At 58.7% G+C, this 225,951-nt stretch carries 226 protein-coding genes, 1 tRNA gene, 1 other RNA gene and 5 pseudogenes (2 of these 233 running past the window's edge); 71 read left to right on the top strand and 162 right to left on the bottom strand.

Going from position 1 to position 225,951, the window contains the following annotated elements; translation table 11 throughout:
- From QPJ95_RS10450 to rplO, 16 genes are all read right to left on the bottom strand, one after another.
- Positions 1-1,262: the 5' portion of an amino acid ABC transporter permease gene (locus QPJ95_RS10450; protein WP_270920043.1), read on the bottom strand. 7 nt of this gene lie to the left of the window's left edge; only the first 1,262 of its 1,269 coding nucleotides appear in the window; the start codon lies at positions 1,260-1,262; its stop codon lies off the left edge, out of view.
- A gap of 133 nt (positions 1,263-1,395) precedes the next feature.
- Entirely contained in the window at positions 1,396-2,412 is a 1,017-nt protein-coding gene (locus QPJ95_RS10445) for an amino acid ABC transporter substrate-binding protein (RefSeq protein ID WP_270920042.1), read from the bottom strand.
- Between the two features lie 232 nt (positions 2,413-2,644).
- Positions 2,645-3,349, bottom strand: coding sequence for an ATP12 family chaperone protein (locus QPJ95_RS10440; RefSeq protein WP_270920041.1), 705 nt, complete (start codon positions 3,347-3,349; stop codon positions 2,645-2,647).
- 3 nt (positions 3,350-3,352) lie between these two features.
- A complete protein-coding gene (locus QPJ95_RS10435) occupies positions 3,353-4,021 on the bottom strand; it encodes an HAD-IA family hydrolase (protein WP_270920040.1) in 669 nt (222 codons plus the stop codon).
- A complete protein-coding gene (locus QPJ95_RS10430; protein ID WP_270920039.1) occupies positions 4,018-5,061 on the bottom strand; it encodes an RluA family pseudouridine synthase in 1,044 nt (347 codons plus the stop codon). The genes QPJ95_RS10435 and QPJ95_RS10430 overlap by 4 nt, the downstream gene beginning before the upstream one ends.
- Positions 5,058-5,438 (bottom strand): fluoride efflux transporter CrcB, encoded by a 381-nt coding sequence (crcB, locus tag QPJ95_RS10425; protein ID WP_270920038.1) that lies wholly within the window; start codon positions 5,436-5,438, stop codon positions 5,058-5,060. The genes QPJ95_RS10430 and crcB overlap by 4 nt, the downstream gene beginning before the upstream one ends.
- Before the next feature lie 143 nt (positions 5,439-5,581).
- Entirely contained in the window at positions 5,582-6,895 is a 1,314-nt protein-coding gene (locus tag QPJ95_RS10420) for a replication-associated recombination protein A (RefSeq protein WP_270920037.1), read from the bottom strand.
- 2 nt (positions 6,896-6,897) lie between these two features.
- The gene (locus QPJ95_RS10415) at positions 6,898-8,277 is read right to left on the bottom strand and encodes a trypsin-like peptidase domain-containing protein (RefSeq protein WP_270920036.1); all 1,380 of its coding nucleotides are present in this window, start codon (positions 8,275-8,277) and stop codon (positions 6,898-6,900) included.
- 351 nt (positions 8,278-8,628) lie between these two features.
- Positions 8,629-9,051, bottom strand: a complete 423-nt coding sequence (rplQ, locus tag QPJ95_RS10410; RefSeq protein ID WP_270920035.1) for a 50S ribosomal protein L17 — start codon at positions 9,049-9,051, stop codon at positions 8,629-8,631.
- A gap of 119 nt (positions 9,052-9,170) precedes the next feature.
- The gene (locus QPJ95_RS10405) at positions 9,171-10,091 is read right to left on the bottom strand and encodes a hypothetical protein (protein WP_270920034.1); all 921 of its coding nucleotides are present in this window, start codon (positions 10,089-10,091) and stop codon (positions 9,171-9,173) included.
- A gap of 68 nt (positions 10,092-10,159) precedes the next feature.
- On the bottom strand, positions 10,160-11,176 hold the full coding sequence (locus QPJ95_RS10400) for a DNA-directed RNA polymerase subunit alpha (RefSeq protein ID WP_270920033.1): 1,017 nt from the start codon (positions 11,174-11,176) through the stop codon (positions 10,160-10,162).
- Between the two features lie 116 nt (positions 11,177-11,292).
- Entirely contained in the window at positions 11,293-11,682 is a 390-nt protein-coding gene (rpsK, locus tag QPJ95_RS10395) for a 30S ribosomal protein S11 (RefSeq protein WP_270920032.1), read from the bottom strand.
- Positions 11,683-11,697: 15 nt separating this feature from the next.
- A complete protein-coding gene (gene rpsM, locus QPJ95_RS10390) occupies positions 11,698-12,066 on the bottom strand; it encodes a 30S ribosomal protein S13 (protein WP_270920031.1) in 369 nt (122 codons plus the stop codon).
- Between the two features lie 288 nt (positions 12,067-12,354).
- On the bottom strand, positions 12,355-12,996 hold the full coding sequence (locus QPJ95_RS10385; RefSeq protein WP_270920030.1) for an adenylate kinase: 642 nt from the start codon (positions 12,994-12,996) through the stop codon (positions 12,355-12,357).
- Positions 12,993-14,357 carry a preprotein translocase subunit SecY gene (gene secY / locus QPJ95_RS10380; protein WP_270920029.1) on the bottom strand — a complete coding sequence of 455 codons (1,365 nt, stop codon included), beginning with the start codon at positions 14,355-14,357 and terminating at the stop codon, positions 12,993-12,995. Before secY ends, QPJ95_RS10385 begins: the two co-directional genes overlap by 4 nt.
- A 112-nt stretch (positions 14,358-14,469) precedes the next feature.
- The gene (rplO, locus tag QPJ95_RS10375) at positions 14,470-14,943 is read right to left on the bottom strand and encodes a 50S ribosomal protein L15 (RefSeq protein WP_270920028.1); all 474 of its coding nucleotides are present in this window, start codon (positions 14,941-14,943) and stop codon (positions 14,470-14,472) included.
- A 303-nt stretch (positions 14,944-15,246) separates the two neighbouring features.
- On the opposite strand from rplO, the gene QPJ95_RS10370 reads away from it, so the two are divergent.
- Positions 15,247-15,723 carry a potassium channel family protein gene (locus QPJ95_RS10370; RefSeq protein WP_270920027.1) on the top strand — a complete coding sequence of 159 codons (477 nt, stop codon included), beginning with the start codon at positions 15,247-15,249 and terminating at the stop codon, positions 15,721-15,723.
- A gap of 454 nt (positions 15,724-16,177) precedes the next feature.
- On the opposite strand, the gene QPJ95_RS10365 is transcribed toward QPJ95_RS10370, so the two are convergent.
- From QPJ95_RS10365 to QPJ95_RS10295, 15 genes are all read right to left on the bottom strand, one after another.
- Positions 16,178-17,182 carry a Gfo/Idh/MocA family protein gene (locus QPJ95_RS10365; protein ID WP_270920026.1) on the bottom strand — a complete coding sequence of 335 codons (1,005 nt, stop codon included), beginning with the start codon at positions 17,180-17,182 and terminating at the stop codon, positions 16,178-16,180.
- A 257-nt stretch (positions 17,183-17,439) separates the two neighbouring features.
- Positions 17,440-17,655 carry a DUF1127 domain-containing protein gene (locus QPJ95_RS10360; protein ID WP_270920025.1) on the bottom strand — a complete coding sequence of 72 codons (216 nt, stop codon included), beginning with the start codon at positions 17,653-17,655 and terminating at the stop codon, positions 17,440-17,442.
- Between the two features lie 257 nt (positions 17,656-17,912).
- Positions 17,913-18,332 (bottom strand): MAPEG family protein, encoded by a 420-nt coding sequence (locus QPJ95_RS10355; RefSeq protein WP_270920024.1) that lies wholly within the window; start codon positions 18,330-18,332, stop codon positions 17,913-17,915.
- 174 nt (positions 18,333-18,506) lie between these two features.
- Entirely contained in the window at positions 18,507-18,695 is a 189-nt protein-coding gene (gene rpmD / locus QPJ95_RS10350; RefSeq protein ID WP_270920023.1) for a 50S ribosomal protein L30, read from the bottom strand.
- Between the two features lie 12 nt (positions 18,696-18,707).
- On the bottom strand, positions 18,708-19,283 hold the full coding sequence (rpsE, locus tag QPJ95_RS10345) for a 30S ribosomal protein S5 (RefSeq protein WP_270920022.1): 576 nt from the start codon (positions 19,281-19,283) through the stop codon (positions 18,708-18,710).
- A gap of 116 nt (positions 19,284-19,399) precedes the next feature.
- The gene (gene rplR, locus QPJ95_RS10340) at positions 19,400-19,759 is read right to left on the bottom strand and encodes a 50S ribosomal protein L18 (protein ID WP_270920021.1); all 360 of its coding nucleotides are present in this window, start codon (positions 19,757-19,759) and stop codon (positions 19,400-19,402) included.
- 11 nt (positions 19,760-19,770) lie between these two features.
- On the bottom strand, positions 19,771-20,304 hold the full coding sequence (gene rplF / locus QPJ95_RS10335; protein WP_270920020.1) for a 50S ribosomal protein L6: 534 nt from the start codon (positions 20,302-20,304) through the stop codon (positions 19,771-19,773).
- A 12-nt stretch (positions 20,305-20,316) separates the two neighbouring features.
- Positions 20,317-20,709, bottom strand: a complete 393-nt coding sequence (rpsH, locus tag QPJ95_RS10330) for a 30S ribosomal protein S8 (RefSeq protein WP_270920019.1) — start codon at positions 20,707-20,709, stop codon at positions 20,317-20,319.
- Between the two features lie 13 nt (positions 20,710-20,722).
- Positions 20,723-21,028 (bottom strand): 30S ribosomal protein S14, encoded by a 306-nt coding sequence (gene rpsN / locus QPJ95_RS10325; RefSeq protein WP_270920018.1) that lies wholly within the window; start codon positions 21,026-21,028, stop codon positions 20,723-20,725.
- Positions 21,029-21,046: 18 nt separating this feature from the next.
- On the bottom strand, positions 21,047-21,610 hold the full coding sequence (rplE, locus tag QPJ95_RS10320) for a 50S ribosomal protein L5 (protein WP_270920017.1): 564 nt from the start codon (positions 21,608-21,610) through the stop codon (positions 21,047-21,049).
- Entirely contained in the window at positions 21,603-21,914 is a 312-nt protein-coding gene (rplX, locus tag QPJ95_RS10315; protein ID WP_270920016.1) for a 50S ribosomal protein L24, read from the bottom strand. The genes rplE and rplX overlap by 8 nt, the downstream gene beginning before the upstream one ends.
- A gap of 2 nt (positions 21,915-21,916) precedes the next feature.
- Complete coding sequence (gene rplN / locus QPJ95_RS10310; protein WP_270920015.1) at positions 21,917-22,285, bottom strand: 50S ribosomal protein L14; 369 nt, start codon at positions 22,283-22,285, stop codon at positions 21,917-21,919.
- Positions 22,286-22,384: 99 nt separating this feature from the next.
- Positions 22,385-22,615 (bottom strand): 30S ribosomal protein S17, encoded by a 231-nt coding sequence (gene rpsQ / locus QPJ95_RS10305; protein WP_270920014.1) that lies wholly within the window; start codon positions 22,613-22,615, stop codon positions 22,385-22,387.
- 11 nt (positions 22,616-22,626) lie between these two features.
- On the bottom strand, positions 22,627-22,827 hold the full coding sequence (rpmC, locus tag QPJ95_RS10300; RefSeq protein ID WP_270920013.1) for a 50S ribosomal protein L29: 201 nt from the start codon (positions 22,825-22,827) through the stop codon (positions 22,627-22,629).
- A gap of 201 nt (positions 22,828-23,028) precedes the next feature.
- Positions 23,029-23,931: a hypothetical protein gene (locus tag QPJ95_RS10295; protein WP_270920012.1), complete on the bottom strand. Its 903-nt coding sequence runs from the start codon at positions 23,929-23,931 to the stop codon at positions 23,029-23,031.
- A gap of 1,681 nt (positions 23,932-25,612) precedes the next feature.
- Here QPJ95_RS10295 and QPJ95_RS10285 point away from each other — a divergent pair.
- Positions 25,613-25,804 (top strand): hypothetical protein, encoded by a 192-nt coding sequence (locus QPJ95_RS10285; RefSeq protein ID WP_270920011.1) that lies wholly within the window; start codon positions 25,613-25,615, stop codon positions 25,802-25,804.
- Positions 25,805-26,403: 599 nt separating this feature from the next.
- Here QPJ95_RS10285 and QPJ95_RS10280 read toward each other — a convergent pair.
- The 14 genes from QPJ95_RS10280 to QPJ95_RS10215 all read right to left on the bottom strand — a co-directional run bounded on the left by QPJ95_RS10280 (position 26,404) and on the right by QPJ95_RS10215 (position 37,468).
- Complete coding sequence (locus tag QPJ95_RS10280) at positions 26,404-27,024, bottom strand: 2OG-Fe(II) oxygenase family protein (protein ID WP_270920010.1); 621 nt, start codon at positions 27,022-27,024, stop codon at positions 26,404-26,406.
- A 114-nt stretch (positions 27,025-27,138) separates the two neighbouring features.
- Positions 27,139-29,535 carry a methyl-accepting chemotaxis protein gene (locus tag QPJ95_RS10275; RefSeq protein ID WP_270920009.1) on the bottom strand — a complete coding sequence of 799 codons (2,397 nt, stop codon included), beginning with the start codon at positions 29,533-29,535 and terminating at the stop codon, positions 27,139-27,141.
- A 246-nt stretch (positions 29,536-29,781) separates the two neighbouring features.
- Positions 29,782-30,195, bottom strand: coding sequence for a 50S ribosomal protein L16 (gene rplP / locus QPJ95_RS10270; RefSeq protein ID WP_270920008.1), 414 nt, complete (start codon positions 30,193-30,195; stop codon positions 29,782-29,784).
- A 14-nt stretch (positions 30,196-30,209) separates the two neighbouring features.
- A complete protein-coding gene (gene rpsC, locus QPJ95_RS10265) occupies positions 30,210-30,917 on the bottom strand; it encodes a 30S ribosomal protein S3 (protein WP_270920007.1) in 708 nt (235 codons plus the stop codon).
- A complete protein-coding gene (gene rplV / locus QPJ95_RS10260) occupies positions 30,917-31,297 on the bottom strand; it encodes a 50S ribosomal protein L22 (protein ID WP_127747105.1) in 381 nt (126 codons plus the stop codon). Before rplV ends, rpsC begins: the two co-directional genes overlap by 1 nt.
- 3 nt (positions 31,298-31,300) lie before the next feature.
- Positions 31,301-31,579 carry a 30S ribosomal protein S19 gene (gene rpsS, locus QPJ95_RS10255; protein ID WP_270920006.1) on the bottom strand — a complete coding sequence of 93 codons (279 nt, stop codon included), beginning with the start codon at positions 31,577-31,579 and terminating at the stop codon, positions 31,301-31,303.
- Between the two features lie 3 nt (positions 31,580-31,582).
- Entirely contained in the window at positions 31,583-32,425 is an 843-nt protein-coding gene (gene rplB / locus QPJ95_RS10250; protein WP_270920005.1) for a 50S ribosomal protein L2, read from the bottom strand.
- Positions 32,426-32,671: 246 nt separating this feature from the next.
- A complete protein-coding gene (locus QPJ95_RS10245) occupies positions 32,672-33,724 on the bottom strand; it encodes a hypothetical protein (RefSeq protein WP_270920004.1) in 1,053 nt (350 codons plus the stop codon).
- Between the two features lie 12 nt (positions 33,725-33,736).
- Positions 33,737-34,273, bottom strand: coding sequence for an ImmA/IrrE family metallo-endopeptidase (locus QPJ95_RS10240; protein ID WP_270920003.1), 537 nt, complete (start codon positions 34,271-34,273; stop codon positions 33,737-33,739).
- A 203-nt stretch (positions 34,274-34,476) separates the two neighbouring features.
- Complete coding sequence (locus tag QPJ95_RS10235; RefSeq protein ID WP_270920002.1) at positions 34,477-34,773, bottom strand: 50S ribosomal protein L23; 297 nt, start codon at positions 34,771-34,773, stop codon at positions 34,477-34,479.
- The gene (gene rplD, locus QPJ95_RS10230; protein WP_270920001.1) at positions 34,770-35,387 is read right to left on the bottom strand and encodes a 50S ribosomal protein L4; all 618 of its coding nucleotides are present in this window, start codon (positions 35,385-35,387) and stop codon (positions 34,770-34,772) included. Before rplD ends, QPJ95_RS10235 begins: the two co-directional genes overlap by 4 nt.
- Entirely contained in the window at positions 35,384-36,109 is a 726-nt protein-coding gene (gene rplC, locus QPJ95_RS10225) for a 50S ribosomal protein L3 (RefSeq protein ID WP_270920000.1), read from the bottom strand. Before rplC ends, rplD begins: the two co-directional genes overlap by 4 nt.
- Before the next feature lie 18 nt (positions 36,110-36,127).
- Entirely contained in the window at positions 36,128-36,442 is a 315-nt protein-coding gene (gene rpsJ, locus QPJ95_RS10220) for a 30S ribosomal protein S10 (RefSeq protein ID WP_270919999.1), read from the bottom strand.
- A gap of 195 nt (positions 36,443-36,637) precedes the next feature.
- Positions 36,638-37,468: a capsular polysaccharide synthesis protein gene (locus tag QPJ95_RS10215; protein WP_270919998.1), complete on the bottom strand. Its 831-nt coding sequence runs from the start codon at positions 37,466-37,468 to the stop codon at positions 36,638-36,640.
- 153 nt (positions 37,469-37,621) lie between these two features.
- Here QPJ95_RS10215 and QPJ95_RS10210 point away from each other — a divergent pair, with 153 nt between their 5' ends.
- Positions 37,622-38,410 carry a sulfotransferase family 2 domain-containing protein gene (locus QPJ95_RS10210; protein WP_270919997.1) on the top strand — a complete coding sequence of 263 codons (789 nt, stop codon included), beginning with the start codon at positions 37,622-37,624 and terminating at the stop codon, positions 38,408-38,410.
- A gap of 275 nt (positions 38,411-38,685) precedes the next feature.
- On the opposite strand, the gene tuf is transcribed toward QPJ95_RS10210, so the two are convergent.
- The 4 genes from tuf to rpsL all read right to left on the bottom strand — a co-directional run bounded on the left by tuf (position 38,686) and on the right by rpsL (position 42,922).
- Positions 38,686-39,861 (bottom strand): elongation factor Tu, encoded by a 1,176-nt coding sequence (gene tuf, locus QPJ95_RS10205; RefSeq protein ID WP_286018247.1) that lies wholly within the window; start codon positions 39,859-39,861, stop codon positions 38,686-38,688.
- A gap of 63 nt (positions 39,862-39,924) precedes the next feature.
- A complete protein-coding gene (gene fusA, locus QPJ95_RS10200; protein WP_270920931.1) occupies positions 39,925-42,042 on the bottom strand; it encodes an elongation factor G in 2,118 nt (705 codons plus the stop codon).
- Positions 42,043-42,067: 25 nt separating this feature from the next.
- Entirely contained in the window at positions 42,068-42,538 is a 471-nt protein-coding gene (gene rpsG, locus QPJ95_RS10195) for a 30S ribosomal protein S7 (protein ID WP_270920932.1), read from the bottom strand.
- Positions 42,539-42,550: 12 nt separating this feature from the next.
- Positions 42,551-42,922, bottom strand: coding sequence for a 30S ribosomal protein S12 (gene rpsL, locus QPJ95_RS10190; RefSeq protein WP_127750150.1), 372 nt, complete (start codon positions 42,920-42,922; stop codon positions 42,551-42,553).
- Between the two features lie 381 nt (positions 42,923-43,303).
- Here rpsL and QPJ95_RS10185 point away from each other — a divergent pair, with 381 nt between their 5' ends.
- Entirely contained in the window at positions 43,304-44,110 is an 807-nt protein-coding gene (locus tag QPJ95_RS10185) for a putative rhamnosyl transferase (RefSeq protein ID WP_270920933.1), read from the top strand.
- Here the strand turns inward: QPJ95_RS10185 and QPJ95_RS10180 are convergent.
- The 10 genes from QPJ95_RS10180 to secE form a co-directional block, all read right to left on the bottom strand.
- The gene (locus QPJ95_RS10180; protein ID WP_270920934.1) at positions 44,099-44,965 is read right to left on the bottom strand and encodes a DMT family transporter; all 867 of its coding nucleotides are present in this window, start codon (positions 44,963-44,965) and stop codon (positions 44,099-44,101) included. The two genes, QPJ95_RS10185 and QPJ95_RS10180, sit on opposite strands and share 12 nt — an antisense overlap.
- A complete protein-coding gene (locus QPJ95_RS10175) occupies positions 44,962-45,774 on the bottom strand; it encodes a glycosyltransferase (RefSeq protein ID WP_270920935.1) in 813 nt (270 codons plus the stop codon). The genes QPJ95_RS10180 and QPJ95_RS10175 overlap by 4 nt, the downstream gene beginning before the upstream one ends.
- Positions 45,775-45,926: 152 nt before the next feature.
- Entirely contained in the window at positions 45,927-50,171 is a 4,245-nt protein-coding gene (rpoC, locus tag QPJ95_RS10170) for a DNA-directed RNA polymerase subunit beta' (protein WP_270920936.1), read from the bottom strand.
- A gap of 55 nt (positions 50,172-50,226) precedes the next feature.
- Positions 50,227-54,363 carry a DNA-directed RNA polymerase subunit beta gene (gene rpoB, locus QPJ95_RS10165; protein ID WP_270920937.1) on the bottom strand — a complete coding sequence of 1,379 codons (4,137 nt, stop codon included), beginning with the start codon at positions 54,361-54,363 and terminating at the stop codon, positions 50,227-50,229.
- A gap of 277 nt (positions 54,364-54,640) precedes the next feature.
- Positions 54,641-55,012: a 50S ribosomal protein L7/L12 gene (rplL, locus tag QPJ95_RS10160; RefSeq protein WP_270920938.1), complete on the bottom strand. Its 372-nt coding sequence runs from the start codon at positions 55,010-55,012 to the stop codon at positions 54,641-54,643.
- A gap of 81 nt (positions 55,013-55,093) precedes the next feature.
- On the bottom strand, positions 55,094-55,612 hold the full coding sequence (gene rplJ / locus QPJ95_RS10155; RefSeq protein WP_270920939.1) for a 50S ribosomal protein L10: 519 nt from the start codon (positions 55,610-55,612) through the stop codon (positions 55,094-55,096).
- A gap of 393 nt (positions 55,613-56,005) precedes the next feature.
- Positions 56,006-56,704 (bottom strand): 50S ribosomal protein L1, encoded by a 699-nt coding sequence (rplA, locus tag QPJ95_RS10150; protein ID WP_270920940.1) that lies wholly within the window; start codon positions 56,702-56,704, stop codon positions 56,006-56,008.
- A gap of 1 nt (position 56,705) precedes the next feature.
- The gene (rplK, locus tag QPJ95_RS10145; RefSeq protein ID WP_270920941.1) at positions 56,706-57,131 is read right to left on the bottom strand and encodes a 50S ribosomal protein L11; all 426 of its coding nucleotides are present in this window, start codon (positions 57,129-57,131) and stop codon (positions 56,706-56,708) included.
- A gap of 166 nt (positions 57,132-57,297) precedes the next feature.
- The gene (gene nusG / locus QPJ95_RS10140; protein ID WP_270920942.1) at positions 57,298-57,831 is read right to left on the bottom strand and encodes a transcription termination/antitermination protein NusG; all 534 of its coding nucleotides are present in this window, start codon (positions 57,829-57,831) and stop codon (positions 57,298-57,300) included.
- Positions 57,832-58,047: 216 nt separating this feature from the next.
- The gene (gene secE, locus QPJ95_RS10135) at positions 58,048-58,245 is read right to left on the bottom strand and encodes a preprotein translocase subunit SecE (protein WP_127750160.1); all 198 of its coding nucleotides are present in this window, start codon (positions 58,243-58,245) and stop codon (positions 58,048-58,050) included.
- 599 nt (positions 58,246-58,844) lie between these two features.
- Here secE and QPJ95_RS10130 point away from each other — a divergent pair.
- Entirely contained in the window at positions 58,845-59,099 is a 255-nt protein-coding gene (locus tag QPJ95_RS10130) for a hypothetical protein (RefSeq protein ID WP_270920943.1), read from the top strand.
- Between the two features lie 436 nt (positions 59,100-59,535).
- Here QPJ95_RS10130 and QPJ95_RS10125 read toward each other — a convergent pair.
- The 12 genes and pseudogenes from QPJ95_RS10125 to QPJ95_RS10075 form a co-directional block, all read right to left on the bottom strand.
- Positions 59,536-60,665 (bottom strand): IS3 family transposase gene (locus QPJ95_RS10125; RefSeq protein WP_390922366.1). Its coding sequence is split into 2 segments (ribosomal slippage): positions 59,536-60,422 and positions 60,422-60,665, totalling 1,131 coding nucleotides; the frame shifts between segments, so codons are not numbered across the junction.
- A gap of 141 nt (positions 60,666-60,806) precedes the next feature.
- Positions 60,807-61,067, bottom strand: a pseudogene (locus tag QPJ95_RS24445) (IS30 family transposase); the annotation flags it as partial.
- Positions 61,068-61,213: 146 nt separating this feature from the next.
- Complete coding sequence (locus QPJ95_RS10120; protein WP_270919149.1) at positions 61,214-61,660, bottom strand: molybdenum cofactor biosynthesis protein MoaE; 447 nt, start codon at positions 61,658-61,660, stop codon at positions 61,214-61,216.
- A 4-nt stretch (positions 61,661-61,664) separates the two neighbouring features.
- A complete protein-coding gene (gene moaD / locus QPJ95_RS10115) occupies positions 61,665-61,910 on the bottom strand; it encodes a molybdopterin converting factor subunit 1 (RefSeq protein ID WP_270919150.1) in 246 nt (81 codons plus the stop codon).
- Complete coding sequence (gene pgsA, locus QPJ95_RS10110) at positions 61,910-62,575, bottom strand: CDP-diacylglycerol--glycerol-3-phosphate 3-phosphatidyltransferase (RefSeq protein ID WP_270919151.1); 666 nt, start codon at positions 62,573-62,575, stop codon at positions 61,910-61,912. The genes moaD and pgsA overlap by 1 nt, the downstream gene beginning before the upstream one ends.
- 141 nt (positions 62,576-62,716) lie before the next feature.
- Positions 62,717-64,606, bottom strand: coding sequence for an excinuclease ABC subunit UvrC (uvrC, locus tag QPJ95_RS10105; protein WP_270919152.1), 1,890 nt, complete (start codon positions 64,604-64,606; stop codon positions 62,717-62,719).
- Positions 64,607-64,919: 313 nt separating this feature from the next.
- On the bottom strand, positions 64,920-65,696 hold the full coding sequence (locus QPJ95_RS10100) for an SDR family oxidoreductase (protein WP_286018258.1): 777 nt from the start codon (positions 65,694-65,696) through the stop codon (positions 64,920-64,922).
- 34 nt (positions 65,697-65,730) lie between these two features.
- Complete coding sequence (locus QPJ95_RS10095; RefSeq protein WP_270919278.1) at positions 65,731-66,681, bottom strand: calcium/sodium antiporter; 951 nt, start codon at positions 66,679-66,681, stop codon at positions 65,731-65,733.
- A 171-nt stretch (positions 66,682-66,852) separates the two neighbouring features.
- The gene (locus tag QPJ95_RS10090; RefSeq protein ID WP_270919153.1) at positions 66,853-67,650 is read right to left on the bottom strand and encodes a S49 family peptidase; all 798 of its coding nucleotides are present in this window, start codon (positions 67,648-67,650) and stop codon (positions 66,853-66,855) included.
- Positions 67,651-68,041: 391 nt separating this feature from the next.
- On the bottom strand, positions 68,042-68,803 hold the full coding sequence (locus QPJ95_RS10085; protein ID WP_270919154.1) for an ABC transporter permease: 762 nt from the start codon (positions 68,801-68,803) through the stop codon (positions 68,042-68,044).
- On the bottom strand, positions 68,800-69,729 hold the full coding sequence (locus QPJ95_RS10080) for an ABC transporter ATP-binding protein (RefSeq protein WP_270919155.1): 930 nt from the start codon (positions 69,727-69,729) through the stop codon (positions 68,800-68,802). The genes QPJ95_RS10085 and QPJ95_RS10080 overlap by 4 nt, the downstream gene beginning before the upstream one ends.
- 114 nt (positions 69,730-69,843) lie before the next feature.
- Positions 69,844-70,401 carry a CoxG family protein gene (locus tag QPJ95_RS10075; protein WP_270919156.1) on the bottom strand — a complete coding sequence of 186 codons (558 nt, stop codon included), beginning with the start codon at positions 70,399-70,401 and terminating at the stop codon, positions 69,844-69,846.
- Between the two features lie 162 nt (positions 70,402-70,563).
- Here QPJ95_RS10075 and QPJ95_RS10070 point away from each other — a divergent pair, with 162 nt between their 5' ends.
- The 3 genes from QPJ95_RS10070 (at position 70,564) to QPJ95_RS10060 (ending at position 74,126) form a co-directional block, all read left to right on the top strand.
- Entirely contained in the window at positions 70,564-71,580 is a 1,017-nt protein-coding gene (locus QPJ95_RS10070; RefSeq protein ID WP_270919157.1) for a DMT family transporter, read from the top strand.
- Between the two features lie 172 nt (positions 71,581-71,752).
- Positions 71,753-72,937, top strand: coding sequence for a lipid-transfer protein (locus QPJ95_RS10065; protein WP_270919158.1), 1,185 nt, complete (start codon positions 71,753-71,755; stop codon positions 72,935-72,937).
- Between the two features lie 91 nt (positions 72,938-73,028).
- On the top strand, positions 73,029-74,126 hold the full coding sequence (locus QPJ95_RS10060; protein WP_270919159.1) for a CaiB/BaiF CoA transferase family protein: 1,098 nt from the start codon (positions 73,029-73,031) through the stop codon (positions 74,124-74,126).
- A 3-nt stretch (positions 74,127-74,129) separates the two neighbouring features.
- Here the strand turns inward: QPJ95_RS10060 and QPJ95_RS10055 are convergent, their stop codons facing one another.
- Together QPJ95_RS10055 and hemE are read right to left on the bottom strand one after the other, a co-directional pair.
- Entirely contained in the window at positions 74,130-74,294 is a 165-nt protein-coding gene (locus QPJ95_RS10055; RefSeq protein WP_270919160.1) for a hypothetical protein, read from the bottom strand.
- A gap of 183 nt (positions 74,295-74,477) precedes the next feature.
- Positions 74,478-75,512 carry a uroporphyrinogen decarboxylase gene (gene hemE / locus QPJ95_RS10050; RefSeq protein WP_270919161.1) on the bottom strand — a complete coding sequence of 345 codons (1,035 nt, stop codon included), beginning with the start codon at positions 75,510-75,512 and terminating at the stop codon, positions 74,478-74,480.
- A 214-nt stretch (positions 75,513-75,726) separates the two neighbouring features.
- Between hemE and hemC the strand changes: the two genes are divergently transcribed.
- The gene (gene hemC, locus QPJ95_RS10045; protein WP_270919162.1) at positions 75,727-76,686 is read left to right on the top strand and encodes a hydroxymethylbilane synthase; all 960 of its coding nucleotides are present in this window, start codon (positions 75,727-75,729) and stop codon (positions 76,684-76,686) included.
- Positions 76,687-76,748: 62 nt separating this feature from the next.
- Here hemC and hemF read toward each other — a convergent pair whose 3' ends face one another.
- The 4 genes from hemF to clpS form a co-directional block, all read right to left on the bottom strand.
- Entirely contained in the window at positions 76,749-77,642 is an 894-nt protein-coding gene (gene hemF, locus QPJ95_RS10040; protein ID WP_270919163.1) for an oxygen-dependent coproporphyrinogen oxidase, read from the bottom strand.
- 39 nt (positions 77,643-77,681) lie between these two features.
- Positions 77,682-78,485: an SDR family NAD(P)-dependent oxidoreductase gene (locus tag QPJ95_RS10035; RefSeq protein WP_270919164.1), complete on the bottom strand. Its 804-nt coding sequence runs from the start codon at positions 78,483-78,485 to the stop codon at positions 77,682-77,684.
- Between the two features lie 80 nt (positions 78,486-78,565).
- Positions 78,566-79,561, bottom strand: coding sequence for a class I SAM-dependent methyltransferase (locus QPJ95_RS10030; protein WP_270919165.1), 996 nt, complete (start codon positions 79,559-79,561; stop codon positions 78,566-78,568).
- A 12-nt stretch (positions 79,562-79,573) separates the two neighbouring features.
- Positions 79,574-79,915, bottom strand: a complete 342-nt coding sequence (gene clpS, locus QPJ95_RS10025; protein ID WP_270919166.1) for an ATP-dependent Clp protease adapter ClpS — start codon at positions 79,913-79,915, stop codon at positions 79,574-79,576.
- A 626-nt stretch (positions 79,916-80,541) separates the two neighbouring features.
- Between clpS and QPJ95_RS10015 the strand changes: the two genes are divergently transcribed.
- Both QPJ95_RS10015 and QPJ95_RS10010 read left to right on the top strand, forming a co-directional pair.
- Positions 80,542-82,095, top strand: coding sequence for a D-alanyl-D-alanine carboxypeptidase family protein (locus QPJ95_RS10015; protein WP_390923635.1), 1,554 nt, complete (start codon positions 80,542-80,544; stop codon positions 82,093-82,095).
- A 110-nt stretch (positions 82,096-82,205) separates the two neighbouring features.
- Complete coding sequence (locus QPJ95_RS10010; protein WP_270919167.1) at positions 82,206-82,724, top strand: REP-associated tyrosine transposase; 519 nt, start codon at positions 82,206-82,208, stop codon at positions 82,722-82,724.
- On the opposite strand, the gene ccoS is transcribed toward QPJ95_RS10010, so the two are convergent.
- From ccoS to QPJ95_RS09985, 5 genes are all read right to left on the bottom strand, one after another.
- Positions 82,709-82,867 (bottom strand): cbb3-type cytochrome oxidase assembly protein CcoS, encoded by a 159-nt coding sequence (ccoS, locus tag QPJ95_RS10005; RefSeq protein ID WP_270919168.1) that lies wholly within the window; start codon positions 82,865-82,867, stop codon positions 82,709-82,711. The two genes, QPJ95_RS10010 and ccoS, sit on opposite strands and share 16 nt — an antisense overlap.
- A gap of 3 nt (positions 82,868-82,870) precedes the next feature.
- The gene (locus QPJ95_RS10000; RefSeq protein WP_270919169.1) at positions 82,871-85,048 is read right to left on the bottom strand and encodes a heavy metal translocating P-type ATPase; all 2,178 of its coding nucleotides are present in this window, start codon (positions 85,046-85,048) and stop codon (positions 82,871-82,873) included.
- Positions 85,049-85,054: 6 nt separating this feature from the next.
- Positions 85,055-85,525: a FixH family protein gene (locus tag QPJ95_RS09995; protein ID WP_270919170.1), complete on the bottom strand. Its 471-nt coding sequence runs from the start codon at positions 85,523-85,525 to the stop codon at positions 85,055-85,057.
- A 3-nt stretch (positions 85,526-85,528) separates the two neighbouring features.
- On the bottom strand, positions 85,529-86,965 hold the full coding sequence (gene ccoG, locus QPJ95_RS09990) for a cytochrome c oxidase accessory protein CcoG (protein WP_270919171.1): 1,437 nt from the start codon (positions 86,963-86,965) through the stop codon (positions 85,529-85,531).
- A 107-nt stretch (positions 86,966-87,072) separates the two neighbouring features.
- Positions 87,073-87,936, bottom strand: coding sequence for a LysR family transcriptional regulator (locus QPJ95_RS09985; RefSeq protein ID WP_270919172.1), 864 nt, complete (start codon positions 87,934-87,936; stop codon positions 87,073-87,075).
- 561 nt (positions 87,937-88,497) lie between these two features.
- Here QPJ95_RS09985 and QPJ95_RS09980 point away from each other — a divergent pair.
- Positions 88,498-89,172: a DUF2270 domain-containing protein gene (locus QPJ95_RS09980; protein ID WP_270919173.1), complete on the top strand. Its 675-nt coding sequence runs from the start codon at positions 88,498-88,500 to the stop codon at positions 89,170-89,172.
- A gap of 103 nt (positions 89,173-89,275) precedes the next feature.
- On the opposite strand, the gene ccoP is transcribed toward QPJ95_RS09980, so the two are convergent.
- Genes ccoP through ccoN form a run of 4 tightly spaced genes read right to left on the bottom strand, consistent with a single transcriptional unit; the run spans position 89,276 to position 92,719 of the window.
- On the bottom strand, positions 89,276-90,145 hold the full coding sequence (ccoP, locus tag QPJ95_RS09975; RefSeq protein ID WP_270919174.1) for a cytochrome-c oxidase, cbb3-type subunit III: 870 nt from the start codon (positions 90,143-90,145) through the stop codon (positions 89,276-89,278).
- Positions 90,142-90,354 carry a cbb3-type cytochrome c oxidase subunit 3 gene (locus QPJ95_RS09970; protein ID WP_270919175.1) on the bottom strand — a complete coding sequence of 71 codons (213 nt, stop codon included), beginning with the start codon at positions 90,352-90,354 and terminating at the stop codon, positions 90,142-90,144. The genes ccoP and QPJ95_RS09970 overlap by 4 nt, the downstream gene beginning before the upstream one ends.
- 11 nt (positions 90,355-90,365) lie before the next feature.
- On the bottom strand, positions 90,366-91,094 hold the full coding sequence (gene ccoO, locus QPJ95_RS09965) for a cytochrome-c oxidase, cbb3-type subunit II (RefSeq protein ID WP_270919176.1): 729 nt from the start codon (positions 91,092-91,094) through the stop codon (positions 90,366-90,368).
- Between the two features lie 14 nt (positions 91,095-91,108).
- Entirely contained in the window at positions 91,109-92,719 is a 1,611-nt protein-coding gene (ccoN, locus tag QPJ95_RS09960; protein WP_270919177.1) for a cytochrome-c oxidase, cbb3-type subunit I, read from the bottom strand.
- Positions 92,720-92,916: 197 nt separating this feature from the next.
- On the opposite strand from ccoN, the gene QPJ95_RS09955 reads away from it, so the two are divergent.
- The gene (locus QPJ95_RS09955) at positions 92,917-93,756 is read left to right on the top strand and encodes a universal stress protein (protein ID WP_270919178.1); all 840 of its coding nucleotides are present in this window, start codon (positions 92,917-92,919) and stop codon (positions 93,754-93,756) included.
- A gap of 69 nt (positions 93,757-93,825) precedes the next feature.
- Here the strand turns inward: QPJ95_RS09955 and fnrL are convergent, their stop codons facing one another.
- Complete coding sequence (gene fnrL / locus QPJ95_RS09950; RefSeq protein WP_270919179.1) at positions 93,826-94,566, bottom strand: transcriptional regulator FnrL; 741 nt, start codon at positions 94,564-94,566, stop codon at positions 93,826-93,828.
- Positions 94,567-94,627: 61 nt separating this feature from the next.
- Between fnrL and hemN the strand changes: the two genes are divergently transcribed.
- The gene (gene hemN, locus QPJ95_RS09945) at positions 94,628-95,986 is read left to right on the top strand and encodes an oxygen-independent coproporphyrinogen III oxidase (protein WP_270919180.1); all 1,359 of its coding nucleotides are present in this window, start codon (positions 94,628-94,630) and stop codon (positions 95,984-95,986) included.
- 84 nt (positions 95,987-96,070) lie between these two features.
- Here hemN and QPJ95_RS09940 read toward each other — a convergent pair whose 3' ends face one another.
- From QPJ95_RS09940 to QPJ95_RS09920, 5 genes are all read right to left on the bottom strand, one after another.
- On the bottom strand, positions 96,071-97,651 hold the full coding sequence (locus tag QPJ95_RS09940) for an ABC transporter ATP-binding protein (RefSeq protein WP_270919181.1): 1,581 nt from the start codon (positions 97,649-97,651) through the stop codon (positions 96,071-96,073).
- On the bottom strand, positions 97,648-98,754 hold the full coding sequence (locus QPJ95_RS09935) for an ABC transporter permease (protein WP_270919182.1): 1,107 nt from the start codon (positions 98,752-98,754) through the stop codon (positions 97,648-97,650). The genes QPJ95_RS09940 and QPJ95_RS09935 overlap by 4 nt, the downstream gene beginning before the upstream one ends.
- Positions 98,755-99,840 (bottom strand): microcin C ABC transporter permease YejB, encoded by a 1,086-nt coding sequence (locus QPJ95_RS09930; protein WP_270919183.1) that lies wholly within the window; start codon positions 99,838-99,840, stop codon positions 98,755-98,757.
- A gap of 9 nt (positions 99,841-99,849) precedes the next feature.
- The gene (locus QPJ95_RS09925) at positions 99,850-101,763 is read right to left on the bottom strand and encodes an extracellular solute-binding protein (RefSeq protein WP_390923624.1); all 1,914 of its coding nucleotides are present in this window, start codon (positions 101,761-101,763) and stop codon (positions 99,850-99,852) included.
- Positions 101,764-102,094: 331 nt separating this feature from the next.
- Complete coding sequence (locus QPJ95_RS09920) at positions 102,095-102,601, bottom strand: c-type cytochrome (RefSeq protein WP_270919184.1); 507 nt, start codon at positions 102,599-102,601, stop codon at positions 102,095-102,097.
- Between the two features lie 119 nt (positions 102,602-102,720).
- Here QPJ95_RS09920 and QPJ95_RS09915 point away from each other — a divergent pair, with 119 nt between their 5' ends.
- Positions 102,721-103,554 carry a prephenate dehydratase gene (locus tag QPJ95_RS09915; RefSeq protein ID WP_270919185.1) on the top strand — a complete coding sequence of 278 codons (834 nt, stop codon included), beginning with the start codon at positions 102,721-102,723 and terminating at the stop codon, positions 103,552-103,554.
- A 102-nt stretch (positions 103,555-103,656) separates the two neighbouring features.
- Here QPJ95_RS09915 and QPJ95_RS09910 read toward each other — a convergent pair whose 3' ends face one another.
- Entirely contained in the window at positions 103,657-104,124 is a 468-nt protein-coding gene (locus QPJ95_RS09910) for an SRPBCC family protein (RefSeq protein WP_270919186.1), read from the bottom strand.
- 60 nt (positions 104,125-104,184) lie between these two features.
- Positions 104,185-105,168, bottom strand: coding sequence for an NAD(+) diphosphatase (gene nudC / locus QPJ95_RS09905; RefSeq protein WP_270919187.1), 984 nt, complete (start codon positions 105,166-105,168; stop codon positions 104,185-104,187).
- Positions 105,169-105,485: 317 nt separating this feature from the next.
- Between nudC and QPJ95_RS09900 the strand changes: the two genes are divergently transcribed.
- From QPJ95_RS09900 to rsgA, 3 genes are all read left to right on the top strand, one after another.
- Positions 105,486-107,339, top strand: coding sequence for a 5'-nucleotidase C-terminal domain-containing protein (locus QPJ95_RS09900; protein WP_270919188.1), 1,854 nt, complete (start codon positions 105,486-105,488; stop codon positions 107,337-107,339).
- 53 nt (positions 107,340-107,392) lie between these two features.
- An RNA gene (gene ffs / locus QPJ95_RS09895) (signal recognition particle sRNA small type) lies at positions 107,393-107,491 on the top strand.
- A gap of 207 nt (positions 107,492-107,698) precedes the next feature.
- Positions 107,699-108,724, top strand: a complete 1,026-nt coding sequence (gene rsgA, locus QPJ95_RS09890; protein WP_270919189.1) for a ribosome small subunit-dependent GTPase A — start codon at positions 107,699-107,701, stop codon at positions 108,722-108,724.
- A gap of 19 nt (positions 108,725-108,743) precedes the next feature.
- Here rsgA and QPJ95_RS09885 read toward each other — a convergent pair whose 3' ends face one another.
- On the bottom strand, positions 108,744-109,271 hold the full coding sequence (locus tag QPJ95_RS09885) for a protein-tyrosine phosphatase family protein (RefSeq protein ID WP_270919190.1): 528 nt from the start codon (positions 109,269-109,271) through the stop codon (positions 108,744-108,746).
- A 274-nt stretch (positions 109,272-109,545) separates the two neighbouring features.
- Here QPJ95_RS09885 and QPJ95_RS09880 point away from each other — a divergent pair, with 274 nt between their 5' ends.
- The 4 genes from QPJ95_RS09880 to recR all read left to right on the top strand — a co-directional run bounded on the left by QPJ95_RS09880 (position 109,546) and on the right by recR (position 113,580).
- A complete protein-coding gene (locus QPJ95_RS09880) occupies positions 109,546-111,381 on the top strand; it encodes a DNA polymerase III subunit gamma/tau (RefSeq protein WP_270919191.1) in 1,836 nt (611 codons plus the stop codon).
- A 182-nt stretch (positions 111,382-111,563) separates the two neighbouring features.
- Positions 111,564-111,908, top strand: coding sequence for a YbaB/EbfC family nucleoid-associated protein (locus tag QPJ95_RS09875; RefSeq protein WP_270919192.1), 345 nt, complete (start codon positions 111,564-111,566; stop codon positions 111,906-111,908).
- Between the two features lie 11 nt (positions 111,909-111,919).
- Positions 111,920-112,987: a TraB/GumN family protein gene (locus QPJ95_RS09870; protein ID WP_270919193.1), complete on the top strand. Its 1,068-nt coding sequence runs from the start codon at positions 111,920-111,922 to the stop codon at positions 112,985-112,987.
- Complete coding sequence (recR, locus tag QPJ95_RS09865) at positions 112,984-113,580, top strand: recombination mediator RecR (RefSeq protein WP_270919194.1); 597 nt, start codon at positions 112,984-112,986, stop codon at positions 113,578-113,580. The genes QPJ95_RS09870 and recR overlap by 4 nt, the downstream gene beginning before the upstream one ends.
- A gap of 296 nt (positions 113,581-113,876) precedes the next feature.
- On the opposite strand, the gene QPJ95_RS09860 is transcribed toward recR, so the two are convergent.
- The gene (locus QPJ95_RS09860; RefSeq protein WP_270919195.1) at positions 113,877-114,743 is read right to left on the bottom strand and encodes a hypothetical protein; all 867 of its coding nucleotides are present in this window, start codon (positions 114,741-114,743) and stop codon (positions 113,877-113,879) included.
- A gap of 373 nt (positions 114,744-115,116) precedes the next feature.
- Positions 115,117-115,890 (bottom strand): DUF1013 domain-containing protein, encoded by a 774-nt coding sequence (locus QPJ95_RS09855; RefSeq protein ID WP_270919196.1) that lies wholly within the window; start codon positions 115,888-115,890, stop codon positions 115,117-115,119.
- 131 nt (positions 115,891-116,021) lie between these two features.
- Between QPJ95_RS09855 and QPJ95_RS09850 the strand changes: the two genes are divergently transcribed.
- A complete protein-coding gene (locus tag QPJ95_RS09850) occupies positions 116,022-116,669 on the top strand; it encodes a ribonuclease T2 (protein WP_270919197.1) in 648 nt (215 codons plus the stop codon).
- Positions 116,670-116,832: 163 nt separating this feature from the next.
- Positions 116,833-117,693: a DUF2189 domain-containing protein gene (locus tag QPJ95_RS09845; protein ID WP_270919198.1), complete on the top strand. Its 861-nt coding sequence runs from the start codon at positions 116,833-116,835 to the stop codon at positions 117,691-117,693.
- A gap of 73 nt (positions 117,694-117,766) precedes the next feature.
- On the opposite strand, the gene QPJ95_RS09840 is transcribed toward QPJ95_RS09845, so the two are convergent.
- Together QPJ95_RS09840 and QPJ95_RS09835 are read right to left on the bottom strand one after the other, a co-directional pair.
- The gene (locus QPJ95_RS09840) at positions 117,767-118,753 is read right to left on the bottom strand and encodes an NAD(P)H-quinone oxidoreductase (RefSeq protein WP_270919199.1); all 987 of its coding nucleotides are present in this window, start codon (positions 118,751-118,753) and stop codon (positions 117,767-117,769) included.
- Between the two features lie 216 nt (positions 118,754-118,969).
- Positions 118,970-119,674 carry a COQ9 family protein gene (locus QPJ95_RS09835; RefSeq protein ID WP_270919200.1) on the bottom strand — a complete coding sequence of 235 codons (705 nt, stop codon included), beginning with the start codon at positions 119,672-119,674 and terminating at the stop codon, positions 118,970-118,972.
- Between the two features lie 130 nt (positions 119,675-119,804).
- Between QPJ95_RS09835 and rpsU the strand changes: the two genes are divergently transcribed.
- On the top strand, positions 119,805-120,011 hold the full coding sequence (rpsU, locus tag QPJ95_RS09830; RefSeq protein WP_007118112.1) for a 30S ribosomal protein S21: 207 nt from the start codon (positions 119,805-119,807) through the stop codon (positions 120,009-120,011).
- Between the two features lie 827 nt (positions 120,012-120,838).
- Here the strand turns inward: rpsU and ppk2 are convergent.
- From ppk2 to QPJ95_RS09815, 3 genes are all read right to left on the bottom strand, one after another.
- Complete coding sequence (gene ppk2, locus QPJ95_RS09825; RefSeq protein WP_390923802.1) at positions 120,839-121,729, bottom strand: polyphosphate kinase 2; 891 nt, start codon at positions 121,727-121,729, stop codon at positions 120,839-120,841.
- Between the two features lie 204 nt (positions 121,730-121,933).
- A complete protein-coding gene (locus tag QPJ95_RS09820; RefSeq protein ID WP_270919202.1) occupies positions 121,934-123,520 on the bottom strand; it encodes a GMC family oxidoreductase in 1,587 nt (528 codons plus the stop codon).
- Between the two features lie 103 nt (positions 123,521-123,623).
- Positions 123,624-124,082 carry an Lrp/AsnC family transcriptional regulator gene (locus QPJ95_RS09815; protein WP_270919203.1) on the bottom strand — a complete coding sequence of 153 codons (459 nt, stop codon included), beginning with the start codon at positions 124,080-124,082 and terminating at the stop codon, positions 123,624-123,626.
- A 136-nt stretch (positions 124,083-124,218) separates the two neighbouring features.
- On the opposite strand from QPJ95_RS09815, the gene ald reads away from it, so the two are divergent.
- The gene (gene ald, locus QPJ95_RS09810; protein WP_270919204.1) at positions 124,219-125,337 is read left to right on the top strand and encodes an alanine dehydrogenase; all 1,119 of its coding nucleotides are present in this window, start codon (positions 124,219-124,221) and stop codon (positions 125,335-125,337) included.
- Positions 125,338-125,541: 204 nt separating this feature from the next.
- The gene (locus tag QPJ95_RS09805; protein ID WP_270919205.1) at positions 125,542-126,348 is read left to right on the top strand and encodes a mechanosensitive ion channel family protein; all 807 of its coding nucleotides are present in this window, start codon (positions 125,542-125,544) and stop codon (positions 126,346-126,348) included.
- Between the two features lie 45 nt (positions 126,349-126,393).
- Here the strand turns inward: QPJ95_RS09805 and QPJ95_RS09800 are convergent, their stop codons facing one another.
- The 4 genes from QPJ95_RS09800 to QPJ95_RS09785 all read right to left on the bottom strand — a co-directional run bounded on the left by QPJ95_RS09800 (position 126,394) and on the right by QPJ95_RS09785 (position 128,690).
- The gene (locus QPJ95_RS09800; RefSeq protein ID WP_270919206.1) at positions 126,394-126,846 is read right to left on the bottom strand and encodes a hypothetical protein; all 453 of its coding nucleotides are present in this window, start codon (positions 126,844-126,846) and stop codon (positions 126,394-126,396) included.
- Positions 126,847-126,980: 134 nt separating this feature from the next.
- Positions 126,981-127,511, bottom strand: coding sequence for a GNAT family N-acetyltransferase (locus QPJ95_RS09795; protein ID WP_270919207.1), 531 nt, complete (start codon positions 127,509-127,511; stop codon positions 126,981-126,983).
- Complete coding sequence (locus QPJ95_RS09790; protein ID WP_270919208.1) at positions 127,508-127,957, bottom strand: YtoQ family protein; 450 nt, start codon at positions 127,955-127,957, stop codon at positions 127,508-127,510. The genes QPJ95_RS09795 and QPJ95_RS09790 overlap by 4 nt, the downstream gene beginning before the upstream one ends.
- Positions 127,958-128,057: 100 nt before the next feature.
- Entirely contained in the window at positions 128,058-128,690 is a 633-nt protein-coding gene (locus tag QPJ95_RS09785) for a class I SAM-dependent methyltransferase (protein ID WP_270919209.1), read from the bottom strand.
- 84 nt (positions 128,691-128,774) lie between these two features.
- On the opposite strand from QPJ95_RS09785, the gene QPJ95_RS09780 reads away from it, so the two are divergent.
- Positions 128,775-129,665: a LysR family transcriptional regulator gene (locus tag QPJ95_RS09780; RefSeq protein WP_270919210.1), complete on the top strand. Its 891-nt coding sequence runs from the start codon at positions 128,775-128,777 to the stop codon at positions 129,663-129,665.
- A gap of 173 nt (positions 129,666-129,838) precedes the next feature.
- On the opposite strand, the gene pheT is transcribed toward QPJ95_RS09780, so the two are convergent.
- Genes pheT through pheS form a run of 3 tightly spaced genes read right to left on the bottom strand, consistent with a single transcriptional unit; the run spans position 129,839 to position 133,633 of the window.
- Positions 129,839-132,247: a phenylalanine--tRNA ligase subunit beta gene (pheT, locus tag QPJ95_RS09775; RefSeq protein ID WP_270919211.1), complete on the bottom strand. Its 2,409-nt coding sequence runs from the start codon at positions 132,245-132,247 to the stop codon at positions 129,839-129,841.
- A gap of 1 nt (position 132,248) precedes the next feature.
- Entirely contained in the window at positions 132,249-132,563 is a 315-nt protein-coding gene (locus tag QPJ95_RS09770; RefSeq protein ID WP_270919212.1) for a hypothetical protein, read from the bottom strand.
- Positions 132,560-133,633, bottom strand: coding sequence for a phenylalanine--tRNA ligase subunit alpha (gene pheS, locus QPJ95_RS09765; RefSeq protein ID WP_270919213.1), 1,074 nt, complete (start codon positions 133,631-133,633; stop codon positions 132,560-132,562). Before pheS ends, QPJ95_RS09770 begins: the two co-directional genes overlap by 4 nt.
- A gap of 198 nt (positions 133,634-133,831) precedes the next feature.
- On the opposite strand from pheS, the gene QPJ95_RS09760 reads away from it, so the two are divergent.
- On the top strand, positions 133,832-134,434 hold the full coding sequence (locus QPJ95_RS09760; protein WP_270919214.1) for a pyridoxamine 5'-phosphate oxidase family protein: 603 nt from the start codon (positions 133,832-133,834) through the stop codon (positions 134,432-134,434).
- A 143-nt stretch (positions 134,435-134,577) separates the two neighbouring features.
- Here the strand turns inward: QPJ95_RS09760 and rplT are convergent, their stop codons facing one another.
- The 4 genes from rplT to pyk all read right to left on the bottom strand — a co-directional run bounded on the left by rplT (position 134,578) and on the right by pyk (position 136,970).
- A complete protein-coding gene (gene rplT / locus QPJ95_RS09755) occupies positions 134,578-134,943 on the bottom strand; it encodes a 50S ribosomal protein L20 (protein WP_270919215.1) in 366 nt (121 codons plus the stop codon).
- 14 nt (positions 134,944-134,957) lie between these two features.
- Complete coding sequence (gene rpmI / locus QPJ95_RS09750) at positions 134,958-135,158, bottom strand: 50S ribosomal protein L35 (protein WP_270919216.1); 201 nt, start codon at positions 135,156-135,158, stop codon at positions 134,958-134,960.
- Positions 135,159-135,273: 115 nt separating this feature from the next.
- The gene (locus QPJ95_RS09745; protein ID WP_270919217.1) at positions 135,274-135,495 is read right to left on the bottom strand and encodes a hypothetical protein; all 222 of its coding nucleotides are present in this window, start codon (positions 135,493-135,495) and stop codon (positions 135,274-135,276) included.
- 29 nt (positions 135,496-135,524) lie between these two features.
- Positions 135,525-136,970: a pyruvate kinase gene (gene pyk, locus QPJ95_RS09740; RefSeq protein ID WP_270919218.1), complete on the bottom strand. Its 1,446-nt coding sequence runs from the start codon at positions 136,968-136,970 to the stop codon at positions 135,525-135,527.
- Between the two features lie 117 nt (positions 136,971-137,087).
- Here pyk and QPJ95_RS09735 point away from each other — a divergent pair, with 117 nt between their 5' ends.
- From QPJ95_RS09735 to QPJ95_RS09725, 3 genes are all read left to right on the top strand, one after another.
- Positions 137,088-137,825, top strand: a complete 738-nt coding sequence (locus QPJ95_RS09735; protein ID WP_270919219.1) for an N-formylglutamate amidohydrolase — start codon at positions 137,088-137,090, stop codon at positions 137,823-137,825.
- Positions 137,826-137,944: 119 nt separating this feature from the next.
- The gene (locus tag QPJ95_RS09730; RefSeq protein WP_270919220.1) at positions 137,945-138,184 is read left to right on the top strand and encodes a DUF6868 family protein; all 240 of its coding nucleotides are present in this window, start codon (positions 137,945-137,947) and stop codon (positions 138,182-138,184) included.
- A gap of 90 nt (positions 138,185-138,274) precedes the next feature.
- Positions 138,275-138,589: a DUF1244 domain-containing protein gene (locus QPJ95_RS09725; RefSeq protein WP_270919221.1), complete on the top strand. Its 315-nt coding sequence runs from the start codon at positions 138,275-138,277 to the stop codon at positions 138,587-138,589.
- A gap of 54 nt (positions 138,590-138,643) precedes the next feature.
- Here QPJ95_RS09725 and QPJ95_RS09720 read toward each other — a convergent pair whose 3' ends face one another.
- The 4 genes from QPJ95_RS09720 to QPJ95_RS09705 all read right to left on the bottom strand — a co-directional run bounded on the left by QPJ95_RS09720 (position 138,644) and on the right by QPJ95_RS09705 (position 141,855).
- Positions 138,644-139,507, bottom strand: coding sequence for a D-amino-acid transaminase (locus QPJ95_RS09720; protein WP_270919222.1), 864 nt, complete (start codon positions 139,505-139,507; stop codon positions 138,644-138,646).
- 10 nt (positions 139,508-139,517) lie between these two features.
- Positions 139,518-140,483, bottom strand: coding sequence for an N-acetyl-D-Glu racemase DgcA (gene dgcA / locus QPJ95_RS09715; protein ID WP_270919223.1), 966 nt, complete (start codon positions 140,481-140,483; stop codon positions 139,518-139,520).
- Between the two features lie 79 nt (positions 140,484-140,562).
- On the bottom strand, positions 140,563-141,564 hold the full coding sequence (gene dgcN / locus QPJ95_RS09710; RefSeq protein WP_270919224.1) for an N-acetyltransferase DgcN: 1,002 nt from the start codon (positions 141,562-141,564) through the stop codon (positions 140,563-140,565).
- 21 nt (positions 141,565-141,585) lie between these two features.
- Complete coding sequence (locus QPJ95_RS09705) at positions 141,586-141,855, bottom strand: hypothetical protein (RefSeq protein ID WP_270919225.1); 270 nt, start codon at positions 141,853-141,855, stop codon at positions 141,586-141,588.
- A 15-nt stretch (positions 141,856-141,870) separates the two neighbouring features.
- Here QPJ95_RS09705 and QPJ95_RS09700 point away from each other — a divergent pair, with 15 nt between their 5' ends.
- A complete protein-coding gene (locus QPJ95_RS09700; protein WP_270919226.1) occupies positions 141,871-142,830 on the top strand; it encodes an L-malyl-CoA/beta-methylmalyl-CoA lyase in 960 nt (319 codons plus the stop codon).
- A gap of 72 nt (positions 142,831-142,902) precedes the next feature.
- Complete coding sequence (locus tag QPJ95_RS09695; protein ID WP_270919227.1) at positions 142,903-143,499, top strand: hypothetical protein; 597 nt, start codon at positions 142,903-142,905, stop codon at positions 143,497-143,499.
- Between the two features lie 195 nt (positions 143,500-143,694).
- Here QPJ95_RS09695 and QPJ95_RS09690 read toward each other — a convergent pair whose 3' ends face one another.
- Complete coding sequence (locus QPJ95_RS09690; RefSeq protein WP_270919228.1) at positions 143,695-144,147, bottom strand: Lrp/AsnC family transcriptional regulator; 453 nt, start codon at positions 144,145-144,147, stop codon at positions 143,695-143,697.
- Positions 144,148-144,220: 73 nt separating this feature from the next.
- On the opposite strand from QPJ95_RS09690, the gene QPJ95_RS09685 reads away from it, so the two are divergent.
- Complete coding sequence (locus QPJ95_RS09685) at positions 144,221-144,817, top strand: LysE family translocator (protein WP_270919229.1); 597 nt, start codon at positions 144,221-144,223, stop codon at positions 144,815-144,817.
- Between the two features lie 134 nt (positions 144,818-144,951).
- Positions 144,952-145,914 (top strand): acetyl-CoA carboxylase carboxyltransferase subunit alpha, encoded by a 963-nt coding sequence (locus QPJ95_RS09680; protein ID WP_270919230.1) that lies wholly within the window; start codon positions 144,952-144,954, stop codon positions 145,912-145,914.
- 194 nt (positions 145,915-146,108) lie between these two features.
- Here QPJ95_RS09680 and QPJ95_RS09675 read toward each other — a convergent pair whose 3' ends face one another.
- Positions 146,109-146,759: a GntR family transcriptional regulator gene (locus tag QPJ95_RS09675; RefSeq protein ID WP_390923594.1), complete on the bottom strand. Its 651-nt coding sequence runs from the start codon at positions 146,757-146,759 to the stop codon at positions 146,109-146,111.
- A gap of 70 nt (positions 146,760-146,829) precedes the next feature.
- Positions 146,830-147,516, bottom strand: a complete 687-nt coding sequence (locus tag QPJ95_RS09670; RefSeq protein ID WP_270919232.1) for a M48 family metallopeptidase — start codon at positions 147,514-147,516, stop codon at positions 146,830-146,832.
- Between the two features lie 100 nt (positions 147,517-147,616).
- Here QPJ95_RS09670 and QPJ95_RS09665 point away from each other — a divergent pair, with 100 nt between their 5' ends.
- Positions 147,617-147,946: a TIGR02300 family protein gene (locus QPJ95_RS09665; protein WP_270919233.1), complete on the top strand. Its 330-nt coding sequence runs from the start codon at positions 147,617-147,619 to the stop codon at positions 147,944-147,946.
- A 164-nt stretch (positions 147,947-148,110) separates the two neighbouring features.
- Positions 148,111-148,186 (top strand) — tRNA-Ala (locus QPJ95_RS09660).
- A 218-nt stretch (positions 148,187-148,404) separates the two neighbouring features.
- Here QPJ95_RS09660 and QPJ95_RS09655 read toward each other — a convergent pair.
- Positions 148,405-149,733, bottom strand: coding sequence for an aspartate aminotransferase family protein (locus tag QPJ95_RS09655; protein WP_270919234.1), 1,329 nt, complete (start codon positions 149,731-149,733; stop codon positions 148,405-148,407).
- A 182-nt stretch (positions 149,734-149,915) separates the two neighbouring features.
- On the opposite strand from QPJ95_RS09655, the gene QPJ95_RS09650 reads away from it, so the two are divergent.
- Both QPJ95_RS09650 and QPJ95_RS09645 read left to right on the top strand, forming a co-directional pair.
- Positions 149,916-151,313 carry an aminotransferase family protein gene (locus tag QPJ95_RS09650; protein WP_270919235.1) on the top strand — a complete coding sequence of 466 codons (1,398 nt, stop codon included), beginning with the start codon at positions 149,916-149,918 and terminating at the stop codon, positions 151,311-151,313.
- Positions 151,314-151,790: 477 nt separating this feature from the next.
- Positions 151,791-153,377 carry a class I SAM-dependent methyltransferase gene (locus tag QPJ95_RS09645; RefSeq protein WP_270919236.1) on the top strand — a complete coding sequence of 529 codons (1,587 nt, stop codon included), beginning with the start codon at positions 151,791-151,793 and terminating at the stop codon, positions 153,375-153,377.
- 58 nt (positions 153,378-153,435) lie between these two features.
- Here QPJ95_RS09645 and QPJ95_RS09640 read toward each other — a convergent pair whose 3' ends face one another.
- Entirely contained in the window at positions 153,436-154,464 is a 1,029-nt protein-coding gene (locus QPJ95_RS09640; protein ID WP_270919237.1) for a permease, read from the bottom strand.
- Positions 154,457-154,771 (bottom strand): ArsR/SmtB family transcription factor, encoded by a 315-nt coding sequence (locus tag QPJ95_RS09635; RefSeq protein WP_270919238.1) that lies wholly within the window; start codon positions 154,769-154,771, stop codon positions 154,457-154,459. The genes QPJ95_RS09640 and QPJ95_RS09635 overlap by 8 nt, the downstream gene beginning before the upstream one ends.
- 129 nt (positions 154,772-154,900) lie before the next feature.
- On the opposite strand from QPJ95_RS09635, the gene pdxR reads away from it, so the two are divergent.
- The 3 genes from pdxR (at position 154,901) to QPJ95_RS09620 (ending at position 159,444) form a co-directional block, all read left to right on the top strand.
- Positions 154,901-156,361, top strand: a complete 1,461-nt coding sequence (gene pdxR, locus QPJ95_RS09630; protein ID WP_270919239.1) for a MocR-like pyridoxine biosynthesis transcription factor PdxR — start codon at positions 154,901-154,903, stop codon at positions 156,359-156,361.
- A 129-nt stretch (positions 156,362-156,490) separates the two neighbouring features.
- A complete protein-coding gene (gene xsc / locus QPJ95_RS09625; protein WP_270919240.1) occupies positions 156,491-158,266 on the top strand; it encodes a sulfoacetaldehyde acetyltransferase in 1,776 nt (591 codons plus the stop codon).
- A 2-nt stretch (positions 158,267-158,268) separates the two neighbouring features.
- Positions 158,269-159,444, top strand: a complete 1,176-nt coding sequence (locus QPJ95_RS09620) for an acetate/propionate family kinase (protein ID WP_270919241.1) — start codon at positions 158,269-158,271, stop codon at positions 159,442-159,444.
- 16 nt (positions 159,445-159,460) lie between these two features.
- Here QPJ95_RS09620 and QPJ95_RS09615 read toward each other — a convergent pair whose 3' ends face one another.
- Positions 159,461-160,312, bottom strand: coding sequence for a phosphate acyltransferase (locus QPJ95_RS09615; RefSeq protein ID WP_270919242.1), 852 nt, complete (start codon positions 160,310-160,312; stop codon positions 159,461-159,463).
- Positions 160,313-160,345: 33 nt separating this feature from the next.
- On the opposite strand from QPJ95_RS09615, the gene QPJ95_RS09610 reads away from it, so the two are divergent.
- From QPJ95_RS09610 to QPJ95_RS09590, 5 genes are all read left to right on the top strand, one after another.
- Complete coding sequence (locus tag QPJ95_RS09610) at positions 160,346-161,479, top strand: citrate/2-methylcitrate synthase (protein WP_270919243.1); 1,134 nt, start codon at positions 160,346-160,348, stop codon at positions 161,477-161,479.
- 148 nt (positions 161,480-161,627) lie between these two features.
- Positions 161,628-162,605, top strand: coding sequence for a YeiH family protein (locus tag QPJ95_RS09605; RefSeq protein ID WP_270919281.1), 978 nt, complete (start codon positions 161,628-161,630; stop codon positions 162,603-162,605).
- 25 nt (positions 162,606-162,630) lie between these two features.
- Complete coding sequence (locus QPJ95_RS09600; RefSeq protein ID WP_270919244.1) at positions 162,631-165,453, top strand: molybdopterin oxidoreductase family protein; 2,823 nt, start codon at positions 162,631-162,633, stop codon at positions 165,451-165,453.
- An 88-nt stretch (positions 165,454-165,541) separates the two neighbouring features.
- Positions 165,542-166,336, top strand: a complete 795-nt coding sequence (locus tag QPJ95_RS09595) for a 4Fe-4S dicluster domain-containing protein (protein ID WP_270919245.1) — start codon at positions 165,542-165,544, stop codon at positions 166,334-166,336.
- Positions 166,336-167,223: a dimethyl sulfoxide reductase anchor subunit family protein gene (locus tag QPJ95_RS09590; RefSeq protein ID WP_270919246.1), complete on the top strand. Its 888-nt coding sequence runs from the start codon at positions 166,336-166,338 to the stop codon at positions 167,221-167,223. The genes QPJ95_RS09595 and QPJ95_RS09590 overlap by 1 nt, the downstream gene beginning before the upstream one ends.
- A 162-nt stretch (positions 167,224-167,385) precedes the next feature.
- Here QPJ95_RS09590 and dapA read toward each other — a convergent pair whose 3' ends face one another.
- Entirely contained in the window at positions 167,386-168,258 is an 873-nt protein-coding gene (dapA, locus tag QPJ95_RS09585; RefSeq protein ID WP_270919247.1) for a 4-hydroxy-tetrahydrodipicolinate synthase, read from the bottom strand.
- A 139-nt stretch (positions 168,259-168,397) separates the two neighbouring features.
- On the opposite strand from dapA, the gene QPJ95_RS09580 reads away from it, so the two are divergent.
- On the top strand, positions 168,398-170,362 hold the full coding sequence (locus QPJ95_RS09580) for a lytic transglycosylase domain-containing protein (RefSeq protein WP_270919248.1): 1,965 nt from the start codon (positions 168,398-168,400) through the stop codon (positions 170,360-170,362).
- Here QPJ95_RS09580 and QPJ95_RS09575 read toward each other — a convergent pair.
- Together QPJ95_RS09575 and mnmD are read right to left on the bottom strand one after the other, a co-directional pair.
- Positions 170,336-171,226, bottom strand: coding sequence for a DMT family transporter (locus QPJ95_RS09575; protein WP_270919249.1), 891 nt, complete (start codon positions 171,224-171,226; stop codon positions 170,336-170,338). The genes QPJ95_RS09580 and QPJ95_RS09575 overlap by 27 nt on opposite strands.
- Positions 171,223-171,891 (bottom strand): tRNA (5-methylaminomethyl-2-thiouridine)(34)-methyltransferase MnmD, encoded by a 669-nt coding sequence (gene mnmD / locus QPJ95_RS09570; RefSeq protein WP_270919250.1) that lies wholly within the window; start codon positions 171,889-171,891, stop codon positions 171,223-171,225. The genes QPJ95_RS09575 and mnmD overlap by 4 nt, the downstream gene beginning before the upstream one ends.
- 58 nt (positions 171,892-171,949) lie before the next feature.
- Here mnmD and QPJ95_RS09565 point away from each other — a divergent pair, with 58 nt between their 5' ends.
- Positions 171,950-172,990, top strand: coding sequence for an NAD(P)/FAD-dependent oxidoreductase (locus tag QPJ95_RS09565; protein WP_270919251.1), 1,041 nt, complete (start codon positions 171,950-171,952; stop codon positions 172,988-172,990).
- 106 nt (positions 172,991-173,096) lie between these two features.
- On the opposite strand, the gene QPJ95_RS09560 is transcribed toward QPJ95_RS09565, so the two are convergent.
- The 3 genes from QPJ95_RS09560 to QPJ95_RS09550 all read right to left on the bottom strand — a co-directional run bounded on the left by QPJ95_RS09560 (position 173,097) and on the right by QPJ95_RS09550 (position 175,463).
- Positions 173,097-173,639, bottom strand: coding sequence for an NADPH-dependent FMN reductase (locus tag QPJ95_RS09560; protein ID WP_270919252.1), 543 nt, complete (start codon positions 173,637-173,639; stop codon positions 173,097-173,099).
- Between the two features lie 141 nt (positions 173,640-173,780).
- Positions 173,781-174,452: an OmpA family protein gene (locus QPJ95_RS09555; RefSeq protein WP_270919253.1), complete on the bottom strand. Its 672-nt coding sequence runs from the start codon at positions 174,450-174,452 to the stop codon at positions 173,781-173,783.
- 159 nt (positions 174,453-174,611) lie between these two features.
- Positions 174,612-175,463 carry a bifunctional helix-turn-helix domain-containing protein/methylated-DNA--[protein]-cysteine S-methyltransferase gene (locus QPJ95_RS09550; RefSeq protein WP_270919254.1) on the bottom strand — a complete coding sequence of 284 codons (852 nt, stop codon included), beginning with the start codon at positions 175,461-175,463 and terminating at the stop codon, positions 174,612-174,614.
- 171 nt (positions 175,464-175,634) lie between these two features.
- Between QPJ95_RS09550 and nth the strand changes: the two genes are divergently transcribed.
- Both nth and QPJ95_RS09540 read left to right on the top strand, forming a co-directional pair.
- Positions 175,635-176,279, top strand: coding sequence for an endonuclease III (gene nth / locus QPJ95_RS09545; RefSeq protein WP_270919255.1), 645 nt, complete (start codon positions 175,635-175,637; stop codon positions 176,277-176,279).
- Positions 176,276-177,265: an adenosine kinase gene (locus QPJ95_RS09540; RefSeq protein WP_270919256.1), complete on the top strand. Its 990-nt coding sequence runs from the start codon at positions 176,276-176,278 to the stop codon at positions 177,263-177,265. Before nth ends, QPJ95_RS09540 begins: the two co-directional genes overlap by 4 nt.
- 97 nt (positions 177,266-177,362) lie before the next feature.
- Here QPJ95_RS09540 and QPJ95_RS09535 read toward each other — a convergent pair whose 3' ends face one another.
- Positions 177,363-177,845 carry an RNA pyrophosphohydrolase gene (locus QPJ95_RS09535; protein ID WP_270919257.1) on the bottom strand — a complete coding sequence of 161 codons (483 nt, stop codon included), beginning with the start codon at positions 177,843-177,845 and terminating at the stop codon, positions 177,363-177,365.
- A gap of 129 nt (positions 177,846-177,974) precedes the next feature.
- On the opposite strand from QPJ95_RS09535, the gene QPJ95_RS09530 reads away from it, so the two are divergent.
- Positions 177,975-180,002: an NADPH-dependent 2,4-dienoyl-CoA reductase gene (locus QPJ95_RS09530; RefSeq protein ID WP_270919258.1), complete on the top strand. Its 2,028-nt coding sequence runs from the start codon at positions 177,975-177,977 to the stop codon at positions 180,000-180,002.
- Positions 180,003-180,077: 75 nt separating this feature from the next.
- Here QPJ95_RS09530 and QPJ95_RS09525 read toward each other — a convergent pair whose 3' ends face one another.
- The gene (locus QPJ95_RS09525; RefSeq protein ID WP_270919259.1) at positions 180,078-180,422 is read right to left on the bottom strand and encodes an antibiotic biosynthesis monooxygenase family protein; all 345 of its coding nucleotides are present in this window, start codon (positions 180,420-180,422) and stop codon (positions 180,078-180,080) included.
- Positions 180,419-180,742: an NIPSNAP family protein gene (locus QPJ95_RS09520; protein WP_270919260.1), complete on the bottom strand. Its 324-nt coding sequence runs from the start codon at positions 180,740-180,742 to the stop codon at positions 180,419-180,421. The genes QPJ95_RS09525 and QPJ95_RS09520 overlap by 4 nt, the downstream gene beginning before the upstream one ends.
- Positions 180,743-180,992: 250 nt before the next feature.
- Between QPJ95_RS09520 and QPJ95_RS09515 the strand changes: the two genes are divergently transcribed.
- Complete coding sequence (locus QPJ95_RS09515) at positions 180,993-181,898, top strand: LysR family transcriptional regulator (protein WP_270919261.1); 906 nt, start codon at positions 180,993-180,995, stop codon at positions 181,896-181,898.
- A gap of 111 nt (positions 181,899-182,009) precedes the next feature.
- Here QPJ95_RS09515 and QPJ95_RS09510 read toward each other — a convergent pair whose 3' ends face one another.
- The 4 genes from QPJ95_RS09510 to QPJ95_RS09495 are packed head-to-tail and all read right to left on the bottom strand — an operon-like array spanning position 182,010 to position 184,965.
- Positions 182,010-182,945 (bottom strand): OmpA family protein, encoded by a 936-nt coding sequence (locus QPJ95_RS09510; protein WP_270919262.1) that lies wholly within the window; start codon positions 182,943-182,945, stop codon positions 182,010-182,012.
- A complete protein-coding gene (locus tag QPJ95_RS09505) occupies positions 182,942-183,514 on the bottom strand; it encodes a peroxidase-related enzyme (protein WP_270919263.1) in 573 nt (190 codons plus the stop codon). The genes QPJ95_RS09510 and QPJ95_RS09505 overlap by 4 nt, the downstream gene beginning before the upstream one ends.
- Before the next feature lie 6 nt (positions 183,515-183,520).
- Positions 183,521-184,246, bottom strand: coding sequence for a GNAT family N-acetyltransferase (locus QPJ95_RS09500; protein ID WP_270919264.1), 726 nt, complete (start codon positions 184,244-184,246; stop codon positions 183,521-183,523).
- A complete protein-coding gene (locus tag QPJ95_RS09495; protein ID WP_270919265.1) occupies positions 184,243-184,965 on the bottom strand; it encodes a competence/damage-inducible protein A in 723 nt (240 codons plus the stop codon). The genes QPJ95_RS09500 and QPJ95_RS09495 overlap by 4 nt, the downstream gene beginning before the upstream one ends.
- A gap of 161 nt (positions 184,966-185,126) precedes the next feature.
- On the opposite strand from QPJ95_RS09495, the gene sfsA reads away from it, so the two are divergent.
- From sfsA to QPJ95_RS09480, 3 genes are all read left to right on the top strand, one after another.
- Positions 185,127-185,828, top strand: coding sequence for a DNA/RNA nuclease SfsA (sfsA, locus tag QPJ95_RS09490; RefSeq protein ID WP_270919266.1), 702 nt, complete (start codon positions 185,127-185,129; stop codon positions 185,826-185,828).
- Positions 185,829-185,912: 84 nt separating this feature from the next.
- Positions 185,913-186,716 (top strand): type I methionyl aminopeptidase, encoded by an 804-nt coding sequence (map, locus tag QPJ95_RS09485; RefSeq protein ID WP_270919267.1) that lies wholly within the window; start codon positions 185,913-185,915, stop codon positions 186,714-186,716.
- A 151-nt stretch (positions 186,717-186,867) separates the two neighbouring features.
- Positions 186,868-187,542 (top strand): hypothetical protein, encoded by a 675-nt coding sequence (locus QPJ95_RS09480; protein ID WP_270919268.1) that lies wholly within the window; start codon positions 186,868-186,870, stop codon positions 187,540-187,542.
- Positions 187,543-187,685: 143 nt separating this feature from the next.
- Here QPJ95_RS09480 and QPJ95_RS09475 read toward each other — a convergent pair whose 3' ends face one another.
- The 3 genes from QPJ95_RS09475 to QPJ95_RS09465 are packed head-to-tail and all read right to left on the bottom strand — an operon-like array spanning position 187,686 to position 190,186.
- Positions 187,686-188,363, bottom strand: a complete 678-nt coding sequence (locus QPJ95_RS09475; RefSeq protein WP_270919269.1) for an HAD family hydrolase — start codon at positions 188,361-188,363, stop codon at positions 187,686-187,688.
- A 54-nt stretch (positions 188,364-188,417) separates the two neighbouring features.
- Complete coding sequence (rsmD, locus tag QPJ95_RS09470; RefSeq protein WP_270919270.1) at positions 188,418-188,978, bottom strand: 16S rRNA (guanine(966)-N(2))-methyltransferase RsmD; 561 nt, start codon at positions 188,976-188,978, stop codon at positions 188,418-188,420.
- Positions 188,975-190,186, bottom strand: coding sequence for an NAD(P)/FAD-dependent oxidoreductase (locus tag QPJ95_RS09465; RefSeq protein WP_270919271.1), 1,212 nt, complete (start codon positions 190,184-190,186; stop codon positions 188,975-188,977). The genes rsmD and QPJ95_RS09465 overlap by 4 nt, the downstream gene beginning before the upstream one ends.
- A 94-nt stretch (positions 190,187-190,280) precedes the next feature.
- Here QPJ95_RS09465 and QPJ95_RS09460 point away from each other — a divergent pair, with 94 nt between their 5' ends.
- Positions 190,281-190,769: a peroxiredoxin gene (locus tag QPJ95_RS09460; protein WP_270919272.1), complete on the top strand. Its 489-nt coding sequence runs from the start codon at positions 190,281-190,283 to the stop codon at positions 190,767-190,769.
- A 48-nt stretch (positions 190,770-190,817) separates the two neighbouring features.
- Here QPJ95_RS09460 and QPJ95_RS09455 read toward each other — a convergent pair whose 3' ends face one another.
- The 6 genes from QPJ95_RS09455 to QPJ95_RS09430 form a co-directional block, all read right to left on the bottom strand.
- A complete protein-coding gene (locus tag QPJ95_RS09455) occupies positions 190,818-191,111 on the bottom strand; it encodes a 4a-hydroxytetrahydrobiopterin dehydratase (protein ID WP_270919273.1) in 294 nt (97 codons plus the stop codon).
- Positions 191,108-192,295, bottom strand: coding sequence for a GNAT family N-acetyltransferase (locus tag QPJ95_RS09450; protein ID WP_270919274.1), 1,188 nt, complete (start codon positions 192,293-192,295; stop codon positions 191,108-191,110). Before QPJ95_RS09450 ends, QPJ95_RS09455 begins: the two co-directional genes overlap by 4 nt.
- Positions 192,296-192,340: 45 nt before the next feature.
- A complete protein-coding gene (locus tag QPJ95_RS09445; RefSeq protein ID WP_270919275.1) occupies positions 192,341-193,114 on the bottom strand; it encodes a glycerophosphodiester phosphodiesterase family protein in 774 nt (257 codons plus the stop codon).
- Positions 193,111-193,569: a RidA family protein gene (locus tag QPJ95_RS09440; protein ID WP_270919276.1), complete on the bottom strand. Its 459-nt coding sequence runs from the start codon at positions 193,567-193,569 to the stop codon at positions 193,111-193,113. Before QPJ95_RS09440 ends, QPJ95_RS09445 begins: the two co-directional genes overlap by 4 nt.
- Before the next feature lie 95 nt (positions 193,570-193,664).
- Positions 193,665-194,969, bottom strand: coding sequence for an HlyD family type I secretion periplasmic adaptor subunit (locus tag QPJ95_RS09435; protein ID WP_286018257.1), 1,305 nt, complete (start codon positions 194,967-194,969; stop codon positions 193,665-193,667).
- Positions 194,966-196,699, bottom strand: a complete 1,734-nt coding sequence (locus QPJ95_RS09430) for a type I secretion system permease/ATPase (RefSeq protein WP_286018256.1) — start codon at positions 196,697-196,699, stop codon at positions 194,966-194,968. The genes QPJ95_RS09435 and QPJ95_RS09430 overlap by 4 nt, the downstream gene beginning before the upstream one ends.
- A gap of 191 nt (positions 196,700-196,890) precedes the next feature.
- On the opposite strand from QPJ95_RS09430, the gene QPJ95_RS09425 reads away from it, so the two are divergent.
- Both QPJ95_RS09425 and QPJ95_RS09420 read left to right on the top strand, forming a co-directional pair.
- Positions 196,891-197,670 carry an MlaA family lipoprotein gene (locus QPJ95_RS09425; RefSeq protein WP_270920656.1) on the top strand — a complete coding sequence of 260 codons (780 nt, stop codon included), beginning with the start codon at positions 196,891-196,893 and terminating at the stop codon, positions 197,668-197,670.
- Complete coding sequence (locus QPJ95_RS09420) at positions 197,660-198,268, top strand: MlaC/ttg2D family ABC transporter substrate-binding protein (protein ID WP_270920655.1); 609 nt, start codon at positions 197,660-197,662, stop codon at positions 198,266-198,268. Before QPJ95_RS09425 ends, QPJ95_RS09420 begins: the two co-directional genes overlap by 11 nt.
- 254 nt (positions 198,269-198,522) lie before the next feature.
- Here the strand turns inward: QPJ95_RS09420 and QPJ95_RS09415 are convergent, their stop codons facing one another.
- On the bottom strand, positions 198,523-200,811 hold the full coding sequence (locus tag QPJ95_RS09415) for a transglycosylase domain-containing protein (protein WP_270920654.1): 2,289 nt from the start codon (positions 200,809-200,811) through the stop codon (positions 198,523-198,525).
- 266 nt (positions 200,812-201,077) lie between these two features.
- On the opposite strand from QPJ95_RS09415, the gene QPJ95_RS09410 reads away from it, so the two are divergent.
- Positions 201,078-201,416 (top strand): P-II family nitrogen regulator, encoded by a 339-nt coding sequence (locus QPJ95_RS09410; RefSeq protein WP_270920653.1) that lies wholly within the window; start codon positions 201,078-201,080, stop codon positions 201,414-201,416.
- Positions 201,417-201,447: 31 nt separating this feature from the next.
- Complete coding sequence (locus QPJ95_RS09405) at positions 201,448-202,797, top strand: ammonium transporter (RefSeq protein ID WP_270920652.1); 1,350 nt, start codon at positions 201,448-201,450, stop codon at positions 202,795-202,797.
- Between the two features lie 188 nt (positions 202,798-202,985).
- Here QPJ95_RS09405 and QPJ95_RS09400 read toward each other — a convergent pair whose 3' ends face one another.
- The 5 genes and pseudogenes from QPJ95_RS09400 to QPJ95_RS09380 all read right to left on the bottom strand — a co-directional run.
- The gene (locus QPJ95_RS09400; protein WP_270920651.1) at positions 202,986-204,170 is read right to left on the bottom strand and encodes an amino acid aminotransferase; all 1,185 of its coding nucleotides are present in this window, start codon (positions 204,168-204,170) and stop codon (positions 202,986-202,988) included.
- Positions 204,170-205,024 (bottom strand): 3-mercaptopyruvate sulfurtransferase, encoded by an 855-nt coding sequence (sseA, locus tag QPJ95_RS09395; RefSeq protein WP_270920650.1) that lies wholly within the window; start codon positions 205,022-205,024, stop codon positions 204,170-204,172. Before sseA ends, QPJ95_RS09400 begins: the two co-directional genes overlap by 1 nt.
- 444 nt (positions 205,025-205,468) lie before the next feature.
- Entirely contained in the window at positions 205,469-205,945 is a 477-nt protein-coding gene (gene smpB, locus QPJ95_RS09390; protein ID WP_270920649.1) for an SsrA-binding protein SmpB, read from the bottom strand.
- 97 nt (positions 205,946-206,042) lie between these two features.
- Positions 206,043-206,909 carry a DMT family transporter gene (locus QPJ95_RS09385; protein WP_270920648.1) on the bottom strand — a complete coding sequence of 289 codons (867 nt, stop codon included), beginning with the start codon at positions 206,907-206,909 and terminating at the stop codon, positions 206,043-206,045.
- Positions 206,910-206,993: 84 nt separating this feature from the next.
- Positions 206,994-207,191 (bottom strand): annotated as a pseudogene (locus QPJ95_RS09380) (cupin domain-containing protein); the annotation flags it as partial.
- Here QPJ95_RS09380 and QPJ95_RS09375 point away from each other — a divergent pair.
- A pseudogene (locus QPJ95_RS09375) lies at positions 207,189-207,602 on the top strand (benzoate/H(+) symporter BenE family transporter); the annotation flags it as partial. The pseudogenes QPJ95_RS09380 and QPJ95_RS09375 sit on opposite strands and share 3 nt — an antisense overlap.
- 97 nt (positions 207,603-207,699) lie before the next feature.
- Positions 207,700-209,535, top strand: coding sequence for a dihydroxy-acid dehydratase (gene ilvD / locus QPJ95_RS09370; RefSeq protein WP_270920647.1), 1,836 nt, complete (start codon positions 207,700-207,702; stop codon positions 209,533-209,535).
- An 81-nt stretch (positions 209,536-209,616) separates the two neighbouring features.
- Here ilvD and QPJ95_RS09365 read toward each other — a convergent pair whose 3' ends face one another.
- The 8 genes from QPJ95_RS09365 to QPJ95_RS09330 all read right to left on the bottom strand — a co-directional run bounded on the left by QPJ95_RS09365 (position 209,617) and on the right by QPJ95_RS09330 (position 219,309).
- Positions 209,617-211,251, bottom strand: coding sequence for an ABC transporter ATP-binding protein (locus tag QPJ95_RS09365; RefSeq protein ID WP_270920646.1), 1,635 nt, complete (start codon positions 211,249-211,251; stop codon positions 209,617-209,619).
- 3 nt (positions 211,252-211,254) lie between these two features.
- Positions 211,255-212,178: an ABC transporter permease gene (locus tag QPJ95_RS09360; RefSeq protein WP_270920645.1), complete on the bottom strand. Its 924-nt coding sequence runs from the start codon at positions 212,176-212,178 to the stop codon at positions 211,255-211,257.
- A 10-nt stretch (positions 212,179-212,188) separates the two neighbouring features.
- Complete coding sequence (locus QPJ95_RS09355) at positions 212,189-213,142, bottom strand: ABC transporter permease (RefSeq protein ID WP_270920644.1); 954 nt, start codon at positions 213,140-213,142, stop codon at positions 212,189-212,191.
- A gap of 112 nt (positions 213,143-213,254) precedes the next feature.
- Positions 213,255-214,826 carry an ABC transporter substrate-binding protein gene (locus QPJ95_RS09350; protein ID WP_270920643.1) on the bottom strand — a complete coding sequence of 524 codons (1,572 nt, stop codon included), beginning with the start codon at positions 214,824-214,826 and terminating at the stop codon, positions 213,255-213,257.
- A 601-nt stretch (positions 214,827-215,427) separates the two neighbouring features.
- Entirely contained in the window at positions 215,428-216,366 is a 939-nt protein-coding gene (locus tag QPJ95_RS09345; protein WP_270920642.1) for a formylglycine-generating enzyme family protein, read from the bottom strand.
- A complete protein-coding gene (locus tag QPJ95_RS09340; RefSeq protein WP_270920641.1) occupies positions 216,363-217,292 on the bottom strand; it encodes a LysR family transcriptional regulator in 930 nt (309 codons plus the stop codon). The genes QPJ95_RS09345 and QPJ95_RS09340 overlap by 4 nt, the downstream gene beginning before the upstream one ends.
- 467 nt (positions 217,293-217,759) lie before the next feature.
- The gene (locus QPJ95_RS09335) at positions 217,760-218,674 is read right to left on the bottom strand and encodes a glycosyltransferase family 2 protein (protein WP_270920640.1); all 915 of its coding nucleotides are present in this window, start codon (positions 218,672-218,674) and stop codon (positions 217,760-217,762) included.
- Positions 218,675-218,691: 17 nt separating this feature from the next.
- On the bottom strand, positions 218,692-219,309 hold the full coding sequence (locus QPJ95_RS09330) for a sulfotransferase family 2 domain-containing protein (protein WP_270920639.1): 618 nt from the start codon (positions 219,307-219,309) through the stop codon (positions 218,692-218,694).
- A 272-nt stretch (positions 219,310-219,581) separates the two neighbouring features.
- Here QPJ95_RS09330 and QPJ95_RS09325 point away from each other — a divergent pair, with 272 nt between their 5' ends.
- From QPJ95_RS09325 to QPJ95_RS09310, 4 genes are all read left to right on the top strand, one after another.
- Positions 219,582-219,713, top strand: coding sequence for a hypothetical protein (locus QPJ95_RS09325; protein WP_270920638.1), 132 nt, complete (start codon positions 219,582-219,584; stop codon positions 219,711-219,713).
- Between the two features lie 268 nt (positions 219,714-219,981).
- Positions 219,982-221,019, top strand: coding sequence for a TRAP transporter substrate-binding protein (locus tag QPJ95_RS09320; protein WP_270920657.1), 1,038 nt, complete (start codon positions 219,982-219,984; stop codon positions 221,017-221,019).
- A 75-nt stretch (positions 221,020-221,094) separates the two neighbouring features.
- Positions 221,095-221,877, top strand: a complete 783-nt coding sequence (locus QPJ95_RS09315; protein ID WP_270920637.1) for a TRAP transporter small permease subunit — start codon at positions 221,095-221,097, stop codon at positions 221,875-221,877.
- Between the two features lie 4 nt (positions 221,878-221,881).
- The gene (locus QPJ95_RS09310) at positions 221,882-223,330 is read left to right on the top strand and encodes a TRAP transporter large permease (RefSeq protein ID WP_270920636.1); all 1,449 of its coding nucleotides are present in this window, start codon (positions 221,882-221,884) and stop codon (positions 223,328-223,330) included.
- A gap of 218 nt (positions 223,331-223,548) precedes the next feature.
- Here QPJ95_RS09310 and QPJ95_RS09305 read toward each other — a convergent pair.
- Positions 223,549-223,859 (bottom strand): annotated as a pseudogene (locus QPJ95_RS09305) (helix-turn-helix domain-containing protein); the annotation flags it as partial.
- 148 nt (positions 223,860-224,007) lie between these two features.
- Here QPJ95_RS09305 and QPJ95_RS09300 point away from each other — a divergent pair.
- Together QPJ95_RS09300 and QPJ95_RS09295 are read left to right on the top strand one after the other, a co-directional pair.
- Positions 224,008-224,685, top strand: coding sequence for a hypothetical protein (locus tag QPJ95_RS09300; protein WP_270920634.1), 678 nt, complete (start codon positions 224,008-224,010; stop codon positions 224,683-224,685).
- Positions 224,686-224,817: 132 nt separating this feature from the next.
- Positions 224,818-224,994 (top strand): site-specific integrase, encoded by a 177-nt coding sequence (locus QPJ95_RS09295; protein WP_313851689.1) that lies wholly within the window; start codon positions 224,818-224,820, stop codon positions 224,992-224,994.
- Here the strand turns inward: QPJ95_RS09295 and QPJ95_RS09290 are convergent.
- Positions 224,948-225,262: pseudogene (locus QPJ95_RS09290) on the bottom strand (IS6 family transposase); the annotation flags it as partial. The gene QPJ95_RS09295 and the pseudogene QPJ95_RS09290 sit on opposite strands and share 47 nt — an antisense overlap.
- A gap of 238 nt (positions 225,263-225,500) precedes the next feature.
- On the opposite strand from QPJ95_RS09290, the gene QPJ95_RS09285 reads away from it, so the two are divergent.
- Positions 225,501-225,951: the start of a metallophosphoesterase gene (locus tag QPJ95_RS09285; RefSeq protein WP_286018255.1), read on the top strand. Its footprint extends 3,071 nt past the window's final position; only the first 451 of its 3,522 coding nucleotides appear in the window; its start codon is at positions 225,501-225,503; its stop codon lies beyond the right edge, outside the window.

Below are 225,951 nucleotides of genomic sequence, written 5' to 3'. Positions count from 1 at the left end.
TCCACCAGTTTGACGCTATTGTTGTACCAGTTCATCAACCCGGAAATACTTAGCGAGATGGCCAGATACACCAGCATCAGCAGCATCACACCTTCCAGTTCGCGACCGGTCTGGTTCATGGTGATCCCCCCCAAAGTGCCGGTGATATCCATGTAACCAACCGCAATCGCCAGCGACGAGTTCTTGGTCAGGTTCAGATAGTTGGAGATCATCGGCGGGATGATAACCCGCAGAGCCTGCGGCAGGATCACCAGACGCATTGTCCGGTTCGGCCGCAATCCCAGCGCCGAAGCAGCCTCGGATTGACCGGTTGAAATCGCCAGAATACCGGCGCGCACGATCTCGGCGATGAAGGCCGCCGTATAGAGCGACAGCGCCAGCCACAGGGCAATCAGCGAGTTCCGCATGTGAATGCCGCCGCGGAAGTTAAAGCCCTTCAGTTCGGGATAACCCAGGTGGAAGCCCAAAACGATCATCAGAACAATCGATGGTCCAAACAGCAGGCCCAGCAGGACATGCCAAGTTTTTGGACGATCCCCGGTTTCTTCCTGAATGGTATTAGCCCGTGCGATAACCTTGCGCATGCCAAAGATGCTCAGTCCCAACACGACCAGAAAGGCAATCAGATCCATAGAGACGTCAAACCGCAGCGCCATGTCGCCCAGGAAGTGGATATCGCCCAGGCTGCGTGAGAACAGCGGCTCGGGAATATAGACCCCCCGATTGGTGACTGCGACAGTGTTGAACAGATCCATCGTCGCGGTGGGGGTGTCGCCCTTGAACGCCCGTGGCATGGGCAGGGTTTCGATCAGGATGGCCATGGCCAGAATGATCCACAGCAGCACCGGCACATTGCGGAAGGTTTCCACATAGACTGTCATGATCCGCGCGATCAGCCAGTTATTGGACAATCGCATAACGCCGACAAACACGCCGACGATGGTGGCCGTGATGCAGCCCAGCACCGCAACAACCAGAGTGTTGAGCAGCCCGATCAGCGCAGCGCGGAGATGGCTGTCCTGGCTGTCATAGTCGAGCAGGCGCTGATTGATATCATACCCTGCCGTGTCCCCCAGGAAGCCAAACGACATCGGCTTGCCCAGCGTGTTCAGATTGGTGATTGCATTGTTAATAAGCCAAGCTGCGAGAAGCATAAACGCAATCATCGCGATGGCTTGGATTGTAGCTGACCGATACCGTGTATCGTAAAGGAGCATCGATAGTCGAAACGACTCCTTTGGTGGGTCAGTTAGTATTGTCATGACCTAGAAATCCCCATGGCTGTCGGATTGATTTTTTTCGGCGGGGTTTAGGTCCCCACTCGTCGACAATCCGAAACATTCAATAGATATGAAAAGGGCGCAGGGGTTACCTGCGCCCTTTCCCACTAAGTGTTTAGCGGAACGGAGGCGAGTAGATCAGGCCGCCATTGGTCCACTGAGCGTTCAGCCCACGGGCCAGACCGATCGGAGTTTCTTCGCCGATGTTCATGGCAAAGATCTCACCGTAGTTACCACCGGACATGATGGCGTTCTTGGCCCAGTCAGCGTCCAGACCCAGCATCGCGCCCAGCGTACCTTCGGTACCCAGCAGACGGTTGATTTCCGGGTTGTTGGTGCCCGCAGACATTTCGCCGATATTGGCCGAAGTGACACCCAGTTCTTCAGCTGTGACCAAAGCGTTTAGAGTCCAGCGAACAACATCGCCCCACTCGTTGTCGCCGTGACGGACCAGCGGGCCGAGAGGCTCTTTCGAGATGATTTCTGGCAGCAGAACGTGGTCGCCAGGAGCTTCGAAGGTGGCGCGCGTCGCGGCCAGACCGGAAGCGTCTGTGGTGTAGACGTCACAGGCGCCAGCCAGATACTGCTGCTGACCTTCGGCGTTGGTTTCGATTGGAACCGGCTCGTAGCTGATGTTGTTGGAGCGGAAGAAGTCCGCCAGGTTCAGCTCGGTGGTGGTGCCGGTCTGGATACAAACGGTTGCGCCGTCCAGTTCAGTGGCCGAGGAAACGCCGAGTTCCTTAGGAACCATAAAGCCCTGGCCATCATAGTAGTTGATGCCAACAAAGGTGAACTTCAGGTCAACATCGCGTGAGAAGGTCCAGGTGGTGTTGCGGGCCAGCATGTCGATCTCGCCGGAAGCCAGCGCGGTGAAGCGTGTCTTACCAGTGGTCGGAACAAATTCAACAGCGGAGGAATCACCCAGAACCGCAGCCGCAACAGCGCGACACATGGAGACGTCAAAGCCGCCCCATACGCCATCTGCGTCCGGGGCTGCAAAACCAACCAGACCGGTGGTGACGCCACAGTTCAGTGTGCCGCGGGCTTTGACATCATCAAGTGTACCAGCAGCAGCTGCACCAGCAGCCAGACCAGCGACAGTGAGCGCACCCAAAAGAACGGTTTTTTTCATTTTTTTACCTCTTCCTGATATTTCCGTCCTTATGGACGGTTTTTTACCGACACCAGCAATGCCGGAACTTTGCACGAATTAGGATATCTTTCCAATTCGTTGCTAAGTTTGGGCTTATTCATCAACAGTCGTCAAGTGTTGGATCACGAATTTCGATGGTCGAATAGTGAACTTTTTGGAATCGTGCCAATTTCAGGGGCTGCAAATCAACGTTCTGGCCGCCAACGACACGTCAAGAGAAATCGTAAAACCGCTTGGCATGCAGAAAGGCCTGCCGCTTGATTTCGGCCTCAGCCTGGGCTTCCTCGTCCGGGCCCCACTGTTCCTCTTGCCAAGTTTCATCCAATCGAGACAGCGACCAGATCTCGGCAGCACTGCGCCAGCCAGCCGCGGCAGCAAAGCCCAGAACCAAAGATCCCGACATGCTGACCAAATCGTGAAAGGCCGCCAGCTGGAAGGCGGACAGCGCCTGAACCCTAGCCCGTAGGCTCTGCAGTGATTTTACATCCTGAGGTTGATGCACAATGCCGCAGCGGGTTTGCAGCCTGACCTTCAGCTCGGACGCGGCCCAATCCAGCGCCGGATCCCAGTGTTCACTTTGCCGCTGCACTAGTTCAACCGGGCTATCGGCGCGGTAACACAATAAATCTGCGTCACCATATTCGGCTAACATGTCAGCGACCTCACTGTGCTGCACCTGGACCTTGTCCAACGCCGCATTGGCCGAACGGGTACAGGGCATGGTCTGAGGCTTCACCGCGCCATCCTGCGCCCGCCATTCTGCGGCAATTGCCTCAGCCATGGCGCGTGTGGGCAGGGTCAGATCTGCTTTGGCAGGTGTTTTGACCGAGCGACCGTCCAGTTCAACCGCGAATCGGCCCGCTGATTCGGTCACTGAGACCGCTGTCCAGAATCGCTTTTGCTTCCATGTGGTCATGAGTCAGGCTTTCCAAATTCGCTGTAACAGGGGGGCCAATTGGGCAAAGTTTTCGAGGGTGTGATCCGCATTCAACTGCTCCACCTGATGATAGCCCCAAGGCACCGCAATGGTTGTAACTCCGGCTGCGCGGCCCATGTCGATGTCAAAGCTGGTGTCGCCAATCATCACCGTATGCTGCGGCGCAACCCCGGTTTCAGACATCGCCGTATGGATCATAGAGGGATGTGGCTTTGACGGGTGGTGATCCGCCGATTGCCGGGTCACAAAACAGGTCAGATCATGCGCCGCAATCACCGCATCCAGCCCGCGCTGCGATTTGCCGGTGGCGATGCCCAGCAGATACTCCGGCACCGCATTCAGCGCCGCCAGCATATCGGCGGTGCCGGGGTACAATGGCGAATGCGCCTTACCTGCGGCCTGACGCGACACCGTATAGGAGGACTTATAGCCCTCGACCAAAGCCTGCCGGGTGGCGGCATCCATATCTGGCGTCAACCTCTCGATGGCCAGATCCAGCGACAGCCCGACAATCGACAGGATCGCCTCACGCGAGGGGGCAACCTGGCCAACTGCGGCAAAGGCCTCACCCATGGCGCCAGTGATGGCGCCCTGGCTGTCCACCAGGGTGCCATCCATGTCAAACAGGACCAGTCGCAGGTCTGCGCTCATTCCAGCTCCTCAAACGGATCCTCGGGCACATCCCTTGGGTCCCACTGGAAATAGTCCCAGGTGTCCTGCATGTGCTGCGGCAGCGGTGCGGTGACATGCAGCACCGATCTGTTCGTCGGGTGTTCGATCTTGATGCTGCGGGCGTGCAGATGCAGCTTTTTCGAGATCTCGTCGCCCAGTTGCGAGCCCCAGCCATCGCCAAGGTTTTCCTGACTTGAGCCACCATATTTGCCGTCGCCAACAATCGGGTGCCCCAACTCACCCATATGGGCCCGCAGCTGGTGGGTGCGCCCGGTGACCGGGCTCAACGCCATCCAGGCCGCGCGTTGGCCCGCCGCCTCCAGCACAACATAATCGGTGATCGCCTTTTTGGCGCCCGGGGTGCTGTCAATGTCGCGCGGGTGGATGTTATACATCTTCTCGCCTTCGCCGCCGGGACCATGCCCCTGCGCCTTGACCAGCCCGGTTTTGATCATGCCAAGCTTGGGATGTGGCACCCCGGCCACCACCGACCAATACACCTTGCGGGTCTCGCGGTGACGAAACGAAGCAGTCAGCGCCTTGGCCGACAGCCGATCACGCGCCAGCAGCAGCACCCCCGAGGTATCCTTGTCCAGCCGGTGCACCAGCCGCGGCTTGTCTTCATAGCCAAATTTCAGCGCTTCGGCCAATCCGTCCACATGGCGGCTTTGACCGCTACCACCCTGCACCGCCAGCCCATGCGGCTTGTTCAGCGCGATCACGTGATCGTCGCGGTAGATCACGCAGGACTGGATCATCTTGATATCCGCATCCGAGATCCGGCGCAGCATGTCACTGGGCCGCAGATCGCTGTCCGGCAGCGGCGGCACCCGCACGGTCTGCCCGGCCATAACCCGGGACGAGGATTTAACCCGGCCGCCGTCAACCCGCAGATCGCCCTTGCGGCACATCTTTTCGATGCGGCCCTGACTGATATGCGGGAACAACCGCCGCAACCAGCGGTCCAGCCGCTGGTCGGTGTCGTCGTCCGCAACAATGATTTTCTGTACGCCGCTCATGACAGCACTCCTCTCGCGGCCATCAGGCCAATAAACAAACCGCCCACCGACAGCACAACGGACAGGCCCACATAGAGCGCCGCCTGTCCCAATGTGCCGCGCTGGATCAGATTAACCACCTCCAGCGAAAACGCCGAAAAGGTGGTAAAGCCTCCCAGTAGCCCGGTCATCACAAAGGGGCTCAGATGGGTCAAACCGCGATAGGCAGCAGCCCCCACAAAGGCCCCCATCAGGATCGAGCCGATGACATTCACCAGCACCACAGCAACCGGAAACGGATGATGCCCCAGCAGGCGGATCACCCCAAGACCTGCCAGGTATCGGCACGCCGCACCGATTGCGCCACCACAGGCGACATATAAGACGGTATAAAACATTGGCGGTCTCTCGCGTGTGCCGCCCCGGATGTCAAGTTTTCCCAGCAATGCGCCACACGCAAGGCTCGTCACCCCTCGCGGGCAATGGCCGTAGGGTGCGTGCTTGCACGCACCACCAGCACCGAGATCACAGGAGCACAAGCCTAGCGATTGCGCTGCGCCCGCAATTTGGCAAAATAATCCACCCGCCGCTTCAACTCGCGCTCAAAACCACGTTCCACCGGCTGATACAGCACCGGGTGCTTCACCCCGTCCGGGAAATAATTCTGCCCCGAAAACCCATCCTCGGAGTCATGATCATAGGCATAGCCATCCCCGTAACCCTGTTCGGCCATCAATTTGGTCGGCGCATTCAGGATATGTTTGGGCGGTGGGGCGCTGCCGGTCTGCTTGGCCAGCCTGCGCGCCGCCTTAATGCCCACATAGACCGCGTTCGATTTTGGCGCCAGTGCCAGATAGACCGCCGCATTGGCCAGCGCCAGTTCGCCTTCCGGGCTGCCCAACCGCTCGTAGGTTTGCCAGGCGTTCAGACAGACAGTGTTTGCCTGCGGATCTGCCAGGCCAATATCTTCGGTCGACATCATGGTCAGTCGACGCGCAAGGAAGCGCGGGTCTTCGCCGCCTTCCAGCATCCGCCCCAACCAATACAGCGCCGCGTCCGGGTCTGATCCGCGAATGGATTTATGCAGGGCCGAGATCAAGTTGTAGTGCTCATCCCCCGATTTGTCGAATTTTGCCGCCCGCCGCATCAGCCGGGTCGCCAGCTTGTCCCGGTTCAGCGGCGTCTCCACTTTCCAGGCCGAGACCTGTTCGATCAGGTTCAACAGGGCGCGGCCATCGCCATCGGCCATTTCATGCAACGCATCCCGCGCATCGGCATCCAACGGCAGCGCCCGATCCAGCTCCTTTTCGGCCCGCTGGGTCAGCAGTTCCAGATCCACCAGCGACAATCGCTCCAGAACCAGCACCTGCGATCGGCTCAGCAAAGCGGCGTTCAGCTCAAAACTGGGGTTCTCGGTAGTGGCGCCAACCAGCAGAATGGTGCCGTCTTCCATATGCGGCAGAAACCCGTCCTGCTGCGCTTTGTTAAAGCGGTGTACCTCGTCGACAAACAGCAGGGTTCCGCGACCATTCTGTCGGCGGATTTTGGCGGCTTCGAACAGCTTCTTCAAATCGGCCACGCCAGAGAAAATCGCACTGATCTGCACAAAATGCAGATCGCTTTCAGCCGCCAGCAGACGGGCGATGGTGGTCTTGCCCACGCCCGGCGGACCCCAGAAGATCAACGACGACAGCGAGCCCGACGCCAACATCACCCCCAAAGGCGCCTCGGGGCCGAGAACCTGCGCCTGACCAATCACTTGCGCCAGAGTTCGCGGCCGCAATCGGTCAGCCAGGGGGCGATTGGGTTGCGGCTGATCAGGCTGCGCGGCACCGGAATCGAAAAGGTCAGCCATGATTACAACCGAAACTGAAGCGTCAGCCTCTGGCCGCCGCGCAGCAGGATCACCTTCACCTTGCGCCCCGACTCCGCCAGCACTGTTGGCACATCGACGGTGTTGGTGACCGGATTTCCGTTAATCTCTTGCAGCACATCGCCCGGCCGCAATCCGGCGCGCGCACCGTTGCGCCCGGGATTGGTAATCACCACCCCCTCGGCGCTGAGCGGCAGCCCCAGACGCAGGATCACCGCCGGATTGATGCGGGCGACGATCAGGCCCGGCAGCATTGAATTCTCAGTCATCTGCAGCAGGTCCGCCGATGGCGTATTTGGCGCCGCCATCATTTTCACTAGCACATCAGCCGCTTCGACCCCGCGCAGACGGGTGATCTGCGCCCGCCCGCCCATGCCGACAACCGACATGCGAAATACCATCTCCGAGGGTGAATTGACCACCTGCCCCTCAACAGCGGTGATCACATCCCCCACCTTGAACCCCTGCTCGGCAAAAGGGCTGGCTGGGTGCAGGTCCGAGATCACCATGCCCAGCGGCAGCTCCATCCCCAGCGAGGCAGCCATATCCGCATCAACCGGCTGCCCGGACATGCCGGCCCAGGGCCGCTGGAATTCCTCGGCGCCCTGCTGCGCCTGATTGACAAATTCGCGCACCAAATTGGCCGGGATCGAGAAACCAATGCCGTTCGAGCCACCAGAGCGGCTGATGATACGGGTGTTGATGCCGATCAAATCGCCATTGACGTCGATCAGCGCCCCGCCCGAGTTGCCGGGATTGATCGCCGCGTCGGTCTGCAGGTAATAACCAAATCCCTCGCCAGTTGCGGTGCCGGTCCGGGCCAGCCCGGAAATGATGCCGCTGCTCACAGTTTGGCCGACTCCAAATGGGTTGCCAATGGCCAGTGCCAGCTCGCCGACCTCGACCTGATCGCTGTTGCGCAGATCGAGAAAAGGCAGGTCGGTGGCGCCCTCCAATTGCAGGATCGCCAGATCGCTGGCCTTATCCGCCAGCACCACACGGGCATTGTACTCGCGCCGATCCGTGGTCACCACCCGGATTTCAGTGGCCATGCCAACCACGTGGTAGTTCGAAACAACGATACCGTCCGCCGACAGGATCACCCCCGAGCCCAGCGAGTTCTGCACCCGTGGTTGCGGCTTGGTGAAGCCGCGAAAGAAATCATCAAAGAAGGGATCGTTTGAAAACGGCGTCCGCTGGCGTTGCTGGGTGACGATCTTGGCATAGATATTCACCACGGCCGGCGCCGCCTGCTTGACTAGTGGCGCAAAGCCTAGGCTGATCTCGGCCTGCGAGGACGGCACTTGGGTCTGAGCGGCCAGCGGGGCTGCAAAAACAAGGGCAATAAGGGCTGCGCGGATCATTTTGGCTCCAACATAAACTGTCCTTAGGATATGCGGGGGGCATCGGCCAATTGCAAGCACAGCCGGATCAAAACGGTTGTCAGGGGCGCTGCCCCTCTTGGCCACAGGCCAATTCACCCCGGAGTATTGTTTGCAAAAAGAAACCGGCAGCGGCTGATCTCTCCCGGATCTTCATCTGGCCCAGGGCTCCGCCCGTTCGGGATTGAAACGTTTCGCTGAAACGTTTCCCAGCCATCCCTCACTCCCCGCCGGAGGCAGCGCCCAGCGGGCGCATTTGCAAAGCTGACAACAAAAAAACCCCCGATCCTGTGGAGCGGGGGCTTTCAGTAATTGAACGCTAGGTCCAAAATCTTATTCGTCGGCTGCAACTTCTTCTGCTGCAACGCGGGCTTTGTCGCCAGCGCCTTTGGCATCACGGTCGCGGTCAACAAATTCGATGATCGCCATCGGAGCCATGTCACCATAACGGAAACCAGCTTTCAGGACGCGCACATAGCCGCCCTGGCGGTCTTTGTAGCGGGGGCCCAGGATGTCGAACAATTTGGCGACATATTGGTCTTGCTTCAGCTTGGACGCAGCTTGGCGACGGGCGTGCAGATCGCCGCGTTTTGCCAGTGTGATCATCTTTTCGATGATCGGCTGCAATTCTTTTGCCTTGGGCAGGGTTGTTTTGATCTGCTCGTGCTCGATCAGCGAGCCGGCCATGTTGCAAAACAGAGCTTTACGGTGCTCATGAGTACGGTTTAGGCGGCGGTATCCACGTTTATGGCGCATTGTTGATATCCAATCTTATTTATACTTTGTCTGGTGACCCTCGTGGGCCACACCCTTGGAGCGGCAAGTGCGCTCGAACCCGGTTCGCCTACACGATCAAATCCCCCTTGTAAAGACCGCTATGGCGACATCGACTGCAATAGAATCCGACGATCCGCTTCACTCATGAAACGGTGCGAAAACTCGGAGTTCGACAGCTGGTAACGCGCCATAATTTCGCTCTTCAGCGCCTGCGGCATCACCCCCCTGTCAGATTTGACCTCAAGCCGGGTCTGAACCTCGCGCAGGTCCTGCAAAAAACCTTGCCGTTGCTTGGACTGCGGATGTGCCCGGTCAAAAGCGCGCAGGATCTCGATCATCACAGTATTCAGTGATTCGCGGTGTACCCGCGCGCCGCCACAACGGTCCAGCGGATCAAGCCCCAGCACCTGTTCAACGTCAGAAACGATATCCTCCGCACAGGTCTCGCGATGATACAGGCGCGCCCGGATGTGATCGTCACTGACATGGGCTGTCCAGGGCGCAATGCGCTGCAGAAAATCGAACCCTCGCACCTGGTGGCGGACAAAATCGGTGATGCCATTATAAGTGTCCGGCCCCTCAGCAAGCCTCCATTTATACGCGCTTTCCATCAGCGCGTCCTGGCGGCGCACATAATAGAGAAGCCGTACGTCAAAGCCTTTCAGAGCCTTGATGACCTGGGCAGCCTGCCAGGGACGGAAATAGCACAGGTGCTCGGACGACAGCACCGTCAGATGTTCGGCGGGGCGGGCTTTGATTTCCGCCCGCAGCACGGCCAGGAGGCTGGGTGCCGCTTTCAGCAGGCCCGCTTGATGCTCCAGTGGAAAAACGTCGTGATGAGCCCCGGATGCGCGTCGCCCAGTCACCGGAAAATGGAACTGCGGGTCACAGGTCGTGCGATACACAAAATAGTCCTGCAGCGCGGTAGTGCCGGTCTTGCCATGGCCGATATGCAGCCAGACCTGATGCGGCCTAGCCTTTCGCGGGTCAGCTTGCGCCTTGCCTTGCAGCCGCAACACGGGCGCCTCCAAACGGGTTGTTTGAAATAAAAAGGAGCGGGCCAATTTGGCCCGCTCCCAAAAGACACTTAAAAGCTGTCTTCGAACTTTTTCGCCAGATCTTCGATATTGTCCGGTGGCCAGTCCTCGACGTCCATGCCGAGATGCAGACCCATGCCCGAGAGCACTTCCTTGATCTCGTTCAGCGACTTGCGGCCGAAGTTCGGCGTGCGCAGCATTTCGGCTTCGGTTTTCTGGATCAGATCGCCGATGTAGACGATATTGTCGTTCTTGAGGCAGTTTGCCGAACGCACCGACAGTTCCAACTCGTCCACTTTCTTGAGCAGCAGCGGGTTGAACTCGAGACCATCGTCCTCGTCCGCGCGGGAGGCGGATTCGGGCTCGTCGAAGTTGACGAAGATCGACAGTTGATCCTGCAGGATACGGGCCGCAAAAGCCACCGCGTCTTCCGGCGTGATCGACCCATCGGTGTCAATCTTCATGGTCAGCTTGTCATAGTCCAGCACCTGACCTTCGCGGGTCGGCTGCACATCATAGGAGACCTTTTTGACCGGCGAGTAGATCGCGTCGATCGGGATCAGCCCAATGGGTGCATCTTCCGGCTTGTTCTTTTCAGCCGAAACATAGCCATTGCCAGTGTTCACGGTCAGTTCCATGAACAGATCGGCGCCGTCGTCCAGGTGACAGATCACGTGGTCGCGGTTCAGGATCTCGATGCCTGCCGACTCAGAGATGTCACCGGCGGTGACAATGGCTGGGCCCTTGGCATTGATCGACAGCCGCTTGGGGCCTTCGACTTCCATCCGCAGGCAGACGCCTTTGAGGTTCAGGATGATGTCGGTGACGTCTTCACGCACGCCGGCAACACTGGAAAACTCGTGCAGAACGTTGTCGATCTGAACGGATGTGATGGCAGCGCCTTGCAGCGAGCTCATCAGAATACGACGTAGGGCGTTGCCCAAGGTCAGACCAAAGCCACGTTCCAGCGGCTCAGCCACAACAGTGGCCTGGCGTGCGGGGTCGTTGCCCGGCTTAACTTCAAGCTGCGTCGGCTTGATCAGTTCAGCCCAATTCTTATGGATCATGCGTTCCCTCCATTCCTGCCTGTACCCCATGTCCGATAGGTTCAGGCGCCCGAGGTTTCAAATGACAAACTGGGGCCCATGAAAAACACAGGACCCCAGCGATAATTAAGTGTCGCTTAGACGCGGCGGCGCTTCGGCGGACGACAGCCATTGTGTGCCATCGGTGTCACATCACGGATTGAGGTGATATTGAAGCCAACTGCAGCCAGAGCGCGCAGTGCGGATTCACGACCGCCACCGGGGCCCTGAACTTCGACTTCCAGAGTTTTAACACCATGTTCCTGTGCTTTTTTGCCTGCATCTTCTGCAGCCAGCTGAGCAGCATACGGCGTGGATTTCCGCGAGCCCTTAAAGCCCATGGTTCCAGCCGAGGACCATGCAATTGCATTGCCCTGAACATCCGAGATGAGAATCTTGGTGTTGTTGAACGAGCTATTAACGTGAGCAACGCCGGAGGCGATGTTCTTGCGCTCTTTTTTCTTCGTACGAGTCTTATCGCGTGCCATTGATCAAACCCTCCCTTACTTCTTCTTACCAGCAATAGCCCGGGCAGGACCTTTGCGAGTACGAGCGTTGGTGTGGGTCCGCTGACCACGAACAGGCAAGTTACGACGGTGACGCAGGCCACGGTAGCAACCCAGATCCATCAAACGTTTGATGTTCATCTGTGTTTCGCGACGCAGGTCGCCTTCGACGTCGACGTTGGCGTCGATGTGCTCGCGGATGCGCAGAACTTCAGAGTCGGTCAGTTCGTTCACACGACGAGTTTCGTCAATGCCCACAGCTTCGCAAATAGACTTGGCTGTGGTTGTACCGATTCCGGTGATATAGGTGAGGGCGATTGGAACCCGCTTTGCAGTCGGGATGTTTACGCCGGCAATACGTGCCACGTTATACGTTCCTTTTGTTGCGATTCCGTAGCTCCGGAACCTTTTTTCACAACACCAGACCCTGACAGTAACGCCGTTGGGCCCAGTATTTTCGAGGTAGCCTTGCAGATGAGTCAAACCCATCCGCAGGAATTGATTCCCCGTAGGGATGGGACTGGGTATGAGGTATTTTACGGATCGTCAACCCACCTTGTGGTTGGCCTCGGCTTTCTTGACATAGCCGGGGCAGTTGACATGAAAAAGGGCAGGAAAACCTGCCCTTAAATAATTCCAGATCCGAGACCGCCGTCAGCCCAGAATAGCCTCGATCGATTTCTGCACTTCGGTGATGTCAGCCAGACCGTTGACCGGACGCAGGTCGCCCTTGGCATAGTAATAGCCAATCAGCGGCGAGGTCTTTTTGTAGTATTCCATCAGCCGGGTGCGCAGACTGTCTTCGTTGTCATCGCCGCGCCGCGTCATTTCAGTGCCGCCGCATTTGTCACAGATGCCCGCCTTGGCGGTGGGGTTGATGTCATCGTGGTACACCTCACCACAGCCACCACAGGTGAACCGCCCGGTGATTCGCTTAACCAGCGCATCGTCGTTTACCCGCATCTCGACCACGGTGTGCAGCGACTGGCCGAGCTTGGCGAGCAGAGCCGCCAGCGCATCGGCCTGCGCCAAGGTGCGCGGAAAGCCATCAAAGATGAAACCAGCACCCGATTCGGATGTCAGCTTCTCTTCGATCAGACCAATGACGATTTCGTCCGTCACCAGCTTGCCGGTATCCATGATGGCGGCGACCTTCAGCCCCATCTCGGTACCGCTGGATTTGGCTTCGCGCAGCATATCGCCGGTGCTCAGCTGTACCATGCCACGGGTTTCAACCAGATGGCGGGCCTGGGTGCCTTTACCCGCACCAGGGGGGCCTAGCAGAATAATATTCATTTGCGCGATGGCCCCCGCCGGTTGCGCTTCTTGTTCTTGCCGCGCAGCTGGCTTTTCTCGATCAGACCTTCGTACTGATGCGCCAGCAGATGGCTTTGTGCCTGCTGAATGGTGTCCATGGTCACCGAGACAACAATCAGAACCGAGGTGCCGCCAAAGTAGAACGGGATGGCAAACTGACCGCGCAGGATTTCCGGCAGCAGCATCACCAGCACAAGATAGCCCGAGCCCAGCACCAACACGCGGTTGACCACATACTCAAGATATTCGGCGGTCTTCTTACCCGGACGGATGCCCGGAACAAAACCGTTCTGGTTCTTCAGGTTTTCGGCGACTTCATCCGGCTTGAACGACACGTTGAAAGTGTAGAAATAGGCGAAGAACACGATCATCGACACAAAGAACAGCAGGTACAGCGGCTGACCGGGGCCAAAGTTGGCCAGCAGCCAGGACATCACCGGACCATTGGTCGCCCCCGACGAGAAGGTGGAGATGGTGGTCGGCAGCAGCAGCAGCGAGCTGGCGAAGATCGCCGGGATCACGCCTGCGGGGTTCACTTTGACCGGCAGATGCGACGAGCCACCGTCATAGACCTTCATGCCCACCTGACGGCGCGGGTACTGAATATGGATCTTGCGCAGGGCGCGCTCCATAAACACCACAAACATGATGATTGCGATCACCATCACCAGCACCATCACGATAACCGCAGGGCTGATGGCACCCGAGCGACCCGAGGCAAAGAACTGCGCCAGAGCGGCGGGAACCTCGGCGATGATGCCGACGAAGATGATCAGCGAGATGCCGTTGCCCAGACCACGCTGGGTGATCTGCTCGCCCAGCCACATCAGGAACATGGTGCCGCCAACCAAGGTAATCATACAGGCCAGACGGAAATACATGCCGGGTTCAGTGGCCAACTCACCTGCTTCCAGCGACACGGCCAGCCCATAAGACTGGGCGGTTGCCAGAGCCACGGTGCCAAAGCGGGTGTATTGGTTGATCTTCTTGCGGCCCTGCTCGCCCTCTTTCTTCAACTGCTCCAGCGACGGAACCATAGAGGTCAGCAGCTGGATAATGATCGAAGCGGAGATATAGGGCATAATGCCGAGGGCAAAGATGCCCATTCGGCCAAGGGCACCACCGGTGAACATCGACACCATGCCGCCAATACCCTGGCCGGCCTGTGTCATAAATTCGCGCAGGGCGATTGTGTCGATACCTGGAACCGGAATGAATGTACCCAAACGGTAGACAATCAAAAGGCCCAGGGTGAACAGGATGCGATTACGCAGGTCTGTCGCTTTGCCAAGCGCTGACCAGCTCGTGTTCGCCGCCATTTGTTCTGCTGCTGATACCATGAAAAAGGTCTCTTTGTTGCGAAAACGCCGCCCAAAGCCATTTTCCGGCTTGGGCGGCGTTAATTGGAAAACTGAAGACTATGTAAGCGGCATTGTTGCCGCTCACAAGCGCTTACTCAGCTGCAGCTACTTTTGCGACCAAGGTCAGAGCGCCGCCAGCTTTTTCTACTGCTTCAACGGCTGCTTTTGAGGCGCCGGTAACAGAGATTGTGACTTTGGCGGTGATTTCGCCTTTGGCCAGGACGCGGATACCGTCCAGCTTGCGACGCACAACACCCGATTCGACCAGGCTGGCTTCGGTGATCGACGCAGCGTCAAGTTTGCCAAGGTCGATGAATTTCTGGATCAGGCCCAGGTTGATGACAGCAAATGCCTTGCGGTTCGGCTTGTTAAAGCCACGCTTTGGCAGACGTTGGTACAAAGGCATCTGACCGCCTTCGAACCCTTTGATGGCAACACCCGAACGTGCTTTTTGACCTTTGATACCACGGCCACCCATTTTACCGGTGCCGGAACCAGGACCACGACCAATGCGCTTGCGTTTTTTGGTGGCGCCAGGATTGTCGCTCAGTTCGTTAAGTCTCATATCGCTTCTCCTTAGCCGGATGTGACCCACGAAGCGTATTCGGGTCAACCACGGCATATAGTGTTTTTGATTCTATGACCCGGATGGCCATTGGCTGCCTATAGACGGGTTGGGGGGATGGATCAAGAGTGGAAGGTAGTTCTTGCCTTTCCGACTGCTGCACGCAAAAGTTGCGAAACCCAACTTCTCATTTTCAGGTCAGCCCCAAGCGTTATGAGATTCCTTTTCCCCAAGAAAACCAGCACAACAGGCAGCAACACACGGCGGCTCTGGACGCTCGCATCCATTCTATTCTGCGTGGTCATGTTACTGGAAGTTATCAATCCCGTTTTTGTTGGGGAAAACCCGGCAATTGAGAAGGTTGGGGCCGCCATTTTGCTTTTGTGGTCGACTGCCTATTTCATTCTTGTGGTGGCCACGATCCCATTTTTGACATCTCATCACTTTTGGCCAAACCCTATTAGGTTGGCCACTGACGCAACCGTTTCGATCACTCAGACCATTTTCGCCTTTGCCATAACCTACAGAATATACGGAATCAGCGGCCCATCCGAGGAACTGGCCCCGTCGACTTGGGATCATCTCTATTTTTCTGCGGTTACATTTTCCACGTTGGGGTATGGAGACTTCCGCCCTGACGCTGCCGCACGCGGCTTTGCAGCGTTCCAATCAATCGTCGGAAACCTGCATTTAGGTATGATAGTTGGCGTCGCCTTCTTTGCCGCTCAACCCGAGCGGTCAGATAATCATCGCAACGACGATACCACTGGCAACAAGTAGAGCAGCGCCCATGATCGCGGTTCCGACAGTCTGAAGGATGCGATAGTTTTTAGTGGTCATACTCTCAAGCCTCCCTTCAGCTGATAGTTAAAGTTAGTATCCCCTTATAAGATGAATATAGTCGCAAAACTAATTTCTTGCAATGTTATCTCCATCATCCTCAGTTCCCAGAAAAACCACGACCGCATGCTCTTTCGCCCGCCAAGGCCCCTGCCCTGTCGGTTGCTGCGGAAATAGCTACTGTCTAACGGTAGGGGCCGGGCAAATGATGGCGGCGCCGCCGGGGTGGATGCAGACGGGGACAAGCCCCGTGCAATGAACGGTTCAAATGCGCCCCCTTCTTTACGAGGGCCAGGCTCCGGTTTGGTGCCGGGGGTGTCAGCCCCGGCGAGATCGCGATCAGGGGTAACCTAGGTCAGATCGGTTTCACTTTGCTCAGCAGGGCGTACGCCGCTTATGCAACAGGCGCGGCACCTTGCAGGCACAGGGCCTCCCACTCGGTCAGGAACTCCATGATCTCAAGCGAATCCTGCAGGCGGGGCGACGGGCGCTGTGCCTCAGTTCTGCCCTGTGTCAGGTTCTGCTCGACCATTTTGATCTGGTGGTAAAACGCATCAAAGCCGGTTTCGACAAAGATGTCCTCGACCGCGCCATCATAGGGGCACCATTGCAGGTGGTTCGCCCCGTCCGACGGCAACCATGGATTGGTGACAAAGCGCAACTCGCCCTTGGTGCCGCTGATGGTAAAGCCATGGGCCATGCCGTAGCTGTCCGTCGATTGCAGGCTTGCCAACACGCCATTATCGAATCGGGCGGTCATGGCGGCGTCGCAGATGGTGCCGTCGTGGGCTGAGACCGCGCCAAAGCCAGCCAGACGGCGGCTGGCAAACATATCTTCGCCACACATGGTCTGCACTACAAGATGCATCAGCGACACCGGGTAGCAGCCAAGGTTATACAGCGTGCCGCGCCCCTGTGGGTTTGTCACCTGCCAGATGTCAGCCGCGTAATGCCCATGGATGGCCCGCAATTCGCCCAGACGCCCATCCAGCAGCAGCTCTTGCAGGCGCTGATACAGCGGATGGGCAAGATACATATAGCCCTCGACGAAGAAGGTACTGGCCTGCTGCACCGCGCTGACCAGTTCATGTGCCTGCGCCATGGTGGTGGTCAGGGACTTCTCGCTGAGCACCGCCTTGCCCTGTGCAGCGGCCTGCGCGGTCAGTGTGTGATGCAGATGGTTGGGCAGGCCGATATAGGCGACATCCACATTTGGATCGTTAAGAGCGCCGTCATATCCAATGGAATGGTTCGGAATGCTGAATTGCTCCTGAAAGGCCTGCACCGCCGATGGGTTGCGGCCCGAGACAGTCCACAGCTCGGACCCCTCACTTTGCTGGATGGCCCTCGCCACCGTATTGGAAATAAACCCCGTCCCCAAAACTGCCCATCGTAGCATCCCGCGCTCCTTAATCACTGTAAGGGACAAGGGCTAAAGGCCACTTCGCCAGAAGGCAAACATACAGGGCGGTCTGACCAAAAGAAAACGCCCCCGCAGTGCGGAGGCGTTTCTGGTCATTCAAACCCCAGGGAGGAGGAAAGGGTCGAATGAATTCCAAGCGTTTACCAGTTCACATTGGATCGGTTTTCATCGCCTCTGGCCCTTGGCCGGAACGCGACGACCGATGATCTGATCCAGCAAGAACTGGAAACGCTTTAGCGGCCGTATACGTGGATACGGGCTATATCGGCGATGTCGCAGCGGCGCACACCGATGTCGGCCAACTCGCGATTCTCCAGCCGGTCCAGCTCGGCAAATGTGCGCTTGTACTCGGCGTTCAGCGCCCAGGACTGTTTGCTGTCTTCAAAGAAACCGGACAGGCGGGCGAACAGATTGAAACCGGTGGAGGCTGTGGTGGTGACATGTGCCATGATAAAATCCTATGTTTTTTTTCCAGCTGAGACCCATTCCCCAGCTCTTTGTTTTGTTCTTGTTTGGTGAGGTGTAGATATAGGATCTGATCGCGCTAACAACTGACAGTTCGGTCAATCCGCTATGCGCTGACCGCATGGGGAACGTCATAATTCGTTGATAATTACGGGGGCAACCAAGGCGCGCCCCATGGGCAGGCCCCCTCGTGCCTCCAAGTCTGCCAGTTAGTCAGTGCAGTCGCACAGACTGGAACAGGCTACAGCAGAGCCCAGATCGCCAGAACGCAGAGTATCATCAGCATCGCCCAGCCAGCCACGTAGGTAAAGGTGCGCAAACCCTGAGAGGCCTGACCCAGGTTTCGGGCATAGACAAGGACATAGGCCAACCGGGTGGCCAGAAAGACCGCCATCAGCAGATTGACCCAGGTCGCCGACACCCCGGCAAGGATACAAGCAAACAGGACGATCGCTGCGGCGGGCATGATTTCGATGCCGTTTTGATGCGACCTGTTGAGCCGGTACAGTTTGTTGTCATAGTCTGCTTGCGGGGTGCTGCCCGGGGCTGCTCCGGCCTTGGCCTTGGCTGCACCAACCATCGCCGACTGCAACAGCACGGTCAGTACAAAGATTAGCAGTGAAATGATGGCGACAGAATAGTCTGCAACGAGTTCTGGCATGTGATTTCCCCCAAAAATGAATAGGTAATGCGTTAATCAAATATGCGGAAAGTCTCGGTCGTCAAATATTGCGCTGCATCAGTCCCGAGAAATGCTGAGACACTTCGGGGCTCTCGATACAAAAAACGCCCCCGGCGGAACCGGAGGCGCTTTAACGTTTTCAGAAGAAAGGGCTTAGCCTTTTTCTTCGATGATCACGACCATGTGTGAAATCTTGTTCACCATGCCGCGGATGGAAGGGGTGTCTTCCAGTTCGCGTGTCTTGTGCATCTTGTTCAGACCCAGACCGACCAGCGTAGCACGCTGTTTGGCGGGGCGGCGGATCGGCGAACCGATCTGCTTTACGACGATAGTTTTAGCCATCTTCCGGTCTCCTTAAGCTTCAGCTTCGGCCGGAGCCGCTGCTGGTGCTTCGTCCCGCTTGGGCAGGATGTCGGCAACTTTCTTACCACGACGCTGTGCAACCGAACGTGGGCTGGACTCTTTGCGGAGGCCGTCCATGGTTGCGCGGATCATGTTGTAAGGGTTCTGCGATCCCAGCGACTTGGACACGACGTCCTTGATGCCGAGCATTTCGAAAACCGCACGCATTGGGCCACCGGCGATGATACCAGTACCTTCAGGTGCCGTCCGCATGACCACTTTACCAGCGCCATGACGGCCTTCGATGTCGTGGTGCAGAGTACGACCTTCACGCAGTTGAACGCGGATCATCTGACGCTTGGCCTGCTCGGTGGCTTTACGAATGGCCTCGGGGACCTCTTTCGCTTTACCTTTACCAAAGCCAACGCGGCCTTTCTGATCGCCAACAACAACAAGTGCTGCAAAACCAAAGCGCTTACCACCTTTTACGGTTTTGGACACGCGGTTGATCGCAACCAAGCGATCTGCGAATTCCGGAGTTTCGTCGCGATCGCGACGGCCGCCGCGGCGGTTGTCTTCTCTTGCCATGAGGCATTCCTTTCATCCGGCGCTGTCGCGCCTAAAATTCCAATCCTGGTGAGTAGCCCCTAACATAGGGGACCCCCGGATTATCGGGGCGGCGCTAAGGGCGCCGCCCACAAGTTTTAGATCTTCAGGCCACCTTCACGGGCAGCGTTGGCCAAGGCCTTCACTTTACCGTGGAACAGGAAGCCACCGCGATCAAAATAAGCTTCTTCAACACCGGCTTTCTTGGCGCGCTCGGCAATTGCCGTGCCCACTTTGGTAGCCGCTTCGATGTTGTTCTTGCCAACGAAACCCAGATCTTTTTCCAGGGTCGAGGCAGAAGCCAGTGTAACGCCACGAACGTCGTCGATCAGCTGAACGCTGATGTTCTTGTTCGAACGGTGAACCGACAGACGAAGACGTCCGGAGTTCACGCGGCGAAGTTTGTTCCGGACGCGCAAGCGGCGCTTCAGAAACAGGGTTCTTTTGCTGTTTGCCATGATGCAGGTCCTTACTTCTTCTTGCCTTCTTTGCGGAAGACAAATTCACCTTTGTAACGAATGCCTTTGCCCTTGTAGGGCTCGGGCTTACGCCATGCGCGAATGTTGGCCGCAACCTGACCCACAGCCTGATCATCAATGCCTTCGACAAAGATGATGGTCGGCTTAGGGGAGGTAACAGTCACACCCTCGGGCGCTTCGTATGTCACGTCGTGCGACAGGCCCAGGTTCAGCTTCAGGACATTGCCCTGCATCTGTGCCCGGTAACCCACACCGCGGATCTCCAGCTCTTTCTTAAAGCCGGTGGTGACCCCGATTACCAGATTGGCAACCATGGTGCGGGACATGCCCCACTGCTGACGTGCCCGTTTGGACATGCCACGTGGTGTGATGGAAACAACGTTATCTTCGACCACCAGGGTCACGTCGTCAGTGGCGGAGAAGCTGCGGGTCCCTTTGGGGCCCTTAACTTCGATGGTCTGGCCGGACACTGTTGCAGTAACACCTGCAGGCAATGTGACCGGTTTTTTACCAATACGAGACATCGATTGACCTCCTTAGAAGACGGTGCAGAGCACTTCGCCGCCAACATTGGCTGCCCGTGCTTTTGCGTCCGACATCACACCCTGTGGGGTGGAGACAATCGACACACCCAGGCCCTGACGGACCGACGGGATGTCATTAACGCCCATGTAAACGCGACGACCGGGCTTAGAGACCCGCTTCAGCTCGCGAATGACAGGTTCGCCATCGTAATACTTCAGGCTGATTTCGATAGCCGGGTGGCCATCGTTACCAGTGGTTGGCTCATATCCACGGATGTAACCTTCGTCTTCCAGCACTTCCAGAACCCGAACCCGCAGCTTGGACGCTGGAGTTGAGACTGTGGATTTGCCGCGCAACGAGGAGTTACGGATCCGGGTGAGCATATCTGCGATAGGATCGTTCATATCTGTCTCTCCCTTACCAGCTCGATTTCACCATGCCGGGGATCTGGCCAGCTGAGCCAAGGTCCCGCAGCGCGATCCGACTAATCTTGAACTTACGATAGTAAGCGTGCGGACGGCCGGTCAGCTGGCAACGGTTGTGCAAACGTGTAGCCGAGCTATTGCGCGGCAGTTTCGCCAATTTCAGAACCGCAGCAAAGCGCTCTTCCATTGGACGGGTTTGGTCACTCGCGATCTCTTTCAGCGCAGCGCGTTTTGTGGCAAATTTAGCCACCAGACGCTCCCGCTTTTTCTCGCGTTCGATCATGCTTTTCTTAGCCATGTCTATTCCTTCCCGCGCTTACGAATTGAAGGGCATGTTGAGAGCTTTCAACAGCGCCTTGGCTTCCGCGTCGTTATCCGCGGTCGTAGCGATCACAATATCCATGCCCCAGTTTTCGTCGATTTTATCAAAATCGATTTCTGGGAACACGAGGTGCTCTTTCAGGCCCATGGCGTAGTTGCCACGACCGTCAAAAGATTTGCCCGATACGCCGCGAAAGTCACGGATACGAGGCATTGCGATGGTGATCAGACGGTCCAGGAATTCATACATCCGGTCGCCGCGCAGGGTCACTTTGGCGCCCATTGGCATGCCTTCGCGAACGCGGAAGCCAGCAATGGAAGTCTTGGCGATAGTGGTCAGAGCTTTCTGGCCAGCAATCAGCGACAGATCAGCCTGAGCCGATTTTGCCTTCTTGCTGTCACGGACAGCGGCACGACCGCAGCCAATGTTCAGAACGATCTTATCCAGCTTGGGGATCATCATTTCGTTCTTAAAGCCGAATTCCTCTTTCAGAGTGGCGCGAACGCTCTCTTTGTAAAAGGTCTTCAGGCGCGGGGTGTAAGCAGCAGTATCAAGCATCGATCACGTCCCCTGTGGTTTTTGCAAAGCGGACTTTCTTGTCGCCTTCCATGCGGAAGCCAACGCGAGTTGCTTTGCCGTTTGCGTCCAGCAGTGCCAGGTTCGACAGCTGGATTGGCAGAGCTTTGGGCAGACGCCCGCCCTGCTCGGTCTGTGTCTGACGTGTTGCGCGGATGGCAACATTGACGCCGTCAACGATAGCTTTGCCAGCAGTGGGGTCAACGGAAGCGATAACGCCTTCTTTGCCCTTATCTTTGCCAGCCAGAACGATGACCTTATCGCCTTTGCGGAGTTTAGCAGCCATTGTTACAGCACCTCCGGAGCAAGCGAGATGATTTTCATGAAGTTCTTGGCACGCAGCTCACGAACAACTGGGCCAAAAATACGAGTACCTACTGGCTCATTGGCGTTGTTCAGGATCACAGCAGCGTTGCTATCAAAGCGGATAGCAGTACCGTCTGCGCGGCGAACTTCTTTGGCGGTGCGAACGACAACGGCCTTGCGGACATCACCTTTCTTAACGCGACCACGTGGGATGGCTTCTTTAACCGAGACGACAATGATGTCGCCCACGGATGCGTATCTACGCTTAGAGCCACCCAGAACCTTGATGCACTGTACTCGGCGAGCGCCTGAGTTATCAGCAACATCCAGGTTAGTTTGCATCTGGATCATTTGGTTTCTCCCGACCTATGGAAACTGGCGATGCGTGCCATGGTGCTTCCAGGGTTTCGACAAACTGGGATGTCTGTCGGTTAAGGGTTCTTGAGGCTCTTAAGCTCCCAGAACTTCCCAGCGTTTCGTCTTCGATTTTGGCGCGCATTCGATGATGCGTACGGAATCGCCAACCTTGAAAACGTTCTTCTCATCGTGGGCCCGATACTTCTTGGACTTACGGATGGTCTTCTTCAGAACAGGGTGCGTGAAGCGGCGTTCAACCGAGACTGTTATGGTCTGGGCATTGGCGTCGCTGGTCACAACGCCAGTCAAAATACGTTTGGGCATCGTGTCGCTCCTTATTCAGCTGCAGCTGCAGCTTTTTGGTTCAGAATGGTCTTTACACGGGCAGCACCGCGGCGAGCCGCTTTGATGCCTGATGTGTTTTCCAGCTGACCGGTGGCCTGTTGAAAGCGCAGGTTAAAGCTCTCTTTCTTCAGGTTTGCGAGTTCATCGCGGAGTTCATCCGCGGATTTTTCGCGAAGATCCTTGGCATTCATAGCCGAAGTCCTTTCCAATGCACCAGAAGGCCCCTAGCGGGTAACCTTGCATCTGGTGGGTTATGTCACCTGCACCGAAATGCAGAAAAGAATCACCTGCCCTGATTCCTTGCGAAATAGGGGTCGGCGATGGGTTCCTATAGGGGAGTGCGGGTATGGGGGCAAGGGAAAGGTTGGGGGCTTTGCGCTCAACAAGGCTGATTAGATTAAATCGAGGAGCGGCGGGAGAGACGTGACTATTTTGGCCGGGTACATCTTTTCCAACCCTGCCTGTCGCGCCCTATTTGCGAACGGCTTCTCAGTTACAACAATGTCCGCATAGGGCAGAGCTGCAGACATAAAATTTACATCGTGGAAATCATGCGTCGAGAGCAGAGCGCTTTCGGCTTCCAGTTTCAATCCAAGCTCAACAGAAATGTGCGAACATGGGACCTTGAGCACGAAATCCTTCATGAAGGCGCCCCCATGGTTCAATAGGTCTTTTTTCGTGAGGCCGATTGCAGCCGCCTCCCCAAGCAAATCATCCTGCGTATCGAGCAGCGTCAAAGCACTCAACGTCCTACGGCGCATAGATTTTGTCACACTCAAAAGACGCTCTCTCCGAGCTTGGATCTGGCAAAGAAGCTCACGGCTCTTTTCGTTGTATCGATCAACTGCGGCATTCCTAAAATCCTCGTCGCCAATGTTCAAAAAGGAGAACAGAGCCTCTGATGGTTGCTGAGAAATGACATCTAGCATCTCTGTCGACACCGGAAAATCACCCGCTTCACCTGCGGCTTCCCAAAAACGGTCGGTCAAAAACCACATCGGTCTGTCCGGCGATAAAGAAAAGCCTAGCTTGGAATACAGGACTTTGCGCATTTCGACTTTGCGGCGGGTTTGGGGGGAGACCATCACCCGTCCAAGTGAAATTGTTGCGAGCACGCGAGAAAGTGCTTCTCGCCGGTCCGCATTTTTCATTTTGTATGTCTCAAAAATTGAGGAATAGAAGACTGGCACTACTACTTGGCCTTCGCTGACTAGTGCCACTAGCCTCTCAAACACGGCAAAGTTTGCCTGATAGCGTTGCGGCTCTAGGATCGCGTTTAGGATATCAATCCACATATTCTGATCTAAAGCTATAACTTTCAAAATTCACCCGATACAATACCACAATTGAGAAGAACTTGTACCTGGAGCAGAAAAATTGCAACCCAAGGAAATGTACGTAATAAAAAAACACGCAACACCTGGCGAGCAAAATTATGTTTTGTTCTGGCACAACCGAGCGCCCGGGCGGCGCCTGAAACGGCTCCTCCAGAGTGTTTCCGGGATCCGCTAGGTCTCCAACCGTTCGACGTTAATATCCCATGGGTCAAATACCGGCGTTCGGTGGTATAGAATGTCATCCGTTTCATCATCTGGTTGCCCACTGCCCGGCCGTTGATCGCACAGCGATCAATGAGAGACGGCTATGAGCCAATACCATAAAAAGCAGCCAAACTCTGCAAAGGACACCAGGCTCATCCATGGCCTGGCAGCCGAGAGGGCGTGAACAGGGTTTGAAACCCGGCAAAATCCATCTGCGCCTAGCGGCCCGGCGGGGTTTCCAAACGGCGCTCGAAACCGGGGGATTTTAAAGGAGCACGTTTGGGGAGTATTCAACCGGAACTGACAGTTGGAGACGTGACCCGTACAATGACGTTTCCAGGAACTGTTTGCCCCCTCCTGGCAGCAGGCGTTGCATGCCCCTGCCGGGCAATGGATGATTTCCATGAACCGCAGGTTCTCAGCACTCTCGCCATTTGGGCCGAAATATAGGATTGACCGTGCCAGCAACAACAGCCTGCATTGCCGCCGCAGACTGACCTTCGGGTGGCTTCTTTCAATGCACATCTGCCGTTCGCCATTGGGCGCGAACCAATGGCGCCTTCAATGGATCACGCCTTGCTTGGCACCCCCAAGCCTTCATCCCAGGCCAGCCGTCCCGGGCCAGCCGCCCCCCGGATGCTTTGCTGTTCCAGTTTCGTTCGAAAAAATCGCACGCCACCCGTCGGCTGACAGAGGTACTTACACTCCGAGACGCACCAATTGGCCGATCCTCCCCTCTTGTCTTATGCTTACCCCGGCTCTCATGTGAAGCTGTGGCCACTGCCCGGCACGTCATTTCTGACGGGCAGTTGCGGGGGTCGGACCGCTCCCCTCTTGGTCCTTGTGGACCGTCGCTGAGCATGGTCGCCCCCGTCTTTTCTTTCGACCGCTGCCCGGCAGAGGTTGGCCTGGCAAACCGCGAGAGGGATGAACGGATACATGGGCTTTGGGCCCGCATGACAAAACGAGGCAAGGAAAGACGCATGAATGATACCATCCATTGATCGGCAGACGATGCGCAGCATCGCCGAGAGGCGGAATCGATTGCTGACCGGAAGGTGTATGCAGAGCATGCACCGAGAGGGGTTTTTAAAAATACGCTGGACGAATTTTGACTCTCGAAGAGCCAGCACAAACAATTCGTCAACACCAAGGCGGGCTTGAAGTCACTCCCCCAAAAGGCCGACACTCTCATCAGCATCCACAGCATTGCCCGCTCTCGGGAGTTTTCATTGCCCTGCCAGGCAACGGATAACCGCGTATGCAATGCTGCCTGAAATGCCGGAGCTTGGCACATTCAGCGGAACGCAGGCTGCGAGTTTAGCGGGCCTGACACCGATTTCCCGCCAATCCGCTTTTCACTGATGCAAGCATCACCTGCCAGCCAAGGGGCAAATAGAGGGGCAAAGAGCGTATCCAGGCCGGGCGCGCCAGTTTGCGAAGGGCGATCTATTTAGCTGCCGTTGTCGCCACCCGTTTCAATCCGGATATGAAGGCCAAATACCATCAGCTGATTGCTAACGGAAAATGTAAGAGACTGGCTATCACAGCGATCATGCGCAAGCTCGTGGTCATGGCGAATGTTTTATTGCGTGACGGTCGGAAATGGACTGAAACACGGACTTGACCAATACGGATACTCACCGTCTGCAAGCGAACGACTGCCGGGCAGCGGGATGAGTAGATCTTTTTCTTGGTCATTTGGGATCATCTCTTTCACAAGGTGATCCATCTTAGTTACTGGTCCGAAATCCCGCGACCACCCCTGTCCGAGCCGCAGGAGCGATTTGTGGCGTTTTGATTGAGAAGCACTTCTCTCATGCCTGTGGCGCGCCCAACAATAGTATCTGAAAAAAAGACCGGGAGTTACTGATCTGAACCAGCGACTTAGAGACAACGGCATAATTTCCATCCCACAATGGCGCTTCAATCAACACCTCGCAGTTATTCGAGACCCTTGCGATCACGCAAAGACAAAAGAACCGACAAAGGATGAGCTAGAGGACCTTGTCAATGGCGCCGAAAATGTCCTTGAGACGGTTTTCTAGTCAATTTTGAAACTCGAGCTTCGGGATCGGAATGGTTTCATGGAAATCTGCGCCCGAATCGGTCCTCGGCTCGGGCTGAAAGCCCGGGCAGCGCCCGATCCTCCCAACGGGAGGGTCGGGCGCTGCCCTCGTGTTTCGCTAGGTGGCATTGGGAACCGCCCGTTCGTAGGGAGATTGCTCACTCCCACCGATAATTAAAACTCACCGAGATCCGGTCGTCTTCGGACATGTTCATCGGCACCTCGTGGCGCAGCCAGCTTTCCCAGAGCAGCACATCGCCAACGTCCGGCTTCATGTAGATGAACGGTTTCAACTCGCGGCGGGCATCTTTGGTGCGGATCGGCGAGGCCATCATCATCGCGGATCGAGGATCTTCCAGTTTCAGGGCGCTGGTATCTTTGGGCATCGCCACATAAGTGGTGCCGCTGATGACGGAGTGCGGGTGGATGTGGCTGGCGTGCATACCGCCTTCGGGCAGGATATTGATCCACAGATCCTCGAGCGTCAGCGCCTTGCCATCCAGATCAAATTCCAGATCTTTGGCAAATTCAGCCACATGCAGATCCAGCACCTTGACCAGATCAGCAAAGATCGGAAAGCGCCAGGGCAGATCGCTCAGCGAGGCGTAGGAGGTATAGCCGGGATAGGCGTTGTCCTCGCACCAGTCCTGGCCGGCCTCGTCATCATTGGCGATGACAATACAGGAGGTTTCAAGTTCATCCGCGTCGATTTTGGGTCCGTGTTCGGACAGGGCGGCGCGGTACAGGCGGGTGGCGAAAAGCGATTCAATTTGTGACATGCGGCGGTCATACCCCAGTCCGACCCGCAGGGCGAGAGGTCGCGTTGCCTGACCGGCCCGCAAAAAATAGCTCCGGTGGCCCTCTGCTTGAGAGGGCCACCGGAGAGGGACGGGTTAGAAGTCCTGCCAAAGCGCCTTGCCGTCGGTGCCGGTCGCCGCCACTGGCGTCATCGCCTCGGCGTCCAGCGACCAGTCATCGGTGCCATGCGCGGTAGGTGCTGCTGGGGCACTGAAACCGGGCGCCGCTGCTCTGCCTTGGCCAATCTTGAAGTGAGACATCAACTCAGTCAGTTTTGCGGCATCAGACTTCAGCAAGTGGCTCGCGGCGGAGGCCTCTTCGACCATGGCGGCGTTCTGCTGCGTCACCTGATCCAATTGCGTCATGCCTGTATTGATCTCGAAGAGGCCGGTTGACTGCTCGGCAGCGCCCTCGGCTATTTCCGAAACCAGTATCGAGATATGGCTCACCTGGCCAACGATGCTTTCCAGGGCAACACCGGCATTGCCAACCAATTTGACCCCACCGGAAACCTGTTTGGAGCTATCACTGATCAGAGTTTTGATCTCCATCGCCGCATCTGAAGAGCGCTGCGCCAGAGCCCGCACTTCACTTGCCACCACCGCAAAACCCCGTCCGGCTTCACCTGCGCGGGCCGCTTCGACCCCGGCATTCAACGCCAGCAGGTTGGTCTGGAAGGAGATGTCGTCAATCACCGAAATGATCTGCGAGATATGGCGGGAAGACTGTTCGATCTCGCTCATGGCGGCCACTGCATCTTGCACCACCTGACCACTGCGCTTTGCCTCGTCGCCGGCTTCGCCCATGGTGTTCTCCACACTGCGGGCACCCTCGGCCGCAGATTTAACCGAGGCGGTCAATTCGTCCAGCGCCGCAGCCGTTTCTTCCAGCGTCGCGGCCTGGCTTTCGGTACGATTCGACAGATCCTCGGAGGCCTGGCTGATTTCATCGGCACCATTGCGAATACTGCCCGAAGTTTCGACAACCTGCTCCACGATGCCGCTCAAGTTAGAGACCGTCGCATTGAAATCCTGCCGCAACTGCTCATAGCCTTCGGGGAAATTTTCGTGGATCTGCACCGACAAATCACCCTGCGACAGCAATGCCAGACGGTGGCTAAGCTCTTTCACCATGGCGCTCAACTCGGCATCGCGCCCTTCGGCTTTTAGCTTTTCCTGATCCTGCATATCCACCAGCGCATCGCGGAACACCTCAAGGGCACGGGCCATTTCGCCGATTTCATCGCCCCGCTCCTGACCTTTGATGTCCACAGCATTATTGCCATCTGCCAGACCACGCATGGAGGCGGTGATTGTCCGCACCGCATTGGCAATGCTTGAGCCAATGAACCAGGCCAAACCGGCACCGATCACGATGGAAACTGCAATTGCGCTGGGGATCATGGTCTTGGTCATCGCCGAGACCTGTTCGCTCGAGGCCCGGCGGGTGTCCATCAGGGCCTGCTCTTCAGCCTGAAAATCTGCCATGATGGCACGGAAGCCGTCAAAATATGTCTTGCCGCGGCCCTGGCCGACCAGGTCAGCCATGTCATCCATGGTTTCAGCGCTGCCAATCTGGCGTCTCATGTCCAGTGTCGGCTCAACGATCGTTGCGCGCCATTCGGTAATGATGTCGCCCGCACTGACGACCCGCGCTACCTGCTCGGGGTTGTCACTGACTGTTTCAGAAAGCTCAGCCACAAGAATTTGCATCATAGTGAAACCTTCGTGGTATGGCTTCAAAAACACAACATCACCGGACAGCAGGAACCCACGCATACCGGTTTCCATATCCACGGCTGCTGCCAGAAGATCCTTGGCCGTATCGATCACGACATAGGTGTGCTCCACCCGCTCCATACCGTCGGCAATTGCCACTGGATTGACGAAAGGGCTTTCGATGATGCTGTTGATTTTTTCTTTCCGGATCTCCAGCAGCGCCTGTTCAGCCGCAACGAAGTCGGCAATTTCGGCTCTGAACTGGTCAAAGAACACCTTACCCTTGGCTTTTCTCACCTCGGCGGCCATGTCGTTCATGGTCAAGGCGTCGCCAATTTCACGGCGCAGCGCAATTGCCTGTTCGGCAACGTCGGTTTGCCAACCTCGGAGGGCCTGCTCCGCCTCTTGCAGCCGCGCTACCTGTCGTGGGTTGTCACTGACAGTTTCGCGCAGATCTACAAGGGTTTGATAGGCCTTGGCCTGGCCGCCCTCATAGGGGGCAAGAAACGCGTCCTTGCCGGCAAGAAGATATCCGCGCAGGCCGGTTTCCATATCAACAGCCGAGGCAACAATAGACCGCGCCTCTCCCAGAACATTCTGGGTGTGATCAACCCAACCGGCGGACTCCTCCATCCGGTTCAGGTTGAACATGGTAACGCCCCCGACCGCGACGATCAGCAACAAGGGGAACAATGCAACCGATATGACCTTGGATTTAGTCTTGAGGTTTGAAAGTGAAAAGCGCCTGAGCGCAGGGTTGTTTTTATCGGTCACGTCATAGGTCCTCTTCCAGGTTTACTCTGCGGAAGTATGCCCACGACTTACTTAATATCCCGTTCAGTGCTGCCCAATCCGATCAATTTCCAGCTGCGGCATGTTGGCTCAACGCGCTCGTTTAGGTAATATTACTGATGGTTAAAGCTCTCTTAGATTGCGCTAAACGGACCGCACAGCAATAGAAAAAGCCCCCGCCGGTGATACCAGCGGGGGCCTTGCATCCCTCAGAAAAAGGAACTTAATTTACCAGTCTTCGCGAAGCACGATGCGTGTCTTGATCGGCAGCTTCATCGCAGCCAGGCGCAGGGCCTCGCGGGCGACGTCATCATCGACGCCGTCGATCTCGAACAATACACGGCCAGGCTTGACCTTGGCTGCCCAGAAATCCACCGAACCTTTACCTTTACCCATACGGACTTCGGTAGGCTTGGACGTAACCGGAGTATCCGGGAAGATCCGGATCCAGACACGGCCCTGGCGCTTCATGTGGCGAGTCATCGCGCGGCGAGCCGCTTCGATTTGACGCGCAGTCACACGCTCAGGCTGGAGTGCTTTCAGTCCGTAAGTGCCAAAATTCAGATCAGAGCCGCCTTTGGCGTCTCCCTTGATCCGGCCTTTGTGCATCTTGCGGAATTTAGTACGCTTTGGTTGAAGCATTTGTCATGTCCCCCTTAGCGACGACCGCCTGCACCGCGAGGTGCTGGGCCGTCCTGGAGTTCCTGTGCTTTACGGTCACGTGCCTGCGGGTCGTGCTCCATGATTTCACCTTTGAAGATCCAAGTCTTGATCCCGATGATACCATAAGCAGTCATTGCTTCGACATGTGCGTAATCGATGTCCGCACGCAGTGTGTGCAGCGGCACGCGGCCCTCACGGTACCATTCGGTACGCGCGATTTCAGCACCACCCAAACGGCCAGCGAGGTTGATCCGGATACCCAAGGCGCCCATGCGCATTGCGTTCTGGACCGACCGCTTCATGGCGCGACGGAAAGACACCCGGCGCTCCAGCTGCTGTGCGATCGACTCACCGACCAGCGCAGCGTCGAGCTCCGGCTTGCGAACCTCAACGATGTTCAGGTGCAGTTCGCTATCGGTCATCGTGGCAATTTTCTTGCGCAGAGTTTCGATGTCTGCGCCTTTTTTGCCAATGATCACACCAGGACGGGCGGTGTGGATCGTCACCCGGCACTTTTTGTGCGGACGCTCGATGATGATACGCGAGATACCAGCCTGCTTGCACTCGGTCTTGACGAACTCGCGGATTTTGATGTCTTCCAGCAGAAGATTACCAAAATCTTTGGTGTCAGCGTACCAGCGGCTGTCCCAGGTACGGTTGACCTGGAGGCGCATGCCAATTGGATTGACTTTATTACCCATTAGGACTGCTCCTCAACTTGACGCACCAAAATGGTGATCTCAGCAAACGGCTTCAAGATCTTGCCAAAACGACCACGAGCCCGCGGACGTCCGCGCTTCAGGGTCATGTTTTTGCCCACATAGGCCTCGGCGACGATCAGCTCGTCCACGTCCAGGTTGTGGTTGTTCTCAGCATTGGCAATCGCCGACTGAAGACATTTTTTCACGTCCTGAGCAACACGCTTGTTCGAGAAAGTCAGATCGGTCAGTGCGCGATCAACTTTCTTGCCACGGATCAGACCAGCGACCAGGTTCAATTTCTGGGGGCTGGTACGAAGCATGCGCAGTTTTGCCATTGCTTCGTTGTCTGCCACGCGGCGGGGGTTTTTTTCCTTACCCATGACTTATTTCCGCTTCGCTTTTTTGTCAGCAGCGTGACCGTGATAGGTGCGAGTTGGCGAATATTCACCAAACTTTTGACCAATCATGTCTTCCGAGACGTTGACTGTGATATGCTTGCGACCGTTGTAAACACCAAAGGTCAGACCCACGAACTGGGGCAGAATGGTGGAACGGCGCGACCAGATCTTGATCACTTCTTTGCGGCCCGATTCACGAGCAGCTTCGGCCTTTTTGAGAACATAAGCGTCTACAAAAGGGCCTTTCCATACAGAGCGAGACATGAATTAACGTCCCTTCTTCTTGGCGTGACGCGAGCGGATGATCAGCTTGCTTGACGCTTTGTTCTTGTTACGGGTCCGAGCACCTTTGGTAGGCTTACCCCAAGGGGTAACTGGGTGACGACCACCCGATGTCCGGCCTTCACCACCACCGTGTGGGTGGTCGACCGGGTTCATAACCACACCACGCACAGAGGGACGAACGCCCTTGTGACGCATACGGCCAGCTTTACCAAAGTTCTGGTTCGAGTTGTCGGGGTTCGACACCGCACCAACTGTTGCCAGACATTCCTGACGCACCAGACGCAGTTCGCCCGAGGACAAACGGATCTGAGCGTAGCCACCGTCACGACCAACGAACTGAGCATATGTACCAGCTGCACGGGCGATCTGGCCGCCTTTGCCTGGCTTCATTTCGATGTTGTGAATGATGGTACCGATTGGCATGCCCGAGAATGGCATTGTGTTGCCCGGCTTGATGTCGGCCTTAGCAGAGGCGATAACCTTATCACCAACAGCAAGACGCTGTGGAGCAAGGATATAGTTCTGTTCGCCATCTTCATATTTGATCAGCGCGATGAATGCGGTCCGGTTCGGGTCATATTCGATCCGCTCGACGGTCGCCGCAACATCAAATTTGTTACGCTTAAAGTCAACGATCCGGTAGAGGCGCTTTGCCCCGCCACCACGGCGGCGCGAGGTAATCCGTCCGGTGTTGTTCCGGCCGCCTGTTTTGGATAAACCCTCAGTGAGAGATTTAACCGGGCGACCTTTCCAAAGCTCCGAACGGTCGATCAGAACCAGCCCACGCTGGCCCGGCGTCGTCGGTTTATACGACTTGAGTGCCATGCTTTCTGTCTTCCGTTTAGCAGCGCCCAGGCACCGAGTTTACCCGGCATCCTGGACTATGTTCAGCCCCCTGCTCGTGAAGTTCCATCAGAAACCCAACTACTGAGGTGGCCATCGATATAAGGCCCCGAAGGTCCCCATCCAAAAATCACCAGCCCCGGAACGAATCCGAGGCTGTATGATTGGTGCGGCGTAACAGGGAATGAGGAGGGTGTCGAGAGCCTCTTTTTCAGTTGGATCGTTAACTCAGTGGTCATTAACAATGCCACCGACCGCCTCCTCCACTGAAGGGATTATAGAGTCCAAGTCAGGGTTTCCATCTTCATTGAAGGAAGCGTCATCACCTTTGCTCTTCTTTCTTTCAGCTTCCCATTCTTTAACATAGCTCTGGTAGTGCTCAGGAGGAACCTGGTCCTCGACACCATGCGTCAGCTTGAGGACTGGTTTCTCAATTTTGTTTAATTTTATATACTTGTCCAAGTAGTCTTTGAGCTCGACACAATCAGCTACAACACTTGGCCTTTGCAGAAGCTTCGCCTCTAGGCGGTGAAGTTCACGCTCCTCTTCATCTCGAATGGTATCAATCGAAATGATTGGATAAGGCCTTCCATTCACCACCCCCTTGAAGGACTGGGTCTCGTGAAATCTAAAATCCGCGTCAAACTTGGTAGCATCAGGATTGGTTTTTGCCTTCGTCAGCAGAAACGCAAGTGCTGGTGAGATAGTGAAAGTGTTCACCGTCGAGTTTCTCGAAATCCGAAATCCGCCATCGATTCCCTTGCCTAGAAAATCAAATTTCTTGGGCTCTTCATCAACGATGCTTTCAAATTCTTCAGTTGATAGCTCATTCCCCCCCGACATCGGGTCAGCATCCCCGCCGTCACCGATCCCAATACTACAATTTGGACTAGGAAATGCCGCGATCCAGCCATTACCCTTTGTGTTCAACCCATCATAAGCTTGAACCAGTTCACCAAACTTATGAAGACTCTTGGAAAATGCCGTGACGTACGCACCTAGATGGGTAATACTGAGCACCCGATTGACGAACAAAATTTCATCACCAATCGTTTTCCAGATTTTGGGGGGTGCACTACGCTCATTTCCCCCAATACCTTCGATCGAAGAGCACACTTCATCAAATTCAGACGAGTAGAGCCGCGGAAACTCCCCGTAAAAATGCTGGAAGGCCTTCAACCACTCAAAACTGGTATTCTTTGACTTGAATGCAGTGGATCCTGTAAGATCGACGGACAAAAAAAGCCTTACCCGGTAATTGGGTGCATGAAGTTCTGTCATTTACGAGCCTGATTAAGAAATGTTTAGATTTTCTGCACGAATTTTCGCAGCCTGCAGACTTACACCACACCTTTGGGCGGCAGTGTGGACACCACCCTCCGTAAATGCCTCAGCAAATTCATCCGAAGGCATCAAGAATGCAGCCGCGAACCAGTTCGCTTCCCACTCGGCCCTCTGCTGATCCTGATCGCTCTGATCCACATACCTTGTTGCACGCATTACTGCGCCTTCGTCTTGCTTCTTAATCGCTCCGAAATGAAGCAAGAGATGCCCCAGTTCGTGCGCAATTGTAAAACGGTCTCTTTTTAGAGAAGTATGCCTCGAAACAAATATTTCGAACTCATTTACATTTCGAGCTACAATCGATCCGCTCTCTTCGTCACCGTGCCCACTTGATCCAACAACCAGCTTACCACCAATCCTTTGAACCAACTCCTCAATGCTATCGCCGGCCGAAAAGCCAATCTTCAATGCAAGCTCTTCCGCAAATTTTTCAACACCGGCTTTTGAAGCGCCTAATGCCTTGGGAGCGTGGAATTCAATAGTCATACTACCCTCCAAATCCAGATGAAAAACATCTGTGCAAAATGTTTACACGCAAGGTTGGACACAAGCAAGTGGGCTCAACTCCACCTATGCGAGAAATCCACCATACAGTAAACTCAGCGATCAGTATGTAACCTTGATCACACCTGCAACGAAAAAGGCCCCCGCTTTGCAGCGAGGGCCTTTCTCAATTCATCAGGCTAATCTTAGAGTCCGGTGGACACGTCGATTGTGTTGCCCTCTTCGAGGGTCACATAGGCCTTTTTGACGTCTTTACGCTTGCCCAGCCCACCGCGGAACCGTTTCACCTTACCTTTGGTGATCATGGTATTCACGGCTTTAACCTTCACACCAAACAGCGCCTCAACGGCGGCTTTGATGGTTGGTTTATTGCTGTCGATCGCAACTTCAAAAACAACCGCGCCATTTTCGGACGCCATGGTGGCTTTTTCAGTGATGATCGGCTTACGGATTACGTCGTAGTATTCGGCTTTAGTGCTCATTTCAGGCGAGCCTCCAATGCTTCGAGACCCGCTTTGGTGATCACCAGGGTGTCACGCTTGAGGATATCATAGACGTTTGCGCCCATCGACGGCAGGATATCCAGACCTTCGATGTTTTTGGCGGCCTTCAGGAAGCCTGCGTTGACGGTCACGCCATCGATGATCAGAGCGCGTTTCCAGCCCAGGTTTGCAACCTGTTTGGCCAGAGCGGCAGTCTTGCCTTCGGTGTCGGCGTTCTCGATCACAACCAGCTCACCGGCTGCCATTTTGGCGGACAGTGCGTGGCGCAGACCCAGCTTGCGGAACTTCTTGGTCAGATCGTGGCCGTGTGAACGGACAACTGGACCTTTGTAAACACCACCACCGCGGAAGATCGGAGCAGAACGTGCACCGTGACGTGCGCCGCCGGTACCTTTCTGACGATAGATCTTCTTGGTCGAGTAGTTCACTTCCGAGCGGGTCTTTACCTTGTGGGTACCGGCCTGCGCGTTGTTACGCTGCCAGCGAACCACACGGTGCAGAATGTCCGCGCGTGCTTCGAGACCGAACAGGGCTGCATCCAGCTCGATGTCGCCGGCAGTGCTGCCGTCCAGATTGATTACATCAAGTTTCATGCTTCACCACCTTCCGCAGAAACGGATTCTGCTGGAGCTTCGGCAACTGCCGATTTCAGACCTGCTGGGAAAGGCAGACCCTCAGGGGCCTTCTTCTTGACAGAATCTTTGACAGTGACCCAACCACCTTTGGAGCCAGGAACGGCGCCTTTGATGAAGACCAGACCACGGTCGGCGTCAGTTTTGACAACTTCCAGGTTCTGAGTGGTAACACGGGCAGCACCCATGTGACCGGCCATTTTCTTGCCTTTGAAAACCTTACCGGGATCCTGACACTGACCTGTTGAGCCGTGCGAACGGTGCGAGATCGACACACCGTGTGTGGCGCGCAGACCTTTAAAGTTCCAGCGCTTCATAGCACCCTGGAAACCTTTACCAATCGATGTGCCGGACACGTCCACTTTCTGACCTTCCAGATAGTGCTCGGCCGAGATTTCGGCACCGACTTCGATCAGGGCATCAGCGGAAACGCGGAACTCAGCGACTTTGCGCTTGGGTTCAACATTAGCAGCAGCAAAGTGACCACGCATGGCTTGCGACGTGCGTTTCACCTTGGCTTTGCCAGCGCCGAGCTGAACAGCGGTATAGCCGTCCTTCGCGTCAGTACGCTGCGCAACAACCTGCAGGTTTTCCAGTTGAAGAACGGTCACAGGGATCTGCTTGCCGTCTTCCATGAACAGCCGGGTCATGCCGACTTTTTTAGCGATAATACCAGAGCGCATATGTTTTACCCTCCGATCTTAGGACTGAAGCTTGATTTCGACGTCCACACCAGCGGCGAGGTCGAGCTTCATCAGCGCGTCCACGGTCTGGGGGGTCGGATCAATGATGTCGAGCAGACGCTTGTGAGTACGGATCTCAAACTGGTCGCGGGACTTTTTGTCAACGTGAGGTCCACGCAGAACGGTGAACTTCTCGATTTTGTTCGGCAGCGGGATCGGGCCACGGACTGAGGCGCCGGTCCGCTTGGCAGTATTGACGATCTCTTGTGTGCTGGCATCCAGTACACGATAGTCAAATGCCTTGAGCCGAATACGGATATTTTGGCTTTGCATTATCTATAGCCTTTCGAGGCTAAGGAGTTGATAGGACGACCAGTGGCTCATTCCGCCGGCCCTCTTCAAACCCAAACGGCAGGAGAGAATCCTGCCGACGGGTTATTCACATGAAGCGAACTTGCGCGCTATACGCCTGTTGGCGGCATGTGGCAAGGGGGAAGATCTAAAGCATCCGGCTTTCAGTTTTGCTCATCACCTTTTCAACAAGTCGAGATCATAGTGCACTCGCCAGTTTAACTTTTGCACGGTTGATACATGCATCCGCTTTTGAATACTTTTTCTATGCCGAGAAAAGAGCAACTGCTGAACCGGTTGCGTATCAAATGGCAATTTGGAAAAGTTCTTTTGCCAGCGCCGTTCGAAACGCTGAACTGCATGTGCGGCTGTTGCATCCATATGAGGAGCCTCAAACCACAGTGCAGCAAGATCTTCGTCGGATTTGACCAGATATCCGAACAGATAGTGAAACCAGAAATACGGGTATTGCGAGCAGCCTTCATCGCGTCCCAAGCACATGAACCCGAAGGGGTCCCCGTTTCTGGTTTCGGCCTCAACCTCGGCACTGACCGGCGAAAGGTTCTGGTGCCAAAACTTCACCGTCTCTCTGTTCCAGGCCTGGACGATTGCACTGTTCTTTTTGGCAGCGAGAAACCACGAAGCCAAGGGACGGCGTTTATCGTCCCTGTAGGAAAATGCAAAAAAATCCGTCTTTTCCATGATCGGTTCCAGCCAGTCAGCCAGCCGCCGAACCGGAAAAACCGTCGCATCCGTCCAGATTCCTCCGTGCTGGGACAATAGCGTGATCCGAAAAATATCGGACACAGCCTGGGGCGTGATGTTGTCTGGCAATACAATCTGAGTAGCGCCAAGAACCTGCTTAACACTGTCGCGGTCATGCACGATCACCTTATAGTCCGGGTTCAGGCCGCGCAGTCGAGAAAAGTTGAGCTGGACCAACGCCGGCGCGCTGTCTTCGCCCTGTAACCACAGCGTGTGTATGGTCCTGTCGCAATAGTCGAACATTTCAATATTACCTGTATGGATCGCCGCATTGACAAGCCGGGCGATAGCCGGTTGACCACTTATGTCAAGCGGAAACTCCTAGACAATCACGATGCAAAATTATAGTCCACTGACAATTTCCGGCGCATCTGGGCATATTGAGAAAGGGTAACAATGCCAATAAAAATATACAGTGACAAACCTGGTGTTGGCTACATCCATATCCCAAAATGCGGGGGCACGTCTCTCGCATATTCGCTTGGCATTGCCGATCGATATCCAGAAATCGGTATCGCACCAACGGCGACGGTCATCGACAAGCAACAGCTTTTCGGAGGCGGGCTGCAACATCTGACATTTCGCGAGATTGAACAAAAATATGGCCCGACTTGGGACAAGGCCGGCCTGACATTTGCAATCCTGCGGCATCCGCTTGATCGCCTAATCTCTCATCTTTTCTGGAAAGTAAGCCGGTTCAAGGATTTCGAAGGCACCGAAGAAGATCTGCATGCCATGCTGGAGCAAATCATCGTTGAGACAGAAAAACTGAGCCGGAGCTGTGCGGCATTTTCTAACCCGTTCAAGGGTTTTGCCTACAGCTGGTTCCGCGACCGAAGTCTCAAGCCGAGCGTCAGCGGCGCAAAAAGGCATCTGTTCCCCCAAACGGCATTTATTTTCTCCAACGCTCGCCTAGGTGTTCAGCGGTGCTATGCCTTCGAACATCTGGCGGATCTTGAAAGCGACCTCAGGGACCTCGGGTTTATGGATGGTCCACTGTCGCACCGCATGAAGCGAACCTCGCATCAAGATTACTCGAGCAGGGTGCCCGAAGCTCTGAAATTGCGGGTGAAAAAGCTATATGCAGCGGATTATCAGGTTTATGGCGCCATCCAAAAAGCGACCTCACAGGCTGATCGCGGATATGCAAAAGCCTCGGAGATCGCGGATTTGATCGCGCCCTAACCGCCCCCCACAAAAAGCCAGCGCCAGTGTGCGCCGAAGTCTCAAATAAGGGCCGCCCTTTGTTAATCTTGGCCAGTTGTGCGTGCGAGCACGCACCCTACAGCAAATGACCCGGCGATCTTCGACACTGGGTAGATGCGCATCTAAAAATCATCAACGGCAAACAAAAAGGCCGCTCAACTGAGCGGCCTTTCTATTATCTCACATCAGGGGCTCTCGGGCCATCCGCGCCGGAACGCCGATGGCCTGTCGCCACCCTCACAGCACCGCTGTGATTACTCGATGATTTTGGACACAACACCAGCGCCGACGGTACGGCCGCCTTCGCGGATGGCGAAGCGCAGGCCGGTTTCCATGGCGATGGGGGCGATCAGCTCAACGTTGAACTTCAGGTTGTCGCCTGGCATTACCATTTCTGTGCCCTCGGGCAGAACAACGGTACCAGTAACGTCTGTAGTCCGGAAGTAGAACTGAGGACGGTAGTTGGCGAAGAACGGGGTGTGACGACCGCCTTCTTCCTTGTTCAGGATATAGGCCTCAGCTTCGAACTTGGTGTGTGGCAGAACCGACTTAGGCTTACACAGAACCTGACCGCGCTCAACGCCGTCCCGGTCAACACCGCGCAGCAATACGCCAACATTGTCGCCAGCCTCACCACGGTCCAGCAGCTTGCGGAACATTTCAACACCGGTACAGGTGGTTTTCTTGTTGTCGCGGATGCCAACGATTTCAATTTCGTCGCCAACGTTGATGACGCCACGCTCGATACGGCCAGTCACAACAGTGCCACGACCGGAGATCGAGAACACGTCTTCCACCGGCATCAGGAACGGCTGGTCGATGGCGCGCTCAGGAGTCGGGATGTATTCGTCAACCGCAGCCATCAGCTTGCGGATCGAATCTTCGCCGATTTCATTGTCGCGACCTTCCATGGCGGCCAGAGCCGAACCAGGGATTACCGGGATGTCGTCGCCAGGGTACTCATAGGAAGACAGCAGCTCGCGGATTTCCATTTCCACCAGTTCCAGCAGTTCTTCGTCGTCGACCTGATCGACCTTGTTCATGTAGACAACCATGTAGGGAATGCCAACCTGGCGACCCAGCAGGATGTGCTCACGAGTCTGTGGCATCGGGCCGTCAGCCGCGTTCACCACCAGGATGGCGCCATCCATCTGAGCCGCACCGGTGATCATGTTCTTGACGTAGTCGGCGTGGCCGGGGCAGTCAACGTGAGCATAGTGACGGGCGTCGGTTTCATACTCGACGTGGGCGGTCGAGATGGTGATGCCACGGGCTTTTTCTTCCGGTGCGCCGTCGATCTCGTCATAGGCTCTGAAGTCACCAAAATATTTGGTGATCGCTGCGGTCAGCGTGGTTTTGCCGTGGTCAACGTGGCCGATGGTGCCGATGTTGACGTGTGGTTTGTTACGTTCGAACTTTTCCTTAGCCATGATGGCCTCCTATTTGTTTGAGGCGGGCGCGCGCCGATCGCGCACCCGCTAAATATCTGATGCTTAAGCGAATTTCGCCTGGATCTCTTCCGAGATCGCATTCGGAACCGGATCATAGTGATCAAACTGCATCGAGAAGTTGGCGCGGCCTGAGCTCATCGAACGCAGCGTGTTGATGTAGCCGAACATGTTGGCCAGCGGCACAAAACAATCAATCGCGATTGCATTGCCACGTGCCTCTTGACCGGTCACCTGACCACGACGCGACGTCAGATCGCCGATGATACCGCCGGTATAGTCTTCCGGGGTGATCACTTCGACTTTCATGATCGGTTCCAACATCTTGGCGCCAGCCAGACGCATGCCTTCACGCATGCACATACGGCCTGCGATTTCAAAGGCCAGAATGCTGGAGTCAACATCGTGGAACTTACCGTCGAGCAACATCACTTTGAAGTCGATCACAGGGAAGCCAGCCAGAGGGCCGCTATCCATGACGGACTTGATGCCTTTTTCAACACCAGGGATGTATTCCTTGGGCACCGAACCACCAACAATCTTGGATTCGAACGAAAATCCTTCGCCCGGCTCCGTCGGTGTGATCAGCATCTTAACTTCGGCGTACTGACCCGAACCACCCGACTGTTTCTTGTGGGTGTAGGTGTGCTCGACTTCGTGACCAATGGTCTCGCGGTAAGCAACCTGAGGCGCACCAATGTTGGCATCAACACCAAATTCACGACGCAGACGGTCCACCAGGATATCCAGGTGAAGTTCGCCCATGCCCTTCATGATGGTCTGACCCGATTCAAAATCGGTTTCAACACGGAAGGAAGGATCTTCTGCTGACAGACGCTGAAGGCCCATCGACATCTTTTCCTGGTCGCCCTTGGTCTTGGGTTCAACGGCAATCTCGATCACAGGATCGGGGAAGTTCATTGTTTCCAGGATAACCGGAGCGTTGATCGCGCAAAGAGTGTCACCAGTTGTGGTGTCTTTCAGTCCGCCCAGAGCGATAATGTCACCGGCGAATGCTTCGCTGATTTCATCACGGTCGTTGGAGTGCATGATCATCATGCGGCCAACGCGCTCTTTTTTGCCTTTGGTCGAGTTCAGGAACGAGTCGCCCTTTTCCAATTTACCGGAGTAAATACGGGTAAAGGTCAGCGAGCCCACAAAGGGGTCATTCCAGATCTTGAACGCCAGACCAGAAAACGGCATGTCGTCGTCTGCACGACGTGCAATGTTACGCACTTCGTCTTCATCACCGGGCAGGAAGCCCATGTAATCAACAACGTCCATCGGGCTTGGCAGATAGTCGATCACAGCGTTCAACAGAGGCTGAACACCTTTGTTTTTGAACGCAGAACCACACAGAACCGGCACGAATGACATGGCCAGCGTACCCTTGCGGATCAGCGAGCGCAGTACCTCAACCGATGGCTCTTCACCGTCGAGATAGGCCTCCATGGCGTCGTCGTCCATTTCGACGGCCAATTCGATCATATCTGCACGCATCAGTTCGCACTGATCCTTGAGAGATTCGCGAATATCGCGCAGCTCCCAGGACGCGCCCAGATCTTCGCCTTCCCAGACCCATTCTTGCATGGTGACCAGGTCAACCAAGCCTTCAAGTTCTGTCTCAGCGCCGATCGGGCACTGAATTGGCATCGGCCGGGCACCGGTGCGGTCGGCGATCATTTCAACGCAATTGTTGAAATCGGCGCCGATCTTGTCCATCTTGTTGACGAACACGATACGCGGAACCTTGTAGCGGTCAGCCTGACGCCACACGGTTTCGGTCTGAGGTTCGACACCAGCGTTGGCGTCGAGCAGTGCAACAGCACCATCGAGAACCGCCAGCGAACGTTCAACTTCAATCGTGAAGTCAACGTGGCCGGGGGTGTCGATGATGTTCATCCGGTGCTTTTCAGAATCCGGGGTATCACCGTCTTCAGTGCGCTCCCAGAAAGTGGTGGTCGCAGCCGAAGTGATGGTGATGCCACGTTCCTGCTCCTGCTCCATGTGATCCATGGTCGCAGCGCCGTCGTGAACTTCGCCGATGTTGTGCGACTTACCGGTGTAAAACAGGATGCGCTCGGAACAGGTAGTTTTACCTGCATCGATATGCGCCATGATCCCGAAGTTACGGTAGCGGTCGAGGGGATATTCGCGAGCCATTGTTCTCGTCCTAATCCTTTAGAGGTTACCAGCGATAATGGCTGAACGCTTTGTTTGCGTCGGCCATCTTATGGGTGTCTTCGCGCTTTTTAACGGCGGAACCACGGGACTGGACAGCGTCCATAAGCTCGCCTGCAAGGCGCTCTTCCATGGTGTTCTCGTTGCGAGCGCGCGAGGCGTTGATCAACCAACGAATGGCCAGGGCTTCGCGACGCTCGGGGCGCACTTCGACCGGAACCTGATAGGTTGCACCACCCACACGGCGCGAACGAACTTCGACCGAAGGTTTGATGTTGTCGAGGGCTTCGTGGAAGACTTCGACGGGCGAACGTTTGATCTTGCTCTCAACGCGATCCATTGCGTTGTAGACGATCCGCTCTGCGATCGACTTCTTACCGTCGATCATCAGATTGTTCATGAATTTGCTCAATACGCGATCGCCAAATTTGGCGTCGGGCAGAATTTCGCGCTTCTCAGCGGCGTGACGACGTGACATCGAATATTCCTCTTACTTAGGACGCTTCGCGCCGTACTTCGAACGACGTTGCTTACGGTCTTTGACGCCCTGGGTATCCAGAACACCGCGAAGGATGTGGTAACGAACGCCGGGAAGATCCTTTACCCGGCCGCCACGGATCAGAACCACGGAGTGTTCCTGAAGGTTGTGGCTTTCGCCCGGGATATAGGAGATCACTTCAAAACCGTTGGTCAGGCGAACCTTGGCAACTTTCCGCATCGCGGAGTTTGGTTTCTTAGGAGTGGTCGTGTACACACGTGTGCAGACGCCGCGCTTTTGCGGACAGCCTTGCATATGCATGGACTTCGATCGTTTTACTTTCGGCTGCCGCGGCTTGCGGATCAGCTGTTGAATCGTTGGCATTCCGGTTCATTCCCCGTTTTGCAACTCATGGTCATGCACGCTGTTGCGTGCGGCTCAATCTTTCACGCTATGATAACACAAGCGCAAAAACCGCAATCGCTCCCATTCCGAGGTGAGCGACGCGGTGGGTTTACAGAGGATCCAAGCGATAGGTGCCTGAATCTTGGTCCACTACAGTTTTGATATCGGCTTATGAGGAGACCTCAAATGCCGGATATCGCGCGTATATGGGGAGTCGCAGATGATGTCAACAGGAGCTAAGGCGCCCACATCCACCGGCAGCATTCTGCGCTGAGCCAGGCCACCGTGAAACTTGCCCGTGGCCATTTGGCGGGCCATAGTGCCGTCTACATAGTTACTTTATAATCAGGGTCAATTTTCATGCAAATCATTGGGCTGTGCCGGTTCTCGTATCCCGCCTTGGGTGGGTTTCAGGTCGAACATGAAACTGTCGCGGAACGGATTGCCTATCTTTATAGTGAGCTGCGGCTGGAAGAGAGGTTTCGGCTGATGGAAACCGTCGCCCTGCCCTGCCTGAAGGCGCAGACCGATCCGGACTTTGAGCTGATCATTGTAATCGGCGACAGCCTGCCCAAACGCCATTTGGACCGCCTGCATGATCTCTGCGCAGATATCCCCCAGATCCGCATCCACGCGGAACCGCCGCGCAAACAGCGGCCGGTGATGAAGGAAATCCTGAACGCGGCGCGGCGGCATCCGGCGCGGCCCTGCCTGCAATTCCGTCATGATGACGACGATGCGGTTTCGGTGGATTTCATCGAACGGCTGCGGGCCTCGGTGTCGGACTGTTCAGGACTGATTGCCAACAACCGAACCGTCGCCTTTGACTTCAACCGTGGCTATATGGCCGAAGTCGGCGCCAGTGGCATCGCCGCGAGTGAGGTCCACCGGCCCTATTATGTCGCCGCCATGGGGCTCTATGTGCAAGGTGACTGTCCGCTGACCATCATGAACTTCGCGCATGAGAAAATTCATCGCTTCATGCCAACCGTGACGATCACCGACGCGCCGATGTTTGTGCGCACTATCAATAGTTTTAACGACTCCCGCCAAAAAGCGGCAAAACCCGTCGCGGTCGAGGCTCTTACCCCAGCACAGGAAGGCGAGTTCATCGCCCGCTTCGCACTGGACGCCGATCACATTCGGCAGGTGTTTTCAGCCGCCTGAAACCTTGCGTTCACGGTAAAGCGTGAACATGCCAGTTGCGACGACAATAGCCGCCCCAAGCAGTGTCAAAGCATCTGGCCACTCATCGAACACCAGCCACCCCAACAGTAAGGCCCAGAGCAAGCCGGTGTAGCGAAACGGTGAAATAAAGGCGACGTCACCAACCCGCATCGTCATCACCGAGCACAGATAGCCGACAAAAATGAACAGGGCGGCGCCGGTAATTGCGGCCAGGCTACTGCCGGAAACCGGCTCCCATGTCACTTGGGTAGAGGCAAGCACCGCGAACAGCAAAACCGACAGCGAGGCCATCAGTGTGACCACCATCGATGGCACTTCGCTCGACATCCGCCGGGTCAGCAAATCACGCGCGGTAATTGCCAAAACCGCAGCCAGAGCATAAAGCGTTCCCTCGCCAAAGCCATCCACATCGGGGCGGACAATCAGTACAATTCCGCAGAACCCGACCAGAATGGCTGCCATCCGGCGCCAGCCAACAGGTTCACCCAAAAACACCGCCGCACCCAGGGTGATGGTCAGCGGCAGGCTCTGCAGGATCGCCGTCAGATTGGCCAGTGGAGTCACCATCAACGCGGTCAGAAAAAGATAGGTGGCACAGAGCTCGGCCAGACAGCGGGCGGCGATCATGGCCCAATCGCGCCGTGGCAGGTTCCACCGCAATGTGCCCAACCGCCGCGCCAGCGCATAGATCAAAACCGTCGCGACCAGGCCGCGCAGAGTCAGGATCTGCGACAGCGGCATCGCGCCTCCGACGGTTTTCACCAAAGCATCATTGAAGGTGAACCCCGCCATACTGCCCATCATCAGCAGCGCACCGATCTGATTTCCGGTCATTGTAGCAATTCCTGCAAGGCACCCACGGACAGGTCAAAATGCTGCTTCAACCCAGCCTCGATCCGCTCCTTGCCCCATTTTCGGGTCAGCCCCATCTGGGTTGGGTCGGATTTATTGTCGCCATGAATGGTGCGCACAAAGGCGGGCAGCGAAATGTCGGAAAACATATTGAAGTGCTGGCCAAATTTCCGGTGATTGTAGCGGTAGGGATTGGCGCCATGGCCAACCGGGGCCACCAATGCGGTGCCGGTGGACAAAGGGGCCTTTTCGCAGGCGTCATACACCTCAACCCCGTTCTCCGTTTTTTGCACATAAAAGCCGCGATTATTGGCCAGCACAAAAGGCGTATCCCCGCCCTGAAGAGGGATCATACCGCGGGCCATATGTTTGGTGCGGCGCACAAAATTGATATCCACCGCATCGTCGTCATCCAGCCGGAACAGGATCTGATGGCTGGCATCGTCCAGCGGCACCGAGGCGTAAGCCCGTTTCAGCAGCCGATAATGAATACCGGTGTCCACCGGGCGACAGATCACATTCGGCAGCGGATCGAGCAGGTCAAGGAGACGGGCCAGATAGCGCTCTGGCAGAGATTTGGCAGTCAGCACCACCAGTGTAAAATCCATATCGCTTTGCCGCATCAGCGACGGCAGGCACAGGGATTCGAAAATCCGAAACCGCAACTCCAGCCGCTCGGGCGAGAACAGATGCGCCGCAGTTTCGTCCAATGTCCCGAAACGCTCTGAATAATAGGTCGGGCTGAGCACCGAAAAGCGCAGCAGTCCAACCATTTTTACCCTCAGATCCATAGATCGCCCCGGTGCCAAATTTCACGTCTCCTGACCCAACCACCTGAGGCCGCGAAAGGGAAGAGGCGACTTGGACAAGACGGCGGGCGGCAAACAAAAAGGCCCCCGCAGATTTCTCTGCGGGGGCCTTTTTAAATTATCGGATCAAGCGATCAATCGCGGCTCTCTGGAGTATCCACCAGATTGTCGAACACATCACCACCGATGATATCCTCGTCCATCACCGGAGCCGCCAGGGCTGCCGCGGCTTCGGCCTCTAGGCGGCGCGCGTCGAGCACCACATTGTCGCGGTCCTGAGCAATGTTGCGCACACGATCGGTGGCACCACCGGTGCCGGCTGGGATCAGACGGCCAACGATGACGTTCTCTTTCAGACCGACCAGTTTGTCGCGCTTGCCCTGCACCGATGCCTCGGTCAGAACCCGCGTGGTTTCCTGGAACGATGCCGCCGAGATGAACGACCGGGTCTGCAGCGAAGCCTTGGTGATCCCAAGCAGGATCGGCTCGCCACGGGCCGGACGGCCTTTTTTGGCCACAGCCTTTTCACAGGCCGCATCGAACTCGTGCTTGTCGACGTGTTCGCCCTTGAGCAGGGTGGTGTCACCGCTGTCCAGAACTTCCAACTTCTGCAGCATCTGACGCACGATAACTTCGATGTGCTTATCGTTGATCTTCACGCCCTGCAGACGGTAAACGTCCTGCACTTCGTCAACCATGTAGTTGGCCAGTGCTTCGACACCCATAACCGCAAGAATGTCATGCGGTGCCGGGTTGCCGTCCATCAGGTATTCACCCTTGGCGATGAAGTCACCTTCCTGAACCGGGATGTGCTTGCCCTTGGGCACCATGTATTCCACGGTTTCCATTGACTCATCCGCTGGCTCAATCGAGATCCGGCGCTTGTTCTTGTAGTCGCGACCAAAGCGCACGTAGCCATCGATTTCGGCGATGATTGCGTGATCCTTGGGACGACGGGCTTCGAACAGTTCCGCAACCCGTGGCAGACCACCGGTGATGTCCTTGGTCTTGGCGCCTTCACGCGGGATACGCGCAATAACGTCACCGGCCTGAACTTCGTCCCCGTCTTCGATCGACAGAACCGCGTCAACCGACATGCCATAGTGAACCGGGTGCCCCAACTCATTGCGCACTGGTTCGCCATCTTTGTCGACCAGAATAAGTTCCGGCTTCAGCTCGCCGCCTTTGGGAGCTGTCCGCCAATCGACAACGATCTTCTGTGTCATCCCGGTGGCTTCATCGGTTTCTTCGCGCAGAGCGATACCGTTGATCAGGTCCACATACTTAACCGTACCTGCTTTTTCAGCGAGGATTGGCAGTGTGTAGGGATCCCATTCGTACAGTTTGAGACCGCGGGCCACTTGCTGACCCTGGGACACGAACAGTTTGGAACCATAGGCCAGTTTGTGGGTCGCCCGATCTTCACCGTGCTCATCCTGGATGATCAGCTTCATGCTGCGGCCCAGAACCATGACTTCGCCACTGGCATTGGTCAGGGTCTGCGCGTTCTCAAAGACGATGGTACCATCGACAGTTGCTTCCTGGAACGACTGCTGACCAGCCTGCGCAACGCCACCAATGTGGAAGGTCCGCATGGTCAGCTGTGTGCCAGGTTCCCCAATCGACTGCGCCGCGATGATACCGACGGCTTCGCCGGTGTTCACCATGGTGCCGCGGGCCAGATCACGACCGTAGCACATGACACAGACGCCTTCTTCGGCCTCACATGTCAGCGGGCTACGAAGCCGGGCAGACCGAACACCCGCCTCTTCGATGGCATCGGCCATACGTTCGTCGATCAATGTACCCAGAGCCACAAGCACGTCTTCGGTGCCTGGCTTCTTGATGTCTTCAGCCGCAACACGACCAAGGACACGTTCGCCGAGAGTTGCAACAACCTCACCATCGTTGACAGCCGCCACCGCGGTGATTGCCGTGTCGGTGCCACAGTCATGATCGCGAACGATACAATCCTGCGCCACGTCAACCAGACGACGGGTCAGATAGCCCGAGTTCGCTGTTTTCAAAGCCGTATCTGACAGACCCTTACGGGCACCGTGGGTGGAGTTGAAGTACTCCAACACGGACAGACCTTCTTTAAAGTTCGAGATGATCGGGGTTTCGATGATGTCGCCGTTTGGCTTTGCCATCAACCCGCGCATACCGCCCAGCTGTTTCATCTGAGTGACCGAGCCACGCGCACCGGAGTGCGCCATCATATAGACCGAGTTCGGTTCCATCTCAGAACCGGACTCGTCATAGTTGGCAGCCGAGATGGCTCCCATCATCGCGTCGGTGACCTTGTCGTTACACTTGGACCAGGCATCAACAACTTTGTTGTATTTTTCGCCCTGAGTGATCAGGCCGTCCATATACTGCTGTTCAAAATCCTTCACCTGACCGCGGGTAGCATTCACCAGCGGCCATTTTGAGTCCGGGATCAGCATGTCGTCCTTACCGAAGGAAATACCGGCTTTGAACGATTCACGGAAACCCATGGTCATGATCTGATCGCAGAAGATGACCGATTCTTTCTGACCGCAATACCGGTAGACGGTATCAATGACAGTCTGGACTTCTTTCTTACGCAGCAGACGGTTGACCAGCGAGAACGGAGCCTTGGCGTTCTTGGGCAGCAAATCGCCCAGCAACATCCGACCCGGAGTGGTTTCAAAGCGCTCGAACACTTCGTTGCCTTCTTCGTCGATCTGCGTCACCCGAGCGGTGATTCTGGTGTGCAAGTGCACCAGTTTAGCGTCCAATGCGTGCTGAACCTCTTCCAGCGAGGCAAACACCATGCCTTCGCCCGGCATGCCTTTGCGGTCCAGCGTCACATAGTACAGACCCAGGATCATATCCTGCGACGGAACAATGATCGGCGCGCCGTTGGCAGGCGACAGAACGTTGTTGGTCGACATCATCAACACGCGGGCTTCCAGCTGGGCCTCAAGGCTCAGCGGAACGTGAACCGCCATCTGGTCACCGTCAAAGTCAGCGTTGAACGCCGAGCAGACCAGTGGGTGCAGCTGGATGGCCTTACCTTCGATCAGGATCGGTTCAAACGCCTGGATACCAAGACGGTGCAGTGTTGGTGCACGGTTCAGCATGACCGGGTGTTCGCGGATCACTTCGTCCAGGATATCCCAGACTTCGGGACGCTCTTTTTCCACCAGCTTCTTGGCTTGCTTCACAGTGGAAGACAGACCTTTGGCTTCAAGGCGCGAATAGATGAACGGCTTGAACAGTTCCAGCGCCATCTTTTTCGGCAGACCACATTGGTGCAGCTTCAGCTCTGGGCCGGTCACAATAACCGAACGACCCGAGAAGTCGACGCGTTTGCCCAAAAGGTTCTGACGGAAGCGACCCTGCTTACCCTTCAGCATGTCGGACAGCGATTTCAACGGACGCTTGTTGGCGCCAGTGATAACGCGGCCGCGACGGCCGTTGTCAAACAGAGCATCAACCGATTCCTGCAGCATCCGCTTTTCGTTGCGGACGATGATATCAGGGGCGCGCAGCTCAATCAGACGCTTCAGGCGGTTGTTCCGGTTGATCACCCGGCGATACAGATCGTTCAGATCCGAGGTCGCAAAGCGGCCACCATCCAGCGGCACCAGCGGGCGCAGCTCTGGTGGAATTACCGGAATAACAGTCAGAACCATCCACTCAGGGCGGTTGCCCGACTCGAGGAAGGACTCAACGACCTTCAGACGTTTGATGATCTTCTTGGGCTTCAGCTCACCGGTGGCTTCGGCCAGATCGGCGCGCAGCTGCTCAGCTTCGGCTTCCAGATCAATCGCTGCCAGCATTTCACGGATCGCTTCGGCGCCGATATTGGCGGTGAAAGCATCCATGCCATAGGCATCCTGGGCGTCCATGAACTCTTCTTCGGTCATCATCTGGCCATAGGTCAGATCGGTCAGACCGGGTTCGATCACCACGTAGTTCTCAAAGTAGAGAACCCGCTCCAGATCACGCAGAGTCATGTCCAGCATCAGGCCGATGCGCGACGGCAGCGACTTGAGGAACCAGATATGCGCAACCGGCGAGGCCAGCTCGATGTGGCCCATACGCTCGCGGCGGACCTTTTGCAGCGTGACTTCAACACCACATTTTTCGCAGACAACGCCGCGATACTTCATGCGCTTATATTTGCCGCACAGGCACTCATAGTCTTTGATCGGGCCAAAGATACGTGCGCAGAACAGGCCGTCACGCTCGGGCTTGAACGTGCGGTAGTTGATGGTTTCTGGCTTTTTGATTTCGCCATACGACCACGACAGGATCCGCTCTGGCGAGGCCAGCGAGACTTTGATCTCGTCGAACACCTTGGGGGGTGTCAGCGGATTGAACGGGTTATTCGTCAGTTCCTGGTTCATTTTTGAATCCTCAAATTCGTGCGGAAGGGATGATGGTGGTAAGGGCGCAGGGCCCTTACTCGCCGTCCTCCGCATCCAGGAGTTCCATATTCAGGCCAAGGCCACGAACTTCTTTCACCAGAACGTTGAACGATTCTGGGACGCCTGCTTCGTAGTTGTCCTCGCCCTTGACGATGCTTTCATAGACCTTGGTCCGGCCTGCCACGTCATCCGACTTGACTGTCAGCATTTCCTGCAGGGTATAGGCGGCGCCATAAGCTTCGAGAGCCCAGACTTCCATTTCCCCAAAGCGCTGACCACCGAACTGCGCCTTACCACCCAGCGGCTGCTGAGTAACAAGCGAGTATGGACCGGTTGAGCGGGCGTGGATTTTGTCATCCACCAGGTGGTGCAGTTTCAGCAGATACTTCATGCCGACGGTCACAGGGCGGGCAAACTGCTCACCTGTGCGGCCATCAAACAGGATCGACTGACCAGAAGTGTCGAATCCGGCACGCACCAGCGCATCGTCCACGTCAGCCTCTTTGGCACCATCAAAGACGGGTGTTGCGATAGGAACACCGCTGGTTACGTTCCCAGCAGCTTCGAGCAACTCGTCCTCGGTCATGTCCACAATACCATCGGTATAAACGGTCTCACCGTAGGCCAGCTTCATCGCATCGCGCACTGGGGTCAGGTCGCCGGACCGGCGGTACTCACCCAGGGCTTCGTCGATGTTGATACCCAGACCGCGTGCGGCCCAACCCATGTGGGTTTCAAGGATCTGACCAACGTTCATACGCGATGGCACACCCAGTGGGTTCAGACAGAAGTCAACCGGGGTCCCGTCAGCCAGGAACGGCATGTCTTCCATCGGTACAACCTTGGAAATCACACCTTTGTTGCCGTGACGACCGGCCATTTTGTCACCCGGCTGCAGCTTACGCTTCACCGCGATGAACACTTTGACCATCTTCATCACACCTGGCGGCAGATCGTCGCCCCGACGGACTTTCTCGACCTTGTCCTCAAAGCGCGCGTCCAAAGCGCGTTTCTGGATGCCGTATTGCTCGTTCAGAGCCTCGACAGCCTGAGCGCCCTTCTCGTCTTCCAGCGCCAGCATCCACCACTGACTGCGGATCATCGAGGTCAACATTTCCTCGGTGATCACAGTGCCACCGCGAATACCGCGGGGACCTTTGACAGCGGTTTGATCCAGCACCATGCCCTTTAGGCGGGCGTAGATGTTGCGGTCCAGGATTGTCAGCTCATCGTCACGGTCACGGGCCAGGCGTTCAACTTCTTCACGCTCGATCTGGATCGCACGTTCGTCTTTTTCCACACCGTGGCGGTTAAAGACGCGCACTTCGACAACCGTGCCAAAGTCACCCGGCTTCACACGCAGCGAGGTGTCGCGAACGTCCGAGGCTTTTTCACCAAAGATGGCGCGCAGCAGTTTTTCTTCTGGCGTCATCGGGCTTTCGCCCTTGGGGGTGATTTTACCAACCAGAATGTCGCCCGGCTCTACATCGGCGCCGATGTAGACAATACCCGCTTCGTCGAGGTTGCGCAGGGCTTCCTCGCCGACGTTGGGGATATCACGGGTGATTTCTTCTGGGCCAAGCTTTGTATCACGAGCGGCGACTTCGAATTCTTCGATATGCACCGAAGTAAACACGTCATCGCGCGCAATGCGCTCAGAGATCAGGATGGAGTCTTCGTAGTTGTAACCGTTCCAAGGCATAAACGCGACGACCACGTTTTTACCCAAGGCCAGTTCGCCCAGATCCGTCGACGGACCATCGGCAATAACTTCGCCTTTGATCACTTTGTCGCCTACTTTAACCAGCGGACGCTGGTTGATGCAGGTGTTCTGGTTTGAGCGCTGGAACTTGCGCATGCGATAGATGTCAACGCCAGCATCACCCAGTTCAAGATCCGCAGTGGCGCGGATCACGATACGCTGGGCATCAACCTGGTCAACAACACCAGCGCGTTTCGCCATATAGGCAGCGCCGGAATCGCGGGCAACAACTTCTTCGATACCGGTGCCAACCAGTGGTGCCTCGGCCCGCAGCAGTGGAACAGCCTGACGCATCATGTTCGAGCCCATCAGGGCCCGGTTCGCATCGTCGTTTTCGAGGAACGGGATCAGCGAGGCCGCAACCGAGACCAACTGCTTGGGCGACACGTCGATAAGGTCAACGTTTTCGCGCGGCGCCAGCGTATAGTCGCCGGACTGACGGGTGGAGACCAGATCATTAACGAAATTGCCGTTCTCATCCAGCGAGGCGTTGGCCTGCGCCACAGTGTGACGCATTTCCTCGGTGGCTGACATGTAGTGAACTTCGTCGGTCACGTGACCGTCGGTTACCACACGATAAGGTGTTTCGATAAAGCCATATTTGTTCACGCGGGCATAAGTAGCCAGCGAGTTGATCAGACCAATGTTCGGACCTTCGGGCGTTTCAATCGGGCACATCCGACCATAGTGGGTCGGGTGAACGTCACGCACCTCAAAGCCAGCCCGCTCGCGGGTCAAACCGCCAGGTCCAAGCGCCGAGAGACGGCGTTTGTGGGTCACTTCGGACAGTGGGTTGGTTTGGTCCATGAACTGCGACAGCTGCGACGAGCCAAAGAATTCACGCACAGCGGCAGCAGCCGGTTTGGCGTTGATCAGATCCTGCGGCATCACAGTGTCGATTTCGACCGATGACATCCGTTCCTTGATGGCGCGCTCCATACGCAGCAGGCCAACACGGTACTGGTTTTCCATCAGCTCGCCAACGGAACGCACACGACGGTTGCCCAGGTGGTCAATGTCGTCAACGCCGCCGCGACCATCGCGCAGGTCAACCAGCGCTTTGATACAGGAGATGATGTCTTCTTTGCGCAGGGTGCGCTGAGTGTCGTCCGCATCCAGAGCCAGACGCATGTTCATCTTGACCCGGCCAACAGCCGACAGATCATAGCGTTCGCTATCAAAGAACAATGTGTTGAACAGCGACGAAGCCGCTTCGACGGTGGGTGGCTCGCCCGGACGCATGACGCGGTAGATGTCCATGAGCGCGGTGTCGCGGCCCATGTTCTTGTCCGCTGCCATAGTGTTGCGCATGTAGGGACCGACATTGATGTTGTCGATGTCCAGCACCGGAATCTCGGTGATACCCGCATCCATCAGGTCTTTGAGGGACCCACCAATGAGTTCGCCGGACTTGTCATGCTCTAGGGTCAGCTCATCGCCGGCCTCGACATAGATAGCGCCGGTTTCTTCGTTGATCATGTCCTTGGCGACATATTTTCCAAGAATGTGATCGAATGGAACCAGCAGATCGGCAATAGCCGCGTCGTCGATCAGCTTCTTGGCTGCGCGCGGAGTGATTTTCTTGCCGGATTCGGCAATGATTTCGCCGGTCTTGGCGTCAACCAGATCATAGGTCGGACGGGTGCCACGTACACGCTCGGGGAAGAACGGGGTAACCCAACCGCGGCCCGGCTCAAGAGTGTAGCTGACGGTGTCGTAATAGGCATCCATGATGCCTTCCTGGTCCAGACCCAGAGCATAGAGCAGGGTGGTGACAGGCAGTTTGCGACGACGGTCGATACGGGCAAAGACGATGTCCTTGGCGTCGAACTCAAAGTCCAGCCATGAGCCGCGATACGGGATGATGCGGCAGGCAAACAACAGCTTACCCGAGGAGTGGGTTTTGCCTTTGTCGTGGTCAAAGAACACACCAGGAGAGCGGTGCATCTGCGAGACGATCACCCGCTCGGTGCCATTGACGACAAAGGTACCATTGGGTGTCATCAGGGGCATATCGCCCATGAACACATCCTGTTCCTTGATGTCTTTGACCGATTTTGCACCGGTGTCTTCGTCGAAATCAAACACGATCAGACGCAGGGTGACCTTTAGCGGAGCCGCATAGGTCATGTCGCGCTGCATGCATTCTTCGACGTCGTACTTGGGCTTCTCCAGATCGTATTTCACGAACTCCAGAATGGAGGTTTCGTTGAAATCCTTGATCGGAAAGACCGACTGGAACACGCCGTTGATGCCTTCACCTTCCATCGGCTGGGGTTCATCACCCGAGCGCAGGAAAAGATCATAAGAAGATTTCTGCACCTCAATGAGGTTCGGCATCTCCAGCACTTCGCGGATTTTGCCGTAGTATGTACGAAGACGTTTCTGGCCAAGGAACGATTGAGCCATGTCAGATGTCACCTTTTCAAGTTCTCACCGGTCAAGGATGCCGCCGGGTTCCGGCACCTTGCCCATACGAGACAGCGTGGTCGGATCAATTCATGGCCACCGTCCCGAATGGCGGCCTCCCGATCCATATAACCTCGCCTTAGAAAAAACCCGCAATCCAGGTCCTTACTAAGACAGGTTCGGCTGGACCCGGAATTTCCGGGCCCAGCCAAATTTCCGAGAGTGTGAGCCGGATCCCCCGAGGAGAATACCGACCCAAGCCCCCTGAAGCGGTTGCTTAGACCACTTCAGCTTCGGCGCCAGCTGCTTCCAGCTTGGCTTTAACGTCTTCAGCTTCGTCCTTGGACACAGCTTCTTTGACTTTGCCGTTTGCTTCGACCAGAGTCTTAGCTTCTTTCAGGCCCAGACCGGTGATCGCGCGAACTTCTTTGATCACAGCGATCTTCGATGCGCCGGCGCTCTTCAGCACGACGTCGAATTCGGTCTTTTCTTCTTCGGATGCACCAGCGTCGCCAGCTGCAGCCATAACAACGGCGCCACCAGCGGCGGGCTCGATGCCGTACTCATCCTTGAGGATGGTTTTCAGTTCTTGTGCTTCCAGCAGGGTCAGGCCCACGATGCTTTCTGCGAGTGCTTTCAGATCAGCCATGTTATCAGCTCTTTCCGTTATCAGTGTGTTTTTTCCAACGCCAGGGCAGATGCCCCACATCGGTCATTCAGTGCCAACCGCTTACGCAGCTTCCGCCGTCTCTTCGATGGTCGAAAGGATGCTTGCGATATTGCTTGCAGGTGCGCCAATTGCGCCAGCGATGTTGGAAGCAGGTGCGCCGATACAGCTTGCGATCTGAGCAATAAGCTCGTCGCGCGAAGGCATTTTCGACACGGCTTCAACGCCGGCAACGTCCAGAGCATTCTCACCCATTGCACCGCCAAGGATAACAAAGTTTTTGTTATCTTTTGCGTACCCTTGGGCCACCTTGGCAGCTGCCACGGGGTCCTCGGAATAGGTCAGAACGGTCATCCCTGTCAGCAGGTCAGAAATGCTTGCACATGACTTTCCCTCGAGGGCGATTTTGGCGAGCCTGTTTTTGGCAACACGCACAGCTCCACCCGCTTCGGTTGCCCGGGCGCGCAGATCTTGCATATCAGCAACTGTCAGACCGACGTAGTGTGATACCACAACAACGCCAGAGCTTTCGAAGATCTGGCCGAGTTCGTCGACCAATTTCTCTTTCTGGGCTCTATCCACAGTTCTCTCCAAGTTTGGGATGTCAGACATCCCGGCTCAAGTTTGCCAGGCTTTGAAAAGCCCAGCGTTCGGGTCCGTAATTACGGGGTGAGCCAAAAATCGCCCGAGGGTTTGAAAGTCCTCGATCTTTTTTGTCTTTCCCGTCTCAGGAGGGAAATTAAGACCCCGATTAAGGGTCACCCACCATCTTGGACGAAACGAAGTGAAGCGCGCGACGAATCGCACGCTCCACTTCAACACCGTTCCTAAGAGGATTTTAGGTATAATCCAAGTGCAAAATTCGATCCCGGCGAGATGCAAACTCATAATCCCCACCGGGCCTCGCCAAGGCAGCAAAAAGGGCCCGGAATCGCGTCAGCAATTCCGGGCCCAAATCTTGTCGCCTCTGCCAAATTATTCGGCAGCAGCGTTATCCACTTCAACAGTGACGCTCGGACCCATGGTCGAGGACAGTGCGATTTTGGTCATGTAAGCACCCTTGGCACCCGATGGACGGGCCTTGGCCACAGCCGACACAAATGCGCGGATGTTTTCAACCAGCTTGGCTTCGTCAAATGACGCTTTGCCAACACCAGCATGCACAACGCCGCCTTTTTCAGCTTTGAACTGAACTTCGCCACCTTTGGCTGCTTCCACGGCTGCTTTCACATCCATGGTCACAGTGCCGACTTTGGGGTTCGGCATCAGGTTGCGTGGGCCCAGGACCTTACCCAGACGACCAACGATGGGCATCATGTCAGGAGTGGCAATGCAACGATCGAAATCGATGGTGCCGCCCTGGATGGATTCCATCAGGTCTTCGGCGCCGATGATGTCCGCGCCAGCAGCCTTGGCTTCATCAGCCTTGGCGCCACGTGCAAAAACAGCAACGCGCATGGATTTACCGGTGCCATTTGGCAGCCCGATAACACCGCGAACCATCTGGTCAGCGTGACGTGTATCAACGCCGAGATTCATGGCAATTTCGATGGTCTCGTCGAATTTAGCCTTGGCATTGCCCTTAACCAGAGCAACAGCCTCTTCCACCGACAGGTTCACCTTGCCAGCGAAAGCTTCGCGCGATGCGCGAGTACGTTTTCCAAGCTTAGCCATCTTACTTCACCTCGATGCCCATAGAACGGGCAGAGCCCAGGATGATCTGCATGGCGCCTTCGATGTCGTTGGCGTTCAGATCTTTCATCTTGGCTTCGGCGATTTCTTTCACCTGAGCCGCAGTCACGGTACCAACCACTTCACGCGATGGTGTTTTAGCGCCGGATTTCACGCCAGCCGCCTTTTTCAGGAAGTAAGACGCAGGCGACGTCTTGATGTCCATCGTGAAGGACTTGTCCTGATAGTAGGTGATCACGGTCGGGCACGGCGCACCGGGCTCCAAATCTGCAGTCTTGGCGTTGAACGCCTTGCAGAATTCCATGATGTTGATGCCGCGTTGACCCAGTGCCGGACCAACTGGTGGCGACGGGTTTGCCTTACCGGCGGGAACTTGCAGCTTCATTTTGCCTGCGAGCTTCTTGGCCATAAGCCTTCTCCTTTATCATCGGTGCGTGCTAGCACACACCCTACGCATCCAGAACGCGTTCCGGTGCATTGGTAAGCGTGGTACAGATCCGACGCGCGCGCCATCACCTCCCACAAATGAACCCGGTCGCCCGGGCGTAGGGTGCGTGCTAGCACGCACCGCCCACTCAGACCTGTTTGGTAACCTGAGTGAATTCCAACTCAACCGGGGTTTCCCGGCCAAAGATCGACACCGTCACCTTAAGGCGCTGGTTGTCTTCATCAACTTCCTCGACCATGCCATCGAAGTCCTCAAACGGACCTTCGTTGACCTTGACCCGCTCACCGATCTCATAATGGATCAGAGTACGTGGCGATTCTTCGCCTTCCTGAACGCGGTTCAGGATCTGGTTCACCTCGGCATCACGCATTGGCATCGGGCGACCCTGCGGCCCCAGAAAACCGGTGACCCGGTTGATCGAGCTAATCAGGTGATAGCCGTGATCGCTCATCTCCATGTGCACCAGAACATAACCCGGCATAAACCGGCGCTCGGTGGTCACTTTCTTACCGCGACGAACCTCGATCACCTCTTCGGTGGGCACCAGAACTTCGTCGATGTCGCCATCCAGACCAGTTTCAGCAGCCGTCGTGCGGATCTGTTCTGCGATTTTCTTCTCATAGTTCGAGAGCACGCTGACCGTATACCACCGTTTCGCCATGAACCTGATCGTCCTTGTTCTGCCGGGTTGGCACCATTGCCTTGCCGTCGCTTGAATTTCTTTGCAGCACGGGGCTGCATCTTAACAAAAATCGGCGCGCAACACGAATCGCCGCACGCCCTTGTCAAAGACATGGCCCACCTACCCGCCAATCGAGACGAGATCAAGAGGTGCGCCACCTTTTCGGCGGGGCGTCACCGCCCCCATCAGCCTGGCTTACTTGAACATATCCAGCACGCCAGCCAGCCCAAAGCGGATGAGCACATCGACCAGAGCAAAAAACACCGCCGTCAATGAGGCCATGATAAACACCATAACGGTGGTCAGCAGAACTTCGCGGCGGGTCGGCCAGACAATTTTGGAGACCTCGGCACGAACCTGCTGGATGAACTGAACGGGGTTGATAGTGGCCATTTGACTGGTTCTCTCTGCTAACAATCAGCGTTGGACTTAGCTTGTGACCCCGCCGAATTCAAGCCCTGTTCGCGAACCGGCCCGGCTATCAGCTTCAGCCTCGGTCACATTTAGGCGCCGATCGCAATTCAGTCAATTCAATCTTAAACATGAAAACCGATAGTTGTGGCAGTTTCCAGCACGGCGGCGCGGGCCGGCAAACCGGGAAACCCATGATATATGTGAAAGAATTCCTTGATCGTCGCCAAATATTTGAGCGCACCCAAACGGCTGGAACCCACCGATGCCCTCGAGGCCTCCGCCGAAATTTACCGCGACGTTCTGGCCCATTTTCGCAAGAATACCAAAGTCCTCAAATTGCTCTAGGCGCTGACCCTGCGCATTCAACAGGCCGCCGAACCACCAATGGATGTTCAGCAGAGGCTGACCAGCGACTTAACAACCGGCCACCTTTGTCCTTTTGATGCTCGGGAGAGCTTGGGGATATGCCATCGTCAAAGACGAAGTGCGCGGCCAGAAGCGCGGTTCTCGCGAGATGTTTGTGCCTCTGAGCCATCCGCCCCCTCTCGGCAGATTGCTGCGCAATCGCCTGCCGGGCATTGGATGAGGTGGGCCGGGCCGATGTGGCCTTTGCCGACGCGGATGCCAATGGCCTGCCGATCACCACAATTGGCGGCACGGCCAACGGCCCTGCCCTGACCGCTGAAGCCAATCCCGTCGAGTTGCCGCAGGGCAACCCGATTGTCGCCTCGATGCTCGACAGTAAACTGCGGCGCCCCGTTGAAACCAAAGCAATGGCAAAACCGCAGACAAAGCCCCGAAAGGAGCGAGATAATGTCCTATTATGGTGTTGAGGTCATTGAGCCCGGCAGCGGGTCATCGACGGGGCGCGACCTAAAGGCAGCTATCAGCGTTTTGGCCGGTTCTGCAAATCCCTGCTCACACCTGGGTTCAACAGGCTGACCGTCTGAATCCATCGCCCAATGCGGTCATTCGTGACGAGCGCAGTGAATGGCTGGTCAGAGCCCAATGCGTCAAATGCTGCACTAAGCGCCAATGTCTGTTATCGGTTTCGGTACATGGAAACTCGAACGATGAGGTGATTGAGACATGATGAAGGCGCAGGCCGGTTTGCTTTCACTCTTAGTATTTTCACTTCTACCAGCTGGGGTGGCCAATGCATGGAGCTGTGTTCAACCCGGCGGACTCATTATCGAGAACAACGAAGGCTCACCAACTAAAGAGGAGGTATTGGACCTGTCCCGCTTTCGTTCCGCCCCTTGTGCTCATTTAGGCGGCGATCTTTTCAAAAGCCAAGGGACTTTTCCAGCCTAATGCCGAGTGTCTCCGGCGGGGATTATAGAACCCATTAATGTACTCGAAGATGGCGATCTCAGCAGCCCTGCGGGTTTGCCAAGAGTGCCGCCAGATCAATTCCGCTTTGATGGTTTTGAAGAAGGTTTCCATTGCGGCGTTATCATAGCAATTACCCTTGCCGCTCATGGATACCTTGAAGCCATACCGGCGCAGGATTTTCTGGTAATCCTGCGAGCAATATTGGCTGCCCCTATCAGAATGATGGATGCATCCTTTGGGCGGCCTGCGCAGGGTTATGGCCATGTTCAGCGCCCGTATGGCCAGATCGCGCTTCATCCGGTTGCTGACAGCCCAACCGACCACGCGCCTGGAGTACAGGTCCAGAACCACGGCCAGATAGAGCCAGCCCTCGCGGGTCCAGATGTAGCTGATATCAACAACCCATTTTTGATTGGGTCGATCTGCTGAGAAGTTCCGGTTCAGCAGGTTTGGCGTGATGTTGAACTTGTGATTGCTGTCCGTTGTGGCCTTGTACTTACGGGTTCTGACAACAGATATGCCGTTCTGGCGCATCAATCGGCCGACACGGCGGTGACCAATATCCAGACCAAGCTCTTTCAGTTCTTCGACCATTCTCGGTCGGCCGTAGCTCTGCAAACTCAGGCGGTGCTGCTCCCGGATGTGGGCCAACAGAACCATATCCCCACGTTGACGCTGGCAGGCAGGGCGTTTGCGCCAGGCTCGGTAGCCACGTGGGGTGACATCCACAATCCGGCAAAGTCGCTCTGTGGGAATGCTATTGCGGTGCTTTTCAACAAATGAAAACCTCATTTGCTTTGGTCCGCAAAGAAGATTGTTGCTTTTTTTAGCAGCTCCCTCTCCTCACGTAGAAGGCGGTTTTCCCGGCGAAGGCGCTCGTTCTCATTGGCCAGTTCCTGATCCTCTTTCGAAACAACGTCCGCGTCACGATAGGTTCTGATCCACTTGCACAGGGTGGACATACCAACCCCAAGATCGGAGGACGCCTGTCGGCGGGTCAGCCCGCTGGTCAGTGCGATCCGCACTGCGTCGCGTTTGAATTCTTCGGATGGTCGTGGTGCCATGGTGTATCTCCTTTGGGGCAGAATATGCTCTCAAAGGGGCGGAACAATACCGTGACAGGTCCATCACCAATATGGCACACTTCGATGCCGACTGGTGGGTGAGGACTCCACACCATCAGTGTCCTGGAATTCCAATGGCCTGCCCCCCCAATGGCCTGGAACCGCGCAATCCTCGACTGAGGCAGGCCTTTTGCGGATTGAAACGGCATCTTTGATTTGTCCGAGCCCCTTGCGCTTGAGCCAGCCCGCTGCCTGCTCAGCTGAGCACTTGCGCCGTCGTTTTGCAGGTACTGGCTGCGCCGGAGCTGGGTAACAAGCCAGCTTACAAGTCTTGCGGCGCAAGGCGCGATCCCATGCGGCCTGATCCGAAATCGTTGCACGATATGCGCCGCAGCCGCCTGAGAAAATCGGGGCAACTGCGACAAGGTCGGTGACATCCGGTCCGGCTATGAGGTTTATTTTCAACGGATCGACACCGCGCGGCCGCAGGCCGCGCGCCCGGCCCAACGGGAGAAGATCATGAAATGATCGTATGACGGGCGGGAGCCCTACCAGCGGTTCAGCGCATCCTCGTCCTCAGCCCTAGAGGCCACCCAATTTTCCGCCCCGTCAGCCAGCACTTCTTTTTTCCAGAACGGAGCCCGGGACTTGAGGTAATCCATCAGATATTCGGCCGCCTCAAAGGCATCTTTGCGATGGCGCGCGGCGGTGGCGACCATCATGATCAGCTCCCCCGGCGCCAGACGGCCATAGCGGTGAATGACCAGCGCATCGCGCAGTGACCAGCGCTCCAGCGCAGTTTGCGCGATTTCAGTCAGAGCCTTGTGGGTCATGCCCGGATAGTGTTCGATCTCCATCGCCACCAAACCGCCCTGATCCGCCTGCCGCACGATGCCGGTAAAGGTGACAATGGCGCCGGCGCTTGTGTTGGCTTGGGCAAAGGCTTCGGCCTCATGTCCCAGCTCGAAACGCTCACCCTGCACCGATACCCGCATTGGATCAGCCCCCGGTCATCGGTGGAAAGAACGCCACTTCACGCACGCCATTCAACGAGGCGTCAAAATCACTCAGCTCTTGGTCCAATGCCACCCGCAGGGCCGACAGGTCTGCAAAGGCAGCCGCATAGCGATCCTCGCGGCCGCGCAGTTCCTCGACCAGTGCGGCGACAGTGGTGGCGCTGGTTTCAACCCATTCGCGCGGCACGCCGATACGTTCGCGAACCCAGGCAAAATAAAGGATGTCCATCAGGTATTTTCCTTCAGAAACGGGAAGGCCTTGCGCAGGTAGTCAGCACCGGTAATCAGGGTCAGCGCTGCAGCGACCCACAGCAACCACAGGCCAGCTCGACCGGACCAGACCATGGCTTCGAACTTCCAGCGGACCCCCTGCAGGTCGTCAACTTCGCCCGCCATGATCCGCTCGACAAAGGGCTGATCCATTCCCCAGGTTGCCATGCCCAGGTAATGCTCAAAAATACCCTGAGCAAACAGCACCGCAATCGCCACCATCTGCGCCGTGGTCTTCCACTTGGCCAGCGGCGTCACTTTCAGCGTACCAGCGGTATCGCCAAGAAATTCACGCAAGCCCGAGACGAAGACCTCGCGGAACAGGATAAAGGTGGCAGGCAGCACCAGCCAGGGGGACATCGAAGAGTAGCCGACAATCACCATCAGGGCGATCACCACCATCGCCTTGTCGGCAATCGGGTCCAGCATGGCGCCCAGTTTGGTTTCCTGCTTCCAGGTGCGTGCGAGATATCCATCAACCCAATCGGTCAGCGCTGCAATGACAAACAGCGTCAATGCAAACCAATCCGCATAGGGGCGGCTGAAATAGAGAAACATCACTGCAAGACCAGGAGCGGCCACCAGACGCAACAACGTTAGAATATTGGGTACATTCCATATCATAAAGCGGACCTTAACTTGCTCGTGCGCGAGTGGAAAGCCGATGCTGGCAAAATTCCCCCCTAAAGGGGAAGATGCCTCCGGCGGGGATATTTAGAGCCAGATGAACAAGGGATTTGGTTCTGTTTTCAGCGATTTGCGGCGTCATTTATCCTGAAAGAAATCATATATGCGCTGCGCCAGCGCCACCGAGACCCCTTCGACCACTTTGAGGTCGGACAGGTTGGCGCGGCTGACCGCCTTGGCGCTGCCAAAATGTGCCAGCAGTGCCCGTTTGCGGCTGGCGCCAACGCCCGGCACGTCGTCCAGCGGCGTGGCACTCATCGCCTTGGCGCGTTTGGCGCGGTGGGTGCCAATGGCAAAGCGGTGCGCCTCATCCCGCATGCGCTGAACAAAATACAGCACCGGGTCGTTGCGTTGCAGTGCAAAGGGGCGCTGACCGGTGCGGTGGAACTCTTCCTTGCCGTGGTCGCGGTCAACGCCTTTGGCCACACCAACCATCGGAATGTCACCCACACCATGTTCTTGCATGATCTGCTCGACAGCCGAGACCTGACCGGCGCCGCCGTCGATCAGCAGCAGATCCGGCCAGTGCCCCTTGCTGCGATCCGGGTCTTCCTTTTGCAGCCGGGAAAACCGCCGGTGCAGCACTTCTTTCATCATGCCAAAATCATCACCCGGGGTCAGGTCATCGCCCTTGATGTTGAACTTGCGGTAGGCCTTTTTCATGAAGCCCTCGGGGCCAGCCACGATCATGCCGCCAACCGCGTTGGTGCCCTGAATATGCGAGTTGTCGTAGACTTCAATCCGCTGTGGCGGAGCATCGAGGTCAAAGGCCTCGGCCAGGCCCCGCAGCAGCTTGGCCTGGGTGGCGCTTTCGGACATGCGGCGGGCCAGGGATTCGCGGGCGTTGCGAACCGCAAAGGCGATCAGTTCTGCCTTTTCGCCGCGCTGTGGCGTTATGATTTCGACCCGGTGTGCAGCCTTGCCGCTGAGCGCCTCGGTCATCAGGTCTTCGTTCTCAATACCGTCCGACAGGATCAATTGGCGGGGCGGCTCTTTGTTGTCGTAGAACTGGCCGATAAAGGCCTCCATTACCTCGGCCGGAGAAATATCCGCGCCGATACGCGGGTAGAAATCCTGATTGCCCCAGTTCTGGTTGGCGCGAATAAAGAACACCTGCACGCAGGCCTGACCACCGTCCATATGCAATCCGATGATATCCGCCTCGGCGACGCCGCGCGGGTTGATACCCTGCGCCGTCTGCACCTGCGTCAAGGCTTTGATCCGGTCGCGCAGGGCGGCGGCGCGTTCAAATTCCATCGCTTCGGAGGCCGTCATCATTTGTGCCGCCAGTTCTTCCTGCACTTTGGTAGATCGGCCCGACAAGAAGCGTTCGGCGTCGTGCACACTGCTGGCGTAGTCCTCGCGGGTGATCGCCCCGGTGCAGGGCGCCGAACAGCGTTTGATCTGGTGTTGCAAACAGGGGCGGCTGCGGCTTTCGAACATGGAGTCAGAACAATTGCGCAGCAGGAATGCCTTTTGCAACTGGTTCAGGGTTCGGTTGACAGCCCCGGCGCTGGCAAAGGGGCCAAAATAGCTGCCCTTTTCCTTGCGCGCACCGCGGTGCTTTTTGATCTGCGGATAGTCATGCGATTTGCCCAGCAGGATGTTCGGAAAGCTTTTGTCGTCGCGCAACAGCACATTGTACTTCGGCTTGAGCTGCTTGATCAGGTTCTGCTCCAGCAGCAGCGCCTCGGTCTCGGTGCGGGTGGTCAGGAACATCATCGAGCGGGTCAGCGCTATCATTCGCTCGATGCGCGGACTGTGACCCGGGCGGCTGTAATTCGAAACCCGCGCCCGCAAGTTGCGCGCCTTGCCAACATAGAGAACCCGGTTCTCGGCATCGAGCATCCGATACACACCGGGGGACCCATCCAGCGTATTCAGGTAGCCCAGCACCACAGCATAGCCGGTTACCGGTTCAAGTGATTCAGCTGGCTCGGGCGGCTCTGTGGGGGGCAAATCAATCATGTTACCAGAGATATGATTCCCTGCCCCGGGCTGCAATGTTCAAGCGCATATTTCAAGCATTAACAAATCCACCGATCCTGTGGGTAACTGTGGAGATATCTTTTGGGTATCCGGCAGTTTTCGTTGAAAACGAGAGAAAAACCGGGTTTGCTTATTTTTTAGGCGAAATTGCAACCACCTGATATTGTTGAGTTCTTTTTTGAACACTTGTTAACTTGTTGAAAACATAAACATTTTTGTTGATTTTTTACGGCTGAATTGCCCCCGGTGCACAACTTTCGGCGAGTTGTGCGCATAGGGCACGAATTGTCAGCTATTCGCGCCCCATGGCATCGGCGGTTTGCCAGCTCAAATGTTGGCCGCCATCGACACAAATCATCTGCCCGGTAACGGCTGGCGCATCCAGCAGATAGGCCAATGCAGCGGTGACATCACCGGGGTTGGCACCGCGTTGCAACAGGGTGCTGGCGCGTTGCTGGGTAAAGTCATCAAGCGACTGGCGCGGACCAGCCAGGGTCGGGCCAGGGCCAATGGCATTCACCCGCAACAGAGGCGACAGCGCCTGCGCGGCGGTTTGCGTCAGGGTCCAGAGGGCTGATTTGGCCAGAGTGTAGCTAAAGAACTCAGGCGTTAGCTTGCGCACCCGCTGGTCGATCATATTGACCACCAGGCCAGCGGCCAGCGGTTCACCATTGGCGTCCAGCGAAAGGTCCAGATCCTGCGCTGCCATATTCTGGATCAGCACAAAGGGCGCCCGCAGGTTGCTCCCCATATGCCGGTCCCAACTGTCTCGGCTGGCTGTGGTGGCCCTGTCATGTTCGAAAATCGAGGCATTGTTGACCAGGCAGGTGATCGGTCCGCCAAGGGCAAGTGCGGCGGCGGGCAGCAGGTCCTGCGCCGCCTCCTCGGACAGCAGATCCGCCCGGAGCGCGACAGCCTGACGGTCCAGCGCACGGATCTCGGCTACGGTATCCTGTGCTTCCCGTTGCGAGTTGCCGTAGTGGACGGCCACGTCATAGCCACGCGCCGCCAGCTTCAGGGCCATGGCCCGGCCCAGCCGCTTGCCAGCCCCGGTTACCAATGCGCGCATGATCCATCCTTTTCTAGCGGCTGCAGCATTGGGTTTACAGGACCGCCGCCATGTAGGCCAGATAAAGCCCCGTCAGTACAAAACCCCAGTTTCGGGTGATGTCCTGCTTGAAGAACACAAAGGGCACCAGCAGCAAAGAAGCCGCCAGCATCACCCAGAGGTCAAACTCCAGAAAAGTGGGGCTAACCGGGATCGGGCCAATAAAGGTGGCGATGCCAACGATGGCCAGAAGGTTGAACATATTGGAGCCAATGACATTGCCCAATGCCACGTCCGCCTGACGGCGCAGCGCCGCCATCACCGTGGTGGCCAATTCGGGCAGCGAGGTGCCGATGGCGATCAGGGTCAAGCCGATCACCCGTTCGCTGACGTGATAGGTCCGCGCGATCTCGGTGCCGTTGTCGACCAGAATGTCAGCGCCCAATGGCAGACCGATCAGCCCCAGCACCAAATATACACCGATGCGCCAGTAGGGCATATTGGGGTCGGCTTCGTCGATCTCTTCTAGGTCATCGCCACTGTCACATCCACACCGACGATGCGCCCGGGCCTCAAGGAACGCCACCCCCAGCACCAATGCCAGCGCCGCAAGCAGGATCAAGCCCGACCAGACCGTAAACACGCCGCAAAAGGCCAGCGCAATGAACAGCACCGAAGCGATCAGCATAAAGACATAGTTCTTGCGGCTATCACATTCGCTGGTGTGCAGCCCGGTCAGGATTGCCGGAATGCCCAGAACCAGCAGAATATTGGCCGTGTTCGACCCGACCACATTGCCCAGCGCGATACTGGGGGCATGATCTGACACCGCCTGAATGGCGATCAACAGCTCGGGTGCCGAGGTGCCAAAGGCCACGATGGTCAGGCTGACAATCAAGGCAGGCACACCCAACCGCAGGCTAAGGTTTACCGCACCGCGCACCAGCGCATCCCCTGCCAGCAGCAGGATCACCAGACCCAAGCCCGACAACAGCCATGGCATCATCATCCGTGCCGTCCTTTTCCACAGGCACAGGGGCCTTTACCAATATTGAAACGGCCGCACTTGGGGCAGCGGGCTGACTGCAGCCGCTTTTGCCCCGGAAACCGCAGCTTGCCGAACATCGCCAGCACCGCCATTCCCACCAGAAACAGAGAAACGATCTTGAAAATCATATCAGAGACCAAAGCGCGCAAAAGCCGCACGCTCCTCGACGCTCCCCAGTGCCTCCTGCGCCAGTGACACTCCGAACCGGCTTAGCAATGGCTTTTTAATGCCGTAGCGGCGAAACCGGACTTTCTCACCGAATATCTCCTGCATTTTGGGTTTGAGATGGGCAATACCCTCGATCAATCCCAATTCAGCGGCCCGACCCGCCAACCAGATTTCACCGGTGAACAGGCTCTCCGCCTCGCTCAACTTACCCGCACGCCGCGCGGTCACATGGCGGATGAAATTCTGATGAATATCGCCCAGCAGTGTCTTCAGCCGTGCTACGTCTTCGGCGTTCTCAGGGCGGAATGGGTCCAGCATCGATTTGCTTTCGCCAGCGGTGTAGACCCGCCGCTCCACCCCTTGGCGGGCCAGCAGCTCATGCGCGCCAAAGCCAGACGAGATCACCCCGATCGACCCCACAACCGAACTGTCATCGGCCCATATTTCATCCGCCGAAACCGCCAGCCAGTACCCACCCGAGGCCGCGACGTCCTCGACAAAGGCGTAAACCGGCAGCTTCAGTTCACCCGCGAGGCGACGGATACGCGCGCCGATCAGCGAACTTTGCACCGGCGATCCCCCCGGAGAATTGATTTCCAGCGCCACCGCAGCGGGTTTGCCCTTGCGAAAGGCGCGATGCAGAACAGGCGCCAGTGCGGCATCACTCAGCGCACCGCGGCCGGGCATTCCAATGGCACCAGCAAGGCGCACAACAGCGACCAGTGGCGGTTTCTTTAAAAAGGGAAAGCGTAGGGTCATTACGCCGATGTAGATCGCCACCCTGTCCGAAACAAGGTGCCGGTAGCGCGCGAAACGTCACGGAATGAAAAAACAACACACGAGCGGGCAAAATTGCAACGCATTTGCGCCCTGCCCAACACCCGTTAACACCCGCGAACACAGCACACAGCTGAACAACGGCTCCCGCCCGTCTCGGACATCCTGTGGATGCCTCTCCCCCGTTGGGCATGGCACGCTGACGCGTGCGGACCTGCGTTCCCGGCCGGTTCCGGGTCAAGGGGCGCGACTGCATCCGCCCAGAATGCTCACCTGTCAACCGTCGGCGGCCTTCGCCGCGCGTCAGCGCGGCGCCACGCCCAACGGGAGCGATGCATCAAGGATGCATTCTGCGACGGGCGGGAGAGCCTGGTCAGGAGCGGATGCGCCAGCCAGTTTTGAAAATCCACCAGATCACCGCAAGGCACAGCGTTGTGAAGCCACCAATCGCCAGCAAGCTGAGCCCCACCGGCACATCTGCGGTGTCAAAGAATGCCCAGCGGAAGCCTGAAATCAGGTAGACTACTGGATTGAACAGGGTGATCTTCTGCCAGATCGGCGGCAACATCGAGATCGAGTAGAACGAGCCTCCCAAAAACACCAGCGGCGTCACAATCATCAGCGGCACCAGTTGCAACTGTTCGAAATTGCCAGCCCAGATGCCGATGATGAATCCCAGCAACGCAAAGCTGAGACAGGTGAGCAGCAGGAACAGCACCATAGCCCACGGATGAGCAATGGTCAGATCCACAAACAGCGACGCCGTGGCCAGGATCACCACACCGATGAACAGCGCCTTGGTGGCCGCCGCACCCACATAGCCCAGCACGATCTCCAGAAAATTCACCGGCGCCGACAACAGCTCGTAGATGGTGCCGATGAACTTGGGAAAGTAAATGCCAAACGAGGCGTTGGAAATCGCCTGGGTCATCACGCTCAGCATGATCAGGCCGGGCACGATGAAGGCGCCGTAATCAATGCCCTCAACCTGATCAATGCGGCTGCCGATGGCGGCGCCAAAGACCACAAAATACAATGACGTTGACATCACCGGCGACAGAAAGCTCTGCATCAGAGTGCGAAAGAACCGGGCCATTTCAAACCGGTAGATGGATGCGACTGCGGTCCAGTTCATGGCGCGTCTCCTGAAACGAGGTCAACAAAGATGTCTTCGAGGCTGGATTGACGGGTCTGCACATCCGCCAGCACCAGACCAGCCTGCGCCACGTCATTCAACAAACCGGTAATGCCGGTGCGCTCACCGCGGGTATCATAGGTATAGACCAGCGCATCGCCGCCGTTCACCAGTTGCAGATCGTAATGCGCCAGCTGCTCTGGCAGCACCGCAATGGGGGTGGTCAACTGCACCTCCAGTTGCTTTTGCCCCATGCGGGCCATCAGGTTTTCCTTTTCCTCGACCAGCAGCAGCGCCCCGTCGGCGATCACTCCAATCCGGTCGGCAATCGCCTCGGCCTCTTCGATGTAATGGGTGGTCAGAATGATGGTGACCCCCGAGGCCTTCAGCTCGGCGACGATATTCCACATGTCCTTGCGCAGCTCGACATCGACACCGGCGGTGGGTTCATCCAGGAACAGGACACGCGGCTCGTGGCTCAGCGCCTTGGCGATCAGCACCCGGCGTTTCATGCCGCCAGACAGCTCCATGATCCGGCTCTTGCGCTTATCCCACAGGGACAGCTTACGCAGGATATCCTCGAGCAGCGCATCGTTGCGCGACTTGCCAAACAGCCCGCGCGAGAACCGCACCGTGTTCCACACCGTCTCAAAGGGCTCCAGATTGATTTCCTGCGGCACCAGCCCGATCAGCGACCGCGCGGCGCGAAAATCCAAGATGGTGTCATGGCCGCCAACCGTCACGGTGCCTGAACTGGGGGTGATGATACCGCAGATCGTCGAAATCAGCGTGGTCTTGCCTGCCCCGTTCGGGCCAAGAAGAGCCAGGATTTCACCTTTTTCGATGTCCAGGGTCACGCCTTTCAGCGCCTCAAACCCATTTGCGTATGATTTCCGCAAGTCGCGGATGGCGAGGATAGCAGGCATGACGCTCCCATTCTGAACTGATCAGTTTGGAACTAGTTACTCATTGGCGCCCGCGCCGACCAGAGGGGCACCGCACAAAACCGATGCGCAAGTGGGTGTGCATCTGTGCAGGGGCTAACCGCGGCCAGTGACTTTCTTCAGCCAGCCCGTCTTTTTTTCGCCCTCTGGCCTTGTCTCATCTTCTGGCTTTGCCTCACCTTCTGGGATGGCATCTTCCTCTGCGGTAACCGCCTCCGGAGCCAAAGCCTGTTGCAGATTGGTAAAGAACTGATCCGCCAGCTTTTTGGCAAAACCGTCAATCAAGCGGCTGCCCAGCTGCGCCAGTTTGCCGCCGACCCTGGCCTCCACATCGTAAGACAGCAGGGTGCCGGTCTCGCTGGCGCTCAGCATGACCACTGCGCCGCCCTTGGCAAAACCAGCCGCGCCGCCCTTACCTTCGCCAGCGATGGTCAGCTTTTCGTTCTCGACCAGATCCGACAGTGTCACCTGACCTTTGAAGGTCGCTTTGACTGGTCCGACCTTTTGGATAACCGTCGCCTCGAACCCCTGTTCGGGCGAACCTTTCACCTCTTGGGCACCGGGCACGCAGGCCATCAGCACCTCAGGGTTAAGCAGCGCCGCATAGACGGAGGCCGGATCGGCAGCGATCTCTTTCTGGTCACTCATCTGCATGGCTGGTCCTCCCTGACATTGCTCTGCTGTCCACTCTTACGCCCGACCCACCCCAGCTGCCAAGACTCCTACGACCAATTGGCAATAGCGGCACCGCATGTCGCTACAACGCGCGCAAGGGTCGCCCGGCGTGATAGCCATCCGCCAGAGAGGAGCGCAATCATGAGCCAGACCATCACCGTTGAGGCCCGCAAGGGCATCCTGTTCATCCTCGCCGGGATGGCGGCGATCTCGCTGAATGATGTGCTGATCAAACACCTGTCAGGCGGCTATGCGCTGCATCAGATCGTTTTTGCCCGCTCCTCTATCGCTTTGATCTTCACTCTGGTTCTGGTGCAACTCGAAGGCGGGTTTTCCATCCTCAGAACCCGGAACCCTGTCCTGCACGGCCTGCGAGGGCTGATGCTGGTGATTTCCAACATGTCGTTTTTTGTCGCCCTGTCGGTGATGCCGCTGGCCAATGTCACCGCACTGTTCTTTGCCGCGCCACTGTTCATCACCCTGCTGTCGATCCCGGTGCTGGGTGAAAAGGTCGGCGTGATGCGGATGGGTGCAGTGGTGGTTGGATTTATCGGCGTCATCATCATGCAGCGCCCCTGGGAGGGCAGCGACAGCGCGGATGTCGACCGTATCGTGTTGCTGATGCCGGTGCTGGCGGCGCTGACCTATGCGCTGAACCAGGTGTTCACCCGCAAACTGGGCGCCACCACCAAGGCCTCGGCACTGGCGGCCTATGTGCAGGGCGCCTTCATTCTGGTGTCTTTGGGATTTTACGCAGTGGCCGGCGATGGCCGCTACGCCCAGGGCGTCGCTGACCCGTCGATGCAATTCCTGCTGCGGGCCTGGATCTTGCCCGGTGCCAGTGACTGGTACTTGTTCCTAGGGCTGGGCTTTAACGCAGCCATCATCGGCTATTGCTTAAGCCAGGCTTACCGGCTGGCAGATGCGGCCACAGTGGCGCCGTTTGAATATATTGGCTTGCCGCTGGCGGTGATGTGGGGCTGGCTGATCTGGGCGGACCTGCCCGAATGGGAGGTCTGGCTGGGCATGTTGCTGATCATGGGCGCCGGATTGTTCGTGTTTCTGCGCGAACAGCAAAAGGCGCGCCAGATTGCCCGCACTGGGGTCGGCACTGGGGTCGGCACTGGGGTCGGCACTGGGGGCCGCGGCCGCTATTGAGCACCGGAGGCCGCCGCAGGTGTTTCATCAGCAGCCAAAGCAGAGGCAGCGGTCAACGCAAGGCCGGTGACGTGTGGTATTTATCGCCCAACCAGAGTCTCATCTTGACAGTTGCCGCAAGGGGCAGCCCGGTAGGCCACAACACTGTGGACCGGAAGTTGAGGACATAACAATGGCTGAGAACGTGATTATCGCCGGGGTTGGCATGACCAAATTTGTCAAACCTGGCCAGAATGACCCCTATCCGAAAATGGGAGCCGCAGCCATTCGCGATGCGCTGGCGGATGCCGGGCTCAGCTATGACGCGGTGCAACAGGCCTATGCTGGTTATACCTATGGCGACAGTACCTGCGGCCAGACGGTCCTGTACCAGGTCGGCATGACCGGCATTCCCATATTCAACGTCAACAACAACTGCTCAACCGGATCCACCGCGCTGTTCCTGGCCCGCCAGGCCGTGGCTTCGGGCACTGTGGATGTGGCGCTGGCACTGGGATTTGAACAGATGAAGCCGGGGGCCCTGGGGTCGCACTGGGACGACCGGCCCAGCCCGTTCGACGCCTTCGACGCCGAGACCGACGCGCTGGTCGGCCACCCGGAAATCCCGCTGGCGCTGCGCTACTTTGGCGGCGCGGGCAAGGCCCACATGGAAAAATATGGCTCGACCATGACCGATCTGGCCCGCATCCGCGCCAAGGCCAGCCGCCATGCGGTGAACAATCCCCTGGCGCTGTTTCGCACCGAGCTAACCCCCGAGGACGTGCTGGCCGCTCCGATGATCTGGGAGGGGGTGATGACCCGGCTGATGGCCTGCCCGCCCACCTGCGGTGCCGCCGCCGCCATCGTAGTCAGCCAAGATTATGCCAAAAAGCACGGGCTGGACAGCACGGTGCAGATCATCGGTCAGGCAATGACAACCGACACCGCCAGCACCTTTGACAGCCACGACATGATGCGGCTGGTGGGCTATGACATGACCGCCGCCGCTGCCGCTCAGGTCTATCAACAGACCGGCATCACCCCCGAAGATCTGGACGTGGTCGAGTTGCACGATTGTTTCGCCCACAACGAGATGATCACCTACGAGGGTCTGGGCCTCTGCCCCGAGGGCGGCGCCAGCCAGTTCATCGCCGATGGCGACAACAGCTACGGCGGCAAATATGTCACCAATCCGTCGGGCGGGCTGCTCTCCAAGGGTCACCCCCTGGGCGCCACCGGGCTGGCGCAATGTTACGAGCTAACACGTCAGCTACGCGGCACTGCGGCAACCACTCAGGTTGAAGGTGCGCGCACGGCGCTGCAACATAATCTAGGGCTGGGCGGCGCCTGCGTTGTCACCATGTATCAGGCGCAATAAGCGATGCTTGACTGATCAAAAGCCCCCCCTGCACAGACGGCCCGAATGCCCCGGTACCGGGGCCGGACACCGCCAAGCCAAGGAGATCACCATGCTGAACGGCATCCGCATTATCGAAGTCGAGGGTCTGGGCCCCGGACCCTTTGCCGCCATGTTGCTGGCTGATCTTGGCGCTGACGTCATCTGCGTACACCGCAAAGGCGGCACCGTCACCCCCGGCATGCCCGAGCGCTCAATCCTGGATCGCGGCAAGCGCTCGATCGCGCTGGACCTGAAAGACCCGAATGACGTTCAAATCTTCAAATCACTGGTGGCCACCGCAGATGGATTGATCGAAGGGTTTCGCCCCGGCGTGATGGAGAAACTGGGGCTGGGGCCTGTCACCTGCCGGGCGCTGAACCCGGCGCTGGTGTTTGGCCGCATGACCGGCTGGGGTCAGGACAGCGCGCTGTCCCATACGGCCGGCCATGATCTCAACTATATCTCGCTATCCGGCGCACTGTGGTACAGCTCGGCCCCTGGTGATGTGCCGCTGACGCCGCCAACTCTGGTGGGCGATATCGGCGGCGGCGCCTTGTATCTGGCGGTGGGACTGCTGGCGGCAATCCTGAAGGCCAGAACCAGCGGCCAGGGCTGCGAGGTCGATGCTTCCATCTACGACGGTTCAGCCCATATGATGAACCTGTTGCTGACCATGCGCCAGACCGGCAACTTTGGCGTCACCCGGGGCCAGAACCTGCTCGACGGCCCCCACTGGAGCCGCAGCTATCGTTGCGGCGATGGCGGGTTTATCTCGGTGCAATGCCTGGAACCCAAATTCTATGGCGAATTCCTGCACCTGCTGGGCCTGAGCAATGATCCAGGCTTTCAACAGCAATATGATCGCCAAAGCTGGCCCACCCTGACCGACCGCCTGACCGGAGTGTTTGCCAGCCAGCCGCGCGATCACTGGGCGGCGCTGTTCAACGGCAGCGATGCCTGCGTCGCGCCGGTGCTGAACCCCGAAGAGGCAATGGCCCATCCGATGAACAGCCGCGCCACCTGGGTCGAGGCGCAGGGGGCCTTGCAGGCCGCCCCTGCACCGCGCTTTTCCGGCCAGCCAGTCTGGAGCGCACCGCCCAGCCCGACACGCGGCCAGCACAGGGACGAAATCCTGTCTGAACTGGGCATAGCGAGCCAACCCGATTAAGAGTCAGGCCTTTTTCTTAGCCGCCGCCGCCTTCATCCGCTCCAGCAGCTCAGCCTTGGTGGCATTCTTACCAAAAGGATTCTTATCTGTCCCCTTGGCGTTATGCTCTTTGTGCCGAGGCGTGTTCTTGCCCCCTTTTTGGGGCCCACCTGTTTTTCCATAATCCATCGCAATACCCTTTCAACTGGCACTCGTTGCGGCGCTCATGCCTGAAACCGGGCGCCACAACAAGGCAAAGACCGGATCCACATTCATCTGGCCGCAAATATCCCGGGGAGCGCGAGGGGCTGGCCCCTCGCTCAATCCTTAAGTTAACAACCCCCGCAAGGTTGCGCGCTGACCCGCACCGGATCAACCAGCGCGCACCGTATCGATCATCAGCTGCACATTATCCGGGTCTGCATCCGGGGTAATACCGTGGCCCAGATTAAAGATATGCGGGCCATTTTTGAACGCCTCCACAATGGCACGGGTGTCATCCACCAGATCCTGACCGCCGGTCACCATATGACGCGAGGCCAGGTTGCCCTGCACACAGCCATCCACCTGCACGTTCTGCGCCGCCCAGATCGGCGACACCGAATTGTCCAGCGCCACGCAGTCCACGCCGGTGGCCTTGGCAAAGCCAATGTATTTTTCCCCCGCCTCACGCGGGAAGCCGATGATCGGAATACCGGGATGGCGCGCCTTCAGCGCCGCAGTGATCTCACGCGCAGGCGCCAGAGAATATTTCTCAAACGCATCGCCCTTAAGTGACCCGGCCCAGCTGTCAAAGATCTTCACCACTTCGGCGCCGGCCTCAATCTGGCAGGACAGATATTCGATGGTCGCGGCGGTGATCCGCGCCAACAGCGCCTCAAACAGCGCGTTATTCTCTTCGCGCAGCAGATGCGCAGGCCCCTGATCCGGGGTGCCACGACCAGCGATCATATAGGTGGCCACGGTCCAGGGCGCGCCTGCAAAACCAATCAGGGTGGTCTCGGAGGGCAATGCGCGTGACAGGATCTTGACCGTCTCGTAAATCGGGTTCAGCACCTCGTGAATATCGCTGACCGGTCCCAGCTTGTCGAAATCAGCCTGGGTGGTCACGGTGGACAGGCGCGGGCCCTCGCCGGTGACAAACCACAGATCCGCACCCAGCGCCTGCGGCACCAGCAAGATATCGGCAAACAGGATCGCGCCGTCAAAGCCATAGCGGCGGATCGGCTGCAGGGTGACCTCGGCGGCCAGTTCGGGATTATAACACAGCTTGAGGAAATCACCGGCCTGGGCCCGGGTGGCGCGGTACTCGGGCAGGTAACGCCCGGCCTGCCGCATCATCCAGATCGGTGGCACATCCTGGGTCTCACCCGCTAGGGCACGCAGCAGTTTTTTGGTCTCGGCCATGTCATTCCTCATCTGTCGCTTGCTGCCTGAGGTCAGGCTTAAGCAGTCGTTTGTCAAGGCCAAGCCGCCATTTGCAATGCCCCCAGCCCTCAACAGCGAAATAAGCTTTCCCGCTGCACCTTATCTTTGTCCTATATCAAAGCGGCGCAATATCCGACGCGGCAGATGCAATAGCAGTTTCCACTGGACCCAAAAGTACATTAAGGCTGACGCCATGACATTGATGCTGCCCTCCCCCGCCTCGCCCCTGAAAATCGGCACCCGTGGTTCGCCGCTGGCGCTGGCTCAGGCCTATGAAACCCGCCGCCGCCTGGCAGCCGCGTTTGATTTGCCCGAGGCGGCCTTTGAGATCGTCATCATCAAGACATCCGGCGACAATCAGGCGCTGATCGCGGCCGACAAGCCACTGAAGGAACTGGGCGGCAAAGGCCTGTTCACCAAAGAGATCGAGGAAGACCTAGCGTCCGGTGCCATCGACATCGCGGTGCACTCAATGAAGGACATGCCGGTGGCCCAACCCGACGGGTTGCTGCTGGACACCTATCTGCCGCGCGAAGACGTGCGGGACGCCTTTGTCTCCCCCAAACTGACCACGCTGCGCGATCTGGCGACCGGCGCCGTTGTTGGCACCTCTTCACTGCGGCGCACCGCACAAGTGCTGAACCGCCGCCCGGATCTGAACGTGGTGCAGTTTCGCGGCAACGTGCAGACCCGGTTGAAGAAACTGGCCAACGGCGTTGCAGAATGCACATTTCTGGCGATGGCTGGCCTGAACCGGCTGGCAATTGACGATGTGCCGGCAACGGCGATCGACACTGACGACATGCTGCCCGCGGTGGCCCAGGGGGCGATCGGCATTGAACGCCGCGCCGATGACCACAGCGTCGCCGAGATGCTGGCCGCCCTGCACGACAAGACAACAGGCCAGCGGCTGGCCGCTGAACGTGCGTTTTTGGCGGCGCTGGATGGCTCTTGCGAGACGCCAATTGCCGGGCTGGCGGAACTGGATGGCAATATCCTGCGGCTGCGCGGCGAGGTGCTGCGCCCGGATGGGTCAGAGGCCATTTCTGCAGATGAAACCTGCGCTGTTGAGGACGGTGTGGAACTGGGACGCGAGATGGCTGAAAACCTGCTGAAGCGCGCCGGAGACGGATTTTTCGAGTGGCGTAGCTAACGCCACCTCGCTAAATCACCGTCTCCGAAAAGCACCGTCTCCCTAAATCGCTGGGTGACGGCCTATATCCATTTGGCCATTGGCGGCAGGCTCATCAGAACCGCATTGGCATCATGGCCGGTTTCCAGACCAAATTTGGTGCCCCGGTCATAGACCAGATTGTATTCAGCATAGAGCCCGCGATGGATCAACTGAGCCTCTTTGTCGGCCTCGGACCAGTCCTGCACCCGGCGTTTTTCCACCAGCGGCACAAAGGCGGGCAGGAAGGCACGGCCGATATCCTGAGTCAGAGCAAAATCCCGCTCCCAGTCACCGCTGTTGCGATCATCCATAAAGATGCCACCGACACCGCGGGCGCGATTGCGGTGCGGGATGTAGAAATACTCGTCCGCCCAGGCCTTTAGCTTTGGGTGCAGCAGCCCGCCGTGGGGCTTCAGGTGCTTCTTTTGCTGGGCATGGAAATGCGCGGTGTCTTCGTCATATTCGATGCAGGGGTTCAGGTCAGAGCCACCGCCAAACCACCATGTATGCGGTGTCCAGAACATCCGGGTGTTCATATGCACCGCAGGCACATGCGGGTTTTGCATATGCGCCACCAGCGAAATCCCCGAGGCCCAAAACCGCGGGTCGTCCTTCATCCCCGGAATGCCCTTGCGATCCGCCATGGCATTCTGCGCCCGCTCACCCAAAGTGCCGTAAACCTCAGAGACATTGACGCCGACCTTCTCAAAGACCCGGCCACCGCGCATCACGCTCATCAACCCGCCGCCGGCATCGGCGTCATCCTCTGCCGCCCGCTTGGTCTCCGAGACTTCAAACCGGCCCGGCGCCTGATCGGACAGGGGGCCGGTGTCATGGCTGTCTTCCAGCGCCTCAAACTTTGCAACAATCTGATCACGCAGGGTGCGAAACCATGCAGCAGCCTCGGCTTTTTCAGCTTTCATTTCGGCACTCATATTGGTGACTTCCATTGTTAAAGGAGAGGAACGGGTTTTCTAGTGAACCGGAGCAGTCACCGGATCCAGCAGCGTGCGGCCGCCATCCAGTGTCACCACCTGCCCGGTCATAAAGCTTGAGGCCTCAGAGGCCAGAAACTGCGCCGTCTCGGTCAGTTCCGTGGGCGAGGCAATGCGGCCCAGAGGCGTATGTTCTTCAATGTCTTCGCGAAGGGCACGGTTATCTTTCAACACCGCCTTCAGCGAGGCGCTCATCACCGAGCCAAAGGCAATGCTGTTGACCCGAATGCGATGCGGCGCCAGGGCCACCGACAGCGATCGTGTCATCTGATCCATCGCTGCCGATGAGACCGAATAGGCCAATAATTCGGGATGCGTGCGGCGCGCGGCAATCGACGACAGGTTGATGATCGACCCCTGCGGCCCATTGCCCTCACGGGTCTCGCCCTGCTTCATCATCCGCTTCGCCACCTGCTGCGACAGGCGCAGCGTTGGCAGCAAATTCTGGGTCAGCAATTTATAGGTCGACTCGTCTTCGGGGTCGAGCGGGTCACTGGTCAGCACCTGGCGCGCGCCATTGACCAGAATATCGACCTGGTCGAACGCATCGATGGTGGCGGACAGCAGGTTTGCAATGGTCAGGCGCTCGCGCAGGTCGCCCGCAAAATAACGCTTACTGCTATCCTCGGGCTGATCGCCCAACTCGCGGATCAGCCCAGCCTCGTCTACATCCGCAAACATCACATTTGCACCGGCCGCGACAAACTGCTTGCCGATCGCCAGACCAATACCATTGGCTGCACCGGTCACAATGGCAGTCTTGCCGGAAATGGAAAAGGACATCTTATGGGGCTCCGTCGGGATAATGCAGAGGTCAGGGTAAACCGCATTTGCCTGCTTGGGAACCGCAACCGTTAACCCGGCTAGCGGCGCAAGCGTTTTGGGCGGTGGGCATGCAACACTTTGAACCGCTTATCACCGGCGATTTCCGTCACCTGCACAAACAATTCAGCCAGGGTCGTCTCGTAGGGCAAATGCCGGTTCGCCACCATCCACAGGCTCCCCGAGGGCGTCAGCACCCGCGCAGCTGTGGCGATAAAGGCCTGCCCCAGCGAGGGCTCGGCCTTGCGGCCCGCGTGAAACGGCGGGTTCATAATGACCCCATCCTGCAGCTTTGGCGGCTTCCACCCCCGCGCGTCTGCCCAATGAAACTGCGCCCGCGGGTCAGTCACATTCCGCTTGGCACAGGCCATTGCGCTGTGATCGGCCTCAACCAGGTGCAGGTTTTCGATGACGGTGTCACGCGGCAGCAATTGCGCCGAAAGATAGCCCCAACCGGCGCCCAGATCCACCAGGTTGCGGCCCAGCTTGCTCGGCAACGACTCTGCCAGCAGACGCGAGGCCGGGTCGATGCCATCTGCCGAGAACACCCCCGGTGCGGTGGAAAAACCATCGACCAGAGTGAAATCTTCAGCCAGCCAATCGGCAAAAACCTGCCCGTCAGCGTCAACCCAGAAGGTTTTACCATGCGCCTTGGAGATCGCGGGTGACGGCTCTGTCAGCTTTCGGACCGCCTTGTAGAGCGAATCGATGCCATCCGTTTTGGCCCCGTCAATCAGCACCGGGCCGCTGCTGGCGGCGACGGCCTGGGCCACCAGATGCCGCGCCAAGGCTTTGGCACGGGGCAGGAAAACCACGGCAGCGGCGATCTCGGTGCCCGGCTCCAGCGCCGCCACACAGTCATAACCACGATCGGCAAAGACATCATGATCGGCGCGCATCGGCTGCACCACCAACACCTGGTCGCGTGGCAGCGCTGACAGGTCGTGCTCCTCCCGAGGCAGGAAAACGGCGATCTTGCCCGTTGCGGGCACAACAAAGCCACCTGACGCGAGCGCCAGAGATAGACGGATGGACATGCGCAGAGCCCCTTATTCTTCTTTTTCCATGGTACATTGCAGCGGGTGCTGCTGTCGGCGGGCAAAATCCATCACCTGGCCAACTTTGGTTTCGGCGATTTCATGGCTGAAAACACCAACCACCGCCAGACCTTTTTTATGGACCACCAGCATGATCTCAAACGATTCGGCATGGGTCATGCCAAAAAACCGCTCCAGCACCATCACCACAAATTCCATCGGCGTATAGTCGTCGTTCAGCAGCAACACCTTATATCGTGGAGGGCGCTGGGTCTTCGGCTTCGTCTTGGTGATGACTCCGGTATCCGTAGAGTCATCTGACTGGTCCGACATGATATGGGGCAGCAAGGTCATTTGAGGTTTTATCCGGGTCAGGCCTAAGAGTTCGTCCCCGCTTATATAGCCTCTATGTCGGCGAGGAAAAGAGAAAGCGAGCAATACAATGGCACCCGTTTTCACCACCACCGGTTTTGATGCGGATGATTGGCTCTGGCACCACCCGCGTTTCTTTCGGATTGCGCAACAAAAATTCACCGAATTGCGGAGGGACCACGCGCCTGTTGATCCGGCTGAGGGGATCACACACCCGTTGATTCAAGCTGGCGGGGGCGCGCGCAGGATGATGGTTGGAAATTCGCTCCGCTCGGTGGTAGCGCCGATGAGTGTGGCGGGGGATGGGCCCCCCATATGCCCCACAATTCCCCGCAGCCGGACCTCGGGCCACGAATACCAACACGACGTCGGCCCGGCTGTTGTGGCACGAAGGCACCAGTTGAATAAAAAAATGCCTATATTCATGGTAACACTCTCTTAACGAACACCTCATCTAGTGTGCGGCCGCGCGTAGACCCACCGCATGTCGACCGCTGCGCTGGATGCTTTTAACACCACGCCAAAGCTGTTGTTTTTTCCAAAGCCCGCATGTGTTAACTTCCGGTTAGGTAAAAAGTCAGCCGGAAAACCGGCGGCATGAGGCAGACATGGCAAATATCGCGCAGGTTCGGTGCATCCGTCCGACCCGTTTGGGTTTGGGTATTCTAACAGCATTCTGGCTGGGCATTGTGATGCCTTTGGCCGCCAATGCCGCGCCTTACGCGGCGATGGTGATGGATGCCCGCACCGGTAAGGTTCTTCACTCCCGCAACGCCGACACCCGGCTGCATCCGGCCTCACTGACCAAAATGATGACGCTGTACATCGTCTTTGAGGCGGTGCGGAACGGCGAGATTTCACTGGACACCAAGATCAAGATTAGCCGCAATGCCACCGCTGAGCCGCCCTCAAAGCTGGGCCTCAGAACCGGGCAGAAAATCGCGCTGCGATATCTGATCCGCGCTGCAGCGGTGAAATCCGCCAATGACGCAGCCACCGCACTGGGAGAGGCCATCTCGGGGTCCGAGGCCGCGTTTGCGCGCCGCATGACCCGCACCGCAAAATCCCTGGGCATGACCCGCACCACCTTCCGAAATGCCCATGGGCTGACCCAGTCCGGGCATCTGTCAACGGCACGGGATATGACCCTGCTGGGGCGCCATATGCTATATGATTACCCCGAGTATTATAACTTGTTCTCGCGGACCTCGACGGATGCCGGGGTCAAGCGGGTCAACAACACCAACCGGCGCCTATTGGCCGCCTATCGCGGTGCAGATGGCATCAAGACAGGATATACCAACGCAGCCGGTTTCAATCTTGTAGCCTCTGCCAAGCGCGGCAACGAGCGCATCATCGCCACGGTATTTGGCGGCAAATCCAGCGCCTCTCGGAATGCCAAGGTAGCCGAGCTGCTGGACCTCGGGTTTCGCCAGGCGCCGTCACAGGCCAGGCTGCGCCGCCCGGCACTGCCGCAATATGTCGGCAATATCGAAGCACCGATTGTGGCAAATGCCGATGGCGCGGGTAGAACAGTAAGGCTCAACGGCCTGGTCACCAGCAGCCTGCGCCCCAAGGCCCGTCCCGCCGCCGACAGCACTGTAGACATTTTGCGGCTGGCCGAAGCCGAGGCCGCTCCTGTGGCAGGCCCGACCGGGATACCTTTGAGCGATCAGAACCTTCTCCGGACCGGTATTCAGGCCGCACTGGCCGAGATCGAACAACCGCCTGTAACCGCCGTGGCCATGGCAACATCCCCTCGGGCCAGCGACACTGCGATACAGATTGCCAGCGCAGTGGAGAGCATAGCCCCAAGACCTGCCGTTTATTCCGGACTGCGCCCTGTCGCCCGTCCTGCCAACCTCAGAATGGCCGGGGTCGTTGTCGCCGAACCGGTTGTTGTGACCCGCCTGTCCACCTCAGGAGGCCGCCATTGGGGCATCAACGTCGGGCGCTTCAACACCCGGTACAAGGCCGAAAGAATGCTCCTGCGGACGGCACTGGCAGAGATGTCGACTTTGGATGGCTCGCTGCGCAAAGTGGGGCAATCCAGCCGTGGATTTGAGGCCAATTTCCTTGGCATGACACAGGAAGGGGCTGATCTGGCCTGCCGCCGCCTGAATGCACGCAATGCCACCTGCACCAAAATCGGGCCATCCTGACCGCGCCGCCCGACCACCTCGACCCCGACCCCGGTCCCGGACGGTGCGTGCCAGCACGCACCCTACATGGCTTCAGAGCTTGTTAACCATAAACGCAGATACTGAGTGGTATGCCTCAGTATCTGCGCCCTCGCGCTCCCGGCGCCACAATCTATTTCACCGTCTGCCTGGCCAGGCGCGGCTCGTCCCTGCTGATCACCGAGATTGACGCCCTGCGGTCCGCAGTTGGCCTGACCCGCCGCGCCCGCCCATTCCACGTGGATGCCTGGGTCGTGCTCCCGGACCACATGCGCTGCATCTGGACCCTGCCCGACGGCGACTGTGATTTCTCCACCCGCTGGCGACAGATCAAGACCCGGTTTTCGCGCAGCCTGCCCCCCAGGATCACCCGGGCCAGTCAGCTGGCACGACAAGAACGTGGCATCTGGCAGCGCCGATTCTGGGAGCACCATTTCCGTGACGATCAGGATTATCGGCAGCACCTACAGTATTGCCGGGACGCCCCCATGCACTTGGGGCTCGTTGAGACCAGCACCGACTGGCCATTCTCATCATTCTGTCTCGACCGATGTAGGGTGCGTGCTGGCACGCACCACCCCGGATTCAATGACGCTCAGGGTTTGGGGTAATCATCCCACTCGTCGTTAAGGATCCGACGGGAATCCCCTTCGGGATCATCGTACTGATTGCTGCGCACCGTATACAGGAACCCAGCCAACCCCAGCCCGCCGAGGAGCAGAGAGATCGGAATAAGAAACGTCAGGACTTGCATTCTTTACCTCAGCCGCAGTGCATTGAGAGACACTGTAATCGACGAGGTGGACATCGCCAAGGCGGCAATCAGCGGGGTCGCCAGGCCGGCCACCGCCAGCGGCACTGCAATCACATTATACAGCGTGGCGAGCTGAAAATTCTCGCGGATGCGTTTGGTGGCGCGCCTAGCAACCTCACAGGCCTCGGCAATGGGTGTCAGATCCTGCCCCAGCAGCACAATGTCCGAGGCCACTCGCGCCGCGTCCAGCGCCGAGGCCGGCGAGATCGAGACATGCGCAGCCGTCAATGCCGCGGTATCATTCAGCCCGTCGCCAACCATCAGCACCCTGTGACCCTGATCGGTCAGGCTGTTGATCTTTTCAACCTTATCGTCGGGCAGAGCCTCGGCCACCCAGTCAGTGATGCCCAACCGGCTGGCCACCGCCTCAACCGCGCCGCCGGTATCTCCCGAAAGCAGCAGCACCTGCTTGCCTGCATCCAGCAGCGCCTGCACCGCCTCAGCGGCACCGGGGCGCAGCGAATCTGTGAAATGGAACCCGCGCGGCGCGCCATCGCCACGGTCCAGCCAGGCCGTGGTGATAGCACTTGGCGTCGCCCCGACCCAGGCCGGACGGCCCAGCCGCACCCGCGCCCCCCGATACCGCGCTTGCGTGCCAAACCCCGGCACCTCGCGAATATCCGTGATCTCGACCGGAGATATCCCGGCCTCTCGGGCCGCCTGCGCCAGACTGCGCGATAACGGATGCGCCGAGGCCTCGGCCAGGGCCAGCGCAAGCTCTAAATCTGCCCGTGGGACATCGCCCAGATTGGTCAGTTGCGGGGTGCCGGCGGTCAGGGTTCCGGTCTTGTCAAAAACCACGGTATCGACTTGCGCCAACCGCTCCAGGGCGGTGGCATCCTTGATCAGCATACCCCTGCGGAACAACCGCCCCGAGGCCGCTGTGGTCACCGCCGGCACCGCCAGCCCCAAGGCGCAGGGGCAGGTGATGATCAGCACCGCAGCGGCGATATTCAGCGCCGTGCGCAGATCCCAGGTGTATAAATACCACCCCACAAAGCTGAGCGCCGACAGGATATGTACTCCGGGCGCATATAGTTTGGCGGCATTGTCAGCCAGCGAGGTATAGCGTGAGCGGCCCGACTCGGCGATGGCCACCAGATCACCCATCCGGTGCAGCGAGGTGTCTTTGCCCACCGCAGTGGCCCGGATGGTCAGCGGCCCGGTCAGATTGACCTCTCCGGCGGATATCACGGTGCCCGGCCCGGCAAACACCGGCAGCGTCTCGCCGGTCAGCAGTGAGCGGTCAAGCTCGGACTGACCCGACACCACCTCGCCGTCCACCGGCATCCGGCCACCGGGGCGCACCAGAATCAGATCGCCAATGGACAAAGTGCCAACCGCCACTTCGCTCTCGACCCCGTCGCGCAGCAAGATGGCACGGGGCACCTCCAGTGCTGCCAGTTCCTCGGCCGCAGATCGCGCCACTGCACGGGTGCGATAGTCCAGATACCGCCCGGCCAGCAGAAAAAAGGTCAGCGTCAACGCCGCGTCAAAATAGGCGTGCTCGCCAGACAGCGAGGTCTCCCACAGCGACGTGACCAGTGCCAGCACCAGCGCCAGCACAATCGGCACATCCATATTCAGCCGCCGCACCCGCAGTGCAGTCCAGGCATGTTTGAAAAACGGCTGCGCGGAAAAGCCAATCGCCGGCAGGGCGATCGCCGCCGAGATCCAGTGGAACATGTCCCGCGTCGCATCCGAGGCCCCGGCCCAGACCGAAACCGACAGCAGCATCACGTTCATCGAGGCAAAGCCAGCCACCGCAAGACGCATCAGCAGATCGCGCCCCGCCTTGTCGCTCTGGGTTGCGGCCAGCACCCCCGGATCCAGTTCATGTGCCTCAAAGCCCAAACCGGTCAGCACCGGGATCAGATCGCGGGCATGGATATCCGGGTCGGCCTCGATCAGCGCCCGTTTCAGGGTCAGGTTCACCCGCGCCGAGATCACCCCGGGGACAGCATTCAGCCCAGCTTCCACCGTCGAGATACAGGCCTGACAGTGGATGCCCGGCAGCGATAGCGCCAGACGCGCCGCCTCAGGGGTCTCGTCAACCGCATCCCGCGGCACAACCAGACAGCCGGGACAGGCGGCCAGGGATGGGGTGAGCTGAGCGGTCATTCGGGGTCAGCCTTTCACATGTAAAATGACCCGCTGGCTAAACTCGGCGCCGTTTCTGGCCCGCGCCACCATGCGAATATTCCAGTTGCCGGATCCCAGTTGCGCCGGAGCGACATAGGCCTTGCCGTTGAATTTAAAATCGGGGGTTTGATCTTCCCTGACGTGGGTGGCCCGGCCCAGTGTGGCCGTCAACTTGACCACCTCAACCGGATTGCCGTCGGCATCAGAAATCTCAAGCTTGACCTGATCTTTGCTGGCCGAAGCGTAGACCGACCAGCCAAGGGCCACCTGCGCGCTGCGGCGCTGGTCAAACTCTTGACTGGCCACATATGAGTTTTTCACCTCAAGCCCGGGGAAGGTTTTGACCGCATTCACCGCCAGGGTGATATTGACCCCGATGATCACAGCAAAGGCACCGCCAAACACCATCAAGGCGTGACGTCCGGTGAATTCCCGCTGCGGCTTTTCCGATGTCATCGTTTAGTTTTCCTTGCCGTTAAAGGTGGTGTCTTTATAGGCGCGTTCACCATTGGCGTTATCTTCGACCCAGATCCTAAACGGTGTTGCATCGCGGGTCGAGGGCGCGGTGCCTTTGGGACTGATCACATAGAGCCGCTGCTGGAGGGCGGCGTTGGCGGCGACCGGAACCGAGGCATAGGGCGTGCCTTCGATCTGCAGCCGCAGGGTTGGATCACCAGTGACCGAAAGCTGGAACTGGCGCTGCTCACCATGTTTGTTGCGCAACTGCACGTCATAGGTATTGCGAATCGAGCCGTCCGACAGGGTCACAAAGGTAGGATTGCGAACCGGCGCCACCGTCAGTTCTATGTCGGCGCGAATGAACAGAGCAAAGACCAGCCCAACACCCACCAGCGTCCACAGAGTGGTATACATGATGGTTCTGGGCCGCAGGATGTGCTTCCAGATATTGCGGGTCGCTTGCCCCGCCCGTCCATCCGTTTCATCGCTGACGGCCATATAGTCGATCAAGCCACGCGGCTTGCCGATTTTGTCCATAATCTCATCACAGGCATCAATACAGAGCGCACAGGTGATGCACTCCATTTGCTGACCCTGACGGATGTCGATACCCACCGGGCAGACGTTGACGCAGGCCATGCAATCAATGCAATCGCCCTGCGGCACCTCGGCCTCTGGCGTCGTCTTGCGCAGCTTGCCACGCGGCTCGCCTCGCCATTCTCGATAGCCAACAACCAGCGTGTCTTCGTCCATCATCGCCGCCTGAATGCGCGGCCATGGGCAGGCATAGATACAGATTTGTTCGCGGGCAAAACCGCCAAAGAAAAATGTCGTCGCGGTCAGCACTGCCATCGTCGTGTACGCGACCGGATGCGCGTTGCCGGTGATCAGGTCGATCATCAATGTCGGCGCATCGGCAAAATAAAACACCCAGGCCCCGCCGGTCGCCAGACCAATCAACAACCAAACTGTCCACTTGGTCAGGCGCAGCCGCACTTTGCGCAGGTCCAGTTTCTTTTGCCGATGCAGCCGCAACCGGGCATTCCGGTCGCCGTCAATCCAGCGTTCAACCAGAATATAAAGATCAGTCCAGACCGTCTGCGGGCAGGCATAGCCGCACCAGACCCGGCCCAAAGCCGAGGTAAACAGGAACAACCCCAACCCCGCCATGATCAGCAAACCGGCCACAAAATAGAACTCGTGTGGCCAGATCTCGATCCAGAAAAAATAGAAGCGCCGGTTGGCCAGATCCAGCAATACCGCCTGATCGGGCAGGCTTGGCCCACGATCCCAGCGGATCCAGGGGGTCAGATAATAAATCCCCAATGTAACGGCCAGTATGATCCACTTGAGGCTCCGGAACTTACCGGACACTCCTTTTGGAAAAATGGGTTCCCTGGCGACATAGAGGCTGGGGGATGGATTGGAATCGCTCAAGGACTCTCTCCGATTGATAGTATAGCTTAAATCTTCTCTCAGAAGACCACCAAGTCAACTTTGATATGGATCAAAAGCGTATTCCCGAAACATCTTTGTGATCACTATTATTGCCGCCGCAGCCACTGAACAAACTTCCGCGCTGAAGGTCGCAGTACTCCGGGCCGGGTAACGATATGATAACCGCGATTGTCAGCTTCGCAGAACAATTCAACCAAACGCCCGGATTTCAGATCATCCTCGACAAAGTGGCGCACCGTCACCACCACGCCCTGCCCTGAGCGCACACCGTCAAGCAACAGGTTTCCCGGCACCTGCACCCGGCTGGCAAGTTTTGACGGCTGCACCCCATAGGACTCGGCCCAATTGGTGGATTCCGTGGTGCCCAGCTCATCCAGCCAGGGGTAATTCGCCAATTCAGCTGGGGTGATTTCACCCTTTGTCTTTAACAATCCTGGCGCCGCAACAATGACCATCGGAGAGGCAAGCAACATTTCCACCGCATGCCCAGGCCAGTCACCTTGGCCATAGCGAATGGCCAAATCAATTCCGCCGGGTTTCAGGGTCACCAGTTCAGGCGATGGATCCAGCATTAGGTTAATCTCGGGATGCAATGCCCGGAACCCTGGCAAACGTGGCATCAACCAGGACGCGGCAAAGGACGAGGTGCAGGAGATATGCAGCGGTCGGTTGGCATCTGCGCCCTTCAAATCCTGAACGGCAGCCCCAATGGCGCCAAATCCCAGGTCCAATGCACGGGCCAGCTGGTCGCCCTCAACGGTCAATGACAGCGCCCGGCCGGACCGATCCAACAGCGAGACACCCAGATGTGCCTCTAACGCACGCAAGTGTTGGCTGATCGCAGCATGACTTACATTTAGTGCGGCACCGGCAAGCGTGACATTTCCGGACTGCGCAAAGGCCGAGAAGGCCCTGAGCGCAGCCAATGGCGGAAGATCAAGCCAGTTCATTTGTAAGCACACCTTACATTACAACATCCATATTGAGTCGCATAACATGTCCTTTTTAGCAACAGTGAAGTCACGACAACCTACATTTGAGGATAGTGAAATGTTGACCATCTATGCCCACAGTATGCTCGCAGCCACCAGATTAGAGCACTACAGAATCAAAGATATGCAGGGCAAAGGGACGCCCTCGAAGAGCCGCCGAAGGTGGTGGCGTCAGCCTCCGAAGTCTAACGACCTGTCAGATCTTTGAGTGTCAGAAGCAGATGTCCCAATTGCGCGGCACGACAGAGACTGAAAGGGATAAAGAAGCGTCGGCTTTCCAGGAAACGCGCGAACAGATCGGAGAGCCGACGCTTTATCCCAGTCCGCCTGCACGCAAGCGAAAGGGATTTTCTGACAATCATCGCCCCGCCACGAGGTTTGCGAGCCGTCAATTGCCGTCGACCACCTTAAATCACCAATGCCTCCCGGCTGGTTTGATCCCGATCAACAAGCCGACAAAATTTGACCCTCCGCACGCAGAAACTACCCTCATCAGGAACAACCGACGGGGACAGCGGCATGGAGCAGCAAAATAGGGAACGTAAAACCCTGACTGACGGTGAAATCGGTGCAATAGCGCATTTATATCGTAGCGAGGCCTACCGGAGCACCATCTGGCGCACCCGTCTGGATACCACCACAAACTGGGCCGTTGTCACGCTGGGCGTGGCGCTGTCGATCACCTTCTCCTCGCCCGAGGCCTCGCCGCTGCCATTGATTCTGGTCGGCATTCTGATCATCTTTTTTCTGCTGCTCGAAGCCCGACGTTATCGCTACTTTAGCGTCTTTCGGGCCCGGGCCCGCTGGCTGGAGCAACATTTCTACGCCCCCATGCTGGAGGATGGCGACCTGCACATGGAGGAAAACTGGCAAAAAGTGCTGGCCGATGACTATACAAAGCCCAGATACCATGTGGGGTATTGGACATCAGTGGGACGGCGGATCCGGCGCAACTACCTGTGGATTCTGTTGATCCAAACCCTTGCCTACGCCGGCAAACTGATCGTACACCCGACGCCGGTCACCTCCTTTCAACAGGCCATGACACGGGCCGATGTTGGCCCGCTCCCCGGCGAAGCGGTGATCGCGATCGGTGTGATATACATTCTTAGCTGGAGCGGAATTGCACTGTGGAGCGAGTGGAGCAGCGCCAAGCGTGCCAAGGCACGCGGCTCCAGAACAGCGATGGGATAAGGCGCGAGCCCACCGGGTCAAACGCAAAACGCAGCACCCTGCGGCGCTGCGTTTGTTGGCTATCCGGCTATCGCCAAATACTCATGTCCGTGGCGACAGCGGCTTATTCGCCGCCACCCAACTGATGCACATAGGCGGAAACCGCACGGATCTGCCATTCGGTCAGACGTGTGTTCCAGGCCGGCATGACGCCATAACGGGCATTGTTCACCGTTTCTGTCAGCGCCTCGTAATCGCCACCATACAGCCAGATCGCATCCGCCAGATTGGGCGCACCCTGCTCACGATCTCCGGTGCCGTCTTCGGCATGGCACGACGAGCAATTGTCTTCAAAAACAACCGCACCATCAGCCACTTTTTCGCCGTCCTGAGCGTCACCTGACAGCGACATCACATAGTTCACCACCTGGTCGATCTCAGCCGGCTCCAACAGTTCGTCCCGACCAAAGGCAGGCATCTCGGAATAGCGCGCATCGTCGCTGTCCTCGTTGCGGATACCGTGGGTGACGGTGGTGTGGATGGCTTCCATGTCGCCGCCCCACAGCCAGTCGTCGTCCAGCAGGTTGGGATAGCCCTTGGCACCAGCCGCGCCCGAGCCGTGACACTGAGCGCACCAAGTTCTGAACACCGCAGAGCCAGCCGACGAGGCATAGCCATTCAACTCAGCATCGCTGGAAATCGCGGTCAGCTCAGCCGAGGCCAACTTGGCGTTGATGGCGGCGTTGCCCTCTTCCACTGCGGCAATTTCATTCGCCACATCGCCGCGTGTTGACCAGCCCAGCACCCCGGTTGTGGCCTGATTGATCATCGGCCAGGCCGGATAGGCAATGGTATATCCGATGGCCCAGATGATGGTCAGATAGAGCGTCCACAACCACCAGCGTGGCATCGGATTGTCGAATTCTTCGATCCCGTCCCACTCGTGACCGGTGGTGTTTGGATCGCCCTCGAACTTCTTCGATTTTTTGGTCATGTCCTCACCTCCTTGGATGCGGCAGGTTTGTCGGCGCCCATTTCGGGCGCAGGGGCGTCAACGTGGCGAAACGGGATGTTGGCGACGTCCTGATAGATCTTGGTGCTGCCGGGGCGAAAGGCCCAGATGACGACAGTAACAAAGACGATAAACAGGAACAGCAACATCCAGCTATCAGCGAATTCCCTAAGGAAAGTATAGATATCCATCTGTCCCTCCCCTAGCGGCTTGCGTCAGGCGTAAAGGTCGAGAAATCAACCAGCGTGCCCAACATCTGCAAATACGCCACCAGCGCATCCATTTCGGTCAGTTCAGCCTGACCGTCGAAATTACGCACAGTGACCTTGTCGCCATAGCGCTCCAGCAACCCGTCGTAATCGCTGTCCGGATCAGCCTGAGCCTTGAAATCAGCCTGCGCACTGGCAACCATTTCGTCCGAGTATGGCACCCCGACAAAGGCGTTTGTGGCAATGAGGTCAGCCACATATTTGCCGTCGATCACGGTGCGTTCCAGGAAGCTGTATTTCGGCATCACCGATTCCGGCACCACCGACTGCGGATCGCTCAGGTGGTCAACGTGCCACTCGTCCGAATAGCGACCACCGACGCGCGCCAGATCGGGGCCCGTCCGTTTGGATCCCCACTGGTGCGGATGGTCATATTTGGACTCCGCCGCCAGCGAGTAGTGACCATAACGTTCCACCTCATCGCGCAGCGGGCGGATCATCTGGCTGTGGCAGGTATAGCACCCTTCACGCACATAGATGTCCCGGCCGGTCAGCTCCAGCGGAGTGTAGGGGCGCATGCCCTCTACATCTTCGATGGTGTTTTCCAGCCAGAACAGCGGCGCGATTTGCACCAGACCGCCAATGGACACGACCAGCAAGCTACATACCAGCAACAGGGTCGCGTTGGTCTCGAGGACCTTGTGTTTGTCGAGAAATGACATTGCTACTGCCCTCCTTATTCAGCTGGAACCGCGACGGTAAGGCTGGCCTCTTTGGCCGGCGCCCGACGAACGGTCATCCACAGATTGTAACACATGACCACGGCACCCGAGAGGAACATCAGTCCACCCAGTCCACGCACGATGTTCATTGGCTTCTTGGCGGCAACGGTATCGGCAAATGAATTCACCAAGAAACCATTGGCATCAACTTCACGCCACATCAGGCCTTCCATGATACCGGTCACCCACATCGACGCGGCATAAAGAACGATACCGATAGTGGCGAGCCAGAAGTGCCAGGACACCAGTGTCAGTGAGTACAGACGCTCGCGCTTCCACAGCACCGGCACCAGGAAATACAGCGCCCCAAAGGTGATCATGCCGTTCCAACCCAAGGCCCCAGAATGCACGTGGCCAATGGTCCAGTCGGTGTAATGCGACAGCGCGTTGACGGCGCGAATCGACATCATCGGGCCCTCAAAAGTGGACATGCCGTAAAAGCCAAGCGAGATCACCATCATCCGGATCACCGGATCGGTGCGCAGCTTGTCCCAGGCACCGGACAGGGTCATCAGACCGTTGATCATGCCACCCCAGGACGGCATCCACAGAACGATTGAGAACACCATGCCAAGGGTCGTCGCCCAATCCGGCAGCGCGGTGTAATGCAAGTGGTGCGGGCCAGCCCAGATATACAGGAAGATCAGCGCCCAGAAGTGGATGATCGACAGTTTGTAGCTGAACACCGGACGCTCGGCCTGCTTGGGAATGAAATAGTACATCATGCCCAGGAAACCGGCGGTCAGGAAAAAGCCAACCGCGTTGTGGCCGTACCACCACTGCACCATGGCATCCTGCACGCCTGAAAACACCTGAACCGATTTGGAGCCCCAGATCGACACCGGGATCGACAGGTTGTTGACCACATGCAGCAAGGCAACGGTGATGATAAAGGACAGGTAGAACCAGTTGGCCACATAGATGTGCGGTTCTTTGCGTTTGATCAACGTTCCCATGAACACAGCAAGGTAGGCAAGCCAGACAACGGTCAACCAAATATCAACATACCACTCCGGCTCAGCGTATTCCTTCGACTGAGTGCCACCCAGCAAATAACCAGTCGCCGCCAGCACGATGAACAATTGGTAACCCCAGAACACGAACCAGGCCAGATTGCCGCCCCAAAGACGCGCAGCGCAGGTCCGCTGCACCACATAAAACGAGGTTGCGATCAAGGCATTGCCACCAAAGGCAAAGATCACCGCCGAAGTATGCAGAGGCCGCAGACGGCCAAAATTGGCATATCCTTCGGCCCATTCGAAGTTCAGCACCGGAAAGGCCAGCTGAAAAGCAATGAAGACACCGGCCAGAAAACCAACAACACCCCAAAGGGCTGTGGCGATCACACCTGCACGTACAACACTATCGAAATATTCATTGGCCAGTGACCCGGCCGCGACCTGCGGCTCGTCAGTGGATCGAAGAACGTGGATAAACAGCCCGGCTGCAACAACCATAATAATGATCGCGTGCACCAAATAAGCTATATCCCGCGCATAATTGGTCGCAAGCATCGCAAAAAGCACAACCAGACCAAGCGCTATTAGCTTGATATAATTAGACATATTATGTCCCTTTATCTTGCCCCGCGCGATTCTTTCGCCGCGCCAGACGGATTTAGACTAAGCGCTTGATGCAAAATGAAAGCACCCCCTGCTTTGATCTACATCAAGACATACTATGATGATCTATGTGTAGCCTCTGCTCAGAAAGCAATTGGTGCGACCACATTTTGGCCACTTGCACTGCACATGAGGTAGAAATGTCCTATAAATCGTTGCTTACCGTCCTGACCGCAACCAAAACCGCAAAAGCACCGCTGGCGCAACTGATGGCTCTGGCCGATCACTTTGGGAGCCACGCCGAGGCCCTTTGCCTGGGCGTCGACCGAACCCAAACCGGCTATTACTATGCGGGTGCCAATGCCATGGTGCTGCAGGAATCGCTGTCGCGCGCCAAGGAAGAAGCCACCAACGTACAAACACACGCTGAATCGATATTGGCAAAATCCGGGGTGATGTGGTCGGCGGAATCGGGCGTCGCTCAAATCGCCGATCTGGGTCGCCACGTGGCACAGCGGGCGCGGTTCTCGGATCTGGTGGTTCTGGGAAAACCCTATGGCCGCGACCGCGACGTCGAAGCAGAACCCATTGTCGAGGCGGCCTTGTTTGAGGGCCACGCCCCGGTGCTTGTGGTGCCCGACAAGGCCAGCATAATGGCGCAGCCAAAGACCGTCATGGTGGCCTGGAACGAAAGCGTCGAGGCCCTGACTGCGATCCGCAAGGCCTTGCCGTTCCTGATCAAATCAGAGCTGGTTCGGGTGGTGGTGATAGACCCGCCTCAGCACGGACCAGAGCGATCAGATCCAGGTGGCATGCTCAGTCAGATGTTGGCGCGGCATGGGGTCACCTGCGAAATTGATGTGCTCAGCAAAACCATGAGCCGGGTGTCTGACATCCTGAACCGCCATGCCGTCGACACCAGCTCCGACATGATTGTGATGGGGGCCTACGGCCATTCACGGTTCCGCGAGGCCATTCTAGGCGGCGCCACCCGCAATATGCTGGAACAGGCCATGGTTCCTGTTTTCATGGCCCACTGATTTCATGGCCCACTGACGTCTGGCTAGGGGTGCGTGCTTGCACGCACCCCTAGCCGAAAACGGGCAGGTCTAGCCTATAAAACCACCATCACTGTCGTCACCGGCTTCTTCCAGCAGGCGGCCCATACTGGGCACGGTAATATGACGTTTGCCCTCGAGCTTGATCACCCCGTCACGTTTAAGCGCCGACATCTGGCGGCTGACGGTTTCCAGGGTCAGCCCCAGATAGTCGGCCATTGCCTCCCGCGTGAGCGGCAGATCAAACACCACATTCTCTCCCAGGCCAGTGGACTGGAGTGAAGCATCACGGCGCACAATGATCGACAGCAGGCTGGCGATTTTTTCACGCGCCGTTTTACGACCCAATACCAGCATCCACTCCCGCGCGGCATCCAGCTCATCCAGGGTCATCACCAGCAACCGCTGCGCAATATGCGGGGTGCGTTCCATCAATTCCTCGAAAGGTTTCTTGCGAAAGCAGCACATCACCACATTGGTGGTCGCAACCACATTATACGCCGCGCCATCGCGCCCTGGGCGACCGACAAAATCGCTGGGAAGGAGCAGGCCAACCATCTGGGTGCGCCCGTCCTCCATCGTCTGTGTCAGAGTTGCGACTCCCGACACCACCGAGCCGACAAAGCCCATTATGTCGCCGGCCCAAATCACGGTCTGGCCCGCCTCATAGGTTCGGTAGTATTTGATGGCGTCCAGCTCCACCAGTTCATCGGCATTGCAACGGGCGCAGACGGCTCGATGACGGATCGGGCAGCTGTCGCAGTTGACTGAGTTTATATTCGGGGTGTTCATCAGTAGTCCCAATTGATCTGGGTCAAGGTTAGTCCTGTTAGACTTCGCCTACATTACCCAAATGACTCAGCAATCACAATTGGCCAAGCTCGGTTTATTCGATGCCAAAGTGCCGCGCTACACCAGCTATCCAACAGCTCCTCAATTCCGGAATGACGTTACCCCGGAGCGATATTCTGATTGGATTTCAAAGATCAAGCCGCACAGCTCGATCTCATTATACATCCATGTGCCGTTCTGCCGCAGGCTCTGTTGGTTCTGCGCCTGCCGAACCCAGGGCACCCAAAGTGATTCTCCGGTGCGCGCCTACCTCGAGGTCCTGAAGGCCGAAATCAAAATGCTGGGGCACATCCTGCCCGAAGGTGTGACCCTGTCGCGCCTGCATTGGGGCGGTGGCACTCCAACCCTGCTGACGCCGGACATGATGACCGATCTGGCCGGGGCCGTTGCCGAGATTGCCCCTTTTGCTCCCCAGGCTGAATTCTCGGTTGAGATCGATCCGAACGAGATTGATGAACCGCGTCTGGATGCATTGGCCGCCGCAGGCATGAACCGCGCCTCGGTTGGGGTGCAGGATTTTGACCCCGAAATCCAGCAGACCATTGGCCGCATTCAAAGCTACGAGCTCACCCGCGACGCCATCGAAATGATCCGCGCCCGTGGCATCCACAGCCTGAACGCCGATATTCTCTATGGGCTGCCGCATCAGACCCAGACCCGGATGGCCGAGAGCGTGCAAAAGCTATTGTCTCTCAATCCCGACCGGGTGGCTCTTTATGGCTATGCGCATGTCCCCTGGATCGCCAAACGGCAGCAGATGATTCCAACCGATGCCCTGCCAACCCCGCAAGAGCGGCTGCAACTGTATGAAACCGCCCGCAAACTGTTCTTGGCGGATCAATATGCCGAAATCGGAATTGACCACTTTGCCACCCCGTCAGACGGGTTGACCACGGCGCAGACCTTGGGTCAGCTCAAGCGCAATTTCCAAGGCTACACCGATGATCAGTCCGAAGTTCTGATCGGTGTCGGGGCCTCGTCGATCTCGCGGTTCCCGCAGGGCTATGCGCAGAACGCGCCGGCAACCTCGGTGCATACCAAGGCGATCCGCGCGGGGTCGTTCTCTATCGCCCGGGGCCATGCGTTCCAGGGCGAGGACAAGTTGCGCGCCCGGCTGATTGAGGCGCTGATGTGCGATTTTCGCATTGAAACGGATGAGATTGTCGCTGATTTCGACATCACCCCCGCAGCACTGCATCAGATGTTCACCGCAGTGGCCGAAAAGTTCCCAGACGCGCTGCAAGTGCTGCCTGATGGGCTGTATATCCCCGAGCTCTCCCGGCCTCTGACCCGGATGATTGCCCGGGATTTCGACGCCTATGATGACACCAGCAAGGCCAAGCACTCCTCAGCGATTTAAGAGAATTGCCTATAGCACAAACACCATAGGCCCGGCAGCAACGTCGGGCCTATGGTGCATTTACCATCCAGAAAACCTAGGCTTTTACCGCGCCGCGGCCAGTAGTGTGCGGGTATATTGGTGTTGCGGATTGACAAAGATGTCCTCGGCAGAGCCCGCCTCGACGACATCGCCCTGCTTCATCACAATCACTTTGTGCGACATCGCCCGCACCACGTTCAGATCATGCGAGATGAACAGATAGGCCAGCCCGTAGCGACGTTGCAAATCGCGCAGCAGATCGACGATCTGCACCTGCACCGTCATATCCAGCGCCGAGGTCGGCTCGTCCAGAACCACCAGTTTGGGGCGCAGCACCATAGCGCGGGCAATGGCGATACGCTGGCGCTGACCGCCCGAGAACTCATGCGGATAGCGATCCATCGCGGCCGGGTCCAACCCCACCTCACGCATTACCTCAGCCACCAGATCACGCGGCTCGCGGTCCGGCTCGATCCTGTGAATCGCTACCCCTTCGGCGATGATCTGCGCACAGGTCATCCGGGGCGACAGCGACCCAAACGGATCCTGAAACACGATCTGCATATCCTTGCGCAGCTGTCGCAGATCCCGTGTGGAATATTTACGCAGGTCGTCACCGTGAAAGCTCACCCCGCCCTCAGAAGCGATCAGCCGCATCACCGCCAGCGCCATTGTGGTCTTGCCAGAGCCGCTTTCGCCAACAATGCCCAGCGTCTCGCCGGCCCGTACCGCGATCGACGAAGGATTGACCGCCTTGATGTGACCGACGGTGCGTTTCAGCAATCCGCGCTGGATCGGGAACCAGACCTTCAGATCGTCGGTGCGGATCAACTCGGCGGCGTTCTCGGGCACCGGATCAGGATAGCCGGTCGGCTCAGCCGCCAGCAGCATCTGGGTATAGGGGTGCTGTGGCGCGTCAAATATCTCGGCCGTGGGGCCGGCCTCGACGATCTCGCCGTCTTTCATCACGCAGACCTTGTCGGCAATACGGCGCACGATGTTCAGATCATGGGTGATGAACAACAACCCCATGCCCTCGCTGGTCTTCAACTCTCCCAGCAGGTCGAGGATCTGCGCCTGAATGGTCACATCCAGTGCCGTTGTCGGTTCATCCGCGATCAGGATATCGGGCCTGTTGGCCAGTGCCATCGCGATCATGATGCGCTGCCGCTGACCGCCGGACAATTGATGCGGATAGGCGCCCAGACGCTCCTCGGCGTCGCGAATGCCCACCTTGTTCAGCAGCTCCAGGATCAGCACCCGCGCTGCCGCACCCGCCAGCCCCTGATGCAGCGCCAGCGATTCCGCCAGCTGCTTTTCAATGGTGTGCAACGGGTTGAGAGAGGTCATCGGCTCTTGGAAGATAAAGCTGATATCATTGCCCCGCACCTGCATCAGTTGCTGCGCATCGGCACCGATCATTTCCTGACCGTCGTATAGAACCGAGCCCTCAACCATCGCGCTGTCGCCCAGCAGTGACACCGTAGACAGCGCGGTGACGGATTTGCCCGAGCCGCTCTCGCCCACCAGCGCCACGGTTTCACCGCGGTCCACGGTAAAGGACACGCCTTTTACCGCCATCGTGGTCTTACCGTCCTGACGAAAAGAAACACGCAGGTTGTTCACTTGCAAAAGCGCGCTCATGAGAAGGTCTTTCGGGGGTCAAATGCATCCCGCAGGCCTTCAAAGATGAAGACCAGCAGCGACAGCATGATGGCAAAGGTAAAGAACGCGGTGAAGGCCAGCCAGGGGGCCTCGAGGTTCTGCTTGGCCTGCAGCGTCAGCTCTCCCAGCGACGGCGCCGAGGACGGCAACCCAAAGCCCAGAAAGTCGAGCCCGGCCAGCGTTCCGATGGTGCCAGTGACGATAAACGGCATGAAGGTCAGGGTTGCCACCATCGCATTGGGCAGCATGTGACGGAACATGATGGTCACATTGCCCACCCCCAGCGCCTTGGCGGCGCGGACATATTCCAGGTTGCGGGCGCGCAGGAATTCCGCGCGCACCACGCCCACCAGCCCGGTCCAGCCAAACAGGATCATCAACCCGACCAGCAGCCAGAAACTGCGGCCCAGAATGGCGAACAGGATGATGATCACATAGAGCTGCGGCGTGGCGCTCCAGATCTCGATCACCCGCTGGAACACCAGATCGGTCCAGCCGCCGAAATACCCCTGCACCGCGCCAGCAAGAATACCCAGAACCGAGGCGGCACCGGTGACCATCAGGGTGAACAGGATCGACAGGCGAAAGCCGTGGATCACCCGCGCCAGCACATCACGTTTGGTGTCGTCGGTGCCCAACCAGTTCTGCCCATTGGGCGGCAGCGGCGCTGCCCCGGGGCGGTCAACGGTGGTGTTATAGGAATAGGGGATCAGCGGCCACAGGGTCCAGCCCTGCGCAAAACCATCGGCCTGGTAGCTGCCTGCATCAATCTCCGCGATGATCGCCTCAGGCTCATCAAAACAGTCCTCGATCCCGCCCGAAACAATCAGGCATTCGACCTCGGGGTCGCGATAAATCGCCTCGGTCTGGAAATCACCACCAAAGGCGGTTTCGGGATAGAAGTTGAACACCGGCGCGAAAAGCTCACCGCGATAGCTGACCAGGATTGGTTTGTCATTGGCGATAAACTCGGCACAGAGCGTAATGCCAAACAGCACCGAGAAAAGGATCAGCGACCAGTAGGCGCGGTTGTTGCGGCGAAAATTGCGCCAGCGACGCTGGTTCAGTGGAGACAGTGCCATTTAGCCCTCCCGCTTCTCGAAATCGATGCGCGGGTCAACCAGCACATACATCAGGTCGGAAATGATCCCGACCACCAGGCTCATCAAGCCAAACACAAACAGGGTGCCAAAGATCACCGGATAGTCGCGCGCCACTGCAGCCTCGAACCCCATGCGGCCCAAGCCATCAAGCGAGAATATGGTCTCGATGATCAGCGACCCCGAGAAGAACACACCAATGAACACCGCCGGAAAACCGGCAATCACGATCAGCATCGCATTGCGGAATACATGACCATACAGCACCCCGGATTCAGACAGCCCCTTGGCGCGGGCGGTGATCACATATTGCTTCTTGATCTCATCCAGGAACGAATTCTTGGTCAGCAGCGTCATGGTGGCAAAGGCGGCGATGGTCGAGGCCAGCACCGGCAGTGCGATGTGCCAGGCATAATCGGTGACTTTGCCAACCAGGCTGAGCTGCTCCCAGTTGTCCGAGGTCAACCCGCGCAATGGAAACACCTGCCAGTAGGAACCGCCGGCAAACAGCACCAGCAGCAGGATGGCAAACAGGAATCCGGGGATTGAATAGGCGGCAATGATCATGCCGCTGGTCCAGGTGTCAAACCGGCTGCCATCGCGGATCGCCTTGCGGATGCCCAGCGGGATCGACACCAGATAGGCAATGATCGTCGACCACAGGCCCAGCGAGATCGACACCGGCATTTTCTCCATCACCAGCTCCAGCACGCCAATCTTGCGAAAATAGCTCTCGCCGAAGTCCAACCGGGCGTAGTTGCCCAGCATGATAAAGAACCGCTGCAACGGCGGCTTGTCCAACCCGAACTGCTCCTCCAGTTCTTTGATGAACTCGTCCGGCAACCCGCGCGATCCGACATAGCGGTCATTGCCGCTGTCGCGCATTGTTTCCACGTCCGAGCCACCACCGGCAAAGCCCTCAAACACATCACCACCGCCCTGCATTTCGGCGATGATCTGTTCCACCGGCCCGCCAGGGACAAATTGCACCAGGGCAAAGTTGATCACCATAATGCCCAGCAAGGTGGGGATGATCAGCAAAAACCGGCGGAGAATATAAGCAGCCATGATGCGCGCCTACCGCAAGGCGCCGGAGGAGATCAACGCTGCGGCGCGATCCCCGTCGATCCACCACAGGTCGTCAAAGCCCAGCGCAAAAGGTGGCAGGTTGGCGGGGAACTTATACATGTCCCAATAGGCCACCCAGTATTTGCCCAGATACCAGGTCGGCACCATGATCCGTTTCGACAGCAACACCCGGTCCAGTGCCCGCGCATTGGCCTGCAATTCTTCGGTGGTTGTGGCCGCGATGATATTGTCAATCAGCGGTTCGATATCGGATCCATGCACGCCTGTCGGGTTGAACAGTGAATAAGCCGCTTCGTCCTCGCCATACATCTGGTACAGCCCGGTCGAGGGTTGCAGAGAGCTGCGATAGCCCGCCACCATCATGTCAAAATCCCGGTCGCGCCGCCGCGCGGTGAACTGTGCATTGTCGATCCGGTTATAGTGGGCGTCGATGCCCATGATCACCAGGTTATCAACATAGGGCTGAATGATCCGGTCCAGCGTTGGCTGGTCTGACAAAAACTCAACCCTCAGGGTTTCCCCTGCGGCGTTGCGACGGATGCCATCATCGCCAACCGCCCAGCCGGCCGCGTCCAGCAGCGTCATCGCCTTGCGCAGATTGCGGCGGTCATTTTGCCGTTTGGCGCTAGAGTCATGCGCGGTGATGGCTTCACTGGTCAGGATCTCCGGGTCCAGCGCATCACCCAGACTTTGCAGGATTTCCAGCTCGCGCCCCTCGGGCAGGCCTGTCGCTTGCATATCAGTGCCCTGCCAGAACGAATGGCGCTGCTGGAACAGCCCATATTGCAGGCTTTCATTGGTCCATTCAAAATTGAATCCCAACTGAAGCGCTGCGCGCACCCGAATGTCGCTGAACTGTGGCCGGTCCAGGTTAAACACAAAGCCACTGGCCCCCGGAGGGTTGCCGTCAAAGAAATCCCCCTTGATGACATTGCCCGCGTGCAGCGCAGGAAAGTCATAGGCGGTGGCCCAGTTTTTAGAGTTGTTTTCCTGACGCAGGGTGAAAGCACCGGACTTAAACCCCTCCATCGCGGCGACGGAGTCGGTGAAATACTCAATGCGGATGCTGTCATAGTTGTAACGGCCAATGTTCACATTGACCTTGTCGCCCCAGTAGTTCGGGTTGCGCTTGTAGACCACGCGCCGGTTGATGTCGTAGCTCTCCAGCATATAGGGGCCAGAGCCAATGCCCGGATCCAGACGCGGCTCGTCCAGGCGACGGTTTTCAGGATCGGCCTCGAACCAGGCCTTGGAGAAAATCGGCGTGCCACCAACCTGGCTGATCATCCCACGCCGCGGAAAATCGGGGGAAAAATAGAACTTAACCCGGTGCGGGCTCAGCGCTTCGGCCTTTGGGATCATCTTGCGGACAAATTCGGCATAAGATTTCAGCCCCTGATCCAGCAGGATATTATGGGAAAACACCACATCATCAGCGGTGACAGGTGAGCCATCCGAGAACACCGCCTCGGGGCGCATGTTGAAGATCACCCAGTCCTGACTTTCCGGATACTCAAGGCTCTCCGCTACCAGCCCATAGGCTGATCCCGGTTCATCATAGGAGGAGATCAGCAAGGATTCAAAATGCTCGGTCGAGCGCGCCGCGCCGCGCCCCTTGCGGGTATAGGGGTTGAAACTGTCGAAGGTCCCCTGCGCGCCATAAGACAGCTCACCGCCACGGGGGGCATCCGGGTTCACATAGTCAAAATGAGCGAATCCCGCCGGATATTTCAAATCGCCAAACTCAGAAAAACCGTGACTGGTGATGATTCTCTCCTCGGCGCGCAGCAGGGTGGTGAAACCCAGCATCACAATCAGCCCCATTGCCAACACGCCAAGAGCATTTTGCCCCATCTTGCGATCCATCACGCGGGTATCTGCGACGCTGCGGGGTTTGCTCATCTGCCAATCCTTCCATGCCTGACCCACATTCGATCAGGCTTGCCTCTCCAAGCTAATGGCCCAGAGTAGTAACATTCAAGTTGAGATTCCGTGATTTACGCGTGCGTTGGTCGCATTTAATCATTCAATCCCCCCTTCGGTGCTGAAAATTGAATAGCATCAAAACCAAGCCGGGCCCCGCGCAGCACATTATGGCGTGGCAACTGAGCTATTCAAACAATGCCGCCAATTCAGCAGCTGTTTTGCCCTGCTATTCCGGCGCGCCAGCGTCTCCAACGAAAAAAGGCCGCTGCACCTGGCAGCGGCCTTTTCATTTAGCACGATATCCGGATCAACCGTCCAGGCTCTCCAGATAGGCGATCAGGTTCACCCGGTCGCCCTGCTTCTTCAGGCCAGAGAATCCCATGGAGGTACCAGGAACGGCGCTCTTTGGCTTGGTCAGGAATTCGTCCAGACGCTCACGGGTCCAATCGCCACCAAAGGCAGACATCGCCGCCGAGTATCCACCAAAGCCATCGGCGGAACCAACCGCACGGCCAACCACACCATAAAGATACGGGCCGGTGGAATTTTTTCCGTCTTCCAGCTTATGACAGGCGGAACATTTCTTAAAGACCTTGGCCCCTTTGCCAACATCAGCCGCGCCCATCAGCTCATCAAAGCTAACCTCCGCCACTTCTACCGGCTCATCGGCCTCTTCCACTTCAATCACATAAGACGCCTCGCCATGAGACTCCATGTGATAAATTCCTTCTGCTGCCCATTTGCCCAAAAGGAGTACCAGCAACGTGCCGCACAATGCTGCGGACGCTTTGGTAATGGTCATTGTGTCAAACATGGTTGCGCTTCCATTTCATATAACTGAAGCGGTGTCTAAGGCTTCCCCTGCCAACTGGCAAGGTATAGACACTGCGATGAAATGCCCATTATCAGATCTTTTGCACGGAATTCGCACAAATGACCGGGAAAATTGCCATCCAGGGAGAGCTTGGCTCTTACAGTCACGAGGCCTGTCGCAATGCGCGACCCGGGTTGGAGGTACTGCCCTGCCGCACCTTTGAAGACGCCATCGAGGCGGTGCGCGACGGCACCGCGCAACAGGCGATGCTACCGGTGGAGAATTCAACCTATGGCCGGGTTGCCGACATCCATCGCTTACTGCCACACAGCGGGCTGCATATCGTCGACGAGGCCTTTGTGCGGGTTCACATCAACCTGCTCGCCGTGCCCGGCGCGACACTGGACGACATCCAGCAGGCCCATTCCCATCTGGTGCTGCTGCCGCAATGCGCCAGCTTTTTGAGTGAACATAAAATTCGCGGCCGGGTCAGCCCCGACAACGCCCGCGCCGCCCGCGAGGTCGCCGAACGCGGCGACATTCAGCACGCGGCCCTGGCCAGTGAATTGGCCGGCGAAATCTATGGCTTGAATGTCCTGGCCCGCCATATCGAAGACGAGGGCAACAATACCACCCGTTTTGTGATCATGTCCCCCGAGCCCAACACCACCCGGCGTGGCGCCCACGGCATGATCACCAGCTTTGTGTTCCAGGTCCGCAACATCCCGGCAGCGCTGTACAAGGCGATGGGCGGCTTTGCGACCAATGGCGTCAACATGACCAAACTGGAAAGCTATATGGTCGACGGCTCGTTCACCGCGACCCAGTTTTACGCCGATATCGACGGCCACCCGGACGACGCAAACGTCAAACTGGCGCTGGACGAACTGGCCTATTTCACCACCAATATCGAAATCCTTGGTGTCTTTCCGGCCGATAACGGCAGGTTTTGACCCTCTGTTGACGGCGTAGGGTGCGTGCTTGCACGCACCTTCAACCGGCCTCTGCGCCCACGGTGCGTGCCCGCACGCACCCTACAGGTGGTCAGAAGGCGGTCAGACCAGCCGGCCCAGCCGCTCCTCGGTCAGTTTGGCAAACTCGGCAACCCGCGTCTTAAACCGTTTGGTCAGCTTGCTCTTGGCCAGCTTCAACGACTGCACCAATAGCCTGCCGGACAAGGTTTTGGGGGTCAAATCCAGTGTCACCACCATCCGGGTGCGGCGCGGCGACAGCGGCATCAGCTCGATATCCAAACCACCCTCAATGCCGCCACCGTCCGCCGACAGGCGCAGTCTGGTCACCGGCTCGTAGTCGCTCAAAATCAGATGCATATCACGAGACCTGCCGCGAAAGGAAAACTGCACATCCCAGGCCAGGCCGCTGGCAGGGGCAGCAACATCCCCCATTCTGTGGACCTCGACACCGCGACGGATGGCCGAGCGCTCAAAACTCTCGAATTCGCTAACAACCAAGAAAACCTCGGCAATTGGGGCTTCAATATCTTCTTTACTGACAAACTTCATTTTATCCCCATCAAGCACTTCGTCACACCGGCACCATCAGATGCGACACTATTACTCGCTTCAATCCAGCGTATCCGCAAGCCAGTTTTGCAATAAGAAATGCGCAATTGAACCTTTCCGAGTGGGCCTGATGCCCGGATGGTCGCCCGCAAACACCGTCATCATATCCGCTCGGCTGATCCATAATGCGTCTTCGATCTCGCTGTGGTCAATAGTCAGCTCACGCCCCAGTGCAATCCCGGCGCAGCCAAACATCAGCGACATGGGAAAAGGCCAGGGCTGGCTGGATAGATAGGTCACGGCACCCACCTTCACTCCGGCCTCTTCCAGCACTTCGCGGCGCACTGCGGCCTCCAGCGTTTCGCCCGGTTCGACAAATCCAGCCAGCAGGGAATACATGCCCACGGGCCACCCCGGTGAGCGCCCAAGCAGAACCTGATCACCATGGGTGATCAACATGATCACCACCGGATCGGTGCGCGGGAAATGAGAGGTGTTACAGGCGGCGCAATTGCGCTGCCATCCGGCCTGCGCCACCTGACTGGGCTGACCACAGCAGGCACAGAACTGGTGACTTTTGTGCCAGGACAGCACCGCATTGGCGGTGGCCGCCAGTTCGGCCTCTAGCGGTGTCAAAAATGCCATCATCCTGCGCAATTCGGTAAACACCTGCCCGGTCGGCAAATCCGGGTGTTGTTGTTCGCTGGCATCGGCAAAACTGGCCAGCATGGCCTGATCCAGTGCATCCGGCTGCCAGCTGCTGATGTCGCAAGCAAACTGCGGCGCCCCGGTTGGTGCCAGGCCCAGGAATATGCAGTTCTCGCGATGGGACGCCGCCAGCGGGTGGTCCGGCCTGATCATAACCAGTTGATCCGGCGACGATCCGCGGCCGCTACGCGTGGACAATGGCTTGCCCTGCCAGACCAGCAGAACCGCAGCTGCCGGATCAGCCCATGCCGTCGCCAGAGCGCCTCTATCACCACGCAGATGCGCAGCCCGGTCCAGCCCGCCACCGCCAAAAGTCACCTGTTCTGCTCGCTTCACACTACGTTCCTTGTTTTGCGCCTAAACTCTGCCGCGCCCATAAATGACCGGCCAACCTCAAAATCGCATCACCTTCATTTTTTGCAAGCAACTATCGCCGCCGCATCTTGCAGGCTAGTCCTTGGGCTGCCACACATACAACTCCAAGCCCGAAGCTCAGGGGCTTGAACAGGGGGTCACCGCATCGACCTCATGGTTAAATATGTATGTAAATATGACTGGGCACAGGCCCCAATCACTGATTTCAGAACACCCAAGAAAACCGCTCAGAAAAGCGCGGCAGTGACAAGACAGGCGTCGAACGCATCGAACACGGCATGTTGACAGAACCCGACCCTCCCGATCTGCCACACCAGGTTAGCCTGCGTGTGCTGGCCACTACGGATCTGCACATGAACCTTCTTGGCTATGATTATTATGGCGACCGGGCAGACCCTGGTATTGGCCTGTCGCGTACTGCAACGCTGATCGCCAGCGCCCGTTCCGAGGCGTCCGGTTTTGGGGCGGCGACACTGCTGCTGGACAATGGCGATTCGTTGCAGGGCGCCCCGCTGGGAGACCAGCCCGAGGGCACCGCATTACATCCCCTTATGCGGGCCTTTCAAGTGCTGAACTATGATGCCATTGGCCTGGGAAATCACGACTTCAACTTCGGGATCGAGACGCTGGCGCATATCCTGAGAGATGCTCCCTGCCCTGCCATCTGCTCGAACATGACGGCAGAGACGCCCGAAACTGAACTGCCATTCACCGCCTCGGTGGTTCTGGAACGCCGCATTCCGGCGCATCCCAATGCACCGCCGGTCAGGATTGGCCTGCTGTCTGTACTGCCGGAACAAACCCTGCAATGGGATGCGCATCAGCTAAAGGGCCGCGTTCAGGTGATCAATATGGTGCAGGCAGCGCGCAGCACCAGCGCCACGCTGCGCGCCGCCGGGTGCGACGTGATTATCGCTCTTGCCCATACTGGTATCGGACATATTGCAGACCCCGACGACACGGAAAACGCATTGCAGCAGCTGGCCCTTATTGATGACATCGACGCTCTGATTGGCGGTCACACCCACCTGCATCTGCCCGACCCCGCCACTCCGATTGCCAAACCGGTGGTGATGCCAGGTGCATATGGGTCACATCTTGGGGTGATTGATCTGCAGCTGAGACACAGCCACGACGGCTGGACGCTGGCGGGCTGGGAGTGCGGTTTGCGCGCCATCGCTCAGCGCAGCGACACCGGAGAGTTGATTCCACAGGTTTCCGAGGACAGCACCCTGGTTGCGGCGCTGGAAAAGGACCACGCGGCCACCCTCAAGCGGATAAACCAGCCGGTAGGCCATTCTGCACAATCCCTGCACTCCTTTTTCACATTCTTTGCCCCCGACCGCGCCCTTGCTTTGGTGGCCAGCGCCCAGGCGGCGGCGCTGCGGCCGCTGCTGGCGGGCAGCGATGCAAGCGAACTGCCGCTGCTCTCGGCGGTGTCGCCCTGCAAATTTGGGGCGCGGACCGGCCCCAGCCACTTCACCGATGTGGCCGCAGGCCCGCTATGCCGCCGCCATGTGGCAGACCTGCATGTCTTTCCCAACGCCCTGAATGCCATCACTCTTTCCGGCGCCATGGTGGTCGAGTGGCTGGAAATGTCGGCCGGGCTGTTCAATCAACTTATCCCCGGCACGTGCAGCACCGCACTGGTCAATCCCGATCGGGCGGGCCATAATTTTGATGTGCTGCACGGGCTGGACTATCAGATTGACCTGTCCGTCCCTGCCCGCTTTCATGCCTCAGGGAAATTGGCGGAGCCGCAGGCCCATCGCATTCGCAACCCCCGCTGGAATGGCCAGCCGATTGATCCCGACCAACAGTTTGTCGTGGCGGTCAACAGTCACCGGGCGGTGGGGGGCGGCAATTTCCAGATGGTACTGCAAGCAAAACAGCTATCGCTGCCGAAACGGCCAATACGGGATATTCTTTACGACTATCTGGACGGCACCTTGCCCACCGATCCCCTGGCCGCCGCCGCACCGCCCTGGTGCCTGGCACGCCTGCCGGGTACGCAGGCTATTGTCTATACTGGCCCTGCGGCACGCGCTTACCTGGACGAACTGGCCCATCTGGACCTCGCAGCGCCCAGGCTCACCCCAGATGGCTTCCTGCAGCTGCAAATTCCATTGTAACTCCACAGCACGCACCGCTTGTCTTTCACTCCGCAGCCGCCTATATCGGGATTCGAGAGGTTGGCGCGGGCAGGCGCCTCGCCAACCTGGTCAGATCCGGAAGGAAGCAGCCACAACGAGCCCCGCTTGGGTCGATGTCCAGCCTCTCACCTAAAACCCCTTGCAGTGCTGGGGTGAACTTTTCGGAGCATCGCTCCCACAGCCTGATTTGGAGGGCCTGATGATTGTAGCAGTACCGACCCCTCAGGCAGCGCACTCCTGATCTGGCCCACGGCCAACTCTCTGCCTGAACACTCCTCCTGTTGTGATGCGCGCATGCCTTCGCTTGGGTCTTTTTACGTTCAATTACAGGCAGAGCCATGACGCTTACCTATTCAGACCTTGGATGGTCTCCCTTTTTTCAATCCCAGCAGGACGCCGATGCCGAGCTGACGGCCTATCGCATATCGGCGGTGCACCGAGACAAGCTGACCGGCCTGTCACCTGACGGCGAAATCCAGCTGCTGCCCGACCGGCTGACCGGCGAATTTGCCGTTGGCGACTGGGTGCTGGCCAATGACGCCCATCAGGTCTGCGAGCGGCTGGAGCGCCAGACCGAGCTGAGCCGCCGCGCCGCCGGAACCGACGCTCGTGTGCAGCTGATCGCCGCCAATGTCGACGTGCTGTTCATCACCACCTCTTGCAACGCCGATTTCAATCTGGCCCGGATGGAGCGCTATCTGACGCTGGCACACCAATCTGGCTGCTATCCGGTGGTGGTGCTGACCAAGGCCGATATCTGCGACGATGCCGCCGCCTATCGCGCCCAGGCCGAATCGCTGGCGACATCGCTCACCGTGCTGACCCTGGACGCCAAGAGCGCTGACGACGTCAGCCAGCTATTGGCTTGGGTCAAACCCAGCCAGACGGCGGCTTTGGTGGGCTCCTCCGGGGTGGGCAAGACAACCCTGACCAATGGGCTGACCGGCAGCACGGACGCCGTGCGCGATGTCCGCGAGGTCGATTCCAAAGGCCGCCACACCACCACCGCACGCTATCTGCGCCGCATGGTAAACGGCGGCTGGCTGATCGATACGCCTGGCATGCGCGCCCTGCGGATCATCGACGCCGACGAGGCGGTCGAAGAAGTGTTCTCGGACCTGACAGAGGTTGCCCAGTCCTGTCGGTTTAGCGACTGTGCCCATAGCGGCGAGCCCGGCTGTGCCGTCAAGGCGGCGCTGAAAGCCGGAACACTGGAGCAGGCCCGGGTTGACCGCTGGCAAAAGCTACAGCGTGACGAAGAGCGCAACACCGAAAACCTTGAGCAATCCCGGCGCCGCGACAAGGGCTTTGGCAAGATGATCAAATCAATGAAGCGTGACCACAAGGGGCGCAAAGGCTACTAAGCCACTGCGCGGCAAAGGATCAGCCCTGCGCCCGACGGCGGCGGCCGCAGGCCCATTTCATCTGCTCCGGCGTCTCCACCGCGCAGGGGCGCACCGCGCGCAGCCTGCTCAATGCTGTCTCTGGCGCCTCGCCGCATTCGATCATCAGCCGCAGCACCACCATGCCCGAGCGCCCACAGCCGCCACGGCAATGCACCAAGACCCGCCCACCTCCGACCAACGCCTTGCGCGCCATGTGGCTGACCGATGACCATTTCGTCAGAATATCGGGGGACGGCGTGCCGAAATCGGACACTGGCAGATGCACCCAGCGACTGGCCATGCTTTGAATATCACTGCCCAGTGTCGCCCCGCCGACAGCCACCTGCTCGGCCTCGGTGGTCATTGAAATGACCAGGCCCGGCTGCCAGTCGTGGATGTGATCCAGGTCGCCGCGATAATTGCCACCCGCCCCCGGCAATGGGCAAAGCGCCAAAATGCCGTCCGCCACCGAAAGCGCATAGATCACCAGTGCACTGCCCTCTGGCCTGATCTCCTCAGATTGCATTGTCTCTCCCTGCCGGCCTGCGCCTGTGCTGTTACCCGTGTCCTAGCTTCCATTGACGTCAATCCAGCCAACTGTAACCGCAACACAGGGTTGCACAAAAATGTTTTTATGTAGGTGGGCGGTCAGTCTGGGCCAGTAAAGTGCGGAAACTGCCGTTGCCGGGTGCAAAACAACAGGACCACCGCCAGCACTGCGGCAACAGCGGTGGACGAAGCGGGCCGGCTTGCATACCCTGCGCTGAACCAGAATGTTCCCGAATCCGGCACGAGTACACATGAGCGACACAAGCACCGACGCAGGCCCCAACGCAGGCCCCGAAACCGGACCTAGCCCCTACCAGGTTCTGGCCCGCAAATATCGCCCCGAGACCTTTACCGATCTGGTCGGTCAGGACGCCATGGTGCGGACGTTGAAAAACGCCTTTGCGGCAGACCGGATTGCCTCGGCCTTTATCATGACCGGCATTCGCGGCACCGGCAAAACCACCACCGCTCGGATCATTGCCAAGGGCATGAACTGCATCGGCCCGGATGGCACCGGCACCCCGACAACTGAGCCCTGCGGTGAGTGTGAGCATTGCACCGCCATCATGCAGGGCCGTCATGTTGACGTGATGGAGATGGATGCGGCCAGCCGCACCGGTGTCGGCGATATCCGTGAAATCATCGATTCGGTCGCCTATCGTGCGGCCTCAGCCCGTTATAAGATCTACATCATCGATGAGGTCCACATGCTGTCGACCTCTGCCTTCAACGCGCTGCTGAAGACACTGGAAGAGCCGCCCGCGCATGTGAAATTCATCTTCGCCACCACAGAAATCCGCAAGGTGCCGGTGACGGTGCTGTCGCGTTGCCAACGCTTTGACCTGCGCCGGATCGAGCCCGAGGTGATGATCGCGCTGATCAGCAAGATCGCCGCCGCCGAAGGGGCGCAGATTTCCGATGACGCACTGGCGCTGATCACCCGCGCCGCCGAAGGCTCGGCCCGCGATGCCACCTCACTGCTGGATCAGGCGATTTCCCACGGCGCCGGCGAAACCTCAGCCGATCAGGTGCGCGCCATGCTGGGGCTGGCCGACCGGGGCCGAGTGCTGGACCTGATCGACATGATCCTGCGCGGCGATGCCGCCGCCGCGCTGACCGAACTTGGCGCCCAATACGCCGAAGGCGCCGATCCGCTGGCGGTGCTGCGTGACCTGGCCGAGATCACCCATTGGGTCTCGGTGGTGAAAATCACCCCGGATGCCGCCGAAGACCCCACGATTTCGCCTGATGAACGCAGCCGTGGCAGCAAAATGGCGCAGGCGCTGCCGATGCGGGTGCTGACCCGGATGTGGCAGATGCTGCTCAAGGCGCTCGAGGAAGTCTCGGCGGCACCCAACGCCATGATGGCGGCTGAAATGGCAGTGATCCGGCTGACCCATGTGGCCGACCTGCCCAGCCCCGAAGAGCTGATCCGAAAGCTGCAGGACATGCCAACCCCGCCCCCCGCAGCGCCGCCCTCTGGTCCCCCACCTGGTTCGGGCGGTGGCGGGCCGGGCACTGGAATGGCAAGCGGTGGCGGTGCCACCATGGGCAGTGCCTATACCAGCGGTCCGTCCGGCACCGGCGGCGCTGTGGCGTCAGGTGGCAACGGCACATCACTGGCCCTCGCCCCCCAGGCGGATGCGGCACTGGCGCGCTATCCCAGCTTTGAACATGTGGTCGAGCTGATCCGCACCCAGCGTGATGTAAAACTGCTGGTCGAGGTGGAAGCCGGTGTGCGGCTGGTGTCCTATCAGCCGGGCCGCATCGAGTTCACCCCCAGCGACAGCGCCCCTCGCGATCTGGCGGCCCGGCTGGGAACCGGCCTGCAGGCCTGGACCGGCAGCCGCTGGACCGTTTCGATTGTCTCGGACGGCGACGCCCAGACCATCGCCGAAAAGAACGACGCCGCCGAGAATGCCTTGCGCACCAAGGCCAGCGCCCACCCCTTGGTGCAGGCGGTGCTGGCCAGTTTCCCCAAGGCCACCATAAAGCGCATCCGCACCCCCGAGGAATTGCAGGCGCAAGTGGCCGCCGAGGCGCTGCCCGAGGTGGAAGACGAATGGGATCCGTTTGAGGAGGAATAACCCTCAGCTTTGTCGCCCTGTCCACATGGGCAGAAGTTTGTGACACAGCTTAGCCCCTCTCGACACCGGTTCCTTATCGGTCCCCAGCATCGTTTCATAGCGGATTGCCCGCCGCTTTCCCCTTGTATGGCAGGGGTGGCGACCGTATTTAGCAGGCAAACCCATCTTATAGGAGAGATCAGATGCTCAAGGGCCTCGGCGGTCTTGGCGATATGGCCAAGATGATGAAATCGGCACAGGAACTACAGACCAAAATGACCCAGATGCAGGACGATCTGCACAATGTCATGGTCACCGGAGAATCCGGTGCTGGCCTGGTCAAGGCAACCGCCAGCGCCAAAGGTGAGCTAAAAGCGCTGGATATTGATCCGTCGATCTTCAACAGCGACGACAAGGAAGTGGTCGAAGACCTGATCCTGGCGGCGGTCAAAGATGCTCAGGCCAAGGCCACGGAAAAGGCACAGGAAGAAATGGCGCGACTGACCGAAAGCATGGGCCTGCCCAAGGACGTCAAGCTGCCGTTCTGAGGCTGATCCCGATGTTGAAACCTCTGTTGTTCGCCCTGGCGATGCTGATGCCTGCCACCTTGCAGGCCCAGGCTTGGGCGACACGTGAGACCTGCGAGGTTGTCTCGGCCGAGATTGACCCGCAGGCCCTGCCGGATGCGCTGCTCGCCCAACTGCGGGCTGATGCCGCCAAAATACCCAACCCCAAAGGCCGGTTCTGGCGCGTCCAGTCCCCTGGTGGCGCGGTGTCGCACCTGTGGGGCACCGTGCATTCGAATGATCCGCTGATCCTGGATCTGCCGGTCATCGTGCAACAGCGGATTTCCGGCGCCCGCATCGTGGCGCTGGAATTTGACCCGGTGTTTGCCTCTCGCCAGGCGGTTGAGGATCATCAGGAAAAAGAACTGTTCCGCCCGAAAAACAGCACCTACAGTTTTGACGACTCTGGCTTGGATCCGCTGATTGTCGATTGGATTCGCAGCCGTCTTGACGGCTTGGGTTGGGGCCGAGAGGCGGCGGATTACCTTACCTTGCCTTTTATCGTCGAAACCCTGTTGTCTGACCCCTGCGACGATTTTTCGGCGGGCGTGGTGCCCGATCAGGATAGTCTGATCCAAACGCTCGGCCTGATTGGCGGCAGCCGCATTCTGGGCCTCGAATCTCCGGATGCGCTGACCGACCACCTGAAAGATCCGCTCAACCAGGACACCACCCTAGCCCTTCTGGCGGTCTATGGCGGCTATCTGGACCCATTGGCCGCAGCCAACCGGGCGACTGGCTTTGCGCTGTATCTGCAGGGGGAATTGGCCCTGGGACGGGCATGGCAGAGGTCCACCCTGGCCCGCATCTACGGGCCGGACCTGGCCGCGCTCTATCTGCAACGCGCCGACCACTTCCTGCTGACCCAGCGCAATAAGACCTTTCTGCAAACCGCCCTGCCCGAGCTGCAGCACGGCGGTGTGTTCATGGCAATCGGATCATTCCATTTGCCCGGCGAACAAGGCATGATCGAACTGCTGCGGCAGGCGGGATATACCGTCTCTCGCATTCCCCTGCCCGGCGAGGTACCGGACGTCCCAGTCGGAGTGACAGTGAAATGAGCGAATCCACCGACGATATTGAAATCCTGATTGCGCTGATGGCCAAACTGCCCGGCCTGGGCCCGCGCTCGGCCCGACGGGCGGTGCTGCACCTGATCCGCAAGCGCGCCCTGTTGCTGACCCCATTGGCCGATTCGATGAGCCAGGTCGCCATCAGCGCCCGCGAATGTCTGAACTGCGGCAATGTCGGCACCTCTGAAATCTGCGATATCTGTCTCGACGAGAACCGCGCCAATGGTGAACTCTGCGTGGTCGAGGACGTTGGCGATCTCTGGGCGATGGAACGCGCGGCCGTGTTCAAAGGCCGCTATCACGTGCTGGGCGGCACCCTGTCCGCTCTGGATGCCATCGGCCCCGAAGAGCTGCGCATTCCGCGTCTGGCCGACCGGGTCACAGCCGAGGCCATCAACGAGGTGATCCTGGCGCTGAATGTCACCATCGACGGCCAGACCACCGCCCATTACATCGCCGACCAGCTGCAGGGGCAGGTCAAACTGACCACTCTGGCGCAAGGCGTACCAATTGGCGGCGAGCTGGATTATCTGGACGACGGCACCATCACCGCCGCCCTGCGGGCCCGCAAAGAGATCTGAGCCAAATTTTAGAAGTAACGGCACCGGACCAGCCCAATACCAAAAACAATACCCCCACCACCAAGTCAGCGCAGCGGTTTTTCCTGATCCTGCTGCAAGGCACTATTGGTTCACTTTGCCCCCCCCCGTGAGCAATACCGAAGCAGGCAGGTTACTGTGTGCAGGATGGTTTACGGCCCTTCGCTGAAATGAGTCCCACGATCTAATCTGTAGACAAGGACAAAACCGCTCTCGCGGTAATAGCGTCCGTTTCAAGCAGTGTTGTCGGAACATGCAAGCACGCATTTACCAGCTTATCAAAGCACACTTTCTACAAATGCATTCTGTGCATGCATCAGAAATGCCTTTGCTGATGTCGCGAGGCACCGTTGATGGCGCATCGCATCCGCCGCAACCTCCTCTCCGCGTGTCACTGGTGGACATGGGATGAAGAACACATCAGGGCGGCACCTATCTAGCAAAACAGCCGTGATGCGGAAAGACGGGAGCGCGTCTCTTTCTTCGCGGCTTGGGGCTGATGGCCAACAGTCTGTAACGATAAGGTCAGCATCCTCGATCACGCGCGGATCGTCTGCCGTACGCCGACGCGCGCCACAATCAGCAGCAGAAAATAACAAGCTTGGCGGGGCGACCTGAACAACTTCGATCGAAAGAGTTTCAGCCGCTTCGAACCAGGAGCGGGCTATGTTACCCGCCGGTCCGACCACTGCGACCCGCAAACCATCCCAAGACCCTCTTTGGGACAGAACAAAAGCGAGATCGCCAAGTACTTCGCACGGATGATTATCGTTCGTGCGAAGGTTCATGACAGGTGCATCAAGCGCGTCTGCAAAGGCGCGAAGGCGGGGCAAACTTGGCGTTCGAATTGCCATTAGATCAAACCAATTGTCCATGTAACCCGCCAAATCTTCTATGGTCTCGGCGCCTTCAAGCTTTGCCGTCACATTCACGTTGATGCCACCCATCGCTGCGACCCCAAGTGCAAGCGCCGTCGGGTTGCGCCATCCAGGTAACTCCGCGATAGAGCCAACCCTAGCTCCACTAAGTGTCTGCGGCATGTTCCGCGATATCCAGCACGCGCCTAATTCAATTGCTCGGACGGCAAGTTGCTCTACAATTGGCTGGTCCAGATCAGAGAGCGACAGTAAGTCGATTTGCTTCATATGCACTTTCCCGTATTCAGAATCTCTTTTTTGTATGTCCCTTTGCCAACGGATTTTTGTTAACCCCAATTTAGCAAACAGTCACGACGCCGAGGAACCTTGCAATACGGGCGTTAGCTTTCCCTTCGCTGTGATGGTCACATTAGACCGATTCTTCACCCCACCCTCAAACACTTAACTTATTAGAAACCAACCGAAGGCAACCAGTGGAAAGCCCCACCAAGAATTATTCATCAGCACGCTGTTCGTGGCTACCGAAACACAAAATCCAGCCTATCAAACGAAACAGGCCTTCCGAAGAACGGAAGGCCTGCAACAGGTATAGTAACAAACCGGGACACAAGGCCGGGTCTCTACAAAAGCTCAAACAGGATCAGCCGCGTGGGTCGTCGCTGTCATCATCGTCGTCGTCATCGCCGTCGCCACCGCCGGCCGGCAGGTTAAAGAAGCTGTCAGCATCCACCGGCGCTTCTCTCTTCGGCGCACGATCAAGACCGCCCAGCGTAAAGGTCGCCAGACCCTCCATGCCGCTTGCCATCTTGGGCTCGGCGTCCATTTCCAGCGACTGTTCGGTGCTGACCAGCTTACGACGCTCGTCGTCGCTCATCACGCCGCCCTCGGCAGCTTTCTTGGCAGCCGCCTTTTGCACCGCCTGGTCCAACTCGGACTGCTTACACAGGCCCAGTGCAACCGGATCGATTGGCTGGATGTTGGCGATATTCCAGTGGGTCCGCTCGCGGATCGCCTGGATCGTCGGCTTGGTGGTGCCCACCAGCTTGGAAATCTGGCTGTCCGCCAGCTCCGGGTGGAACTTGACCAGCCAATAGATCGAGGCCGGACGGTCCTGCCGCTTGGACAGCGGTGTATACCGCGGACCACGGCGTTTTTCCTCGCCCGCAGCCGCCGCATAGAATTTAAGCTTCAGCTTGTGCATCGGGCTGGCTTCAGCCGCCGCGATCTCTTCCTGGGTCAGCTGATTGTTGGCGACCGGGTCAAACCCTTTCACCCCCTGGGCCACGTCGCCATCAGCGATGCCCTGGACTTCCAGCTCGTGCAGATCAACAAAGTCCGCAATCTGTTTAAAGCTGATGGTGGTATTGTCCACCAGCCACACAGCGGTTGCTTTTGCCATCAACGGTTTTGCCATGTGCTCATCTCCATTTACAACACATCTTCCCCGCCGCCTGAAATAGGCTGCCCCGCCTTAGGGGTCTGGTTTCCATTGTCGGGGAATTTGAACCCTATATAGTCGGGATGTTTCAATTTGGGAAGAGCCGAATGCGCAGCATCATTTTGACCGTTGGTTTTGCCCTTTGGGCCCTGAACATCGGCGCCGCCAACGCTGACGGGGAAACGGCGGGAGAGTTCGACTATTACGTGCTGGCCCTCAGCTGGTCGCCCAATTGGTGCGCGCTGGAGGGCGACGCCCGCGGTTCTGACCAATGCGACAGCCGCCACGATTACGGCTGGACCCTGCACGGCCTATGGCCGCAGTTTCACCGTGGCTGGCCGTCATACTGCCACAGCTCGGTCGCCCCGCCATCGCGCCAGATGAGCGCCGAAATGAGCGGCATCATGGGCAGCGCCGGTCTGGCCTGGCACCAGTGGAAGAAACACGGCACCTGTTCGGGCCTGTCGGCGCAGCACTATTATGCGCTGATGCGCCAAGCCTACGCCTCCATCAGCCGTCCCGCCGTATTTCGCAAGCTGGACAAGGGCATAACCCTGCCCGCCGCACTGGTCGAGACGGCCTTTCTGCAGGCCAATCCATTTCTTGGAAAGGACATGCTGACCGTGACCTGCCGTGATGGTTATATCCAGGAAGCCCGGGTCTGCCTGTCAAAGGACCTGACCCCAGTGCCCTGCGGCCGCGATGTGATCCGCGACTGCCGCCTGAAAAACGCCCGCTTGGCGCCAGTGCGGTAGCGCCCCCAACAGGGCTATTTCATAAATAAGGCGGCAAGGGCTGCCGCCCGTCGCAACACTGTGAAGGACATTCGCGCCAATTGTGCTAGAGTCACCTTAAGTGCCGCGCCCGGCAACTGCCCAGACGGCACCCTTCGTCATGGATAGTGAAAGGAGCCCGCTCATGGCAAAAACAATTGGCAATCCACTCAGCTGGTTGTTTCAGCACGCAGAAACAACCAGCCATCACATCTCGGCCTCGGTCGACCAAATGGGAGGCGAAACCGCCAGCGCCGCCATGCCGCGGGTGCGGCGGTTGGAGCTGGCGGACCTGAAATACGCACTCAAGGCCGGGGTCGAGGATTTTGCCGCCTGTCGCAGTGATGCGATGTTTCTGGTGTTGTTTTATCCCCTGATCGGGGTGGTGATGGTGGTGATGGGGTTTTCGATGAACCTGCTGCCACTGCTGGTGCCGATGATCATGGGGTTTGCCCTGATTGGCCCGCTGGCCGCAGTTGGGCTCTATGAAATGTCCAGCCGCCGCGAGGCTGGGTTTGAGCCCAAATGGATAGATGCCTTTGACGTGGTCCGTTCGCCGTCTTTTGGGGCGATTTTGATGCTCGGGGTCTATTTGGCAGCGCTGTTCTTCGTCTGGATGATCTGCGCCAATTCAGTCTACGCCTGGACCCTGGGCCCTGAATCACCGACCTCACTTGCCGCCTTTGTCTCTGACACATTCACCACCACCGCAGGCTGGGTGATGGTCACTGTCGGCAGCGGTCTTGGTGCCCTGTTTGCGCTGGCGGCACTGGCCATCAGCGTGGTGTCTTTCCCGTTGCTGCTGGATCGCCACGTTGGTCTGCCAGTGGCCGTCGTCACCTCAATCCGAGTGCTGCGCGCCAGCCCGGTTGTGACCCTGACATGGGGTGCATTGATCGGCACCAGCCTGGTCATCGCCTCGATTCCGTTCCTGCTGGGACTGGTGGTTGTGGTGCCCATCTTTGGCCATGCCACCTGGCACCTCTATCGCCGCGCGGTGGAATAGCCAGGCAGAAGGGATCACCGGCCCTTGCCACTTCCGAGTGGCCAGGGCCGGGATGTCTTGGCCGCAAATACGGCTAGCCCGCCACCTTCAGCACCATTTTGCCAATATGACCCGAGCTTTCCATCCTTGCATGCGCCGACGCCGCATCGGCAAGTGCAAACTCGCGGTCCATCACCGGCGCAATCCGCCCCGCCTCGATCAGCGGCCAGACCAGATGGCGCAGTTCGTCGGCAATCCGCGCCTTGGCCAGATCACTTTGCGGCCGCAGGGTTGATCCGGTCACCGTCAGCCGCCGCATCATGATCTGGGCAAAGTTCAGCTCGACCTTGGCTCCGCTCAGAAAGGCGATCTGCACCAGGCGTCCGTCATCTGCCAGCGTCTTGATGTTGCGCGGAATGTAATCACCGCCCACCATATCCAAAATCAGGTCGGCACCGCCCTGCGCCCGCAGCACCTCGACAAAATCCTCATTGCGGTAATTGATCGCCCGCTCAGCCCCCAGATCCAGACAGGCCTGACATTTCTCATCCGACCCGGCAGTGGTAAACACCCGCGCACCCAGAACATTGGCCAGCTGGATCGCCGTGGTGCCGATGCCGCTTGATCCACCATGCACCAGAAATCGCTCTCCGGCCTGCAAGCCGCCACGGCTGAATACATTCGACCAGACAGTGAAATATGTCTCGGGCAGGCAAGCCGCCTGCTTCAGATCCAGCCCTTTGGGAATGGGCAGGCAGTGCGCCGCCGGAGTCGCCACATATTCGGCGTAACCGCCACCGGGCAGCAAGCCGCAGACCAGATCCCCCGGCCCAAACTCAGTCACACCGCCCCCCACAGCCACCACCTCGCCCGAGGCCTCAAGCCCCGGCAGGTCGCTGGCTCCGGGGGGCGGCGCATAAGCCCCGGCCCGTTGCAGGGCATCCGGTCGGTTGACCCCCGCATAAGCCACCTTGATCAGCAGCTGACCATGCCCGGGCACCGGAACCGGCCTCTCGGTCAGTTGCAATACATCTGGGCCACCAGGGGTGGAAATCTCAACGGCGCGCATCATCTCACTCATCCGGGATCCTTTCGTTTGCCCTATGCCTAGCATCCCAGCGCAGACCTGCAAACGATGATCCCACCGCAAGCGATCGCCCAGCCCGCCACCGCGCCGGGCCGCGCCGTGCGCAGCACGGCGCCATGCCCAACGGGAGGCGGGCATGGCCATGCCCGCCAACGGGCGGGAGCCCCGGCCAGAAAAGGCCAGAAAAGGCCAGTGATTATGCCCCTGTGATCAGCGACGCCGGGTCAGGGATCCCGGCAGGTTGTCGGCGGCTTTGGTGGGCGGCTTGATCTGATCCGCCAACCAGTTCGGCCCGGCCAGAAACGGCTTCAACAGGGGATTACCCTGCACCTGTGCTTTCAGTTTTTCAAACTGCATCACATTGTCGATCCGCCGATTCAGGAAACCCCAGCTGGCCTGATGCTCCAGACTGTCATCGCCCAGCCAATACAGCACCGTCGCGGTGTAGACCGCCGACAGGGACGCCCGTTTGGTGTACCAGTTTATGTCATCCGAGCGGTCGCCCAGCGCCGTCCAGATCGTATCAACTGTGCCCCAGATCGCCCGCGCCCCATCGCCGGCATATTGCGGCAAGGTCAGCATGGTGGTGCCACGCCGCACCGCCTCTTTGTCATCCACCGCTTCCAGCCGGAACCGAATGGCGGCGGCAATCTTGTCGCGAAACCGCAACCCGGTCAGATCCTCCACCTTTAGGCGTTGCACCATCAAGGCATCACCCCGGGCATGATAGGCCAGCGCCAGATCCACCGCCCCACGCGGAAAAACCGCCCGCGCCAGCACCCGGTCCACCCCGGTATCCTGACAGGCCGCATGAAATGTCGCCTCACTCCAACCGTCAAACGGCACATGCAACAGCGCCGCATCCAACAGCGCATCCTTGGTGGCATCCTGCGTCTCTGCCTGCTCGGTCTTCATCCTGCATCTCCCCGCTTGCGCTACACCACACCGTGCCTGGCCCCAGTACTAGACAAACTGACCATGCTTTGCTATAGCGCCCCTTCCTGCAAATCCTTGCAACTCAACTTAGAAAGGTGGTGAAAACCACATGCAGGTTAGTGTTCGCGACAACAATGTCGATCAGGCGCTTCGTGCCCTGAAGAAAAAGCTGCAGCGTGAAGGCGTATTCCGCGAAATGAAGCTCAAGCAACATTTCGAGAAACCGTCCGAGAAAAAAGCACGCGAAAAAGCTGAAGCGATCCGTCGGGCCCGTAAATTGGCCCGTAAGAAAGCCCAGCGCGAAGGGATGATGTAAATCAATCCGTCCAGCTTTGGACTGCACTTATTGTGAGTGATTGCCGGGCAACCGGAAGTAACCCACAAAGACGTTTAGACGACCCCCGAGGCCCCGGCCGCGGGGGTTTGTCATTTCCGCCCCCGGATTTCATCACTCTCAGACCCCGGAACGGCTCAACTGGCGTCCGCCAGGGCTTCGTAAGTACACGCATTGGCTGTATACAATAACCCAAAAGCACGTTAAGGTGATTCCATCAGCAGTGGCAAGGTCCCCCGCCTGCGTCTGCCTGGGGTGAATGATGCCCTCGTTTCGTCGCCCCACCTCCCGAAGCGGACGCTTAAGCCAACTCCGCCTCGCCTTGATCTTTTGATCAAGGCAGCGGCCGCTTCGGGAGTTTTTTCTCACCGCGCCAACCTTGCGGCTCGTTGAAGACCACCGTGTCGAGTCGCACCCAAGCATTTCGGTTTTGCAGACCCGACACACCAGCTGTGATGTTCCAGTCGCACCAAATTTGCTGTCCCGGCACTGGACTCAGCTGCCTTCACTTGACCTTTCAGGCGCATATTAAGCACTTATATATCAATATCTTAGCCCCGAGTATTTGCCCCGGATCTTTCACCAACAACGTCCTATAAGGCCAATATATAATATCGGATTCTCTATGACATTTCAATTTTCATCCTGCGCTATCGCAGAACTCGCCCCAGTAACAGCAACGGCTGAAACACCCACCGCAACCAGTTGGTCCGGTTTTTATGGCGGGGTTTCAGTTTCCAATTTTGACGGCGACGCTGTCGGGTTCGGGGGGCTGTAGGGTGCGTGCTGGCACGCACCAAACCTTCGCCTCAATAGACTTTCGGCACATATAGCTCGTCCGGTAAAACCTGGCGTTCATACTTGGGATTATACTCACGATCCGGCAGGCTGACCTTTTCGCTGGCCACATCCGAATAGGGAATCTGCGACAACAGATGCTCGATACAGTTCAGCCGTTCGCGCTTTTTATCGTTGCCCTCAACAACATACCAGGGCGCCTCGGGAATGTTGGTGCGCGCCAGCATGTCTTCCTTGGCCTCGGTATATTTTTCCCATCGCACCCGGCTCTCCAGATCCATCGGCGACAGTTTCCACTGTTTCATCGGATCATGGATTCGCATCATGAATCGCAGCTGCTGTTCTTCGTCGGTGATCGAAAACCAGTATTTCAACACGATGGTGTTTGACCGCACCAGCATCCGTTCAAATTCGGGAACATCCTTGAAAAAAGTTTCAACCTGATCATCGTCGGCAAAGCCCATCACCCGTTCGACACCGGCCCGGTTGTACCACGAACGGTCAAACAGCACGATCTCACCGCCAGATGGCAGATAAGGCACATAGCGCTGAAAATACCACTGGCTCTGCTCACGACGGCTGGGGGCCGGCAGGGCGACAACCCGCGCCACCCGTGGGTTCAGCCGCTGAGTGATCCGCTTGATCACACCGCCCTTGCCCGCCGCATCGCGTCCCTCCATGATCACCAGCACCTTGGCGCCGGTCTCGACCACCCAGTCCTGCAGCTTGATCAATTCAGCCTGAAGTCGCAGCAGATTGCGAAAATACACCTGTCGGTCCAGCATCTCGGGATGTTGGGCGCGGTAAATCTTGCGCAGCTCCATCGACAGCATCGGTTCAGCGGATTCAACCTCGATCCCCTCATCCAGCATGTCCTGCAGTTCGTCTTCCAGCCAGGCCATGGTGGTACTGTCATCTTCACGGGTCACAGAAAGGCTCCTTTAAGCAACATGGGCGGCTCGGATTTCGGGCATCACCGGGTTTGGGGTATTGCTCTAGGGAAACCGGAAAACGCCCGAGTATCAACCCGAAAGCACCCCGGCATCGCCATTGGCGCCGGATTTGGTGAAACCGTTTCAATTTTCAGGCAAGGCCCGCCCTCTTGGCTAGCGGGCCGCCCTCAGGATCATATCGGCGGCTTTCTCTGCAATCATGATGGTTGGCGCATTGGTGTTGCCGCTGGTGATCACCGGCATCACGCTGGCATCCACCACCCGCAGCCCCGACACCCCGCGCAGGAGCAATTCAGCATCCAGCGGCGCAGAGTCGTCCGGCCCCATATGCACCGTACAGGTCGGATGGAAAATAGTGGTGCCAACATCCCCCGCTGCCTGCAGCAAATCCGCCTCGGTGTCCGAGGCCACCCCCGGTTTGATCTCCTGCGGCGCATAGCGTTGCATTGGTCCCTGAGCGATAATCTGGCGCGCCTGCCGGATCGCCGCCACCGCAACCTGCTTATCGCCTTCGGTGGACAGATAGTTGGGCGCAATCCGTGGTGCGACCCTGGCATCCGGTGAGGTGATCTGCACCGTTCCCCGGCTTTCAGGTCGCAGGTTGCAGACACTGGCGGTCAGGCCCGGATAGTCGTGCAACGGCTGGCCAAAGGCCTCCAGCGTCAGCGGCTGCACGTGATATTCCAGATCCGGTGTTTCCAGATCGGGACGCGAGCGTGAAAACGCCCCCAGTTGGCTGGGCGCCATCGACATTGGCCCGGATCGCTTGAACGCATATTCCATCCCGATCTTGGCCTTGCCCCACAGCGAGTTGGCCAGGGTGTTCAATGTCTTGGCGCCGGTCAGCCGCCAGGCACAGCGCAGTTGCAAATGGTCTTGCAGGTTGCCGCCAATCGCCGCAATGTCGCGCCGCACTTCAACGCCGTGCTTTTGCAGCAAATCACCCGGCCCCAGCCCCGACAGTTGCAGAATCTGCGGCGAGTTGATGGCCCCCGCCGACAGGATCACCTCACCCTTGGCCCGCGCCACCTTTACCTGGCCGCCCTGCTCATATTCCACACCAACCGCGCGACCCTCTTCGATCAGCACCCGCCGGGTATGCGCCTGAGTCTCAACCTTCAGGTTCTCGCCGGTGGTGGTGCGCAAGAAGGCCTTGGCGGTGTTCATCCGCCAGCCACCGCGCTGGTTGACCCGGAAATAGCCGACGCCTTCGTTGTTGCCGGTGTTGAAATCACTGACATGCGGCAAGCCCCAGGCCTGCGCCGCCTCTGACCAATGATCCAGTACATCCCAGTGCAACCGCTGATTCTCGACCCGCCATTCGCCGCCCGCCCCGTGCATCTCAGAGGGGCCTTCGACGTAATCCTCGGATTTCTTGAAATAGGGCAGCACATCGTCCCAGCCCCAGCCCGGATTGCCCCGTTGCCGCCAGCCATCATAATCCGCCGCCTGGCCGCGCAGGTACAGCATCCCGTTGATCGACGAACAGCCGCCCAGCACCTTACCCCGCGGATAGATCAGCGAGCGGCCGTTCAGCCCTGCCTCCTCGGCAGTATGATACATCCAGTCGGTGCGCGGATTGCCGATGCAATACAGATAGCCCATCGGGATATGCACCCAGTGGTAATTATCCTTACCACCCGCCTCCAGCAACAACACCCGATGCCCGGCTTCGCTCAGCCGTTTGGCCAGCACGCAACCCGCACTGCCCGCGCCAACGATAATGTAATCCCAACCCATGCCTGTCCCCGCTTGTTTGCGCCATCAAAACATATCTTCTCGCAGGGTAACAGCCTGATATGATGCGGTGACAATGGCGCAGCCCGGCAAAGCCGGGCATCGTCTAAACCGGCAAGGCTGTGGTTTTGAAAACGGTCCGCAGCGCAAACGAGCTTTGCATCTGCGCCACCCCCGGCAGCCGGGCCAGATGTTGCCGGTGAATACGGGCAAAGTCATCGGTGTTTTCAGACACCACCTTAAGCAGGTAATCCGCCGATCCAGCCATCAGATGGCACTCCAGCACATCCGGGATCCGCGCCACCGCCCGCTCAAAGGCATCCAGCACCTCATCCGCCTGCCCAGACAGGGTGATCTCGACAAAAACCGTGCTGGGCACCTGCATCTTGCGGGCATCCAGCAGCGCCACGTAGTTGCGGATATAGCCGTCGCTCTCTAGACGTTGCACCCTGCGGTGACAGGCCGAGGCCGACAGGTTCACCAGCTCGCTCAGGTCCGCATTGGAAATCCGCCCCTGTTTTTGCAACACCGTAAGGATGCGACGATCCGTTTGATCTAGTGACATTTTGGCGAAGATCCTTGCTTGGTTTATGCCTTATAGGCGCAGATTCTTCGAATCATAGGTTTTTATTTCGCTCAATAAAGCAGCAAACACCAATGATGCGCCTGTATCCTCCACATAAGTTTTTGGAGGATACACAATGAAAATCGGCTGCCCCACAGAGATCAAACCACAGGAATTCCGCGTTGGCATGACGCCCGACGCCGCCCGCGAAGCGGTCATTCAAGGCCATCAGGTGCTGATCCAGCAAGGGGCCGGCATGGGATCTGGCTTTTCCGACGCTGACTATGCCACCGCAGGCGCAAACATCATCGCCACCGCCGAGGAAATCTTTGCCACTGCGGACATGATCGTCAAGGTCAAAGAGCCCCAGCCCGGTGAGCGCAAGATGCTGCGCGAGGGCCAGTTGCTGTTCACCTATCTGCACCTGGCACCGGACCCCGAGCAAACCCACGATCTGCTGGAATCGGGCTGCACCGCCATTGCCTATGAAACCGTTACCGATGATCGCGGCGGCTTGCCACTGCTGTCGCCGATGTCCGAAGTTGCGGGTCGGCTGGCGCCGCAGGTCGGTGCCTGGACCCTGCAAAAGGCCAATGGTGGCCGTGGCGTATTGATGGGCGGGGTGCCCGGCGTGGCTCCGGCCCGTGTTGTGGTGATCGGCGGCGGTGTCGTCGGCACCCATGCCGCCAAAATTGCCGCTGGCATGGGCGCTGATGTGACGGTTCTTGACCGCTCGCTGGCCCGGTTGAAGTATCTTGACGATGTGTTTGGCCGCGACTTCAAAAATCAGTATTCCACTGCCGGAGCCACCCTTGATCTGGTGCGTCAGGCCGATATGGTCATCGGCGCGGTGCTGATCCCTGGGGCTGCGGCGCCAAAACTGATCAGCCGCGCGCAGCTCAGCGAAATGAAGCCCGGCGCCGCCATCGTTGACGTTGCCATTGATCAGGGCGGCTGTTTTGAGACCTCAAAGGCCACCACCCATGGCGATCCGATCTATGACGTGGATGGCATCATGCACTATTGCGTCGCCAATATGCCCGGCGCGGTTGCCCGCACCTCGACCATCGCATTGGGCAATGCCACCATGCCCTTCATGCTGGCCCTGGCCGGCAAAGGCTGGCGTCAGGCTTGCATCGACGATGCGCATTTGCTGAACGGTTTGAATGTCCACGCTGGCCAGTTGACCTATTACGCAGTGGGCAAGGCACTGGGCATCGACGTCGTGTCACCCAGCGTAGCCGTCAAACACTAAATCCAACATCACCGGCCCTGCCTTTTCAGCTGGCAGGGCCGGTCCTTCCAGCCGCTCGGACCGGCATTCCAGGCCCGCCCTGTTGCCGAAATGCGCATCACCCACAAAGCATTCCCTCAAAATTGACTTTCCGTTGGGGAATGCCTGCACACTGTGGGCATTTGGGCGTTAAGACGTTTCAAATTGACAAACGGAGAGTTTTTGATGGAACAGATTGTAGAGCAGGGTTTTGCCTATTGGCCGGTGGCCCTGAACGGCCTCAAGGCCCTGGCGGTGCTGATCCTAGGCTGGATGGCTACAGGCATGATCAGCCGGGCCATCCGCAAGCGCATCAACGCCACCCCTGAAATTGACCCCACCCTGGGAAACTTTATCGCCAGCATCATCCGCTGGACACTAAAAGCTGTTGTTCTGATCGCGGTTCTGGGCATCTTTGGCATCCAGGCCACCAGCCTGGTGGCGATGATGGGCGCCGCGACGCTGGCCATCGGACTGGCGCTGCAGGGCACTCTCGGCAATCTGGCTGCCGGCTTTATGCTGGTGCTGTTCCGCCCCTACAAGCTGGGCCAATACGTTGACATCGGCGGTGCGGCTGGCACGGTCCAGGATCTGAACCTGTTCATCACCGAACTGGCCACCCCCGATAACGTGCAGATCATCATCCCCAACGGTCAGGCCTGGGGCTCGGTGATCACCAACTACTCACACCATGACACCCGCCGCGTTGATATGGTATTTGGCATTGATTATGGCGACGATGCCAACAAAGCCAAGGACATCATTCTGCAACTGGCCAATGCCGACAGCCGCGTGCTGAAGGATCCAGAGCCCTGGGTCCGGGTCACCAATCTGGGCGACAGTTCGGTCGATCTGACAGCAAAGATCTGGTGCAACGCCGATGATTACTGGGAGTTGAAATTCGCCATGATCCAAGCGGTCAAAGAAGCGTTTGACAGCAACGGCATCTCGATCCCCTACCCGCATACTGTGGAAATCCACAAACAAGCCTAAAATAGCGCGCCCCTGCCGCAACGTAGGGGCGCACTACCGCCCGTTTTACCGATCGACAGGCAGTTCGCCGAACGCGACCTCTTTTCCCGTCTCGTCCGTAAACGACCACTGCGCCACCAGAAACTGATAGCTGCGGGTTTCCCAGCCGGACATATCGCGCAGGAAATGCGGCCGCCAAGTTCCGTCAACCTGTACCGGAAAACGGATATTGTCGATATTTGTCTGAACCTGATTTCTGGTCGCTACACGAATAGCGTTCGAGAAGATGCGCTCCAGGCAAAACTCAAGCGGCGCAGTTTCCATCGCCCGTCGGCCGGCAAAGATGACATCAAGCTGGGTATTCTGCTGAAAGAACCCTTTAACAACCAGATCGCCACGGCTAGAGCGCGCCTTATGTGGCACCAAATCCACCTGAAGCCGCACAATACCCTTTTTGAACAGACCGGTATCTTCTCTGGCCGGGGTAATCGCAACAGCTGGGGCACGGCGGTTTTGCATAATAAATTCAGCTCTGTATCAAGGTAAATCCGCATCACATAAAGTGGCACATCGGGCCTATGGTCTACACAATACACCCAATCCGGTTAACGGACAATTGAACTCCCGCATAAGCTACATATCCAAAGCCAGAATCAATCAACACTTGAAACGCGCCGCATCACCAAAGTCGGCTGCCCCATGCACAACGCCTCTCCGCTGATCTGGTACCCCGTCTTTCGGGCAACATGCTGCGACACGATATGCTCAGGGTCAAAGATGCAAACTGTCTCGCGCCAGCCTTTCACCTGATCCGCCCATTGATGCATCCGCTGCACCGCCTCACTGGCATATCCCTGCCCATGTGCTGCCAGGGTGAACACCCAGCCTGTCTCGGGCACTCCGCCCAGGCTCGGCGTAATGTCGCGCCGGTAATCGGCAAATCCGACCTCGCCCAGAAAGCGACCATCATCGCGGGCCTCGACCACCCAATAGCCAAAGCCAAGGGCCTGCCAATGGCCAATATAGCGCAGCAACCGCCCCCAGGATTCCGGCCGGGACGAGGGCACTCCGGTGACATGGCGCACCACCTCGGGGTCCGCCCACATTGCCGCCACATCGTCCCAATCCTCCACCCGGTGCGGGCGCAGGATCAGACGATCGGTTTTCAACACCGGTGGCATCATCCCGGCAGCTCACCGCTCAGCACATAGCGCAGGATTTCCACCACCTGTGCCGGCTCTTCGGCCACCGCCAGCGCCGCCGCATCCACCTCTTTCAAGGCGTGCTGATGGTCTGGACCGTGCAACACGATCAACGATTTTCCCAGCGCCGCAGCAAAACCGGCATCAAAGGCCGCATTCCACTGTTTATACTTGTCGCCAAAGCGCACCACCACCACATCGGCATCACTAATGCCCTTGCGGGTGCGGATCGCATTGACCATCGCGCCCTTGTGGTCATGCCAGTATTTGTCGCTTTCAGCGCCCAAGATACGCACACCACAATCATCACTGGACTGGTGATGGGTAATCGGGCTGTTGAACGTCACATCCAAAGACGCAGCCCCCTCAAGAATCTGCTCGCGCCAATCCGAGTGGATCTCTCCCGAAAGATAAACTTTCAAAGTCATATGTTTAGCCCCTTATTCTATCCATCCACCCGACCAAAGCGGTTCCGGGCTTGGCGGACAGATCACAGTATCCACCAGCCCGGGGCATTCGTCCACCACATCAGCGCCGCCGAGCAACCAGATAACGATTGGGCGGGTTGGCCGGGTAATTGCCGGTCTCGATGATGTCAAAGCCGGCCCGGGTCATCGCGGCCTCCAGCTCTGCAATCGACATAAAAGCGACATAGGGCGCCTTGCCCAGCATCTGCGCCAGCGGCAAGATCAGCCGCATCAACCGATAGCTCCACGAAGCCCCGCCCTGCGGGCGACAAAAGCTTTTGGAGATCAACAGCCCGCCGGGCTTCAGCAGAGTGTGAATATGGCTCAGCGCACCGTCCAGATCTTCGATCAGATGCAGCAGGTTAAAAGCCAGTACCGCATCATAGCGACCGGTTGGAACCTCGCTCACACCGGCCTGCACAAAATTCAGGGTATCCGCATTTTGCGCTTCGGCCTTGCCCCGGCCCACTGCGATCATGCTGCCTGAAATATCACTGGCGGTGTACTGCGCCACCGCGTCGGCCAGCGACAGCGCGGTCGAGCCCGTGCCACAGCCCAGCTCCAGCACCTGATCCTCGGGGCCTAAATAGGACCGCGTGCGCCCCAGGGTATATTCATAGGCCGCCATGTCAGAAATCGGCCGCTTGGCGTATTTCTCGGCAATGCCATCCCAGAACTTGGTCGTTTGTTGCATGGTATGTCTCCTTTGCAGCCAACCTATCCATACGACAATGCGATAGGAATTGCCGAAATTCGCAATACGCTTATACATATACGCATGAGCAACCCGCCAAAGACCTTTGACTGGAACCATGTCCGCGCCTTCCTTGCCACCGCCGAGCAGGGCTCTCTGTCGGCAGCGGCCCGCAACCTGGGCCTGACCCAGCCGACCCTAAGCCGTCAGGTGGCGGCACTGGAGCAGGATCTGGAAGTGCTGTTGTTTGAGCGCATCGGCCGGGCACTGGAGCTGACCCCCGCCGGGCTGGAGCTGCTGGAGCACAGCCGCAGCATGGGCACCGCCGCCAGTGGCATTGCACTGACCGCTTCGGGGCAATCACAGTCGATCGAGGGCGAGGTCAGGATTACCGCCAGCGAGGTCTATTCGGCCTATCTGCTGCCGCCGGTGCTGCACCATTTGCGGCAACTGGCCCCCAAGCTGCGGGTCGAAATTGTCGCCGCCAATGACATTCGGGATCTGCAACGCCGCGAGGCCGACATTGCCATTCGCCATATTCGCCCCGAGCAGCCCGAGCTGATCGCCCGGCTGATACGCAACGACAGCGCCCATTTCTATGCGGCGCCGTGTTATCTCGACGCCCATGGCCGTCCCACAAGCTTTGCCGATCTGAGTGCCCATGATTTTGTCAGCTTTGGCGAACCGGATCAGATGATAGAATTTCTGACCCCGATGGGCATTCACCTGAGCGCCGACAATTTCCGGCTGGGATCACAAAGCGGCGTGGTGGCCTGGGAATTTGTCAAACAGGGGTTTGGCATCGCGCCGATGTCAGATCAGGTGGCGGCGCAAGATCCTCAGGTAGAACGAGTCTTGCCGGAAATGGAACCCATCGTGTTCCCGCTCTGGCTGACCACCCACCGCGAGCTGCACACCAGCCGTCGTATCCGGCTGGTGTTTGATACGCTGGCTGACTTTCTGTCAAAGGGCTGAAAAACCAAACCTACACCTTTTGGGCGGTGGTGCGTAGCAGCACGGCCCGCGCCTGACCTTCCCCACGGGAAGGCGCTTTGCACCTCCCCAAGGTCAGGCACGGGCCTTGTGTCACATTCCGACAGCCTCTGCATCAAAGCACAAAAAAACGCGCCCCAAATCGGAGCGCGTTTTCAAAATCTTACTGAGTAGCGCAAAACACCGCCGGTGGCTTTGGTCACCTTGGCCACGATCTTGTCGCTCACCGCCTCGATGTCCTTATCCTTCAGCGTCTTATCCGTCGGCTGCAGGCGCACGGTGATGGCCAGAGATTTCTTGCCCTCGCCCAAGGATCCACCGATGAATTCATCGAACACCCGCACATCTGTGATCAGCGCCTTGTCGGCACCGGCGGCCGCATTGACCAGGGTCAGCGCCTCGACACTGTCATCCACCACAAAGGCAAAATCCCGTTCAACCGCCTGCAGATCACTCTGCTTCAGCGCCCCGCGGGAGGCCCCGGATTTGCGCGGCATGGGGATTTCATCAGGCCAGATGGTAAAGGCCATCGCAGCCCCCTTGATGCCCATCTCAGCCAGCACCTTGGGGTGCAGCTCGCCAAAGACACCCATGACTTTCTTCGGACCCAGACAGATCTTGCCGTGCCGCCCCGGATGCCACCAGCCCGGCGCGCCGCGCAGCACCTGCACCTTGGCAGGCGCCCCGATTGCGGCCAGAACCGCCTCGATATCGGATTTGGCGTCGAACAGGTTCACGGGCCGCGACTCGCCATGCACATCCTTGGGGCCATTGCGCCCCACCAGCAGGCCGGTAATCAGATTGTGCTGCTCGCCCGGCTCGCCGCCGTGAAAGACGGGACCAACCTCAAACAGGGCCAGATCCATATAGCCGCGCGCCTGATTGCGCGCCGCCGCCTGCAACAGACCGGGCAACAGCGTCGGCCGCAGATGCGACATCTCAGACGAGATCGGGTTGGCCAGCATGGTGGCATCGGTGCCACCGCCAAACAGCGCCGCCGAGGGCTGGTCGATGAAAGTATAGCTGATCACCTCGTTGTAGCCCAATGCGGCACAGGTGCGGCGCGCCATCTGCTGGCGGCGCTGCTGCGCGGTCATCACCGGCTTGGGAATACCATCACTCAGCCGCTTCAACGGCTTGCCCTGCAATTTGGTCAGCGAGGCGATACGGGCGACTTCTTCGACCAGATCCGCCTCGCCCTGAACGTCGGGGCGCCAGCTGGGCACATGCGCCTGATTGCCTTCCAGACGGAAACCAAGACGGGTCAGGGTCTGGCGCTGCTCACTTTCGGGGATATCCATCCCCACCAGCGACCGCACCCGGGCGGCGTTCAGCTTGTAGGCACGCGCATGGTTCGGCGCCTGCCCGGCACTCACCACATCCGAGGCCTCACCACCGCAGAGATCCAGGATCATCTGGGTCGCCAGTTCCAGCCCCTCCAGGGTGAACTCCGGGTCGACGCCGCGCTCAAAGCGATAGCGCGCATCGGAATTGATCTTCAGCGCCCGCCCGGCCAGAGCAATCTGGATGTGATCCCAAAAGGCGCTTTCCAGGAACACATCTACGGTGTCCTCGGTGCAGCCCGTGGCCAGCCCCCCCATGATGCCAGCGATGCTTTCGGCGCCAGCCTCATCGGAAATCACCATCTGGCCTTCGACCAGCGTGTATTCCTTGTCGTCCAGCGCCATCAGCACTTCGCCGCCCGAAGCGCGATGCACCCGCAGATCGCCCTGCACCTTAGCCGCGTCAAACACATGCAGCGGGCGGTTTTGGTCATAGGTAAAGAAGTTGGTGATATCCACCAGTTTAGAGATCGGCCGCAAGCCAATCGCGGTCAGACGATCCTGAAGCCACTGCGGGCTGGAACCATTCTGCACACCCTTGATCAGCCGCCCGGTGAAATGCGGACAACCGTCCAGCGTATCCTCATCGATGCTGACCTTGATCGGGCTGGCAAAGCTGCCTTCGACCGGGGTGAAATCAGGTGTCTTCAGCTTGCCCAGACCACGCGCCGCCAGATCGCGGGCAATACCGTGAATACCCAGCGCATCCGGGCGGTTCGGAGTGATGGCGATCTCGATCACCGTATCCACCTTGGAGGGGTCATTTTCGGCCAGCCAGTCGATGAACCTGTTGCCCACTTCGCCTGAGGGCAGCTCGATGATGCCATCATGTTCGTCCGACAGTTCCAGCTCGCGCTCGGATGCCATCATGCCATAGCTCTCGACGCCGCGGATCTTGCCGATGCCAATGGTGATATCCAGCCCCGGAATATACATGCCCGGCTTGCACACCACCACGGTGATACCTTCACGGGCGTTTGGTGCGCCACAGATGATCTGCAGCTCGCCGTCATCGGTATCCACCTTGCAGATCCGCAGCTTGTCGGCATCCGGGTGTTTTTCGGCCGATGTGACATAGCCCAGGGTAAAATCCTTGAGCCGATCGCCTGGGTTGCTGATGTCTTCGACTTCCAGCCCCAGATCGGTCAGAGTCTCGGCGATTTCGTCCACTGATGCATCAGTGTCGAGGTGATCTTTCAGCCAGGAAAGAGTGAATTTCATGTTATTTTCTCCTGCTAACCAAGCGAGTTCCAAGGGCTCGAAGAGCATTGGTAAGTTGTTTTCTGAACCAAATTACTCCGCCAACAATCACAGCAATTGGCAAAAGGATCCAGAAGGCCGACACGACAAAAGCCGAAATAAAAGTTCCAGCAATATATCCCGAACCAGCGGTCAAAATTACGCCGCCTGAACTATGAGCCACAAGTGAAATTCCAAAGAACTTACTCAAAAGTGCCGTAGCTCCAAATGCGCCTGCTCCGGCACTATTTTTGCGGGTTGCAATTCGTTCGAGGGCTGCAACGATCGTTGCTTTCACCTGCTCAAACCACCATGCAGGCTCGGCATGTCCAGACACTGGAAGCCGTAATGGCGCAGCCAGCGCAGGTCGCTGTCAAAGAAGGCGCGCAAATCTGGGATGCCGTATTTCAGCATCGCCAACCGGTCGATGCCAATGCCGAATGCAAAGCCCTGATAGACATCCGGGTCGATGCCACCGGCGGCGATAACCTTGGGGTGGACCATGCCAGAGCCGAGGATCTCCATCCAGTCGTCGCCTTCGCCGATCTTTAGCGTTCCGTCTTTCCAGCTGCAGCGAATATCCACCTCAGCCGAGGGCTCGGTGAAGGGGAAATGCGAGGCGCGGAAACGCAGCTCGATATCGTCCAGCTCAAAGAAGCTTTTGACAAACTCCTCCAGCGTCCATTTCAGGTTGGCCATCGAAATGTCGGTGTCCAGCGCCAGACCTTCGACCTGATGGAACATCGGCGTGTGGGTCTGGTCATAGTCAGCGCGGTAGACGCCACCGGGACAGATGATGCGCAGCGGTGCGCCCATCTTCTCCATCGAGCGGATCTGCACCGGCGAGGTATGGGTGCGCAGCACATGCGGTGGGCGGTCGTCGCCCTCGGCACGGTGCATATAAAACGTGTCCATCTCAGCCCGGGCCGGGTGGTGGCCGGGGATGTTCAGCGCGTCAAAGTTATACCAGTCGGTTTCAACCCGCGCCCCCTCGGCGACGGAAAAGCCCAGCTCGGCAAAGATCGCCGTCAGCTCTTCCTGGGCCTGACTGACCGGATGCAGGGTGCCGACGCGACTGGCGCGGGTCGGCAGAGTGACGTCCAGCCATTCGGTGCGCAGCCGCTCATCCAGCGCCGCATCAGCCAAACCGGCCTTTTTGGCGATCAGGGCCGAGTTGATCTCACCCTTGAGCGCGTTCAGCGCCGGGCCGGCCAGCTGGCGCTCCTCGGGCGTCATCTTGCCCAGCTCGCGCATCTTCAGCGCCACTTCGCCTTTTTTGCCAACGGCGGCGACCCGAATGGTCTCCAGCGCGCTTTCATCAGCGGCACCGGCAATTTGGCTTAGATATTTTGACTTAAGATCGTCCATGACGGTCCCCTGAATTTTGCTAAGGCCCTGCTATCACAGCCGCTGGTGAAAGCAAGTATCCCAGAGCGCTCTGTGCGCCACTGTGCGTCACTGTGCCCGATATACGCCCCTGCGCGGGCAGACGGCTTGCCCTTTTGGCGCAATACGCTCAGGTTTCGCACAGATGAGCGCAACAAGACGCCGGCAGGAGGGCCGATTATGACGCCAATCACTGATATAGAGACTTTGGAAACCCACTATAGCGATCCGGTTCCGGCGTCACTGACCAAAGTGGTGCAGCGGATGACCCCGCTGTATCGCCAGTGGATCAATGCGTCGCGGTTCACAGTGCTGCCCACCGTTGGCCCCGAAGGCACCGATGCCAGCCCGCGCGGCGACGATGGCGCGGTGGTCCACATTGCCGACGACAAGACACTTTGGCTGCCCGACTGGCGCGGCAACAACCGCATCGACTGCCTGCGCAATATCATACGCGACAACCGGGTCAGCCTGATGTTTCTGGTACCCGGCTGCAACAATGTGGTGCGCATCAACGGCAGCGCCATCCTCACGGCAGATGAACCCTGTCGCGCGCATTTTGCGCGCAAAGACATCCTGCCCGCCACCGTAACCGTGATCACCATCACCGAGATGTATTTCCAATGCGCCAAGGCGATTCTGCGATCCAAGCTGTGGAGCGGCGCAGACGACAGCGATCAGGTGCCCTCGGCGGGGCAATTCATCAAGGAACAAAAATCCGATTTTGCCGCCGAGACCTATGACAGCGGTTATGCTGACTACGCCAAGCCGCGCATGTGGTAAATTGCCGGCCTCGCACCCTGAATGACCAAAGGCCTTGCGCTATTGGGCCTGTCGCCTCACCCGACGTGCCAGTGGCGCGCCATTAACAAAAAAAGGCCGCCCCGGATGGAGCGGCCTTAAATCTGTCAGTGTGCAATTGGCGTTTAAGCGGCCAGGGCAGACTGTGCCTGACGTACAATGGCAGCAAATGCTGCGGGCTCTTGTACGGCCAGATCAGCCAGAACCTTACGGTCAACTTCGATGCCGGCCAGGTTCAGGCCATTGATGAAGCGGCTGTATGTCAGGGCTTCGTCATGGGCGCGAACGGCAGCATTGATACGCTGGATCCACAGGGCGCGGAAGTTACGCTTACGATTCTTCCGGTCACGGGTTGCGTATTGGTTGGCCTTATCGACGGCCTGTGTGGCAACCTTAAAGACACTTTTGCGGCGGCCATAGTAACCTTTGGCTGCCTTGACGATTTTCCGGTGACGGGCGTGGGTTTTGACACCACCTTTTACGCGGGACATAGCTCAAACTCCTCTTAACGGTCGTAGGGCATGAAGCCCTTGATGATTTTCGCATCAGGTGCTGAGAGGGCGGTAGTGCCACGAGCATTGCGGATGAATTTACGGCTGCGTTTGATCATGCCGTGGCGTTTGCCGGCCTGACCGCCCAGGACTTTGCCTGTCGCAGTGATTTTAAAGCGCTTCTTAGCACTCGACTTGGTCTTCATTTTGGGCATTTCCGGCTCCTATGGTTCGGGTTCGGTTTTCACGCAACACGGCATGCCACATTCGGCCGGTCACGCGATCAGACCTGCCCTTTACGAAAGCGTGGCGCCAAGGGCAAGTTGATTCTCAGAAATAACGGCCCAGAACCGCGAAAAACACATCCGGGATCTGATCCAACTGGTAGCCGCCGGATTTGGTCACCAGCGCATAGAGCACCAGGCCAAAGGCCAGCAGGATTGTCAGCGCCGAAGCCCGGGCTGGCCTTCGGTCGCTCATCGCAGATAAGATAGACGGAATAGAAAAACCGCCAATCACCAACCCAAGTATCAGGGCCACATCAGGATCCATAAGGCTCACCTCGTTAAACGAGGATCAGCTTATTCCGGGTCGGTGCTATAAATCAAACGTTCATCGCAGGGGGCAACCCGCAGAATATTTGTGGTGCCCGGCACATTGAACGGCACCCCGGCAGTGACCACGATCTGATCCGTCTCAGTTGCAAAGCCACCAGCCCGCGCCGCCCGGGCGGCACTGACCACCGCGCCTTTGAACCGGTCCCGTTCAGGCGTCATGACACAGTTGCAGCCCCAGCTTAGCGCCAGACGACGGGCGGTCCGCGGCACCGAGGTCAGCGCCAGGATCGGCACCCCGGGACGTTCACGCGCTGTCAACAGCGCGGTGGTGCCGCTCTGGGTGAAACAGCAGATTGCCTTGACGTCGGTTTTTTCCGCAATCTCCCGCGCTGCAGCCACAATGCCATCGGCAATGGTGCTGCCCTTGGCAGAGCGCGAGGCCGCGATGATCAGGGTGTAGTTCGGATCCGCCTCTACTTCGATGGCGACATCATTCATCGTTTGCACCGCTTCGATGGGATAATCACCGGCGGCAGATTCTGCGCTGAGCATCACCGCATCAGCACCCTCGTAGATCGCCGTTGCGACATCCGACACTTCGGCACGGGTCGGCATCGGGCTTTCGATCATGCTTTCCAGCATCTGAGTGGCCACAATCACCGGTTTGGCAGCGGCCCGGCACTGCAGCACCAGACGTTTCTGGATTGGTGGCACCGCGGATACCGGCAGCTCAACCCCCAGATCGCCACGCGCCACCATAATACCATCCGAGGCATCCAGAATCTCGGTGAATTTCTCAACCGCCGAGGGCTTTTCGATCTTGCTCAGAATGGCCGCCCGGCCATCAGCCAGCGCCCGCGCCTCAAACACGTCCTTGGCACGCTGCACAAAGGACAGAGCCAGCCAGTCAACGCCCAGATTACAGACGAACTCCAGATCATTGCGGTCCTTTTCGGACAGCGCCGCCAGCGGCAGTTCCACATCCGGCACATTGACGCCCTTGCGGTTCGATATGGTGCCGCCAATTTCAACAGTGCAATCGGCGAAATCGTCGCCGCAGCTGTCCACAACCAGACGGATCTTGCCATCATTGACCAGCAGGTGGGCGCCGGCCTCCAGGGCCTGGAAAATCTCAGGGTGAGGCAGGCAGACGCGGTTCAGATCGCCCTCTTCCGGGTCCAGATCCATGCGGAACTTGGCGCCAATCTCCAGCTCTTCCGAGCCATTGGCAAACACCCCAACCCGCAACTTTGGTCCCTGCAGATCCGCCAGAATGCAGATCGGGCTGTCCAGCTCAGTCTCAATCCGCCGGATAATCGCGTGTTTCTCGGCGATCTCCTCATGGCTGCCGTGTGACATATTCAGACGGAACACATCGGCGCCAGCTTCATGCAGCGCCCTAATGGTTTCGTAGCTCTCCGAGGCCGGCCCAAGGGTGGCAACAATCTTCACATTGCGCTGACGTCTCATAGGGGCGGTTCCTTCGGATTTGGAAAATGTTATCGCAAACAGTGCTGGGCCGCTTATCGCGCAATTCCCCTTTTGCTGCAACTCCCCTATAGATGCAACAAAAGGGATGACAGGCAAATGACATATACACCCTACTTTATTCACGGCGCTGACCGGCCCGCCCGCTGGCTGATCACCTGCGATCACGCCACCAATGTGGTGCCGCCGTTCGTCAACGGCGGCGACCTCGGCCTGCCCCGCGACGATATGGAACGCCACATCGCCTATGACGTCGGCGCCTATGAGGTATCCAGACATTTGGGTGAGATGCTGGATGCGCCGGTAATTGCCTCGAATTTCTCACGATTGGTGATTGACCCCAACCGCGGCGAGGACGACCCCACCCTGCTGATGAAACTGTATGACGGCACTATCATTCCCGGCAACCGCCATGCCAATGCGGATCAGCGCGAGCAACGGCTGCAGCATTGCTATCGCCCCTACCACGGCGCGCTCAAGGCACTGGCGGCACGGGATAACGTGGTGATCATCTCGATGCATTCCTTCACGCCGCAATTGCGCGGCAGACCGCAACGCCCCTGGGAAATCGGCATCCTGTTTCCAAACAATGAGCCGTTTTCACCGCATGTGGTCGAGCAGTTGGAACCCCACACCGAGGCCCCTGTCGGCGTCAACGAGCCCTACATCGGCTACCTGCCCGGCGATGCCATCGACACCCATGCCTCGGCGCATGGGCGTCCCAACACACTGATCGAGCTGCGCAACGACCTGATCGCCGAGCCCAAAGGCCAGGTTGCCTGGGCCGAGCGGCTGGCCCAGGCCCTGCCCCGCGCATTGGCCAGCTCCGGTGTTTGATTGCATCTTACATCGTCAATGGACCTGGGCGTATTGACACAGCTCATTGCGGGGCAGGCCCCGTATCCCCATATTCTCAGACACGGGCTTACCATGAGTTATTTCGAAAGGATGGGCGTATGACCCTTGCAACATTGACCACATTTTTCGGCTGGATGACTGTTTTGAACATCGGCTTCCTGACCATCACCGCGTTGATTTTGCTGGCCGGACGCGAGAAACTTGCCGCCCTGCACGGGGGCATGTTCAACATGGAAACTGGCGAAGTCAAAAAATCCTATTTCAACTACATCGCCACCTACAAGATCCTGACCTTTGTGTTCTGCCTGACACCCTACGTTGCGCTGAAACTGATGTAGCCCACCGACGCATGCCCATCTGCGCATTGTGCCACCGCCCGCCGCTTGCTACTCACGCAGACGGAGTATTTGTTTTGAAGGAACAGCACGATGGATCCGCAGACCGAGATTGAACTCCAGGCCGCCGCCTTCCGCCGCCTGCAGAAACACCTGATGGAAGACCGCACCGACGCGCAGAACATCGACCTAATGAATCTGGCCGGTTTCTGCCGCAACTGCCTGTCGCGCTGGTACCAGGAAGCCGCAAACGAGCGCGGCATCGAGATGGACAAGACCCAGGCCCGCGAGATTTTTTATGGCATGAGCATGGACGAGTGGAAAGCCAACCATCAAACCGACGCCAGCCCGCAAAAACAGGCCGAATTCGACGTCGCCTTCAAACAGAACGTCACCGACAAGAGCTGACACCAGGGGCCACGCCTACCCCGGTGATCCCGGGGCAGGTCACTTTCTGCTGGCTCAGATCGCCGCCTTGCGGCTTTCGTCCAGATAGATCTCGCGCAGGCGCTTGGCGATTGGCCCCGGAGTGCCGTCGCCCAGTTGCACGCCGTCGATCTCAACCACCGGCATCACAAAGGCGCTGGCCGAAGTGGTGAAGGCTTCATCCGCCTGCTTCGCCTCATCAATGGTGAACAGACGCTCTTCGATCTTCAACTGCGCCTCAGCCGCAATGCGCAGCACCGCCTTGCGGGTGATGCCGTGCAGAATATCGCTGGACAGCGGCCGGGTGACAATGGTGCCATCCTTGACGTAATAGGCATTGTTGCTGGTGCCCTCGGTGACATAGCCATCCTCGATCAGCCAGGCATCATCACAGCCCGCTTTCTTGGCCATCATCTTGCCCATCGAGGGATACAGCAACTGCACCGTCTTGATGTCGCGGCGGCCCCAGCGGATATCGGCGATCGAGATGATCTTGGCGCCTTTCTTGGCAGCCGGATTATCCGCCAAATTCGGCTTGTTCTGGGTGAACAACACGATGGTCGGCTTGGTGGTCTCGGGGTCCGGAAACACAAAATCCCGGTCGCCGTCGCTGCCACGGGTGATCTGCAGATAGACCAGACCCTCGACAATGCCATTGCGCGTGACCAGCTCACGGTGGATCTCCAGCAGCTCGTCCTTAGAGCAGGCCGCCTGCATCTCCAACTCGTCCAGCGAGCGCGCCAGCCGCACCGCGTGACCGTCAAAGTCGATCAGCTTGCCGTCCAGCACCGAGGTCACCTCATAGACGCCATCGGCCATCAGAAAACCACGGTCAAAAATTGAGACCTTGGCCTCGGTCTCCGGCAGGTAATCGCCGTTTACATATACGGTACGGGTCATTTTATTCTCCTTACCCCCAGAGCTTTGCACTGGGTGGGTGCACACCGGCACCATCAAATTTCAAAGCTTCATCCCGGTCTTCGGCCAGCAGCAGCGGCCCGTCAAGGTCGGTGACCGCCATACCCTGTGCCACCAGTGTGGCCGGCGCCATTGCCAGCGACGATCCAACCATGCAGCCGACCATCACCCGATAGCCCTGCGCCAGCGCCGCATCGCGCAGCTTCAGCGCCTCGGTCAGCCCGCCGGTCTTGTCCAGCTTGATGTTCACCACATCGTATTTACCGGCCAGCTTGGGCAGGCTCTCGCGGTCATGACAGCTCTCATCAGCACAGACCGGCACCGGGCGATCCATACCAATCAGCGCCTCATCTTCGCCAGCAGGCAGCGGCTGCTCCACCAGCTCAACCCCCAGACGCAGCAGATGCGGCGCCAGATCGGCATAGACTTCGGCTGACCAGCCCTCGTTGGCATCAATAATGATTGACGACTGCGGCGCACCAGCCCGCACCGCTTCCAGCCGCGGCATATCATCGGCGGTGCCCAGCTTGATCTTCAGCAAGGGCCGAAAGGCATTCTCAGCCGCCTGCGCCTGCATCCTTTCCGGGGTATCCAGCGATAGGGTATAGGCGGTAACCTCCGGTCCCGGCGCAGCCAGTCCAGCCAGTTCCCAAACCCGCTTGCCGGCCTGCTTGGCCTCCAGATCCCACAGTGCACAGTCCACCGCATTGCGCGCCGCGCCCGTAGGCAGCAGCGATTGCAGCTCGGCGCGGGTGAAATCACCGGGCAGACCCTCGATCTCCGCTGTCACAGAGTCCAGCGTTTCATCGTAGCGCGCATAGGGCACACATTCGCCCCAGCCGGTAAACCCACCCTGCTCAACCGTCACCGTCAGCACCTTGGCCTCAGTGCGCGAGCCGCGTGAAATTGTGAAAACCTGCGCCAGCTTGAACACATCCCGCGTCACGGTGATCCGCATGCCCTACCCCTTCTTCTTGTTAAAAATACCTCCGCCGGAGGCGCCGCCCTATCGGCAGCCCTCCGGCAGCGGTGTTAGATCAGATCGCGCCCAGCGCGTCCACCAGACGGCCCGCACCATGACGGAACGGATCCACCGCAGGCAGACCCATGCGCGCCTCAACCTCCGCCAGATAGGCCACCGCCTCTTCCTCACTCAGATGCTGCGTGTTGATCGAGATGCCAACAACCTGGCAGGCCGGATTGGCCACCTGCGCCAGCGGCAGCGCAGTGTCGCGCAGACGCTCCAGCGTTGGCAGATCATAGCCCGGCAATCCCCGCATATGCGCCCGGGTCGGCTCGTGACACAGGATCAGCGCATCCGGCTGACCGCCATGCACCAGCGCCATGGTCACCCCGGAATAAGACACATGGAACAGGCTGCCCTGTCCCTCGATGTGATCCCAGTGATCGGCCTCATTGTCAGGTGTCAGATATTCCACCGAACCGGCCATGAAATCGGCAATCACCGCATCCAATGGCACCCCGTGACCGGTGATCAGAATACCGGTCTGTCCGGTGGCCCGAAAGGTCGACTTCAGACCCCGCGCCTGCATCTCTGCATCAATCGACAGCGCAGTATACATCTTGCCCACCGAACAATCGGTGCCAATCGCCAGACAGCGCTTGCCGGTCCGCTTGACGCCATTGGCAATTGGATACCCAACCGTCGGCACCCGCACGTCATGCAGAGTGCCACCATGGGTCTGCGCCGCCGCCACCAGGTCGCCCTCGTCGCGCAGCAGGTTGTGCAGCCCCGAGGCCAGATCATAGCCCATTTCCAGCGCCTCGATCAGCACCTCTTTCCAGGCCGCCGAGATCACCCCACCGCGGTTGGCCACCCCAATCACCAGCGTCTTGGCACCGGCCGCTTTTGCTTCGGCCAGCTTCATGTCGGCAAGGCCAAGATCAGCGCCGCAGCCCGGCAGGCGGAACTGTGCCACAGCATTCTCCGGGCGCCAGTCTTTGATGCCAATGGCCACCTTGGCGGCCAGCATATCGGGCGCATCACCCAGGAACAGCAGATAAGGGGTCTCGATCATCTCGGGGCACTCCATGGAATTTCACTTTGAGCGCGACTTTAGGCGAGCCGCGACGCGAAACGGTCCCATTTTATCCGTGCCGCCCCACGTTAAACGCATATTCCTCCTATCAATACTCAATTTCATCGAAGAATCTTCGAATACAGAAAGCCAATCCACTGATCCTTGCGCCGTCACCGGAAAGAGCGACGGTTGCTGCACCGGCAATGCTGCAGCCGCACAATAAGACTTGCGCGTCGTCACGCAATTTAATACCACAGATAAGGAAAAAATAGCAATTTCCTTACCCAAACAGGTGACTCGCATATGAGCTTTCGCATCCAGCCCACTGCCCCGGCCCGCCCCAATCGCTGCCAGCTGTTTGGCCCCGGCTCAAACACCAAACTGTTCCCCAAGATGGCCGCCTCGGCTGCGGATGTGATCAATCTCGACCTCGAAGATTCGGTCGCCCCTTCGGACAAGGACAGCGCCCGCGCCAATGTGATCGAGGCGCTGAACAGCATCGACTGGGGCAATAAATACCTGTCGGTGCGGATCAACGGGCTGGACACGCCCTATTGGTACCGCGACGTGGTGGATCTGCTGGAACAGGCCGGCGACCGGCTGGATCAGATCATGATCCCCAAAGTGGGCTGTGCCGCCGATGTCTATGCGGTGGATGCACTGGTCACCGCGGTTGAGCGCGCCAAGGGTCGGACAAAACCGATCTCGTTTGAGGTAATCATCGAATCGGCGGCGGGCATTGCCCATGTGGAAGAGATCGCCGCCGCCTCGCCCCGGCTGCAGGCGATGAGCCTCGGCGCCGCGGATTTTGCCGCCTCGATGGGCATGCAGACCACCGGCATCGGCGGCACCCAGGAAAACTACTATATGCTGCACGAAGGTCAAAAACACTGGTCCGACCCCTGGCACTGGGCACAGGTCGCCATCGTTGCCGCCTGCCGCACCCACGGCGTGCTGCCGGTGGACGGCCCCTTTGGCGATTTCTCCGATGACGAAGGCTTCCGCGCCCAGGCGCTGCGCTCGGCCACTTTGGGCATGGTCGGAAAATGGGCCATCCACCCCAGGCAGATCGCGCTGGCAAACGAGGTCTTCACCCCCTCCGATGCTGCCGTCATCGAAGCCCGCGAGATCCTGGCTGCGATGGAGACCGCCAAGGCCAAGGGCGAAGGCGCCACCGTCTACAAGGGTCGCCTGGTGGATATTGCCAGCATCAAACAGGCCGAGGTTATCGTCGCCCAGTCCGAGCTGATATCAGGTGGCTAGACTGCCTCACCGCAGTCCAGTCTGATCAATGTAGGGTGCGTGCTTGCACGCACCGCAAGGGACCCCAACCACATGACCGATCTGACCCTTCTGCACACTGCCAAGGTGCATTGCGCCACCTTTGACAGGCTGGCGCCGCAAGCCGACCTGCATCATGTGGTGCGCCCGGACTGGCTGGCGCGCGCCCAAAACGGAATTGACGACAGACTGGCCGCAGAAATTGCCGCCGCAGTCAAGGCGGCTGAGGCGCCGGTTCTGTGCAGCTGCACCACCATCGGCCCGGTGGCCGAGGCGGCCGGCGCCATCCGCATCGACTGGCCGATGATGATGCAGGCCGCATTGATCGGTGGGCCGGTGTTGCTGGCCTATTGCCTCGACAGCACGGCGCAGCCCTCCCAAGCGCTGCTGCGGCGTGCCTTTGGCCGCTCTGACCCTCAGTTGACCTGCCTGCAACTGGCACCGCATTGGCCGCTGTTTGAGGCCGGCCAGACGGCCAGCTTCAATCAGGCTCTGGCCGCGGACATTGAACAGGCACTGACGCAGCAGCGCTATGGCTGCGTGGTTCTGGCGCAGGCCTCGATGGCAGGGGCGGCCGGGATGATACAGACTGACGTCCCGGTGCTAGCCTCGCCCGAGATTGCGACACAGGCGCTGCTGCCTGCGCCCTAGCCAGACCAAATCCGCCAGCGATAAGCGGCAACCTCGCCAAAGCAGACGGCGACGGCGACGTCATCCCCACTCACCTCAACGAAGGTCTATGTCGCAGCGGGGCAAGATGAGTATTTTTAGCAACGAGAATTATGGCGCCCTGGAGCCAAATGTTTCTTTTTGCCGAAAATACTCAAAAACAGCCATGCGCCACACTCAGGCACGCAGATCTTTGGACGACCCCATCACAACATAAGTGGTGATCGCCGTCACATAAGGCGAGGTTCCCAATACATCAGTATGAAACCGTTTGTAGCTGGGCAAATCCGGGCATTCGACCCGCAGCAGGTATTCGATGGTGCCGGTAATATTGTGGCATTCCACCACCTCAGGTGCCTCATCCATTGCCCGTTCAAACGCCATCTGCGCGTCTTTGGTATGCTCCCCCAGCCCAACGCCGATATAGGTGACGAAGCCGACCCCCATCGCCTGGCGATCCAGCACCGCGCGATAGCCGGTGATGATGCCCGCGCGCTCCAGATCCTGCACCCGGCGCAGACAGGCCGAGGGCGACAGGCCGACCCGGTCGGCCAGTTGCAGATTGCTGATGCGGCCATCGCGGGACATCTCGCGCAATATTTGCTGGTTTATATGATCTATTTTCGCCATTTGTTGCAAAATTTGACGGAAGTCACAGTAAAACGCAATTACATTTGGCCAAAAACATCACAAATATGCCGCCATGACTTATGATCTCTTCCTGGCGCTTGCGCTGTTCGCCTTCGTATCCTCGATCACTCCGGGGCCCAACAATCTGATGCTGATGGCTTCGGGGGCCAATTTCGGCTTTCGCCGCAGCATTCCGCATATGCTGGGCGTGGCGCTGGGGTTTGTGTTCATGGTGCTGATGGTTGGCGTTGGGCTGGTGCAGCTGTTTGATGCCTATCCAGCCAGCTACACCGTGCTCAAGACCGGATCGGTGGCCTATCTGCTGTGGCTGGCCTGGAAAATCGCCCATGCCAGTCCGGCCAGCGCCAGCGACAAACAGGGCAGGCCGATGACATTCCTGCAGGCGGCTGCGTTTCAGTGGGTCAACCCCAAGGCCTGGGCGATGGCACTGACCGCCATCAGTGCCTACACCCCGGATCAGACCATTGCCGCAATCCTGCTGGTGAGCGCTGTTTTTGGCGCCATCAACCTGCCGTCGGTGGGATCCTGGACCGTGCTGGGGCAGCAGATGGCCAAGATCCTGACCAACCCGCGCCGCCTGAGCGCGTTTAACTGGACCATGGCCATATTGTTGGTGGCGTCGCTATACCCGGTGATCTGGCCCGCATAAGACTGCGACAGACCGCCGAATGAGGTTGGGCAATGCCCGGCGATCTGCCACGGGCGCGAATTTCAAACCTTGCTGAGTTGCATCTGACCGCAGGTAAGGCCATATATCGGGAAATTCCGCGCGTGTGAGGCTATATGACCCAGTATCTGGATTTTGAAAAACCCCTGGCCGAAATCGAAGGCAAGGCGGAAGAGTTGCGCGCATTGGCGCGCGCCAATGAAGAGATGGACATCGAGTCCGAAGCCAAGGCTCTGGACCTCAAGGCCGGGCAACTGCTTGAGGGTCTTTACAAAGATCTGACCGCCTGGCGCAAATGCCAGGTGGCGCGCCATCCAGAGCGGCCTCATTGCAAAGACTACATCAAGGCGCTGTTTACCGAATTCACCCCGCTGGCCGGTGATCGCAACTTTGCCGATGATCTGGCGGTGATGGGCGGTTTGGCCCGGTTCAACGATCAGCCGGTCATGGTGATTGGCCACGAAAAGGGCAGTGACACAAAATCCCGCATCGAGCGGAACTTTGGCATGGCCCGGCCCGAGGGCTACCGCAAGGCGATCCGGCTGATGCAGATGGCGGACAAATTTAACCTGCCGGTGATCACCCTGGTCGACACCCCCGGTGCCTATCCTGGCAAAGGCGCCGAGGAGCGTGGCCAGTCTGAAGCCATTGCGCGCTCCACCGAGACCTGCCTGCAGATCGGCGTGCCCTTGGTGTCGATCATCATCGGCGAGGGCGGATCAGGCGGCGCGGTGGCCTTTGCCTCGGCCAACCGCGTGGCGATGCTGGAGCATTCGGTCTATTCGGTCATCACCCCCGAAGGCTGCGCCTCAATCCTGTGGAAAGACGCCGAGAAAATGCGCGAGGCGGCGCAGGCGCTGCGGTTGACAGCCACCGACCTAGCTGAACTGGGTGTTGTCGATCACATCATTGCGGAGCCCAAGGGCGGCGCCCACCGGGATGCAGACACCGCAATCCAGGCCGTTGGTGAGACCATCCAGCAGTTGCTGAACGAGCTGAAACCGTTGGACGGTCCGGCGCTCATCAAGGATCGTCAGCAGAAATATCTGGATCTTGGCTCCAAGGGTCTGGCAGCATAATCTGAGTTCGCCGTTGCAGCGTGCGCCCGGAAGGGTGACGCTGCAACAGAAGAGCTCGCCACCTTATCCGGCACCCACCACCTTAGAAATCAATGGCGAGCGGCGCTGCGCTTTGCGCAGTGCCGGGCCCAACGGGAGGCCTGTCTGCGGCAGCAGATCGGCGACGGGCGGGAGACCCGGTTGAGATAATTGCCCTACCCTGCCAGCATCCGCAGCCCCTGGGTCACGTCTGAGCGCACCGCCAGTCGCAATCCCGGCTCGTCGCCGGCCTTCAGTGCGGCGATGATCAATTTGTGATTGCGGGGTGGTTCGGTGCGGCGCAGGCGCCCGTATAGCGCCCGCATGGTGGGGCCCAGCTGCAGCCAGACGGTTTCCGCCATGGCCAGCATCGCCGGCGCCTGTGCGCGCAGATACAGGGTGCGGTGAAAATCGAGGTTCGAGCGGATATAGCCAACAGCATCACGTTTCGACACCGCCTCGGCGACGCCCATGTTGATGCTCTGCAACCGGTCGATCAGCGCCATATGCGCCCGGGGCAGCGCCCGGCTGGCCAGCTCGACCTCCAGCAGCGCCCGCAACGCCGCCAGCTCTTCGATTCGCTCGTTGCTGAGCTCCGGGGTGGAGACCCGCCCCGACGAGGACAGGAACAGCGCCCCTTCGGCCACCAGTCGGCGCACCGATTCGCGGGCGGGGGTCATGGAGACGCCGAACTCGCGGCCAATGCCGCGCAGGGTCAGCGCCTGCCCCGGCGCAATCTCGCCATGCATGATCCGGGTGCGCAGGGCGCGGTAAACCCGTTCATGTGCGGAGGTGGACTGATCTGAAGGGCGGGGAGATACCATCATTCACCCATGTGATCACAAACACAGGCTCCGTCAACCACCCTTGATCAAAGATCTGCGGCCCCGGGCCTGCTCAAAGGTCGAACCGAAAGCGGTGCAGGCCGCCGCCTTGGGCTTTCAACCAACGGCGGGGCGGCTGATAGTCGCCGTAGAGATGCTCAACCTGGGCCCAGAATGCGGCTGAGTGGTTCATTTCCGCCAGATGCGCCACCTCATGTGCGGCGACGTAGCGCAGCACCTCTGGCGGCGCCAGGATCAGCCGCCAGGAATACATCAAGCCGCCATCCGAGGTGCAGGAGCCCCAGCGAGAGCGGGTGTCGCGCAGGGTGATACGGCTATAGGAGCGGCCCAATGTTGCGGCATAGTGATCCGACGCGGCCGCCAGCCGGTCCCGCGCCAGTTCACGCAAGAACCGCTGCAACACCCGCCCCGGCCGATCACCGGGCACCTCGATCTCATCCTCGCGGACCAGCACCCGTTTGCCTTTGGCGGCGACAATGCGGCGATCCCGGCCATCAATGGGCAGACAGCTCCCCATTTGCACCGCCACGGTCTCAGGGTGCTTGGCCAGATGGCTTCTGATCCAGTCTTCCTTCTCGGCGGCAAAGGCCAGCGCGTCCCCTTCGGGCAGTGATTTTGGCAGCGTCAGCGTCACCCGCCCGTCCAGCGCCGAGATCCGCAAGCTGATCCGGCGCGCCCGCGGCGAGCGGCGCAAAGTCAGCGGAACCGGAGGGGCTCCGGGCAGGTGATGGTCGGCCATGCGGACCCCTTAATGGACTAAAGCCTTTGACAGTTCCCATCTCATATGGCACGTCACCGGAATCGTCGATACGACTCATGCATAAATCAAGGGGATACACATGCCCAACGAAGAATGGGGCGTAAAGCGCATCTGCCCAACCACCGGCAAGCGCTTTTACGACCTGAACAAGTCTCCGATCGTCAGCCCCTATACGGGGGAAGCGATGGAACCGGAAACCGGAAAAAGCCGGATGATGGCAGCGGATGCCGAAGATGCGGCAACCCTGAAAGCCAAAGAAGGCACCAGCGCCGACGACACAGTGCTGGATGATGACGATACAAATGATATCGATCTGGGCGATGATGTTCTGGATGATGACGACGAGGACGAAGATACTGTGCCTCTCGAAGAAATCGCCGATGTCGCCGCAAACGATGACGATTCTTAATCGTTTTCTAGCGGTATAGAAGTGCATTTTTTCGACCCGAACAGCTGATTTTCAGCGCCTCGAAAAAAAGCTTGGATGGTGGCGCATTTTCCGCTTGCGGTATGCGCCATCGTCCCTTAAATCAGCCACACACCGCAAGACGGCAACGTCAAACGGAACAGGTTGGGGCCTTAGCTCAGCTGGGAGAGCGCCTCGCTGGCAGCGAGGAGGTCAGGAGTTCGATCCTCCTAGGCTCCACCAACCTTTCTTATTTTATATGGATCGATACCCTCCGGGGACCTTTACAGGCACTGTCACTGGACATCCAAAAAGTCTGGTCCCTGTAAAAGTTTGGTCCCTGTAAAATCTAGCCTGGCCAGTTCAACTTGGCTTGAAACACCAAAAAACCCAAATTCGAAACCTTTGTCGCCGCCCGGCTATTTGCCGGGCAACGAACGGGCCGATACCTCACTCCGCAATCACCCCTTGGGCAGGCACTGACCAATCGCCAGCTCCAGCTTATCCACCACCTCAAGGATCTGCTCATCCGTGATGATAAACGGCGGAGCCAGCAGGATGTGGTCGCCCAGCACACCATCGCGGGTGCCCGACATCGGGTAACAGATCAACCCAGCCTCAAAGGCCGCCTTCTTAATTTTCTTGGCCAGCCCCAGACTTGGATCAAACGGCGTCTTAGTTTCGCGATCCGCGACCAGTTCCACCCCGCGAAACAGCCCCCGACCGCGAATGTCACCAATATTGGGATGCTGACCGAATCGCGAAACCAAGGCGGACTGTAGCTTCTCACCCATCTGGGCGCTGCGCTGTACCAGCCCGCGATCAAGCATCGCCCTCACCACTGCCAATGCGGCCGCGGTGGCCACCGGATGACCGATATAGGTATGACCGTGCTGGAAAAACCCGCTACCCGATTCGACCGCCCTGTAAATCTGCTTGGAGCACAGCATCGCACCGATGGGCTGATAGCCTGCCCCAAGGCCCTTGGCGATACAGAGGATGTCAGGGGCCACATCATCCGCATCACAGGCGAACAGATGGCCGGTACGACCCATGCCACACATCACCTCGTCCAGAATCAACAGCACGCCGTATTGATCACAGATTTCGCGGATACGTTTGAAGTAGCCCTCAACCGGCGGCACCGCGCCCGAGGTGGCCCCGACCACCGGTTCCGCCATAAAGGCCATCACCGTATCAGGACCAAGGCGCAGGATCTCCGCCTCCAACTCATTGGCAACCCGCTGGCCATAGTCAAAAGCGCTCTCACCATCGCCGCGGTCGGCATATTCATAACAGGGCGCAATATGCGAGATGTCGATCAGTAGCGGCGCGAACTGCGCCCGTCGCCATTCATTGCCCCCCGCCGCCAAGGCCCCCAGCGTGTTGCCGTGATAGCTTTGCCGCCGGGCGATCAGATGTCGGCGCTGCGGTTCGCCGCGCTCCACATGGTATTGCCGCGCCAGTTTGATCGCCGCCTCAGTTGCCTCAGAGCCGCCTGAGACAAAATAGACCCGCTCCAGATCCCCCGGCGCATGGGCGATCAGCAGATCGGCCAGCTGCTCGGCCGGCTCAGAGGTCAGGAAGCTGGTATGGGCAAAGGCCAGTTTTCCAGCCTGATCCTGCACAGCCCGGATCACACCCGCGTCAGAATGCCCCAGACAAGACACCGCCGCTCCGCCGGAGCCATCGAAATACCGCTTGCCATCCGCGTCAATCAGATAGCAACCATCACCGGCAACGGCGGTGGGCAATTGCGCCTTGGTATGGCGGGGAAACACGTGACTCATTATCCAACTCTCCATCTGGCTGTCGCCCGCATTCTGCGCCCGCGCGCCACTGGACACAATGCTCGTCAAAATCTGGACCTAGAGCTCGCCCTGTTTTTAGCGTTTCTGGAATCCAAGGCGACTCAGGCGGCCTGCCCCGCCTGAGCGCAATGCAAACACTCAAATCGCGGAAAGGATTTGTCATGGATGGCACCTTCAATGAAAACGACATCAGCCACATCGTCGACGCCGACAAGGCTCACATCTGGCATCATCTGATTCAGCACAAGCAGTTTGAAACCAATGATCCGCGCATCATCCTTGAGGGCAAGGGCATGCGGGTTTGGGATCAGAACGGCAAAGAATATCTGGATGCGGTCTCGGGCGGTGTCTGGACCGTCAACGTCGGCTATGGCCGCGAAAGCATCGCCAAGGCGGTCTATGACCAGTTGATGAAACTGTGCTATTTCGCCCAGACTGCCGGCTCGATCCCCGGCTCGCTCTATGCCGAAAAACTGATCTCGAAAATGCCGGGCCTGAGCCGGGTTTATTACACCAACTCGGGCTCCGAGGCCAACGAGAAGGCGTTCAAGATGGTGCGCCAGATTGCCCACCGGCGTTTTGGCGGCAAGAAGCACAAGATCCTGTACCGCGACCGCGACTATCACGGCGGCACTCTGGCCACCATGTCGGCGGGCGGTCAGGACGAACGGGTGATGCAATACGGCCCACTGGCCCCTGGCTTCATCCGGGTGCCCCATTGCATGGAATACCGCAACCACGAGCAGGGCCTGGATCACCTGTCGAGCGAAGAATACGGCATCGCCTCGGCCAACCTGATCGAAGAGGTCATCCTGCGCGAAGGTGCCGATACAGTCGGCGCGCTGTGCCTAGAGCCGGTGACCGCTGGCGGTGGTGTGATCACTCCTCCGCCCGGCTATTGGGATCGGGTGCAGGAGATCTGCAAGAAATACGACATCCTGCTGCACATCGACGAGGTGGTCTGTGGTGTCGGCCGCACCGGCACCTGGTTTGGTTATCAGCAATACGGCATCAAGCCGGATATCGTCACCATGGCCAAGGGTGTCGCCTCGGGCTATGCGGCAATCGCGCTCTGCGTCACCACCGAGGCAGTGTTTGACATGTTCAAGGACGATCCAAGCGATCCGCTGAGCTATTTCCGCGACATCTCGACCTTTGGCGGCTGCACCGCCGGTCCGGCTGCGGCGCTGGAAAACATGCGGATCATCGAAGACGAAGATCTGCTGGGCAATTGCAACGCCATGGGCGACCGCATGATGGGCAACCTGCAGGCGCTGAAGGAGAAACACCGGATCATTGGCGACGTGCGTGGCAAGGGGCTGTTCCTGGGTCTCGAACTGGTCACCGACCGCAACACCAAAGACCCGGTCACCGAGGCGCAGATTGCTCAGGTCACCGGTGATTGCGGTGCGCAGGGCGTCATCATCGGCGCCTCCAACCGCTCAATTCCCGGCAAGAATAACGTGCTGTGCTTCTCACCGGCGCTGATTGCCACTGCGGATGACATCGATCAGATCACCGACAGCGTTGATAAGGCCCTAACCAAGGTTTTTGGCTAACAAATCACACTCTCCTGCCGCCGCCATCACCGCGGCGGCAGGCCGCAACCAAAGCGCCCCGAATTTGACGGGGCGCTTTTTTCATATGCAACGGCACCCTCCGCGACACGGCGGTCTACTCCATCACCGCCACTGACTGGTCCACCATCAAGGCCCATCTGGAATTTCAGATGCAGCGCCACCGGCCTGTCGCGGATTGATCCGACTTTCATCTGGCTAAAAATACCCTGGGGGAGTCGCGGCTTGCCGCGGCGGGGGCAAAGCCCCCACTCGCCTCACTTACACACCACCGCAGATCAACTGAGACGCCAACTCTGACCCGGTTATGGCGGCAACACCATCCTGATCGCAAAACCTGGCTGCGCCAATACTCCAAGCAATTGCGCGGCATGGCTCATTTACCCTCCGCGTTAACGTATTCCTCAACAATTTTCGTGAAATTCGCCGCAATACCACCACTGACTAAAAAGGCGATTCATGACTGACTGGACTTCTGGCTACGTGGCCGACATCGACTATACATCTGATTTCTTTCGCGAGCTGACCCCGGCACATTTGGGCTTTTGCGCCCTGTCCCAAGGCCACAATCATCGGCTGAACCAGCCAAACCTGACCTATTGTGAGCTGGGCTGCGGCCAAGGATTTTCCGCCAATCTTCTCGCCGCCGCCAACCCTCACATCGACTTCCATGCGATGGACTTCAATCCCGCCCATATGGCCGGCGCGGCCAATCTGGCACAGGATGCCGAGCTGGATAATGTTCACTTCCATGAGTGCTCGTTTGAGGATTTTGGCGCCGCGCCCGGCCTGCCGCAGCAGTTCGACGTTATCGCGCTGCATGGCGTTTACAGCTGGGTCTCAAAAGAACATCAGAGGCATATCACCGACTTCATTTCCAAACGGCTGAAGCCCGCGGGAATGGTCTATATCAGTTACAATACGCTCCCCGGATGGGCGCCGGTCATGCCGCTGCGTCGCATTCTGACAAACCGGGCAAACCAAGGCACCGGACCGCTGGAACAGCGGATCAAGGAGGCGATGACTTATGCCCAGTCGCTAGAGCAGTCCGGCGCCCACTATTTTTCGAGCAACCCGGCAGCGGTTCGGCGGCTGGAGCAAATGAAATCCAACCCGGCCAGTTATCTGGCGCATGAGTATTTCAACAAGGACTGGACGCCGTTTCATTTTGAGGACGTCGCCGCCGATCTGTCACAGGCCAAGCTGAGCTTTCTGGGATCTGCCGAACCACGCGATCATGTGGACGACATTTCCTTCACCCCGGAACAACAGACCCTAATACAGGCCGAAAGCGACCCGGTGCAGCGCGAGAGCCTGCGTGACATCCTGCTGAACGAGCAGTTTCGCACCGATATATTTGTGAAGGGAAAGCTGCAGCACTCGCAACGCGGATCCATCGCCGCCTGGTTCGCAACGCCGCTGGCTCTGACCCGACACTACAGTGGTGGTGTCATGAAACTGACCTGGCGCGGGCGTGAGGTTTCAATGGAGCGGGCACAGTTTCAGCCGGTGCTTCAGGCGCTCGAAAAGGGTCCGATGACAGTGCGCGCGTTGTTGGAGCTTGAGGTATTTGGAGAAATTCCCTGGACCGATATCTCGCGCATGCTGACCCTGCTGATCGGCGAAGGCTATCTGGCCCCCTGCCTGCCGCAAGCGGGACTTGCCGAGCGGGCCGAGCGCTGTCGCCTGTTCAACTCAGCCGTCGCCAAACGCTCGGAAGAGAGCGAGACACTGCAGTTTTTCGCCTCTCCGGTCACCGGCGGCGGCATTGCGCTGGACCGGCTGGAGCAGCTATTCCTGCTGGCCCGCAGCGAAGGGCACAAAACACCGGGAGACTGGGCCGATCTGGCATGGCAGATCCTGGCGCCACAGGGTCAGCGACTGCAAAAAGACGGCCGCACTCTGGAAACCCCGGAAGAAAACCTCGCCCTGCTGCGGGTGCGCGCCACGGCCTTTGCCGCCCGCCGTCTGGCGCTCTGCGAAAACCTTGGCCTGGCGCTGGAGCCCGAACAGGCCCTGCTGCGCAGCAACAAGGTCGCCGCGTAGGACAGCAAAAAGGCGGTGCCGCTCTGTGGCACCGCCTTCGTTTTTCCGGGGAGGCGGCTCACAGCATCTGAAACAGCACCCCCGACACAATCGCACCGCTGACCCCCAGCGCCAGATAGGTGGCAAACACCTGCGGCTTGACCAGTGACCAGACCGCCAGCATCGCCGGGATCGAGCTGACAGCACCCGCCACCATAAAGGACATCGCCGCGCCGTTGCTCATGCCCTGATCAATCAGCCCAGCCAGCAGTGGCGGTGCCACATAAGAGTTCAGATAGGCAGGCATTCCGACCAGCGCGGCGATGGCGATCGGCAGCACCCCTTCGCCGCCAACCAAAGTGGCGATCAGATCCGCGGGCACATAGTGAACCAGCAACGCCTCCAGCACATAGGCCAGCGCCAGCCATTTCAGCAGGAAAATCCCGTTGGCGACAAACTCAGCCCGAAAGTGATCACGACGGGGCTGCTGCTGCCAGAATTTCCACACTGGTTTTGCGTCCAGTTTCGGGGTGCCACAGCCACAGCAGCTACTGGGGGCCTGGCGCAGAGGAGAGGCAAACAGCCCGCCCCGCATCATTGCCCGGACCGTGAAGCCACCAAACAGGCCCAGTGCGACAGCGACAATCGCCTTGCCGATGGCAAAGGGCCAGCCCAGCGCCGCAGCGGTGATCAGCAGGGTCGGCGGATCAATCAGCGGCGACGACAGCCAGAACGCCATCACCGCCGACAGTGGCGCCCCCAGCGCCAGCAAACCGGCGATAAAGGGAATCACCTCGCAGGAACAAAATGGTGCCAAGCCGCCAAACAGCGCCGCCATGAATATCATCCGGGTTTCGCGGCCCTCAAAGGCGCGGGCCACCATGACCTCGGCCCCGGTGGCCTTGAGATAGGCCAATAACAGCACCGCAAACAGAATGTAGCGGCCGGTGCTGAGCAGCGCCAGCAGAGCAAACTCCCCCACTGCGGTGAAATTCGCCGGGTCCAGAACCGCCACTGCGGCCATCAGGACGACGATCAGGGTCCAGGGGGTTTTCAGCCGTTTCAGCACATCGCGGGCGCCGCCCGGATTTTGGGTCAGATCAGTCATCATTTGCCGCCTTCTTGTTATCCGCATCGACGCAGCATTCACTCAGAACAAACTGCGCCAGGGCTTCAATATGTTGAAAACTGGCCCGGCTGATGGTCGAGCGCCCGAGCTTTTGCTGCTCAACCACACCGGCGCCGGTCAGACACTTGAGATGATGCGCCAGGGTCGAGGGCGCGATCCCGGTACGGTCTTGGATTTCAGCCACCATCAGCCCCTCGTGACCCGCCCGAATCAGGCAGCGCAACACCTGCAGCCGCGCCTCGGACCCCATCGCCGCAAACCCCAGTGCCGCTTGTTCCCACTGCATGATCATACTCCAGTTGATTCGATATAACTAGTTTTATAGTTATTTAGGCAGTGACGCAACGCTGTTTTTTTGCTCTCGACATCTAAGTCCAGATTGCACCCGGCTTAAGTCCAGCCTAAGATGCGCCACATGGCAATATCAGTCGACACTTTCTTTCTCAGCCCCAAAGCCCACGGCACCTTGCAGGCGCAAATCCAGCAGATGATTGCCGAGGGTATTCTGTCTGGCCGTTTTCACGTGGGGGAAAAGCTGCCTTCGTCGCGCAAACTGGCGATACATCTGGGCATCAGCCGCATCACCGTGACGCTGGCCTATACCGAGCTGCTGGCCAATGATTATCTGAGCTCACGCGGTAGGTCGGGCTATTACGTGTCGGACAACGCACCGGTGCCGCCCAGCTATACGCCGCCGGAAAAATCCGAGGACACTGTGGACTGGTCAAAGACCATCGTGCGTCAGTTCACCGGTGGTGACACCCCGCGCAAGCCGCAGGACTGGCGGGATTATAAATATCCGTTCATCTACGGTCAGGCCGACCCCTCACTGTTTGACCACGCCAACTGGCGGCTTTGTGCCCTGCGGGCGCTGGGGCAAAAGGATTTTGCGGCTCTGACAACGGATTATTTCGATCAGGACGACCCGCTGCTGATCGAATATATCGCCCGTCACACCCTGCCCCGACGCGGCATCACCGCCCGCCCCGAAGAGATCCTGATCACTCTGGGGGCGCAGAACGCCCTATGGCTGGTCACGCAGATCCTGCTGAACGGTGATCGAAAGGCCGCGATTGAAGATCCGTGTTATTATACCCTACGCGATCAGTTGACCCACAGCCGCTGCCAGATTGACGCCATTGCGGTGGACGGCGACGGGCTGCCTCCGGAACAGATCACCGATGACACCGACGTCATTTTCACCACCCCCAGCCACCAAAGCCCGACAACAGCAACCATGCCGATGGGGCGTCGCCGGGCACTGCTAGAGCGGGCTCGTGACATTGATGCGATGATCGTCGAAGACGACTATGAATTTGAGATGTCGTTCCTATCGGCCCCCTCACCGGCGCTGAAGTCGCTGGATCGGGATGGCCGGGTGGTCTATGTCGGCAGTTTTTCAAAATCGCTGTTTCCCGGATTGCGGCTGGGCTATCTGGTGGGGTCTGAACCGTTTATCCGCCAGGCCCGCGCCCTGCGCGCCAATGTGCTGCGCCACCCGCCCGGACATATCCAGCGCACGGTGGCCTATTTTCTGTCACTGGGTCACTACGACGCCCAAATCCGCCGCACCGCCAAGAAACTGCACCAGCGCCGCACTGTGATGGAAGAGGCCATTTCCGCGCATGGCCTGACCATCGCCGGTCACGGCGTCTATGGCGGTTCGTCGATCTGGATGCAGGCCGATCCTTCGCTGGACATGGCCAGCGTGGCCCGCAGCCTGATGCCCCAGAGCGTATTGGTCGAACCCGGCGCGCCCTTTTTCGCCGCCCAAAACCGCCAGCACAACTATTACCGGCTGGGCTATTCCTCGATTGCGCAGAATCGCATTGAGCCGGGTTTGGCCTTGCTGGCCGCGGCCCTGCAGCACCCCTGAGACTGGCTCTCAGACTGGCCCTAATTCGGCCTCACATCTGGCCCTAACTGCGGCCAGCCCCACATCCTAAACCAAGGGCAACCCCGGCATATTGCCGGCCCTTTTGCCGTCTCGTCAGGAGAATTTACAATGAAAATGACCACCGAAGAAGCTTTTGTAAAAACACTGCAAATGCATGGCATAGAACACGCTTTTGGGATCATCGGATCGGCATTCATGCCAATCTCGGATATCTTCCCCAAGGCGGGCATCACCTTTTGGGACTGTGCCCACGAAGGCTCTGGCGGCATGATGGCCGATGGCTATACCCGCGCCACCGGCAAAATGTCGATGATGATCGCCCAGAACGGCCCCGGCATCACCAATTTTGTCACCGCCGTCAAAACCGCCTATTGGAACCACACGCCGCTGCTGCTGGTGACCCCGCAGGCCGCCAACAAGACCATCGGTCAGGGCGGCTTTCAGGAAGTTGAGCAGATGGCCGCGTTTGAGGACATGGTCTGCTATCAGGAAGAAGTCCGCGACCCCAGCCGCATGGCCGAGGTGCTGAGCCGCGTCATCATGCAGGCCAAGCGTCACAGCGCTCCAGCCCAGATCAACGTACCACGTGACTATTTCACCCAGGTGATCGACATCGACATGCCTGCCATCGTCGAGTTCGAGCGCCCCAGCGGTGGCTCCGAGGCGCTGGGGCAAGCCGCTGAACTGCTGTCGAATGCCCGGTTCCCGGTCATTCTGAACGGTGCAGGCGTTGTCATCGGCGGCGCCATCCCCGCCTCGATGGCGCTGGCCGAGCGGCTGTCAGCCCCGGTCTGCTGTGGCTACCAGCACAACGACGCCTTCCCCGGCTCGCACCCGCTATCGGCCGGCCCACTGGGCTATAATGGCTCCAAGGCCGCCATGGAGCTGATCTCCAAGGCCGATGTGGTGCTGGCGCTTGGCACCCGGTTGAACCCGTTCTCAACTCTGCCCGGCTATGGCATTGATTACTGGCCCAAGGACGCCAAGATCATTCAGGTCGACATCAACCCCGACCGCATCGGCCTGACCAAAAGGGTCGCCGTGGGTATCATTGGCGATGCGCAGAAAGTGGCGACATCAATCCTGGAGCAGCTTTCGGGCACCGCCGGTGACGAAGGTCGCGACGATCGCCTGACCCTGATCTCCACCACCAAATCGGCCTGGGCGCAGCAACTGTCCAGCATGGACCACGAGGACGACGACGAGGGCACCACCTGGAACCAGCGCGCCCGCGCCGACAAGCCTGAGTGGATGAGCCCCCGGATGGCCTGGCGGGCGATCCAGTCGGCACTGCCGAAGGAAGCGATCATTTCCTCCGACATCGGCAACAACTGCGCCATCGGCAATGCCTACCCAACCTTTGAGGCGGGCCGCAAATATCTGGCTCCCGGTCTGTTTGGCCCCTGTGGCTACGGGTTGCCTTCGGTTGTTGGCGCCAAGATCGGCTGCCCGGACACACCTGTCGTTGGCTTCTCGGGCGATGGTGCCTTTGGCATCGCGGTGACCGAACTGACCGCGATTGGCCGCGAAGAATGGCCCGCCGTCACCCAGGTGGTGTTCCGCAACTACCAGTGGGGCGCCGAAAAGCGCAACTCGACCCTGTGGTATGACGACAACTTTGTCGGCACCGAGCTGGACACCCAGGTGTCTTATGCCGGCATCGCCACCGCCTGTGGCCTGAAAGGTGTGGTCGCCCACACCATGGAAGAGCTGACAGCGGCGCTGCACCAGGCCATCGAAGACCAAAAGAACGGCATCACCACCCTGATCGAAGCGATGATCAATCAGGAACTGGGCGAGCCATTCCGCCGCGACGCGATGAAGAACCCGGTTGCAGTGGCCGGTATCGACGCCGCTGACATGCGCCCTCAGAAAGGCGCCTAAAGGTGACCGGGGACAGGGATCAGGACTTGGGCAACCAACAGCTGATCCTTGTCCTCAACGCCGGCTCTTCGTCGATTAAATTCGCCGTGTTCGACCGAACCTTGACCGAGGTGCTGTCGGGCATGGCCGAAGGCATTGGCGGCGCCTCGCGATTAAAACTCGGCGCCACCGAGATTGAAACACCGTTCATTGATCATCGCTCGGCGCTGTCGGCTATTCTTAAGCTGCTGCCCAAACATGGCATTGAATTGACGGCCCTGCGCGCGGCAGCACATCGGGTGGTGCATGGCGGCAGCAAGCTGACCAAACCGGTCCGGGTGACCCCCGAGGTGCGCGCCGAGATCGCCAGCTGCACGCCGCTGGCGCCATTGCACAACCCGCATAATCTGGCGGCCATTGATACGCTGGCCGAACTCACCCCGAATCTGCCGCAATTCGCCAGCTTTGACACCTCGTTTCACGCCAGCAACCCCGAGGTCGCCACCCGTTATGCGATCCCCAAGATGATCGAGACCAAGGGCATTCGCCGCTATGGGTTTCACGGGTTGTCCTATGGGTCGCTGGTGCGCCGCCTGCCCGAGATTTCCGGCGAGAAACTGCCGTCGCGCCTGTTGGCGTTTCATCTCGGCAACGGCGCCTCGCTCTGCGCCATCAAGAACGGGCAGTCGGTGGCCACCACCATGGGCTATTCGCCGCTGGACGGGTTGACCATGGGCACCCGCTCGGGCGGCATCGACGCCAATGCGGTGCTGCGTCTGGTCGAAGACAACGGGTTAGAACGCACCAAAGCGATCCTGAACCACGAAAGCGGGCTGCTGGGCCTGTCCGGTGGCAAATCGGACATGCGCAACCTGATGCTGGACCCCAGCGCCGACAGCGCCTTTGCCATTGAACATTTCTGCTATTGGTCCCTGCGCCACGCCGGATCGCTGATTGCCGCGATGGAGGGGGTGGACGCCATCGCCTTTACCGGCGGCATTGGTGAAAACGCGGTGGGGGTGCGGGCCCGCATTCTGCGCGGTCTGGAATGGATTGGCGCGCGCATGGATGTGGACGCCAACCACGCCCGCAAGGCGCGGCTGCACGCCGCCAGCTCCAAGGTCCACATCTGGGTGGTTCCGGCGCAAGAGGAACGCATGATCGCCATCGACGCGGCCGCGCTGCTGGAGGCAGTATGAGTGCCCCCAGTCCCGCTCAGGCCTGTGCTGCGGTCAGCACCGCGGCGGCAACGATATCGTCAACCGAGGCGCCACGGCTAAGGTCACAGACAGGCCGTGCAAAGCCCTGCAAAAACGGCCCCAGCGCCTGCGCGCCTGCCAGTTCCTGGCACAGTTTATACGCGATATTGCCCGCATCCAGTGACGGGAAGATCAGCACATTGGCGTCCAGTGGCGCGATGCCTTTCTTGGCCGCGACAACGCCATTCAGCGCCGCATCAGCCTGTACCGGCCCGGCAAACCCGGCCAGTTCCGCCGCCTCGCGCACCCGCGCCACGCTGTCGCCATCACCCGAGGTGCCGGTGGAAAACGACAGCATCGCCACCCGCGCCGCGCCCAATAGTGATTCGGCCGATACGGCCGAGGCCCGTGCGATATCTGCCAGTTGCGCCGCATCAGGCGCCACGTTCACCGCACAATCGGCAAATACCATTTCACGGCCATCCGGGAACAGCATCAGAAAGAATGACGACGGTGTTGATACCCCCGGCGACAGCCCAATACCAATGCTTGCCGCCTCGATCACCCGCCGTGTCGAGACACCGGCGCCCGCCACCATCGCGTCCGCCTCGCCCAGCGCGACCATCGCGGCGGCACGGTACAAAGGTTTGGAAACCATACGTTTTGCAATGGATTCTTTCAATCCGCGCGCCTGCACCAAAGCGGCAACATGGGCCTCGGACGGCGGCGACAATGGCAGCGGCTCACACAGGCCTTCGGCTTTTAGCCGGGCTGTGGCCTCAGCCACCCGTGGGTCTTCCATTTCAGGAAACACCACTCGTGCAGACCGCGCCCTTGCGGCTGCATATGCATTTTCAAGTACAGACATCAAATACCCCCTAGTCAGGGGAAGGAGCCAGCAATGAGCGAAAACGTCAAGATCAACCGTGGCCTTAAAGGCGTTTACTTTGAGCGCTCCGGCGTCAGTGACATCGACGGCAGCAAAGGAGAGCTGAGCTATCGTGGCTATTCGATCCACGATCTGGCAACCCGCTCCACATTTGAGGAAGTCTGCTATCTGCTGATCCACGGCGAGCTGCCAACCGTTGCCGAGCTGGCCGGGTTTGACGCCCAGTTGAAATCGGCGCGCAGCCTGCCGCCTGCGATCTATGACATCATTGCCGGCTGCAAGGATGGCCACCCGATGGACGTGCTGCGCACTGCCGTGTCTGCGCTGGCCGCGATGGAACCAGACAGCCAGAAACTGGGCGAAGAGGCCTTTGTTGAAAATGGCATCCGCCTGACCAGCCAGGTGCCGATGATCATCGCCGCACATGAGGCCATTCGCAACGGTCGCACCCCGGTCACTGCTGATCCCGAGCTGGGCCACGCCGCCAACTGGCTGTGGATGCTGAAGGGTGAAAAGCCATCAGCCGACGCCGCCCGGCTGGCCGATGTTGATTTCATCCTGCACGCCGAACATGGCGCCAATGCCTCCAGCTTTGCGGCGCGGGTCTGCATTGGCACCGAAGCCAACCTGCACGGCGGCATCGTCACCGCGCTGTCGACACTGGCTGGCCCGGCCCACGGTGGCGCTGCCGAGGACGTCATGAAGATGGTCCAAGAGATTGGCACCCCGGAAAACGCCGCCGCCTATGTCAAAGAGAAACGTGGCAACCGCGAGGCCGTCACCGGCTTTGGCCACCGGGTCTATCGCAAGGAAGATCCCCGTGCGCGCCACATGCGTGAAGGTGTTCGCCAATTGGGCGAAGAAATGGGCGCGCCGGAATGGTACGCCATCCTGCAGGGCGTCGTCGAAGCGATGAAACCCTATGCACGTCACGGATTGAACGTGAATGTCGATTTCTATTCCGGAGTGATCTACCAGCTGCACGGCATTCCGATGGATCTCTATGTTCCGATCTTTGCCATCGGTCGCATGCCCGGCTGGATCATCCAGTGCATCGAACAGCAGCGCGGCAATATCCTGATCCGCCCGCTGACCTTGTACAACGGCCCAGAGCCACGCGATTACACTGACCTCCGCGATCGGTGAGTAGCTAAAATACCGGTTCTTCTGGCTAAACGCTTGACCAAGCGCTCAGAAATAACGCTCAATCTCCGAAACGGAACAAAAGACCAATATGACGCCCTCACTCGAAACAACATCCCTGCACCAGTACCACCAGAAGATCAAAGCTCGCATGCAAGAGCTTTTTCCAGGTGTGGCGGTTGCCATAATTGTCGCGGTAACAGCGCAATTTCTGGCGGACCACTACGCAACACCGGCGATGTTGCTGGCACTGTTGCTGGGCATCGCGGTCAGTTTTCTGGGCGAAGAGGGCAAAACCGTCCCCGGCATCGCCTTTTCCGCCCGCTCGCTGTTGCGGCTGGGGATTGCGTTCCTCGGCGTCCGGGTGTCGATGGTTCTGATGATGGGGCTTGGCTGGCATCTTATAGCCCTGGTGGTTGGCGGCGTCATTACCACCATCCTGTTTGGTCTCGCGGTGGCGCGACTGTTTGGTCACAAATGGCGGTTTGCGCTGCTGACAGCCGGGTCGGTGGCGATCTGTGGCGCCTCGGCCGCGATGGCGATCAGTGCAATCCTGCCGCGCGATGAACGATCCGAAGAGCGGCTGATTTTCACCGTAATGGGAGTGACGGTTCTGTCGACCATAGCGATGATCCTCTATCCGATCCTGGTCAATCTGCTAGAGCTGGATTCAGTGCAGGCCGGTGTTTTCCTGGGCGGCACAATCCATGACGTGGCGCAGGTGGTTGGCGCCGGATTTTCCATCTCGGAACAAACCGGCGACACTGCTACATTGGTGAAACTGATGCGGGTGGCGATGCTGGCCCCCATTGTGCTGGTGGCCTCGTTGATGATCCGCTCATTTGCGGTACTGCCCAAGGATGGCAAACGCCCGCCCCTGCTGCCCGGCTTTGTACTGGCGTTTCTGGTGCTGGCGGGGCTGAACTCCTTTGGTCTGATCCCGCCGATCGTCACCGACTTCCTGAGCCAGGCATCCCGGTGGTTGCTGCTGACGGCAATCGCCGCCGTTGGCATGAAGACCAATTTGAAACAGGTGCTGGCCGTCGGCGGCGCCGCCATCGCACTTATCATCGTAGAAACAGTATTTATAGCCGGGTTTATCCTGGCGGGGATTACGGTTCTTACCTGATTTAAGAACCAATACGGGAGGCCAGATGACATTCCAGCAACCCCAGGTGAACACCTCACCTGAAGTCTCGGACGAGATCCGCAAGACCACCTGTTACATGTGCGCCTGTCGCTGTGGCATCAATGTACACATGAAGGGTGGCAAGGTTGCCTATATCGAAGGCAACCGCGATCACCCGGTCAACAAGGGCGTGCTCTGTGCCAAGGGCGCGGCCGGCATCATGCAGGTCAACGCGCCCTCCCGGCTCAAGGCGCCGCTGAAACGGGTGGGGCCGCGTGGCTCGGGTGAATTTGTTGAAATCTCCTGGGACGAAGCAATCAGCACCGCTGTCGGCTGGCTGAACGAGCTGCACGAGACCGCGCCCCACAAGCTGGCCTTCTTCACCGGCCGCGATCAATCGCAAAGCTTCACCTCGTTCTGGGCGCAGAACTTTGGCACCCCCAACTACGCGGCGCATGGGGGGTTCTGCTCGGTCAACATGGCAACTGCCGGCATCTACACCATGGGCGGCGCCTTCTGGGAGTTTGGCCAGCCCGATTGGGATCACACCAAGCTGTTCATGATGTTCGGCGTCGCCGAGGATCACGACAGCAACCCGATCAAGGCGGGTCTGGGCAAGATCAAGGCGCGCGGTGCCAAGGTGATTGGCGTCAACCCGATCCGGTCGGGCTATAATGCGATTGCCGACGAATGGGTTGGCATCACCCCCGGCACCGACGGGTTGTTCATCCTGTCGCTGATCCATCTGCTGATGAAGGCCGGCAAGATCGACCTGGACTACCTGAGCCGCTATACTAACGCGCCGGTGCTGGTAAATGCAGCTGAGGGCCCGGAACAGGGTCTGTTTCTGCGCGATAGCGATGACAAGCCGCTGGTGATCGACCGCAACACCGGCAAGCTGACCGCCTTTGACACCCCCGGCGTGCGGCCCGACCTGTCTGCGACCTATGAAAAGGACGGCGTCACCCACCGCCCGGTGTTCCACCAGATGGCCGAACGCTACCTGTCCGAGGACTACGCCCCCGAGGCAATTGCTGACCAATGCGGCATCCCGGCCAAACGCATCCGTGCCATTGCAGCGGAAATTGCCCGCGTCGCCTTTGACGAGGCGATCGAGCTGGACATTGAGTGGACCGATTTTCGCGGCGAGACCCATCAGAAAATGACAGGCCGCCCGGTCAGCTTCCATGCCATGCGCGGCATTGCGGCCCATGCCAATGGTTTTCAGACCTGCCGCGCGCTGCATGTGCTGCAGATCTTGCTGGGCACTGTCGAGGTGCCCGGTGGTTTTCGCTTCAAACCGCCCTACCCCAAACCAGCCGAGGCCCACCCGGCGCCCCATTGCAACGGCCGACCCGGACGCCCCCTCGACGGGCCCCATCTGGGCTTTGTCCAGGGCCCCGAACATCTGGCGCTCAAGGAAGACGGCAGCCCGGCCCGGATCGACAAGGCGTTTACCTGGGAAAACCCGATGTCCAGCCACGGGCTGATGCATATGGTGATCTCAAACGCCTATGCGGGCGATCCCTACAAGATCAACACCCTGTTCATGTATATGGCCAACATGTCATGGAACTCGTCGATGAACACCACCGGCGTGATGGAGATGCTGTCGGCGCGCAATGACGATGGCGGCTACGTGATCCCGCATATCATCTACTCCGATGCCTATAACTCGGAAATGGTCAGCTACGCCGACCTGATCCTGCCCGACACCACCTATCTGGAACGCCACGACTGCATCTCGATGCTGGACCGGCCGATCTGCGAGGCCGACGCCGCCGCCGACGCCATCCGCTGGCCGGTGATCGAACCCGACCGCGACGTGCGTGGCTTTCAGTCGGTGCTGGTCGATCTGGCCAACCGGATGCAACTGCCCGGCTTTACCAACGCAGACGGCAGCCCCAAATGGAAAGACTACGCCGATTACATCGTCAACCACGAACGCAAGCCCGGCATCGGCCCGCTGGCAGGGTTTCGCGGCACCGACGGCGATAAGGTCGGCCGCGGCGAAGTAAACCCCGAGCAGCTGGACCGCTACATTGAGAACGGCGGCTTCTTCGTCGAACACATCCCGGCCGAGGCGGCCTATTACAAACCCTGGAACAAGGCCTACCAGGACTGGGCGGTGGGCATGGGTATCTTTGATAGCCCGCAGCCCTATCTGTTCCAGCTCTATGTGGAACCGATGCGCAAATTCCAACTGGCCGCCGAAGGCTTTGGTGACCGCCAGCCCCCCGATCACCTGCGCGCCCGAATTAAACACACCATGGATCCGCTGCCGATCTGGTATCAGACCGACCAGCAGGGCAATGAGGGCTATACCATCAACGCCCTGACCCAACGTCCAATGGCGATGTATCACTCCTGGGGTGGCCAGAACGCCTGGCTGCGCCAGCTGCACGGGTACAACCCGCTCTATGTACCGACGAAACTGATGCGCGAAAACGACCTGAAGGATGGCGATTGGGCCAAGGTCAGCTCGCCGCACGGCGAGATTACCGTACCGGTGATGGAGATGGCGGCGCTGAATGACAACACCGTCTGGACCTGGAACGCCATCGGCAAACGTAAAGGTAGCTGGGCCCTGAAAGAGGACGCCCCCGAGGCCACCAAAGGTTTCCTGCTCAACCATCTGATCCACGAATTGCTGCCCCCCAAAGGCGACGGCATGCGATGGGCCAACTCCGACCCGATCACCGGCCAGGCCGCTTGGTTTGACCTCAAGGTAAAATTGGAAAAAACCGCCGTCCCCGAAGGATTGACCGAAAGCAAACCAGACTTCCCGCCCTTGAAATCGCCAATCGACACCGGCCCCAAAGACCTGAAGTGGAAAGTTGGAAAATGATCCCCCTGCTTCATCTGGCTCAAAATATCCCGGGGTCTGGGGCAGCGCCCCAGCTCTGCCGCTGCCCAAAACGCGGAGATCTCCTCAAATGACCGAACTCCCAAACTCAACCCGCCGCAAAATGGGTCTGGTCATCGACCTCGACACCTGCGTCGGCTGCCATGCCTGCGTGATCTCCTGCAAGGGCTGGAACACCGAGAACTATGGCGCCCCCCTATCTGATCAGGATCCCTATGGCGGCGACCCCTCGGGCAGCTTCCTGAACCGGGTACACTCATTCGAGGTACAGCCACCGGCCTGTGACGCCCAGCCCAGCCCCGCCGCCCAGCTGGTCCATTTTCCAAAATCCTGCCTGCACTGCGACGACGCCCCCTGCGTCACCGTCTGCCCCACTGGCGCCAGCTACAAACGGGTCGAGGACGGCATTGTGCTGGTCAATGAAGACAACTGCATTGGCTGCGGGCTCTGCGCCTGGTCCTGCCCCTATGGTGCGCGCGAGTTGGACCTGGCAGCAGGCGTGATGAAGAAATGCACGCTCTGTGTGGACCGGATCTATAACCAGAACCTGCCCGAGGAAGACCGCATCCCATCCTGCGTGCGGACCTGCCCATCGGGTGCGCGGCATTTTGGCGATCTGGGCGATGCAGACAGTGATGTCTCAAAGCTGGTGGCGGCGCGCGGTGGCTTTGATCTGATGCCCGAGATGGGCACCAAACCGGTGAACAAATACCTGCCACCCCGCCCCAAAGACCAGATCGAAGATCAGATCGACATCCTGGCGCCGCTATTGACCCCGGTGACCGAAGCTGCAGGCGGCTTTATGGGCTGGCTGGACAAGGCACTCGACAAACTGCCCGGCCAATCTACGGGAGGAGCAAGCTGATGCATCCCGCACCCTCTGTTATTGTATTCACCACCCTGTCCGGCCTTGGCTTTGGTCTGCTGGTTTTCCTTGGGCTTGGCTTGCCGGATGTCTCTGGCCTGGTTGCCTTTGTGTTCTTTGCCATCGCTTACGGCCTGGCGGTTGGCGGCTTGCTGGCCTCGACCTTTCACCTTGGCCGCCCCGAGCGCGCCCTGAAAGCGTTTAGCCAGTGGCAAACCAGCTGGCTCAGCCGCGAAGGCTGCTGCGCCGTTGGAGCCTTGCTGGTGATGGCGATTTATGGCTTCGGTACCGTGTTTCTGGCCACCGCCTGGCCAGTGATCGGCGGCATTGGCGCCGCCCTGAGCCTGGCCACTGTGTTCACCACCTCGATGATCTACACCCAGCTGAAAACGATCCCACGCTGGAACATGCCGCTGACCCCAGCACTGTTCCTCAGCATCTCGCTGGCGGGCGGGGCATTGCTCGCCGGACAGGAAACACTGGCGACGGGTCTGCTGATCATCGCCGGCGCCATTCAGCTGGCCTATTGGGTCAAGGGCGATCAGGCCTTTGCCACCTCGGGGACCACATTGGCCACCGCCACCGGACTGGGCAGTGACGGTACTGTGCGCGCCTTTGAGCCCCCCCATACCGGCACCAACTATCTGCTGCGTGAATTTGTGCATGTGATCGGGCGCAAGCACAGCCAGAAACTGCGAGTGATCGGTTTCACCCTTGGTTTTGCCCTGCCGGTTCTGTTGCTGATATTCCCGTTCAGCGGATTGATGCTAAAGCACCTGATGGCTGCCATTGCAGTGCTGTCGCATCTGGCAGGCGTGGCCTGCGCCCGCTGGCTGTTTTTTGCCGAGGCCGAACATGTGGTGGGGCTGTATTACGGCAAACGCTGAGCCTGGTGGCGACCGGACACCGGAGGGGGCCAGCCCCCTCTTGGCCCAGGGGCCAATTCACCCCCGGGATATTTTTGGCCAGATGAAGCTCCGGGACCTTCGAATTGAAAAAAGGCGGCACTCCGGGGGGAGGCCGCCTTTGTCATTTGAATGTTGTCGCGTTTACAGCAGGCCGGCGTGGGCCATTGCCGCATCAATCGCCGCCTTGGTGCTGTCTTGCAAGCCGGTCAGTGGCGAGCGCACCTCTTGGCGGCACAGGCCCAGTTTGTTGAGGCCGTATTTGGCGCCAACCAGGCCGGGCTCGATAAAGATCGCCTCGTGCAGCGGCATCAACCGGTCCTGATACTCTAGCGCCAGAGCGTAATCACCGGCCAGGGTGGCGGCTTGGAATTCAGCGCAGAGTTTCGGCGCCACGTTGGCGGTGACCGAGATGCAGCCAACACCGCCGTGGGCGTTAAAGCCCAGCGCAGTGGCGTCTTCGCCAGATAGCTGCACAAAGTCGGCACCACAGGTCATCCGCTGCTGGCTGACGCGGGCAAGATCACCGGTGGCGTCTTTGACGCCGATGATGTTTGGCAGCCTGGCCAGCTCGCCCATGGTTTCAGGGGTCATGTCGACCATCGAGCGGCCGGGGATATTATAGATCACGATCGGCAGGTCGGCACAGTCATGCGCCGCGGTGAAATGGGCCACCAAGCCGCGCTGTGTTGGCTTGTTGTAGTAGGGCGTCACCACCAGAGCCGCAGCCGCACCGGCCTGCTTGGCGAATTCAACAAACCGAATCGTCTCGACCGTGTTGTTGGAGCCGGCACCGGCAATCACCGGCACCCGGCCTGCCGCCGCCGTCACCACCGCTGCAATGACCGCCTCGTGCTCGTCATGGGTCAGGGTGGGGCTTTCACCGGTGGTGCCCACGGGGACCAAACCGGTTGAGCCTTGGCTGATCTGCCAGTCGACAAGGTGTTTGAGTGCATCCAGATCCAACTCGCCGTTATTAAACGGTGTGACGAGGGCTGGCATAGAGCCTTTGAACATGGACACGCTCCCTTAGCTGTGCTTCTCAGGCGGGCAAAGCCCCGCCGAAGTGGTGGACTGCCGAAAATTTGGGTTGAACCCGGCAAGTCACAGATTATCGTCAATGGCTCTAGCCTTGGTTCATTGGGAAATGCAAGCGATGACACGCATTCTGACCGTTCTAACACTGATTTCCGCGCTCTGGACCTCTCCAGCTGCCGCCCAACAGGGCCGCAATCTGGGGGCGGCACTGGATTTGATGCGCTCTGAGAAATGGAGCCAGGCGTCCAGCCAGGCGGCGAAGTCGGGAGACGTGGCCGCAGATGTGATCGAATGGCACCGGCTGCGCGAAGGCATGGGGTCGGCGGATGACACGCTGGCCTTTCTGTATCGGCGGCCGGACTGGCCGGGTCTGGCCTATCTGCGCCGCAAAAGTGAAACCGCCGTTGCCGCAGCGGCGACCGGTGTCGTGCTGGAGTTCTATGCCTCTGCCTCACCGCAGACCGCCGAGGGAGTGCTGAGCTATGCCAGGGCGTTGATTGCCACCGGAAAACGCGGCGACGCCGAGGCCAACCTAGTTGCCGCCTGGCGTACCATGCCGATGGGCTCCGGGTTGCAGGCCGCCTATCTGGAGGGCTTTGCCAAACTGCTAAAGCCGCATCATGCGGCGCGGCTCGATCGGCTGCTGTGGGACCATCATCTAGTCAGTTCCAAACGGATGCTGTCCCTGGTGCCCAAGGCAGATCGCAAGCTGGCTGAGGCCCGCATTGCGCTGCAGGAGCGGTCCTCTGGGGTTGATGCCAAGATTGCGGCCATTCCGGCCAATCTACGCAATGCACCCGGGCTGGCCTATGACCGGTTTTCCTGGCGGGATCGCAAGAAACGGCAGGAGGATGCCATCACGCTGATGCTGGAGCGCAGCACCAGTGCCGCCAGTTTGGGCGAGCCGGAACAATGGGCGCGTCGACGGCGGGATCTGGCCCGCCAGGACATGCGGGACGGCAATCATCAGCGCGCCTACCAGCTGGCCGCCCGCCACTTTACCCCCCCCGAAGCTGGCTACAACTATTCCGATCTGGAATGGCTGGCCGGCTATATTGCCCTGCAAAAGCTGAATGACCCGGCAACTGCAGTGCTGCATTTCGATCAGTTTCTCGATTCGATCGAGACGCCGATCTCAATCGGCCGCGGTGGCTACTGGCTGGGCCGCGCCTATGCCGCAATGGGAGAGCCAGACAAGGCCCACGAGGCCTATGCGCTGGGGGCCAATTACCAGACCTCGTTTTATGGGTTGCTGGCGGCTGAACAGATCGGCCGCCGCTTTGACCCGGCGCTGGACACCCCGCCTGCGCTGCCCTCCTGGCAACAGGCTGCCTTTGCCAAATCCTCGGTGACCAAGGCGGCGCTGATGATGATTGATGCCGATGAGTTCGATCTGGCGGAACGGTTCCTGACCCATTTGGTCGAAGGGCTGGACGAGGTTCAGGCGCGCCAATTGGGACTGATGGCGGTTGAGATGGGCCAGGCGCATCTGGCGGTGATGATCTCAAAACGCGCGGCGCGGCAGGGGATGGAGCTGAAGGGTGCCTATTTCCCGCTGCACCCGGTGTCAAAGGCGCGACTGCCAATGGCCCAGGAAATGGTGCTGGCGATCTCGCGGCGCGAGAGCGAATTTGACCATCGGGTGATCAGCGGCGCGGGCGCGCGCGGGCTGATGCAGGTGATGCCGGCCACCGCCAAGCTGGTGGCCACCAAACTGGGCATTCTGGCCAAGCACGCCACCGCGCGGTTGACCGTTGAATGGGACTATAACGCCAAGCTGGGGGCCAATTATCTGGCCGGGCTGGCCGGCAGCTTCAACGGCAATGTGGTGATGATGGCGGCAGGCTATAACGCCGGGCCAAGACGGCCCATTGCCTGGATGGAGCGCTACGGCGATCCGCGTGATGGCACCCCGGATATCGTCGACTGGATCGAGCACATCCCGTTCAACGAGACCCGCAACTATGTGATGCGGGTCACCGAAAGCCTGCCGGTCTATCGCGCCCGGCTGGGCAAAGATCCTCTGCCGATCCCGTTTTCGCAGGAGCTCTCTGGTTCAACCCTTGGCGCGTTCGCGCCATAGGGTGAACAGCCCCGCCGCCAGGATGATCACGGCGCCAATGGCAACATTGTCGCGGATCACCTCGCCAAACACCCAGACCCCAAGCAGTGCCGCCCAGATCAGGTGGAAATAGGCAAAGGGCTGCACCGCGCTGGCCTCGGCCATCTCATAACACTTGATCAGCAACCAGTGCCCCAGAACCCCAAACACGCAAAGCACTCCCATCCACAGCCAGTCGCCGCCCAGCATCGGCTCCCAGGACCACAGGCCCACAGAGGTTGTCACCACCGCCCCGGCGATGCCGGTCCAAAAGAAACTGGTGGCGGTGCTGTCGCGGCGCGCCACATAGCGGGTCAGCAACCCGTAGACGGCAAACATCAGCGCCGAGAGGAACGGGATCACCGCCGCCGGATTGAACACCGCCGCCCCCGGCTGCAGAATGATCATAACTCCGATCAAGCCCAGCCCAATCGCCATCCAGCGGCGCCAGCCGACGCTCTCGCCCAGCACCGGACCGCTCAGCGCCGCCACCAGCAGCGGGTAGCAGATGAACACCGCTTGGCTTTCGATCAGACCAAGAATGGTAAAGCCATAGACCGCAACACCAACTTCAGCCGCCAGCAGCACGCCGCGGAAAATTTGCAGACCCAGCTGGTCAGTCCGGGCTGTCGCACGAATGCCGCCCGGTGCCCGCAGGGCCAGAAACACTACAAAAGCCGCAAAGAACCAGTAGCGCACCATCAACACCATGGCGGTGTTGTAAGTGCCTGCCAGATGCCGCGAAATACCGTCCTGCAGAGCAAACACCACCGTTGCCCCGATCATCAGCATCACGCCGATCGCTACGTTGTTGGTTTGCCCCTGCATGGTGCTAACTTGTGTCATGGCATCCTTGCCCTTGTCATATGCCGCTTACGCCCAAAACCGGGCACGCGGGTTACTTCGAATCCGGCGTCCTGCAGCCCGCGCCGCACAAAGCCGGCGGCGGTATAGGTCGCGGCGCTGCCCCCCGATCTGGTGTGGCGCCCCACCTGGGCCATCAGCTCAGCCTGCCACAGCTCGGGGTTTTTGGCGGGAGAGAACCCGTCCAAAAACCAGGCATCCGCCTGGCCTGTCCACTCTGGCAGCGACCTGCGGGCGTCGCCTATGATCACCTCTAGCTGTAATGTGCCCAGATCACAGATGCCACCGCCCTGCCACTGCGCCAAGAGCCGCGCGGCCCAGGGGGCGATCTCGGGGAAAGCCTGGAGTGCGCGGGCCATATCCGGCAGCGCCATTGGAAAGGCCTCAAAGCTGGTGAACCGCAGCGGTGTGGTCATCCCGGCCTCTTCCCAGGCCTTCCAGGCGGTCAGCGCAGACAGGCCGGTGCCAAAGCCCAGCTCCGCGATCTGAAACCCGGGCGCAAACCGCGCGGGCAGATCATTGCCGGCCAGAAATACGTGTTCACCCTCCGCCAGACCGCCCTGCAGCGAAAAATAGGGATCATCAAACTGATCTGACACCGGAAGGCTGCCGTCGCGCCAGCTAAGACGCGCCTGCTGGTCTGCCATGCGAATATCCCCTAGATGGTGAGCTGAACCCGCGCGACACTGGCGAAAGGATAGATAAATGGCAATGGCTGACATAACGGTGCGAGGCGCCGGCGCCTTTGGCCTGACGATTGCCTGGGTCTGCGCCCAGCGCGGCGCCAAAGTGCAAGTGATAGATCCTTACGGCGCAGCTTCAGGCTCTAGCGGTGGCTTGGTCGGGGCGCTTGCGCCGCATGTGCCGGAAAACTGGAACAACAAGAAGGCGTTCCAGCTGGACAGCCTGCTGATGGCCGAAAAATTCTGGTCCGAGGTTGAGGCCGCTGGCGGCGTCTCCCCCGGCTATGGCCGCACCGGGCGGCTGCAGCCGATCAAGGACGAAAAGGCGCTGGGATTTGCCCGCAAGCGGGTGGAAACTGCCCGCGAACTGTGGCGGGGAGAGGCGGAATGGACCGTTTGCAAGCTGTCCGATCTGGGCCCCTGGGCCCCGCCCAGCCCCACCGGATATGTCATCCACGACACTCTGGCCGCCAGAATGTCACCGCGCCGCGCCGGTGCCTGCCTGATTGCCGGGCTTGCGGTGATGGGGATCAAGGTGGTGGATGAGGCGCCGGATCAGGGATTGGTGGTGCATGCCAAGGGCATTGCCGGGTTGCGAGAGCTGAATGCCGAACTGGGCAAACCCGTCGGCAGCGGCATCAAAGGTCAATCCGCCGTGTTGCGCTTTGATGCGGGCGAGGCACCGCAGATTTTGGCTGATAATCTCTATATGATCCCACACGCTGACGGAACTTTGGCCATCGGCTCCACCAGCGAGCGCCTGTTCGATGAGCCGCATGAGACCGACGAGCTGCTTGAAGACGTGATCGAACGGGTGCGCGCCATTATGCCGGTGCTGCACGGGGCCGAGGTGATTGATCGCTGGGCCGGCGTTCGCCCGCGCGCCAAAACCCGGTCACCGATGCTGGGGACCTATCCGGGTCGCCCCGGCCATTTCATCGCCAACGGCGGCTTCAAGATCGGCTTTGGCATGGCCCCCAAGGTGGCACATGTGATGGCGGATCTGCTGCTCGATGGCGTCGACACAATCCCCCAGGGATTCCGGGTCGAGGACAATCTCTAGTCACTTGGTGCTGCCCGACGCAACCGTCATGCAGCACCAACCTGTGGACAGGCCCCAGCCCTTAACTTCAGTCCTTAATTTCAGCCCTCGATCTCAGTTCTAAATTTCAGATCTCAATTTCGGCGCGCAGGTTTTGCATCAGCGCCGCCAGCGTGGTCAAATGCGCGTCGCTGGTCAGATGGCCATTCTCGTCAAACTGATCACTGGACCCGCCCAAATGCAGCTTTGGTTCGGCCAGCACACGGGGCCGGAACGACAGCAGAAAGCCGCGCAGTATCTCCTGCGCCGTCTCGCCCCCGGTCGGCCCTGCCGCCGCCGACATCACCGCCACCGGCTTATCCGCAAAGGGGCGGCCCTCGGTGCGGCTGACCCAGTCGAGAGCGTTTTTCAGCACCCCGGACGGCGCCGTGTTGTATTCCGGGGTCGAGATCACAACCGCGTCCGCCGCCGTGATCTGATCGGCCAGAAGCTGGACCGCCGCCGGTATCCCATCGCGCGCCTCAACGTCGCCATCATAGAGCGGCAGGTCCAGATTTCCCTGCACATGGCTGGCGTCGCCAAACAACCGCACCGACTCTAGCAGCAGTTTGCGGTTGGTGGCATCACGGCGCAGGGAACCGGACAGGGTCAGAAGAACAGGCGTGGGCATAGGGGCATCCTTTGGTCGCAGGAGAGTTGCCCCAACACTGACGCGATCGGGGTAGATGCAAAAGCCCTAACCCCGCGCAGCCTATGTGCACCGTTGCGTGGTCCTGTCGCCACTATCCGCGAGACCTAGGCTCCAACCGGCTCAGGTTGATTGCGGAATCACCACAATTTCAACCCGGCGGTTCTGCGCTTTGCCTTCGACTGTCAGGTTGCTGGCAACCGGCTGGTCCTCGCCACGTCCATATGTCTGCACCCGGTTATACGGCACCCCGCCGGCCTGCACCTGATCCGCAACCGCATTGGCACGGCGCACAGACAGGCTTTGGTTATAGGTGGCATCGCCATCGCTGTCGGTATGGCCAATCACCTGGACCGAGCTATCGGGATAGCGCAGCAGGCTGTTGGCGATTTTCTGCAGATCCGACCGCACCGAGGCGCTGATGGCAGAGCTGTCACTGGCAAAGGTCAGGTCATCGGGCAGCGAGACAATCAACCGATCGCCTGTATTGACGATGGTGATACCCTCGTTGTCCAACTGCTGCCGCAGCTCAGCCGCTTGCTGATCCAGGTTATAGCCAATCGCCCCGCCTGCAGCCGCCCCCAGTGCCGCGCCGCCCAGAACCGCAGCGGTCTTGTTGCTGCTATTGGACAGAGCGCCAACGCTGGCGCCCAGAATGCCGCCAATGATCGCACCGCTTTTGGTGTTCTGATTGGGATCACCGTTATAGTTGTCCAGTAATGTCGCATTCGTACAGGCGCCCAGCCCCAGTGCAGCAATCAAAACAGTTGCGGTCGAAAATTTCAGCATCGTCATGGTATGGCCTTTTTATGCTCGGAACCGCGCCTGTCGCGCGTCTTTTGCCGCAATGTATCATGACTCGGCGTCCAAGGCTCAACCCCATCCCCCAGCAGATCGGCAATTCCCCGCGCACCTGCTGCCATTTGAGACCAGCCAGCGGATACTAGCCCCCCCCTAGACGTCGCAGCGACCCTCGCTGCGGGCGGACTCAAAGGCCAGCATGGCGCGTTTCACCGGCAGGCCCCAGTGATAGCCACCCAAAGCGCCGGATTTGCGCAGGGCCCGGTGGCAGGGAATCAGCCAGGACACCGGATTGCGCCCCACGGCGGTGCCAACCGCCCGCTGGGCGCGGGGCTCGCCAATCGACTGGGCGATCTCGGAATAGGTCGAGACCTGCCCCGAAGGGATGCGCAGCAGAGCCTCCCAGACCTTGATCTGCAAGGGGGCACCAATCATATGCAGCGCCGTTTCGCCGCGCTGGTCGAAGGCCGCAGTCACCAGGGGCCGCAGCATCGCAGGGTCCTCGGTGAAATTGGCCTTGGGCCAGCGAGACTGCATATCAGTCATTGTCGCCTCAGTTCCAGTTTCAGCCGCAAAACCCAATCCGCAGATGCCTTTGGTGGTGCCCATCGCCAGGGCCAGCCCAAAGGGGCTGTCGAACCAGCCCCAAGAGATCTGCATATCGGCGCCCTTGCGGGCATATTCGCCCGGACTCATCGCCTCCCAGCGCAGGAACAGGTCATGCAGACGCCCGGTGCCGGACAGTCCAACCGCATGGGCCGCCCCCAGCGTGGTGAAATTATCGTGCAACAGAGACTTGGCGTGGCCCAGCCGCAGATACTGCTGGTAGCGTTTCGGGGACACCCCAACCCAGGCCGAGAACAGCCGCTGAAAATGAGCCGGGCTCATGTCCATCTTTGTCGCAAGATCCTCGAGCGACAGCCCCTCGCCGCCTTCGTCGATCAGCTCAATCGCCCGGCGCATGACACCATAGTGATAGCTTTGCTCATTGGCCTGAGTGTTCATTGGCATGTCTCCTGTCGTCGTCTGAATTCAGGTTAAGGATTTAGCGGCCAACAAACGACCCGAAACTTGCGCCTTGTGGCTGTTGCGAAACAGCCCGCGGTTAACCCGGCCTGAGCCATTTTACCGGTTTCCCGTTGCGATGCGCCGCCGGTCACGTCATTAAGGCCCGCGATGGCAAAACAACTCGATTATCATACCATCCGCGAGATCTTCACGCGGTTCCAGCAGGCTGAACCAGAACCCAAAGGGGAGCTGGAGCATGTCAACGTCTACACCCTCGCGGTGGCGGTCGCCCTGTCGGCGCAGGCCACCGATGCCGGGGTCAACAGGGCAACACGCGCCCTGTTCCAGATCGCCGACACGCCGCAGAAGATGCTGGACCTGGGCGAAGCGGGTCTGACCGAGCATATCAAGACCATCGGGCTGTTTCGTCAGAAAGCCAAGAATGTGATCAAGATGAGCCGCATTCTGGTCGAGGACTACAACGGCGTAGTGCCGAACTCTCGCGCTGCGCTGCAATCATTGCCGGGTGTCGGCCGCAAAACCGCCAATGTGGTGCTGAACATGTGGTGGCAGCAGCCCGCACAGGCGGTGGACACCCATATCTTTCGCGTTGGCAACCGGTCCGGCATTGCTCCGGGCAAGGACGTAGACGCCGTTGAACGCGCGGTGGAAGACAATATTCCCGCTGATTTTCAACTCCACGCCCATCACTGGCTGATTTTACACGGCCGCTATCATTGTAAAGCACGCAAACCGCTCTGTGGCACCTGCCTGATCCGCGACCTGTGCATGTTTGAGGACAAAAACCTATGAAGACCTACCAGATTGTTGGCATCGGCAATGCCGTTGTCGATGTCATCAGCCAAAGCGACGACAGCTTTCTTGACCTTATGGGCATCGAGAAGGGCATCATGCAGCTGATCGAACGCGATCGCGGCGAAGTGCTTTATGCGGCGATGCAGGGCCGGGTGCAGACCCCCGGTGGATCGGTCGCCAATACCATCGCCGGGGCTGGCGCGCTGGGGCTGGATGCGGCCTTTATTGGCCGGGTGCATGACGATGCGCTGGGGCAGTTCTACGCCAAAGCGATGACTGACGATGGCGTTGATTTTGTCAATGCGCCGGTCGCCGGTGGTGAGCTGCCCACCTCGCGCTCGATGATCTTTGTGTCGCCGGACGGTGAGCGCTCGATGAACACCTATCTGGGCATCTCCTCCGAGCTGAGCTCGGCCGATGTGTCCTCGGGTGTGGCCGGTCAGGCCCAGATCATGTTCCTCGAGGGCTATCTGTTCGACAAGGACAAGGGCAAAACCGCGTTTCTGGAGGCGGCGCGCAGCTGCCATGCAGGCGGCGGCAAGGCTGGCATCGCCATTTCCGACCCGTTCTGTGTCGAACGTCACCGCGCCGATTTCCTGTCGCTGATCGAAAACGAGCTGGACTACGTGATCGGCAATGAGGCCGAGATCAAGTCACTGTTTGAAACCGATGATCTGGAAGCCGCATTGGCGCAAACCGCCGAGATCTGCCCGCTGGTGGTCTGCACCCGTTCGGGCGATGGCGTGACTGTGGTGTCCGAGGGCAAACAGATCGAGGTGCCGGTGACCCGTGTGGTGCCAGTCGACGCCACCGGAGCCGGCGATCAGTTTGCGGCCGGCTTCCTGTTTGGCATGGCCACTGGCCGTGATCTGGAAACCTGTGCCAAGATCGGCTGCCTCTGCGCCGGTGAGGTGATCAGCCACATTGGCCCCCGCCCCGAGGCCAACATGCTGGAACTGCTGCGCGCCGAAGGTCTGCTGTAAACAAACCCAGGCTCTCCCGCCCGTCGGAAATGCCCCCTGCGGGGGCAATTCCTTCCGTTGGGCCCAGCGCGCGGCTTTGCCGCGCGCTGTCAGTTGATTACAGATACCCCTGAAATTCGGCGACCACCCGCGCATAGACCTCGCGCTTGAACGGCACGATCTTGTCCACCAACTGATCCACCGGCTGCCAGCACCAGGCCGAGAACTCGGGGTGCTCGGTGTCGATGTTGACCTGATCATCACTACCGGTAAAGCGCATCAGATACCATTTCTGTTCCTGGCCGCGATATTTGCCACCCCAGAATTTCGGCACCACGTCATGTGGCAGCTCATAGGGCAGCCAGCCGTCGCTTTCGGCGATGATCTCGACCAGTTCGGGCACCACTCCGGTTTCCTCTTCCAGTTCCCGCAGCGCCGCCGTGCGGGGATCTTCGCCGTCATCAATGCCACCCTGCGGCATCTGCCAGGCGTCCTTGAACCGGTCTTTGCGCTGGCCGACAAAGACATCGCCCGCCGCGTTCAACAGCATCACCCCGACATTGGGGCGATAGGGCAGTTTGGCAATCTCACTCGGCGTCATCTCGCTCTCCTGATGTTATAGGTCCTGTGTAGCGCGGCCTTCGCGTCGTACAAGAGGGTGACGCCGCGTTTCGGGTGACAAGTCGCTGCAACGCGGCAATTCTATCCGGCACATCTGAGGGAGAGTGTGATGACTGAGTACCCAAACCTGCTGGCGCCGTTGGACCTGGGCTTTACCACCCTGAAGAACCGCGTGTTGATGGGATCCATGCACACTGGCCTGGAAGAGACCCGCGACTGGAACCGGGTGGCCGAGTTCTATGCATCGCGGGCACGCGGCGAGGTAGGCCTGATGGTCACCGGCGGCATTGGCCCCAATCTTGAAGGCTCGGTCCTGCCCGGCGCGGCGATGATGACCTGCGACGACGACGTCAACAACCACGCCATTGTCACCGACCGCGTTCATCAGGCCGGTGGCAAGATCGCGATGCAGATCCTGCATGCCGGGCGCTATGCTTACGGCCCCAAATGTGTCGCCCCCAGTGCGATAAAATCGCCGATCTCTCCGTTCCCGCCCACGGCGCTGGATGAGGATGGCATCGAAAAACAGATCGCCGATATCGTCAACGCCGCCGTCCTGGCGCAAAGGGCCGGCTATGACGGTGTCGAGATCATGGGCTCTGAGGGCTATTTCCTCAACCAATTCCTGGTCAAGCACACCAACAAACGGGAGGACCGCTGGGGCGGATCTTATGAGAACCGAATGCGCCTGGCTGTTGAGGTGGTGCGCCGCACCCGTGCGGCTGTGGGGGTGAATTTCATTATCATCTTCCGGCTGTCGATGATCGACCTGGTGCCCAATGGGTCCACCCATGACGAGGTGGTGCAACTGGCCGTCGCGGTTGAGAAAGTCGGCGCCACCATTATCAATTCTGGTATCGGCTGGCACGAGGCACGCATCCCCACCATCGCCACCAGCGTTCCGCGCGCCGCTTTTGCCTGGATCACCAAGAAACTGATGGGCAAGATTGGCATTCCGCTGATTGCCTCGAACCGGATCAACACGCCCGAGGTCGGCGAAGAGGTGCTGGCCACAGGCTGCGCCGATATGGTGTCGATGGCGCGTCCGATGCTGGCGGATGCGGATTTTGTCAAAAAGGCAATGCGTGGCGCAGGCGATCAGATCGCCCCCTGCATCGCCTGCAATCAGGCCTGTCTGGACCATACATTCGGCGGCAAGCTGACCTCGTGCCTGGTCAACCCGCAGGCCTGCTATGAGACCGAACTGCTGATCGAGATCGCTCCCGTCGCCAAGACCATCGCCATTGTGGGCGCAGGTCCGGCTGGGCTGTCCACCGCATTGACCGCCGCAAAGCGCGGCCATGTGGTCACCCTGTTCGACCAGGCGGACGAGCTTGGCGGTCAGCTGAACATGGCCAAGCAGGTGCCGGGCAAAGAGGAATTCCGGGGATTGGTGGACTGGTATCGCACCATGGTGGCCAAGGCCGGGATCACCGTGAAACTGGGCACCAAAGTGAGCGCCGATGATCTGGCCGGGTTTGACGAGGTGGTGATTGCCGCCGGCGTTGTCCCGCGGGACCCTGAGATCCCCGGCCAGGACCGCGACAACGTGCTGAGCTATATCGACGTGCTGCGCGGCAAGGCCCCCGTTGGTCAGCATGTTGCGGTGATCGGCGCCGGCGGTATTGGCTTTGATGTCTGCGAATTCCTGCTGGAGGACGGCCACAGCCCGACAACCGACCTGCCGCTGTGGATGAAGGAATGGGGGGTCGCCGATCCCGAGGAGCACCGCGCCGGACTTGCGCCAGAAGGCCCACAACCAGGCGCACCGGCCCGCAGGGTGACTCTGTTGCAGCGCAAGACCAAGGCGCATGGCAAGGGGCTGGGCAAGACCACCGGCTGGATCCACCGCGCAACGCTGAGAATGAAGCAGGTCGAGATGCTGGGCGGGGTCAACTATGAGCGGATCGACGATGAGGGGCTGCATGTCTCGTTTGGCGAGGCCCGCGACACCCCGACGGTGATCCCAGCTGATACCATCGTGCTGTGCTCGGGTCAGCTGCCCGAGCGCACACTGGCGGATGCTTTGGCCGAGCGCGGTGTTGCCTGTCATGTCATCGGCGGCGCCGATGTGGCGGCAGAATTGGACGCCAAACGGGCGATCAATCAGGGCACCCGTCTGGCCGCTTCGTTCTAATCTGGCCGCTTCGTTCTAAGAAAAAGGGTGCGTGAACCCGCGCCAATGCGCGGAACCACGCACCCTACAATCATATCAGCCGTGCAGCTCGCGGCTGTCTTTGGGCGCCTGATCCCGGTCCTCCATGCCATAGTCGCGAAGCACACTGGCCACCCGCAGGCGGTAGTCTGCGAAGATACCGCCGCGCCCCTGGCTCTGGCCGCCGCGATGCTCTGCCGTTTGGCGCCAGGACCGGACCGCCTGTTCGTCGCGCCAAAAGGACAGCGACAGCAGCTTGTCCGGGTCACTCAGGCTTTGGAACCGTTCAACCGAGATGAAGCCATCACTCTGCTGCAACACCGGCAGCAAATCAGCGGCAACCTGCAGATAGTCGGGCTTGCGGCCCTCGGCGATACGGACTTCAAACAGCACTGCAATCATCTCGGGTCTCCATGTGGCAAAGAGACCTGTTTCAGCCAAGTCCGGTCTTCGCGCAACAGGAACTTCTCTTGCTGGGCAAAGCGGTAATTCTCCTGCCCCAGCGGGTCGGCGGCAAGACGGCTTCGATAGGCCTCGTAATCGGCCAGGCTGGCCACGTTGTAGATGCCATAGGCCAATGTAGAGGAGCCCTCGTGCGGCGCATAGTAGCCGATCAGATCGGCGCCGCAGCGTGGGATCGCCTGGCCCCAGTTGCGGGCGTATTGCTCGAACTGGGCTTTTTTGGTCGGGTCGATTTGGTAGCGGATGATACAGGTCAGCATAGCAGTCTCCAATAGGGCTGACCTGCCTCTACAGGCTTGGGGCAGGCCAATGCTTCGGCCTGGACCGAACTGTGCAGCACCGGTCGAAGATATCCTGGATGGCGTGGCAACCAGCGGGGGGCGCCCCCGCGATCGTTTCCAAAGACTCAACGATCCTGTGAAAACCCCGGTATTATCCCACCATCGCCCAGATGTTGCCTGAATTGACCGCCATTGACGGGGCTAGCACTGAATGCTTGAGGGGAACGAGATGGACCGACTGACCGAAATGGAAGCCTTTGCCAATGTGGTGGACCAAGGTGGGTTTACCGACGCGGCGCGCAAGATGGGCATCTCCAAATCCGCGGTGTCGAAACATGTGTCCAGCCTTGAGGCCCGGCTGGGAGCCCGGCTGCTGAACCGCACCACCCGCCGGGTGTCGCCGACCGAGATTGGTCTGGCCTATTATGACCGGGCGCGACGGGTGCTGAACGACGCAGGCGAAGCCGACGCGCTGGTGACCTCGATGCAATCGGCGCCATCCGGGCTGCTGCGCATTTCCGTGGCCACCGATTTCGGCGTCAACCACCTGTCCCCCGTGCTCTCCGAATTCCTGAATGATTTCCCTGACATCACCGTCAACATGGTCTTGAACAACCGCTTTGTTGAACTGATATCAGAGGGCTTTGACATGGCGCTGCGCATCGGTGAGCTGGAAGACAGCACCCTGCGCGCCCGCAAATTGACCGAGACCACCAAGCGGATGATTGCCTCGCCCGGGTATCTGGAGAAATTTGGCCGCCCGCAAAAGATTGACGACTTGAATGCCCATAAACTGCTGCATTACTCGAACCAATCGAGCGGCAACATGTGGAAACTGACAGCGCCGTCCGGCGAAAAACGTCAGGTCCGTACGGCCGGCTGGCTTAGCGTCAATGATGGCCAATCGCTGTTGAACGCGGCCATTTCAGGTCTCGGCATCGCCTATTTGCCCAGCTATCTGTATTCATCTGCGATGGCAGAAGGGCTGATCGAAGATGTGATGCCAAACCTGCCGATCGAAACTCAAGGCATCTACGCCGTCTATCCGCCGGGCCGGTTCACCCAGCCCAAAGTGCGCGCCTTTATCGATTTTCTGGTGCACGCCTTTGCCGACAAAGGCCCCGGCGACTGGTAACCCCAACACCCTCGACACTCTGCCCCGTGCCTTGGCGCGGGGCTTTTTCACGTCTGGCCTGATCTAGACTGGCCTGATCTAGACTGGCCTGATCTAGCCGTGGGCGGGGCGCTACCGCGACAGCAGCACCGCTTCGACCCGACGATTGGCATCACGCCCCTCGTCCGTCAGATTGCTGGTCAGCGGTGCCATATATCCAACCCCTGCGGTCTCAATCTGGGCCTCATCAATCTCAAACTGTTTTAGCAATCTTTCGCGAACGGACCTAGCACGGCGATGCGACAGGGTGATGTTTTTGTCCTGATTGCCAATGTTATCGGTGTGACCGACAAGCGAAATGCGCATCTCGGGCGAGGCCGCCAATACCGCCGCCAGCTGGGTCAGTTGTTCAAACGGCCCTTTACCAAGACGGGCAGAGCCGGTTTCGAACAGCAGCCCCGTCAGCACCACCCGACCATCCGAGATCAGGGCCTCCAGTATGCCGGCCTGCGCGACCTGCCCGGGCAGATCTGCCACCGTCACCTCAGGCAGGGATTCGGGAGCGGCAATCTGCAGCGGATCGGCACTGGTCGGGCGGACCTCGATCAGCTGAATATAGGTCGAGGTCCCCGAGCGAGACACCAATAGCGACAGCGCCTGATCGGCGCCTTTGATTGCTGACAGAAATTGAAAATCACCAATATCAACCGTCATGTCCGGCGCCGGAACCACCTCGATGCCAAAGCGGAAATCGAATCCGCCGCAGTCCAGCGTCTGGCATTGGAACTGGACCTGATACCCCGCCGCCTGCAGCTGTTGCCGCATCGGCACAAACATCTGCATCGCGCTGGTCTGCCCCGTCAACCGCCAGGTGCGGCGCAGCACCTGGCCTTCAAAGTGCCGAACCGGGACAGTGTCACCAACCGCAGGCCCCATTGGCAGCGCGTAGCGGGCCAATGGGCTTTGCCGCATGCTGAGAAACTGGGCGCCCGCGGGCGGTGACAGATCGCTTGCCAGAACCGGCAATGCCAGCGCCGCAGCGCCAATTATGGCAAGCGCGCGAATCACCGGGACTGGCTGTGGTATTCGTCGTTGGGCACCATCCCGGTGGCGCTGGCAACCCGGTTGGACATGTTGTAAAATCCGGTCACATTGGCAATGTCCCAGATGTCGCGGTCACTGAACCCCTCATCCCGCAGCCCTTGGCGGTCAGCCTCGGAAATCTCGGCGCTGGCAGTGGTCATCTTAGCGGCAAAATCCAGCATGCTGCGCTGACGGCCTTCCAGCGGCGCCACCCGGTAATTCATCACCAGCATTTCGCCCAGTTTTGGATCACCCGACAGTTGCCGCACCGCCGCCCCATGCGCCACCAGACAATAGAAACACTTGTTGATCGACGAGACCACCACTGCGATCATCTCGCGCTCCAGCTTGCTCAACCCGCTCTCGGCCAGCATTATATCGTTATACATGCCGGTAAAAGCGTTCAACTTGTCGATGTCAAAGGCGTTGGCCTTTAGCACATTGGGGATCATGCCCAGTTTTTCGACACAGATATCAAAGTATTTTTGGGTCTGCGGTGGCAGCGGGTCCACCATCGGCAGGTCCAGTGCGGTGGGCATGGTCTGATCAGTCATTTGAACTCAATCTCCGTTCGACAATATACGATAGTGATACTGTCCCACAGCGGTCATGCCGAGGGAAGCATAGAGCCCATTGGCGCCGGTGTTACGTTTGGTACACATCAATGCCAGCTCCTCGGCACCGTTATCGCGGGCCCAGAATGCGGCCTGCCGCATCATCCACAGGCCCATCCCTTGACGACGTTGGTGTGGCAGGATTTCCAGCGCGTAGACCATCGCCATACCGTCGTGGATGGCGCAAAACGCGGTGCCGGCCGGTTGCTCGTTGCCGCGGCTGAGGATCGAAGTCTTTGGCCCCTCTACCTGCTCCATAACGGCCAGTCGCTGCGGGCCAATACCACCCGCGGCCCAGATTTCGACCTGAATGGCCAATGGCTCCCAAACGCAAAAGGTGGTGACGGGGGGAATGTCGATGTCGGTCAGCAAAGAGGCCGGGCAGGACCACAGATTGACCGGATCTTTCACCTGATATCCACGCGCCGCCAACTGGGCATCCAGCCCATCCTCGCCGTCGCGGATCATGAACAGCGGCACCTGCCCCATGTCGCGCATCGCCGCTTCGGCGGCGGCGATATCTCCGTCAGTCACCGGGCCATTGACCGTTGCCGAGGACACCCGACTGCCGCCGCCCCGCCCCTCGCGCAGAGTGATTGGCCCCAGCGTGAACTTTCGGGCGCAGGGCCATGTTGCCTCAGCCACAGCGTAAAAACGTGGATCGGTGCTCAAAGGTCCAGCTCCTTGGCCAATTGTGTCATGGCAGCGTCGATGCGCATGCCCTCGGTGCCACGAATGACAATATTGGCGCCAAATGCACCGTCCTGCTGAAACGGGTAACAACCGATGGACAGATCACCGTAGCGCGCCGCCAGGGCGCCAAGCATCGGGGCGATGTCGCCTTCGCCGCGATGCACCCGCAGCGTTTGCGACAGCATCGGCTGCCCCCCGGTCAGCCCCGGCAACACTGATGCCACCATGGCCTGAAACACCATTGGCACCCCCGCCATCACATGCACATTGCCAAGGGTGAACCCCGGCGCAACCGAGACCGGATTGTCGATCAGCGAGGCCCCGTCGGGAATGCGCGCCATGCGCAGCCGCGCCTCGTTCAGTTCCTTGCCTGTGGTCTTGTAATGCGCAGCCAGCAGCGACCGCGCGTCATCCCGTACATCAATCTGCACCCCAAAGGCCTGTGAAATACAGTCGGCGGTGATGTCGTCATGGGTGGGGCCAATGCCGCCACTGGTAAACACATGGTCAAAGCCGGCTGACAGCGCCTGAACCGCCGAAATGATCGCCGCGCTGTCATCGCTGACAATCCGGACCTCACCCAGATCAATACCGTGTTTGGTCAACTCACCCGCCAAAAAGTACATATTGGCGTCGCGGGTACGCCCCGAGAGGATCTCATCACCAATGACCAGCATGGCAGCGGTAGGGTTTGGCATTGTCTCACTCCTTCGGCAGTTTTGCCCGCAAGATACGCCCACCCGCCGCAAGGGCAAGCAGACAGTTCATTTTTCCACTGTGCGCGCAGGGATGTGGTCGGCGTCATGGCTGGCCGCAACTGATGCTTTGACAACCGGCGGCGGTGCGATAGGCAGACATCATGAAATTTGCAACACCCCTCATCCCCGCCACCCTGCTCCGCCGCTACAAACGGTTTCTGGCCGATTGCCTGCTGGCGGATGGCCGCGAAATCACTGCCCATTGCGCCAATCCCGGCTCAATGATGGGGCTGGCTGACCCGGGAATGCGGGTCTGGCTAGAGCCCAACGACGACCCCAAGAAAAAGCTGAACTACGGCTGGCGACTGATCGAGCATGAAAACGGCCACTTCACCGGCGTTGACACCTCGGTGCCCAACCGCGCCCTGCGCGCCTCGCTCGAAGCCGGGGAAATCGCCGAGCTGGCCGCCTATGAAACCATCCGCCCCGAGGTCAAATACGGCGCCGCCAGTCGCATCGACTTCCTGCTCACCCAGCCGGGCCTGCCGGACTGCTATGTCGAGGTCAAAAGCGCCACCCTGTGTCGCCAGCCCGGATTGGTAGAATTCCCCGACAGCGTCACCAAACGCGGCACCAAACATCTGGGTGAATTAACCAATATGGTGCAACAGGGCCACCGGGCGGTGATGCTCTATCTGGTACAGCGCACAGATTGCCAGCACTTCCAACTGGCGGCCGATATCGACCCGACCTATGCGGCAGCCTTTGCACAGGCCCAGACCGCAGGTGTTGAAAGACTGATCTACACAACCAATATTTCACCTGATGAAATTACCCTTGGTCCAGCCATCCCGGCAGGCTAAGTAGCCCCGTATAACGGGCTATGGCCCTTTGGCGCCAATACCCTTAGATAGCAGTCTAGGATTGCAGCGATGGAGCCCATCTAGATGAGAAAAAACGATGGCCGGACGACCAAGGACGGCATTCGCATTTACCAACAGGCCGATTTTGCCGGCATGCATGTGGCCGGGGAACTCGCCGCGCGCATTCTCGACGATATTGCGGCGCATATCTTTGTTGGCCAAACCACCGGCGAGATCGACCGGTTGATCACCAAAATGGTCGACGATGCTGGCGCTACCTCAGCCACCATCGGCTACAAAGGCTATCAACACGCCAGCTGTATCTCGGTGAACCACGTGGTGTGCCACGGCATCCCCGGCGACAAAAAGCTGAAAGATGGCGATATCCTCAACATCGACGTCACTGTGATCGTCGATGGCTGGTTTGGCGACACCAGCCGGATGTATGTGGCCGGAAAAATGCCACTCAAGGCAAAGCGTCTCATTCAGGTCACCCATGATGCCCTGATGAAGGGCATCGAGGCCGTGAAGCCCGGCAATACCTTTGGCGACATCGGCCATGCCATTCAGGTCTATGCCGAAAGCCAGCGGATGAGCGTGGTGCGCGATTTCTGTGGCCACGGCTTGGGTCTGGTCTTTCACGCACCGCCCAACGTGCTGCACTACGGTCGCCCCGGCACTGGCCCCAAGCTCGAGGAAGGCATGTTCTTCACCATCGAGCCGATGATTAACTTGGGCCGCCCCGAGACCAAGGTGCTGGCCGACGACTGGACCGCCGTAACCCGCGACAAATCCCTGTCAGCCCAGTTCGAGCATTCGATTGGGGTCACTGCCGACGGGTTTGACATTTTCACTCTGTCGCCCGGTGGTAAGTTCCACCCGACCTAACGCTGACCTCTCACGGTTTGACTGCCCCATCGCCTGATCCAGACCCGGCGATGGGGCCCAGACAGCCGACGACAGCCAGTGCTGATCCTGGATATTTGACGAAAGCCGCCAATGCCCTAAGCTGATCCCTGTTTAATTAGGGAGATTTTATATGAGTTTTAAAAACATCATCGCAGTGATTGCACTGCTTGGTCTGGCCCCCGCCGCGCAGTCGCAAGAGCCAAGCCTCTCCTTCAACCTGTTCAGTTACCAAGGCGCTTACCTCAATCGCATTTTTCGGTTCAATGCCGACTATACCGCCAAATACAACATCCCGATCAAAGTGCCCTTTGCGCTACAGATCCCGATCCGCAATGATGTTGAGCTGATCGCCGATGGCCGCCCCAGCGGCGGCATTGTCAAATTCACCTTCGCCACTAAAGACCCATCCGGGCGCAGGTTCATCGAGAACTTTCATGTGGTGGATGCCAGTTTCCCCATCCCGCAAGACAGCGACGACCCGATGCCGATCCGCCTGCGCAGCGCCGCCAAGGCGCTGACACAATCGGCCTATCCCTCTGCGATCCAGGGCTTTACCGACGCCAAAATCATCAGCACTCGCGAAATTTCCGTCAATGGCATGCGCGCGGTCCAACTGCTGGCCACCTATACCGACCCGTCCAATGGCCCGATGGTGCTGCAACTGGTCGCCATTCCCCACCCGGCCCGCGCCGAGAGCTATTTCATCCTGCACAATATCAGCCGCAACCTGGTCCCGATCAACGGCCCCGAGCAATTGCCCGATACCCTGGGCGGACGGATACTGGCCAGCTTCAGCTATGAATAACCCAGTCCCGCCGCCCCAGTCCCGCCGCCCCAGCCCTACAAGGATCCGCTTTCATCTGGCCAAAAATATCCCAGGGGGTGAATTGTCGCCCCAGCGGCAAGAGGGGGGCAGCGCCCCCCTTACTTTTGGGTAAGGATTTCCGGCTACGCCCCGGCGTCAGTCAAGCCAATCAGCGCTGGCACCTGCGCCATAGCACCAAACACCTCGGCCCCCTGCTCGGCCAGTTTTGCACCAATGCCCTCGGGGGCATAGCCCAGACACCGCATCCCCGCCCGCATCGCAGCCTTGGCCCCGGTGGCGCTGTCTTCAATCACCAAACACTGCCGCGCCTGAACGTCAAAATGGCTGGCAGCTGCCAGAAACAGCCCCGGTTCGGGTTTGGCAACGCCCAGCGTATGGGCCGAGAACATCGCGTTGGGGTGAAACCGTTGCCACAAATCACTCTGACCCAAAGTGATCCGCATCTTGTCCTCGCAGCCGTTAGAGGCCACACAACAGGGAATATTCTCGCGATCAAGCAACGCCAAAAGTTCGGGAATACCAGAAACAAGCGGCACGCCATCTTTCAGCCTTGCGTAAGTCTCTTGATAGACCTCATCAACCCAGTTCAGCGGTAGATCCGCACCCAGTTTCTGGGCCTTACCTTTCACGCCAGCCATCGTGCCACCAACAAACAGGTCCATACAGTCTGCCAGGTCCAGATGTAGCCCGTACTGCGCCAAGTTCTCGACCAACACCTGGTTTGAAATCACTTCGCTGTCGACAAGCACGCCATCACAATCAAAAATCACCAGCTTTGGGGTCGGATGGGTCTTTGGCATAAAATCGTTCCTGACTTCAGATAATAATCAAATCAATGCGCAAAGGCCTGCTAATCACTCCGAAACATCTCGCCACATCAGAGTGATATGAGTGTCGCCATATTTGCGGCTGTCGCGCAACTGATAGCCTTTGGGCGCCGCCATCGGGCTGCTTTCCTCCCAGACCACCAGCGCCTCATCGTCGATCCAGCCTGCCTCGGCCGCCACAGCCAAGGCCTTTTCGCCCAGGCCTTTGCCGTAGGGCGGGTCGAGAAAGATCAGATCATAGGGTGCATCCGGGTTTACCCCCAGCTTCAGCACATCCCGCTTGATCAGACTGGTACTGTCCTGACTGCGGGTGATGTCGATGTTCTTGCGGATCAGCCCCGAGGACACCCGCCCACTGTCAACAAAGCTCACCCAGGACGCGCCCCGTGACAGGGCTTCCAACCCCAGCGCACCGGTGCCGGCAAACAGGTCCAGAACCCGGGCCCCCGGAATAACGCCGGTGTTGGCCAGCACATTGAACAGGCTTTCGCGCACCCGGTCTGTGGTGGGGCGCAGATGCGCGCCTGCGTCGCCCTTGCCCACCGCAGCCAGCGCCCGGCCGCGAAAACCCCCGGCAATGATCCTCATGCTTTCAACAGCGACTTCAGGTCGATCTCGGGATCAGCTACAACCTTGGGATCGCAACTCTTGCCCGCATCAATCAACCGCTTTCCCACCATATAGGCGCGCGGGTCGTTCATCGCATCCACCGCCAGCAACTGGTCATCCTTGAAATACCAGAACGACACCGAGGCACCGGCGCCGGCACGGGTGACCACTTGGCTATAGCCGGTGTTCAGCCCGGCGATCTGCAGTTTGACGTCATACTGATCAGACCAGAACCACGGCTTGGCGGTATAGGCCTTTTCCGCCCCCATGATATTCTGCGCCACGATCTCGGACTGATCGATCGCGTTGGGCACGCTCTCTAACCGAATGCGCCCGCCCTGATAGGGAAACGAGGCACAATCGCCGGCCGCCCAGATTGACGCATCCGAGGTCCGCCCCTGCGCGTCGGTCTCAATGCCGTTGTTCAAGGTCACACCGGCCATTTCAGCCAGCTGCGTGGCAGGAGAGATACCAACACCAACAACCACAAAATCCAACTCCAGCGTGGACCCATCGCTGAGCACCGCGCCGGTGAGCTTGCCATCACGGCCCAGCAGCCGCTCCAGCCCAACCCCTTCGCGGATATCCACCCCATGCGCGCCATGCAGGGCGCGGAAATAATCCGATGTTTCGGGCGCCGCCACCCGTTGCAATATGCGGTCTGCCATCTCGACCAGCACCACATTTACACCGCGTTTGGCACAGACCGCCGCCGCCTCCAGACCGATATAGCCGCCGCCAACAATCAGTGTGCGGGCACCCTCACGCACCGAGGGCGCCATGGCGTCGACATCCGCCAAGCCGCGCACCACAAACACGCCCTCCAGATCACCACCGATTGCCGTCGGCAGGCGACGCGGGTCTGATCCGGTGGTCAGCGCCAGATGATCATAGGCGATCACCTCATCGCCAATACTGACCGTCTTGGCGGCTGCATCAATGGCACTGACCGGCTGGCCCAGCTTCAGGGTGATATTGTTGTCGGCATAAAACTTCTCAGGCCGCAGAAACAACCGCTCCAGCGCCATGTCCCCCAGCAGATAGGCCTTGGACAGTGGCGGGCGCTGATAGGGCAGCGCGGTTTCGGCCCCGATCAGGGTGATCTCGCCGTCAAATCCGACCTTGCGCAGCTTGGCCACCAGCGACGATCCCGCCTGCCCGGCCCCTATCACGACGATCTGGCTCATGTTGCCCTTGCCTCCCTGCACTGTTGTGGTCACGGTTCTGCCGGACCCTATATGCGGGCCCAACCAAAACGCAATTAGAAGTGACGAGGCAAAGATGATTTCAGTAGGTGAAAAGCTACCAGAGGCAACATTGGTGCAGATCGGCGCCAAGGGCCCGGAACCGGTTGCCATTGGTGATAAGACCAGGGGCCGCAAAGTGGCGATCTTTGCCGTGCCGGGTGCCTATACCCCAACCTGCAGCGCCGCCCATGTGCCCAGCTTTATCCGCACCAAGGACCAATTGATCGCCAAAGGCGTCGACGAGATCATCTGCATTTCGGTCAACGATCCCTTTGTGATGGCGGCCTGGGGCAAAGAGACCGGCGCCACCGAGGCCGGGATAACCATGCTGGCCGATGCCGATTGCAGCCTGACCGAGGCCATAGGCATGCGATTTGATGCCGCCGCGGCCGGCCTTCTGGCCCGTTCGCTGCGCTATGCAATGCTGGTCGAGGACGGCGAGGTGACGATTCTGCAGATGGAAAAAGGCCCCGGCATCTGCGAGCTGACCGCCGGTGAAGGCCTGCTGGAGACGATGGGCTGATCCCAGTCAAAACAGACCAAAGCCCCGGCCGCTCCGGGGCTCTGGTCCCTAGATCAGGCTATCAAATTTGCGCGCCAGCTTGGCATCCTGGGAACTGATCCCGCCCACGTCATGCGTCGTCAGCACCACCGTCACCTTATTGTAGACATTGCTCCACTCCGGATGGTGATTCCATTTTTCGGCCCAGATCGCGGCCCGGGTCATCCAGCCAAAAGCGTCGACAAAATTGTTGAACTTGTAGGTCTTGGTGATCGCGTCACGACCCTCCAGCAGGGTCCAGCCGGTTTGAAACAACGGGTCCAACAGCGGTCCGCGGGTTGCCTCTGACAGTTTCTCGGTCATTGCTGTTCCTCCACCTCTAGCTTTTTGAACGGGCCATAGTCCGTCAGGATCTCAATCTCTTCCTCGATTGCCACGCGCTCTGCCTCCAGATACCGGGCCACCGCATCAGCAAAGCCGGGATCCCCCAGCCAATGCAGGGAATGTGTCTGCGTCGGCAGATATCCGCGCGCCAGCTTGTGCTCGCCCTGCGCCCCGGCCTCGATCCGAGCCAGCCCCATGGCGATGGCCAGATCCATAGCCTGATAATAGCACAGTTCGAAATGCAGGCAGGGATGATGTTCGCTACAACCCCAATATCGGCCATAAAGCGTATCACGGCCAATGAAATTCAGCGCCCCGGCGACATAACGCCCATCGCGCCGGGCAAGAATCAGCGCCATGTCATCCGCCATTGTGTCCTGCGCAATGTCAAAGAAGGCGCGGGTCAAATAGGGCGATCCCCATTTGCGGGCACCGGTATCCTGATAGAACTGCCAGAAGGCATCCCAATGTTCGCACCGCAGATCCGCACCGCTGAACACCTCAATTTCGCCACCAAAGCCCTGCGCCTGCGCCCGCTCCTTGCGGATATTCTTACGTTTGCGCGACGACAGGCTGGCCAGAAAGCCGTCAAAATCCTGATAATCCTGATTGAGCCAGTGAAACTGCTGCGTCAGCCGCGGCATCAGCCCCATTTGCTCACCTACCCTGGCCTCCTCCTCGGTGCAGAATGTCACATGTAGCGACGACAATTCGTTATTCGCCGCCAGTTGCACCGCGCCCTGCACCAATGCGGACTGACCGACGGCCTGGTATCCGGGACGCACCAGCAATCGCCGGCCGGTGACCGGGGTAAAGGGCACCGCCATTTGCAGCTTGGGGTAATAGCGTCCGCCCGCCTGCTCAAACGCATGCGCCCAATTGTGGTCAAAAATATACTCACCCTGACTGTGCGACTTGGCATACATCGGCGCACAGCCGATCAGCGCGCCATCCAGATAGGCGGTCAGATACTGCGGCTGCCAGCCGCTGCCACGCCCCACCGATCCGCTGTCTTCCAGCGCGGACAGAAACCGATGGGTGGTGAAGGGATCGTTGGGACGGCCACCTTCTGCGGCCTCGGGGCAAGCGCATGCATCCCACTCATCAGCCGCTATCTGCGCCAATGAGCCCAGCAATTGTATTTCGATTTGCGCCTGATCCATAGGCCCCCCTTGCGCCTGCGATACTTGGGCAGAGACAACCGGCTATCAACCCGGCAAAGCAGAAAGATAGCCCTCAAAGGTCACATTATCGGCAAAGACCCGCGCCGCGCGCTCCTCGACCTGCGACCTAATCGTCCAGCATAACACCGGAAGCCCGCCGTCGCGCAGGCGCTGCACCCGGGGCCGCGACAGATCACTGGCCTGGTGACTGATGAAGCTGGCGCCGACCCGGTCAAGATCCGGCATATCCCGAAGCCGATTGCAAATCGGCCCGGTCAGCTCTGGCCAGGCCTCAAAATCATAGCCACTGGTGACGATGCCGCGTGGCAGCTCCGGTGCCAGCCGGGCCAGTTCAGCAACCGAGTTCGGGTTGAACGACATCAGCGCCAGCGGGCCAGAGTAGCCCTGCAAGGCAGCAGCCGCCGCCCGTTCAAGCGCGCCGATATCCGGCCCCATCTGACCATCCTGATCCTTGATCTCAATCAGCAACGGTACTTGGCCGGCAACCAGATCCAGCACCTCAGCCAGATCCGGGATACCCTCGCCGTCGCCCCCCCTCAAGGGAGTGGCCCGGGCCTGGTCCCGGGTCAGCAGATTGACCGGCCCGCGCGCCTCTGCCAGCCGCTCCAGATCATAATCATGGAACACCATCGGCTGGCCATCGGCGCTCAACTGCAGGTCGATTTCGATACCGTAGCCCGCCGCAATCGCCGCGCGGATGGCCGCACGGCTGTTCTCTGGACGCCCATCGGTGACATCATGCAGGGCCCGGTGGGCAATCGGCAGCCTTAGGAAATCGGCGGGGAGTGCTGGCGTCATTTGATCTGAAATACCCCGTCGATCTCAACAGCAACACCCAGTGGCAGCGAGGGGGAACTAACAGCCGAGCGCGCATGGCGGCCGACATCGCCCAGCGCCGCGACCAGAAAATCAGAAGCTCCGTTGACCACCATTGGCTGCTTGGTGAAGTCATCGGTGGAATTCACAAAGGCGCCCAGTTTGACCACCTTCACCAGGCGATCCAGATCACCGCCACAGGCCGCCTTCACTTGCGCCAGTAAAGAGATAGCGCAAGTTTTGGCCGCCGCGGCACCCGCCTCGACATCCATATCCGCGCCCAATGTGCCGGTGATCAGCCCCGTGCTATCCGCCGAAATCTGCCCCGAGACATAGACCATGTCACCCGCCACAACATAGGGCACATAATTGGCCGCCGGAGCCGGAGCATCCGGCAGTGTCACGCCCAGCTCTTTCAGTTTCGCCTCAAAACCCATGACATCTATCCTCCAACAAGTGTTTCGTCGGCGACGCTAACCGCGAAGCAATACAGCGGAAAGGGAAAAACGCAGGCTGGCAACCAGCCCGGGGATCAGCTCTCGCGGAAGGCTTTGTTGAAATAGTCGGCCAGCGGCTTGATCAGATAGGACAGCGGCGAGTGATCGGCGGTGCGGATAAAGCTTTCCACCGGCATGCCGGGGATCAGCACCACGCCCTCTGGCAGCTTGTCGACCTCGCCCTCTTGCAGCTCAATTTCAGCCCGGTAATAGGGCTGGCGGCTGGCTTCGTCCTCAAAGGAATCCGCCGACAGCAGCGTAACGGTGCCAAACAGTTCCGGGGTCTCGCGCTGATCCAGCGCCGAAAACCGCAGCGTCACCGATTGGCCAACATAGACCTCATCAATGTTGATCGGAGACACCTGTGCGGCCACAATCAGCGGTCGATCCTGCGGCACCAGATACAATACCGGCTCGGCGGCACGGATCACCGAACGGAGGGTATGGACCTGCAATCCATAGACAATCCCCGAAACCGGCGCCCGGATATCAAGCCGATCCAACTGGTCCAGCAGCGACCGCCTGGTTTCGGCCAGTTCCAGTTCCTGATAGCGCAGGTCGCGCAGCCGGGTGATCGCCTCCTCGCGCTGGCCGGTGCCCAGCTTCAGGATCTCAATCTCGGTCTCGGTAATGCGACCTTCGGCCTGCGCCTCTGTTGCGACCAGCTCTCCCAGCGAGCCCTGCAGATCCGCCGAGGTGCGGCGCAGGTTCAAAACGGTGCCCGCCTGCGCCAATCCGCGGTCCAGCAGAGATTGCTGGTTTACCAGTTCCTCGCCGATCAGCTCCAGTTGCAGTACCATCGAGTCCTGCTGCGCCTTGATCCCAACAATTTGATCGCGGATCTGCTCGCGGCGCTTTTCAAGCTGCTCGGTCTCCCGCGCCACCGAATCCTGCCGGGCCAGGAACAATCGCACTTGCCCCGCCATAAACTCCGCAACCTCGGGTCGGGTTGCAGCCAGCGCAATAAGGTCCGCATCAAAGACAATGGCAGCGGCACTGTCGCGTTCCGCCTCCAGCCGCCCCCGACGCGAGGTCAGCTCAAACAACTGGCCTTCGGTGATCACCAGTTGCGAGCTCAGCCGGCTGGCATCAAGGCGCAGCAACAAGGCGCCCTCGGCCACCGCGTCGCCCTCCTGCACCAGGATTTCCGAGACGATGCCGCCATCCAGATGCTGCACCACCTGGCGGTTCTGATCGACCTCAATGCGGCCACTGGCCACCACCGCGCCGGCAATCGACGACAGCACCGACCAGGTGCCAAAGCCGCCGACCAGCAGCAACAGGCCAAGCATACCGATGAAAACCGGACGCCGGGCCGACCATGTGGTTTCTTGCGTCATTGGGCCTGCCTCGCTGCTGCGGTTTTCTGGATCTTCTCATGGTTCACCACCATCTGGCGCAGCACCTGGTCCTTGGGGCCAAAGGCGGTCTGATTGCCCTGATCCAGCACCAGCAGCAGGTCACATTCCTGTATCGCCGCAGGCCGGTGGGCCATGATCAGCACTGATCTGCCCTCGGATTTTAACTGTTTGATCGCGGCGTTCAAAGCCACCGACCCGTCGTTGTCCAGGTTTGAATTTGGCTCATCCAGGATCAGGATCACCGGATCATCATAAAGCGCCCGCGCCAGGCCAATCCGCTGCATCTGGCCGCCGGACAGGCGCCCCCCCCCCGCCTTGATCCGGGTGTCATAGCCGTCGGGCAGCTTGGTAATCATCGCATGCGCCGCTGCTTTCTTGGCGGCGGCGACCACTTTTTCAGCCTCCGGCGTCTCCGCCAGGCGGGCAATGTTCTGCGCAATTGTCCCCTCAAACAATTGCACCCGCTGCGGCAGGTAACCGATATGCTGGCCCAGCACATCGGGCGCATATTGATCCAGCGCCGCCCCGTCCAGCCGGATGGTGCCAGCCGCCACCCGCCACACGCCGGTCAGCGCCCGCGCCAATGTCGACTTGCCCGAGCCCGAAGGGCCAATCACCCCCAGCGCCTGCCCCGGCTGCAGTTTGAAGGTGACGTTGCGCAACTGCGGCGTCTTTTCTCCCGGCGGCACCACCGTCACCGCCTGCAGCTCCAGCCGGGCCTTGGGCTTGGGCAGCGCCAGCCGCTCTTGTTCCTGCGGCACCTTGGTCAGCAGCTCCGCCAGACTGGCCCAGCCCTTGCGGGCGCGCTGAACCAGCGCCCATTGCCCCAGCATCAGTTCAATCGGCGCCAAGGCCCGCCCCATCAGGATCGAGCCGGCAATCATCGCGCCGGGCGATACCTCACCCTGCAACACCAGATAGGCGCCCAGCCCCAGCATCGCCGATTGCAGAAACAGCCGCAGCGTCTTGGTCAGCGAGGTAAAGCTGCCGCCGACATCATTGGCCGAGATGGTTTCCACCAGCGCCGTGTCGCGGGCCACCTTCCAGCGGCCAAAGGCGGCGCCGCGCATGCCCATGGACTGGATCATCTCGGCTTCGCTGCGGATTTCCTCGGACATCATGCCAGCCCGGTGCGAGGCGAGGCTTGCCTGCAATTGCGGCGCCCTTGAGAACAGCTGGTTCAGCAGCGCGATCAAAACCAGAACCGCGCCGCCGCCCACCGCCAGCAGCCCCAGCCAGGGATGAAACAGCGCAATGCCAGCCAGGAATATCGGCGTCCACGGCATATCAAACCCGGCCATCAGCACCGGCGAGGCCATCAACCGCTGCACCGATTCCAGATCAGACAGGCCGGTTTGCGCCACCGGGTCCGAGGTCAGCGCTGAACGCCGGATCATCGCATCAAACACCCGCCGGTCCAGCGCCGCCTGAAACCGCGCCCCAACCCGCGCCATGATCCGACCCCGGGAATAATCCAGCAGCCCCATCATGCCATAGAGAAACACCACCAGCAGCGACAGCGCCACCAGCGTCTGCTCAGAGCGGCTGCCCAGCACCCGGTCATAGACCTGCATCATATACAGAGGCCCGGTCAGCATCAGCATATTGGCAAAGAAGCTGAACAGCCCAACAGACCAATACAGGTTGCGACTGCGACGACGGATCCCCCGCAACTCGTCCAAACCGTTTTTTAATGTTCTATTTGTCATAATATTCCTGCAGTAACGCTGTATCGGCCTATGAAAGTAACCCCCTCCTCCCTAGCAGCCTACCTTGTAATATGTTCTAAATCTGTCACAACAAAACAAACATTATGCATAGCCTCTGTGAACCCGACTGATTACGTTTAGATCGGGGCCGGGCTGCGACCCATTGGCTGAGAACATGGACACCAAGACAGATGACTTTGACGCTGCGACAGATTTCTCTTCTTGTTGCCCTGTTGCTGACCGGATTAACCGCTGGCTGTGCCGGGCAAAGCCCCGAGGCGCGGGCTGCAGGTGATGTGTTTGATCCCCACGAGGAGGTCAACCGCTCTATCCACGGCTTCAATCTGAGCGTTGACCGGGCCATCTTCCGGCCTGCATCCAACGGCTATGTCTCTGCTGTACCGCCGGAAATAGTCACCTCCTTTGGCCTGTTTGCGGAAAACCTGTCGATGCCCGGCCAGGCGGTGAATGCATTGTTGCAGGGCGACCTGCCCAAAACCGGTCTGGCGATCTCCAGATTGCTGATCAACACTGTGCTCGGCATGGGCGGTCTGTTTGATCCGGCCTCGGATTTCAACATAGCCCGGGTCGATACTGACTTTGGCGAAACCCTGCATGTATGGGGCTTTGGGGAAGGGGCCTATGTTGAAATCCCCCTCTACGGCCCGTCGACCACCCGCGATGCGGTGGGTGTCTTTGCTGATTTCTTCACCAATCCGATCACCTTTGCCCGGCAGAACCCCGCCGATAATATCGGCGTTTATGCCGAGATCGTGCGCCGAATGGGCGACCGCGGCAATTATTCTGCTACAATTGACTCGATCTTGTATGAAAGCGCCGACAGCTATGCTCAGGCCCGGCTGATTTATCTGCAAAACCGACGCTTTGAGTTGGGCGGCGATCAGGATACTTATGACGGGGTCTTTGGTGATCCCTACTCCGACCCCTATGAGGATATCTATGCCGAGTAATTTGTTTGACCGCCGCAGCTTCCTGAACATCACTATTTCAGGTCTGGGCCTGGCCGCCCTGCCCTTCCCCGTTCTTGCGCTCAGCGAAAATGGCGCCCGCGATCTGGTTGGCAATGTGGTCAGCGACATCAACAAAGTCATCGCCTCCGGCAAATCCGAATCCGCAATGATCCGGGACTTTGAGAAGATCTTTATCCGCTACGCCGATGTGCCAATCATGGCGCAATACGCCCTTGGCGTTGACGGTCGACGCGCGTCAAAGGCGCAGATGCGGGCCTTCACCAAGGCGTTTCAGGGCTATATCTCGCGCAAATATGGCAAGCGGTTCCGTGAATTCATCGGCGGCGGCATCAAAGTGAAATCCGCTCGCAAGATCCGCGCCGGCTATGAGGTCAAATCGATTGCCACCCTGCAGGGGCAGGCCCCGTTTGAGGTGACCTTTCTGGTGTCCGATAAATCCGGCAAGGACAAATTTTTCAACATGTTCATCGAAGGGGTAAATCTGCTGCTGACCGAGCGCACCGAGATCGGCGCCATGCTGGATCACCGCAAAGGCAACATCGACACCCTGATCGCGGATTTGAAAAAGCTGAGCTGAGCAGCCGCGCAACGCGCCGCGCCGGGAAATACCGCATGGCGTTCGGGCAATCCCGGCAGCCACCGCGTTCCCCGCCTGCCCGCGGCCTGACTGATACTATTCCAAAATCTCCCGCGCCCGCACGAACCATCGCCTATGGCGACGGGGCTTGCGGTCTTGGGCGTGGCGCCGCGCTTGCGCGGCGCCACGCCCAACCGGAGCAGTGCCTCCGGCAGGAGGCCGCGACGGGCGGGAGCCCCGCGTCGGCGGGCAATTCAATTGCCAAACAGATCTTTTAGAAACCCATCCACCGCCCGACCAATTTCCCGCCCCACATTGTCGCCAGTGTTGCGACGCCGACGCGCAGGCTTGGGCGGTGGCGCAACGGCGGCCGGCGCCTGCATCGGCAGCGCCACAGGGGTTACCCCCTCATGCACCCGCAGCATGGTCTCGCGCCAAATCTCGGCTGGCAGGCCACCACCGGTCACCCCGGACAGAGGTGTGTTGTCGTCGTATCCCATCCATACTCCGGCCACATATTCAGCGGTGAAGCCAACAAACCAGGCATCCCGCGCCGCCTGGGTGGTGCCGGTCTTGCCCGCCACCTGCCAGCCCGGCAATTGCGCCCGGCGGCCGGTGCCCTCAGACACCACCTTCTCCATCATCCATGTCAGTTGCTGCGCGGCGCTGGTCTGGATCACCCGCTCGCCCATACCGCCACTGCTACCGATCATCGGCGTGTCATCGCCCAAGAGCTGCAGTTCGACCAAACCATAGGGGGTCACCGACGAGCCGCCATTCAAAATCCCCGCATAGGCTCCGGTCATTTCAATCAGCGTGCTTTCCGAGGCCCCCAGCGCCAGCGCCGGCCCAGCAGCCAGCGTACTGGACAGGCCAAAATCACCGGCCACCTTACGCACCTTATCACGACCCACCTCCTCGGATAACTTCACGGCGGGAATATTCAGAGAATCCCGCAGCGCCCGCGCCAAGGTCACTTCGCCATAGAACTTATGGGTATAGTTGTTTGGGCAGTATTGCCCGGAACCGGCAATATCTAGGCAGTATTTTGCATCCAACAGAGTATACAGTGGCGAATACCCCAACTCCAGCGCGGTCGCATAGACAAAGGGCTTAAACGCCGATCCGGTTTGCCGCCGGGCCTGAGTGGCGCGATTGAACACACCTGACACACGGGTCTGGCGGCCGCCGACCATGGCCCTCACTGCGCCATCGGCGCTCATCACTACAATCGCCGCCTGCGCCTTGGAGCCCTCGCGGACCTTGTTCTCGAAGATATAGCTCAGCGCCTCTTCGGCGGCGGTCTGCAACCTCTGGTCCAGGGTGGTGCGGATAATGATGTCCTCGCTGGTCTGGTCGCCAAAGAAGCTGGGGATCTTGTCCATCACCCAATCGGCAAAATAGCCGCCGGCGCGGGCCGCAGCCGCCTGGCTCAGCTGCGCCGGACTGTCCCGTGCCGCCTGCGCCTGCGCCGCCGTCAGATAGTCCTGTTCCAACATCAGCCCGACAATCACCTGTGCGCGATCCTGCGAGCGTTGCAGATTGTTGGTTGGCGCATAGCGGGTCGGCGCCTTAAGCAGGCCCGCCAGCATTGCGGCCTCGGCGGCATTGACCTCGGCGGCTGATTTTCCAAAATAGCGCTGGCTGGCAGCCTCAAACCCGCGCGCGCCGGCCCCCAAGAAAGTGCGGTTCATATAGATCGTCAGGATTTCGTCCTTGGAGTACTTACTCTCCATCGCCAGGGCAAAAATCGCCTCGGTGATCTTGCGCCACAGCGAGCCCTGACGACAGTCTGCCTCATAGGCTTTTTCGCTGTCCCAGAGATCGGCGTCATAGGGCACCCCCAGACAGAGCAATTTGGCGGTCTGCTGGGTGATGGTGGATCCACCGTTGCCCGACAGCGGACCACGGCCCTCGCGCAGGTTGATCCGCACCGCACTGGCAACACCGCGTGGCGAGACGCCAAAATGGCCGTAGAACCGCTTGTCCTCGGTGGCGATGATGGCGTTCTTCAGATGCGGCGAGACGGTCTGCGTCGTCACCACACCGCCAAACTGATCACCGCGCCAGGCAAAAACCTCGCCGTTGCGGTCCAGCAGGGTCACCGATCCCTGGGCGCGGCCATCCAGCAAGGCGCTGAGCTCGGGCAATTTCAGGTACTGATAGCCAACCGCCAGCCCAACCAGCAGGCCAACAACCATACCAACCCGCCAAGTCAGCGCCCAGACCAAGCCAAACAGCCACCGCAACAGACCAATGCAGGCGGCGCGGATGCCTGCGAAAAATCCCTTTGGTTGGCGTTTCACTGATTTTCGTGCCCCTGATTTTTGTGGCGCCGATCTTCGGATGACCGGCTTGCCAGCCCGTGTTTTGCGCCGGACCGCCTTCGGCTTAGGGGTCTTGCCACGCCCGAACAGCCACCCCAACAGGCCCTTGCCCTTTGGTTTCTTCTTGCGCACAGCCTTGCGGGTCGGGGCCTTGCGACCCCCAGCCGAGTAACGCTTGTCTGCTATCAAAGGCTTGCGCCCTGATCCTTGTGCCATGCCGATATCCTGCCCGGTTCGCCCGTTTTTTGCACCATAACGGCTCTGAGATGCTTTGTTGAGAGCGATTTGCAGCCTGCCACCCTTCGTTGATTGGTTAATTTTTAGGCATCGCACATAAAACAAGCATGTTTATTGCGCCTTTTGCTCAATCAGACCGCTGGCCAGCGCCCGCAGCATTCCCAGCGCTCCTTTCAACCGCTTGTTTGCAGGGACAGAGATTTGGGCACCACGCCTGGGGAAACGCTGGAGAAGAGGATGCCGAGATGAAAATGATCATAGCCGCCATCAAACCGTTCAAGCTGGAGGAGGTCCGCCAGGCGTTGACCGAGATCGGCGTTGCGGGGCTGATGGTCACCGAAATCAAAGGGTTTGGCGCTCAGGCGGGTCACACCGAGATCTATCGCGGTGCGGAATACGAAGTGAATTTTGTGCCCAAGATGAAACTGGAAATCGTGGTGCCGGCAGATCAGGCCGACCAGGTGGTCGAGACCATCGCCAATACCGCCCGCACCGGCAAGATCGGTGATGGCAAGATTTTTGTCCTGGAGGTGTCTCAGGCGATGCGGGTGCGCACCGGCGAGACAAATCTGGACGCGCTGTAAAGCACTCCGCAGCTCATACAAGAGAGAGATCATGAATAAATTCGCAAAAATTTCCGGGCTGAGCGCCGCCTTTTCGGCGATGGCCCTGGCGGCTGCGGCCCAGACCACCGAAGTCGTCACCGAAGACGTCACCGCAGTGATCACTGAGACCATGGACAAGGGCGATGTCGCCTGGATGATGGTTTCGACCCTGCTGGTACTGCTGATGATTCTGCCGGGTCTGGCGCTGTTCTATGGTGGGCTGGTGCGCAGCAAGAACATGTTGTCGGTGCTGATGCAGTGCACCTTGATCACCGCTCTGGTGATGGTGATCTGGGTTGTCTACGGCTACTCCTTTGCCTTTGGCGGCGGCACCGGCGCCTTTTGGGGCGGCACCGGCAAGCTGTTCCTGGTCGGCGTCACCATGGACAGCATGGTGGCGACCTTTACCGAAGGCGTGGTGATCCCCGAGTTCGTGTTCATCGCCTTCCAGATGACCTTTGCCGCCATCACACCGGCGCTGATCGTCGGGGCCTTTGCCGAGCGCATGAAGTTCTCGGCGATCATGCTCTTTGTGGTGCTCTGGGTCACCGTCGTGTATTTCCCGATTGCCCATATGGTCTGGGACAGCTCGGGCCTGATCTTCAACATGGGCGCGCTTGATTTTGCTGGTGGCACTGTGGTGCATATCAACGCCGGCATTGCAGCCCTGTTTGGCAGCATCATGGTGGGCAAGCGGATCGGCTTTGGCAAAGACATGATGGCGCCGCATTCGATGACCCTGACCATGGTTGGTGCCTCGCTGCTCTGGGTTGGCTGGTTCGGTTTCAACGCCGGCTCCAATCTGGAAGCCAACGGCGGCGCTGGTCTGGCGATGATCAACACCTTTACCGCCACCGCCGGTGCCATTCTGGCCTGGAGCGGCATCGAAGCGGTGCTGCGTGGCAAGGCCTCTATGCTGGGGGCGGCCTCGGGCATGGTAGCCGGTCTGGTTGCGGTCACTCCGGCGGCGGGTACGGTTGGTCCGATTGGCGCCATCGCACTGGGGGCTGGGGCCTCGGCGATCTGTTACTTCTTTGTGGCCACCGTCAAGAACAAGTTCGGCTATGACGACAGCCTGGACGTGTTCGGCATTCACGGTATCGGCGGGATCTTTGGCGCCATCGGCACCGGCATCTTCACCGCTCCGGCGCTGGGTGGCACCGGCGGCGCCGACTATTCCTGGGTCAGCCAGACCTGGATCCAGATCGAAGCGGTCGGCATCACTATTGCATGGAGCGCTATCGGCTCGGTTCTGCTGTACAAGCTGGTCGATAAGCTCATTGGTCTGCGCGTCGACGAAGACACCGAGCGTCGTGGCCTTGATCTGGCTGAACACGGCGAGTCTGCCTACCACAGCTGATCCAACCTATCGCTGAAACAAAAGACGCGGCCTTTGCGAAGGCCGCGTTTTGCGTTTGGGGTCGCGTTTGTGGCCGGGGTCGGGAATTTGAGTATTTTTGGCAAAAAGAACATCTGCGGGCCCCGATCGCGCACAAAAAACGCGCCCACGGACAGCGGGCGCGTTGGTCGTGGCTTTAGGGTCAGGGCTTAGATACCGGCGTCGATGATCGCCTTGGCCAGGATCGGAATGGTATCGGCGTTCAGCCCGGCAATGTTCATCCGGCTGTCGCCAACCATATAAATGCCATTGTCGGCGCGCAGCTTTTCCACCAGTTCGGGGGTGGTGCCCAGCAGCGAGAACATGCCGCGGTGTTGTGCCAGAAAGCCAAACCGGTCAGAGCCGGACAGCCGCTGCAGCTCATCCGCCAATCCCTGACGCAGGCCTAGCATGCCCAGACGCACCTCCTCAAGCTCAGCCGCCCAATCGGCGCGCAGGGCGTCGTCGTTCAGGATCATGGTCACCAGACGGGCGCCGTGATCCGGCGGGAACGAGTAGTTCTGCCGGTTCAGGAAGGCCAATGTGCCCTGGTTCAGCTTTTGCGATGCCGCGTCATTCGACACCATCATCAGCAGGCCGGTCCGTTCGCGGTAGATGCCAAAGTTCTTTGAGCAGCTGGCCGCGATCAGGCATTCCGGAGTGCCTGCAGCCACCATCCGCACGCCCACGGCGTCTTCTTCCAAGCCATCGCCAAAGCCCTGATAGGCAATGTCGATCATCGGCACCAGGCCACGGGCATTGAGCAGGTCGATCACTTCTTGCCACTGCACCGCGTTCAGATTGGCGCCGGTTGGATTGTGGCAGCAGCCATGCAGCAATACCACGTCACCTTTGACCGCAGTTTTCAGGTCGCTCATCATAGCGTCAAAATTGACACCACAGGTCGTGCGGTCGAAATAGCGATAGGTGACGGTCTCGATGCCCAGATAGTTCAGGATCGAGATGTGATTGGGCCAAGTGGGATCCGACACAAACACCCGCGCCGAAGGGTTGGCGATCTTGATCAGCTCAAACGCCTGCCGCACCGCACCGGTGCCGCCGGGGGTCGCTGCGGCGGCGATATTGCCGCGCTCGACCGTATCCGCCAGGATCAGTTTGATCATCGCATCCGCGTAGGCCGGATCACCGGCCAGCCCCACATAGGCCTTGCTGATCTGGGTTTCCCACAGCTGGTGCTCGGCGGCCTTGATCGCCCGCATCACCGGGGTGACGCCTTCGGCGTTCTTGTAGACACCAACACCCAGATCAATCTTGTCGGAGCGCGGGTCTTCGCGGAATTTCTGCATCAGCGCCAGAATTTTATCGGCGGGCTGGGCTTTCAAAGCTTCAAACATCAGGTCTCTCCGGTTGCAACGGGTAAGGTCGGGAAGGCGCCCCATTCGGTCCAGGAACCATCATAGAGCGCATGGTCTCTTTTGCCGATACGCTCCAGCGCCAGGCTGAGCACTGCGGCGGTCACACCAGACCCGCATGAGGTGATTGCGGGTTTGCTCAGATCCACCCCGGCAGCCTCAAAGGTGCTGCGCAGCTGGTCGCTGGGCTTCATCGTACCGTCCGCATTCAGCAGCGTCGAAAATGGCACGTTTTTGGCACCCGGAATATGACCGGCGCGCAGACCCTGACGTGGTTCGGGGACCTCGCCGCGGAATCGTTCGCCAGCACGGGCATCAATGATTTGATGATCGCCCAGCTTGGAGGCCGCCGAAACCTGGGTCACATCGCGCACCATGTGGTTCTGCACCCGCACCGTCATATGGCGGTCGCGGATCACCGGCGGCATATCCTCAATCGCCCGGCCCTCGGCTTTCCACTTGGGAAAACCACCGTCCAGCACAGCAACATTGGATTGCCCCATCAAGCGAAACAGCCACCACACACGGGCTGCCGAAAAAAGCCCAAGACCATCATAGACCACCACCTGGTGGCCATCGCCGACGCCCATCGCCCGCAGCCGCGACATGAACTTTTCCACCGGCGGCACCATATGCGGTAGCTCAGAGCGATGGTCCGAGATGTCATCAATATCGAAAAACCGGGCGCCTGGAATGTGCCCGGCGTCATATTCACTGCGAGCATCGCGCTCTAGCGCAGGCATCATCCACGAGGCATCCAGCAGCCTCAAATCGGGATCTTTCAGATGGGCCGCCAGCCAATCAGTGGAAACAAGTGTCTTCGGATCGTCGAGCATCAAGGCCTCCCGTCACATATACGTTAGATGATGCCTACTATTGGCTAATAGGAGTGGCAAGAGATCAGGCCGTTACAGATAGATCAAAGGCGGCAAAATGACCCAGGTTACCGGGGCTTCGTCACTATATGGGATTTTTGTCGCGTTAATGGATCAGCCTAAGCGCGGCACGACCCGCTGGCGGATTTGCCTGTTTTCCGGCAGATCTCCAAGGCGTCAAAGCCGAAAACCTCTAGCGGTTCGGCATTGGAAACCTCCAGCGCAAAATTTGAAACTGTCATGACTTGGCCGCCCGCTCACTGGTGTCTGATTCAAAACCGGGCGTGAGAATAAGCGTTCTGGCTGGGCAGGAGCTATCTGACAAAAACAGTCATCAATCGCAAATGGCAATTTTCGCCCCTGCGCGATCAAAGGCACAGGGCTGAGCCTTTCGGCTTCAACAGCTTAGCGGTGATCCTTCATCAGCCGTGATTTCTGCCGCGACCAGTCGCGTTTGGCTTCGGTGGCGCGTTTGTCGTGGTTCTGCTTGCCCTTGGCGATGCCGATCTTGATCTTCACCAGACCCTTGTGGTTGAAATACATCACCAGCGGCACCAGGGTCATCCCCTTGCGCTGGGTGGCGTTCCACAGGTTCGACATCTGCTTGCGCGACACCAACAGCTTGCGGCGACGGCGCTCAAGATGCTTAAACGTCTTGGCCCGCTCATATGGCGCGATGTAGGAATTCACCAGCCACAGCTCACCATTCTCGACCGCGGCATAGCTTTCGGCGATGTTGGTGCCACCAATCCGGGCGCTCTTGACCTCAGAGCCCTCGAGAATGATGCCGCATTCCAAATCGTCATCAATCGCATAATCATACCGCGCACGGCGGTTTTCGGCGATAACTTTGTAATTCGGGTCTGATTTTGTCTGGGCCATAGAAGGCAGATAAGGTGACACAGGCACAGGTGCAAGGTGGTAAGCAGCGCTGACTTCAACCCACAGAGGGAAGACCGGGTCAGAACCGTCGGCGCGGTCAGCTAGGCCGCCGCGAATAGCGCTCTCGCAGGACCGTGAACAAGCCACTGCCGACAATCACCGCGCTGCCAATCAGCGTCCACAGATCCGGGCGCTCGCCAAACACCAACACCCCCAACACCATGGCAAACACCAGCCGCGTATAGCGAAACGGCGCCACCACCGAGATCTCGCCCGAGCGCATGGCGCCGGTCAGGGCGTTATAGGCAATAACCCCAATCACCGTGGCGGCGGCCAGTTGGCCCCAGACCAGCGGGCTGGGCCAGCTGGCCCCACCGGTCCAGCCCAACGCCACCGCGCCGGCCACAATAAGCATGGCGAACCCGTAGATGCCCAACTGGTAATTGGACATCGAAGGCGGCGCCGCACGGGTCGCCAGATCGCGTCCGGCAAATCCCAACATGCCAATCACCGCAAAAATTGACGCCGGTTCAAAACCGCTGACTCCGGGGCGCAAAACCAGCAACACACCACAAAACCCAATGGCGATGGCCACCCAGCGGCGCCAGCCAACCTGCTCGCTGAAAAACACCACCGCCCCCGCCGCCACCACCAAAGGTGTGGCTTGCAGGATCGCCGAGGCCGACGACAGCGGCGTCAAGGCAATCGCCAGTGTATAACACAGCCGCCCAATCACCTCCGCCAAGGAGCGCAACACCATCGGGCGCGTGCAAATCGCCGGGTGCAGCAAAGACTGCCCCTGCGCACGCGCCATGACCATAAACAGGATCATGCCACCCAGACCAAAGAGCATCAGGATCTGCCCAACCGGCAGCGATTGGCTGGCGAATTTGACAAACATGTCCTCCAAGGCAAAAGCCGCCATGGCCAGCACCATCAACAGGCTGCCGCGAAATGTGTCCAAGGGGGGATCTCCGGGTTAGTAGATTGCTCAGCCACAACCTGTAGTCAGCCGCCCGCCGCTACACAAGTGAAGCATCGAACGGATCTACAGATTTTGCCGCGCCAGAACCGCATGGCGGTAATGGTGCATATTGAGAAACGCCGCCCCGGTCCGGGCACTGCGGTAGCCATGCGGCTGGTCGGCTGCAAACCGCAGCCCTTGCCCGGCTGATAGTGACACCCAATCCCCATCGCGCAGCACCTCCATTTCACCCGTCAGCACAAAGACCTCTTCGGTGACGCCATCTGTGCTGGCCCCGAGGCGGACGACGATGCAAAAACCCGCGACCTTGCCAGCGCCACCGCCGGCCTGTTGCATTGCCTGGTCGGTCTGGTCGGTCTGGGCGGTGCCACCGTGATCAGCCTGTTCCTGATCGCCCCAAAAGCACTGGTCGCGACGATCGCGGGCCATGCCCTGCTGTCGACCATCGGCAATAGCCTGTCGCATGCGCTGTCGGACAGCCAGAACCGCGAGGCGGCGCTGATTACCTTTATGACCACCGTCTCCGGCATCAGCGTCTTTGGCATCAGCGTCTTTGGCATCAGCTTCTTTGGCATCGGAGCCGCCTTTTGGGCGCTGGTGATTGGCCTGATCGTCAACCAAATCCTCGCCAAGCGCCCCCAGACAAACACCGCCGCCGCTCAGGCCCGTTAAACCGGAGCAGAGGTCTAAAACACTCAAACACCGCCCCGGCATATTGCGTTTGTTGCGCAAATCGTGTCCCTGAGGGCAAACATAGGGAAACAGCACAATGCCATTTTACCGTTCAAGAACCTCCACCCATGGCCGCAACATGGCCGGCGCCCGCGGCTTGTGGCGCGCCACCGGCATGACCGACAGTGATTTCGGCAAGCCAATCATCGCCATCGTCAACTCGTTCACCCAGTTCGTCCCCGGTCACGTCCACCTCAAAGATCTGGGCCAGATGGTCGCGCGTGAGGTCGAGGCGGCGGGCGGTGTTGCCAAGGAATTCAACACCATCGCGGTGGATGACGGTATCGCCATGGGTCACGACGGCATGCTCTACTCGCTGCCATCGCGCGAAATCATCGCCGATTCGGTTGAATACATGGTCAACGCCCACTGCGCCGACGCCATGGTCTGCATCTCCAACTGCGACAAGATCACCCCCGGCATGATGATGGCCGCCATGCGCCTCAACATCCCGGTGATCTTTGTGTCCGGTGGCCCGATGGAGGCCGGTAAGATCGACTTCGAAGATCTCGACATGAAGAAAATAGATCTGGTTGATGCCATGGTCGCCGCCGCCAGCGAGACCCTGACGGATGCGCAGGTGCAGCACATCGAAGAAAACGCCTGCCCCACCTGTGGGTCGTGCTCTGGCATGTTCACCGCCAACTCGATGAACTGTCTGGCCGAGGCCCTGGGTCTGGCGCTGCCGGGCAATGGCTCGACTCTGGCCACCCACTCGGACCGCAAGAACCTGTTTCTTGAGGCCGGCCGCAAGATCGTCGACATCACCAAGCGCCACTATGAGGGCGAAGAAAAAGGCCTGCTGCCGCGCGATATTGCCTCCTTCGACGCGTTCGAGAACGCCATGAGCGTCGACATCGCCATGGGGGGCTCAACCAACACCGTATTGCACCTGCTGGCCATCGCCCATGAGGGCGAGGTCGATTTCACCATGACGGACATGGACCGGCTCAGCCGCAAAGTGCCCTGTCTGTGCAAAGTCGCGCCCAACGTCGAAAACGTCCACATGGAGGACATCCACCGCGCCGGTGGCATCTTCTCGATCCTCGGCGAGCTGTACCGGGCCGGTCTACTGCACGGCGAAGTGGCCACCGTGCATTCCAGCACTATGGCTGAGGCGATTGGCAAATGGGATATCACCGTGGCCAACAACCCCGAGGCCGAGGAACTGTTCAAGGCCGCCCCCGGCGGTGTGCGCACCACCCAGGCCTTCAGCCAGTCGAACCGCTTCAAGGAACTGGACAAAGACCGCAAGGGCGGCGTGATCCGCTCCAAGGAACATGCCTTTAGCCAGGATGGTGGCCTGGCAGTGCTGTTCGGCAATATCGCGCTGGACGGCTGCATTGTGAAAACCGCCGGCGTTGATGCCAGCATCCTGCAATTCACCGGCTCGGCCTATGTCTGCGAAAGCCAGGACGCCGCGGTCAGCGATATCCTGACCGGCAAGGTCAAGGTCGGCGATGTGGTGGTGATCCGCTATGAAGGTCCGCGCGGCGGCCCCGGCATGCAGGAAATGCTCTATCCGACCAGCTACCTGAAATCCAAAGGTCTGGGCAAGGATTGCGCCTTGTTGACCGACGGTCGTTTCTCGGGCGGCACCTCGGGTCTGTCCATCGGCCACGTCTCACCCGAAGCGGCTGAGGGCGGCACCATTGGTCTGGTCGAGCACGGCGACAAGATCGAGATCGACATCCCGAATCGGTCGATCCACCTAGCTGTCAGCGAAGATGTGCTGGCCGAACGCCGCAAGGTGCTGGATGCAAATGGATGGATCCCAGCCAAACCGCGCAAGCGCAAGGTGTCCACGGCGCTAAAGGCCTATGCCAAGCTGACCACCAGCGCCGCCAAGGGCGCTGTCCGCCAGGTCGATTAAAGCAATTGGGCCTGCCACACTGGCAGGCCCAATCCAAAATCATCGGTATTTCAGAGGGGTCTCGCGGCCCCTCTTTTTTTGTCAGCCGGCCTCTGCCCGCGCCTCGAGCAAATTGGACAGCCAGTCCGGGTCCATTTCGGGCACCGAGCTGAGCAGCAGTTCCGTATAGGGATGATGCGGCGGCTGGAACATCGCGGCCTTTTGGCCCTGTTCCACCACCTTACCCTGCTGCATCACCACCACGTCATCGGCAATGGCGCGAACCGTGGCCAGATCATGGGTGATGAACATATAGCCCAGATTGAACTCGGCCTGCAGGTTGTCCAGCAGACGCAGGATACCCTCGGCCACCAGCTGATCCAGCGCCGAGGTGACCTCGTCACAGATGATGAACTTGGGCTCGGCGGCCAGCGCCCGGGCAATACCGATCCGCTGTTTCTGGCCGCCGGACAACTCGGACGGCAAGCGGTCGATATACTGATCCGGCTCCAGCTCGATCAGCGACAGCAGCTCGCGCACCCGTTCGTCCAATGCCTTACCCTTAAGGCCCAGATACATCTGTGCCGGGCGCCCGATCAGCTCGCGCAGGCGCAGCTTGGGGTTCAGCGCGGTATCCGCCATCTGATAGATCATCTGCACCTGACGCAGCTGATCACGGTGGCGGGACCGGTAATCGGCAGGCATGACCTTGCTGTCAAACAACACCTCACCCTTGCTAGGCGGCAGCAAACCAGTGATCACCCGCGCCGCGGTCGATTTACCCGAGCCACTTTCGCCGACAACCGCAACCGTGCGGCCCTGATAGAAGTCAAAGCTGACATCATCCAGCACTGTGGTCGCGCCATAGCCGGCGGTGACATTGCGCACCGAAACAACCGGAGTGCCCTTGTCGGTGTCCGCCTGTTCGGCACGCGCATAACTGCGCACCGCCCAAAGCGACTTGGTATAGTCCTCTTGCGGGGTGGACAGCATGGTGCGGGTATCGGCCTCTTCGACCTCTTCCCCCTTCAGCAGCACCTTGATGCGATCCGCCATCTGCGCCACCACCGCCAGATCATGGGTGATGTAGATCGCAGCAGTGTTGAACTCTTTGACGATAGAGCGGATAGCCGCCAGAACCTCGATCTGAGTGGTCACATCCAGCGCCGTGGTGGGTTCATCAAAGATGATCAGGTCAGGCCGACAGGACATCGCCATCGCCGTCATTGCCCGTTGCAGCTGCCCGCCCGAGACCTGATGCGGATAGCGAAAGCCGATCTGGTCGGGGTCCGGCAATTGCATCTGTTCATAGAGACTGGTGGCGTCGGTCTCGGCTTGTTGCCGCGACATCACCCCATGCACCACCGGCGCCTCGCTGTATTGATCAATCAGCTTGTGGGCCGGGTTGAAACTGGCCGCCGCGGATTGCGCCACATAGGCGATACGCTTGCCCAGCAAGCCGCGCCGCTCTCCCGGCGCAGCATGGCGCAGGTCAATGCCGTCGAATTCGACAGTGCCGTCGCTGATGCGGCAGCCATCGCGGGTAAAGCCCATCGCCGCCAGACCAAGAGTGGACTTACCTGCCCCGGATTCCCCGATCAACCCCAGCACTTCGCCCCGGTTCAGGTCCAGATCCACACCTTTGATGATCGGTGACCACTTGTCTTCGCTTTGCCCTTCAATCCACAGATTGCGGATGGTCAGCAGGCGGTTTTCTGTGTTGTCTTGATCCGCCATGGTTTATTCCTTCAATCCGCTGGATTTATGTAGCTGCCAATCGACCACAAAATTGACCGCCACAGTCAACAGCGCAATCGCGCCAGCCGGCAAGAACGGTGTGAGGTCGCCAAAGGTGATCAGTGTTGCGTTGTCACGCACCATGCCACCCCAGTCAGCGGTGGGCGGCTGGATCCCCAGACCCAGGAACGACAGCCCCGAGATGGCCAGAAAGACAAAGCAGAACCGCAGCCCGAATTCAGCCACCAGAGGTGCCATCGCATTGGGCAGGATCTCGCGGGTGATCAACCACCATTTGCCTTCGCCGCGCAACCGCGCCGCCTCGATATAGTCCATCACCACAATGCCCTGCGCCACCGATCGCGCCAGACGAAAGACCCGGGTGGCATCGACCGTGGCAATAACCAGCACCAGCGACAGCACCGAGGTGCCAAAGATCGTCAGCAACAGCAGCGAAAAGATCAGCGACGGGATTGCCATCAGCACATCGACGGACCGGCTCAGCACTTGGTCAAGCCAGCCGCCAACGACTGCCGCCAGCAGGCCCAGAACCGTGCCCACGAAAAACGCCAGCGCAGTAATGGTAAAGGCAATGCCGACAGTATTGCGGGCGCCATATATCATCCGGGTCAGCATATCGCGCCCCAGATTGTCGGTGCCCAACAGATAGGTCGAATCCCAGGGCAGGAACTCGCCGCCCACCACTTCGCTTTCGCCAAATGGTGCGATAACCGGTGCCAGCGCAGCAACCAGCACATAGACAAGAATGACCAGCAGGCCAAAGCTGGCGGTCAGCGGCGCTTTGCGCATATCTTGCGCCTGCCGCTGCGGTGAAACCGCAACCACAAAGGCCCGGAACAGCCAGCCAAGCGCCATGGCGCCAACCACAGCCACTGCGAACCAGAATATCGAAATCAGAATGCTCATGGTTTTCCCCTCAGCGCCGGTGCATCAGCCGCGGATTCGACAGGGTCGAAAGCACATCGGCAGTGAGATTAAGCAGCACATAAGCAGAGGCAAAGATCAGCGCCACCGCCTGCACTACGGGAATGTCGCGACGCGACACGCTGTCGACCATCAACTGGCCAAGACCGGGATAGACAAACACCACCTCGACCACCACCACGCCGGTGATCAGATAGGCCAGGTTCAGCGCCACCACATTGATGATCGGGGCCAGCGCATTGGGCAGCGCATGCCGCAGGATCACCCGCATCGGGCTCATGCCCTTTAGCCGCGCCATTTCGATATAGGGACTGGCCAGCAGGTTGATGAGAGCCGCCCGTGTCATCCGCATCATATGGGCAGTGACCACCAGGGTCAGGGTCAGCGCCGGCAAGAAGCTGCGATACAGCGATTCGCCAAAGCTGATACCAGAGGACAACCGCACGATCGACGGGAAGTAGCCAGTCTGCGCAAACCAGAGGATCAGGATATAAGCGACAAAGAATTCAGGGAACGAGATCGAGGTCAGCGCCAGAGCGTTTGACATCCGGTCAAAGACCGAATTGCGAAACAGCGCCGCCAGGATGCCCAGGATCAGGGCCAGTGGCACCGCCATCGCGGCCGCATAAAGGGCCAGGAACAGCGTATTGCCCAATCGCTTGGATATCAGCTCGATTACCGGTTGCTGATTGGCCAGAGATTTTCCGAAATCCCCCTGCAGCACGCTACTCAGCCAGCTGACGTAGCGTGTGTGGAAAGGTTGATCGAGCCCCAGTTCGCGGCGAATTGCGGCGATGGTTTCGGGCGTTGCAGATTGACCGAGAATGGCCTCGGCGAAATCGCCGGGCAACAATTCGGTGGCCCCAAAGATCAACAGTGAGACCACAAAAAGCGTCAAAAACCCAAGGGCGAGACGCTGAGCGATCATACGCCAAACATGTGCCATCTGTCCTAGTTCCTCCGTTTGTCCGGCGGCTTATTGTTTTTGCCTGCCGCCAGGAAAGACAGCCCCGAAGCATAGACCTCGGGGCTGCAGGTATTTTTAAGTGTCGCGGAGCTTAGGCAAACCACCAACGTTCTGCGACCCGGAACCCGTCCATAGTCCAGTTCGGCGCAACTGTGTCTGGCGTGGCCACTGCCGTGGAATGCGCCATCACGTAGCTGGCAAACATCGGGATGATTGTGCTGCCTTCGTCGCGGACCAGCCCCTGCATCTCGACATACATCTCACGGCGCTTGTCATTGTCCAGCTCGGACCGCGCAGCGGCCAGAAGTTGATCAAAGCGGGCATTTTCCCAATAGCTTTCGTTCCAGTTTACGCCAGACTTATAGGCGGTGCTGAACATCCAGTCCTCAGTCGGGCGGCCACCCCAGTAGCTGGCAACAAAAGGTTTCTTCATCCAGACGTTGGACCAATAACCATCGCTTGGCTCACGCTTTACTGTCAGCTTGATGCCAGCAGCAGCCGATTTTTCCGACATCAGAACACCGGCATCCACGGCGCCACCAAAGGCCGCATCGCTGACCGACAGTTCAAGGTCGATCGAATCCAGCCCGGCCTGCTTCAGATACCATTTGGCCTTGTCCGCATCATAGGTGCGCTGTTCCAGCGCATCACCAGCGTGGAACCGGTTGGCGGTGCTGATTGGGTGGTCGTTGCCGACAGAGCCATAGCCGTTGAGGATCTTTTCAACCAGCTCTTCACGGTCAACCGCGTGTTTCATCGCCATCCGCACATTGTTGTCGCTGAACGGTGCCGCACGCGAGTCCATTGGGAACACATAATGCTGCGACCCTGTAACCGACAGAACGTTGATATTTCGGGCGCGCTTCAGCAGGTGCACAGTGTTCAGATCAACCCGGTCGATCACATCAACCTGACCACTGATCAGAGCGTTCTGGCGGGCAGCGCCATCAACGATTGGCAGCAACTCAATGCCGTCAAAATGGGCCCGGTCCGACTTCCAGTAGTTCGGGTTGCGGGTCATCCGCGCCTCGACACCGGCCTCGAAGCTATCGACGACATATGCGCCACAGCCATCAGCCGACGTCGGATCAATAGCGCCGTCTTTGGCTGGCATGATCGCGATGTGGTAATCCGACATGATGAACGGGAAGTCAGCATTGCCCGCGTCCAGCGAAACAACCACGGTGTGGCTGCCATCGGCCTTGATGTCAGTGATACCGTCCACGATTGGTTTAGCAGCCGATGTACTGTCTTCGCCACGGTGGAAGTTGATCGAGGCGATCACATCTTCCGCATCCAGTGCTTTGCCAGAGTGGAACGTTACGCCCTGACGGATCTTGAAGGTCCAGGTTGCGGCGTCGGCAGAGGCTTCCCAGCTTTCGGCGATTTCAGGCTGCAACGCGCCATCGGCGTCGATCTCGGTCAGGTAGTTGTGACGCGAAGACGCAAACACCTGCGAATAGGCATTGTCCCAAGAGCCCGGATCCAAGCTGTCCGAGGTGCTACCATGGCCCATGCCAATACGCAGGATTCCACCCTTTTTTGGCTCAGCCGATGCGGCGCGCATGCTAGCCGGCAGGATCAAGGCTGCCGCACCCAGTGCCGTTGCACCGCGCAGCACGCTCCGTCGGGTCAGACCCGTGTGAGTGATTGATTTGGTCATATTATTCCTCCACTATTATTTTGTCGGCATTGTCTTGGTATTATCAAACATTGCAACATGTTTTCGACGCGATCCATCTTGCAGAAATCTGCCCCATATAACTGCGATAACCCCACGAAACCCCCGGCCACAGCAGCACACAGAGATATAGGATAGCCATGGATCAGGGCTGAGCGGGATCAAACACGACCTGTCTCCGCGAACTAACGACGCCAGTTCGACTGGAAATAGGCTTGAAATGCCCGGCATATCCCCCTAAAGCGCCGTGGCAAAATACCTTTGATGCCATTGGGTCAACATACCGGCAATGGTGAGAGATTTACAGAGCAAACCCAGCGATATACGCGAAATCTCAAAAGTAGACCTGTGCCGCTTTCGTTCCGCCCCGGCGGCTCATTCAGGCGGCTCATTCAGGCGGCGAAGGCATTCGCCTTCCTTGCCCCGGTTCCTGATCCTCTTTTGCAACAACGCCCGCTGGTTGGTGCGATCCGCACTGCGTGGCGTTTGAATTCTTCGCAGGGTCGTGACGCCATGGCAGATCTTCTTCGGGGCAGAATATGCCCTCATGGGGGCGGAGCAATGCCGTGACAGGTCCGCTCGCTCAAACATCCCAAACCATTCGAAACCCCTGATGCGGAGTTGCGCTGTCCGGCGAGTTGCCTGAGCGCGCGGCGATGCGGTATCGGAAGCAATAGCTTTGGTGGCACAGAAAAGAGCCGCCTTTGGACAGGCGGTAATCCTTCATCCCGGCCAATCTTGCCTTTACGGAAGTCTTCAGAGACTTGATCGTGAACCTGTCGCCGGTCCATTCCCAGACATTTCCAACCATGTTGTAGAGGCCAAAGCCATTGGGTTCAAACGACTGCGCCGGGGCGGTATGGCGGTATCCGTCAGCTGCTGTATTTGTCTGCGGAAAATGGCCCTGCCAGATATTGCATCGGAAATTGCCAACGTCGTCCGGGTCGCTGTCTCCCCAAGGATATTTGACATCGCCGAGCCCCCCACGGGCAGCATGTTCCCATTCGGCCTCGGTTGGAAGTCGCCCCCCGACCCAGCTCGCGTAGGCCCGGGCATCGGCCCAGGACACTTGCGAAACGGGGTGATCTGACCGCCAGACCGACGGGTCCGTCTTTGGGCCATGACTGTTGCGCCAGTCCGCACCCTCCACCGCGCGCCACCAATCCAGCCCCGGCACCCGCCTCACGCCAGCACTCTGTTTGGCAACATCGCTCCAAAAGACAAAGGACCAGCCAAAACCCTCGGCCTCAGTGACATAGCCGGTTGCCGCAGCAAAGGCCTGAAACTGGGCGTTGGTCACTGTGGTCATCGCCATACGAAACGGCCTGACACGCGAAGACCGCAACGGACCCTCGCCATCGTCGGCAATTTTCGGATGTGCGGTGCCGCCCACCGCCTTGCCACCGGGGATCAGGGCAGTGTCAAAATTGACGCTGCTTTTCTGAGCGGTGAAGACCTGTGGGGCGCTGTCCTTATGGCCCATGTTACGGGCAACATGACAACAGGGCTTGCCATCCGTCATGCGGATGCTCGCGGTAATCCGGATTGGAGCGGCATAGAAAAACTCTCCTCTAGGAGGTCAAGAAATCTGCAGGCGGGGCTGCTCAGGTCGACATCCTTTGGCATCAATGCACCATAAGACAATGGTACTTCAGGCTGCCAGGCCCGAACCGTCAAGAGAGACTGCGCAAATGTGGATGGGCTAAAAGGATCGCAAATCGCAACGCCTAAACCCGAGGCGGCCATGTGGCAGCACATGAGCGACGACGAGGCCTCCATTCCAACCTGCAGGGATTCTCCTGAGGTCTTTAGCGCCGCTTCAATGCGGCACCGCAGCAATTGACGGCTTGGCAGAATGACTTGATGCCCCTTAACTGTTTCAGGGGTCAGCACATCCTCACCCGAGAGGACATGATCAGGGGCCATTGCAACAACCGCCGAGGTATCAACAAGTTTGCGCGCGCTAAGGCCCGGCGCACTTGCAGGAAGCAGGGCAACAGCAAAGTCGACCTGACGCCGCAGCACCCAATCTTCGATGTCAATCCGGGCGCGCGCCTCAAAAGAGATCTGTATATCCTCATAATCCCGGCGGAAGTTCTTGATGGCCTGCATCATGGGGCGGCTGTTGATGATCGGCGGAGTCGCGGCAATGCGCAGGCGACGCTGGCTGTTGGTGGCAATGTCACGCGCAATCATCGGCAAATCTTCCAGCCCGGAAATCGTTGTTTCCGAGGCTTTAAAGAAAGCAATGCCCTCTCTGGTGGCGCTGGTGGCAGAGCCGCTTTTCCGGTGAAACAATGTGATGCCCAAAGACTGTTCCAGCGCGGCAAGCTGTTTGCTGACCGCAGGCTGGGTCAAATTTAGTTGCTGCGCCGCCGCAGTGACATTGCCTGTCGTCATGACGGCGTGAAAGGCGCGGAGCTGACGCAGTCCAATGCGGCTATCCATGGCTCATCCTCCAAAACCGATACTTGTTCAAAAATTCCAATTTGGAATATTAAACTGCAAATAGATCATTTTCGTTATACCAACAAGATCCCTGTACACCAAGGCGACGAGGGAGGAATTGACGCAATCATTAGGTCTGATTTGAACGAGAAATCCGGCGCAAAGACACCAACTTCGGCGATACTTGCCGCTTAACTTCTATTTGCACTGTTGTTGCTCTTGGCTGCCTTTGTGGATCGAATTCCGTTGGTGTTGGTCCCATAGTTCATCTCCTTTGTTGCAAAATATACTAACAAAAGGACGGCACCAAACCGTGACAAGACCACTGTCTCGTTACGAATACGGCCTTTGATGAATTCTGACAAAATGGAAGCCTCGACGCTATCTGCCATTCGGCCCCACAGCCCAAAACAGAGCGCCCCCAAATGCGTCATCAATACGCGGTATAATGACGGGGCCGCGCACCCTTAACCTGTCAACTGGTAGAGTTGCCACTTGCACTTTTCACGAAACGTGGCGGTTGTAAACAAGAGGTCCCTCAGGGCCTTGCGCTGATCTTTGTCTCGTACGCATTTTCGGGCGTATCGGATCACATGCCCGTTAAGACACTGCCTTACCCGAGGAGTGAGATCAGCCTGGAAGACTTCGGTAAAGCCGTTGACAACAACCGCGACATCTTCCTTTGGGCTAATGCGATCCATGTCGAAGCCAACTCTAAAATGGCTCAAGGCGGCGCAGACACTGTAATGTGTTTGTTTACCTCTACTTTTGCGAGCGCTGATCTGGCCATTGTGCCTTCTGTACCCGATCAGAGGCACGTCCAGATTGTTCATCCGAGCCTGCGGTAGCAGGCGAAGCCAAAGATCGTAGTCCTGGCTATTCAAGAACTCTTCGTTGTAGCCTCCGACATCCTCCAGCACAGTCTTTTTAACCATTACGCTGGGATGAACGATGCAATTGCTGTGTGGTAATCTTAGCGCGATGCCGTCTTCCGTTACAGGCAGTGGCTCTCTCACCTTCGTGGCTCCGTTCGAGCTCAGACTGAAAGCAAATGTTCCCAAAAGATCAGCGCCGCTGGTCTCCATGGCTGCGAGTTGCAATTCAAAGCGCTCAGGACCGGACACATCGTCACAATCCATCCGGGCAATTATGTTTCCACTCGCCTTTTGAATGCCCAGGTTCAGAGCATGCGGCAAACCCAAATTCTTATCGAGGGATATACATTGAAGGCGCGAATCCCGGCGCGAAAATTCACCCAGGATTTCAGCCGTTGCGTCCGTTGAACCGTCATCAATGATGATGAACTCAAAATCCCGGAAAGACTGCGACAAAATGCTGTCAATTGCCTCGGAGAGGTATTTTGCACCGTTGTGAACGCCCATGACTACAGACAGAGAGCTCACAACGAGGCAGCATTTGCACTGAGAGAATTATAGAGCACGAAGTCCCTGTGATATAGTTTCGATACCAGGTCTCGCTCCTCTTGCGAGATTTCGCCAAGTCGCTCATGTGCATTTGTCCGATTTGATCGTTCTAATTCGACTCCAAAAAATTCGCCAAAAATCTCCTCGCAAATACGGGGAAGATCCCTGTCGATATTCTCAACAGTTCCAACGTGATACTGTGAGAGATCGCCTGGCACCATGCTGGTCTGTGGAATGAAGTGGCCATCGTGGTGAAATTCGTTTTCTTCAAGTGATTTCAAAAACTCGAGAAATGTCGGCGCTTGCGTATCTGAACCGGCAAACCTGCATTTCTGTATCCAGGTTAAATTGTGCCCCTTGTCAAGCCACATGGAGACTGCCCGCGACAACGGCTCACGAAAGAATACGGCTTTTCTGGCGGACTCAAATACAGATGCACCGGCGTCGAGATTGAATAGAATCTTTGCTTTTTGGCCGGAGGCATCATTTTTGAGTGTCACACCGCAGTGTTTGGAAAATGTCTTCACTAGAGTTGAATTCGCACATTTCGGAATTCTCGCAAAAGAAAATTTGTGCCTCGGGCACACAAACATCCGTGGGACGAATGCGGGCGTTCGGCGTTATAGCATGTCATCCGTTTCATCATCCGGCTGTCCACTGCCCGGCAGCGCATCTTTACATCCGGGAGAGGGGATATCTTCACAGCAGCCTCTTTCAGCGCCTGTATCCATTCAAAACCGGTGAACTGGCTGTCCCGCTGCCTGTCAGCGGCTTACCTGCAAACCATGAGAGGCGACAATCCGTAAGGCAGCCCGGGTGTAGAACCGCAGCGTTTCTGGCAGCGGCTGTGAATCGCAGAAACAAAATGTCCAATGAAACAGTTGTTGCACGCTGCATCACTGAAGGTGGCGACATGAAGCGACAACAGCAGCGTGCCGGAACAGATCGGGTTGCCAGTGATGGCATCGCAGCATTATTGCCACACCCCAGCTTGTGATCCATCTGTTTCCACAGTGCGTCCAGTTCTGCACGGGCAACACAAACAGCCCCGCCTGCCAAGAAGGAATCGCGGGGCTACCACTATGAAGACGGGGATCAACGGCCATATTATTGAAAAATCCACATGGTTCCCAACGTAAATCGAGACAAGCTCAAGTTAATATGTGAGTTCCTCTGAAAATTGGTTATATAAAATTACCAAATTCGGCGACGTGAGTCGCTTTAGTTGGATATTGCGCCAAGCAACTGTTCTCGGGAGGAACAATATGACAATCAATATACGTGCCGCTGTAGCCGGACTTGCCTTGATGGGCTCCGCCGTCTCGGCTCAGACAACTATCGAAATGACCACCGCTTTTGGCCAGAACCTGCCGATCCTCGGCACGGCTGCCGTGGATTTCACCAACCGGATCAACTCGATTTCCAATGATGTCGAAGTTGAACGTTACGACCCCGGCAAACTGGTACCGACGCTCGAAGCACTGGATGCCGTTGCCAACGGTTCGGTCGATGCGGCTTACGCCACGACAGGTTATTGGCAGGGCAAACTCAATACGGCCTCGCTTTTTGCGGCTGTACCATTTGGCCCGGAAGCTGGTGAATTCCTGGGTTGGATTCTCTATGATGACGGAGCCAAATATTGGCAGCAGATGTATGACGATGCTGGCTACAATGTGCACGCCATCCCTTGCGGCGTGATCGCGCCGGAAACTTCAGGCTGGTTCAAGAAAGAAATCAACACTGTTGAGGACCTCAAGGGTCTGAACATGCGTTTCTTCGGCCTTGGTGCGAAAGTCATGGATAAGCTTGGCGTTTCGACCTCGCTGCTGGCAGCCGGCGACATCTTCCCGGCACTGGAACGTGGCGCAATTGACGCGACTGAGTTCTCGATGCCCCTCATTGATGCGCGTCTTGGCTTCCACAAAATCGCTAAGTTCAACTACTTCCCCGGTTGGCACCAGCCCTCGACTCTGTTCGAACTGCTGGTTAACGGCGACGTTTGGGCAGATCTGGACGAAACCCAGCAGGCGCAGATTGAAACTGCTTGTCTTGCCACAATCACCACCAACCTCGCCGAAGGCGAAGCCTCGAACTATGCCGCAATGGTCGACAACGTTGAAAACAACGGCGTGACCATCAAGCAGTGGTCGCCAGAGATGCTGGGTGCTTTTGAAGGCGCATGGGACGAAGTTGTCGGTGAATTGGCTGCGGACGATCCATTCTTCCAAGAAGTCTGGGCTGATCTGCAGGAATACCGCGAAGGCTATAAGGTCTGGTCAACAATCTACCTGCCACGCAACTGATTACTGGCACGTTGAACTAAAGGATGGCGGCTGCCTTACGGCGGCCGCCGTCGCATGAACAGAGGGAAGAAAGTCATGACCGGGGCTAATATCGACGTCGAGCAAGTGCTCAAAATCACCGATCCAGGTGAAATGAACCGCTCGGAACATCTATGGGGCGACAGGCTTGTGATCAACCTGGGCAATGTTATTGCTTGGTTTTTTCCGATCCTGATACTGGCAATCGTCACCCAGGTGATCATCCGCAAGATGGGCATGAACCAAGCCTGGCTTGACGATTTGCAGTGGTGGCTCTACGGCATCGCCATGCTCACGGCTTTTGGCTATGCGATTACCACCAACAGCCATGTGCGGGTGGATATTCTTCACGCCAATTTCTCCAAGCGCAAAAAGGCGCGGATTGAAGTATTTGGTCTGGGCTGGCTGCTATTGCCGTTCCTTTTGATCATGACAGACGTGCTGACCCACTACGCGGTCTCATCGATCGCCGCGCGCGAAGGCTCTGACAGTCCGAACGGGCTGCACGGCCTCTACCTTTTGAAATCCGCTCTGCCTCTTTTGTTTGTTGTGGCAATCATATCGACGGTTGCGACACTGTCCCGCAATCTTGCCAAACTGAATGATCCTGTGCTCTGGAGGATGATCCTCGGCGGGCTGCCAGGTTTCTGGTTTATGGGCGAGCGGGCGGTCTACTACGCTCTGTGGTGGATCATGCATCTGTCTAACCCTGAGCTCCATATCCGAAAAGTCGCCCGTGAGCCCATTTTCGACTACACGGTCTGGTACGGTCTGGGCCTAATTACCATCATTGCCGCGATCAGCTTTGTGCTGAACCGCCGCGCCGACTCCGAGGCCTGATTACATGGAAATACTCTCTGCCATGGGCATGTTGATGGACCTGAACCAATGGCTGGTTCTGGTCATGTTCCTGACCTTTATCTTCATGCTGTTTCGCGGCATCCCGGTGGTCTACTCACTGGTTGGTGTCAGCCTGATCTTTTCACTCATTGCCTTCCTGGTGCTTGATCCCAACAAGGCGCTGATCAACGAATATATCGCCTTTCACCGCACGGGCGTTTCTTATGTGAAACTGCACGTCAATGCGGGCCGCTTTTTCGGCAGTATCATCAAGAACCCCATCCTCGTCGCACTGCCGATGTTCATCTATATGGGGTTGATGCTGGATCAGTCTGGCGTCGCGCAAAAGATGATGCGCTCGATGCAGGTGCTGTTTGGCGCTCTGAAAGGCGGGTTGGCGCTGACCGTTATGCTGATCGGCATCATTCTGGCGGCTTCGACCGGGGTGATTGGTGCGTCGGTGGTCTTGCTGGGTGTCATGGGTATTCCCACGATGATGGACCAGGGTTACGCAAAACCCATCGCGACCGGCACCATTGCGGCCTCGGGTACGCTGGGTATCCTTATCCCGCCGTCGATCATGCTGGTGATCATGTCGGATCAGCTGGCGATCTCACTGGGTGATCTGTTTATGGGCGCTCTGTTTCCCGGGCTTCTGCTTGGCGTGCTTTATATCGTCTACATCATCGTCTACGGCCTGATTTCGCCCAGTTCGATGCCGGTACCGGAAAATCGTGAACCGATCAGCATGAAAGTGGTTAAGGACGTGGCACTTTCAGTGGTACCGCCCTTTGGCCTCATCATTGTGGTGCTCGGATCTATCTTCTTCGGGTTGGCCACTCCGACCGAGGCCTCTGGTCTTGGCGCGCTTGGCGCGACACTGCTGGCACTGGCATCGCGCAATCTGAACGGCAAAGTCTTCTTGGATGTGATGCGCCAGACCCTTAACACCTCGGGTTACATTGTCGGGATTTTCATCGCTGCCAATTTCTTCTCATATATTCTACGTCGTTTCGGCGGCGATGAGATCATCGAGAACATGGTTCTGGGCAGTTTTGACAACCCCTACTTGGTTATTGCTTTCATTCTGTTCATCATCTTCCTGCTCGGTTTTCTGCTGGACTGGATCGAGATCACCCTGATCATTATGCCTTTGATGCTGCCGGTGATTGTGGGCCTGAACATCCCAGTTGAAGGCTATGGCGTCGTCGACAACCCCTCGGTTGTCTGGTTTGCCATCCTTGTGGCTGTGACATTGCAAACCTCGTTCCTGACGCCTCCGGTCGGCTTTGCACTGTTCTATCTCAAGGGCGTTTGCCCGCCAAATATCAGCTTGAGCCACATCTATCGCGGTATTATCCCCTTTGTACTGCTTCAGATCCTGGGCCTTTTGATCGTGTTCTTCGTCCCGCAATTGACCACTTGGCTTCCGGCTGTTGCCTACGCAAACTAAATCGCCTTGCCAAAAAGCTGCATCTAGGCCTTTTGGCAAGGCCCCCAAAACACTATTGTAGCGTGTAGTGTCGCGTCTCATCCCTGTCTCAGGGATAAGGCGCGACACTATTTTCCGGACCTGTGAGGCCTGACCGAACAATCGGCCTGGAGCTGATGAAGCCTAAAATCGAGTTCGAAAAGCTGACATTCAAGTTCCAAAACCGAATGACCGGATAGTCCTGCGGTCTGCACCGGAGACCACTTCAAACGCAGCTGCCGCGATATCCACTGGCACAAAGGCGCGTTGACCGAGAGCGAACAGGATTTAGGCCGCTTTGCGCAGTCCCAAGCACGCTGGCCTGAAGGTGCCGTGCGATAGGCCTGTCGTCCACATTGCGACCAGTCTCTCGGCTGATTGTCGAGGGCGACCGCTTTCGGTTCCGCGCAATGGAGCGACATGAGCGCTTGGCCACGAGACCTGCGGAAACCTCTTCGCGTTCAATCAAGCTCAGCGCAAAACGGGACCTCGTGCGGTCCGGTGGCCGTAGAGCTGCCGCCTGACAGGAGAGGGTGTTGGACAACTTTGAGGACCGCTCTATTTCGCCCATTATATCTAGCAATCTCAAAGATCGGCTACTACTTGGCCATCCGTATCGTAGACGCAAGCAGCGACAATACACGTGAGGGGTCTGTTTCGTGGCAACTGGCAAGCGATTAAAAGTCCGGAAGACCGGATTGTCGCATTCGGAAAATGGTCGCCGGCTTCTTTTCGTCTTGGTTGAACTGTTTTTTCTATTCATCCTTCTGATAGCAGCGAATATTTCCATATTCGTCGACGCAACGATCCTTCACAACAACCTGTCAGAAATATCTATTTCCCAATTTTTGCAAAGTTCATTTATTCTGTTGTCGTCAGTCATCTTCGCTCTGGGAGCGGTCAGGTATCCTTTCAAAAGAGCTTACCTGGTGCTAGTCGCGACGCTTTTTGGCTGTATGTTCATTCGCGAAAATGACGCCGTGTTTGATCTTATCCGACATGGCTTTTGGGTCGTTCCAACATTCTGCGCATTGATAGCAAGTGGCTGGTACACTGCGCGAAATCTGGACACTTTGATGGACCCCTTTTTATGCCATCTGGAAGGCAGGCATTCTACTCATGTCTACACCGGATTTCTTATTGTTGTCGTTTTCAGCAGGCTCTTTGGAACCGGATCATTTTGGGACGCTGTTATGGGAAACAACTACAGTCCAGATTACAAATCCATTATTCAGGAGGGGGTGGAGCTTTTGGGTTATGTGTTGATTTTCCATGGATCCTGCATGTCGTTCTTAAGCCGGTTCGGCGATCACAAAGCCACCCCGTGGCGCTCGTAAGCTGGCACCCAAAAAATTGGAGCGCGAAGGATAATGTAATCCTTTGTGATTGTCGGGCGGGTTGACGGACAGCACATAACCAACTTGCTACACCCGCGGCGGCCTATTCTCAAAAGGGCACAATTGGACTATATGCACATCCACGACCTGCGCCATACCTATGCGTCAAACGCAGTTTCCTCTGGCATGACGATCCAGATGGTTGGGCGGCTTTTAGGGCACAGCCAAATTCAGACCACCATGCGTTACCCGCATCTGGCGGATGATCCGGTGCGCCGCGCTGCCGAAGAGAATGCATCTCGCCGTTGATCTTCACGAAAACCTCGTCCAGGTGCCATTGTGAATTGGATTGGGCGCGCACCTGCTGGATACGTTTGCTGCAGATCTCCGCGGCGAACAACGGGCCGAACATATTCCACCAGAAACGGATCGTCTCGTGACAGATATCATTCCCTCGTTCGTGCAACAGGTTTTCGACATTTCGGAGGAAAAGTGGGAACCCAACGTACATCATCACCGCAAGCCGGAAGATTTCGGGGCTGCTCTGAAAGTGCTTGAAAGGATCACGTTTAGTCACCTTGGAACGCTACAAATCCGCTCCGCCCGTCTCAAGCAGAATCCCTCTGACATTGCCCTGTGCGGGACTTGGGGCGAATCTCCAACCGTGGTAGAGTAAAGTATTGTGCAACCCACACGGTTCCTTTCCGGTATCGGTTCCGCCATTCCACTTTCGCTTGGCTGAAACGGCCTTTCGCGTCGAGATTGATAGGCACTTTGCATAGGCACTTAGGTCCGTGGCTCACTGGAGTGGCGATTTGGCAATCGGCAACACATTTCAGATTGAAATGGAAACGTTCGATCTTCTGAGCGGCTTCAAGGTCGCGAGCAATTCGGTCGCGTCGGGTGGGGCCTATCTGCAGGCTGGCGGCAGCGGCGAGCAGCGGGCGTCCTACACGTTCGCAGCGGTGAGTGGCAGCTATGATCTGGGGATAGGCTATTTCGACGAATCCGACGGCCAGTCGCAAATAAGCATCCTGGTGAATGGGACCGAGATCCAAAACTTTGTCTGGGACATCGACGCCGGAGGCTCCACCGCCAACCAGACCTCCTTTGTCGAACACGCGATCAGTGGCGTGTCGCTGTCTGCCGGTGACGTGATCGAGATCGTCGGCGTCAAGGATGGTGGTGAGCCGCTGCGCACCGACTATATCGACTTTGTGTTTGTCGATGGCGGCGGTGGCGGTGATACGACATCACCTTTCATCC

Source organism: Parasedimentitalea psychrophila (assembly GCF_030285785.1).
Classification (GTDB): domain Bacteria; phylum Pseudomonadota; class Alphaproteobacteria; order Rhodobacterales; family Rhodobacteraceae; genus Parasedimentitalea; species Parasedimentitalea psychrophila.
This window is presented reverse-complemented; position numbering and strand designations above follow the sequence as displayed.

Excerpts from the sequence above, each read along its gene's own strand:
- QPJ95_RS10445 (WP_270920042.1), bottom strand. The coding sequence starts at position 2,412 with ATGAAAAAAACCGTTCTTTTGGGTGCGCTCACTGTCGCTGGTCTGGCT.
- QPJ95_RS10440 (WP_270920041.1), bottom strand. The coding sequence starts at position 3,349 with ATGACCACATGGAAGCAAAAGCGATTCTGGACAGCGGTCTCAGTGACC.
- QPJ95_RS10435 (WP_270920040.1), bottom strand. The coding sequence starts at position 4,021 with ATGAGCGCAGACCTGCGACTGGTCCTGTTTGACATGGATGGCACCCTG.
- QPJ95_RS10430 (WP_270920039.1), bottom strand. The coding sequence starts at position 5,061 with ATGAGCGGCGTACAGAAAATCATTGTTGCGGACGACGACACCGACCAG.
- crcB (WP_270920038.1), bottom strand. The coding sequence starts at position 5,438 with ATGTTTTATACCGTCTTATATGTCGCCTGTGGTGGCGCAATCGGTGCG.
- QPJ95_RS10420 (WP_270920037.1), bottom strand. The coding sequence starts at position 6,895 with ATGGCTGACCTTTTCGATTCCGGTGCCGCGCAGCCTGATCAGCCGCAA.
- QPJ95_RS10415 (WP_270920036.1), bottom strand. The coding sequence starts at position 8,277 with ATGATCCGCGCAGCCCTTATTGCCCTTGTTTTTGCAGCCCCGCTGGCC.
- rplQ (WP_270920035.1), bottom strand. The coding sequence starts at position 9,051 with ATGCGCCATAAACGTGGATACCGCCGCCTAAACCGTACTCATGAGCAC.
- QPJ95_RS10400 (WP_270920033.1), bottom strand. The coding sequence starts at position 11,176 with ATGATCCATAAGAATTGGGCTGAACTGATCAAGCCGACGCAGCTTGAA.
- rpsK (WP_270920032.1), bottom strand. The coding sequence starts at position 11,682 with ATGGCACGCGATAAGACTCGTACGAAGAAAAAAGAGCGCAAGAACATC.
- QPJ95_RS10385 (WP_270920030.1), bottom strand. The coding sequence starts at position 12,996 with ATGAATATTATTCTGCTAGGCCCCCCTGGTGCGGGTAAAGGCACCCAG.
- secY (WP_270920029.1), bottom strand. The coding sequence starts at position 14,357 with ATGGTATCAGCAGCAGAACAAATGGCGGCGAACACGAGCTGGTCAGCG.
- rplO (WP_270920028.1), bottom strand. The coding sequence starts at position 14,943 with ATGAGACTTAACGAACTGAGCGACAATCCTGGCGCCACCAAAAAACGC.
- QPJ95_RS10370 (WP_270920027.1), top strand. The coding sequence starts at position 15,247 with ATGTTACTGGAAGTTATCAATCCCGTTTTTGTTGGGGAAAACCCGGCA.
- QPJ95_RS10365 (WP_270920026.1), bottom strand. The coding sequence starts at position 17,182 with ATGCTACGATGGGCAGTTTTGGGGACGGGGTTTATTTCCAATACGGTG.
- QPJ95_RS10360 (WP_270920025.1), bottom strand. The coding sequence starts at position 17,655 with ATGGCACATGTCACCACCACAGCCTCCACCGGTTTCAATCTGTTCGCC.
- QPJ95_RS10355 (WP_270920024.1), bottom strand. The coding sequence starts at position 18,332 with ATGCCAGAACTCGTTGCAGACTATTCTGTCGCCATCATTTCACTGCTA.
- rpmD (WP_270920023.1), bottom strand. The coding sequence starts at position 18,695 with ATGGCTAAAACTATCGTCGTAAAGCAGATCGGTTCGCCGATCCGCCGC.
- rpsE (WP_270920022.1), bottom strand. The coding sequence starts at position 19,283 with ATGGCAAGAGAAGACAACCGCCGCGGCGGCCGTCGCGATCGCGACGAA.
- rplR (WP_270920021.1), bottom strand. The coding sequence starts at position 19,759 with ATGGCAAACAGCAAAAGAACCCTGTTTCTGAAGCGCCGCTTGCGCGTC.
- rplF (WP_270920020.1), bottom strand. The coding sequence starts at position 20,304 with ATGTCTCGTATTGGTAAAAAACCGGTCACATTGCCTGCAGGTGTTACT.
- rpsH (WP_270920019.1), bottom strand. The coding sequence starts at position 20,709 with ATGAACGATCCTATCGCAGATATGCTCACCCGGATCCGTAACTCCTCG.
- rpsN (WP_270920018.1), bottom strand. The coding sequence starts at position 21,028 with ATGGCTAAGAAAAGCATGATCGAACGCGAGAAAAAGCGGGAGCGTCTG.
- rplE (WP_270920017.1), bottom strand. The coding sequence starts at position 21,610 with ATGCTTGATACTGCTGCTTACACCCCGCGCCTGAAGACCTTTTACAAA.
- rplX (WP_270920016.1), bottom strand. The coding sequence starts at position 21,914 with ATGGCTGCTAAACTCCGCAAAGGCGATAAGGTCATCGTTCTGGCTGGC.
- rplN (WP_270920015.1), bottom strand. The coding sequence starts at position 22,285 with ATGATCCAGATGCAAACTAACCTGGATGTTGCTGATAACTCAGGCGCT.
- rpsQ (WP_270920014.1), bottom strand. The coding sequence starts at position 22,615 with ATGCCCAAACGTATTTTGACTGGCGTTGTGACCAGCGACGCCAATGCC.
- rpmC (WP_270920013.1), bottom strand. The coding sequence starts at position 22,827 with ATGAATGCCAAGGATCTTCGCGAAAAATCCGCGGATGAACTCCGCGAT.
- QPJ95_RS10295 (WP_270920012.1), bottom strand. The coding sequence starts at position 23,931 with ATGTGGATTGATATCCTAAACGCGATCCTAGAGCCGCAACGCTATCAG.
- QPJ95_RS10280 (WP_270920010.1), bottom strand. The coding sequence starts at position 27,024 with ATGTCACAAATTGAATCGCTTTTCGCCACCCGCCTGTACCGCGCCGCC.
- rplP (WP_270920008.1), bottom strand. The coding sequence starts at position 30,195 with ATGCTTCAACCAAAGCGTACTAAATTCCGCAAGATGCACAAAGGCCGG.
- rpsC (WP_270920007.1), bottom strand. The coding sequence starts at position 30,917 with ATGGGTAATAAAGTCAATCCAATTGGCATGCGCCTCCAGGTCAACCGT.
- rplV (WP_127747105.1), bottom strand. The coding sequence starts at position 31,297 with ATGGGTAAGGAAAAAAACCCCCGCCGCGTGGCAGACAACGAAGCAATG.
- rpsS (WP_270920006.1), bottom strand. The coding sequence starts at position 31,579 with ATGTCTCGCTCTGTATGGAAAGGCCCTTTTGTAGACGCTTATGTTCTC.
- rplB (WP_270920005.1), bottom strand. The coding sequence starts at position 32,425 with ATGGCACTCAAGTCGTATAAACCGACGACGCCGGGCCAGCGTGGGCTG.
- QPJ95_RS10245 (WP_270920004.1), bottom strand. The coding sequence starts at position 33,724 with ATGACAGAACTTCATGCACCCAATTACCGGGTAAGGCTTTTTTTGTCC.
- QPJ95_RS10240 (WP_270920003.1), bottom strand. The coding sequence starts at position 34,273 with ATGACTATTGAATTCCACGCTCCCAAGGCATTAGGCGCTTCAAAAGCC.
- QPJ95_RS10235 (WP_270920002.1), bottom strand. The coding sequence starts at position 34,773 with ATGAGCACTAAAGCCGAATACTACGACGTAATCCGTAAGCCGATCATC.
- rplD (WP_270920001.1), bottom strand. The coding sequence starts at position 35,387 with ATGAAACTTGATGTAATCAATCTGGACGGCAGCACTGCCGGCGACATC.
- rplC (WP_270920000.1), bottom strand. The coding sequence starts at position 36,109 with ATGCGCTCTGGTATTATCGCTAAAAAAGTCGGCATGACCCGGCTGTTC.
- rpsJ (WP_270919999.1), bottom strand. The coding sequence starts at position 36,442 with ATGCAAAGCCAAAATATCCGTATTCGGCTCAAGGCATTTGACTATCGT.
- QPJ95_RS10215 (WP_270919998.1), bottom strand. The coding sequence starts at position 37,468 with ATGTTCGACTATTGCGACAGGACCATACACACGCTGTGGTTACAGGGC.
- QPJ95_RS10210 (WP_270919997.1), top strand. The coding sequence starts at position 37,622 with ATGCCAATAAAAATATACAGTGACAAACCTGGTGTTGGCTACATCCAT.
- tuf (WP_286018247.1), bottom strand. The coding sequence starts at position 39,861 with ATGGCTAAGGAAAAGTTCGAACGTAACAAACCACACGTCAACATCGGC.
- fusA (WP_270920931.1), bottom strand. The coding sequence starts at position 42,042 with ATGGCTCGCGAATATCCCCTCGACCGCTACCGTAACTTCGGGATCATG.
- rpsG (WP_270920932.1), bottom strand. The coding sequence starts at position 42,538 with ATGTCACGTCGTCACGCCGCTGAGAAGCGCGAAATTCTGCCCGACGCC.
- rpsL (WP_127750150.1), bottom strand. The coding sequence starts at position 42,922 with ATGCCAACGATTCAACAGCTGATCCGCAAGCCGCGGCAGCCGAAAGTA.
- QPJ95_RS10185 (WP_270920933.1), top strand. The coding sequence starts at position 43,304 with ATGCAAATCATTGGGCTGTGCCGGTTCTCGTATCCCGCCTTGGGTGGG.
- QPJ95_RS10180 (WP_270920934.1), bottom strand. The coding sequence starts at position 44,965 with ATGACCGGAAATCAGATCGGTGCGCTGCTGATGATGGGCAGTATGGCG.
- QPJ95_RS10175 (WP_270920935.1), bottom strand. The coding sequence starts at position 45,774 with ATGGATCTGAGGGTAAAAATGGTTGGACTGCTGCGCTTTTCGGTGCTC.
- rpoC (WP_270920936.1), bottom strand. The coding sequence starts at position 50,171 with ATGAACCAGGAACTGACGAATAACCCGTTCAATCCGCTGACACCCCCC.
- rpoB (WP_270920937.1), bottom strand. The coding sequence starts at position 54,363 with ATGGCTCAATCGTTCCTTGGCCAGAAACGTCTTCGTACATACTACGGC.
- rplL (WP_270920938.1), bottom strand. The coding sequence starts at position 55,012 with ATGGCTGATCTGAAAGCACTCGCAGAAAGCATCGTGGGCCTGACCCTG.
- rplA (WP_270920940.1), bottom strand. The coding sequence starts at position 56,704 with ATGGCTAAGCTTGGAAAACGTACTCGCGCATCGCGCGAAGCTTTCGCT.
- rplK (WP_270920941.1), bottom strand. The coding sequence starts at position 57,131 with ATGGCCAAGAAGCTCGCAGGCAAAATGAAGCTGCAAGTTCCCGCCGGT.
- nusG (WP_270920942.1), bottom strand. The coding sequence starts at position 57,831 with ATGGCGAAACGGTGGTATACGGTCAGCGTGCTCTCGAACTATGAGAAG.
- secE (WP_127750160.1), bottom strand. The coding sequence starts at position 58,245 with ATGGCCACTATCAACCCCGTTCAGTTCATCCAGCAGGTTCGTGCCGAG.
- QPJ95_RS10120 (WP_270919149.1), bottom strand. The coding sequence starts at position 61,660 with ATGCGGGTATCGGTGCAGGGTGAGCGTTTCGAGCTGGGACATGAGGCC.
- moaD (WP_270919150.1), bottom strand. The coding sequence starts at position 61,910 with ATGGACATCCTTTATTTTGCCTGGGTTCGCGAACGTATCGGCGTGCCG.
- pgsA (WP_270919151.1), bottom strand. The coding sequence starts at position 62,575 with ATGATATGGAATGTACCCAATATTCTAACGTTGTTGCGTCTGGTGGCC.
- uvrC (WP_270919152.1), bottom strand. The coding sequence starts at position 64,606 with ATGATTGATTTGCCCCCCACAGAGCCGCCCGAGCCAGCTGAATCACTT.
- QPJ95_RS10100 (WP_286018258.1), bottom strand. The coding sequence starts at position 65,696 with ATGCGCGCATTGGTAACCGGGGCTGGCAAGCGGCTGGGCCGGGCCATG.
- QPJ95_RS10095 (WP_270919278.1), bottom strand. The coding sequence starts at position 66,681 with ATGATGCCATGGCTGTTGTCGGGCTTGGGTCTGGTGATCCTGCTGCTG.
- QPJ95_RS10090 (WP_270919153.1), bottom strand. The coding sequence starts at position 67,650 with ATGACCCTACGCTTTCCCTTTTTAAAGAAACCGCCACTGGTCGCTGTT.
- QPJ95_RS10085 (WP_270919154.1), bottom strand. The coding sequence starts at position 68,803 with ATGAACTGGACCGCAGTCGCATCCATCTACCGGTTTGAAATGGCCCGG.
- QPJ95_RS10080 (WP_270919155.1), bottom strand. The coding sequence starts at position 69,729 with ATGCCTGCTATCCTCGCCATCCGCGACTTGCGGAAATCATACGCAAAT.
- QPJ95_RS10075 (WP_270919156.1), bottom strand. The coding sequence starts at position 70,401 with ATGCAGATGAGTGACCAGAAAGAGATCGCTGCCGATCCGGCCTCCGTC.
- QPJ95_RS10070 (WP_270919157.1), top strand. The coding sequence starts at position 70,564 with ATGAGCCAGACCATCACCGTTGAGGCCCGCAAGGGCATCCTGTTCATC.
- QPJ95_RS10065 (WP_270919158.1), top strand. The coding sequence starts at position 71,753 with ATGGCTGAGAACGTGATTATCGCCGGGGTTGGCATGACCAAATTTGTC.
- QPJ95_RS10060 (WP_270919159.1), top strand. The coding sequence starts at position 73,029 with ATGCTGAACGGCATCCGCATTATCGAAGTCGAGGGTCTGGGCCCCGGA.
- QPJ95_RS10055 (WP_270919160.1), bottom strand. The coding sequence starts at position 74,294 with ATGGATTATGGAAAAACAGGTGGGCCCCAAAAAGGGGGCAAGAACACG.
- hemE (WP_270919161.1), bottom strand. The coding sequence starts at position 75,512 with ATGGCCGAGACCAAAAAACTGCTGCGTGCCCTAGCGGGTGAGACCCAG.
- hemC (WP_270919162.1), top strand. The coding sequence starts at position 75,727 with ATGACATTGATGCTGCCCTCCCCCGCCTCGCCCCTGAAAATCGGCACC.
- hemF (WP_270919163.1), bottom strand. The coding sequence starts at position 77,642 with ATGAGTGCCGAAATGAAAGCTGAAAAAGCCGAGGCTGCTGCATGGTTT.
- QPJ95_RS10035 (WP_270919164.1), bottom strand. The coding sequence starts at position 78,485 with ATGTCCTTTTCCATTTCCGGCAAGACTGCCATTGTGACCGGTGCAGCC.
- QPJ95_RS10030 (WP_270919165.1), bottom strand. The coding sequence starts at position 79,561 with ATGTCCATCCGTCTATCTCTGGCGCTCGCGTCAGGTGGCTTTGTTGTG.
- clpS (WP_270919166.1), bottom strand. The coding sequence starts at position 79,915 with ATGACCTTGCTGCCCCATATCATGTCGGACCAGTCAGATGACTCTACG.
- QPJ95_RS10015 (WP_390923635.1), top strand. The coding sequence starts at position 80,542 with ATGGCAAATATCGCGCAGGTTCGGTGCATCCGTCCGACCCGTTTGGGT.
- QPJ95_RS10010 (WP_270919167.1), top strand. The coding sequence starts at position 82,206 with ATGCCTCAGTATCTGCGCCCTCGCGCTCCCGGCGCCACAATCTATTTC.
- ccoS (WP_270919168.1), bottom strand. The coding sequence starts at position 82,867 with ATGCAAGTCCTGACGTTTCTTATTCCGATCTCTCTGCTCCTCGGCGGG.
- QPJ95_RS10000 (WP_270919169.1), bottom strand. The coding sequence starts at position 85,048 with ATGACCGCTCAGCTCACCCCATCCCTGGCCGCCTGTCCCGGCTGTCTG.
- QPJ95_RS09995 (WP_270919170.1), bottom strand. The coding sequence starts at position 85,525 with ATGACATCGGAAAAGCCGCAGCGGGAATTCACCGGACGTCACGCCTTG.
- QPJ95_RS09985 (WP_270919172.1), bottom strand. The coding sequence starts at position 87,936 with ATGAACTGGCTTGATCTTCCGCCATTGGCTGCGCTCAGGGCCTTCTCG.
- QPJ95_RS09980 (WP_270919173.1), top strand. The coding sequence starts at position 88,498 with ATGGAGCAGCAAAATAGGGAACGTAAAACCCTGACTGACGGTGAAATC.
- ccoP (WP_270919174.1), bottom strand. The coding sequence starts at position 90,145 with ATGACCAAAAAATCGAAGAAGTTCGAGGGCGATCCAAACACCACCGGT.
- QPJ95_RS09970 (WP_270919175.1), bottom strand. The coding sequence starts at position 90,354 with ATGGATATCTATACTTTCCTTAGGGAATTCGCTGATAGCTGGATGTTG.
- ccoO (WP_270919176.1), bottom strand. The coding sequence starts at position 91,094 with ATGTCATTTCTCGACAAACACAAGGTCCTCGAGACCAACGCGACCCTG.
- ccoN (WP_270919177.1), bottom strand. The coding sequence starts at position 92,719 with ATGTCTAATTATATCAAGCTAATAGCGCTTGGTCTGGTTGTGCTTTTT.
- QPJ95_RS09955 (WP_270919178.1), top strand. The coding sequence starts at position 92,917 with ATGTCCTATAAATCGTTGCTTACCGTCCTGACCGCAACCAAAACCGCA.
- fnrL (WP_270919179.1), bottom strand. The coding sequence starts at position 94,566 with ATGAACACCCCGAATATAAACTCAGTCAACTGCGACAGCTGCCCGATC.
- hemN (WP_270919180.1), top strand. The coding sequence starts at position 94,628 with ATGACTCAGCAATCACAATTGGCCAAGCTCGGTTTATTCGATGCCAAA.
- QPJ95_RS09940 (WP_270919181.1), bottom strand. The coding sequence starts at position 97,651 with ATGAGCGCGCTTTTGCAAGTGAACAACCTGCGTGTTTCTTTTCGTCAG.
- QPJ95_RS09935 (WP_270919182.1), bottom strand. The coding sequence starts at position 98,754 with ATGGCACTGTCTCCACTGAACCAGCGTCGCTGGCGCAATTTTCGCCGC.
- QPJ95_RS09930 (WP_270919183.1), bottom strand. The coding sequence starts at position 99,840 with ATGGCTGCTTATATTCTCCGCCGGTTTTTGCTGATCATCCCCACCTTG.
- QPJ95_RS09925 (WP_390923624.1), bottom strand. The coding sequence starts at position 101,763 with ATGAGCAAACCCCGCAGCGTCGCAGATACCCGCGTGATGGATCGCAAG.
- QPJ95_RS09920 (WP_270919184.1), bottom strand. The coding sequence starts at position 102,601 with ATGTTTGACACAATGACCATTACCAAAGCGTCCGCAGCATTGTGCGGC.
- QPJ95_RS09915 (WP_270919185.1), top strand. The coding sequence starts at position 102,721 with ATGACCGGGAAAATTGCCATCCAGGGAGAGCTTGGCTCTTACAGTCAC.
- QPJ95_RS09910 (WP_270919186.1), bottom strand. The coding sequence starts at position 104,124 with ATGAAGTTTGTCAGTAAAGAAGATATTGAAGCCCCAATTGCCGAGGTT.
- QPJ95_RS09900 (WP_270919188.1), top strand. The coding sequence starts at position 105,486 with ATGTTGACAGAACCCGACCCTCCCGATCTGCCACACCAGGTTAGCCTG.
- rsgA (WP_270919189.1), top strand. The coding sequence starts at position 107,699 with ATGACGCTTACCTATTCAGACCTTGGATGGTCTCCCTTTTTTCAATCC.
- QPJ95_RS09885 (WP_270919190.1), bottom strand. The coding sequence starts at position 109,271 with ATGCAATCTGAGGAGATCAGGCCAGAGGGCAGTGCACTGGTGATCTAT.
- QPJ95_RS09880 (WP_270919191.1), top strand. The coding sequence starts at position 109,546 with ATGAGCGACACAAGCACCGACGCAGGCCCCAACGCAGGCCCCGAAACC.
- QPJ95_RS09875 (WP_270919192.1), top strand. The coding sequence starts at position 111,564 with ATGCTCAAGGGCCTCGGCGGTCTTGGCGATATGGCCAAGATGATGAAA.
- QPJ95_RS09870 (WP_270919193.1), top strand. The coding sequence starts at position 111,920 with ATGTTGAAACCTCTGTTGTTCGCCCTGGCGATGCTGATGCCTGCCACC.
- recR (WP_270919194.1), top strand. The coding sequence starts at position 112,984 with ATGAGCGAATCCACCGACGATATTGAAATCCTGATTGCGCTGATGGCC.
- QPJ95_RS09860 (WP_270919195.1), bottom strand. The coding sequence starts at position 114,743 with ATGAAGCAAATCGACTTACTGTCGCTCTCTGATCTGGACCAGCCAATT.
- QPJ95_RS09855 (WP_270919196.1), bottom strand. The coding sequence starts at position 115,890 with ATGGCAAAACCGTTGATGGCAAAAGCAACCGCTGTGTGGCTGGTGGAC.
- QPJ95_RS09850 (WP_270919197.1), top strand. The coding sequence starts at position 116,022 with ATGCGCAGCATCATTTTGACCGTTGGTTTTGCCCTTTGGGCCCTGAAC.
- QPJ95_RS09845 (WP_270919198.1), top strand. The coding sequence starts at position 116,833 with ATGGCAAAAACAATTGGCAATCCACTCAGCTGGTTGTTTCAGCACGCA.
- QPJ95_RS09840 (WP_270919199.1), bottom strand. The coding sequence starts at position 118,753 with ATGAGTGAGATGATGCGCGCCGTTGAGATTTCCACCCCTGGTGGCCCA.
- QPJ95_RS09835 (WP_270919200.1), bottom strand. The coding sequence starts at position 119,674 with ATGAAGACCGAGCAGGCAGAGACGCAGGATGCCACCAAGGATGCGCTG.
- rpsU (WP_007118112.1), top strand. The coding sequence starts at position 119,805 with ATGCAGGTTAGTGTTCGCGACAACAATGTCGATCAGGCGCTTCGTGCC.
- ppk2 (WP_390923802.1), bottom strand. The coding sequence starts at position 121,729 with ATGGCCTGGCTGGAAGACGAACTGCAGGACATGCTGGATGAGGGGATC.
- QPJ95_RS09820 (WP_270919202.1), bottom strand. The coding sequence starts at position 123,520 with ATGGGTTGGGATTACATTATCGTTGGCGCGGGCAGTGCGGGTTGCGTG.
- QPJ95_RS09815 (WP_270919203.1), bottom strand. The coding sequence starts at position 124,082 with ATGTCACTAGATCAAACGGATCGTCGCATCCTTACGGTGTTGCAAAAA.
- ald (WP_270919204.1), top strand. The coding sequence starts at position 124,219 with ATGAAAATCGGCTGCCCCACAGAGATCAAACCACAGGAATTCCGCGTT.
- QPJ95_RS09805 (WP_270919205.1), top strand. The coding sequence starts at position 125,542 with ATGGAACAGATTGTAGAGCAGGGTTTTGCCTATTGGCCGGTGGCCCTG.
- QPJ95_RS09800 (WP_270919206.1), bottom strand. The coding sequence starts at position 126,846 with ATGCAAAACCGCCGTGCCCCAGCTGTTGCGATTACCCCGGCCAGAGAA.
- QPJ95_RS09795 (WP_270919207.1), bottom strand. The coding sequence starts at position 127,511 with ATGATGCCACCGGTGTTGAAAACCGATCGTCTGATCCTGCGCCCGCAC.
- QPJ95_RS09790 (WP_270919208.1), bottom strand. The coding sequence starts at position 127,957 with ATGACTTTGAAAGTTTATCTTTCGGGAGAGATCCACTCGGATTGGCGC.
- QPJ95_RS09785 (WP_270919209.1), bottom strand. The coding sequence starts at position 128,690 with ATGCAACAAACGACCAAGTTCTGGGATGGCATTGCCGAGAAATACGCC.
- QPJ95_RS09780 (WP_270919210.1), top strand. The coding sequence starts at position 128,775 with ATGAGCAACCCGCCAAAGACCTTTGACTGGAACCATGTCCGCGCCTTC.
- pheT (WP_270919211.1), bottom strand. The coding sequence starts at position 132,247 with ATGAAATTCACTCTTTCCTGGCTGAAAGATCACCTCGACACTGATGCA.
- pheS (WP_270919213.1), bottom strand. The coding sequence starts at position 133,633 with ATGGACGATCTTAAGTCAAAATATCTAAGCCAAATTGCCGGTGCCGCT.
- QPJ95_RS09760 (WP_270919214.1), top strand. The coding sequence starts at position 133,832 with ATGACGCCAATCACTGATATAGAGACTTTGGAAACCCACTATAGCGAT.
- rplT (WP_270919215.1), bottom strand. The coding sequence starts at position 134,943 with ATGTCCCGCGTAAAAGGTGGTGTCAAAACCCACGCCCGTCACCGGAAA.
- rpmI (WP_270919216.1), bottom strand. The coding sequence starts at position 135,158 with ATGCCCAAAATGAAGACCAAGTCGAGTGCTAAGAAGCGCTTTAAAATC.
- QPJ95_RS09745 (WP_270919217.1), bottom strand. The coding sequence starts at position 135,495 with ATGGATCCTGATGTGGCCCTGATACTTGGGTTGGTGATTGGCGGTTTT.
- pyk (WP_270919218.1), bottom strand. The coding sequence starts at position 136,970 with ATGAGACGTCAGCGCAATGTGAAGATTGTTGCCACCCTTGGGCCGGCC.
- QPJ95_RS09735 (WP_270919219.1), top strand. The coding sequence starts at position 137,088 with ATGACATATACACCCTACTTTATTCACGGCGCTGACCGGCCCGCCCGC.
- QPJ95_RS09730 (WP_270919220.1), top strand. The coding sequence starts at position 137,945 with ATGACCCTTGCAACATTGACCACATTTTTCGGCTGGATGACTGTTTTG.
- QPJ95_RS09725 (WP_270919221.1), top strand. The coding sequence starts at position 138,275 with ATGGATCCGCAGACCGAGATTGAACTCCAGGCCGCCGCCTTCCGCCGC.
- QPJ95_RS09720 (WP_270919222.1), bottom strand. The coding sequence starts at position 139,507 with ATGACCCGTACCGTATATGTAAACGGCGATTACCTGCCGGAGACCGAG.
- dgcA (WP_270919223.1), bottom strand. The coding sequence starts at position 140,483 with ATGCGGATCACCGTGACGCGGGATGTGTTCAAGCTGGCGCAGGTTTTC.
- dgcN (WP_270919224.1), bottom strand. The coding sequence starts at position 141,564 with ATGATCGAGACCCCTTATCTGCTGTTCCTGGGTGATGCGCCCGATATG.
- QPJ95_RS09700 (WP_270919226.1), top strand. The coding sequence starts at position 141,871 with ATGAGCTTTCGCATCCAGCCCACTGCCCCGGCCCGCCCCAATCGCTGC.
- QPJ95_RS09695 (WP_270919227.1), top strand. The coding sequence starts at position 142,903 with ATGACCGATCTGACCCTTCTGCACACTGCCAAGGTGCATTGCGCCACC.
- QPJ95_RS09690 (WP_270919228.1), bottom strand. The coding sequence starts at position 144,147 with ATGGCGAAAATAGATCATATAAACCAGCAAATATTGCGCGAGATGTCC.
- QPJ95_RS09685 (WP_270919229.1), top strand. The coding sequence starts at position 144,221 with ATGACTTATGATCTCTTCCTGGCGCTTGCGCTGTTCGCCTTCGTATCC.
- QPJ95_RS09680 (WP_270919230.1), top strand. The coding sequence starts at position 144,952 with ATGACCCAGTATCTGGATTTTGAAAAACCCCTGGCCGAAATCGAAGGC.
- QPJ95_RS09675 (WP_390923594.1), bottom strand. The coding sequence starts at position 146,759 with ATGATGGTATCTCCCCGCCCTTCAGATCAGTCCACCTCCGCACATGAA.
- QPJ95_RS09670 (WP_270919232.1), bottom strand. The coding sequence starts at position 147,516 with ATGGCCGACCATCACCTGCCCGGAGCCCCTCCGGTTCCGCTGACTTTG.
- QPJ95_RS09665 (WP_270919233.1), top strand. The coding sequence starts at position 147,617 with ATGCCCAACGAAGAATGGGGCGTAAAGCGCATCTGCCCAACCACCGGC.
- QPJ95_RS09655 (WP_270919234.1), bottom strand. The coding sequence starts at position 149,733 with ATGAGTCACGTGTTTCCCCGCCATACCAAGGCGCAATTGCCCACCGCC.
- QPJ95_RS09650 (WP_270919235.1), top strand. The coding sequence starts at position 149,916 with ATGGATGGCACCTTCAATGAAAACGACATCAGCCACATCGTCGACGCC.
- QPJ95_RS09645 (WP_270919236.1), top strand. The coding sequence starts at position 151,791 with ATGACTGACTGGACTTCTGGCTACGTGGCCGACATCGACTATACATCT.
- QPJ95_RS09640 (WP_270919237.1), bottom strand. The coding sequence starts at position 154,464 with ATGACTGATCTGACCCAAAATCCGGGCGGCGCCCGCGATGTGCTGAAA.
- QPJ95_RS09635 (WP_270919238.1), bottom strand. The coding sequence starts at position 154,771 with ATGCAGTGGGAACAAGCGGCACTGGGGTTTGCGGCGATGGGGTCCGAG.
- pdxR (WP_270919239.1), top strand. The coding sequence starts at position 154,901 with ATGGCAATATCAGTCGACACTTTCTTTCTCAGCCCCAAAGCCCACGGC.
- xsc (WP_270919240.1), top strand. The coding sequence starts at position 156,491 with ATGAAAATGACCACCGAAGAAGCTTTTGTAAAAACACTGCAAATGCAT.
- QPJ95_RS09615 (WP_270919242.1), bottom strand. The coding sequence starts at position 160,312 with ATGTCTGTACTTGAAAATGCATATGCAGCCGCAAGGGCGCGGTCTGCA.
- QPJ95_RS09610 (WP_270919243.1), top strand. The coding sequence starts at position 160,346 with ATGAGCGAAAACGTCAAGATCAACCGTGGCCTTAAAGGCGTTTACTTT.
- QPJ95_RS09605 (WP_270919281.1), top strand. The coding sequence starts at position 161,628 with ATGCAAGAGCTTTTTCCAGGTGTGGCGGTTGCCATAATTGTCGCGGTA.
- QPJ95_RS09600 (WP_270919244.1), top strand. The coding sequence starts at position 162,631 with ATGACATTCCAGCAACCCCAGGTGAACACCTCACCTGAAGTCTCGGAC.
- QPJ95_RS09595 (WP_270919245.1), top strand. The coding sequence starts at position 165,542 with ATGACCGAACTCCCAAACTCAACCCGCCGCAAAATGGGTCTGGTCATC.
- QPJ95_RS09590 (WP_270919246.1), top strand. The coding sequence starts at position 166,336 with ATGCATCCCGCACCCTCTGTTATTGTATTCACCACCCTGTCCGGCCTT.
- dapA (WP_270919247.1), bottom strand. The coding sequence starts at position 168,258 with ATGTTCAAAGGCTCTATGCCAGCCCTCGTCACACCGTTTAATAACGGC.
- QPJ95_RS09580 (WP_270919248.1), top strand. The coding sequence starts at position 168,398 with ATGACACGCATTCTGACCGTTCTAACACTGATTTCCGCGCTCTGGACC.
- QPJ95_RS09575 (WP_270919249.1), bottom strand. The coding sequence starts at position 171,226 with ATGACACAAGTTAGCACCATGCAGGGGCAAACCAACAACGTAGCGATC.
- mnmD (WP_270919250.1), bottom strand. The coding sequence starts at position 171,891 with ATGGCAGACCAGCAGGCGCGTCTTAGCTGGCGCGACGGCAGCCTTCCG.
- QPJ95_RS09565 (WP_270919251.1), top strand. The coding sequence starts at position 171,950 with ATGGCAATGGCTGACATAACGGTGCGAGGCGCCGGCGCCTTTGGCCTG.
- QPJ95_RS09560 (WP_270919252.1), bottom strand. The coding sequence starts at position 173,639 with ATGCCCACGCCTGTTCTTCTGACCCTGTCCGGTTCCCTGCGCCGTGAT.
- QPJ95_RS09555 (WP_270919253.1), bottom strand. The coding sequence starts at position 174,452 with ATGACGATGCTGAAATTTTCGACCGCAACTGTTTTGATTGCTGCACTG.
- QPJ95_RS09550 (WP_270919254.1), bottom strand. The coding sequence starts at position 175,463 with ATGAACACTCAGGCCAATGAGCAAAGCTATCACTATGGTGTCATGCGC.
- nth (WP_270919255.1), top strand. The coding sequence starts at position 175,635 with ATGGCAAAACAACTCGATTATCATACCATCCGCGAGATCTTCACGCGG.
- QPJ95_RS09540 (WP_270919256.1), top strand. The coding sequence starts at position 176,276 with ATGAAGACCTACCAGATTGTTGGCATCGGCAATGCCGTTGTCGATGTC.
- QPJ95_RS09535 (WP_270919257.1), bottom strand. The coding sequence starts at position 177,845 with ATGACGCCGAGTGAGATTGCCAAACTGCCCTATCGCCCCAATGTCGGG.
- QPJ95_RS09530 (WP_270919258.1), top strand. The coding sequence starts at position 177,975 with ATGACTGAGTACCCAAACCTGCTGGCGCCGTTGGACCTGGGCTTTACC.
- QPJ95_RS09525 (WP_270919259.1), bottom strand. The coding sequence starts at position 180,422 with ATGATTGCAGTGCTGTTTGAAGTCCGTATCGCCGAGGGCCGCAAGCCC.
- QPJ95_RS09520 (WP_270919260.1), bottom strand. The coding sequence starts at position 180,742 with ATGCTGACCTGTATCATCCGCTACCAAATCGACCCGACCAAAAAAGCC.
- QPJ95_RS09515 (WP_270919261.1), top strand. The coding sequence starts at position 180,993 with ATGGACCGACTGACCGAAATGGAAGCCTTTGCCAATGTGGTGGACCAA.
- QPJ95_RS09505 (WP_270919263.1), bottom strand. The coding sequence starts at position 183,514 with ATGACTGATCAGACCATGCCCACCGCACTGGACCTGCCGATGGTGGAC.
- QPJ95_RS09495 (WP_270919265.1), bottom strand. The coding sequence starts at position 184,965 with ATGCCAAACCCTACCGCTGCCATGCTGGTCATTGGTGATGAGATCCTC.
- sfsA (WP_270919266.1), top strand. The coding sequence starts at position 185,127 with ATGAAATTTGCAACACCCCTCATCCCCGCCACCCTGCTCCGCCGCTAC.
- map (WP_270919267.1), top strand. The coding sequence starts at position 185,913 with ATGAGAAAAAACGATGGCCGGACGACCAAGGACGGCATTCGCATTTAC.
- QPJ95_RS09480 (WP_270919268.1), top strand. The coding sequence starts at position 186,868 with ATGAGTTTTAAAAACATCATCGCAGTGATTGCACTGCTTGGTCTGGCC.
- QPJ95_RS09475 (WP_270919269.1), bottom strand. The coding sequence starts at position 188,363 with ATGCCAAAGACCCATCCGACCCCAAAGCTGGTGATTTTTGATTGTGAT.
- rsmD (WP_270919270.1), bottom strand. The coding sequence starts at position 188,978 with ATGAGGATCATTGCCGGGGGTTTTCGCGGCCGGGCGCTGGCTGCGGTG.
- QPJ95_RS09465 (WP_270919271.1), bottom strand. The coding sequence starts at position 190,186 with ATGAGCCAGATCGTCGTGATAGGGGCCGGGCAGGCGGGATCGTCGCTG.
- QPJ95_RS09460 (WP_270919272.1), top strand. The coding sequence starts at position 190,281 with ATGATTTCAGTAGGTGAAAAGCTACCAGAGGCAACATTGGTGCAGATC.
- QPJ95_RS09455 (WP_270919273.1), bottom strand. The coding sequence starts at position 191,111 with ATGACCGAGAAACTGTCAGAGGCAACCCGCGGACCGCTGTTGGACCCG.
- QPJ95_RS09450 (WP_270919274.1), bottom strand. The coding sequence starts at position 192,295 with ATGGATCAGGCGCAAATCGAAATACAATTGCTGGGCTCATTGGCGCAG.
- QPJ95_RS09445 (WP_270919275.1), bottom strand. The coding sequence starts at position 193,114 with ATGACGCCAGCACTCCCCGCCGATTTCCTAAGGCTGCCGATTGCCCAC.
- QPJ95_RS09440 (WP_270919276.1), bottom strand. The coding sequence starts at position 193,569 with ATGGGTTTTGAGGCGAAACTGAAAGAGCTGGGCGTGACACTGCCGGAT.
- QPJ95_RS09435 (WP_286018257.1), bottom strand. The coding sequence starts at position 194,969 with ATGACGCAAGAAACCACATGGTCGGCCCGGCGTCCGGTTTTCATCGGT.
- QPJ95_RS09430 (WP_286018256.1), bottom strand. The coding sequence starts at position 196,699 with ATGACAAATAGAACATTAAAAAACGGTTTGGACGAGTTGCGGGGGATC.
- QPJ95_RS09425 (WP_270920656.1), top strand. The coding sequence starts at position 196,891 with ATGACTTTGACGCTGCGACAGATTTCTCTTCTTGTTGCCCTGTTGCTG.
- QPJ95_RS09420 (WP_270920655.1), top strand. The coding sequence starts at position 197,660 with ATGCCGAGTAATTTGTTTGACCGCCGCAGCTTCCTGAACATCACTATT.
- QPJ95_RS09415 (WP_270920654.1), bottom strand. The coding sequence starts at position 200,811 with ATGGCACAAGGATCAGGGCGCAAGCCTTTGATAGCAGACAAGCGTTAC.
- QPJ95_RS09410 (WP_270920653.1), top strand. The coding sequence starts at position 201,078 with ATGAAAATGATCATAGCCGCCATCAAACCGTTCAAGCTGGAGGAGGTC.
- QPJ95_RS09405 (WP_270920652.1), top strand. The coding sequence starts at position 201,448 with ATGAATAAATTCGCAAAAATTTCCGGGCTGAGCGCCGCCTTTTCGGCG.
- QPJ95_RS09400 (WP_270920651.1), bottom strand. The coding sequence starts at position 204,170 with ATGTTTGAAGCTTTGAAAGCCCAGCCCGCCGATAAAATTCTGGCGCTG.
- sseA (WP_270920650.1), bottom strand. The coding sequence starts at position 205,024 with ATGCTCGACGATCCGAAGACACTTGTTTCCACTGATTGGCTGGCGGCC.
- smpB (WP_270920649.1), bottom strand. The coding sequence starts at position 205,945 with ATGGCCCAGACAAAATCAGACCCGAATTACAAAGTTATCGCCGAAAAC.
- ilvD (WP_270920647.1), top strand. The coding sequence starts at position 207,700 with ATGCCATTTTACCGTTCAAGAACCTCCACCCATGGCCGCAACATGGCC.
- QPJ95_RS09365 (WP_270920646.1), bottom strand. The coding sequence starts at position 211,251 with ATGGCGGATCAAGACAACACAGAAAACCGCCTGCTGACCATCCGCAAT.
- QPJ95_RS09360 (WP_270920645.1), bottom strand. The coding sequence starts at position 212,178 with ATGAGCATTCTGATTTCGATATTCTGGTTCGCAGTGGCTGTGGTTGGC.
- QPJ95_RS09355 (WP_270920644.1), bottom strand. The coding sequence starts at position 213,142 with ATGGCACATGTTTGGCGTATGATCGCTCAGCGTCTCGCCCTTGGGTTT.
- QPJ95_RS09350 (WP_270920643.1), bottom strand. The coding sequence starts at position 214,826 with ATGACCAAATCAATCACTCACACGGGTCTGACCCGACGGAGCGTGCTG.
- QPJ95_RS09345 (WP_270920642.1), bottom strand. The coding sequence starts at position 216,366 with ATGACGGATGGCAAGCCCTGTTGTCATGTTGCCCGTAACATGGGCCAT.
- QPJ95_RS09340 (WP_270920641.1), bottom strand. The coding sequence starts at position 217,292 with ATGGATAGCCGCATTGGACTGCGTCAGCTCCGCGCCTTTCACGCCGTC.
- QPJ95_RS09335 (WP_270920640.1), bottom strand. The coding sequence starts at position 218,674 with ATGGGCGTTCACAACGGTGCAAAATACCTCTCCGAGGCAATTGACAGC.
- QPJ95_RS09330 (WP_270920639.1), bottom strand. The coding sequence starts at position 219,309 with ATGTTTGTGTGCCCGAGGCACAAATTTTCTTTTGCGAGAATTCCGAAA.
- QPJ95_RS09325 (WP_270920638.1), top strand. The coding sequence starts at position 219,582 with ATGTCCAATGAAACAGTTGTTGCACGCTGCATCACTGAAGGTGGCGAC.
- QPJ95_RS09320 (WP_270920657.1), top strand. The coding sequence starts at position 219,982 with ATGACAATCAATATACGTGCCGCTGTAGCCGGACTTGCCTTGATGGGC.
- QPJ95_RS09315 (WP_270920637.1), top strand. The coding sequence starts at position 221,095 with ATGACCGGGGCTAATATCGACGTCGAGCAAGTGCTCAAAATCACCGAT.
- QPJ95_RS09310 (WP_270920636.1), top strand. The coding sequence starts at position 221,882 with ATGGAAATACTCTCTGCCATGGGCATGTTGATGGACCTGAACCAATGG.
- QPJ95_RS09295 (WP_313851689.1), top strand. The coding sequence starts at position 224,818 with ATGCACATCCACGACCTGCGCCATACCTATGCGTCAAACGCAGTTTCC.